Annotated in this window: 184 protein-coding genes, 2 tRNA genes and 11 pseudogenes (1 of these 197 cut by a window edge); 108 read left to right on the top strand and 89 right to left on the bottom strand. The window is 70.9% G+C overall.

Going from position 1 to position 230,686, the window contains the following annotated elements:
* Both ACIGEZ_RS24745 and ACIGEZ_RS24740 read left to right on the top strand, forming a co-directional pair.
* Nucleotides 1-1,124, top strand: partial view of a hypothetical protein gene (locus tag ACIGEZ_RS24745; protein WP_399834578.1) — the 3' portion only. The gene continues 904 nt to the left of window position 1, outside the view; the window shows 1,124 of its 2,028 coding nt (coding positions 905-2,028); its start codon lies beyond the left edge, outside the window; the stop codon is at nt 1,122-1,124.
* A gap of 454 nt (nt 1,125-1,578) precedes the next feature.
* Nucleotides 1,579-1,941, top strand: a pseudogene (locus ACIGEZ_RS24740) (MBL fold metallo-hydrolase); the annotation flags it as partial.
* A gap of 279 nt (nt 1,942-2,220) precedes the next feature.
* Here the strand turns inward: ACIGEZ_RS24740 and ACIGEZ_RS24735 are convergent.
* From ACIGEZ_RS24735 to ACIGEZ_RS24725, 3 genes are read right to left on the bottom strand one after another with little or no spacing between them, the layout of a single operon-like run.
* Nucleotides 2,221-3,048 carry a hypothetical protein gene (locus ACIGEZ_RS24735; protein ID WP_399834576.1) on the bottom strand — a complete coding sequence of 276 codons (828 nt, stop codon included), beginning with the start codon at nt 3,046-3,048 and terminating at the stop codon, nt 2,221-2,223.
* Nucleotides 3,048-5,492, bottom strand: coding sequence for a WD40 repeat domain-containing protein (locus tag ACIGEZ_RS24730; RefSeq protein WP_399834574.1), 2,445 nt, complete (start codon nt 5,490-5,492; stop codon nt 3,048-3,050). Before ACIGEZ_RS24730 ends, ACIGEZ_RS24735 begins: the two co-directional genes overlap by 1 nt.
* Nucleotides 5,489-7,600 carry an AAA family ATPase gene (locus ACIGEZ_RS24725; RefSeq protein WP_399834572.1) on the bottom strand — a complete coding sequence of 704 codons (2,112 nt, stop codon included), beginning with the start codon at nt 7,598-7,600 and terminating at the stop codon, nt 5,489-5,491. The genes ACIGEZ_RS24730 and ACIGEZ_RS24725 overlap by 4 nt, the downstream gene beginning before the upstream one ends.
* A gap of 190 nt (nt 7,601-7,790) precedes the next feature.
* Between ACIGEZ_RS24725 and ACIGEZ_RS24720 the strand changes: the two are divergent.
* Nucleotides 7,791-8,138 (top strand): annotated as a pseudogene (locus ACIGEZ_RS24720) (MBL fold metallo-hydrolase); the annotation flags it as partial.
* A 325-nt stretch (nt 8,139-8,463) separates the two neighbouring features.
* Complete coding sequence (locus ACIGEZ_RS24715) at nt 8,464-9,495, top strand: hypothetical protein (protein WP_399834570.1); 1,032 nt, start codon at nt 8,464-8,466, stop codon at nt 9,493-9,495.
* Between the two features lie 162 nt (nt 9,496-9,657).
* Here ACIGEZ_RS24715 and ACIGEZ_RS24710 read toward each other — a convergent pair whose 3' ends face one another.
* The 8 genes from ACIGEZ_RS24710 to ACIGEZ_RS24675 all read right to left on the bottom strand — a co-directional run bounded on the left by ACIGEZ_RS24710 (nt 9,658) and on the right by ACIGEZ_RS24675 (nt 20,519).
* Nucleotides 9,658-11,181, bottom strand: coding sequence for a hypothetical protein (locus ACIGEZ_RS24710; RefSeq protein WP_399834568.1), 1,524 nt, complete (start codon nt 11,179-11,181; stop codon nt 9,658-9,660).
* Nucleotides 11,182-11,555: 374 nt separating this feature from the next.
* The gene (locus tag ACIGEZ_RS24705; RefSeq protein ID WP_399834566.1) at nt 11,556-12,746 is read right to left on the bottom strand and encodes a hypothetical protein; all 1,191 of its coding nucleotides are present in this window, start codon (nt 12,744-12,746) and stop codon (nt 11,556-11,558) included.
* Nucleotides 12,736-13,974 (bottom strand): hypothetical protein, encoded by a 1,239-nt coding sequence (locus ACIGEZ_RS24700; RefSeq protein WP_399834564.1) that lies wholly within the window; start codon nt 13,972-13,974, stop codon nt 12,736-12,738. Before ACIGEZ_RS24700 ends, ACIGEZ_RS24705 begins: the two co-directional genes overlap by 11 nt.
* Before the next feature lie 1,147 nt (nt 13,975-15,121).
* A complete protein-coding gene (locus tag ACIGEZ_RS24695) occupies nt 15,122-16,141 on the bottom strand; it encodes a hemolysin family protein (RefSeq protein ID WP_399834562.1) in 1,020 nt (339 codons plus the stop codon).
* On the bottom strand, nt 16,138-17,454 hold the full coding sequence (locus ACIGEZ_RS24690) for a hemolysin family protein (protein WP_399834561.1): 1,317 nt from the start codon (nt 17,452-17,454) through the stop codon (nt 16,138-16,140). The genes ACIGEZ_RS24695 and ACIGEZ_RS24690 overlap by 4 nt, the downstream gene beginning before the upstream one ends.
* Nucleotides 17,455-17,584: 130 nt before the next feature.
* Nucleotides 17,585-18,601, bottom strand: coding sequence for a hemolysin family protein (locus ACIGEZ_RS24685; protein ID WP_399834559.1), 1,017 nt, complete (start codon nt 18,599-18,601; stop codon nt 17,585-17,587).
* A complete protein-coding gene (locus ACIGEZ_RS24680) occupies nt 18,598-19,941 on the bottom strand; it encodes a hemolysin family protein (RefSeq protein ID WP_399834557.1) in 1,344 nt (447 codons plus the stop codon). Before ACIGEZ_RS24680 ends, ACIGEZ_RS24685 begins: the two co-directional genes overlap by 4 nt.
* Nucleotides 19,942-20,150: 209 nt before the next feature.
* The gene (locus ACIGEZ_RS24675) at nt 20,151-20,519 is read right to left on the bottom strand and encodes an ArsR/SmtB family transcription factor (protein ID WP_399834555.1); all 369 of its coding nucleotides are present in this window, start codon (nt 20,517-20,519) and stop codon (nt 20,151-20,153) included.
* A 180-nt stretch (nt 20,520-20,699) separates the two neighbouring features.
* On the opposite strand from ACIGEZ_RS24675, the gene ACIGEZ_RS24670 reads away from it, so the two are divergent.
* The 4 genes from ACIGEZ_RS24670 (at nt 20,700) to ACIGEZ_RS24655 (ending at nt 24,157) form a co-directional block, all read left to right on the top strand.
* Entirely contained in the window at nt 20,700-21,701 is a 1,002-nt protein-coding gene (locus tag ACIGEZ_RS24670; protein ID WP_399834553.1) for a sporulation protein, read from the top strand.
* A 207-nt stretch (nt 21,702-21,908) separates the two neighbouring features.
* Nucleotides 21,909-22,433 (top strand): redoxin domain-containing protein, encoded by a 525-nt coding sequence (locus ACIGEZ_RS24665; protein WP_399834551.1) that lies wholly within the window; start codon nt 21,909-21,911, stop codon nt 22,431-22,433.
* A gap of 143 nt (nt 22,434-22,576) precedes the next feature.
* A complete protein-coding gene (locus ACIGEZ_RS24660; RefSeq protein ID WP_399834549.1) occupies nt 22,577-23,032 on the top strand; it encodes a tellurite resistance TerB family protein in 456 nt (151 codons plus the stop codon).
* A 129-nt stretch (nt 23,033-23,161) separates the two neighbouring features.
* Nucleotides 23,162-24,157: a hypothetical protein gene (locus ACIGEZ_RS24655; protein WP_399834547.1), complete on the top strand. Its 996-nt coding sequence runs from the start codon at nt 23,162-23,164 to the stop codon at nt 24,155-24,157.
* Between the two features lie 28 nt (nt 24,158-24,185).
* Here ACIGEZ_RS24655 and ACIGEZ_RS24650 read toward each other — a convergent pair whose 3' ends face one another.
* Nucleotides 24,186-25,115, bottom strand: coding sequence for a M56 family metallopeptidase (locus ACIGEZ_RS24650; RefSeq protein WP_399834545.1), 930 nt, complete (start codon nt 25,113-25,115; stop codon nt 24,186-24,188).
* 4 nt (nt 25,116-25,119) lie between these two features.
* Nucleotides 25,120-25,524 carry a BlaI/MecI/CopY family transcriptional regulator gene (locus tag ACIGEZ_RS24645; protein ID WP_399834543.1) on the bottom strand — a complete coding sequence of 135 codons (405 nt, stop codon included), beginning with the start codon at nt 25,522-25,524 and terminating at the stop codon, nt 25,120-25,122.
* A gap of 213 nt (nt 25,525-25,737) precedes the next feature.
* On the opposite strand from ACIGEZ_RS24645, the gene ACIGEZ_RS24640 reads away from it, so the two are divergent.
* A complete protein-coding gene (locus tag ACIGEZ_RS24640) occupies nt 25,738-26,004 on the top strand; it encodes a twin-arginine translocase TatA/TatE family subunit (protein WP_399834541.1) in 267 nt (88 codons plus the stop codon).
* 73 nt (nt 26,005-26,077) lie between these two features.
* On the opposite strand, the gene ACIGEZ_RS24635 is transcribed toward ACIGEZ_RS24640, so the two are convergent.
* Nucleotides 26,078-27,592, bottom strand: coding sequence for a serine hydrolase domain-containing protein (locus ACIGEZ_RS24635; protein ID WP_399834540.1), 1,515 nt, complete (start codon nt 27,590-27,592; stop codon nt 26,078-26,080).
* 80 nt (nt 27,593-27,672) lie between these two features.
* Here ACIGEZ_RS24635 and ACIGEZ_RS24630 point away from each other — a divergent pair, with 80 nt between their 5' ends.
* The 6 genes and pseudogenes from ACIGEZ_RS24630 to ACIGEZ_RS24605 all read left to right on the top strand — a co-directional run bounded on the left by ACIGEZ_RS24630 (nt 27,673) and on the right by ACIGEZ_RS24605 (nt 30,386).
* A complete protein-coding gene (locus ACIGEZ_RS24630) occupies nt 27,673-28,350 on the top strand; it encodes a TetR/AcrR family transcriptional regulator (protein WP_399834538.1) in 678 nt (225 codons plus the stop codon).
* 312 nt (nt 28,351-28,662) lie between these two features.
* Nucleotides 28,663-29,029 (top strand): annotated as a pseudogene (locus tag ACIGEZ_RS24625) (transporter); the annotation flags it as partial.
* 130 nt (nt 29,030-29,159) lie between these two features.
* Nucleotides 29,160-29,345: a hypothetical protein gene (locus ACIGEZ_RS24620; protein WP_399834536.1), complete on the top strand. Its 186-nt coding sequence runs from the start codon at nt 29,160-29,162 to the stop codon at nt 29,343-29,345.
* Between the two features lie 8 nt (nt 29,346-29,353).
* Complete coding sequence (locus tag ACIGEZ_RS24615; RefSeq protein ID WP_399834534.1) at nt 29,354-29,683, top strand: TfoX/Sxy family protein; 330 nt, start codon at nt 29,354-29,356, stop codon at nt 29,681-29,683.
* A 98-nt stretch (nt 29,684-29,781) separates the two neighbouring features.
* Entirely contained in the window at nt 29,782-30,174 is a 393-nt protein-coding gene (locus ACIGEZ_RS24610) for a carboxymuconolactone decarboxylase family protein (protein ID WP_392090145.1), read from the top strand.
* A 2-nt stretch (nt 30,175-30,176) separates the two neighbouring features.
* Nucleotides 30,177-30,386, top strand: a complete 210-nt coding sequence (locus tag ACIGEZ_RS24605; RefSeq protein ID WP_399834532.1) for a hypothetical protein — start codon at nt 30,177-30,179, stop codon at nt 30,384-30,386.
* Nucleotides 30,387-30,462: 76 nt separating this feature from the next.
* On the opposite strand, the gene ACIGEZ_RS24600 is transcribed toward ACIGEZ_RS24605, so the two are convergent.
* A complete protein-coding gene (locus ACIGEZ_RS24600) occupies nt 30,463-30,615 on the bottom strand; it encodes a hypothetical protein (protein ID WP_399834530.1) in 153 nt (50 codons plus the stop codon).
* A 77-nt stretch (nt 30,616-30,692) separates the two neighbouring features.
* A pseudogene (locus ACIGEZ_RS24595) lies at nt 30,693-31,170 on the bottom strand (GTP-binding protein); the annotation flags it as partial.
* A 278-nt stretch (nt 31,171-31,448) separates the two neighbouring features.
* Between ACIGEZ_RS24595 and ACIGEZ_RS24590 the strand changes: the two are divergent.
* Nucleotides 31,449-32,348, top strand: a complete 900-nt coding sequence (locus ACIGEZ_RS24590) for a DUF5655 domain-containing protein (RefSeq protein WP_399834691.1) — start codon at nt 31,449-31,451, stop codon at nt 32,346-32,348.
* 190 nt (nt 32,349-32,538) lie between these two features.
* Here ACIGEZ_RS24590 and ACIGEZ_RS24585 read toward each other — a convergent pair whose 3' ends face one another.
* From ACIGEZ_RS24585 to ACIGEZ_RS24560, 6 genes are all read right to left on the bottom strand, one after another.
* The gene (locus ACIGEZ_RS24585) at nt 32,539-32,949 is read right to left on the bottom strand and encodes a pyridoxamine 5'-phosphate oxidase family protein (RefSeq protein WP_399834528.1); all 411 of its coding nucleotides are present in this window, start codon (nt 32,947-32,949) and stop codon (nt 32,539-32,541) included.
* A gap of 1,017 nt (nt 32,950-33,966) precedes the next feature.
* Nucleotides 33,967-35,031, bottom strand: a complete 1,065-nt coding sequence (locus ACIGEZ_RS24580) for a cobalamin-independent methionine synthase II family protein (protein WP_399834526.1) — start codon at nt 35,029-35,031, stop codon at nt 33,967-33,969.
* A 247-nt stretch (nt 35,032-35,278) separates the two neighbouring features.
* On the bottom strand, nt 35,279-35,509 hold the full coding sequence (locus tag ACIGEZ_RS24575) for a hypothetical protein (protein ID WP_399834524.1): 231 nt from the start codon (nt 35,507-35,509) through the stop codon (nt 35,279-35,281).
* Nucleotides 35,506-36,432, bottom strand: a complete 927-nt coding sequence (locus tag ACIGEZ_RS24570) for a hypothetical protein (RefSeq protein ID WP_399834522.1) — start codon at nt 36,430-36,432, stop codon at nt 35,506-35,508. The genes ACIGEZ_RS24575 and ACIGEZ_RS24570 overlap by 4 nt, the downstream gene beginning before the upstream one ends.
* A gap of 41 nt (nt 36,433-36,473) precedes the next feature.
* Nucleotides 36,474-36,923, bottom strand: a complete 450-nt coding sequence (locus ACIGEZ_RS24565; RefSeq protein WP_399834520.1) for a CBS domain-containing protein — start codon at nt 36,921-36,923, stop codon at nt 36,474-36,476.
* Entirely contained in the window at nt 36,910-38,157 is a 1,248-nt protein-coding gene (locus tag ACIGEZ_RS24560; RefSeq protein ID WP_399834518.1) for a cation:proton antiporter, read from the bottom strand. The genes ACIGEZ_RS24565 and ACIGEZ_RS24560 overlap by 14 nt, the downstream gene beginning before the upstream one ends.
* A gap of 274 nt (nt 38,158-38,431) precedes the next feature.
* Here ACIGEZ_RS24560 and ACIGEZ_RS24555 point away from each other — a divergent pair, with 274 nt between their 5' ends.
* The gene (locus tag ACIGEZ_RS24555) at nt 38,432-38,794 is read left to right on the top strand and encodes an STAS domain-containing protein (RefSeq protein WP_399834516.1); all 363 of its coding nucleotides are present in this window, start codon (nt 38,432-38,434) and stop codon (nt 38,792-38,794) included.
* 49 nt (nt 38,795-38,843) lie between these two features.
* Here the strand turns inward: ACIGEZ_RS24555 and ACIGEZ_RS24550 are convergent, their stop codons facing one another.
* The 3 genes from ACIGEZ_RS24550 to ACIGEZ_RS24540 form a co-directional block, all read right to left on the bottom strand.
* Nucleotides 38,844-39,170, bottom strand: coding sequence for a hypothetical protein (locus tag ACIGEZ_RS24550; protein WP_399834514.1), 327 nt, complete (start codon nt 39,168-39,170; stop codon nt 38,844-38,846).
* 267 nt (nt 39,171-39,437) lie between these two features.
* The gene (nhaA, locus tag ACIGEZ_RS24545) at nt 39,438-40,736 is read right to left on the bottom strand and encodes a Na+/H+ antiporter NhaA (protein WP_399834512.1); all 1,299 of its coding nucleotides are present in this window, start codon (nt 40,734-40,736) and stop codon (nt 39,438-39,440) included.
* A 229-nt stretch (nt 40,737-40,965) separates the two neighbouring features.
* Nucleotides 40,966-42,501, bottom strand: a complete 1,536-nt coding sequence (locus ACIGEZ_RS24540; RefSeq protein WP_399834510.1) for an alanine/glycine:cation symporter family protein — start codon at nt 42,499-42,501, stop codon at nt 40,966-40,968.
* A gap of 436 nt (nt 42,502-42,937) precedes the next feature.
* Between ACIGEZ_RS24540 and htpX the strand changes: the two genes are divergently transcribed.
* Both htpX and ACIGEZ_RS24530 read left to right on the top strand, forming a co-directional pair.
* Nucleotides 42,938-43,852, top strand: a complete 915-nt coding sequence (gene htpX, locus ACIGEZ_RS24535) for a zinc metalloprotease HtpX (RefSeq protein ID WP_399834508.1) — start codon at nt 42,938-42,940, stop codon at nt 43,850-43,852.
* 19 nt (nt 43,853-43,871) lie between these two features.
* The gene (locus ACIGEZ_RS24530) at nt 43,872-44,471 is read left to right on the top strand and encodes a hypothetical protein (protein WP_399834506.1); all 600 of its coding nucleotides are present in this window, start codon (nt 43,872-43,874) and stop codon (nt 44,469-44,471) included.
* Between the two features lie 34 nt (nt 44,472-44,505).
* Here the strand turns inward: ACIGEZ_RS24530 and ACIGEZ_RS24525 are convergent, their stop codons facing one another.
* The 4 genes from ACIGEZ_RS24525 to ACIGEZ_RS24510 all read right to left on the bottom strand — a co-directional run bounded on the left by ACIGEZ_RS24525 (nt 44,506) and on the right by ACIGEZ_RS24510 (nt 52,283).
* Complete coding sequence (locus ACIGEZ_RS24525) at nt 44,506-44,730, bottom strand: hypothetical protein (protein ID WP_399834504.1); 225 nt, start codon at nt 44,728-44,730, stop codon at nt 44,506-44,508.
* Nucleotides 44,731-44,743: 13 nt separating this feature from the next.
* Nucleotides 44,744-49,582 (bottom strand): DNA repair ATPase, encoded by a 4,839-nt coding sequence (locus tag ACIGEZ_RS24520; RefSeq protein ID WP_399834502.1) that lies wholly within the window; start codon nt 49,580-49,582, stop codon nt 44,744-44,746.
* A 100-nt stretch (nt 49,583-49,682) separates the two neighbouring features.
* Nucleotides 49,683-51,710 (bottom strand): flotillin family protein, encoded by a 2,028-nt coding sequence (locus ACIGEZ_RS24515; protein WP_399834500.1) that lies wholly within the window; start codon nt 51,708-51,710, stop codon nt 49,683-49,685.
* Nucleotides 51,711-51,809: 99 nt separating this feature from the next.
* Nucleotides 51,810-52,283: a hypothetical protein gene (locus ACIGEZ_RS24510; protein WP_399834498.1), complete on the bottom strand. Its 474-nt coding sequence runs from the start codon at nt 52,281-52,283 to the stop codon at nt 51,810-51,812.
* Between the two features lie 228 nt (nt 52,284-52,511).
* Here ACIGEZ_RS24510 and ACIGEZ_RS24505 point away from each other — a divergent pair, with 228 nt between their 5' ends.
* Together ACIGEZ_RS24505 and ACIGEZ_RS24500 are read left to right on the top strand one after the other, a co-directional pair.
* Nucleotides 52,512-53,573 (top strand): PucR family transcriptional regulator, encoded by a 1,062-nt coding sequence (locus ACIGEZ_RS24505; protein ID WP_399834496.1) that lies wholly within the window; start codon nt 52,512-52,514, stop codon nt 53,571-53,573.
* An 89-nt stretch (nt 53,574-53,662) separates the two neighbouring features.
* Entirely contained in the window at nt 53,663-53,989 is a 327-nt protein-coding gene (locus tag ACIGEZ_RS24500) for a DUF3040 domain-containing protein (protein WP_399834494.1), read from the top strand.
* Between the two features lie 336 nt (nt 53,990-54,325).
* On the opposite strand, the gene ACIGEZ_RS24495 is transcribed toward ACIGEZ_RS24500, so the two are convergent.
* Together ACIGEZ_RS24495 and ACIGEZ_RS24490 are read right to left on the bottom strand one after the other, a co-directional pair.
* Nucleotides 54,326-54,637, bottom strand: a complete 312-nt coding sequence (locus tag ACIGEZ_RS24495; protein ID WP_399834492.1) for a hypothetical protein — start codon at nt 54,635-54,637, stop codon at nt 54,326-54,328.
* Complete coding sequence (locus tag ACIGEZ_RS24490) at nt 54,634-54,930, bottom strand: hypothetical protein (RefSeq protein ID WP_399834490.1); 297 nt, start codon at nt 54,928-54,930, stop codon at nt 54,634-54,636. The genes ACIGEZ_RS24495 and ACIGEZ_RS24490 overlap by 4 nt, the downstream gene beginning before the upstream one ends.
* A 331-nt stretch (nt 54,931-55,261) precedes the next feature.
* Here ACIGEZ_RS24490 and ACIGEZ_RS24485 point away from each other — a divergent pair, with 331 nt between their 5' ends.
* From ACIGEZ_RS24485 to ACIGEZ_RS24455, 7 genes are all read left to right on the top strand, one after another.
* Nucleotides 55,262-55,393 carry a hypothetical protein gene (locus ACIGEZ_RS24485; RefSeq protein ID WP_399834488.1) on the top strand — a complete coding sequence of 44 codons (132 nt, stop codon included), beginning with the start codon at nt 55,262-55,264 and terminating at the stop codon, nt 55,391-55,393.
* A gap of 201 nt (nt 55,394-55,594) precedes the next feature.
* Nucleotides 55,595-56,101, top strand: coding sequence for a hypothetical protein (locus tag ACIGEZ_RS24480; protein WP_399834486.1), 507 nt, complete (start codon nt 55,595-55,597; stop codon nt 56,099-56,101).
* 57 nt (nt 56,102-56,158) lie between these two features.
* Nucleotides 56,159-57,589, top strand: a complete 1,431-nt coding sequence (locus tag ACIGEZ_RS24475; RefSeq protein WP_399834484.1) for a flotillin family protein — start codon at nt 56,159-56,161, stop codon at nt 57,587-57,589.
* Nucleotides 57,590-57,612: 23 nt separating this feature from the next.
* Nucleotides 57,613-58,158, top strand: a complete 546-nt coding sequence (locus ACIGEZ_RS24470; RefSeq protein WP_399834482.1) for a hypothetical protein — start codon at nt 57,613-57,615, stop codon at nt 58,156-58,158.
* Entirely contained in the window at nt 58,155-58,886 is a 732-nt protein-coding gene (locus ACIGEZ_RS24465) for a hypothetical protein (RefSeq protein WP_399834479.1), read from the top strand. The genes ACIGEZ_RS24470 and ACIGEZ_RS24465 overlap by 4 nt, the downstream gene beginning before the upstream one ends.
* A gap of 326 nt (nt 58,887-59,212) precedes the next feature.
* Nucleotides 59,213-61,153 (top strand): NAD-binding protein, encoded by a 1,941-nt coding sequence (locus tag ACIGEZ_RS24460; protein ID WP_399834478.1) that lies wholly within the window; start codon nt 59,213-59,215, stop codon nt 61,151-61,153.
* 159 nt (nt 61,154-61,312) lie between these two features.
* Nucleotides 61,313-62,194: a GNAT family N-acetyltransferase gene (locus ACIGEZ_RS24455; RefSeq protein WP_399834476.1), complete on the top strand. Its 882-nt coding sequence runs from the start codon at nt 61,313-61,315 to the stop codon at nt 62,192-62,194.
* 385 nt (nt 62,195-62,579) lie between these two features.
* Here ACIGEZ_RS24455 and ACIGEZ_RS24450 read toward each other — a convergent pair whose 3' ends face one another.
* Nucleotides 62,580-63,227 carry a peroxiredoxin-like family protein gene (locus ACIGEZ_RS24450; protein WP_399834474.1) on the bottom strand — a complete coding sequence of 216 codons (648 nt, stop codon included), beginning with the start codon at nt 63,225-63,227 and terminating at the stop codon, nt 62,580-62,582.
* Nucleotides 63,228-63,378: 151 nt separating this feature from the next.
* Between ACIGEZ_RS24450 and ACIGEZ_RS24445 the strand changes: the two genes are divergently transcribed.
* The 4 genes from ACIGEZ_RS24445 (at nt 63,379) to ACIGEZ_RS24430 (ending at nt 67,361) form a co-directional block, all read left to right on the top strand.
* Nucleotides 63,379-63,975 (top strand): TetR/AcrR family transcriptional regulator, encoded by a 597-nt coding sequence (locus ACIGEZ_RS24445; protein ID WP_399834472.1) that lies wholly within the window; start codon nt 63,379-63,381, stop codon nt 63,973-63,975.
* Between the two features lie 122 nt (nt 63,976-64,097).
* Nucleotides 64,098-64,634 carry a DM13 domain-containing protein gene (locus ACIGEZ_RS24440; protein WP_399834689.1) on the top strand — a complete coding sequence of 179 codons (537 nt, stop codon included), beginning with the start codon at nt 64,098-64,100 and terminating at the stop codon, nt 64,632-64,634.
* Between the two features lie 641 nt (nt 64,635-65,275).
* Complete coding sequence (locus tag ACIGEZ_RS24435; RefSeq protein WP_399834470.1) at nt 65,276-66,649, top strand: TrkH family potassium uptake protein; 1,374 nt, start codon at nt 65,276-65,278, stop codon at nt 66,647-66,649.
* On the top strand, nt 66,642-67,361 hold the full coding sequence (locus ACIGEZ_RS24430) for a potassium channel family protein (RefSeq protein ID WP_399834468.1): 720 nt from the start codon (nt 66,642-66,644) through the stop codon (nt 67,359-67,361). The genes ACIGEZ_RS24435 and ACIGEZ_RS24430 overlap by 8 nt, the downstream gene beginning before the upstream one ends.
* Nucleotides 67,362-67,386: 25 nt before the next feature.
* Here the strand turns inward: ACIGEZ_RS24430 and ACIGEZ_RS24425 are convergent, their stop codons facing one another.
* The 6 genes from ACIGEZ_RS24425 to kdpF (ACIGEZ_RS24400) all read right to left on the bottom strand — a co-directional run bounded on the left by ACIGEZ_RS24425 (nt 67,387) and on the right by kdpF (ACIGEZ_RS24400) (nt 75,408).
* Nucleotides 67,387-69,933 carry an ATP-binding protein gene (locus ACIGEZ_RS24425; protein ID WP_399834466.1) on the bottom strand — a complete coding sequence of 849 codons (2,547 nt, stop codon included), beginning with the start codon at nt 69,931-69,933 and terminating at the stop codon, nt 67,387-67,389.
* 80 nt (nt 69,934-70,013) lie between these two features.
* Nucleotides 70,014-70,718, bottom strand: coding sequence for a response regulator (locus ACIGEZ_RS24420; protein WP_399834464.1), 705 nt, complete (start codon nt 70,716-70,718; stop codon nt 70,014-70,016).
* Nucleotides 70,719-70,865: 147 nt separating this feature from the next.
* Complete coding sequence (kdpC, locus tag ACIGEZ_RS24415) at nt 70,866-71,501, bottom strand: potassium-transporting ATPase subunit KdpC (protein ID WP_399834462.1); 636 nt, start codon at nt 71,499-71,501, stop codon at nt 70,866-70,868.
* 6 nt (nt 71,502-71,507) lie between these two features.
* Entirely contained in the window at nt 71,508-73,649 is a 2,142-nt protein-coding gene (gene kdpB / locus ACIGEZ_RS24410; RefSeq protein ID WP_399834460.1) for a potassium-transporting ATPase subunit KdpB, read from the bottom strand.
* Entirely contained in the window at nt 73,646-75,310 is a 1,665-nt protein-coding gene (gene kdpA, locus ACIGEZ_RS24405) for a potassium-transporting ATPase subunit KdpA (protein WP_399834458.1), read from the bottom strand. The genes kdpB (ACIGEZ_RS24410) and kdpA (ACIGEZ_RS24405) overlap by 4 nt, the downstream gene beginning before the upstream one ends.
* A gap of 8 nt (nt 75,311-75,318) precedes the next feature.
* Nucleotides 75,319-75,408: a K(+)-transporting ATPase subunit F gene (gene kdpF, locus ACIGEZ_RS24400; RefSeq protein WP_019888110.1), complete on the bottom strand. Its 90-nt coding sequence runs from the start codon at nt 75,406-75,408 to the stop codon at nt 75,319-75,321.
* A gap of 684 nt (nt 75,409-76,092) precedes the next feature.
* Here kdpF (ACIGEZ_RS24400) and ACIGEZ_RS24395 point away from each other — a divergent pair.
* Nucleotides 76,093-76,521: a hypothetical protein gene (locus ACIGEZ_RS24395; RefSeq protein WP_399834456.1), complete on the top strand. Its 429-nt coding sequence runs from the start codon at nt 76,093-76,095 to the stop codon at nt 76,519-76,521.
* 111 nt (nt 76,522-76,632) lie between these two features.
* Nucleotides 76,633-78,582, top strand: a complete 1,950-nt coding sequence (locus tag ACIGEZ_RS24390) for an APC family permease (protein ID WP_399834454.1) — start codon at nt 76,633-76,635, stop codon at nt 78,580-78,582.
* 85 nt (nt 78,583-78,667) lie between these two features.
* Here the strand turns inward: ACIGEZ_RS24390 and ACIGEZ_RS24385 are convergent, their stop codons facing one another.
* The 3 genes from ACIGEZ_RS24385 to ACIGEZ_RS24375 form a co-directional block, all read right to left on the bottom strand.
* The gene (locus ACIGEZ_RS24385) at nt 78,668-79,180 is read right to left on the bottom strand and encodes a nitroreductase family deazaflavin-dependent oxidoreductase (RefSeq protein WP_399834452.1); all 513 of its coding nucleotides are present in this window, start codon (nt 79,178-79,180) and stop codon (nt 78,668-78,670) included.
* A gap of 725 nt (nt 79,181-79,905) precedes the next feature.
* Nucleotides 79,906-80,433: a MarR family winged helix-turn-helix transcriptional regulator gene (locus ACIGEZ_RS24380; RefSeq protein ID WP_399834450.1), complete on the bottom strand. Its 528-nt coding sequence runs from the start codon at nt 80,431-80,433 to the stop codon at nt 79,906-79,908.
* A gap of 63 nt (nt 80,434-80,496) precedes the next feature.
* Entirely contained in the window at nt 80,497-81,495 is a 999-nt protein-coding gene (locus ACIGEZ_RS24375) for a PP2C family protein-serine/threonine phosphatase (protein ID WP_399834448.1), read from the bottom strand.
* Nucleotides 81,496-82,210: 715 nt separating this feature from the next.
* On the opposite strand from ACIGEZ_RS24375, the gene ACIGEZ_RS24370 reads away from it, so the two are divergent.
* Entirely contained in the window at nt 82,211-82,693 is a 483-nt protein-coding gene (locus tag ACIGEZ_RS24370; RefSeq protein ID WP_399834446.1) for a hypothetical protein, read from the top strand.
* A 55-nt stretch (nt 82,694-82,748) separates the two neighbouring features.
* Here ACIGEZ_RS24370 and ACIGEZ_RS24365 read toward each other — a convergent pair whose 3' ends face one another.
* The 3 genes from ACIGEZ_RS24365 to ACIGEZ_RS24355 all read right to left on the bottom strand — a co-directional run bounded on the left by ACIGEZ_RS24365 (nt 82,749) and on the right by ACIGEZ_RS24355 (nt 86,797).
* Nucleotides 82,749-83,903, bottom strand: a complete 1,155-nt coding sequence (locus tag ACIGEZ_RS24365) for a site-2 protease family protein (protein WP_399834444.1) — start codon at nt 83,901-83,903, stop codon at nt 82,749-82,751.
* A 591-nt stretch (nt 83,904-84,494) separates the two neighbouring features.
* Complete coding sequence (locus ACIGEZ_RS24360) at nt 84,495-85,634, bottom strand: hypothetical protein (RefSeq protein WP_399834442.1); 1,140 nt, start codon at nt 85,632-85,634, stop codon at nt 84,495-84,497.
* Nucleotides 85,631-86,797 carry a hypothetical protein gene (locus ACIGEZ_RS24355; RefSeq protein ID WP_399834440.1) on the bottom strand — a complete coding sequence of 389 codons (1,167 nt, stop codon included), beginning with the start codon at nt 86,795-86,797 and terminating at the stop codon, nt 85,631-85,633. The genes ACIGEZ_RS24360 and ACIGEZ_RS24355 overlap by 4 nt, the downstream gene beginning before the upstream one ends.
* 396 nt (nt 86,798-87,193) lie before the next feature.
* Between ACIGEZ_RS24355 and ACIGEZ_RS24350 the strand changes: the two genes are divergently transcribed.
* From ACIGEZ_RS24350 to ACIGEZ_RS24340, 3 genes are all read left to right on the top strand, one after another.
* On the top strand, nt 87,194-88,333 hold the full coding sequence (locus tag ACIGEZ_RS24350) for a hypothetical protein (RefSeq protein ID WP_399834438.1): 1,140 nt from the start codon (nt 87,194-87,196) through the stop codon (nt 88,331-88,333).
* Nucleotides 88,334-88,699: 366 nt separating this feature from the next.
* Entirely contained in the window at nt 88,700-89,137 is a 438-nt protein-coding gene (locus ACIGEZ_RS24345; RefSeq protein WP_399834436.1) for an NfeD family protein, read from the top strand.
* A 29-nt stretch (nt 89,138-89,166) separates the two neighbouring features.
* Nucleotides 89,167-90,279, top strand: coding sequence for an SPFH domain-containing protein (locus ACIGEZ_RS24340; protein ID WP_399834434.1), 1,113 nt, complete (start codon nt 89,167-89,169; stop codon nt 90,277-90,279).
* A 54-nt stretch (nt 90,280-90,333) separates the two neighbouring features.
* Here the strand turns inward: ACIGEZ_RS24340 and ACIGEZ_RS24335 are convergent, their stop codons facing one another.
* The 7 genes from ACIGEZ_RS24335 to ACIGEZ_RS24305 all read right to left on the bottom strand — a co-directional run bounded on the left by ACIGEZ_RS24335 (nt 90,334) and on the right by ACIGEZ_RS24305 (nt 98,361).
* A complete protein-coding gene (locus tag ACIGEZ_RS24335) occupies nt 90,334-91,626 on the bottom strand; it encodes a DUF317 domain-containing protein (RefSeq protein ID WP_399834432.1) in 1,293 nt (430 codons plus the stop codon).
* 13 nt (nt 91,627-91,639) lie between these two features.
* Nucleotides 91,640-92,785, bottom strand: coding sequence for a DnaB-like helicase N-terminal domain-containing protein (locus tag ACIGEZ_RS24330; RefSeq protein ID WP_399834430.1), 1,146 nt, complete (start codon nt 92,783-92,785; stop codon nt 91,640-91,642).
* Nucleotides 92,785-94,053: a DNA cytosine methyltransferase gene (locus ACIGEZ_RS24325; RefSeq protein ID WP_399834687.1), complete on the bottom strand. Its 1,269-nt coding sequence runs from the start codon at nt 94,051-94,053 to the stop codon at nt 92,785-92,787. The genes ACIGEZ_RS24330 and ACIGEZ_RS24325 overlap by 1 nt, the downstream gene beginning before the upstream one ends.
* Before the next feature lie 5 nt (nt 94,054-94,058).
* A complete protein-coding gene (locus ACIGEZ_RS24320; protein WP_399834685.1) occupies nt 94,059-94,919 on the bottom strand; it encodes a hypothetical protein in 861 nt (286 codons plus the stop codon).
* Nucleotides 94,920-95,004: 85 nt separating this feature from the next.
* Entirely contained in the window at nt 95,005-95,337 is a 333-nt protein-coding gene (locus ACIGEZ_RS24315) for a hypothetical protein (RefSeq protein ID WP_399834428.1), read from the bottom strand.
* A gap of 357 nt (nt 95,338-95,694) precedes the next feature.
* Nucleotides 95,695-96,494, bottom strand: a protein-coding gene (locus tag ACIGEZ_RS24310; RefSeq protein WP_399834683.1) for an IS5 family transposase whose coding sequence is annotated in 2 segments (ribosomal slippage) — nt 95,695-96,155 and nt 96,155-96,494 — 801 coding nt in all. Because the reading frame shifts where the segments join, the coding sequence is not laid out codon by codon here.
* A gap of 298 nt (nt 96,495-96,792) precedes the next feature.
* Nucleotides 96,793-98,361: a recombinase family protein gene (locus ACIGEZ_RS24305; protein WP_399834426.1), complete on the bottom strand. Its 1,569-nt coding sequence runs from the start codon at nt 98,359-98,361 to the stop codon at nt 96,793-96,795.
* A 207-nt stretch (nt 98,362-98,568) separates the two neighbouring features.
* Here ACIGEZ_RS24305 and ACIGEZ_RS24300 point away from each other — a divergent pair.
* From ACIGEZ_RS24300 to ACIGEZ_RS24275, 6 genes and pseudogenes are all read left to right on the top strand, one after another.
* Nucleotides 98,569-99,000 (top strand): annotated as a pseudogene (locus tag ACIGEZ_RS24300) (MBL fold metallo-hydrolase); the annotation flags it as partial.
* Between the two features lie 334 nt (nt 99,001-99,334).
* On the top strand, nt 99,335-101,239 hold the full coding sequence (locus ACIGEZ_RS24295; protein ID WP_399834424.1) for a sensor histidine kinase: 1,905 nt from the start codon (nt 99,335-99,337) through the stop codon (nt 101,237-101,239).
* 7 nt (nt 101,240-101,246) lie between these two features.
* On the top strand, nt 101,247-101,681 hold the full coding sequence (locus ACIGEZ_RS24290) for a roadblock/LC7 domain-containing protein (RefSeq protein WP_399834422.1): 435 nt from the start codon (nt 101,247-101,249) through the stop codon (nt 101,679-101,681).
* 2 nt (nt 101,682-101,683) lie between these two features.
* A complete protein-coding gene (locus tag ACIGEZ_RS24285) occupies nt 101,684-102,055 on the top strand; it encodes a DUF742 domain-containing protein (RefSeq protein WP_399834420.1) in 372 nt (123 codons plus the stop codon).
* On the top strand, nt 102,033-102,656 hold the full coding sequence (locus ACIGEZ_RS24280; protein WP_399834418.1) for a GTP-binding protein: 624 nt from the start codon (nt 102,033-102,035) through the stop codon (nt 102,654-102,656). Before ACIGEZ_RS24285 ends, ACIGEZ_RS24280 begins: the two co-directional genes overlap by 23 nt.
* On the top strand, nt 102,653-103,225 hold the full coding sequence (locus tag ACIGEZ_RS24275) for a GAF domain-containing protein (RefSeq protein ID WP_399834416.1): 573 nt from the start codon (nt 102,653-102,655) through the stop codon (nt 103,223-103,225). The genes ACIGEZ_RS24280 and ACIGEZ_RS24275 overlap by 4 nt, the downstream gene beginning before the upstream one ends.
* Nucleotides 103,226-103,389: 164 nt before the next feature.
* On the opposite strand, the gene ACIGEZ_RS24270 is transcribed toward ACIGEZ_RS24275, so the two are convergent.
* Nucleotides 103,390-104,589, bottom strand: a complete 1,200-nt coding sequence (locus tag ACIGEZ_RS24270; RefSeq protein ID WP_399834414.1) for an acyl-CoA dehydrogenase family protein — start codon at nt 104,587-104,589, stop codon at nt 103,390-103,392.
* A gap of 560 nt (nt 104,590-105,149) precedes the next feature.
* On the opposite strand from ACIGEZ_RS24270, the gene ACIGEZ_RS24265 reads away from it, so the two are divergent.
* On the top strand, nt 105,150-105,515 hold the full coding sequence (locus tag ACIGEZ_RS24265) for an MmcQ/YjbR family DNA-binding protein (RefSeq protein WP_399834412.1): 366 nt from the start codon (nt 105,150-105,152) through the stop codon (nt 105,513-105,515).
* Nucleotides 105,516-105,594: 79 nt separating this feature from the next.
* Here ACIGEZ_RS24265 and ACIGEZ_RS24260 read toward each other — a convergent pair whose 3' ends face one another.
* Together ACIGEZ_RS24260 and ACIGEZ_RS24255 are read right to left on the bottom strand one after the other, a co-directional pair.
* Complete coding sequence (locus tag ACIGEZ_RS24260; protein WP_399834410.1) at nt 105,595-106,488, bottom strand: transketolase family protein; 894 nt, start codon at nt 106,486-106,488, stop codon at nt 105,595-105,597.
* Between the two features lie 104 nt (nt 106,489-106,592).
* A complete protein-coding gene (locus ACIGEZ_RS24255; RefSeq protein ID WP_399834408.1) occupies nt 106,593-107,318 on the bottom strand; it encodes a transketolase in 726 nt (241 codons plus the stop codon).
* Between the two features lie 125 nt (nt 107,319-107,443).
* Here ACIGEZ_RS24255 and ACIGEZ_RS24250 point away from each other — a divergent pair.
* Together ACIGEZ_RS24250 and ACIGEZ_RS24245 are read left to right on the top strand one after the other, a co-directional pair.
* Nucleotides 107,444-107,517, top strand: a tRNA-Pro gene (locus ACIGEZ_RS24250).
* A 600-nt stretch (nt 107,518-108,117) separates the two neighbouring features.
* Entirely contained in the window at nt 108,118-109,956 is a 1,839-nt protein-coding gene (locus tag ACIGEZ_RS24245; RefSeq protein ID WP_399834406.1) for an APC family permease, read from the top strand.
* A 4-nt stretch (nt 109,957-109,960) separates the two neighbouring features.
* Here ACIGEZ_RS24245 and ACIGEZ_RS24240 read toward each other — a convergent pair whose 3' ends face one another.
* The 6 genes and pseudogenes from ACIGEZ_RS24240 to kdpB (ACIGEZ_RS24215) all read right to left on the bottom strand — a co-directional run bounded on the left by ACIGEZ_RS24240 (nt 109,961) and on the right by kdpB (ACIGEZ_RS24215) (nt 115,850).
* Complete coding sequence (locus tag ACIGEZ_RS24240; RefSeq protein ID WP_399834404.1) at nt 109,961-110,404, bottom strand: TetR/AcrR family transcriptional regulator C-terminal domain-containing protein; 444 nt, start codon at nt 110,402-110,404, stop codon at nt 109,961-109,963.
* A gap of 162 nt (nt 110,405-110,566) precedes the next feature.
* A pseudogene (locus ACIGEZ_RS24235) lies at nt 110,567-111,038 on the bottom strand (hypothetical protein); the annotation flags it as partial.
* Between the two features lie 52 nt (nt 111,039-111,090).
* Complete coding sequence (locus ACIGEZ_RS24230) at nt 111,091-111,639, bottom strand: hypothetical protein (RefSeq protein ID WP_399834402.1); 549 nt, start codon at nt 111,637-111,639, stop codon at nt 111,091-111,093.
* Nucleotides 111,640-111,693: 54 nt separating this feature from the next.
* Complete coding sequence (locus ACIGEZ_RS24225) at nt 111,694-112,479, bottom strand: GNAT family N-acetyltransferase (protein ID WP_399834400.1); 786 nt, start codon at nt 112,477-112,479, stop codon at nt 111,694-111,696.
* A gap of 153 nt (nt 112,480-112,632) precedes the next feature.
* Complete coding sequence (locus tag ACIGEZ_RS24220) at nt 112,633-113,442, bottom strand: SDR family NAD(P)-dependent oxidoreductase (RefSeq protein ID WP_399834398.1); 810 nt, start codon at nt 113,440-113,442, stop codon at nt 112,633-112,635.
* A 266-nt stretch (nt 113,443-113,708) separates the two neighbouring features.
* Entirely contained in the window at nt 113,709-115,850 is a 2,142-nt protein-coding gene (kdpB, locus tag ACIGEZ_RS24215; RefSeq protein ID WP_399834396.1) for a potassium-transporting ATPase subunit KdpB, read from the bottom strand.
* An 873-nt stretch (nt 115,851-116,723) separates the two neighbouring features.
* Between kdpB (ACIGEZ_RS24215) and kdpF (ACIGEZ_RS24210) the strand changes: the two genes are divergently transcribed.
* The 10 genes from kdpF (ACIGEZ_RS24210) to ACIGEZ_RS24165 all read left to right on the top strand — a co-directional run bounded on the left by kdpF (ACIGEZ_RS24210) (nt 116,724) and on the right by ACIGEZ_RS24165 (nt 128,823).
* Nucleotides 116,724-116,813, top strand: coding sequence for a K(+)-transporting ATPase subunit F (gene kdpF / locus ACIGEZ_RS24210; protein ID WP_399834394.1), 90 nt, complete (start codon nt 116,724-116,726; stop codon nt 116,811-116,813).
* Nucleotides 116,810-119,341 carry an ATP-binding protein gene (locus tag ACIGEZ_RS24205; RefSeq protein ID WP_399834392.1) on the top strand — a complete coding sequence of 844 codons (2,532 nt, stop codon included), beginning with the start codon at nt 116,810-116,812 and terminating at the stop codon, nt 119,339-119,341. Before kdpF (ACIGEZ_RS24210) ends, ACIGEZ_RS24205 begins: the two co-directional genes overlap by 4 nt.
* 15 nt (nt 119,342-119,356) lie before the next feature.
* A complete protein-coding gene (locus tag ACIGEZ_RS24200; RefSeq protein WP_399834390.1) occupies nt 119,357-119,533 on the top strand; it encodes a hypothetical protein in 177 nt (58 codons plus the stop codon).
* 230 nt (nt 119,534-119,763) lie between these two features.
* Nucleotides 119,764-119,853, top strand: a complete 90-nt coding sequence (kdpF, locus tag ACIGEZ_RS24195; protein ID WP_116162779.1) for a K(+)-transporting ATPase subunit F — start codon at nt 119,764-119,766, stop codon at nt 119,851-119,853.
* An 8-nt stretch (nt 119,854-119,861) separates the two neighbouring features.
* On the top strand, nt 119,862-121,526 hold the full coding sequence (kdpA, locus tag ACIGEZ_RS24190) for a potassium-transporting ATPase subunit KdpA (RefSeq protein WP_399834388.1): 1,665 nt from the start codon (nt 119,862-119,864) through the stop codon (nt 121,524-121,526).
* A complete protein-coding gene (gene kdpB / locus ACIGEZ_RS24185) occupies nt 121,523-123,628 on the top strand; it encodes a potassium-transporting ATPase subunit KdpB (protein WP_399834386.1) in 2,106 nt (701 codons plus the stop codon). Before kdpA (ACIGEZ_RS24190) ends, kdpB (ACIGEZ_RS24185) begins: the two co-directional genes overlap by 4 nt.
* A 2-nt stretch (nt 123,629-123,630) precedes the next feature.
* Complete coding sequence (locus ACIGEZ_RS24180; protein WP_399834384.1) at nt 123,631-124,308, top strand: potassium-transporting ATPase subunit C; 678 nt, start codon at nt 123,631-123,633, stop codon at nt 124,306-124,308.
* A 104-nt stretch (nt 124,309-124,412) separates the two neighbouring features.
* Nucleotides 124,413-125,114, top strand: a complete 702-nt coding sequence (locus ACIGEZ_RS24175; protein WP_399834382.1) for a response regulator — start codon at nt 124,413-124,415, stop codon at nt 125,112-125,114.
* Between the two features lie 53 nt (nt 125,115-125,167).
* A complete protein-coding gene (locus ACIGEZ_RS24170) occupies nt 125,168-127,711 on the top strand; it encodes an ATP-binding protein (protein ID WP_399834380.1) in 2,544 nt (847 codons plus the stop codon).
* A 125-nt stretch (nt 127,712-127,836) separates the two neighbouring features.
* Complete coding sequence (locus ACIGEZ_RS24165) at nt 127,837-128,823, top strand: hypothetical protein (protein WP_399834378.1); 987 nt, start codon at nt 127,837-127,839, stop codon at nt 128,821-128,823.
* 140 nt (nt 128,824-128,963) lie between these two features.
* On the opposite strand, the gene ACIGEZ_RS24160 is transcribed toward ACIGEZ_RS24165, so the two are convergent.
* Nucleotides 128,964-129,722, bottom strand: a complete 759-nt coding sequence (locus ACIGEZ_RS24160; protein ID WP_399834376.1) for a slipin family protein — start codon at nt 129,720-129,722, stop codon at nt 128,964-128,966.
* A 168-nt stretch (nt 129,723-129,890) separates the two neighbouring features.
* Here ACIGEZ_RS24160 and ACIGEZ_RS24155 point away from each other — a divergent pair, with 168 nt between their 5' ends.
* On the top strand, nt 129,891-132,425 hold the full coding sequence (locus ACIGEZ_RS24155; protein ID WP_399834374.1) for a DUF4118 domain-containing protein: 2,535 nt from the start codon (nt 129,891-129,893) through the stop codon (nt 132,423-132,425).
* A 45-nt stretch (nt 132,426-132,470) separates the two neighbouring features.
* Here the strand turns inward: ACIGEZ_RS24155 and ACIGEZ_RS24150 are convergent, their stop codons facing one another.
* The gene (locus ACIGEZ_RS24150) at nt 132,471-133,067 is read right to left on the bottom strand and encodes an alpha/beta fold hydrolase (protein ID WP_399834372.1); all 597 of its coding nucleotides are present in this window, start codon (nt 133,065-133,067) and stop codon (nt 132,471-132,473) included.
* Nucleotides 133,068-133,324: 257 nt separating this feature from the next.
* Between ACIGEZ_RS24150 and ACIGEZ_RS24145 the strand changes: the two genes are divergently transcribed.
* The 4 genes and pseudogenes from ACIGEZ_RS24145 to ACIGEZ_RS24130 form a co-directional block, all read left to right on the top strand.
* On the top strand, nt 133,325-133,714 hold the full coding sequence (locus tag ACIGEZ_RS24145) for a hypothetical protein (protein ID WP_399834370.1): 390 nt from the start codon (nt 133,325-133,327) through the stop codon (nt 133,712-133,714).
* Between the two features lie 545 nt (nt 133,715-134,259).
* On the top strand, nt 134,260-135,603 hold the full coding sequence (locus tag ACIGEZ_RS24140; RefSeq protein ID WP_399834368.1) for a hypothetical protein: 1,344 nt from the start codon (nt 134,260-134,262) through the stop codon (nt 135,601-135,603).
* A 142-nt stretch (nt 135,604-135,745) separates the two neighbouring features.
* On the top strand, nt 135,746-137,635 hold the full coding sequence (locus ACIGEZ_RS24135; RefSeq protein ID WP_399834366.1) for an NAD-binding protein: 1,890 nt from the start codon (nt 135,746-135,748) through the stop codon (nt 137,633-137,635).
* Between the two features lie 727 nt (nt 137,636-138,362).
* Nucleotides 138,363-139,469: pseudogene (locus ACIGEZ_RS24130) on the top strand (methyltransferase); the annotation flags it as partial.
* A 42-nt stretch (nt 139,470-139,511) separates the two neighbouring features.
* Here ACIGEZ_RS24130 and ACIGEZ_RS24125 read toward each other — a convergent pair.
* The 4 genes and pseudogenes from ACIGEZ_RS24125 to ACIGEZ_RS24110 all read right to left on the bottom strand — a co-directional run.
* Nucleotides 139,512-139,649 (bottom strand): annotated as a pseudogene (locus ACIGEZ_RS24125) (ABC transporter permease); the annotation flags it as partial.
* Nucleotides 139,650-139,705: 56 nt separating this feature from the next.
* Nucleotides 139,706-140,134, bottom strand: a pseudogene (locus ACIGEZ_RS24120) (ABC transporter); the annotation flags it as partial.
* A gap of 264 nt (nt 140,135-140,398) precedes the next feature.
* On the bottom strand, nt 140,399-140,725 hold the full coding sequence (locus ACIGEZ_RS24115; protein ID WP_399834364.1) for a DUF1048 domain-containing protein: 327 nt from the start codon (nt 140,723-140,725) through the stop codon (nt 140,399-140,401).
* 1 nt (nt 140,726) lies between these two features.
* Nucleotides 140,727-141,062: pseudogene (locus ACIGEZ_RS24110) on the bottom strand (DUF1048 domain-containing protein); the annotation flags it as partial.
* A gap of 271 nt (nt 141,063-141,333) precedes the next feature.
* Between ACIGEZ_RS24110 and ACIGEZ_RS24105 the strand changes: the two are divergent.
* The 4 genes from ACIGEZ_RS24105 to ACIGEZ_RS24090 all read left to right on the top strand — a co-directional run bounded on the left by ACIGEZ_RS24105 (nt 141,334) and on the right by ACIGEZ_RS24090 (nt 145,250).
* A complete protein-coding gene (locus ACIGEZ_RS24105) occupies nt 141,334-141,795 on the top strand; it encodes a hypothetical protein (protein ID WP_399834362.1) in 462 nt (153 codons plus the stop codon).
* Nucleotides 141,796-141,807: 12 nt separating this feature from the next.
* Complete coding sequence (locus ACIGEZ_RS24100) at nt 141,808-144,045, top strand: DUF6571 family protein (protein WP_399834360.1); 2,238 nt, start codon at nt 141,808-141,810, stop codon at nt 144,043-144,045.
* A 3-nt stretch (nt 144,046-144,048) separates the two neighbouring features.
* Nucleotides 144,049-144,618 (top strand): hypothetical protein, encoded by a 570-nt coding sequence (locus ACIGEZ_RS24095; protein WP_399834358.1) that lies wholly within the window; start codon nt 144,049-144,051, stop codon nt 144,616-144,618.
* Nucleotides 144,619-144,755: 137 nt separating this feature from the next.
* Nucleotides 144,756-145,250, top strand: coding sequence for a hypothetical protein (locus ACIGEZ_RS24090; RefSeq protein WP_399834356.1), 495 nt, complete (start codon nt 144,756-144,758; stop codon nt 145,248-145,250).
* Nucleotides 145,251-146,008: 758 nt separating this feature from the next.
* Here the strand turns inward: ACIGEZ_RS24090 and ACIGEZ_RS24085 are convergent.
* Entirely contained in the window at nt 146,009-146,929 is a 921-nt protein-coding gene (locus ACIGEZ_RS24085; protein WP_399834354.1) for a hypothetical protein, read from the bottom strand.
* 151 nt (nt 146,930-147,080) lie between these two features.
* On the opposite strand from ACIGEZ_RS24085, the gene ACIGEZ_RS24080 reads away from it, so the two are divergent.
* From ACIGEZ_RS24080 to ACIGEZ_RS24070, 3 genes are read left to right on the top strand one after another with little or no spacing between them, the layout of a single operon-like run.
* Entirely contained in the window at nt 147,081-147,410 is a 330-nt protein-coding gene (locus ACIGEZ_RS24080) for a hypothetical protein (RefSeq protein WP_399834352.1), read from the top strand.
* Nucleotides 147,411-147,442: 32 nt separating this feature from the next.
* Nucleotides 147,443-148,618, top strand: a complete 1,176-nt coding sequence (locus tag ACIGEZ_RS24075) for a hypothetical protein (protein ID WP_399834350.1) — start codon at nt 147,443-147,445, stop codon at nt 148,616-148,618.
* On the top strand, nt 148,615-150,990 hold the full coding sequence (locus ACIGEZ_RS24070) for a lanthionine synthetase LanC family protein (RefSeq protein ID WP_399834348.1): 2,376 nt from the start codon (nt 148,615-148,617) through the stop codon (nt 150,988-150,990). Before ACIGEZ_RS24075 ends, ACIGEZ_RS24070 begins: the two co-directional genes overlap by 4 nt.
* A gap of 26 nt (nt 150,991-151,016) precedes the next feature.
* Here the strand turns inward: ACIGEZ_RS24070 and ACIGEZ_RS24065 are convergent, their stop codons facing one another.
* The 4 genes from ACIGEZ_RS24065 to ACIGEZ_RS24050 form a co-directional block, all read right to left on the bottom strand.
* A complete protein-coding gene (locus ACIGEZ_RS24065) occupies nt 151,017-151,379 on the bottom strand; it encodes a hypothetical protein (RefSeq protein WP_399834346.1) in 363 nt (120 codons plus the stop codon).
* Complete coding sequence (locus tag ACIGEZ_RS24060) at nt 151,357-152,907, bottom strand: amidase (RefSeq protein WP_399834344.1); 1,551 nt, start codon at nt 152,905-152,907, stop codon at nt 151,357-151,359. The genes ACIGEZ_RS24065 and ACIGEZ_RS24060 overlap by 23 nt, the downstream gene beginning before the upstream one ends.
* On the bottom strand, nt 152,904-153,920 hold the full coding sequence (locus ACIGEZ_RS24055) for an NAD(P)H-dependent flavin oxidoreductase (RefSeq protein WP_399834342.1): 1,017 nt from the start codon (nt 153,918-153,920) through the stop codon (nt 152,904-152,906). Before ACIGEZ_RS24055 ends, ACIGEZ_RS24060 begins: the two co-directional genes overlap by 4 nt.
* A 161-nt stretch (nt 153,921-154,081) precedes the next feature.
* Nucleotides 154,082-155,356, bottom strand: a complete 1,275-nt coding sequence (locus ACIGEZ_RS24050; protein ID WP_399834341.1) for an NAD(P)/FAD-dependent oxidoreductase — start codon at nt 155,354-155,356, stop codon at nt 154,082-154,084.
* Nucleotides 155,357-155,478: 122 nt separating this feature from the next.
* Between ACIGEZ_RS24050 and ACIGEZ_RS24045 the strand changes: the two genes are divergently transcribed.
* From ACIGEZ_RS24045 to ACIGEZ_RS24025, 5 genes are all read left to right on the top strand, one after another.
* On the top strand, nt 155,479-158,121 hold the full coding sequence (locus tag ACIGEZ_RS24045) for an ATP-binding protein (RefSeq protein WP_399834339.1): 2,643 nt from the start codon (nt 155,479-155,481) through the stop codon (nt 158,119-158,121).
* 411 nt (nt 158,122-158,532) lie between these two features.
* The gene (locus tag ACIGEZ_RS24040; protein WP_399834337.1) at nt 158,533-161,085 is read left to right on the top strand and encodes a discoidin domain-containing protein; all 2,553 of its coding nucleotides are present in this window, start codon (nt 158,533-158,535) and stop codon (nt 161,083-161,085) included.
* 366 nt (nt 161,086-161,451) lie between these two features.
* Nucleotides 161,452-162,117, top strand: a complete 666-nt coding sequence (locus ACIGEZ_RS24035) for a VanZ family protein (protein WP_399834336.1) — start codon at nt 161,452-161,454, stop codon at nt 162,115-162,117.
* A gap of 68 nt (nt 162,118-162,185) precedes the next feature.
* Nucleotides 162,186-162,926 carry a response regulator transcription factor gene (locus ACIGEZ_RS24030; protein WP_399834334.1) on the top strand — a complete coding sequence of 247 codons (741 nt, stop codon included), beginning with the start codon at nt 162,186-162,188 and terminating at the stop codon, nt 162,924-162,926.
* On the top strand, nt 162,919-164,043 hold the full coding sequence (locus ACIGEZ_RS24025; protein ID WP_399834332.1) for a sensor histidine kinase: 1,125 nt from the start codon (nt 162,919-162,921) through the stop codon (nt 164,041-164,043). The genes ACIGEZ_RS24030 and ACIGEZ_RS24025 overlap by 8 nt, the downstream gene beginning before the upstream one ends.
* A 40-nt stretch (nt 164,044-164,083) precedes the next feature.
* Here the strand turns inward: ACIGEZ_RS24025 and ACIGEZ_RS24020 are convergent, their stop codons facing one another.
* Nucleotides 164,084-167,392 (bottom strand): S8 family peptidase, encoded by a 3,309-nt coding sequence (locus ACIGEZ_RS24020; RefSeq protein ID WP_399834681.1) that lies wholly within the window; start codon nt 167,390-167,392, stop codon nt 164,084-164,086.
* Nucleotides 167,393-167,943: 551 nt separating this feature from the next.
* Complete coding sequence (locus ACIGEZ_RS24015) at nt 167,944-168,585, bottom strand: class I SAM-dependent methyltransferase (protein WP_399834330.1); 642 nt, start codon at nt 168,583-168,585, stop codon at nt 167,944-167,946.
* An 80-nt stretch (nt 168,586-168,665) separates the two neighbouring features.
* Between ACIGEZ_RS24015 and ACIGEZ_RS24010 the strand changes: the two genes are divergently transcribed.
* The 5 genes from ACIGEZ_RS24010 (at nt 168,666) to ACIGEZ_RS23990 (ending at nt 173,058) form a co-directional block, all read left to right on the top strand.
* Entirely contained in the window at nt 168,666-169,502 is an 837-nt protein-coding gene (locus ACIGEZ_RS24010) for a carboxylesterase family protein (RefSeq protein ID WP_399834328.1), read from the top strand.
* 135 nt (nt 169,503-169,637) lie between these two features.
* Complete coding sequence (locus ACIGEZ_RS24005) at nt 169,638-170,135, top strand: SigE family RNA polymerase sigma factor (protein WP_399834679.1); 498 nt, start codon at nt 169,638-169,640, stop codon at nt 170,133-170,135.
* Nucleotides 170,128-170,535 (top strand): hypothetical protein, encoded by a 408-nt coding sequence (locus tag ACIGEZ_RS24000; RefSeq protein ID WP_399834327.1) that lies wholly within the window; start codon nt 170,128-170,130, stop codon nt 170,533-170,535. The genes ACIGEZ_RS24005 and ACIGEZ_RS24000 overlap by 8 nt, the downstream gene beginning before the upstream one ends.
* Before the next feature lie 215 nt (nt 170,536-170,750).
* Entirely contained in the window at nt 170,751-171,998 is a 1,248-nt protein-coding gene (locus tag ACIGEZ_RS23995; RefSeq protein WP_399834325.1) for a mannosyltransferase family protein, read from the top strand.
* 262 nt (nt 171,999-172,260) lie between these two features.
* On the top strand, nt 172,261-173,058 hold the full coding sequence (locus tag ACIGEZ_RS23990; RefSeq protein WP_399834323.1) for a polysaccharide deacetylase family protein: 798 nt from the start codon (nt 172,261-172,263) through the stop codon (nt 173,056-173,058).
* A gap of 28 nt (nt 173,059-173,086) precedes the next feature.
* Here the strand turns inward: ACIGEZ_RS23990 and ACIGEZ_RS23985 are convergent, their stop codons facing one another.
* Complete coding sequence (locus ACIGEZ_RS23985; protein ID WP_399834321.1) at nt 173,087-174,397, bottom strand: MFS transporter; 1,311 nt, start codon at nt 174,395-174,397, stop codon at nt 173,087-173,089.
* Nucleotides 174,398-174,553: 156 nt separating this feature from the next.
* Between ACIGEZ_RS23985 and ACIGEZ_RS23980 the strand changes: the two genes are divergently transcribed.
* The 19 genes from ACIGEZ_RS23980 (at nt 174,554) to ACIGEZ_RS23890 (ending at nt 201,541) form a co-directional block, all read left to right on the top strand.
* Nucleotides 174,554-175,579: an ABC transporter substrate-binding protein gene (locus ACIGEZ_RS23980; RefSeq protein WP_399834319.1), complete on the top strand. Its 1,026-nt coding sequence runs from the start codon at nt 174,554-174,556 to the stop codon at nt 175,577-175,579.
* Nucleotides 175,569-176,648: a FecCD family ABC transporter permease gene (locus ACIGEZ_RS23975; protein WP_399834318.1), complete on the top strand. Its 1,080-nt coding sequence runs from the start codon at nt 175,569-175,571 to the stop codon at nt 176,646-176,648. The genes ACIGEZ_RS23980 and ACIGEZ_RS23975 overlap by 11 nt, the downstream gene beginning before the upstream one ends.
* A complete protein-coding gene (locus ACIGEZ_RS23970; protein WP_399834316.1) occupies nt 176,645-177,442 on the top strand; it encodes an ABC transporter ATP-binding protein in 798 nt (265 codons plus the stop codon). Before ACIGEZ_RS23975 ends, ACIGEZ_RS23970 begins: the two co-directional genes overlap by 4 nt.
* 15 nt (nt 177,443-177,457) lie before the next feature.
* Nucleotides 177,458-178,342, top strand: a complete 885-nt coding sequence (locus ACIGEZ_RS23965; protein ID WP_399834314.1) for a Rossmann-like domain-containing protein — start codon at nt 177,458-177,460, stop codon at nt 178,340-178,342.
* Nucleotides 178,339-179,343: a GHMP kinase gene (locus ACIGEZ_RS23960; RefSeq protein ID WP_399834312.1), complete on the top strand. Its 1,005-nt coding sequence runs from the start codon at nt 178,339-178,341 to the stop codon at nt 179,341-179,343. The genes ACIGEZ_RS23965 and ACIGEZ_RS23960 overlap by 4 nt, the downstream gene beginning before the upstream one ends.
* Nucleotides 179,264-180,286: a pyridoxal-phosphate dependent enzyme gene (locus ACIGEZ_RS23955; protein ID WP_399834310.1), complete on the top strand. Its 1,023-nt coding sequence runs from the start codon at nt 179,264-179,266 to the stop codon at nt 180,284-180,286. The genes ACIGEZ_RS23960 and ACIGEZ_RS23955 overlap by 80 nt, the downstream gene beginning before the upstream one ends.
* A gap of 67 nt (nt 180,287-180,353) precedes the next feature.
* Nucleotides 180,354-182,171 carry an ABC transporter ATP-binding protein gene (locus ACIGEZ_RS23950; protein WP_399834308.1) on the top strand — a complete coding sequence of 606 codons (1,818 nt, stop codon included), beginning with the start codon at nt 180,354-180,356 and terminating at the stop codon, nt 182,169-182,171.
* A gap of 345 nt (nt 182,172-182,516) precedes the next feature.
* Entirely contained in the window at nt 182,517-183,929 is a 1,413-nt protein-coding gene (locus ACIGEZ_RS23945; protein ID WP_399834305.1) for a family 2B encapsulin nanocompartment shell protein, read from the top strand.
* A 155-nt stretch (nt 183,930-184,084) separates the two neighbouring features.
* Entirely contained in the window at nt 184,085-185,404 is a 1,320-nt protein-coding gene (locus tag ACIGEZ_RS23940) for a family 2 encapsulin nanocompartment cargo protein terpene cyclase (RefSeq protein WP_399834303.1), read from the top strand.
* A 15-nt stretch (nt 185,405-185,419) separates the two neighbouring features.
* Nucleotides 185,420-186,310 (top strand): geranyl diphosphate 2-C-methyltransferase, encoded by an 891-nt coding sequence (locus ACIGEZ_RS23935; RefSeq protein WP_399834301.1) that lies wholly within the window; start codon nt 185,420-185,422, stop codon nt 186,308-186,310.
* Between the two features lie 152 nt (nt 186,311-186,462).
* The gene (locus ACIGEZ_RS23930; RefSeq protein ID WP_399834299.1) at nt 186,463-187,356 is read left to right on the top strand and encodes a hypothetical protein; all 894 of its coding nucleotides are present in this window, start codon (nt 186,463-186,465) and stop codon (nt 187,354-187,356) included.
* 257 nt (nt 187,357-187,613) lie between these two features.
* On the top strand, nt 187,614-188,909 hold the full coding sequence (locus tag ACIGEZ_RS23925; protein ID WP_399834297.1) for a serine hydrolase domain-containing protein: 1,296 nt from the start codon (nt 187,614-187,616) through the stop codon (nt 188,907-188,909).
* 174 nt (nt 188,910-189,083) lie between these two features.
* Nucleotides 189,084-189,395, top strand: coding sequence for a CU044_2847 family protein (locus ACIGEZ_RS23920; protein WP_399834295.1), 312 nt, complete (start codon nt 189,084-189,086; stop codon nt 189,393-189,395).
* 30 nt (nt 189,396-189,425) lie between these two features.
* The gene (locus ACIGEZ_RS23915; protein WP_399834293.1) at nt 189,426-191,483 is read left to right on the top strand and encodes a trypsin-like peptidase domain-containing protein; all 2,058 of its coding nucleotides are present in this window, start codon (nt 189,426-189,428) and stop codon (nt 191,481-191,483) included.
* Entirely contained in the window at nt 191,483-192,499 is a 1,017-nt protein-coding gene (locus ACIGEZ_RS23910) for an AAA family ATPase (RefSeq protein ID WP_399834291.1), read from the top strand. Before ACIGEZ_RS23915 ends, ACIGEZ_RS23910 begins: the two co-directional genes overlap by 1 nt.
* Nucleotides 192,496-197,127, top strand: a complete 4,632-nt coding sequence (locus ACIGEZ_RS23905; RefSeq protein ID WP_399834289.1) for an SAV_2336 N-terminal domain-related protein — start codon at nt 192,496-192,498, stop codon at nt 197,125-197,127. The genes ACIGEZ_RS23910 and ACIGEZ_RS23905 overlap by 4 nt, the downstream gene beginning before the upstream one ends.
* Before the next feature lie 323 nt (nt 197,128-197,450).
* Complete coding sequence (locus ACIGEZ_RS23900) at nt 197,451-199,100, top strand: alpha/beta fold hydrolase (protein ID WP_399834287.1); 1,650 nt, start codon at nt 197,451-197,453, stop codon at nt 199,098-199,100.
* The gene (locus tag ACIGEZ_RS23895; RefSeq protein WP_399834285.1) at nt 199,097-200,689 is read left to right on the top strand and encodes an alpha/beta fold hydrolase; all 1,593 of its coding nucleotides are present in this window, start codon (nt 199,097-199,099) and stop codon (nt 200,687-200,689) included. The genes ACIGEZ_RS23900 and ACIGEZ_RS23895 overlap by 4 nt, the downstream gene beginning before the upstream one ends.
* Nucleotides 200,690-200,785: 96 nt before the next feature.
* Entirely contained in the window at nt 200,786-201,541 is a 756-nt protein-coding gene (locus ACIGEZ_RS23890) for an HAD family hydrolase (RefSeq protein ID WP_399834677.1), read from the top strand.
* Between the two features lie 15 nt (nt 201,542-201,556).
* Here ACIGEZ_RS23890 and ACIGEZ_RS23885 read toward each other — a convergent pair whose 3' ends face one another.
* The 3 genes from ACIGEZ_RS23885 to ACIGEZ_RS23875 all read right to left on the bottom strand — a co-directional run bounded on the left by ACIGEZ_RS23885 (nt 201,557) and on the right by ACIGEZ_RS23875 (nt 208,931).
* A complete protein-coding gene (locus ACIGEZ_RS23885) occupies nt 201,557-202,660 on the bottom strand; it encodes a trypsin-like serine peptidase (RefSeq protein ID WP_399834283.1) in 1,104 nt (367 codons plus the stop codon).
* A 19-nt stretch (nt 202,661-202,679) separates the two neighbouring features.
* Nucleotides 202,680-207,938, bottom strand: coding sequence for a trypsin-like peptidase domain-containing protein (locus ACIGEZ_RS23880; protein WP_399834281.1), 5,259 nt, complete (start codon nt 207,936-207,938; stop codon nt 202,680-202,682).
* A gap of 132 nt (nt 207,939-208,070) precedes the next feature.
* Complete coding sequence (locus tag ACIGEZ_RS23875) at nt 208,071-208,931, bottom strand: DNA/RNA non-specific endonuclease (protein ID WP_399834279.1); 861 nt, start codon at nt 208,929-208,931, stop codon at nt 208,071-208,073.
* Between the two features lie 107 nt (nt 208,932-209,038).
* Between ACIGEZ_RS23875 and ACIGEZ_RS23870 the strand changes: the two genes are divergently transcribed.
* Nucleotides 209,039-209,857: a caspase domain-containing protein gene (locus ACIGEZ_RS23870; protein WP_399834277.1), complete on the top strand. Its 819-nt coding sequence runs from the start codon at nt 209,039-209,041 to the stop codon at nt 209,855-209,857.
* A 47-nt stretch (nt 209,858-209,904) separates the two neighbouring features.
* Here the strand turns inward: ACIGEZ_RS23870 and ACIGEZ_RS23865 are convergent, their stop codons facing one another.
* The 6 genes from ACIGEZ_RS23865 to ACIGEZ_RS23840 form a co-directional block, all read right to left on the bottom strand.
* Nucleotides 209,905-212,940 (bottom strand): AAA family ATPase, encoded by a 3,036-nt coding sequence (locus ACIGEZ_RS23865; protein ID WP_399834276.1) that lies wholly within the window; start codon nt 212,938-212,940, stop codon nt 209,905-209,907.
* Between the two features lie 233 nt (nt 212,941-213,173).
* A complete protein-coding gene (locus tag ACIGEZ_RS23860) occupies nt 213,174-214,871 on the bottom strand; it encodes a S8 family peptidase (RefSeq protein ID WP_399834675.1) in 1,698 nt (565 codons plus the stop codon).
* A gap of 633 nt (nt 214,872-215,504) precedes the next feature.
* Nucleotides 215,505-216,353 carry a GNAT family N-acetyltransferase gene (locus ACIGEZ_RS23855; RefSeq protein ID WP_399834274.1) on the bottom strand — a complete coding sequence of 283 codons (849 nt, stop codon included), beginning with the start codon at nt 216,351-216,353 and terminating at the stop codon, nt 215,505-215,507.
* Between the two features lie 264 nt (nt 216,354-216,617).
* Nucleotides 216,618-217,511, bottom strand: coding sequence for a hypothetical protein (locus tag ACIGEZ_RS23850; protein ID WP_399834272.1), 894 nt, complete (start codon nt 217,509-217,511; stop codon nt 216,618-216,620).
* On the bottom strand, nt 217,508-218,512 hold the full coding sequence (locus ACIGEZ_RS23845) for an SPFH domain-containing protein (RefSeq protein WP_399834270.1): 1,005 nt from the start codon (nt 218,510-218,512) through the stop codon (nt 217,508-217,510). Before ACIGEZ_RS23845 ends, ACIGEZ_RS23850 begins: the two co-directional genes overlap by 4 nt.
* 50 nt (nt 218,513-218,562) lie before the next feature.
* The gene (locus ACIGEZ_RS23840; protein WP_399834268.1) at nt 218,563-219,357 is read right to left on the bottom strand and encodes a MerR family transcriptional regulator; all 795 of its coding nucleotides are present in this window, start codon (nt 219,355-219,357) and stop codon (nt 218,563-218,565) included.
* A gap of 115 nt (nt 219,358-219,472) precedes the next feature.
* Here ACIGEZ_RS23840 and ACIGEZ_RS23835 point away from each other — a divergent pair, with 115 nt between their 5' ends.
* Entirely contained in the window at nt 219,473-220,087 is a 615-nt protein-coding gene (locus ACIGEZ_RS23835; RefSeq protein WP_399834266.1) for a DUF4188 domain-containing protein, read from the top strand.
* 39 nt (nt 220,088-220,126) lie between these two features.
* Here the strand turns inward: ACIGEZ_RS23835 and ACIGEZ_RS23830 are convergent, their stop codons facing one another.
* Both ACIGEZ_RS23830 and ACIGEZ_RS23825 read right to left on the bottom strand, forming a co-directional pair.
* Nucleotides 220,127-221,287 (bottom strand): DMT family transporter, encoded by a 1,161-nt coding sequence (locus ACIGEZ_RS23830; RefSeq protein WP_399834264.1) that lies wholly within the window; start codon nt 221,285-221,287, stop codon nt 220,127-220,129.
* Nucleotides 221,284-222,246, bottom strand: a complete 963-nt coding sequence (locus tag ACIGEZ_RS23825) for a phosphatase PAP2 family protein (protein ID WP_399834262.1) — start codon at nt 222,244-222,246, stop codon at nt 221,284-221,286. Before ACIGEZ_RS23825 ends, ACIGEZ_RS23830 begins: the two co-directional genes overlap by 4 nt.
* A gap of 168 nt (nt 222,247-222,414) precedes the next feature.
* On the opposite strand from ACIGEZ_RS23825, the gene ACIGEZ_RS23820 reads away from it, so the two are divergent.
* The 3 genes from ACIGEZ_RS23820 to ACIGEZ_RS23810 all read left to right on the top strand — a co-directional run bounded on the left by ACIGEZ_RS23820 (nt 222,415) and on the right by ACIGEZ_RS23810 (nt 225,077).
* Entirely contained in the window at nt 222,415-223,035 is a 621-nt protein-coding gene (locus ACIGEZ_RS23820; protein WP_399834260.1) for a TetR/AcrR family transcriptional regulator C-terminal ligand-binding domain-containing protein, read from the top strand.
* A 29-nt stretch (nt 223,036-223,064) separates the two neighbouring features.
* Nucleotides 223,065-223,442 carry a DUF488 domain-containing protein gene (locus tag ACIGEZ_RS23815; RefSeq protein WP_399834259.1) on the top strand — a complete coding sequence of 126 codons (378 nt, stop codon included), beginning with the start codon at nt 223,065-223,067 and terminating at the stop codon, nt 223,440-223,442.
* Between the two features lie 354 nt (nt 223,443-223,796).
* Entirely contained in the window at nt 223,797-225,077 is a 1,281-nt protein-coding gene (locus ACIGEZ_RS23810) for a cytochrome P450 (protein WP_399834257.1), read from the top strand.
* On the opposite strand, the gene ACIGEZ_RS23805 is transcribed toward ACIGEZ_RS23810, so the two are convergent.
* Nucleotides 225,067-225,636 carry a DUF309 domain-containing protein gene (locus ACIGEZ_RS23805; protein ID WP_399834255.1) on the bottom strand — a complete coding sequence of 190 codons (570 nt, stop codon included), beginning with the start codon at nt 225,634-225,636 and terminating at the stop codon, nt 225,067-225,069. The two genes, ACIGEZ_RS23810 and ACIGEZ_RS23805, sit on opposite strands and share 11 nt — an antisense overlap.
* A gap of 116 nt (nt 225,637-225,752) precedes the next feature.
* Between ACIGEZ_RS23805 and ACIGEZ_RS23800 the strand changes: the two genes are divergently transcribed.
* Nucleotides 225,753-225,826, top strand: a tRNA-Pro gene (locus ACIGEZ_RS23800).
* A gap of 200 nt (nt 225,827-226,026) precedes the next feature.
* On the opposite strand, the gene ACIGEZ_RS23795 is transcribed toward ACIGEZ_RS23800, so the two are convergent.
* Entirely contained in the window at nt 226,027-226,371 is a 345-nt protein-coding gene (locus ACIGEZ_RS23795; RefSeq protein WP_399834253.1) for a winged helix-turn-helix transcriptional regulator, read from the bottom strand.
* A gap of 78 nt (nt 226,372-226,449) precedes the next feature.
* Between ACIGEZ_RS23795 and ACIGEZ_RS23790 the strand changes: the two genes are divergently transcribed.
* From ACIGEZ_RS23790 to ACIGEZ_RS23780, 3 genes are all read left to right on the top strand, one after another.
* The gene (locus tag ACIGEZ_RS23790; protein ID WP_399834673.1) at nt 226,450-227,115 is read left to right on the top strand and encodes an NADPH-dependent F420 reductase; all 666 of its coding nucleotides are present in this window, start codon (nt 226,450-226,452) and stop codon (nt 227,113-227,115) included.
* Nucleotides 227,116-227,260: 145 nt separating this feature from the next.
* Nucleotides 227,261-228,025: an SAM-dependent methyltransferase gene (locus tag ACIGEZ_RS23785; RefSeq protein ID WP_399834250.1), complete on the top strand. Its 765-nt coding sequence runs from the start codon at nt 227,261-227,263 to the stop codon at nt 228,023-228,025.
* A 226-nt stretch (nt 228,026-228,251) separates the two neighbouring features.
* Nucleotides 228,252-228,797, top strand: a complete 546-nt coding sequence (locus ACIGEZ_RS23780; protein WP_399834249.1) for a GNAT family N-acetyltransferase — start codon at nt 228,252-228,254, stop codon at nt 228,795-228,797.
* A gap of 141 nt (nt 228,798-228,938) precedes the next feature.
* On the opposite strand, the gene ACIGEZ_RS23775 is transcribed toward ACIGEZ_RS23780, so the two are convergent.
* Nucleotides 228,939-229,235, bottom strand: coding sequence for a hypothetical protein (locus tag ACIGEZ_RS23775; protein WP_399834247.1), 297 nt, complete (start codon nt 229,233-229,235; stop codon nt 228,939-228,941).
* A gap of 559 nt (nt 229,236-229,794) precedes the next feature.
* Here ACIGEZ_RS23775 and ACIGEZ_RS23770 point away from each other — a divergent pair.
* Complete coding sequence (locus ACIGEZ_RS23770) at nt 229,795-230,247, top strand: hypothetical protein (protein ID WP_399834245.1); 453 nt, start codon at nt 229,795-229,797, stop codon at nt 230,245-230,247.
* Nucleotides 230,248-230,289: 42 nt separating this feature from the next.
* Here ACIGEZ_RS23770 and ACIGEZ_RS23765 read toward each other — a convergent pair.
* Nucleotides 230,290-230,448: pseudogene (locus ACIGEZ_RS23765) on the bottom strand (DUF6193 family natural product biosynthesis protein); the annotation flags it as partial.
* Nucleotides 230,449-230,686: the final 238 nt, after the last annotated feature.

The raw sequence follows: 230,686 nt of genomic DNA, 5'->3' as shown, positions 1-230,686 counted from the left end.
ACGACATCACCGCCTGGTACGAGCTGACCGTCCTCCTGGACCACGCTGTCCAGCACATGGGCGATGACGACCCGTGGTACACCCACGGCCACGGCATCTTGACTGCTCTTCTACGCGCCTACACCGCCCACCACACTGTGAGAGTGCTGACTCATACTCCGACCGAGCGGGTGGTCGAAACCCTCGTGGCTCCGGTCATCGAGGACGCCTTTCTCAGGCACGAGAACCGGTTCCGCATCCTTGAGCATGCTCTGACGCACGATGAGGACTTGCGAGACAATGAGGATGCGCAGCGCCTCCATGCGGTGCTCGAGGCGCGCTTGCGCAGTCCCGCCTTACAGGAGCCCGGGACGGTGGGTGACCCGGGAAAAGTCCGCCGCTGGCCGCAGCTGGCGGGCCAGCTGTCCGGAGAGTTCGCCGACTTCGCTGAGCTGAACAGCGACGATGTGCTGGATCGACTGGAGCTCGCGTTGCGCGACAGTGAGCACTTTCTCTCGGCCATCACTGACGCCAAATACAGTCGCTTGATGGACACGCTGGTCGCGAGACTGGTGCAGTCGCGTGACTGGATCCCCAAGGTCGCGGAGCCCTTCCAGGTCCTCCTGGAGGCAACGGTCCGCTTCGCTTTCCGTTGCTACGACGTGGGCCGCCAGATGGGTGGAAGCTACACCGAATATCTCCGTGGTCGCGACAAGGATGGGAAGAAGCAGAAGGTCGATGAGGCCCTGTTCCATCAGCACTATCGCGAGTTCCTTGCAGTCACTGCCCTGTTCCGGTTGGCCCACTGCGAGGTGATCGACAAGGCAGGAGGCCGCGCCGACGTGGTGGTTACCTTCCCTTGGGCGTACTTCAATGTCGAATGCAAAATTGAGGAAAAGGACGCGAGCAGGGACGCCCTACGCACCTACGTTGCTCAGGCGACTGAGTACCAAAACGCCGGCCCTTCCTTCGCGATCCTCTTGGCCCTGGACAAAACTGTCGGCAAAGCCGGTGCGATCAACCTGTTTGACAGCATCTGGATCGAGGAAGTTCAGCGCCCCGGCGAGTTGGAGCCATGCCTCGTGGTCGTTGTGCGCATTCCTGGTGGACGCGAGAACCCGAACGATCTGAGACCCGCCCCGTGATAGAGCCCAGCGACGATCGCGGGGTGGTGATCACTTGACGCGGCACAAGGGGCAGTGCCGCCCCCGGCCCGTTGAGGCCGTTGGCGAGACGCGCAGCAGTGATCTCGACCTTGCGGGTAATTGGTGATGTTGATTGGGGCGGCCTTGCGGAGCTCGTGCGGATGCTGGAGAGTCACCAGCCTGGAGGATGTGCCAGTAGCGGCACCAGCGGCTTGGAGAGTGGGGCGGCAGCTGCCGCCGAGGCGGCTGAGCCAGCCAGGTTGGGCCGGGCGTGTGATGCCTCGCAGATTAGCTCGCATCACCGCAGCGTCCCAGTGCTTCGAATGACAGGTGCGGCAGAGGAAGGGCGGTGGGGTACCCGGCCCGCTCGAACGAGGGCAGCTCGTATGTGGAAGCTGCTGCTGCGACTGACCTGATAGAGCGTCATATTGCCCAAGAATCACACGGACTATACGCCGCTGCCGGGTGGTGGCCAGACATTCACATGACGCCCGCGCAGGGGGTCCAGGCCCATCTTGACCTGCGGGGAGGCGCTCCGTCCGGTGTGATGCTGCCGATCCACTGGGGCACGTTCATCCTGGCTCCGCATGCGTGGGCGGAGCCGGGGGAGTGGACGAAGGACGCGGCGGAGGAGGCGGGGTAGGCGGTGGCGTTCCCGCGTCCTGGTGAGCCGTTCAAGCCGGCGGGGAAGGTGCCCGCGGATGCTTGGTGGCGTGGGGTGTCTCAGCCCCTCGCTCATCCGTGGCGCCGTCCGAAGCCGCCGCAGGTTCCCGAAGGGGCGCCCAAGCATGATCTCGTCCTGGCGGGGGATCAGTGACGTCGGGTGAGGGCGAAGGGCAGGGTCGTGGCTCTGCTTGCTCGCTTTTCGGCTGAGGATCGTGATCGTGCGCTGCGTGCTCTGGACGGCCCGTCCCGGCGGGAGTCTTCGGTGAGTGCCCAACGGTTCGTGCCCTTGCCGACCAGAGCGGGATCGTCCGCGGTTGTCGTCCGAACACGCATCGTGGATTGCTGCGCTAGATAGACGAAGGCGATGGTGTCTGACCGGTGGCATCGACGGTGCCACCGGTCGACATGGTCGGTTCGCCTGTTGCTTCGATCAACCCAAGTAGCGGGTCACGGCCTCGGCCGTTTTGCGGTTCGCAAGGTAGCCGGCCGCCTTGTGGAAGGCGAAGGCGCCGATCCCCGATCGAACATCTGTGGTGACCCTTTCGAAGCGCTCGGTGAGGGGCTGGGGAATTGCGACGAGGTCGCCGGGATCCGCGATGTTGACCCAGGCGGCTGCCCCGTGCGGTCGGCTGCCCTTTCCGCCGGTGCACGGGTGCTGAAGGTACGGGAAGACGATGTCGGGCATGGCGAGTGGGGACCCGACGGTGATTAGGGCGTCGACCTTCACGTCGTGTTGCCACAAGGTGTCGTACGCCACGACGGAGCCCAGCGAGTGGGCGATCAGTACGGTGGGCGAGGTCCGCTCGATCGCCTCTACGAGCCGCGCCTGGACTGCCTTGCGGGTGGTGGGGGAGTGAAGATAGGCGACGAGGTCGGGGAAGAAGCGAGCGATCAGACGTTGGACGGTGTCGTTGCCGAGCCCCTTTCGGCGGGCCACCGCATCGGCGACCCAGCGCAGAGGAGTGGCGATGCGCCCCTGGGCCTCGTCGAGGTTCACGCCGTGCAGCTCGGCCCATCGGCGGGCGGCGTCGGCAGCCAGGGGCGGCAGATGGTCCAGGTCCTCACCCTGGGGGATCTCGCCGGTGGGCTGGAGGAGGTCCGCGTAGTACACCATGTGCACGTCCGCCGCCTCGACGGGTTTTTCCAGGCCGCGGTTGAGAGCCGCAGTCCAAACCGCGCCGAGGCGTGCGGCGGCAGCGGACGGTTCGCGGTCGGGGTCGAACTGGTTGACGCCGTGGATGGTCAGGATCTGGGGCATCAGTCACTTCCTCGCGGTGTGGGCGGTTGCTGCTGGGTGGTGGCGAAGACGGAGACTTCGCGGCCGTATCCAACGACGAGGGTCCCGTCCTCATACGCGACTGTCTGAACGAAGTCGGGGAGGTCAATGCGGTCGATCTGTTCTCCGCTCGCTGGATCCCAGATGCGCACTGTGCCATCCCTGCTGCCAGAGAACAGAACCGGATGGCCTGAGAGTTCGCCGAACACGAGCGACCGGACGGCGTCACTGTGTCCATGCAGGGTGCGGAGTACGACGCCGTCGGCGAGGCACCGCAGCTTGATGAGCCCGGTGTCGTCTCCGGTCACGGTACAGGGCGTCGAGTTGAGCTTGCCTGCGGCTACGGCCTTGATGGCTTCGCTTTGAGATTGCTGTTGCAGTGGGTGTCCGTCCTCCAGCGAGGTGACGCGGTAGCTGCCGTCGAAGTGGCCGGTGACCACCACGGGTCCGTGGGCGTCATCGGCGATGGCCAGACAGGCGACGCTCTCTTGCCGCGAGGAGGGGAAGAGTAGGGGGTCGGGCTGGCGGCCGGTGTACGGTTCCCATCGCGCGACGATGCCGTCGTTTGCTCCCACGATCACCCGAATCCGTCCGTCTGCGGCGGTGTGTACGGCCACTGTATTGATGGACGCGCTGCCCGTACGAAGGGTGATGTCCCGCCGTTGCGTGGCGTAGTCCCATACGGCGAGCACGCCGCCGGCTCCACCAGCGACGATTTTCGACCGGTGATTGTGAGTGAAGATCGCACACGCCTGCAGGAAGTCCCGTTCAGGCACCGCCATGCGGGCCAGGGGCCGCCCCGCATCTGTGTCGAAAATCCGGACGTACGGGTCACTGCAGGTGGTGACGGCTCGCAGTAGGCCGTCCTCCCGGTGCAGTGTGATGGCGCGGACCCAGTTCCCGTGCCCTCCGGGAGCCCCGGATGGCCGCTCGCGGCGTAGGTCCCAGGTCCGCACCGTACAGTCCTTTGAGCCGGTCACCGCGATGGAACGGCTTTCCATGTCAGCTGCGACCGCGGCGGTGACGTCACTTGTGTGTCCGGCGAGTACGTCGCGCGGGTCACCCGTGTCGGCGTCCCAGGTACGAACGGTGTCGTCCTCTGAGGCCGTGAGCAGAACGCGGCGGCGTCCCACGGTGTGAGTGGTGATGACGGCGATGGAAGCTGCATGGGCCTGAGTCGTCCGCAGTAGCTCGCCTGACCCGAGATTCCAGGTGCGCAGGGTTCCATCGCGGTGGCCGACAACGGCGCACCAATGGTCGCGGGAGGCATGGACGGTGAGGGTTGAGACAGCGTCCCGCAGTCGTGCGGTGTCGAGGGCGCGGAGGGTGTGGAGGACCGTTCCCGTGTGTGCGTGCACGACGGTGCAGGCTCCGCTGGCATGACCGAAGAGGGCGATGCTCTGGTCTCCGACGTCGCCGACGAATTGGGCGGTGATTCGGTCGGCCGTGCGCAGCACCCCACGGTGCAGTACAGCTCCGTCAGACAGCGTGAATGCACTGACGACATTGCCCGCGGTCACGCTGAGTCCGAACTGAGTGCCGCGTTCCCGGCATGCGGCGACATACCGTGCTTGCCTGCCGGCGGCCGTGACGGTGATCGCGTGGACATCTCGTGTCCCTCGGGGCAAGTCGACCACGACGGGCCCGCCGCCCGTCGCCAGGACAATGCGGCCGTCCGAGGCAGGGGCGAGCTGTTTCACCGCGTTGCCGGTGTTCAGGGAACCCAGCGGTTTGCCGGACAGCGGGTCCCACCACACGAGCCGGTCGCTCCCCGTGAGGACGATGCTTCGACCCTCCACGGATGCAACCGCGATAGCGTCGACGGGAGCGGTGTGCAGCAGCACATGTCGTGCCTGGCCGGTGTGGAGATCCCAGATACGTGCTGTACGGTCCGCGCTGGCTGTCACGGCGACGGTGGTGTCGGCGAGTCGTGCGACGAGGATGGCGTTGATGCCCCCACCATGCCCGGACATGGTGACGCCGGCCGACGAGGAGACGTTGTCGGCGGTCGACCAGACGCAGCGCCAGGTTGGTTGCCGTCCCGGCGGTGCGATCTCGATCCTCTCCGCTAGATCCCCATGTCCGAGCCGCCTCGCGTCCAGAGCGAGGATCTGGCGTCTGGCACCAGAGTCGACGTGCTGATGCCAACTCAGCGAAGCACAGTACACGTCGAGGAGCCGGCGTGCCGGTCCGGGAAGTTCGTCACGGAAAGGGGGCAGCGCGGCGAGTACCGATCGCGGTTCCGCGTTGATGAGGAACTCGCCGTCTGAGAAGAGACGCTGCAGAGCTGACCAGCCGACCCGTGCTGCATGCTCGACGGCATGACGACGCATGTACGGGTCGGCCAAGTCCCAGCGATCGGTCTCGCCAGACCGTGGAAGAGCCTTCAACAGCTCCCGGAAGACCACATCCTCCGGGCCGTTCATGAGGCGTCACCGTCGTCGCAGAGGGCATTCGGATCGGGGAGATCTCGGGCGGATGCAATCAGGTGGTCGACAAGTTCCTGGTGGAACAGGCGGTACAGGGTGGTGCCGTATGAGGGGTCGACGTCCTGCCGTAAGTGGAACGACATTCCGGTGAGCACCGCGTCGACGTCTTCGCGGCCGGGCGCACTGCAGGCAGGCGGAAGCCCGGCGGCCACCTGGGGAAGTAGACGGGCTGGCATACCGCTGCCCTTGCCGAAGGCGAGAGCCGTCATGACACGACGCGCCCAAGGGTGCGTGCGCTCGTCTGCTAACTGACCCTCCAGCAGTGCTGCGAAGGTCATCGGCATCGCGGCCAGGGCAGCATCGACTGCTTCCTCGGTGAGGGGGGCAGCTTGCGTGAGGGACCGCGCTGCCATCTGGGCCTTGAGGAATTCCCCACCATGCGATGCCCTCACCACGCGCTCCGCGATTGTCCGTGCGATCCGGCTGCGCAACTTTCGCTCGGACGCGTAGGTTTCGCTCTCATAGAGCAGTCGCTCCACGTACGTCTTCAGATCTTGCTGGAGCTGCCCACGGTCCGCGGCGTCGAGGTCCACCAGCAGCTGGTTTCCGCCGGATACAGTGGCCGCCAGCTGAGGCAGCTGGTCCCAGTACGGCCGTACGCCCACCAAGAGCTGGCACGCCCGTCGGCGTGGCCCGTCGGTAAAGACCTGTTCGGCCAGTGGTAGAAGTAGTTCCACGGTAATGGACACCCTGTCGGTGGCCTCGTCCAGCCCGTCGACCACGATGAGCGGTTCATGGGAGAGCGAGGCGATGGCACTGACCAGTTGCTGGGAGCTCCAGCCCTCCGTCGGCTGCTCCAGGTCCAGCTGGGCGCCGATACTGTCCATCGTGTCTGCCAGGGTCATGTGCCGCGTGTGTACCGCGGCGACCAGGGGGCGTTGTTCGGGGCGCGCGGATGGCGGAATGTGCTGTACGAGCGTGTTGTGTAGAACCTTGGCTAGTTGGGTCTGCGTGCAGCAAACAACGGCGCCGAGAAGAGCAGACTTTCCGACACCTGGGCTGCCGGTTACAACGCACAAGGTGCCGTGGTCCGCGCCGTCCGACAGCCAGTCAGCCACCTCCACCAGCTGGTCCTGCCTCCCGGAGAAGAGGCTGCCCTTGTCGGTCGGGTCGACGTCGTGTCGCCCAGATGCCCTGGAGAGGTAATGGCCAATGTCTAGAGCCGGATGGACGACGCCGTCCATGAAGTCCTGAAGCCGCCAATAGTCCCCCAGCTTGTACACTTCTGCGGGATCTTCGCGGAACCAGGGATTGAGAAGAAACTCCGGGCTAGGCCCCTCTAACTTGCTGTAAACGAGGTCCTGCTCGGGAACGTCTGCTTTGTTGCACAGGTCGATCAACGTGCGATGCAACTCATCCCTGAACCACGTGAGGCGTACGAAGCGTTCACTCGGATCGATGCCCTTGTGGCCGCGTACGACTCCGGAAAGCACCTCGCACACGGCTTGGGAGAACCGTCCGCTCCATGCTTGTTCATCTGGCGGGCATGCAGCGATCACAAAGGTCCGCCGCTTGGCGTACTTAATGCGCGTCGTCCAGTCGAGGGCACCGCCGCCGTGGCAAACATCTAGCAGGAGCAGCAGTTGACCCGCCTTACGATCCGCGTTAATGAGGAACTGGCGGACATCGAAGGCCGTATCCCGGACGGCGTCGTGCTTGGGGTGGAGTGTGTCAGTGGCGGCGATCAGTAGATCGGACTCGCTGTTGACGTCGAGGAATCCGTGGCTGAGAACGTGTACGACCATCCTGTCCCCACCCTTAATGGCGGCCAGGACATCGTCCATGCGTGCTTTCAGCGTCTCGCTGTTGAGGTCCGGCAGATGGGTGGTCCCGGGCGCGACTAGCGGGCCGAGTTCGGCGGCCACACGACGGCCGAGCGCCGGCGCGAAGCGGAGGTCTCTCCAACTGGATCGACCGGGTGGCTCCTCGTCCTCCAGGTCTCCGTCACCTAGGCTCTCGCCCTCGGACACCGGGAGGCGGAACTTCGACATCGACACGACGATGGCCTTGGCGGGTGAAGGCGTCTGCTTCCCGTCGTCCCCCATGCTTGACACCCTTGTCTGCTTCCAACTGCGGGCAATCCTGTGGCAGTACGGTATGCCATCGTGGTGGGCGTCTGTCCCAAGACCGCGTCGATTGCGAGAAGCCAACGCGGCACGCGACCGAAGCGCTGATGCCTGATAGAGCGTCATGTCGCCCAAGAACCCCACGGACTATACGCCCCTTCCCGGCGCGTGGCCGGACATTCACATGTCACCCGCGCAGGGGGTGCAGGCCCACCTTGACCTGCAGGGAGGTGGTCCGGGTGGGGTGCTTCTGCCGATCCACTGGGCCACCTTCAATCTGGCCCCGCATGCCTGGGCGGAGCCGGGGGAGTGGACGAAGTACGAGGCCGAGGAGGTCGGCCAGGCGGTGGCGTTCCCAAGGCCCGGTGAGCCGTTCGAGGCTGCAGGGAAGCTGCCTGTGGAGCCGTGGTGGCGGGCTGTGTCGCATTCGATCGCTCAGCCGTGGCGTCGCCCCCGGCCTGCTGAGGTCGTTGCCGAGCCGCGCAGCGCCGATCTCGATCTCGCGGGCGAGCGGTGACGTCGATCGGGGACGTCCTTGCCGAGGTCGTGCGGATGCTGGAGCGTCTCCCGTCCGAAGGGCGCGACCGTGTGCTGCGGGCATTGGAGGGGGAACCCCGCAGAGAGCAAGCGGCCGTCGTCCAGCGGTTCAGACCCTTGCCGACCGCGCAGGACCCGTCGCGAGTTGTGGTCCGAACGCGCATCGTCGATCGCTGAGCTGCAGTTTCGTGCGGATCTTCCGGATTCTTGGCGGTTCGTGGGTGTCGGGATGTGCTCCTTCTAGCAGTCGGCCGGCGGAGGCGGTCGGGCAAGGCATGATCGAGTTCTCTGGGGATTGGTGTGGTGTGAGGGATTGGCGGACCGATCCGACGTTCGCGATGTGCCGGGCGCTGGTGGACGGAGCGGATCTGGCCTCGTTCGCGGGAGGCGCGTTCGATGTGCGGGCGGTGGTGGCCGACATCCAATCCGGGGCCTACAGCAGGTTGCTCCTCGACGCCGTCCCCTGGGGGAACTTCCCTCACGGCGACGATGCCCGGGAGGCCGTTCACTTGCTGCACACCGGCGAGGACCTCGCTAGCCACGCGACGGGCGTGCTAGGGGGCCTGTGCGCCAACGACAGCCGGGCCGCAGCCGCCCTCGCCGTACCGTTCCTGATCTCCATCGCCACTGATGCCCACCACCCACACCGTGCCGCCGCCCTCGCCGTACTCTCCGGCCCGGCCCGCGCCCGGCACTTCGGCGTCGCCTCCCGCGATGAACTCCTGCTCCACCGCAACGATCCTCGGCGCCACGCCCCCGACGACTACGACGACTACAGCGTCGAGGTGACGGGTTACCCGGCAGGCTGGTCGGTGGCCGCCGCCCGAGCCGCGATCACCGCCGAAGCACCCGTACTCCTGCCGCTTCTCAACGACTCCGACCCCACCATCCGCATTGACGCCGCCTACGCCCTGGCCACCGCCGCCGACCCCGACCACGTGGTCCGAACCGCCCTTGCCGCCAGGTTCGCCACCGAGCATGACGCCATGGTCCGCGCCGCCCTGCTCCTCGCCGTCGCCGAGACCGCCCGAGCTCACGTACAGCCGCCGGCCGTCTCGTGGTTCCGCGAGCGGTGGCAAGACCGGACAGAGGCCCCCGAAGTCCGCCTGGCCGCGGCAATCGGCTGGCTCTGCCTCACGGACGAACCCGCCCCCGAGGACCTGCACCAGACCATCGACACCTTTGCCACAGAAGAACGCGCGCACGCCATGGACACTCTGCCGTGGATGTACGCCGCCGCCGGAACCGGTGAACCGGGACTCTCGCGCTGTATCCGCTGCATGCTCCACCCCGAAAAGCCCGAACCGTACGACGACCCCTGGGCCTTCTCGCTTTGAGCGACCGGCCTCGGCCCCGTTTGCGCATCGAAGTTGTCTACCGGGGCCAGGGAGGGTTCCCGTGTCCGGGCGAGCCGTTCGAGCCTGCGGGGAAGCTGCCAGAGAAGCCGTGGTGGCGGGCTGTATCCCATCCGATCGCTCACCCGTGGCGTAAGCCCCGCGTTACCACTCGTTGCTGTTGCCCTGGGCGATCCGCAGGATCTGGCTGGCGAGTCGCTGCACCACGTCGCTGTATCGCTCGCTGTCAAACTCGTCGGCCGCAGAGACCGCTGGGAACATCTGCTTGATGAGATCTGCGACCAACCCCGCAGGGAACCAATCCGGCAATTCCGAGATTCGCTGGAATATCCGAGTTGCATCGGTTCCGTCACGGCTGAAGGTCTCACCCCACTGCCCCATCGCTTCGATCATCGCCGGCAGCAGGTCTGGGTTTCCCTCGAGTGCTGTCTCCAGGGTCTCTCGAACTTCTCCGCCGTGGCTGGCACCCGCAGTCCATGCAAGCAGCCGGCGTGCGTAATTGCTGTTGTCCGCCCAGGCAGTGGGAGCCTTCCAGTCTTCAGCCAGCAGGAGCTTCGTGGCTTCGGCGGCTGCCGCATCCTGCAGTGCCTCGTGACCCTGCTGTTTCGCGATGGTGCCGAGATGCTGAAGCAGAACGACCGAGGCAGCCAGAGGCGTCTGCTCGCTGGCCTGACGAATGAGGGCACGGTAAGTGGTCTCGTCGGCGTTGCGGGCCACAGTCGCCGCACGCCGGGCCGTAACGTCTAGCCCCATCGCCGTCAGCGATGGCACGGGGGGAAGAGCGTTCGCCAACGGCAGCGCCTCGATCAGGCGTGCGTACAGTGCCGCGTCATAGTCACGGTGCTTCACCCGGCCCCAGGGGCCTGCCGATTCCAGTAGTTCCCAGTGCTCCCGCACCGCACGCTGCTGGTCTGTTTCGACCGGTCCAGAGACGGCGAGGGTCGGCTCGGGCGGAGAGACGGCCCGGTTCCCTCGCCAGGCGGCGCTCAGTGCCGCTGAGGCGCGCTGCAGCTCGGCGACCGCGTCCGGCCATGCCTGGTCGTCCTCGGTCGGCGGGCGTCCTGGCCATCGACCTGCTGCGGCAATCAGTTCTTCGACCCGTCGTTCTACCCAGTCGCACCACGGTCCGAGACTCTGGTCGGCGGCAGATACGGCGTGGAGCTCGGCAACGACCTCTACGGCCAGGGGTTCTAGTTCGGCCAGGCTCGCGGCGAGAGCTCCGTTCAGCGCATCCTCGTGAGGCTTGGTCTCTGCCCTGGACGGCTCGACGGTCAGGCGGTCCCCGTCCAGATCGAAGACGGGCATCGTCCTGTTCGTGTGGAGACGCAATGCCTGCCAATCCTGAGCCGCTTGATGCGCGAGGCGACGTCGCTGGCGACCGACGCTAACCATCTTCCCTACCGCCCGGGCCGCCGCCACGACCGTCGTCGCACTGGCCGTGGCGACGCTCAGCGGAAGCGGGTCGAAGGAGAGCACGGATGCTTCCGCGACTTCATCGTTGTTCAGGTGCCACGACCGCTGAATCTGGTCGTGCTCGGCCAGTTGCGCCGCCTTCCACTCCCGCAGCATCCCCGGAGGGAACCGGGCGGCGTTTTCATCGATCTCATACGAGTGCTCGATGCATAGCAGGAGCAAGTTCTCCCCGCTGCGGTTCGCCTCGTCCGACATGCCGGCGTTCCATCGGGGGCCACCCTCCCTGCGAGCGTGGATGTGCGCGACGCGGCTGTTGAGGGTCCGATCGCCCGTCTCGTTGTCCAACCGGAACAAGGGGCGCTGACAGTCCGGCTTGCCGCAGCGGAAAGCGGTTCCGTACAGCTGTTTCACTGTTGCGTCTGTCGGCGCGGGATGTTCTACCGGGCGACGATTCGGGTTCCCACCTGTCACCGAGGCATTGTGCCCCATGCGGCGACGGCCAGCGGCAACTTCCGCGCACCAGGGTCCTTAGCTCGGAATGCAGCCACGGCCAGCCTCTCACGTGCGGTTCATTGAGAGTGCGGCCTGGGTTGGGACAGGCGGGTGCCTGCCCCAACCCAGGTGCGTGATCACTGATGCTTAGCCTGGCTGAGCGAGGCTGTTGCGGCTCGGTCGAAGGGCAGGTCCTTCAAGGGGAGTAGGTGTTTCGTCAACTCTGGCACCGCCTTCGCCAGGCAGTCCATGGCAATTCCCAGGGCCTGTCGGTGCTCTCGCGCGAAGAGGTGATCGAACGCCGGCGCCTTCCAAGCGTCGCCGCCGAGTAGGGCGTCGAAGACCGCCAGGTCGATCGTCTGCGGCAGCTGGCGGGCAATTGGACTTCGGCGCCGAAGCCGTTCGGCGAGGTCCATGAAGTTGACCAGCCACACTGGTGTCTGCGACATCGCATCGCGGACGGAGGGGACAGGTCGCTCAATCGCGGGTGCACCTGCCGACCGGTACGCCTGATGGATGGTTACGAGCTCCTCACGGAGCAAGGCGTCAGCCATCTCCGCCACTCGCAGGATCTGGCGGTCGTGAGGGTCTCCGGTGTTCAGCCCCTGCTCGATCTCTCGTCGCGCCCCCTCGGAGCCCACGGTGTCGGTCCGGCCGCCGGCGCGTAGGGCTGCGGATACCAGCGCTTGGAGAACGTGACCGGCCAACAGCTTGGCCAAAGGGTTGGGAAGAACTGTCCCGGTGCGTGTCACCTCGTTCAGGGTCAGCAGCGCTCCTAGGACTCTGTGAGGATCAGCCAGGAGTGCGTCGTGCCTGAGGAAGGAGACGAGCCCTGATGGGAGATCTCCGATCTTCTTGAGTTGCTGGTCCGCGGCAGCGCTCTCCTCCTTGAAGGCGGTCTCCCCGATGGTGGCGAAGTGCTGCGGTACGTGTTCTAGGACTTGCTCACGACGCTCCAGCTCCGAGCTGGCAAACAGGTCAACCCCGATGTGGCGCGCTACCCCGCGGCCGGCCTCAGTGACGGTTTGGCGAACGAGCGCCGAGCGGTCCGCACCGACGAGGGCCTGCAGCCCCCGCAACCACAAGAGGCGGTCCTGCTCCCCGCTCTGTCCGCGGGTGGACTTGCACTCGCTGATGCCGATGTGGGGACGGAGTCTTGAGTCGAAGTCGATCGACAGCACGTCGACGTCCGTTACCGTACGCGGCCGCCCTCCGACGCTCTGCGTGACGGGGTGACGTACGCGGACGAGTGCGCCATCCGCGAACTCCGCTCGGGCGAACCGGCGTTCCAGTTCGTCACCCTTTTCCTTTCCAGCCCTACCGGTCATAGCGCCGCCGCCCCATTTCCTGTCGCAGTGCGGCGAGAATATCTTGCGAAGCGCTGGGGCTGGGGGCTGCTTCCTTAGGGGACTGGACCAGGCGTCGTGCACGTTCCGCTTCGGGGTGGCGGTAGCCGCGCTGTCCTTGTAGGGCACCCGACGTGGTGTTTCCGTCTGCGCTGTCCTCAAGGTAGGTGATGGCTTCCTCGGCGACGTCTGCCTGCAGGAGGACGAACTTCTTGAACCTGCATGCCGGCTCAACGCGGACGATTCCCGCAGTTTCGAGCATGGAGTAGTCGGTGCCGATGTTGGATGCGTCTCCTGCCTCGCCGTTTCGTACCAGCTTTCGAAGGAAGGCTGTTGGTGCGAAGAGCCGGTTACTGGCGAATCGTCGAGCGAACACCATGGAGCCGATGAGCTGACGCACGTGCCCGGACGGGTCGGCTCCCGTCGGGGCGTCGAACACGGATCGCCCCATGTGTGGAGAGAAGAGGAATGCTCGCTCCTGGCCTCCGAGCGTGGTGACGATAGATCGCAGCAGAAGTCCTTGGGAGACGGCATAGTCCACCCACTTGCGTTCTCCGGACTGGATCTCGTCCTCGGATATCCCAGCCGTCGCAGCCACCTCCTCCAGAACGGCGCTCAGTGCCGCTCGTATGGCCCCATCCTCGGCCTGCAAAGCGGCATGAGAATGATCTTTGTCAACTGCCCAGACATTGGGGTTGAAGAGCACCTCGTCCCCGTCGGCGCTCCGCTGACGAGTGCAGAGGTGCAGGGATTCAAGGTTTTCGATCGCCCGGGCCGCGAGTTCTTCGGGTCCGAGTGCCGCGCACTCCTCCTTTGCCGTCGAGATGGTGATCGGCATGATGGTGGTCATGCGGAGAATCGTGAGAGCCATCATTTCAAGCGGTTCAGGCATGACGTTACTGAGAACGCTGTCGGCACGTTGGTAGAGATCGTCGACAGGCGGGATTTTCTCGGACACCACCTTGATGGCGCCCTCATGGTCGCGCTCAAGGTCGACAAGGCCCAGCACCTCAAGCGTGGGAAGGAACTCCCTACGGATCTCTCGTTTGCTGATGCCGGCGCTGACGCCAAGGGCCTCGACACGCTCGGGTGAGCTGACACCGCTGCCCCGTAGCCGGAGAGCGAGCTCAAAGATTCGGCCTGCGAACTCAAGCTGGGCCAGATCAGCCTTGGGCTGGCTGGCCCCGTAGGTGCTCAGGTGTCGTGACATGCCGACAAGAAGTTCTGCAGTTGGTAGCAACGGAGTCTCCAGGAGGGCAGCGGCAAGTCGCCACAGCATCGTTGTGGTCCGGCGGCCGGGTGACCTCAGCCGCAGTCCATGGTGCGCCCCACCCTGCCCGGATAGTCATCCTTTCGGAAGATCCGGTCTCTGTCTGCGTGACGATCAGGACCGGCGTCGGTGGTGAAGGTCGGGGTCACGTGCCGCCAGATCGGTTGGGGTCTCCGGCGAAGCCAGAGCCCGTATGCCGAGGGGTGACTGCCCGCCGGGGCCGACGGTCGGGATCACCGTGTCAGTGCGGCCCTGTCGCCAGCTTGCCAACCGTGTCCAGAACGCTTTCACGGCCCTTGGAACTCCCCTGACGCAGGACCAGGAAGCCACGTTGTGGCCGCGACGACCGCATGTTTGAACATGGGCGAAGGGCGGACCCGGGGCCAGGCGGAGTGGATTCCGCCGCTGCGGGAGGTCCCCCGTGGTGCGTGAGGGGGTGGACCGCGACGAAGCTGCATTGGGGGCTTGCTATGGGCATCCGTGGCGGTCGCCGAGCGGTGATCAAGAGTGGCGCGGCGACTCGGCAGCGCGACCTGAAGGCCAACACAACACGATTTTCTGAGAAGTGATTGAGCGTCATATTGCCTCACCCGTGGCGTCGGCCCCAGCCGGTCGAGGTTCCTGCCGAGTCCCCCGCGCACGATCTCGACCTTGCGGGTGATCGGTGACGGCGAAGGAGGATGACTTCGGCGGGATCGTGCGCCTGCTGGCACGTCTTTCCAGCGAAGAGCGCGATCGTGTGGTGCGCGCGCTGGATGGCGCGCCCCGCCAGGAGCGTTCGAGGGGTGCCCAGCAGTTCAGGCCCTTGCCGACTCAAGAGGGACCGTTCCCGGTTGTCGTCCGAACACGCATCGTGGACTGTTGAGCCATACCAACGTGCTGGCCGTTCTGGTTGATCGGGGGCCATGGCCTGTGAGGCATAGCGCGTCTGCCCAATGCTTCCCCGGTGACTACGAGTGGCGACCTGGCCCATGGTCTGCCGGCGCACCCACCGGGTCGCCCATCACCACCTCCGATCCCTTACGTCCAGCCTCGCCCGGGCTGTCCGTCACCGCACGGGATGCGCGTCCGGCGCGGTTGCGATAGGTCACACGGTCTGCGGCCCCATGATCCGGACCAACAGGTCGTCGAGGCTGACCAGGCCGGTGAGCACACCCTGGGCGTCCCGTACGAGGGCGAGGGAGGCGCGGCGCTGGCGGAGCTGTTCGACGGCGTGGGAGATGGTGTCGGTCGCGGCCAGTTCCGGTACCGGTCGGGCCAGGTCGCCGGCGGTAACGGTCCGCCCGCGGGTGCGTGCGACCAGAACGTCGCGGGTGTGGACGGAACCGAGGATGCGGTCGCCGTCCCTGACGAGGAGGCGGGAGCGGTCGGCGTCGGCGGCGCGGGCGAGGACCGCGTCGAGGCCGGCTCCGGCCTGGACGGAGACGATGTCGTCCGCCGGGGTCTGGAGTTCGGCGACCGGGGTCTGCGGTTCGGTCAGGGAGCGGGTGATGAGCTGTGAGTCGGTCTTGTTGATGAGGCCGAGGCGCTCGGACTCCTCGACGAGGTGGGTGAGCTGTTCGCGGTTGTGGACGGCGGTCAGTTCGTAGCGGGGCTGGACGCGGCACATCCGTACGAGTGCGTTGCTGACCTTGTTCAGGACCCAGAGCAGCGGACGTACGGCCTTGACCACGGCACGGAACGGCGGGGTGAGCAGCATGGCGGAGCGCTCCGGGTGGGCGATGGCCCACGACTTGGGGGCCATCTCGCCGACGACCATGTGCAGGAACACCACGATGATCATGGCGACGGCGAACGCGATGCCGTAGCTGAGGGCCGTGGGCAGGCCGAGTTTGACCAGCAGGGGGTCGAGCTCGTGGGAGATCGCGGGCTTGGAGATGGAGCCGAGCCCCAGGGTGCAGATGGTGATGCCGAGCTGGGCGCCGGCGAGCATCAGCGACAGTTCGCGCATGCCGGCGAGCGCGGCCTTCGCGCCGCGCTGACGGTCCGCGACGGCCTTCTCGATGCGGTGCCGCTTGGCGGCGACGAGCGCGAACTCGGCCGCGACGAAGAAGCCGCTGCCGATCAACAGCAGGACGGTGACGAAGAGGGCCATGGGGAAGCTCATGCCTGGGCCTCCTCGGCGGCAGACTCGACGCGTTCGATGCGGACGCGTTCGGGGACGTGACGGTCGAGGCTCAGGACCTCGATCCGTACGTCGTCGACGGTGAGGCGGTCCCCGATCGTGGGGAAGCGGCCGAGGCGGTCGATGATCAGGCCGGCCACGGTGTCGTAGTCCTCCTCCTCGGGCAGGGCGATGCCGGTGGCGTCCTCGACCTCGTCCAGGCGGCGGCCCGCGTCCACGCGCCAGCCGTCGCCGTCGGGCACCGCCAGGGCGACGACGGTGTCGCTCTCGTCGGCGATGTCGCCGACCAGTTCCTCGGCGATGTCCTCGTAGGTGACGATGCCGGCGACGCCGCCGTGCTCGTCCAGGACGACGGCGAACTCGTCGTCGGACTCCCGCATCTGTGCCACCGCCTGCGGCAGCGGCAGCGTGTCGGGCAGCAGCAGGGGCGAGCGGCCGGCCTCCCCTGCGCTCATGCTCTCGAACCGGTCGGCGGGCAGGCGGACGAGTTCGCGTACGCCGAGGACGCCGGCGACGTCGTCGGGGTGGTCGCCGAGGACCGGGTAGTTGGAGTGGCCGTACTTCGCGATCAGTTCGACGGCTTCGGTGAGCGGGGCGTCCTTGCGTACGAACACGGCGTCCACGCGCGGCACCATGACCTCGTCCAGGGTCCGCTCGGAGAACTCCAGGGCGTGGTCGAGGAGCTCGGCGGTATCGGCCGGCAGCTGGCCCTGCTCGTGGGACTCCCCGATCAGGTGGCTGAGCTCTTCGAGCGTCGCGCCGTGGTGCAGCTCCTCGACCGGCTCGATACCGACCTTGCGCAGCAGCTTGTTGGCGGCGCCGTCGAAGACGTGGACGACCGGTCCGACGATCCTGAGGTAGACGAGGGTGGAGGAGGCCAAAGACTTGGCCAGCCGCTCGGGCACGGCCAGCGCCAGGTTCTTCGGGGCCAGTTCGCCGAGCACCATCTGCAGCACCGTCGCCACCACGAAGGCGAGGACGACGGAGATGACAGAGACGGCGCCCTCGGACAGCCCCGTCCCCTCCAGTGCGGGCTTGAGGAGCGCCGAGACCGACGGCTCGGCGAGGAAACCGACGACCAGACCGGTGACGGTGATGCCGAGCTGGGCGCCGGAGAGCATGAAGGAGAGCCGTTCGAGGACCTTCAGGGCGCGAGCAGCCCGCTTGTCGCCTGCCGCTGCCTCGCCGGCGAGCGCGATGCGGTCGGCGGCGACGTAGGCGAACTCCTGGGCGACGAAGTAGCCGGTGCCGGCGGTCAGCACGAGGACGGCCAGCAGGCCGAGAGCGGCGTTCATCGGCTACCGCACCCCTTCACGCAGGGCGTAGGGGCGCGTCGATCTGGCGGACAAGGAGGTGCTCCTTCGTGGGGCGGTGAGGGCGGTGATCAGGACTGAGTATCTGCGGGTACGCGACGGCCGCGCGGGATCACACGGAGGCGGGGCCGACCAGCTCCTCCAGGACGTCCTCCATCGTCACGTAGCCCAGGACAGTGCCGGCCTGGCCGGTGACGGCGGCGAGGTGGCTGCCGACGGCGCGCAGGGCGGTGAGGGTGTCGTCCAGCGGGGTGTCGATCCGTACGCGGGTCACGGCGTGGAACGCGGTGCGTGGGAACGGCTTGTCGCGGTCCGTGACGCCGAGGGTGTCCTTGATGTGCAGGTAGCCCAGGACGGCTCCGGCGGGGCCGGTGACCGGGAGGCGGGAGTAGCCCGCGCGTGCCGCCGTCCGCTCCAGCTCGGCAGGGGTGATCCGGTGGTCGACCGTGACCATCCGGGCGGCGGGGACGAGGATCTCGCCTACCGGCCGGGTTCCCAGCTCCAGTGCGTCGCGCAGTCGCTCGCCGTCGGCGGGTGACAGCAGTCCGGCCTCGCTGGTGTCCTGGACCATGCGGGCGAGTTCGTCGTCGGTGAAGACCGAGGAGACCTCGTCCTTCGGCTCGACCCGCAGGAGGCGCAGCAGCGAGTTGGCGAAGGCGTTGATGCCGAAGACGACGGGCTTCAGCGCGTGGGTGAGGGCGACCAGCGGCGGGCCGAGGAGCAGCGCGGTCTTCACCGGGGCGGCAAGCGCGATGTTCTTGGGGACCATCTCGCCGATGAGCATGTGCGCGTACGTCGCGAGGGTGAGCGCGATGACGAAGGCGATCGGGTGCACCAGGGCATCCGGTACATGGGTGGCCTCGAACGCCGGCTCCAGAAGGTGGGCGATGGCCGGTTCGGCGACCGCGCCGAGCACCAGCGAGGAGGCGGTGATGCCGAGCTGGGCGGTGGCCAGCAGGGCGGAGATGTGCTCCAGGCCCCACAGGGTCATGCGGGCGCGCCGGTCGCCATCGCGGGCAAGCGGCTCGATCTGGCTGCGGCGCACGGAGATCAGGGAGAACTCGCCGCCGACGAAGAACGCGTTCGTCAGGAGGGTGAGGAAGCCGATGGTGAGCTGGAGCGCGGTCATCGGGACACCCCGGCCTCGGCGTGCTTGTGCTCCGAAAGGCGAGCGGGCTCGGTGAGGTGGATCCGGTCCGCGCGGTGGTGCTCGATGTCGAGGACGTCGAGGCGCCAGCCGTCGAGCAGGATCGCGTCGCCCTGGGCGGGGATGCGGCCGAGGCGGGTGGCGATCAGGCCGGCCACCGTTTCGTACGGGCCGTGGGGCGCCCGTAGCCCTATGCGGGCCAGCTCGTCGATCCGTACGCCTCCGTCGGCCTCCCAGGTGGCACGGCCGTCCTCGGTGGGCGGCGCGGGCAGCAGGTCGGGAACCTCGACCGGGTCGTGCTCGTCACGGACCTCGCCGACGACCTCCTCGACGATGTCCTCCACCGTCGCCACGCCGGCCATGCCGCCGTACTCGTCGATGACGACCGCCATGGTCCGGTGCTCCCGCATCCGCTCCAGAAGTCGGTCGGCGGGCGGCGTCTCGGGCACGAGGAGCGGCTCGGTCACCAGGTCGGTGATCGGGGTGGCCGCGCGGGCGTCCGGTTCGAGGGCGAGGACGTCACGGATGTGGACGGTGCCGATCACGTCGTCCAGGGAGACCCGGTAGACCGGGAAGCGGGAGAGACCGGTGGCGTATGTGAGGTTGGCGGCGTCGGCGGCCGTTGCCTGCGCCTCCAGGGCGCGGACGTCGACGCGTGGCGTCATCACGTTCTCCGCTGTCAGCTCGCCCAGGTGGAGCGTACGGACGAACAACTCGACGGAGTCGGCCTCGATGGCCCCCTCAGCGGCCGAGTGCCGGGCGAGGGAGGCCAGCTCGGCGGGGGTGCGCACGGTGGCCAGTTCCTCGGCCGGCTCCAGGCCGAAGCGGCGTACGAACCTGTTCGCGGTGTTGTTGAGGTGCCGGATGAACGGCCCGAAGGCCGCGGTGAAGCCCCGCTGGGGTCCGGCCACGACCTTGGCAACAGCCAGCGGGCGGGAGATCGCCCAGTTCTTCGGGACCAGCTCGCCCACGACCATGAGGACGACGGTGGAGATAGCCACACCGAGAACAGTGGCGAGCGAGGACGCCGCACCGCCGAGCCCGATCGCTTCCAGCGGACCGCGCAGCAGCGCCGCCAACGACGGCTCGGCGAGCATGCCGATCACCAGCGAGGTGACGGTGATGCCCAGCTGGGCACCGGAGAGCTGAACGGTCAGCCGTCGGACGGCGCGCAGTGCGCCCTCGGCTCCGCGCTCCTTCGCCTCGACGGCCCGCTCCAGCTCACCGCGCTCCACGGTGGTCAGGGAGAACTCGGCCGCGACGAACACCGCACACGCCAGCGTGAGGGCCAGGGCCAGAAGCAGCAGAAGCACTTCGGTCACCGTGCCACCCCCGCTCCCTGGCTCGACGCGTCAGGGCAGGCGGTGGCACGGCTGGTACTGGGAGGCTCACCCATTGCGGGTCGCTCACTCCTTGTCGTACTCGGGCGGATCGGGTGGTCGGAGAAGCACGCAGGCTTCTACACCACTGTAAAGGAAAGGCAAACAGTCATCGAGAGCCGAGGGCACGGCATCGCGCGAGGACTCCGCGTTCAAGGGGCGCCCCGATGAGCTTCGCCGGCCGCCACGATCCCCGCGTCGGTGCGCCGCGAGACCCGCTCGACCACGATCCTCATCGCGGCGACGCCGGCGGGGTCGTCGATGAAGTACACCCGCCGCCGCCCGTCCCTGTGGGCGGCGACGAGGCCGGACCTCGTGAGGGCGGACAGGTGCTGGCTGATCGTGGACAGCGCTCCGCCGACCTGTTCCGCGAGGTGCGCGACGTCGCTCTCGCCCTGCGACAGCACTTGGAGGATGCGCAGGCGCACGGGAGAGGCCAGCACTCCGAAGACCGCGGCCGCGTGCTCCAGGGTCTCGCCGGACGCGCCCCCGAGAACGCCCGCGCACTGCTCCCCCGCCATCTTGCCCGCACCCCTTTCAGCCGAAGGCGATGTCGCTGTCCGAATGTGCTCGCCCCTCTCGGCTTCGTCTGCCCCGGGACGGACACTCCGGCCCTATGCTTCTACACGCATGTAGATGGTCGAGGTTATACGGCCTCGAACTGCTGAACCACACAGGCTATTTGAAGGAGTGAACGCCCCATGGTGTTCAAGCGTCTGCTCGGCTCGCTCGGCGTAGGGGGCCCCTCGGTGGACACCGTGCTCGATCCCGGCGCGGTCACACCCGGCGGCATCCTGAGCGGTCAGGTTCACCTGCAAGGCGGCAGCGCCGACTTCACCATCGAGCACATCACGCTGGAGCTCGTGGCCCGGGTCGAGGCGGAGCACGAGGACGGGGAGTCGCACGGCGCGGTCGTCTTCCACCAGCACGTCGTCGGCGGCAACTTCCGCCTCGCGGAGGGTGAGCAGCGCAGCGTGCCCTTCTCCTTCGCGCTGCCGTGGGAGACGCCGATCACCGAGCTGTACGGCCAGGGCCTGGGCATCACCCTCGGCGTACGCACCGAGCTGGGCGTCGCCGGCGCCAAGGACAAGGGCGACCTCGACCCGCTCGCCGTGCGCCCGCTGCCTGCCCAGGAGGCGATCCTCGAAGCCCTCGGACAGCTCGGCTTCGGCTTCAAGTCCGCCGACCTCGAACTCGGCCACATCCGGGGCACCGGCCAGCAGCTCCCCTTCTACCAGGAGATCGAGCTCGCACCGTCGCCGCAGTACGCCCACCAGGTCAACGAGATCGAGGTGACCTTCCTCGCCGGCCCGGCGGGAATGGAGGTCGTCCTGGAGGCCGACAAGCGCGGCGGCTTCTTCTCCGAGGGTCACGATGCGCTGACCCGCTTCACGGTCAGCCACCACGGCGTCGAGCAGATCAACTGGAACGCCGAGGTCGAGGGCTGGATCCGGCAGCTCGTCGAGCACCGCGCCTCGTACGGCTCCCATGCCTCCCAGGGGCACGGCCATTACGGCCACGACGACCACCACCACGGCGACCACGGTCACCGCTCCGGGTCGGGCATGGGCGCCGTGGTCGCGGCCGGCGCGGCCGGACTCGCCGTCGGCGTCGTCGGTGGCATGGTGGCCGCCGAAGTCGTCGACGAGGTCGGCGATTTCTTCGAAGGCGACGAGGAAGACGGCGGGGACGACGAGGCGTAGCCCGCCCGGTGCGCCGACCGGCTGAACAGTCCGACTGAGGCCGTGTCACAGGCGCGTACCCACCTCTACAGAGACGTAGATTCACGGTGCCGGAGTCCGGGGACCGGTCGTGCACAGCACCGGTCCCCGGCTTCCCGCCCCCTGGGCACCGCCATCGGGCCAAGGGTGACGCGGCGGCGCGTGAGCCGCCCCTACCGGGAGCCCGCCATGCGACGTCGCCTCACCGCAGCCGCTCTGCTCGCCGCCCTCAGCCTGGCCCTGACCGCGTGCGGCACGAACGCGCCGGCCGAGCGGATCGTGCTGCCGGACGCCCTCCGGACCTCGACCACGACCGTGGACGGCAAGCCCTTCGACGCGGCGACCCTCGCCGGCAAGCCGGCCCTGCTGTGGTTCTACGCACCCTCGTGCGAGACCTGCGCGACCCACGCACTCCGCATCTCCGCATGGGCGGATGTACGCATGGGGCAGCTCCACGTCGTGGGAGTGGCCGACCCCGGACCGGACGGCGAACTGAGCCGCTTCATCTCCTCGACCGGGGCGACGAACTTCCCGCACCTCGCGGACAAGGGGCACGTCCTGCGCGACCGGTTCAAGGTCGATCAGGCCGACACCTACGTCCTGATCGACAAGAACGACAGCGTGGCGTTCCGCGGAAACGGCACCGAACTCAGCGCCCTGGGCCGGGAAATCGCCAAGCTCGCCCCCGCGGCAGGACCTGCCGCAGACGAGTAAGGCGCATCGGCGTCGCGTGCCGGGCAGACCCGGCTGAATCAACGACCTCCACCTGATAGCTTCTACAGCAATGTAGAAGTGAGGCCGTCCGGACATCACACTCACCCGGCCTGGGCGACCTCCCACACGTAACGGAGTTCTCGATGGCCCTGTGGGACCGCATCAAGGAGTCCGCATCGACGATGCAGACGCAGCTCATGGCGAAGAAGAAGGACCTGCAGAGCGGCGCGTTCCGTGACGCCAGCATGGCGATGTGCGCGCTCGTCGCTGCCGCCGACGGCAGCATCGATCCATCCGAGCGCCAGAAGGTCGCCCAGCTCATCATGAGCAACGAGGTACTGCAGAACTTCCCGGCGGAGGACCTGCAGCGCCGCTTCGAGGCCAACTGCGACAAGCTCACCGCCGACTTCGACTTCGGCAAGGTCAGCGTCCTCCAGGAGGTCGCCAAGGCGAAGAAGAAGCCCGCCGAGGCCCGCGCCGTCGTCCAGATCGGCATCATCATCGGCGGCGCCGACGGCGACTTCGACAAGGACGAGCAGGCGGTCGTACGGGAGGCGTGCTACACCCTCGACCTCCCGCCGCACGAGTTCGACCTGTAGTCCCCGTCCGGGGTGGGGCCCGTCCCGTCGTCACGGGCCTCACCCCGCCAGCCCCCCCGATTGACAATGCCTCGTCAGAGAGCCGCCCGGCTGCGATACTCGGCCGTCGTCGATCACCGGGGGGAGAGCGTGCTGGTCTGGTCCGTGCGGATAACGGGCGTGCTCGCGTACGCGGCGGCAGCCGTCCTTGCCGTGTGGACGGCGGGGCTGCCGACTGGTGCTCTACTGCCCGTGCCCGGCCTTGTGACATTGTCCTGGACCGTGGTCGGCCTGGTCTGGCTGCGAGTCGTCGCGCTGTGGATCTGGTGGTCCGACGACAACTACTACTGGATGCCGCACCACTGGACCGACGCGAGGAAGACGAACGCGCCAACGGTCTCCTTGGAGAAGGGTGTGACCCCCAGTCGGCGGGAGCGGCCCGGGGTGTTCCGGCGGCTGGCGTCGTACGAGTACGAGAGCGTGCCCTGGGTGTTTCTCCGGCAGGCCCTCGTCTGGCTGCTGGTCGTGGTCTCCGTCGTAGCGCTGGCCGGGCTCGGCCGCTCGCACACGTCGCAGTACGTCCGCTCGCTGGTCCAGGCGGGAGCGGGGTACTCGGCGGCCACCGTGGCAGAGGTCGCCGATGTCCGGCAGATGCGCAACGACGAGGACGAGGTAACGGGTTATCACGCCACTCTGTTCCTGACCCTGCCGGACGGCAGCCAGGTCCGCTCGCAAGGCGCCTACACCAAGGACAAGCCGAAGCCGGGCAGCCGGGTCGAGGTCCTCTGGGCGCCCGCCGCACCCGAGTTGGGCGGCGTGGTGGAGGACGGCGCGCAGCTGGACCGCTATCTGAACCGTGACTGGGGGCTCACGCTGTCCGGGTCGGCCATCGCACTGTTCCCCCTGCTTCTGGTGCTGGCCTGCATGCTTCCCACATCGGTCGCGGCGGAGGCCGACAGCCTCCAGGAGCAGGCGTGGTCCCCGATCGCCCAGACCGTGCACGCCGCCGTCGTCACGGGCGTGGTGCTGGCCGCCCTGCCCTACCTGTCGGGCACGTTCTCCAGTGGCGGCGTGCCGCTCGGGGTGGCCGGCATCGGCCTGCTTGCCCTCTACATCGTCATGCCGATCCGGGCGCTCGTCGCCTGACAGGGCAGCCTGAACGGCGCACGTCCCTCTACAGAGGGGTCGCGGCCTTCAGGATCAGCAACAATGTGACCGCCGAGTTCGCCGAGCAGAGCGCGGAGACCGTGGTGCCGGCCGCGGCGCCCCACGCGGCCAGGCCCGCGCTGGTGAAGATCGACGGCCAGACACGTGCAACGGGAGCAGGCCCCAGGAGGGCCGCCACGCGGCGCGGTACCGGGCCGGCCGCAGCGAATCCCGCGAGGGTCGCCACGGGTGCGCCACGGGAGACCAGCGCGGCCTTGCCGACGGCCCGGGCCACGACACGGCGGCTGCCGACTCGGGTGGCGGCCTCCTCGTCCGCCCAGCGCTCGGTGGTGTAAGTGACCGCCGTACGCAGGGGCCGCAGGAACGGGTTGGCCCGCGCCGCGAGCTGCACGGTCAGCAGGAACCTGTGGTGGCGGGCGTCCAGGTGGGCGCGCTCGTGGGCGAACAGCGCGCGGCGCTCGGGCCCGGTCAGCGTGGCGAGCATCGACGTCGTGACCACGACGCGGTCCTTCCGGCCAGGAAGGGCGTACGCGTAGGGCGACTCGTCGGAGAGCACCACGACGGAGGTGCCCGGCAGCCCCGCCAGCGCCCGGCCGGCTCGGCGGCGTACCCGGTGGTGCCGCCACGCGGCCCTGGCACAGGAGACGAGTACGGCGATCAGAGCAGGGATGGCGGCCTTGCCCGCGACCTCGTCGTACGGGACGGCCTCACGCACCTCGGGGTCGGACCAGCCGTCCGGCAGCGGGTTGCCCGGCAACTGCGCGGTGCCGACCACCATCAGCAGGGCGAGGCACAGGGTGCTGCATACGGCGAGCACGCCGGAGAAACCGGTGAGCAGCCGCGTGGCCGTCCGGGGATGCAGATGGTGTGCGGCAAGTCGCGCGACCGGCCATGCCGTCAAGGGCAGGACCAGCGGCAGGAAGACGAAGACCCCCATGCCGTCAGTCTTCCCCCTCCTCGGAGTCCTGAGCCAGCAGATCACGCAGCAGGCGCTCGTCGTGGGGCGAGAGCCCCGTCACGAAGCTGGCCAGGACCGCCTCCCGGTTCGCCTCGCCGTCGAGGACCTTCCGCATCCGCAGCGCCGCGAGGCCGGCCTCGTCGGCCACGGCCGTCCACTCGAACGAACGGCCCGCCCTCTCCCTGCTCACCGCGCCCTTGGCGTGCAGGCGCGTCAGGATGGTGATGACGGTCGTATAGGCGAGATCGCCGCCGAGGCGCTCCTGCACCCACCCCGCGGTGTGGGCACCGTCGGCCTGACGCAGGGCGGCCAGCACCTGCGCTTCGAGCTCGCCCTGCCCCCGCCGCCGGGGAGACTCGTCCTGGCCCACTCGCTTGTCCTTCGTCATTCCGCCGCCCTCCCGCCGACTCGTCCCGCCCCCGTGGGGCGGTTCATCGTACTGAGACGACACGGCTCGGCCTGCTGCTGTTGGTGTGGTGTGGGTGGCGTTGTCCTACGAAAGGTGTCGCGGCGGGCGGCCAGAACCCGCCCTTCCCGCACCTTCTACATCACTGTAGATTTGCAGCTCCGAGAGGGCCACCTCCTGAGAGAGCGGAAGACAGTGTTCGGAATCAGCGAGATAGCGATCATCCTGATCGTCGTCATCCTCCTCGTCGGCGCCAAGAAGCTGCCCGAACTCGCCCGCAACGCGGGCAAGGCCGCCCGCATCCTCAAGAGCGAGGCCAAGGCCATGAAGGCCGACGGCACCCCGGAGCAGCAGGCCACCTACCAGGCCGCCGACAGCCGCCCCCTGCAGAACCCGGCCGCGCAGAGCGATGGACGCCCCGACGCCTCGCCGGGCCCGGGCTCGGGGAACGTACGCTCCTGAGCCGACGATCCGCGCATCCGTAACGCGCCTGCCCTGCTCCTCCGCCCCGCACGCCGAGCCCCCACACGAGGCTTCACGGCGCGCCGGCCGCCGTATGACGCCGCATGCTGCCTCTCCCGATGTACGCGGTCGCGAGCCGCAGGGTGATGACGGCGGTCCCGGCGGCGGATGCCGCGCACAGGGTGATGAACGCGTCGGGTGTCCAGGTCCACAGCGCCCTGGGGCCTATGAGGGCAAGGGCCGCCGCCATGACGATCCAGGGCAGGGCGCCGGCCAGACACCACAGGACGGTGGGGACGATGCGGCGGTGCGCCGGCCGACGGCGGAGCAGGCGGAGTGAGTGGAAGGTCTCCGCGAGGAGGACGAGGGCCAGGGCGGTGAAGCTCCAGACCGTGGCGTGGTAGGTCGCGGCGGAGGGAGCGTCGGCGGGAGCGGCGCCTCCGGCGAGGATGCGGGCCGCGCCGAAGCCGACCTGCATGACGCTGCCGTCATGGAGAAGGCCGTGAAGGTTCTGCTGGACGACGAGAGCGAGGTTCTGCTCCGGCAGGAGGAAGAGCATGGCCGAGTAGCCGGGAGTGGCGCCGGTGTGCCAGATCGCGGTGTCGAGCGGGGCCTCCAAGCCGCCGACGCGCCAGCCGAGCCCGTATCCGGTGTCTTCGCCGGACGGGTGGATTCGGCCGGATTGCCGCATGAGGCGGACGGACTCGGGAGTGAGGACCGTCGTGCCGTTGCCAGCCTTCCCCGACCGAAGTTTGAGGGAGGCGAAGGCGGCGAGGTCGTTCAGGTTGCCGCCGGTGTAGCCGTAGGCGGCTCCGTCGTCGTCCACGCCGTCGGCGATCGCTGACGGCACGCCCCACAGGAGCTGGTGTCCGGGCGGAAGGTTCCGCTCACGGGCGGCCGCCCGGTCGGCGATCGCCCCGTCCATGCCGGCCGGGCGCAGGACACTGTCCCGGAGGTGATCGGCGAAGGACCGGCCCGTCACGGACTCGACCACGGCCGCCAGGACGAGGTAGTTGGCGCTGCTATAGGCGTACGTGGTACCGGGCGGACCGAGCGGGCGTACGCCGTTCAGCGCGGCGACCCGCCCGGTCGCGTCCGGACAGTCAGCGTCGACGCAGTCCGCGACCTCGAAGGTCGCCGACTCCGGGACGCCCGCCGTCTGCTGGAGAAGATGGCGGACGGTGACGCGTGCGGCGTGGCCGGTGCCGCCGAAGCGGAAGGCCGGCAGGTGGTCGACGACCCGGTCGTCGAGGCGGAGTCGCCCGTCCTGCACGAGCGTCATTACGGCGCTCGCGGCGATCGGCTTGGCGACCGAGCCCCAGAGGAACGGCGTGTCGCCTGTGACCCGTTCGCCGTGTCCGTCCGTACCCCAGGCACGTGAGTGGGCCGGCCCGTCGGGGCCGACCACGGCGTAGGCGAGCCCGGGCGTGCGGGTGGCTTCCATGCGTTCGCGCACGTAGGCGTCGATCGCCGCGAAGCGGTCCGCCGGGACAGGTGGGTTGGCCGCTGCAGACGCCTCATCTAAGGGGAGCAGGCCGAGCAGGAGGGCGGTCGCCGCTGCGGCGGCGCGTCGGAGCAGGCTGGGCATGGGGGCCTTGTCCTTCCGTGGGCACGGACAGATAACCGTATGGGGATACGGTTATAGCCGTACGCTGGTACGGTTATCAAGTGCCGCGAACCGCCGACCACGAACAACGCCGCCGTCAGATCGCCGACGCCGTCAGCCGGTTGATCTCCGAGCACGGGCTCGACGCCGTCACCGTCGCGCGCACGGCCGCCACCGCGGGCATGTCCGTGGGCCTGGTGCAGCACTACTTCCGCACCAAGGACGAGATGCTGCTCCACGCCTTCCGTGAGATCTCCGCCCGGATCCGCGCACGCGTCGAGGAGCGCGTCAGGGACGGCGTCCAGCACAAGCGACCCATCGCACGGGTCATGGCGGAGGTGATGACCGAGTACATCCCTCTGGACGAGGCCCGCCGCGCCGAGTACCGCGTGGCCCGCGCGTTCGCCGGCCGTGCCCTCGACGCCCCCGCCCTCGCCGAGGTCGACACCGAGACCGCCCGGAAGCTGCGCGAGGACATCGCCCGGGCCGTCCACAACGGCAAGGAGTGCGGCGAGGTCGACGAGCACCTGGATCCGCTGCCCGCCGCCGTGCGCCTCGCCGCCGTGATGGAGGGGCTCGCGCTCCAGGTCTACCGCGAGCCGGAGGGGGGCGCGGGGGTGCCCGTGGCGCTGTTCGTGGGCCCCCTGCTCGACGCCGAACTCGCCACCGTCTTCACCGGCGAGTGCCGCCAGTACACGGGACAGGCGGCGCAGCGCGTCCACAGAGGGCGCCCCGCCTGACCACCCACCAGGTCGCCGCCAGGCGGCCTGCCCGGCACTCGACAGGCTCCTCCTCAGGGAATGCCTCCTACATGGACGGCGGTGCATCTGCAACTCCGAGAACCAACAGTCCATCGCATGTGGGTCCGGTGTCAGCAGCCGAACTGGCGCCAGCAGTCGTCGACCTGGGTGGCATCGGATCCAGAGGTGGCTGGAAGATATATGGAAATAGCCCTGCGTTCGAGAGGGTTACCGCTCGAAGATCCCGAGCGCGGAGGTTGCTGGACCTGAAACTGTTCGACACGACGAACGGCGCGACCGAGGTCACGCCGTGGCTGGCCGAGGAAGGGCTCGCCAGCCATCGTCGAGTACAAGCGGGCAACCGACCCGGCGTGATCTACCAGGGCCCGTTCCACCTGAGCTGGCCCATGGACCACCGGGCCGAGTTCGAGCATCTGGTCCGCGACCGGCTCGGGGCGAGGGCCGGGGCCCAGGTGCTCTGGAGCGGGCCCGGCTGATCTGCGTCGTCGGCGACTTCACCCGCTACGACCCGGCCGAGGTCGATCTCGTCCCTGACTTCACCAGGAACGTGAAGGGCCTCGGCCATCACGGAACGGGCGACTTGGAGGTACGGCTGCGCACCCAACGGGACCTGGGGCGCGCCCTGGACCTGTTCCGCGCCAGCCATACGGCAGCGTGAAACGCACGAGGCGGAGAGTGCGCACAGGGCATCCGCACGGCGCAGGTGACGCGTGAGGCCGGCGCGGGCGGCTTCGGCCCGCCTCGGCTGCTGGACATGGTGTCGGTCGCGGGCCCCGATGCCGATATGTGTGACGTACATGTTCGCCCCGACCCCGGATGAATGCGGCACGCTCGCCAATATCCGTGTACGGGGCGACACGTCCGGTCTCTACGGGCTCGCTGCTCTCGTCATCGGACGCAAGGTGCGCTCCTCGTTGGCCAAGGACCTGCGGGACCTGGTGCGGTGGCTGAGCCCGCCACAGAACGGAGCGTGAGGACGGCCATGGCGTTCGACGAGGGACTGGCGGAACGGATCCGGGCCCGGCTGGGTACGGGCCCGAGCGTCTCGGAGAAGCGGATGTCCGGCGGCCTGGCCTTCCTGTACGCCGGCAACATGGTCGTGGGCGTGATCGGCGACGAGCTAATGGTCCGGGTCGGCCCCGACGCCAACGGCGAGGCTCTCGCGCGGCCCGGCACGAGGCCCTTCGACTTCACAGGGCGCCCGATGCGCGGCTGGGCCGTCGTCGATGCCTCCGCCCTGACCGAGGACGACGCCCTGGCCGAATGGGTGGACCAAGGCCACGTGTTCGCTGCCGGCCTGCCGCCCAAGTGATGTGACGCGGCGGTGCCCGCTGGAGTCGCGGGGGCCGTCGGTGCGGCCTAGCGTGGAACGTGGGGGCCGGTTCCGCTCGGCTGAGAGGAGTGGTCGCCATGGCGGGACGTAGCCGGGGCGACGTGGAGGCGGAGATCAAGGAGACCCTGGGACTCGTTCCCCATTTCTTCTCCCGGATCCCCGATGATCTGCTGGACCACGAGTGGGAGATCTTCAAGAAGATCGAGCTCGGCGAGACGCTGATCCCGAACAAGTACAAGGAGCTGATCGGGATCGCGCTGCACTCGGAGACGAAGTGCCGCTACTGCACTCTGTTCCACACCGAGGCGGCGAAGCTGTTCGGGGCCACCGACGAGGAGATCCAGGAGGCCGTCCACTACGCGAAGAACAGCCTCGGCTGGAGCGCGTACCTCAACGGAATCCGTGAGGACTACGACGACTTCGAGCAGGAGCTCGGCCAGATCAAGGAATACCTGTCGTCGAAGGGCTGAACATGCACCTGGAGTGGACCCGGCCCGGCGTGCTGCAAGTGACCGCGCACGCCTTCGAGTTCGCGGCGCTGGTCGCCGCCGCCCGCTACGTGGCCGAGTCCGCTCCGCCAGACATCCCGGAAGAGTCGCTCGAGCAGCTCCGCCATGTACTGAGCGATTACGACACCCAGGCGCGCCATCTGCGCGACGCGCCTCCGGCGGGCACTTCCTGAACATTCGCGTGTATCTGTCAGCGGACGCAGGCGGGAGCGTGCTTCGATCATGCGTTGCCCGGCCCCGATTCCGCGATCAGCAGTGCGTATCCCAGGGTCTCGTCCGCCACCGCTGCCGGGCCGCTCCCAGAAGGGCTGGAGCGGCGTCGAGATCGACGCCGGCGGTGGTGAAGCGGGCACGGGCTGTGATCCGCAGCAGGTTCAGAAGTGCCTCGATCTGGTCGATCATCCGCAGCGTCGCGTCGTCGTGCCGGACGGTGCCGTGGCTGCGACCACCGTCCGGCCCGGAGTGCGTGGGCCTGGGTTTCAGGCCGCCTGCTCGTGTTCGCAGGCGTCCTCGATGCCGTACGTCTCCCAGGCGGGGAAGTCGTCGCCGGTGGGGACGGTCTCGCCCGGAGCCAACAGGCAGGCCGCCAGGGCCGCCTGGAGGGCGTCGGCGCGCAGGCCGGTGCCGATGAAGACCAGTTCTGGCCCTGCGCGGTCTCCGGGCCGCGGGCGCCGGACGGTTCGAACCGGGCGACGGCGCCGGCCTGGGACCACAGTCCCGTCACCCGGGGCCGGCTGGCGAGCCAGAAAAACCCCTTGGAACGCAGGACCCGGCCGAACGTACCGCTGTCCAGACCCTTGGTGACGAAGGTCCACAGCCGTTCGGGGTGGAAGGGCAGTTCGGAGTGGAACACCAGAGAGGAGATGCCGTACTCCTCGGTCTCCGGCACGTGGTCGCCGTTGAGCTCCTTCACCCAGCCCGGGCCTGCTGGGCCTTCTCGACGTCGAACAGGCCGGTGTCCACGCTTGGAGCGGGCCATTCGGTAGATGGGCATGCTGATCGGGGCGAATGAGCCGCACCGGTCGAAGGCGGGCCGGGGGGCGGACCACGTTCATCGGGAGGAGCCGCTCGACCTCCCTATGCCTCAGCTGGCGACCTGGGTGTACAACCCTGATCGAGGCGTGGCAGCCGATGGTCGAACAGGCGTGGCTTGTGTGTGTTGGCCCCGCGGCCGGCCAGACCTGCCCCCTGGAAATAAGTCCGATGCCTTCGTGGTTGACGTCCGCCCACGCTGGATGCGCGGAAGGGCGGTGCCGGAACTGAGGCTGTACAACACGAATGGCGGCGTGACCGAGGTCATGCCGCGGCTTGCCGGGGCAGAGGCTGACGTACAGCGCCTCGTCGAGGCGAACATGGAGGCGCTGCTCGGGGTCCGGTTCCTGGCGTCCGAGTACAGCACGGGGCCAATCCACGCGGGCCGGATCGACTCTCTGGGCATCGACGAGAACGGCGCACCCGTCGTCGTCGAGTACAAGCGCGGCACAGATCCCGGCGTGATCCACCAGGGCCTGTTCTACCTGAGCTGGCTCTTGGACCACCGGGCCGAGTTCGCGCACCTGGTCCGCGACCGGCTCGGGGCGACGGCCGCGGCCCAGGTGCTCTGGAACGGGCCCCGGCTGATCTGCGTCGCCGGCGACTTCACCCGCTACGACATTCACGCCATACGCGAGCACCGACGCAGCATCGACCTGGTCCGCTACCGCTTCTTCGGCAGGGACCTCATCGGCCTTGAGGCCGTGGCGACGGCCACAGGGCGGACGCCCAAGGGCGGGCGGGAGCAGCCCACCGGGCCGGCACAGCCGATGCGCGCAGGGCGCGAAGGGATCGCGGAGCTGGCGGCAGCGGCAGACGAGGTCCTGCTCGGCCTCGGCGACGGGATCACCCGGGTGCAGCGCAAGAAATACTGCGCCTACCAGCGGCTGCGGAACTTCGCGACAATCTGCCCGCCCCAGCGGACCAAGGTCCTGGTCTACCTCTCGCTCGACCCGGCCGAGGTCGACCTCGTCCCCGACTTCACCAGGAACGTGAAGGGCATCGGCCACCACGGAACGGGCGACCTAGAGGTACAACTGCGCACCGAGCGGGACCTGGAGCGCGCCCAGCGCCTGTTCCGCGCCAGCTACGCAGCAGCGTGAAACGCCAACGGACTTCGAATGCGCCAACGGCGTTGGAAGTCGCTCGCGCTTCACGGGATTCTCTGTCGTACGGGTGCCTTTCGACGGGCGGGCAGGAAGTGGCGGTGGAGAAGCCATCATCCAGAAAGTCCCCGGTTACGCTAACCGGGGACTTTCGGCTACCTTTCGCCGCGGAAGCGACCGGGAAAGGTCACCAACCGGAGGGCTTCGCGGTCCCCATCGCCCGAGTGACGGTGATCTCGATGACGACCCGGTTCGGGTTGACCCGCGGAGGCTTGTAGCGCTCGGTGTACCGACGTTCGGCCTCGGCGACGGATTCAGGGTCGTCCTTCACGACCGCCGTGCCCTCCAAGGTGCACCAGCGCCGCCCGTCGACTTGCCCCACCGCGGCCAGAGCCCCGGGGCCGGCCGCGCGGATGTTGCGCACCTTCATACTGCCGCCGTCGCTGATCACCCGGGCGATCCCGGTCTCCGGGTCATATGTGACGCCGACCGGCACAAGGTGAGGAGTGCCGTCTGGGCGCTGGGTGGTCAGCAAGCACACCCGGCGCTCCTGCCAGAAGGCGTCACCCTCGGCGAGCGGCAGGGGGTCGGTACTCAACGGTCGTCTCCTCGATCCAAAACGTACGATGCGGCATGTCCGGTGCGGCAGGACCTCCTGCGGTTCGACAGTACGTGACGAGCTGCCTGGCCCGGCGTCCAGGGACGCCCAGTGATCGGGCTCACGAACGCCGAGCGGCTTGATGCGGCGGATGCCGACTCGTGGATGTCTATTTCAGCTATCCACCTTGGAGGCCAGCGGTGCTCGACAGGATGGGGTGCCATGCCTGACAACCCAAGGGTGAAGCCCGATGACAAGAGCGCGCACGACCGTGACTTGGGATGAGCTGTGTCAGCCCCGCCAGCCTCCGCTGCTCCTTGGTCCGCGTATCGGTGTGGTCGTCGTCCCGCGTCGGCATACCGGTCTCCCGTCTCTGCCTCGTCACCCGGAACGCTCCGTGCTGCCCTGCGCCACGAGAGGCGGATTCGCACTGGATTTCGCCGAGTTGGCGGTGGCCCAGGTGTGATCGGATGCCCACCACCTGTACATGTTCGGCAGCGCGGCCACGCCCCCTTCTTCGGCGTCGCCCGCGTCATCGAGGAGGCGGAGGCCGACGGCTGGGACGTTGCCTCGGGCTCGCCCCGACGACGGCCCGCTGGCTCACCGAATCCCTCGACGGCCTCACCGGCCGCCCGGTCCGCTGGGACTACTGCCGCCCCGGTCAACCGGACACGTCTGGCCGAAGTCGGACGTCATCGTCGTCGCGCCGGCCACCTTCAACACAATCAACCAGAGGCCCTCGGGATCACGGACAAATGGCTCGTCAGCATGGTCGCCGAGGGCATCGGCAAGGGCATCCCCTTGGCGATTCTCCTGTGTCGCTGAAGTTTGATCGTGTGCTACCCAACTTTTGTCACGGCGCTGCGGGCACCGTGCCGAGGGCTCCTCTCGGGTGATGGCTGAGGCCGGGCACCGGGTGAGACCGAAGGCTCATGGCCGGTGTCCGGCTCACGTCATGCACCGTCGCTGGAACGGCATTCTCTCCCCACTGATGCTCGCGGGTGGTTCCGATCTTGATTACAGGCCGAGGGCCTGGGAGGCGAGTGCAGTGCCTCGCACGTGGGCTTCGATCTTGGCGAAGGCGAGGTCGCGTGAGGTGGAGGTGTCGTCGGCGTATGGGGAGAAGCCGGCGTCGTCGCAGGTGCCGAGCTGGTCGACGGGGATGTACCGGGAGGCGAGAAGGACACGGTCCCGTACCTCTTCGGGGGTCTCCACGGTCGTGCTGATGGGGTCGATCACCCCGATGAACACCCGGGCCCCTGGACGCAGCTGGTCGGAGATGATCTTCAGAACGCGCTCGGGGTCCGGCTCGCTGGCCAACTGGAGGTAGAAGTTTCCGACCTTGAGCTGGAACAGCCTGGGCAGCAGGCCCGCGTAGTCGATGTCCAGGCTGTGAGTGGAGTCGTGGTCGGCTCCGGGGCAGGTGTGCACCCCGAGACGGGCTTGCTCTGCCGCGGTGAAGCGGCTGAGGACCTTGTTGTTGAGGGCAATGAGGTCGTTGAGCACCCCACCGGACGGGTCCAGCTTGAGCGACAGCCGGGCCTCGGTGAAGTCGAGCTGCACGCAGTGCGCGCCGGCTTCCAGGCAGCCGCGGATCTCGGCCTCGGCCTCGTTGGCGAGGTCGTTCAGGAACGCCTCACGGGAGTAGCCGGCGATGGGGCGGTCGACCGGGTAGAGCAGGCTGAGGGCGGAGGGGGCCACGACAGCCTGCTTGACGGGGCGGTCGGTGAGCTTCTTGGCGGCGCGCAGGTAGGTATCGGCCCGCACCTGGTAGCGGAACGGTCCTGCTGTCAGCCGTGGCAGCTGCCGAGTGTGGCCGTCGGCGTAGGGGATGACCACGCCGTCCCGGGCGAGGCTCAACCCTGGGAGGGGGTAAGTGATGGAGGAGGGCTTGGCCTGGTCTCCGTCGACGACGACGTCACTGCCCAGCTCCTCCAGCCGGGCCAGGGTGTCGGTCGTGGCCTGCTGCTGTAGCTTCGCCAGTTCCGTGTCGCTCAGTCGGCCTTCGGCGTGCTCCGCCAGGGCCTCTTGCAGGGCTCGTGGCCGGGGGATGCTGCCGATGGGCTCAGTGGGGATGCTCATGATCCGCACCGTAGAGGCGGTAGAACGGAACCCGGCCAGGCACGGAACCGGCCGGGGAACCGACTCTCCCGACCTTGGCGTGCCGGACGGAGGGAATCACCGCAGGCAGACCGCTGGTGAGCCGAGGCGTAAGAGCTTCTCGCTGGCCCCGACCTGGTACATACGGCTCCGCGGAAGTTCACCGGATCGGGTAAGCGAGCTCGGGGTGCCGCCCCCTCGAGCGATCGCTCAAACATCGATGACACACCTACTGATCACGGCGTGCGAAGGGCCAAGGGGCCTGAGACGCGGGCGGGCTCCACGTGGGAGACGCGGGTGGTGCGAACGGGCCCGCCCGGTTCTCCATAAGGATGATCATGACGATGGCGAAGACGCTGCTTGCGACGATCAGGGCCAGGCCGATCGGGTTGTTCGGGTTGTAGACGTAGCGGCTGGTGCCCCACTTGCTCTTCTTGAAGACGGGTTCGTCGTCGTTCATCGCAACGGGCTCCTTGTTGTGAGGGGGAGTGCGTGGGCACCCCGGTGACGGCCGGACTTCCATTGCAGGTACCAGCGGACGAGCGGGACCATGGCGCACCAGGCCAACACCTCGGCGGCTGGCCCGAGGTCGAGCAGGTCGACGAGAAGGAGGGCCGGCAGTGCGCATAGCGCGGAACCGAAGGCCCATTTCGCCCTGACCACGAGAACGGCGGGCAGACCATCCCTGGCCCACGTGCCGGCGCGGGTGAGCGCGGTGCCTCCGGTGTGGAGGAGGAAGGCACCCGCGGAGATCAGGGCAAGGACGACGGTGGTGATGAACACCGCCCCGCCTTCGGGTGTGTCCGCTGTCCCCTGGACGGTTCCGTCGTGGGCCACAGCGACGGTGTAGTCGCGCCACAGGGTGACGTTGACCTCGTCACCTGGGTTGAGATGCTTCAGGAGCGGTCCTTCTCTGCCCATGTCGATCTCCTCGGGCAGCCCGGCGCCCTCCTGCAGGCGGAGGGTGAACTCCTCATACTTCGCCTCCTCCCTGATGACGACACCGGCGACGCGCGCGGAACGGCTGTGGATGCAGTTCTCCGTCGGCTTGGGGGCGGAATTCGGGCAGGTCGTCGCCTGGCGATACAGGTGCTCGTCCTCCAGCGTCTCCGATATGGCGGCCAGGCCGGACGCCACGACCAGGAGGACGGCGAGGCCCAGAAGGGCAGCGAGGGCTCCCCATGTCCTGTGCCAGAGTGCCCGGCGCCGCAGACTCACGACGTGGTCGCCCGGCGCTCGGCAAACCAGCCGAAGGCGCAGCTGAGGGTGGCGCTCCAGAACGGGGGGGGCTCCGAAGTCCTTGCTCTCGGTGACGGTGCCGACCGTGCCCTGGAGGAGCCCTGGAAGGACGAGGGTGGTGGCGGCGCGGCGCTTGGTGTTCATGGTCCCCCCGGGGCGGTCGTCTCGTACGGCTGTCGGGCTGGTCAGAGGTAGTGCTGGAGCAGGGTGGCCGCGTCGACGGTGCCGAACAGGTGTGGCTTGTCGTCGTCGTAGTCGACGACCAGGACGACGGTGCTTCCGGTCCGGGCCATGAGTGAGGCCATCTGGATCGGCGATGCGTCAGGGCTGACGACGGCGGGACTGGTCAGACGTGTGGGCAGCACGTCGCCGAGCCGGAGCGAGGCTGCCCTCGCCCGTACGTCGTCATCGAGCGAATCGCCCACGACGGCGGCGAGGAGGGGGTCCTTCCGTACGGCCTCGGGCAGGGCCGCGGCCAGTACCCGTGCCGCGGGCACCGCGGTGAGGGGGCGTCCGTCCTCGCTTACGACGACGAGTACCGGGGCGCGTTCGCGGACCAGGAGCTGGGCCGCTTCACGCAGTGTGACATCCAGGCGGACCGGGGTGCAGGGCCAGGTCAGATCACGTGCGCGCATGGGGAAGTGCCTTGGCCTTCGGGGTGTCGTCGGAGTGTGCCTGGGCCGCGGCCCCGGTGTCGACGAGGTCGTCGACGTGGAAGAGGCGGGCGATGGGGACGTCGGTGCTGCTGTGGGCGATGATCGAGAAGGCGATGCAGACGGCGATGAGGGTGTACGCCTCGTGGCCCTGGGGGATGCCGGCCTGGAGGACGAGGAGGCCGTAGACGACGGAGGCGAAGCCCTTCGGGCCGAACCAGGCGGCGACCAGCTTCTCGCGGCGGTCGATGCGGGTTCCCCACAGGGACAGCAGGAGCGATCCGGGCCGGATGAGCACGATGGCGAGGACCACGGCCACGTAGCCGCCGAGGGAGAGGTCGCCGAAGAGCTGCGGGGTGAGGAGCGCGCCGAACACGAGCAGGGCTGCGAACTTGGCGAGTTCGGCCAGCGACTCTCCCAGCGGCTCGAACGAGTGCTTCGACTCCGGGGAGTTCGCGGCGAGGACCGCGCCGGCGGAGAAGGCGGCGAGGTAGGGGTTGGCGTGGGTGAGGTGGCAGGCGGCGTAGAGGATGATCCCGGTGGCCAGTGGAAGGAGCGGCTGGAGCTTGGGCTCGGCGCCCATGAGTCGGAAGCGTACGAGGCCGTTGACGAGCAGGGGTAGCAGGACGCCGAGGGCGAGGCCGAGGCCCAGTTCCAGGGCGATCGTCGCGAAGGATGCCTCCGTGCCGGCCGCGGTGGGCCCGGCGGCGGCGATGAGGATGAGGACCACGGGCAGGGCGAGGCCGTCGTTGATGCCGCTCTCGACGTTGAGGAGTTCGCGCAGGCGGGCCGGGACTTCCTTGCGGCCCACGATGGCGGAGGCGAACACCGGGTCGGTCGGCGCGAGGACGGCGCCGACGAGGAACGAGGTCGTCCAGTCCAGGCCGACGAGGTAGTGCGTGATCAGCGCCATCCCGACGCACGCGAGCGGCATGCCCATGCCGAGGGCGCGGGCGGGGTTGCGCCAGTTGGCCCGCAGCTTGGCGAAGGACACGTGCATGCCGTCGGTGAACAGCACGGCGAACAGGGCGAGGTCGGCGGTGACCGCCACGATCTCGCTCTCGGGTGTGATGTGGATCAGTCCGAGGAAGCCGTCGCTGACCAGCGCACCGCCCACGAGGAAGAGCAGCGAGGTCGACAGAACGGTGCGGGCGGCGAGCCCGGACAGCAGGACCGCGACAAGCAGCGCGGCTCCGAAGACGGCGACGAGCACCATGGCGGATATCCCCCGATCGGCAGAAAAGACACGTGTCCCTTGTTCGCCGACCAGGCTTCCCGGCACTCCGCCACGGACCTTACACGTTCCATACGCGGCATTGACAGGTTCTTGACGCGCAACCAGACCCCGCGCATGTTGCCGGAACCCGGCAGCCCTGACGTGGCCGCTGGCCCGTGGTCGAGGGGCGGGTGCACGCTCCGGCGCGTATCGTCCGCAGCAGGTGCGCCGGGAAGGCTGGTCGGCAACTGCCGACGCCTGCCCTGGAGCGCTCATGCCACCGATGTCACCGGCCGAACGGCTCCGACGCGGCTCGCGCGCACTGCTGCGTCGGTTCCACCCTCGTCGAGCACTCCTCGTCATCCACCTCAAGGGCGACCTCGGTGCCGACACGGCCGAGGACACCAGTCGTGTCCTGCGCGCGGCTCTGCGTGAAGAGCCGAAGGTCCTTGAGGTGGACGTGTCCCGTGTTGCGCATCTCAGTGCGGACGGCGCACTGCCCTTGTTCCTCGCAGCCAGGGGAGCGCGTGGCCAGGGGACCCGGTTCAGGGTTACGCACGCCCAGGGGCAGGTGCGGGTGGTGATGCGCAGGCTGGGCCTGGAGCGCTGGCTGTCGGATGAGGACTCGGCCGGATAGCCGTGGGCGGGTGGGCATCGAGGCGCCGCGTCCGCGTCGGGGGCCTTCGCTACCCGGGCGGTCGACGCGTTGTCTCCTCGTGGCGCCGCGGGCCGGCCAGGGAGGTCCAGACCACGATTCCGACGGCGACGAGCAGGAGCAGTGGCCCGGCCGTGATCCGCAGCAGGAGCAGTTCGTCAGCCGGCACTCTGGCCAGGCCGAGGAGTGCGGGCGTAAGGCTCGCGCCGTAGATCATGGAGGCCGCCAAGCCCCGGGCCTTCGCGACGCGTGTGCTCATGGCGGGTGCCCAGCGCGGCGTCCATCCCCTCAGCGAGGCCACTGCCAGGGGGACGAACACGAGCGTCGACATCACGATCCACAGGACCTGAAACGTCATGTCACCTTCCGTTACCGACGATTCGAGCTGCCAGGAGACCGGCGAGGACGGCCCACGGGGCGGCTGGCGGTCCGGAATGCGCCCAGCCGACGGTGCCGAGGACCAGGGTCGTCGCCAGACCGGTGGCCAGGACCCGCCGTTGCCGGAGGACGGACCACTCGCGTCGAGCGCTCCCCGGTTCCCGCATCTCGCGTACGGCGGTGCGAATGACCAGGACGGCGACCACGACAGCTGTGCCGAGGAGCGCGTGTCCCGCGTCCCCCAGTGTCACCTGCCGCTGCCCGCTGACTCCGCCTGGTAGATGTCGGGGATGCCGTCTGCGTCCTCGTCGCGTTCCTCCTCTTCCCACAGGCGCCGGTAGATGCGGTTGCGGCGGCGCAGCAGTACGGCGGCGAGTACGGCTGCGGTGAAGGAGCCGGTCAGGACGGCGGCCTTGACGTGTTCGGCCTCGGCGCCGTTCGGGAAGGCGAGTTCGCCGATCAGGAGGGCGACGGTGAAGCCGATGCCGGCCAGGGTGGCGAGGCCGAGGACGTCGGCCCAGGCGAGGTCGGGATTGAGCTGGGCTCGGGTGAAGCGGGCGGCGAGGTAGGTGCCGAGGAAGATGCCGAGGATCTTGCCCACGACGAGGCCGAGGAAGACGCCGAGCGGTTCGGGGTCGGTGAAGACGTGACCGAGGGCGCTGCCGGAGATGCCGACGCCTGCGGCGAACAGCGCGAAGAGGGGGACCGCGACGCCGGCGGAGAAGGGGTGCACGAGGTGTGAGACGCGGGCTGCCGGGGACTGCTCCTCGCCCTTGTCGCGGGTCGTGCGGAGGATGAGGCCCATGGCGACGCCGGCGACGGTGGCGTGGACCCCGGAGTTGTACATCAGTGCCCAGATGGTGATGCCGAGCGGCACGTACCACCACCAGCCGCGCACCCGGAAGCGCTGGAGGGCGTAGAAGAGGACGAGTCCGGCGAACGCACCGGCCAGGGCCCAGAAGTTGAGGTCCGCGGTGAAGAAGATCGCGATGATCAGGATGGCGCCGAGGTCGTCGACGACGGCCAGGGTGAGCAGGAACGCCCGCAGGGCGGCGGGCAGATGGGTGCTGATCACCGCGAGGACGGCGAGGGCGAAGGCGATGTCGGTGGCCATCGGGACGGCCCAGCCGTCCAGGCTTCCGCCGCCGGCCGTGGCGGTGAGTGCGTAGAGGGCGGCGGGTACCGCCATGCCGCACAGGGCCGCGACCACCGGCAGGGCCGCTGTGGCGGGTGTGCGTAGTTCGCCCACGACGAGTTCGCGCTTCAGCTCGATGCCCGCGACGAGGAAGAAGACCGCGAGGAGACCGTCGGCGGTCCAGTGAGCGACCGACAGGTCCAACCCCAGGGCGGGGAAGCCGAAGTGGAAGTCGCGGACGTCCGCGTATGCCTCGCTCCACGGGCTGTTGGCCCAGACGAGCGCGACGACGCCCGCCGCGAGGAGGACCAGGCCGCCGACCGTCTCCGTGCGCAGGGCTTCGCCGACGGCTTGGCGCTCGGGCCAGGGCAGCAGGCCGAAGATCACTTTGCGGGGACGTGACTGCGTCATGGGGCGAGCCTCCGGGGCATGTCGACAAACGGGCACACAGGCCCTCGGACGCCGACCAGACTTCCCGGCACACCAGCGTCATCCCTTGACGCGTTGTTTACACCCTATCGGGCGCGCGGGAGCCTCACCAGGCGTCTCTCACCTGCTGGAACAGGGTGAAGGGCCCTGTCCCCACCAAGGCGCGAGGTGAGGACAGGGCCCTTCAGGAGCCGGGCCGCCGGGGGGACGGTCAGACGGTGGTCTTCACCAGCTCCTGGTCGGTGTCCTCATCCGTGTCGAGGCCGGCGTCGCGCCTCTTCACGAAGGCAAGGAAGGAGTTCAGCTCCCGCTTGACGACCGGGGCGAGGAGGTAGAGACCGATGATGTTGATGACGGCGAGCATGAAGAGCACCGCGTCCGCCATGTCGATCAGGGTCTGCAGGGTCAGCAGCGAGCCGGCCACCGCGAACAGGGTGTAGAAGACCTTGAAGGTCACCTCACTGGCCTTGCTGCGGCCGAACAGGTGCGTCCACGCCTTCATGCAGTAGTAGCCCCAGGTCAGCACCGTGGACACGGCGAACAGCATGACCGCGATGGTCAGGATGTAGGGGAACCAGGGAAGGACGGTGGCGAACGCGTCGGAGGTGATCGTGACGCCGCCGATGGACTCGCCCGCGCGGGCCTCGGCCCAGCTGGCGGGGTTGGCGATGACGATGGTGAGCGCGGTCATGGTGCAGATGACGACCGTGTCGATGAACGGCTCGAGCAGGGCGACCAGGCCCTCGCTCGCGGGGTGCTTGGTCTTCACGGCCGAATGCGCGATCGGGGCGGAGCCGAGGCCGGCCTCGTTGGAGAACGCGGCCCGTTTGAAGCCGATGATCAGCGCGCCGAGGACACCGCCGGCGATGCCCTGCGGGTTGAACGCGCCCTCGATGATCGTGGAGATCGCGGACGGGACGGCATCGACGTTGACGGCGATCACGACGAGGCAGGCGGCGATGTAGATGCCGGCCATCGCGGGCACGAGCTTGCTGGTGACGGAGGCGATGGAGCGGATGCCGCCGAGGAGCACGATGCCGACGAGGGCGGCGATCAGGATGCCGAAGAAGAGCGCACCGGCCGAGGAGCCCATGAGGCCGTTCTCGCCGCCGGTGACGGAGACGAGCTGGGCGTAGGACTGGTTGACCTGGAAGAGGTTGCCGCCGAAGAGGCCGAAGAACAGCAGGAAGAACGAGGCGAGGACCGCGAGGACCTTGCCGAGGGACTTGCCGTTCTTGCCGAACCGCTCGGCCAGACCCTTCGGCAGGTAGTGCATCGGGCCGCCGGAGACAGAGCCGTCGGCGTGCACCTCGCGGTACTTCACACCGAGGGTGACCTCGACGAACTTCGTCGCCATGCCGAGCAGACCGCACAGGATCATCCAGAACGTGGCACCAGGGCCACCGATGGAGACCGCAACGGCCACACCGGCCATGTTGCCGAGGCCCACGGTGCCGGAGACGGCGGCGGTCAGCGCCTGGAAGTGGTTGACCTCACCGGCCGACCCCTTCTCGTCGTACTTGCCCCGCACCACGTTCACGGCGAGCCGGAACTTGCGCAGCTGCACGAAGCCGAACCATCCGGTGAAGACCAGACCCGCGACGACGAGCCAGGCCACGATCAACGGCAGCTGCGTACCCCCGACGGGGACGGAGTAGAAGACGATCTCGCCCAGCCAGGTGGCTATGGGCTCGAAGAAGCCGCTGACGGCGTCGTCCACGGACTGGGTGAGGGAATCGAGCGACACGGTGGGAAACCTCGATGGCGCAGGACCGGCGCGCGGGAGGCTGCGCCAGTGGATGTGCGGGCTTTGAGCGAACGCCGTTGTCCGATCGGCGATCCGAGGGGTCGACGTCCACGGACTCGGAACGTGATCACCTTGGTCGTGCTGCCGGTGCGTGCCGGCGCTGCGCAGGAGTGGCGAGGGGTGGTGCCACCTGCGGAGTTGCGCATTCCGGCCACGACACCAGCCCTGCGGCACGTGACGCACGTCACGTTACATACGGTGATCTTCGAAAGTCCCTGCAAGCGTGATGCGACCGTTATCCGGACAGAGGTGTCCGTTCGCAGGGCACTTATCTCCGCTGGTCAGGAGTGTACGGAGCTATGCGCGTGTCCTCTCGCCGAGGAGCACACTGGCAGAAAGGCACCCACAGCGGATTTCTGCCAGGAGGGTGGTTGTGATGCCCGGCGCCCGGTCGTCTTCGCGCTACGTCCCGGATCGGGGACTGACCACCCGCATGGTGACGACGATGTTCCTGATCGGGCTGCTCTACGTCGTCTTCGTCGGCGTCCTGCTGGTGCTCCTCCAGGGCTCGTGGCCGATCATCCTGCTGATCGCGGGCGGGCTGTTCATCGCGCAGTTCTGGTTCAGCGACCGGATCGCGGCCTTCAGCATGGGGGCCCGCGAGGTCACCCCCGAGCAGGCGCCCGAGCTGCACGGCGCCGTTGACCGTATCTGCGCGCTCGCCGACATGCCCAAGCCGCGGGTGGCGATCGCCGACAGTGACGTGCCGAACGCCTTCGCCACCGGCCGTAACGAGAAGTCCGCCCTGGTCTGCGCCACCACTGGCCTGCTGCGACGCCTGGAACCGGAGGAGCTGGAGGGCGTTCTCGCCCACGAGCTGTCCCATGTCGCCCATCGTGATGTCGCGGTGATGAGCATCGCGTCGTTTCTCGGGGTCCTCGCGGGAGTGATGGCCCGCGTCGCGCTCTATAGCGGCCTCGGCCGCAACAGCAGGGACCCGGCCATGGCCGTCGCGGTGATCGTCGTTCCGTTGGTGAGCGCTGTCGTCTACGTGATCAGTTTTCTGCTCACCCGGCTACTCACCCGCTATCGCGAGCTGTCCGCCGACCGGGCCGCCGCGCTGCTGACCGGCCGCCCCTCCGCGCTCGCCGCCGCGCTCACCAAGGTGACCGGCGACATGGCGAAGATCCCGACCAGGGACCTGCGGAAGGCCGAGCCGTTCAACGCGTTCTGGTTTGCGCCCGCGTTCTCCTCCAAGGAGAGCCTGAGCCGGCTGCTCTCCTCGCACCCGACGCTCGAACAGCGCCTTGACCAGCTGGGCCGGATCTCGGCGCAGCTCGGCCGTCCGTGACCAGGAACAGAGGTTGACGGTGGGACTCCTCGATAGCATCCTCGGCCGCAGCAAGCCGATCCGCCCCGACCTCGACCAGCTCTTCGGCCTGCCCTCAGCCGCCATCACCCTCCAGGCCGGGGCCGGCTTCCTCCCGACCGGCAGCGGCTCGGTGTGCTTCGCCGGAGTCGAGGGCGGCACCTTCGCTGCGCTCCGGGAGGAGGTGCGGGATCTACTCGACGCGGACACCCAGCGGGGCGGCGTCCCGGTCGAGTTCAGGCGGGACGCGTACGGCTACACCTGGCTCCTGGCCCGGCACCCCGCCGACGACACCGCCTCCCTGGTCAACGACCTGCACGCCGTCAACACCCTCCTCCAGGACGCCGGCTTCGGTCCTCAGCTTCTCTGCTCTCTGATCGGCTTCCGCGAGGCGGCGGGAGAGCGGATCCTGGCTCTGGTCTACCTCTACAAACGCGGCACGTTCTACCCCTTCGCGCCGTTGCCCGACGGCACCGAGAAGCGAGACAACGCGCTCGAACTCCAGATCAGGGCCTTGCTCACCGACGACCTGCGGATCGAGCCCGACCTGGCCCGCTGGTTCCCGGTCTGGGGCGCACCGGGCCTCGGCGGCGCGCAGTGAGGCGTCGAACCCGAATCTCCCTCTGGCCGACGAATTATTTCCGGATCCGGTAGAGCTGGAGGTCGCGGTTCACGAACAGGTGGACGTGTCCGCACGACCAACAGATCAGGCCGGTCGCGGACTCGTTGGCCCATGCCAGGTTGAAGAGCTCCATCCCGGTGCTGTTGAGCTTCACCTCCCGCTCGCGGAAGCTGTCGTTGTCGCACATGAGGCAACGGATCTCGACGCCCCCGATCGCTGCGTGCACGGGTTTGGCCATGGCAGGTCCCCTCCTACTCGGATTCTTCGGTCGTCCGTGCCGCGTGCCGTGCCGACGGGCGGGCGAGCAGGTGCCATGGATCCGCGGCTCGCGTGATCGCCGTCTCGACGGCCGTGATGCGGTCGGCGAGCAGTCCGAGGGCGGCGACCGCCCGGGTTAGGGGGGCGTCCCCGGAGCCGCCGATGGCCTGGGTGCGCACGTACGCGGCGGTCACCTCGGCCCAGCGGGCGGCCTGCGCCGCCGTGAGGGTGCCGCGCAGCGCGGCGAGCTTGAGGAGGTTGGCCTCCGCTTCGGTGGTGAGGGTCTGGGCCTCGGCGGTGTAGTGGTCGTCGATGACGGTGGCGAGCTCGGCGTCGTTCATGGCGGGGGAGATGCGGGCGGCGATCTTGTTCATGTTGCGGTAGGAGCCCTGGAGCCGGAAGGGGGGTTCGGTTCGGGCGTCGTCGGACTGGGCGGCGGAGGCGATGTAGGCGGCGTTGACCGCGAGGACGGTGTCGCGGGCGGTCAGCAGGTGGCGCAGGACGGCGAGGATCCGGTCGAGTTCGGCGGGGGCGTATGGGTGGGCGAGCCGGTCGCGTCGTGCGGTCGGATCGTCCGTCGCCAGCCGGGTCAGCAGCTCCAGGTCCGTGCGGTTGCGGCCGGAGAGCGGGGCGAGGGCCGGGTGGGAGGTGAGGGCGTTCTCGACGAAGCTCAGCGCGAAGGCGTCCTCCTTGCCGGTCAGCACGTCGCCGAGGTTCCACACGTCGGCCCGGTTGGCGAGCATGTCCGGCACGCGGAAGCGCTGCCCCGACTCGGTGTACGGGTTGCCGGCCATGCAGACCGCGAATCGCTTCCCGCGCAGGTCGTGGCCGTTCAGGGTGCGGGTGGCGTCGCAGAGCGGGATGAACTTCTGCAGGAACTCCGGTGAGGTGTGCTGGATGTCGTCGACATACAGCAGGACGTTGTTGCCCGCGATCAGGGCGAAGGCGATCTTCTCCAGTTCCCGGCGGGCGGCGGCGTCGGGCGCTTCAGCGGGGTCGAGCGAGGTCGTGTCCTGGCCGAGGGCGGGACCGTCGACCTTGACCAGGAGCAGGCCGAGGCGGTCGGCGACGTACTCGATCAGCGTGGTCTTGCCATATCCGGGGGGCGAGAGAAGCAGCAGCAGGCCGTGGGAGTCGGTCCGCTTGGCGTCTCCTGCCGCGCCAAGTTGTTTTGCGAGGTTGTCGCCGATCAGGGGGAGGTAGACCTCGTCGACGAGGCGGTTGCGGACGAAGGACGACATGACCTGGGGCCGGTACTCGTCGATCCGCAGCCATGCGCGCTCGGCGGCGACGAGATCCGCCCGGTGCTGCTGGTAGGCGCGGAAGGCGGGCACGTCCAGGTCGGCGAACGTCCCGGTCCTCGCCAGGAACTCGTCCAGGCGCAGCTCCAGCGCGCGTCCCTCCACACGGGGATGGCTGCCGAGGAGTCCGGTGACCGTCGCCGTGGTCGGGGCGCTCACCTCGTAGCGGTCGAGACCGGGGCTGAGCTCGACGGCGACGGCCTCGGCCAGAACGCCTTCGTCGAGCTGCTCTCCGGAGGCCGAGGCGTACGAGGTGAGCCATGCCTCGACGAGTTGCCGGCGCGCGCCCGGCTCGGTGACGGCGGCGAGAGCGTCGTCGTACGCGGAAGTGCCGACGGTGCGGCGGAACTTGTCCAGCAGGGTGCGCGCCGCGTCCGAGACGGCGAAGCCCGGCGGACCGGACGCGAGCTCGTCGACGAGGTACGCGGCGGCCGTAGCGTCGCCGATCGCGTCCGCCAGCTCCCAGCGCAGTCCGTCGACGGCCGTTGCGGAGCCGAAGAGGTCACGGGCCTGGGCCAGTGCGACGGCGCGGTGGGTCCACTGGTCGCGGGCCTCGGCGGTGGTGGAATGGGCCCAGAAGGTCTGGGCGGCCGCGCGCGCCGCCCCTGGGTACCTCAGCAGTCCGGCATCTTCGCTCAGCGCCAGTACCGCTTCCAGGATCAGCGCCGCGTCATGGTCGTGGACCCCGCGCTCGTACCCCTCGTCGTAGGCGGCCTCGGCCGCGCGCCGTGCGAGTTCGGCGAGGTCCGCGCCCGTCAGGCCGTCCGCGCCGTGCTCGGCGAGGAGGCGTGCGGCCAGGTGCTCGGAGCGGTAGACCTCAGCCGATTCGGAGGGCAGCGTCCGGTCCCAGTACGGCCGGGTCGCGGCGAATTCGGGGTCGGTGACGGGGGAGCGGTAGTCGGTTCCGCTCAGCGCGAAGGCGAGGGTGTCCTCGTACGGGACGAGCGTGAGCTCGGGGGCCTGCTGGTTGACGGCGAAGTGGTGCCGGCCGAGGCGGATCGTGTCGCCGCCGTCGGAGAAGAGGTCGGTGCGGTCCCGCAGCGCGCGGCCGGCCTCCTGGCGGGCGGACGCGAGCCGGCCGTCGAGCTCCTCGGCCCGCACCTGGTCGCCGAGTACCCGCAGCTCCGCCACGGTGCGCCGGACCTTGGCGACCATGGGGTCGGAGGCGAAGTACGTGTGCACCTCGTCGAGGTCGCTGAGGGTCGCGGTGCGCCGGGCGATCGCCTCAAGCACCCGGCCCGCCGAGTCGGCGAGCCGATCCGCGCGGCGGGCGCGGGCGTCCTGGAGGGACTGTTTGCGGGCGGTGAAGGCGTCGTAGATCTCGGTGCGCTTCTCGCCGATGGCGGCCAGGAAGCTGTCGTGCTCGGCGAAGCGGGACTCCAGGTTCTCCAACTGGAGCAGCAGGCGGCCGAGCTGGTCGTCGCAGTGCTCAGGGGTGTCCGAAGCCGCCAGAGCGCCGGTGACGGCCTGGCCCAGCAGGGCGATCTCGGCGGCGAACTCGGCCCGGCCCTCCTGGTCGAGGAGTTCGGCACGGCGGGAGCTGAGGACGGCCCGGGCGCGGTTGAGCGAGCCGAGGACGTCGGCGATCCGCTCCAGGATAGAAGTGCGTACGGTCGCGTCGCCGATGTCGAGGCCGGCGATGATCTCGCTGAGGGTGCGCAGGCCGAGCGTGTGAGCGTCGATCGCCTCGCCGACCGAGGCTGCCTCCGCCACGGTGGTGAGCGCCCCGGCCTCGGCGGCGAGCCGCTCGGCCTCCGTGTGATGACCGGTGAAGGCGTCCTCGCGCTGGAGGAAGGCGACGGCCCGCTGCGCGGCCGAGGCGATGTCGGCCTCGACGTCCCCGGCGAGGGTGTCGATGCGGTCCGTGTCGGCGTAGCGCGTCTCCTTCAGGGTCACCAAGTGACCCTGGGCCTGGCGGAGTTCGGTGATCCGGGCGACCCACTCCTCCGCCGTGGCTGGAGCTTCGCCGCGGATGCGCCGGACCAGCCGGGTGATCTGCTGGGCGGACTCCGCCAGTGCCTCGGCGGCCTGCCGGGTGAGTGTCGTCACGGTCTCGAACTCGTCGAGCACCTGCGCGGCGGTGCCCCGCAGCTCGGCAAGCGGACCGTGCAGGTCTCCCGTCTCCGGGTCGCCCAGCCAGTGGTGGACGTCGGCCGCGCGGACGCAGGCGGCGACCAGCGCCTCGTACACCGCGCCCGCGGGCGTCAGCTCGGTGGCCCGGCGGGCGATCGACAGGCAGTCGGAGATGCCGCGGACGAGGTCCGCGTTGCCGATGCGAGCCAGCGGCCCCTCGCCCTGGGGAGCCGCGTGGGTGTCGGCGACGTACGCCGTCCGCCAGATCTGCACCGGGTGCACCCGACCGGGTTCCCCGTCGTCCGCACGCAGGACGACCATCGTGCCGTCGTCGAGGAGCGCGAATCCGCGGCAGGGGACGGGGGTGGCGATCTCCTTGCGGATGAGGTTGTACGGGAGGAGAAGGCTGCGGCGCGCCTCCTGGGCGTGGAAGACGAAGAGGATGTCCTCGCCGTTGGGCGACCGGACCGCCCGCTCGAACGCCATCTCGGCCGCATCCGTGTCGAAGGTCTTCACCGTGCCGGAGGCGAGGCAGTACCCGCCGGGAAACACGATGCCCTCATCGTCGGGCAGCCGCAGGCATGCCTGCCCGATGCCGTCGAGCCTGACCACGGTCCCCGTCAGGGTGTTGAACACGAGGTACCGCCGGCTCTCCTCCTTGTACGGGCGGACCCGCACGAGGAGCAGGGCGCCCACGCTCGCGTACGCGACCTCGGCGTCGGCCAGGGACTGCAGGGGCTCGTCGACCGGCTCGGCGTAGACGCCCTCCGCCTTCTCGGTGTCGTTCTCCGTCTTCACCGTCAACGCCCCGCCGACCGTGGAGACGAAGAGGCGGCCGTCGAGTGAGACGTGCGGGTGCCGGCCCAGCACGTGATCGTCGCGCGTCGTCTCCACCCAGGCGACGTCGTGCGAGGGAGGGAAGACGTGGTCGCGCTCGCCCTGGGCGTCGAGGAACGTCGTCTCGCCGGACGGTCCGACCGACCAGCGTAGGACGCGCAGGTCGTCGGCCTGCTCCCCGGTCCGGAAGACCGCGAGCAGTCGGCCCTCCACCCGGCGCAGCCGCAGCAGGCGGGTGCCCCGGAAGTAGCGGTGCAGGGCGGTGAACTCCCGTACGAAGTCCGGGTCGTTGAGGAGGCCGGGCACCGCGCCCTCGGGCACCGGGTTCAGGCCGCGGTCGTACAGCGTGAAGACGTCAGGGACCGAGGTCTCGGCCTGCCCCGCGGAGGTCGTGTGGCGGCCGAGGAGCAGGATGTCGTCACCGACGGCGACGATGTCCCGGGGCAGGCCGTTGCGCTCGGTGCGGATGCGGTCCGTGCCCGTGAGGGTCAGCTCGCCCGAACCGAACTCAGCGATCCGGGCCTTGTTGAGGGTCTCGGTGCGCCGGGCCAGCTCGCCGGCCTGCGCGGTGAGTCGGTCGCGCAGCACCGCGTAGGTGTCCTGGTCGATTCCGACGCTCATCCCGTTCCGCTCCTTGTACCGTATCGTTGTTTGGGTCCGGTGCCGGTAACTCCCCCGTTTGCCGGCACCGGACCCCTTTTGACCGCTCCCCCGTGGGCGGTCAGTCCTTGGCGACGCCGTTCAGCACGCCGGTCTCTCCCGGAGTCGGGGCCGCGTCCGTACCCTGTGTTCCCGCGTCGAGTACGCCGGACTTCATGACCTTCGCCAGCAGCGCGGACACGCTGAGGTTCTGAACGTCGGCGGTGGACAGGGAGCCGAGCACCTTGGTCAGGTCCTCGGTGAAGGAACCCGAGCCGTTCAGCCACGGGCCGGCCAGCGTCTGCGCGGTCTGCGAGTGCTCCATGAAGCCGTCGACGGACTTGCCGAGCGCGATCGACTGCACCAGACGGTCGAGGAAGACGGACTCGCCGCCGACGATGTTGATGTCGGCATGCTCCAGACCAGTCGCGAGGACCGTGGCCTGCGCCTCGGCCACCTGACGCTGCACTTCGAGCCCGGCGAGCCGGATGTCCTTCTCGGCCTCCAGACGCAGCCGGTACTCCTCGTGCGTACGGGACGCCTCGTCGAGGGCTGCCATGGCGGCCGCCTTCTCGGTCAGACCGGCCGCCTCCGCCTTCAGCTTCTCGCCGATCGCGGTCGCCTCGGCCAGTGCCTGCTCTCGGGTACCGAGGGCTTCGGCGCGCAGGCGGGCCTCGGTGGCCTCCGCCTCGGCGCGGCCGGTCTTCTCGATCGCGTCGGCCTCCTTCTCGCGCACCTGCACGGCCGCGAGTCCTTCGGCGGCGGCTTCGGCCTGGATGCCTTCGGCGAGGCGGATCTTGGCGCGGGCGTCCATGTCGGCGGCCTTGTTGCGGGCCTCTGCCAGGGTGAGTTCCTCGGCGGCGCGGTGTACGGCGGCCTGCTCGGCGGCCTCGGCGGCCTTGATGTCCTTGACCAGCCGCTCCTGGGCCTCGGCCTCGGCCGCGATGACGACGGCCTGGCGCGTGCGCTCGGCCTCCTCGACCGTACGCAGCCGCTTGATGGACTCCTCCTGCTCTGCGACCGTGCGATCCACCGCGATCCGCTCGCGGATCACCTCGGCGATGTCCCGGCGCTCGGCCTCGACCTCCTTCTCGGCTGAGATGCGGGTCAGTTGGGTCTCCCGGTCCCGGGCGATGACCTCCAGGAGGCGGTCCTTCTCGATCCGCTCGTTCTCGACGGCGATGACGCGCTCGCGGTTCTTCTGCGCGACCGCGACCTCGCGGGCCTGGTTCTCCCGCTGAATGCCGAGCTGCTCCTCCGTCTTGAGGAAGGCGCTCTGGGCGCGCAGCCGCTCCTCCTCCACCACCCGCGCCGTCTCGGCCTCTTCCCGGGCCCGTACGGTGTCGATCTCGCGCTTCTGCTTGATCTCGGCGTCCGCCTCGCGCCGTTCCAGCTCCAGGATGGCCTCGCGGGCGTCGACGTTCTGCCGGGTGATCTCCTTCTGCTCGTGCTGACGGAACTCGTTCGTGCGGACGTTCTCCACGGCGGTCAGCTCGGTGATCTTGCGGATGCCCTGGGCGTCGAGGATGTTGCCGGGGTCGAGCTGGGAGAGCGGGGTCTGCTCCAGGTAGTCGATGGCCGCGTCCTCCAGGCTGTAGCCGTTGAGGTCGATGCCGATGATCTCGATGATCCGGAACCGCAGCTCCTCACGCTTGGTGTACAGGTCGGTGAAGTCGAGCTGCTTGCCCACGGTCTTGAGTGCCTCGGAGAACTTGGCGTTGAACAGCTTCTGCAGCGTCTCCTTGTCGCTGGCCCGCTGGGTACCGATGGCCTGGGCGACCTTGATGACGTCCTCGACCGTCTTGTTCACCCGCACGAAGAACGAGATCCGGATGTCGGCGCGGATGTTGTCCCGGCAGATCAGCCCGTCCCGGCCGGTCCGGGAGATCTCGATCGTCTTCACCGAGATGTCCATGACCTCGGCCTTGTGCAGCACGGGCAGGACGACCTGCCCGGTGAAGGTGACGTCGACCTTCCGCATCTTGGAGACGATCAGCGCCTTGCCCTGCTCCACCTTGCGGAACAGCCGGCTGACCACGAACAGCAGCGTGACGGTGACGAGCAGGACAACGGCGACGAGCACGCCGATGCCCACGGTGATGGCATCCATGAGAAACCCCGTGTCGATGGAAGAAGAAGGGGGAGCCGCAGGCTCAGGCGGCGGTGTTACAAGGGTCGAGCGCCACACCGGTGGCGCGACCCGGACGCGCTACCGGCGTCGTCGTAGGCGCACGGTGGCGCGATGCTGCCCCAGGACGGCGGATCGGTGCCGTTCGAGAGGGCCCGGCAGGCCAGCGAAGTCCTGTCGGGACGGCCCGGGTTCGTCGGGGAAGAGCTTCGTCAGCGGCGGGACGAGGCGCCGGGTCACCGACCAGGAGGCGACGGCGGCGAGCGCCAGGACGCCGAGCGAGAGCAGGGAGGACAAGGGACGGGCCGGATCGGCATGGTCCACGAGTACGGATCCGGTGAGGCTCAGAAGCCAGCCGGCCACGGTGAACACGGTGGCTGCCACCGAGACGGGCACGGGGCCGAGGCGCAGCGCCTGGGTGTCCACGTCGGAGTCGAAACTGCGGGGGTCAGCGGTACCGCACAGCACGAGGAGCCAGAACACCGCTACGACGACCAGGGCCACGCTGAACAGCAGCGTGGGGAAGGTGCCGACGGTGTCCAGGAACTCCCGCATGGCTCTCCCCTCTGACCACTCGCAGTTTCCGTCTCCCGGCATCGGGTCCCGCCCACGCCCTGCCGCTGAACCATCCTGAAGCAGAAGTACACCCCTTGGCATTGCCGTAACCAGGCAGTCTTTGACGGCCTCTTGATGCCGGTCGCAAACGCCCGTGACCGGCGTGTCAGTCTTGGTCTCCACGTGTCAAGAACTCGTCAGAGACGTGTCAGGAATCCGGGAGGGGCAGTGACGGATAGGCAGCCGGCCGAGGAGTACCTGGAGGGGTACGCCGAGATCCTCGCGGGTGTGTGCGCGACCCGCCGCAAACTCACCCGCGAGGAACGTGAAGCCCTGCGCTCCCGAGGGGAGCGGGCCGCCGAGGCCGGCATCGGGCTGCGAGCCGCCGTCCGCGCCCACCTCGCCGCCGCACAGCGGGTCCGCCCCGACCTCCCGCAGGCCGCCGCCGACCACCTCCTCGCCGCCGTCGAACAGGCCGTCGACGCCTTCGCCGAAGGCCACGAAAGAGCCCAGCACGTGGCCATACGACAAGAAGAGGCCGCCCGGCGCGAGTTCATCGACGACCTGCTCTACGGCCGGAGCGATCTCGGACGCCTGGCGGAGCGAGCAGAACGCTTCGGACTGCTCCTGTCGCACGCCCACGCCGTGGCCGTCGCGCAGGGCCCGGAACCGTACAGCGATGGCTACGAGGTCACCCGTACCGTCGAGTCCTCGCTCGCCGCCCGCTTCGGTAACCGCCGCATCCTGCTCACCACCAAGGACGGCCGGCTGATCTGTGTCGCGCCGGCCGACGAGCCCGACGTGCTCGCCCACTTCGCCAAGCAGGCGTACGCGGCGACCGACGGCGGCCAGGTCGCCGTCGGCCGATCCCACCCGGGCGCGGGCGGCGTCGTCCACTCCTATGAGGAGGCCCTCAACGCCCTCGACCTCGCGGCCCGTATGAACCTGGACGCCCCCGTTCTGTATGCCGCAGATCTCCTGGTCTATCCCGTACTCACCCGCGACCGGCAGGCCATGGCGGACCTCGTCCGCACAGTCCTCGGCCCGCTCCAGCAGGCACGTGGCGGCGCGAAGCCACTCCTGGACACGCTCACGGCGTACTTCGACAGCGGCTGCGTCACCGCTCAGGCAGCCCGCCGCCTGGCCCTCAGTGTGCGCGCCATGACGTACCGCCTCGACCGCATACACCACCTGACCGGCGCCGACCCCGGCGATCCCGTCCAGCGCTACACCCTCCAGACCGCCGTCGTCGGCGCCCGACTCCTGGACTGGCCCGACCAGCCGCTGTGATCACGGGGCCGGGCGTGGAGACTGAGAGGAGAAGGGACGCGCCAGCTACGCGTCTGTCTGCCGTCTTCGTCGGCACCAGGGCGGTCACCATGAGTTATTCCAGCGATGACCAGCGGATTCTCGGCGAGATCGAGCGTGGTCTGACCCGCGACGACCCAGCCCTCGCCACCCTGATTGACACGCTCAACGAGCAGTTCCCCCACGCGGCAGATGTGCCTTCGGACGCCCGAGCCCCGCGCCGCAATCCCCGCGTCGTGACGGCGGTCGTCCTGGCCGTCATCGCCCTGCTTGCGCTGATCCTGACCGCCATGCTGGGCAGCCGGTCGGCCCCGCCGGCGGGAGTGGACGGGGGACCGGCCGCGCTCTCGTCCCTCTCGGCGGTCACAGGAGCACACGAAGGCCACACTCTCCCGTAGTCCGGCACGACGGCTCGCCGGATCGGGAGGCACCCGCGCCGGTCCCTGCGCGCACGAGGCCGCTCTTCTATGCTCGCTGTCGACCGAAGGAGGCCGCCGCGTGCCGTGGCCCGCAGGAAACGGACCGTACGCCGGACCGTCCGTCCCGCTCCTGATCAGCGGATCCGTGCTGACGACCGTCGGAACGCTCATGTACTTCACGCCGCGGCTCCAGTCGCCGCTGTTCGGCTTCGGGGCGCTGGTGCTCGCGTTCACCGCCGCTGCTTCCGTCTCGGCCCGAGGAGGGCGGTTAGATCACACGTCGGCGCGGGCCTCTCGGGGTGGCGGTGGGCAGGGTCATCGGCGTCGTGACCGGGACGGTCCCGCCAGGAAGTCGTAAACGATCACGAGGGTGAGGGAGCACCCGACGAGGCCGAGTGCGACGTAGGAGCATGCCTTCAGTACGCCGCTCGATGCCTCGGCAAGCCGTGCCACCTCGTTGGTCAGCGCGGCCCCGTACAGCGTGACACCCGCGGCACCGAGCAGGCGGACCGGGGCGTCGGCTCGGGCGAGGCGGGTCGGCCTCCAGCCCAGCAGTACCGCGATGCTCGGCGCCAGGAGCACTGCCGCGCCACCGACCAGCAGTGTCCAGCTTGCCCAGGTGCTCACGTGAGGGCCTCGGAACTGTCCAGGCCGGAGGTACGCGCCCGGTGGCGACGCAGCTCGAACAGGCTGATCCCCGCAGTGGCCAGGTAGAGGGGAAAGGCGAGTGTCTCGGCGATCACGGTGGTTCCCGTGGCCCGGCTGAGGCTGGCCACGAGCGCGATGCACAGCAGCAGCCCGGGCAGCGCCCGTCGCCAGCGCGGCAGGGTCTTGATCCGCCAGACGCGGACGCTGACCACGGTGTTGAAGGCGAGGAAGGTGAGTGCCCACACGGCGAGCACGACAAGAGTGAGGGGCATGGACGGGAGCTCCAGGGCAGGCGGAAGACTGTGCCGACCAGACTTCCCGGCTCACCCGTGCGCGATCCTATGCGTCAGGGAAGATCTGTGAAGCTCTCCACCGCCCCGGTCTTGCCGGCGACGACGGCTGTGTCGCCCTTCTCGACCACCGCGTCGGCGGTGGAATACGTGAAGTCCTCACCCGGGCGTTTGCCTGTCGGTCACGACCGTGGGCGGCGCGTTCACCCATTTCATGCTCGGGCAGGACGACATGGTGCGCGCCGAGGCGGTCGTCATCACCGGCCGGCGCCGCATGGACTGATGCGGGTGGCTCACCGGGACCCTGATGCACGTGACGTCCGAACCGGTCGTGGTCGTGGGCCATTCGCTCGGCGGCGCGTTCGCCCTCGCCTCCCGATCCGACCTGCTCGCCGGTCGCGTGCTCGAGTCCACCGCCGGGCTGGTGCGGCTCCTACCGCAGTAGCCTCACTTCCGCGCCGTTGCCGTCCGCCGTCCTGGCGCGCGCCCGGAGCTTGCCGTTCATGGTGGTGGCGGGATCGCGCGTGCGCGAGGGCGGCATTAAGAGCGCGTAAAGGCTGCCGGATTCCGGCAGTGAACATCTGTACTGGTCCGTGACACCATCCCCGGCAACGGGAGAAGCAAGGCACGGGGCGAGGTGGCGTACATGAGCTGGTTTCTAGGTCTCGGCATCGTGGGTCTCGTGCTGCTCGTCCTGTCCCTGGTCTTCGACGGGGTGTTGGAGGGGCTCCTCGACGGGTTCGGCGGGGGACTGGACGGGTTTCTGTCGTTGCCGGTGATCGCCGGGTTCGTGTCGGCCCTCGGTTTCACGGGGGCGATCGTGCTCGGCACCACCGGTACGGGGGCGGGGGTCGCCACCGGTGCGGGCGTGGCCGCGGGGGGCGTGGCGGGGTGGGTGACCTGGCGGTTCAGCCGGGCGCTGCTCCGGGACGGCGCCGCGCCCGCGCCGCAGGGCGAGGACCTTACCGGCACCTCGGGGACGGTGGTCACCCCGATCCCGGTGGCGGGCTATGGCGAGGTCCTGCTGTATCTGGCCGGGCAGCCGGTGAAGTACGCGGCGAAAGCCGAGGCTCCGGTCACCCGCGGCACGGAGGTCTGGGTCGAGGCGGTGCTCACGTCCACCTCGGTGGCCGTCCGGCCCGTCCAGCGCTGACCGGCCCGTGCGTTCTGCTCTTTCTTCTTTTCAGTTCCCATCGAAAGGGGGCGCTTCATGAGCCCTGTCCTGTTCGCCGTCGTGGGCATCGTCGTCCTCGTCGTGCTCCTCGGCCTCGTCGTCGTCACGCGCTACAAGGTGGCCGGGCCGAGCGAGGCGTTCATCATCACCGGCCGGCGTGGCAAGCAGGCGACGGATCCCGCGACCGGGCGGGTGTTCACCGACAACAGCGGCCAGAAGGTCGTGGTCGGCGGCGGTGTGTTCGTCGTGCCGTTCGTGCAGCAGAAGTTCAGCCTCGACCTGTCCAGCCGGCACATCCCGGTCGCGGTGCGCGGTGCCGTGACCCTGCGTGGCGTGAAGGCCAATCTGGAGGGCGTCGCGATCGTCAAGGTCGGGGGCACCGAGGACTCGATCCGGGCCGCCGCGCAGCGGTTCCTGATGCAGCAGGACGGCATCGTCGGCTTCACGCAGGAGGTGCTGTCCGGCGCGCTGCGCTCGATCGTGGGCCGGATGTCGGTGGAGGACATCATCCGCGACCGGGCGGCGTTCGCCGGGCAGGTCGCGGAGGAGGCCGAGGCGAGCCTGTCGGGGCAGGGCCTGGTCCTGGACGCGTTCCAGATCCAGGACATCACCACCGAGGGCTCGTACCTGGAGGACCTCGGCCGGCCCGAGGCCGCCCGGGCCAAGCAGGAGGCGGACATCGCCGAGGCCGTCGCCCGGCGTGCCGCCGAGCAGGCCCGGCTGAAGGCCGAGGAGGAGATCGCGATCGCGCAGCGGACGCTCTACCTGAAGCAGGCCGAGATCAAGGCGCAGACGGACGAGGCCGCCGCCCAGGCGAACGCCGCGGGCCCGCTGGCCGAGGCCGACCGCCAGCAGCAGATCCTCGCCGAGCAGGAGAAGGTCGCCGAGCGACAGGCCGCGCTGACCGACCGTCAGCTCGACACCCAGGTCCGCAAGCCCGCCGACGCCGCCCGCTACCAGGCGGAGCAGGAGGCTGAGGCCCGTCGTATCGCCCTGGTGAAGGAGGCCGAGGCCGATGCCCAGCGCTCGCGCCTGACCGGTGAGGGCGAGAAGGCCCACCGTGCCGCGCTCGCCGACGCCGTACGCATCGAGGGCGAGGCCGAGGCGGCCGCCATCGCGGCGCGGGGCTCCGCCGAGGCCGAGGCCATGCGGAAAAAGGCCGACGCCTTCGCCCAGTACGGGGACGCCGCCGTCCTGCAGATGCTCGTCGAGGTCCTGCCGCAGGTCGTCGCCAAGGCGTCCGAGCCGCTGTCGGCCGTCGACAAGATGACCGTCATCTCCACCGACGGGGCGAGCCAGTTGTCCCGTACGGTCGCCGACAACGTCGCCCAGGGCATGGAACTCCTCTCCTCCACCACCGGAGTCGACCTCGCCCAACTCCTCCAGGGCATCACCCAGAAGAAGACGACGGCTGAGCCCGTGCCCGCTCCGGCCGCCTTGGGCACGCCGGTCGAGATCACCGAGTAGAACGCGACGGGAGGGGGGACGCGGTGAGAACCAGCTTCAAGCTTCACGCGGGCATGCAACTGACCCTCTCCGGGGTGGGATTGCTCGCCGCAGTCCTGGCTGCCGTGCCGCTCCTGCCTCCCTTCGCCGACGAGTGGCTGCTGCTCGGCATCGGCATCGCCCTGCTGGTCCCCCTTCACCTGGCGACGATCTTCCGCAGCATCGCGGTCGAACTGCGCAACAGGGGCTTCGCCAGCAACAAGTCGAACCAGTGGCGGGCCGTGCGGGCCCTGCCCCACCGCGTCCACGCACTGCTCGTGGGCGCGGGCCTCGGCGGGGTGTTCCTCGTCACCGGAGTGTTGTGGGACGACTCGGGCCTCGAACGAGTCGAGTCCGTCCGCGGGCACTACTCCGCGATCGACACCGCCGACCCCGAACGCAGGCGGGTCCCGATCACCAGAAGTCAGTACGAGGCGTTGCGCAAGGACGATCAGCGGGTCGCGTTCGCGGCGTTCGGTCTCTTCGCGGCGGGTGGCGGCGGCCTGACACTCCTCTTCGGGAAGCTGGATTCCTGGGCCGGCAGGGCATGACCACAGGCCGCCGCCACGGCAAGCCCTACAGCACCCGCCGTCGCCGAGCGCGGGACGTACTCGTCGGCCTCGCCGGACTCATCGCCCTCCTCGCTGGTAGCGCCCTGCTGGTGGCCTGGCTCCCACACGCTGTTGCGGAGGAGCGCGCTTTCCGCTCGGCGTCCGTGTGCCGGGGGGCGCCGGCCGAGGACTGCCTGTACGCGGCGTGGTTCACCGTCGATTCCGTCGATGTGCGGCGTGGCAAGCAACCGGGCGGCTGGGTGCGGGTCTCCGGGCCCGAAGAGGGCGCCGGCCGGGTCGAGTTCAGCGGACTCGGAGACTTCCTGGAGAGTGTGCGTCCGGGCGATCGCGTCGCGGGCACGATCTGGAGTGGCGAGGTCGTCGTACTGTCGGACGGCGCGGCCGCACAGCGGACCCTTTCCCACCCGGTCGGAGACCCGCTGGTCGCAGCCGGATCCGGCATCCTGCTCATCTTGGGCGGGGGGACTGGCACCTACGTCTCGTGGGGACGGCTCCGCTCCGACGAGCGTTCCGCCCGCCCGTACCGGAGGGCCGCCCTCACCGCCGACGCCTGCACGCTGGCCGTTCTGGGCGCCTACACCTTCGTACTGATGGTGGTCCTGGACGGCAGGGACGAAGACCTCGGCACTTTCCTCGCGCTCTGGACTCCGGCGGCGGTGGGAGTCGGTGCTTTCGTGAGTCGCCGGCACCTGCGGCATCGCACCTGACGATGAGCCGCCACCCAGCACCGGGCCACGACGACCACGAGCGAGGGGCTGGCATGTCATCGCGAACGCCAGGCGCGACTTCCTGGAGAGCCCCGCCGGGATGGCTTTGTACCTCGTGTGGTTGGGCCGGACTGCCGCAAGCAGCGTCACCCCGACCTGGGTGCGCATCGGCGCCGGCGTCCTCGCCGCCGTATGCCTCGTCCTGCTGGTACGAACCCTGATCTCCCGTCATCGCACTCGGCACGCGAGGCACACCGGGGCAGGAACGACAGACACTTGATCCGCCCGCGTGATCAGGCGGGTCCATCTCGGCACTTGGGGGAATCATGATCGCGCTACCGCACCAGGACGCCGGAGTTCCACGGGACGGCGGCCACATGGTGGTCTGCGGCGACGACGGGCTCGCGCACCGGCTCGCCGACGAGTTGCGCGACGTCTACCGCCAGCGGGTCGTTCTCGTCGCTCCTGGCGACCAGGTCGAGGAGCGGGTGGGCGAGCAGCCCGCCGTGCTGTCCCGTGCGGCGCGGCTGCTGCGCCGGTCCGGCGGACCTGCCGTCGAGGACACGCTCGGTGGCCCTCCTCCGCCGCTGCGTGACGTCGTGTCATCCGCGCCGACCGAGGAGACGCTGCTGCGGGCCGGGGTGGACGGGGCCGCGGCGCTCGCCCTGCTCTACGAGGACGACGAGACCAACCTCCGCGCCGCCCTCGCCGCCCGCCGCCTCAGCCCCGGACTGCGGCTCGTGGTCCGCATGTACAACCGCAAGCTCGGACAGCACCTGGAGGAACTCCTCGACCAGGCCGCCCTCCTCGCCGCGCCGGGCATCGACCGCGCCGTGCTCGACGCCTCCACCACCGTCCTGTCGGACGCGGACACGGCGGCCCCCGCGCTCGCCGCCACCGCCGTCGCCGGCACGAGCAAGGTCGTCCAGGCCGACGGCGTACTCCTGCGCGCCGCCGAACGCACCCCGCCCGGACGCGGCGAGGTACCCGACCCCGGCCTGTGCACCCTGGCACTGCTGTCGTCCACCACCACCGACCCGGCGGGGTCGGAGGGCTCGGAGGGCAGCGGCCCGCAGGGCCCCCTCCTCCTGCCCGACGACCGGACGGTGGCGGGCGCGGCCGGTCGAGGGAGCGTGGTCCTGGAGACCGTCCGGTACGCCGGTCCCGCCCTGTCCGCGCGGCGCCTGGCCCGCCGCGGTGCGCCGCTGCGCGAGCTCTTCTCCAGCCGCCTGCGGTGGGCACTCGCCGGCATCGTCGCCTCCGTCCTCGCGCTGACGCTCACCACGATGCTGCTCACCGACGCCGACCCCGCGCACGCCGCCTACATCACGCTGCTGGACCTGTTCTCGATCAACGACCCCGCAATCGACGCGCCAGTCACCCACCAGATCCTCCAACTCCTGTCCGGCCTCGTCGGCCTCGCCCTGCTTCCCCTCCTCGTCGCCGGGGCACTGGAGGCACTCGGAACCTTCCGCGCGGCCGGAGCTCTGCGTCGGCCACCCCGCGGCCTGTCCGGCCACGTCGTCCTCCTCGGCCTCGGCAAGATCGGCACCCGAGTCCTCGCCCGACTGCGGGAACTCGACATCCCGGTCGTGTGCGTCGAGGAGGATCCCGATGCCCGCGGCATCCCGCTCGCTCGCAGCCTGGGCATCCCCGTCGTGCTCGGCGACGTCACCGAGGACGGCGTACTGGAGGCCGCCAAGATCCACCGGGCGCACGCCCTGCTCGCCCTCACTAGCTCCGACACCACCAACCTGGAGGCCGCGCTCTACGCCCGAACGGTCAAACCCGACCTGCGCGTTGCCTTGCGCCTGTACGACGACGACTTCGCCACTGCCGTCTACCGCACCCTGCGTACCGCCCACCCCGAGGCCCTCACCCGCAGCCGCAGCGTCACCCACCTCGCCGCCCCCGCCTTCGCCGGCGCGATGATGGGCCGCCAGATCCTCGGTGCCATTCCCGTCGAACGAAAGGTCCTGCTCTTCGCCGCACTTCTCGTCGCCGGACACCCGCAGTTCGAAGGCCGCACCGTCGCCGACGCCTTCCGCCCCGGCGCCTGGCGCGTCCTCGCCCTCGACACGGCCTCCCCGGCCGCGCGCCGGCCCGACCTCGCCTCCTCACACCAGGCGGGCGAGGAACCCCAGCTCCTGTGGGACCTGCACCCCGGCTACGTCTTGCGTCCCCAGGACCGCGTGGTCATCGCCGCGACCCGCCGCGGCCTCGCCGAACTCCTGGGCACCTCTCCCCAGCCTCGGCCACTCCGATAACCCCTTGCCGACAGTCCGATCGGGCAGTTACGTTCCCTCGGCCGTCCAGGCTTTCCCGGACCGGCTCCGTCGCCCAGGAGGTGTGCAGCACATGCGCAGCAGTGCCCAGCAGTCGATCTCGCGTACTGACCTTCACCACCTCCCAACGACGGAGAAGTCTTGTCGATTCGCATCACCCCTCTGACCGACCCCGACCACGGTCTGTCCAGTCGCCGCCTGGCCTGGCTGGCGACCGACTCCGACGCCATACCCGTCGGATCGGCGTTCCTGCGTCTGTTCACCAACTCGGGGCAGGAGCACCGGGCGGAACTGGACATCCGTGTCCATCCGTCCGAGCGGCGCAACCGCATCGGCTCGCGGCTGCTCGACGCGGCAGTCACCACTGCCCGAGAAGACGGCAGACGCTGTGTCGTCGCCCAGACCGAGGCCGGATCCGCCGGCGACCGGTTCCTGGCGGCCCAGGGCTTCCGCAAGGTCCTCGCCCTGACCTACGCACGACTGGCATTGGCCGAGGCGAACATCACGGCTCTCTCCGAGATCGTCGAACAGCCGCATCCCGGCTACCGGTTGGAATCCTGGGACGGAATGGTCCCCGACGGCCTCGCCCGAACGTTCGCCGCCTCCCGCCGCGCCATGGACGACATGCCCATGGACGAGGCCGACTTCGGCACCGTCGTGTGGGACGTGGAACGGGTCCGGGCGGCGGCCCAGGTCATCGAAGAGCGCGGCGACCTGCTGCACACCGTCGTCGCCATCGACACCTCGGACAACTCGATAGCCGCCTTCACCGAACTGGTCATCCCCGGCAAGGGCAAGGGCGAGGGCCTGCACTACGGTACCGGCGTACTGCCCGAGCATCGCGGTCACGGCCTCGGCCGGTGGATGAAGGCCGAGTCGATCCGACAGGCGCACCGGGCCCACCCGGACGTCGACGGCCTGATCACCGACACCGCCGACAGCAACACGTATATGAGACACATCAACGACAGTCTCGGCTACGTACCGACGAGGAAGGTGCTCGACTACCAGCTCGATCTGTAACGGCCACGGAACCGGCCGGATCGAGATGCCCTCGATCCGGCCGGTCTCACCATCGGTCCTGCCGAACCAAGCCCAAGATCTACTTCCACAACAAGCCCTGAGCGTGTTGCAGAGGGTGATGTCTGGGCAGGCCAGGGTTTGGGGCTGGTCTGGTCATGTAGCCAGTGCGAGGTTGTGCGTGTGGGCGACGGCCTGGACCGCGTGCGAGCACCGGCTCGAAGAGATAGGCGCCCGGCCTGGAACAGCTGCCCCCAGGCAGTCTGGAGGCCCGGGAGCGTCGGCGAACCCGGCCCGAGGGCGACACCTTGAGATCGCCGATGGAGAACAGGTAGGCGCGATCCGGCGGAGGACGGTTGTCCCTCATCGCGCGCATACCGTGGCGGTGTCAGCTGATCGCGTCTAGGGCCGCAAGGATGTCCGTGGGTTCGGCGCGCTGGGTGTAGTCGCTGGTGACGAAGGCCCAGCGGATCGTGGAGTCGCGGTCGATGACGTAGGTGGCGGGCAGCGGCAGGGTGCGGGGGTGGCCGCCGTTGGCGCGCTGGAGGTCGATGCCGAAGCTGTCGTAGACGGCGGCGAGGTCGTCGGGCAGGTCGAAGGCGAGGCCGTACTGCTTGGCGGTGTCGGAGCCGAGGTCACTGAGGACGTCGAAGGCGAGTTCGTGCTTCTCGGTGAGCGAGAGGGACTCGTCGGGGATCTGCGGTGAGACGGCCACGAGTCGCGCGCCGCGCGTGGCGATCTCGTCGTGGTGCTGCTGGAGCGAGCGCAGGGCGATATTGCAGTACGGGCACCAGGAGCCGCGGTAGAAGGTCAGCACCACGGGCCCGGTGGCGAGCAGTTCGTCGAGGGCGAGGGTCGTGCCGGTCGCGGTCGGCAGCCGGAATCCGGGGGCGGTGGCGCCCACGGACAGGGCGCGATCGGCCTGTCCGGAGTCGGCGAGTTCCCGGGCGGCGCGGTTCATGACGGCGCGGACGTCGGCCGGGATCTGCTCCTGGCGGCTGTCGTAGAAGGCGCGGAGTTCGGCGTCGAGGCTCATGGTGGGAGGTTTCTCCTCATATCGGTGTCAGGTTTGTCGGTGGCAGGTTCTTGGAACGACCGTTTCAAGATAGTGGTTCGTGTGCGCTCGAAGTCAACGCGTGGCGCGATATCTTGGAACTCTCGTTTCAAGATGACGGACAGGGACAGGCATGGCCGACGTCAAGCACTTCGATCAGGACGCCGCCCTGGAGACGGTGGTGCGCCTGTTCTGGCGGCAGGGCGTGGCCTCCACCGGCATCCAGGACATCGTGACCGCGACCGGGCTCAACCGCTCCAGCCTGTACGCCACCTTCGGCGGCAAGCAGCAGCTCTACATGGCCGCTCTGGAGCGCTACGTCACCGACCGCTCGCGCCCCGCCCTCGGCCGGCTCACGGAGGACGAGCGCGGCCTGCCCGCCGTCACTGACTTCTTCGCCGGACTGATCGAGACGCGCTGCACCGGGGAGTACGCCCGGTGGGGCTGCATGATCTCCAACGCGCACACGGGCGCCGAGAACACCGACCTGAAGGTGCGGGCCCTCCTCGACCGGCAGCACCAGCGGCTGCGCGACGCCTTCCACGCGGCACTGCGGACCGCCCAGGCGCGCGGCCAGCTGGCCCCCGGCACCGACCCGGCCGCCGGAGCCGAGGTCCTCGCGCTGGTCGCGTACGGGGTGAACCTGCGTTCCCGTGCCGGAGCGAGCGCGGACGATCTGGCCCGGACCGTGGGCGCCGCCCTCGACGCCGTCACCGGCCGGTCGTCGTAAGGGAATCGTCACCAGACATTCCGGGACAGGCGCGTGCCGAGGCGCGTTGAATGACCGACGTGCAACCATCGAATGGATCGGGGAGCGGGAACATGGTCGCGGTGTCGCGTCGCAAGATCACCATGGCAGTTGTGGCCGTGGTTCTGGTGGGGCTGGGCGTCGGCCTGGCCTGGTTCCAGCCCTGGAAACTGTTCGTGGACGAGACCGTCCGCGAAGCCTTGCCCGCGGCGCCGGCCCCCACGGCGAGCGCGGCCTCGACACAGTCTCCCGCCGCACCCGCCTCCGCTGCCCCTACCCCGGCCGCGCCGCGGACGGTGGCCTCGGGCGAGCTGATCAGCCACGAGCACGCCACCTCCGGCACGGTGAAGCTCGTCCGCCTCCCGGACGGCACGCACACGCTCCGCCTGGAGAATCTGGACACCAGCAACGGCCCGGACCTCCGGGTCTGGCTGACCGACGCCCCCGTGAAGCAGGGTGAGGCCGGCTGGCACGTCTTCGACGACGGCCGCTACCTGAGCCTCGGGAAGCTCAAGGGGAACAAGGGCGACCAGAACTACGCCCTGCCCGAGGGCACCGACCTCACGAAGTACACCAGCGTCAGCATCTGGTGCGACCGCTTCGACGTCTCCTTCGGCGCCGCCGAGCTGACCCGCATCTGATCTTTCTCTGGCTGCAGGAGACCGACGACCGGCACCGGGCACGAGCCGGAGGCCGACTGGCCGAGGCACCGTCCTGCTTCTCACTCAAGCCGGGAGAGGTGGCCGTGGCGCGAGGTCGCGGACGCCGGATGGGAGGACGTCCGCGACCTCGCGGCCCGGGGACGGTCAGGCCACTGACGTCCACGGCACTGAGCGGCCGAGAGGGAACCTACGGGCCTCCCGGTAGGTCGTCCGCCTTTCGCACGCGGCTTTGACGATGCTCTGACGGATCGTGCCGAAACACGTCAAAGCGGCGTCAGAATCGCTCACGGTGACGGAAGGAGGACGTCAACGCTCCCCCGTACGGGCTGCTCAGGCGGTTTCCTGAGCCGGTCGGATTCGGGCGGGGCAGCCCGCAGCGCAAGGGAGTTGATCGCTCGTGAGCGAGGAGAACTGGGTCGGGCTCATGGTGGCTCTGTCACTGGTCGGCTATCTGGCGGCGGTTGTGAGTCGCCCGGGGAAGTTCTGAGCGCCTGTCGGCGAGGTACCTCGTGCCGCGCGCCGCCCGCACTGGAGCGCCGGGATAGGGTGACCGCCGCCGGTTCGTTGACGGGTTCGATACGCCCCCGGCCATGAAGCAGTCAGGCGAGGGAGGCCGGCGGGTGGCAGGGCAGCTGACGAGAGTGCGGCGGTCGGTGTTCGCCGTACACCCGGCCCGGACCCTGGTCATGGCCTTCGGCGCGGTGATCCTGCTGGGGACGTTTCTGCTCATGCTGCCGGTGTCCTCGCAGGACGGCGGCGCGACGGGCTTCGTGACGGCGCTGTTCACGTCCACCTCCGCGGTGTGCGTGACGGGCCTGGTCGTGGTGGACACCGGCACGTACTGGAGCGGGTTCGGCGAGGGCGTGATCCTCGCGTTGATCCAGGTCGGCGGCTTCGGCATCATGACCATGGCCTCGCTGCTCGCGCTGCTCGTCTCGGGCAAGCTGCGGCTGCGCATGCAGCTGACCGCGGCGGCGGAGACGAAGAGCTTCGGCATCGGCGACGTACGCCGTGTCCTGCTCGGCGTCGCCGGGACCACACTCGCGGTGGAGCTCGCGGTGGGCGGCTGGCTCGCGCTGCGCTTCCGGTTCGGCTACGACCAGCCCATCGCCGAGTCGGCGTACTCCGGGCTCTTCCACGCGGTCTCCGCGTTCAACAACGCGGGCTTCGGCCTCCACGTCGACAGCCTCACCCCGTACGCCCAGGACCCTTGGGTGACCCTGCCCATCGCCCTGGCGGTCATCCTGGGCGGGCTCGGCTTCCCGGTCCTCCTCGAACTGCTGCGCCACCGGACGCGCAGAAGGCTCACCGGGCGCCGCACGTGGACACTGCACACCCGGATGACCCTGCTGACCACCCTCGTCCTGCTCCTGACCGGCACGGCCCTCACCTGCCTGCTGGAGTGGACCAACCCCGGCACGCTGGGCCGGTTCGACTGGGACGAGAAGCTCCTCAACGGGTTCTTCCACTCCGCGATGAGCCGCACGGCCGGCTTCAACGCCGTCGACATCGGCGCCCTGCACGCCTCCACTCTGCTGATGACCTGCACGCTGATGTTCATCGGCGGCGGCAGCGCGGGCACGGCCGGCGGCATCAAGGTCACCACCTTCGCCGTGCTCGCCGCGGCCATCGCCGCCGAGGTGCGCGGCGAGCCGAACTCCACCGTCATGGGCCGGCGCCTGGCCCCGCATGTCCTGCGGCAGGCCCTGACCGTCGCACTGCTGGCCGTGGGACTGGTGATCGGGGCCACGCTCGCCCTGCTGACCGTCTCCTCGGCCCCGATGGAGGCCGTCCTGTTCGAGGCGGTGTCCGCGTTCGGCACCGTCGGACTGTCCACCGGCATCACAGCCGACTTCCCGGACAGCGGACAGCTCGTGCTCATCCTGCTCATGTTCGTGGGCCGACTCGGCCCGGTCACCCTGGTCTCCGCGCTCGCCCTGCGCGAGCGGACCCGCCGCTACCAGCTACCCGAGGAGCGACCCGTCATTGGGTAACTACCTGCACAACCTGCGCCGCCGTCGCCGCAAGCAGCTCGCCGCCCAGTACCCCGAGATGAGCGACCAGCGGGTCGCCGTCATCGGCCTGGGCCGGTTCGGCAGCTCCCTGGCCCTGGAACTGACCCGGCGTGGCTGGGACGTCCTCGGGATCGACACCGACCCACAGCTCGTCCAGCGCCACAGCGACGCCCTCACACACTCCGCGGTCGCCGACTGCACGGACCCCGAGGTGCTGCGGCAGCTCGGCGTGCACGAGTTCACCAGCGCGGTCGTCGGCATCGGTACGGACATAGAGGCCAGCATCCTGATCGCCTCCAACCTCCTGGAGGAGAACGTCCCCAACATCTGGGCGAAGGCGATCAGCCGGCAGCACGGCCAGATCCTGGAGCGGCTCGGCGTCCACCACGTGGTCCTGCCGGAGCACGAGATGGGCGAGCGGGTGGCCCACCTCGTGACCGGGCGGATGCTCGACTTCATCGAGTTCGACGACGACTACGCCCTGGTGAAGACCGTCACGCCGGACAGCATCACGGGCGCTCCCCTGGGCGAGAGCGGCGTGCGGACGAAGCACGGGGTGACGGTCGTCGGGATCAAGCGCCCGGGCGAGGGCTTCACCCACGCCACTGCCGAGACCGTGGTCGCGAAGGGGGACATCATCATCGTCACCGGCAAGACGCAAGCGGTGGAGGCGTTCTCCGAACTCAGCTGACGTCAGGCCGGGTGGCCGGCATGGCTCAGGTGGTTGCCTCCACCGGCAGCTCCACACGGACCGGCTGGTGGGACGGCGTCTTGGGCAGCGCGATCACCATGGTCAGCCCGCCGCCGGGGGTGTCCTCGGCCGTGACGGTGCCACCCATGGCCTCGACGAAGCCGCGGGCGACCGCGAGGCCGAGGCCGACTCCGGCGCCGCGCGGGGCGTCGCCGTACCGCTGGAAGGGCTCGAAGACGCCGTCCTTGGCCTCGTCGGGGATACCGGGGCCGCGGTCGACGACGCGCAGTTCCACCCGGTCGCCGATCGCGCTGGCGGACACCAGGACCGGTGTGCCGGCGGGGGTGTACTTGACGGCGTTCTCGACGATGTTGGCGACGGCCCGCTCAAGCAGGCCCCGGTCCACCGTGACCATGGGCAGGGTCTCGGGGATGTCCAGGACGACGCTGTCCTCCGGTACGCCGCCCAGCGCCATCGGCACGACCTCGTCGACGTCGGTCTCGCGGAACACCGGCATGACGGTCCCGGTCTGCAGCCGGGACATGTCGAGCAGGTTCCCGACCAGGTGATCGAGGCGGTCGGTGCCCTCCTCGATGCCGGCGAGCAGCTCGGCCTGGTCCTCCTCCGACCATTCGACGTCGTCGGCGCGCAGGGAGGTGACGGCAGCCTTGATGGCGGCCAGCGGGGTGCGCAGGTCGTGGCTGACGGCGGCGAGGAGGGCGGTGCGGATCTTGTTGCCCTCGGCGAGCTTCCGGGCCTGGGCCGCCTCGCCGACGAGGCGCTGGCGGTCCAGGACGACGGCGGCCTGGGAGGCGAAGGCGCCCAGGATGCGGCGGTCCTCGGCGGGCAGGACCCGGCCGGTCAGGGCCAGGGCCAGGTGGTCACTGACGGGCATGTCGACGTCGGCGTCCTCGGGCCGGGCGACCGGCCGGGACGTACCGACGCTGCCCACGCAGGTCCACGGCTCGACGTCGCCGGCCCGTTCGAGCAGGGCGACGGCCTCCATGGCGAAGGTCTCCCGCACCCTCTCCAGCAGCGCTTCCAGGCTGGTGTCGCCGCGCAGCACGCTGCCCGCGAGCAGGGACAGGGTCTCGGACTCCGCCCGCAGCCGGGCGGCCTGCTGGGTGCGGCGGGCCGCGAGGCCGACGACCGACGCAACGGACGCCGCGACGGCGAAGAAGACGAAGAACGCGAAGATGTTCTCGGGGTCGGCGATGGTCCACGTGTGGACGGGGGGTGTGAAGTACCAGTTCAGGAGCAGTGAGCCGACGGTGGCCGAGGCGAGGGCCGGCCACATCCCGCCCAGCAGGGCCGCCGCGACGGTCACCGCCATGAAGAGCTGCATCTCGTTGGCCAGCCCCGTTCCGCCGCCGAACGACGTCAGCACGAGGGTGAGCAGGAGCGGCCCGACCACGCCGACGAGCCAGCCCGCCACGAGGCGTGGCCGCCCGAGGCGGCTGCGCTGCGGCTTGGGCAGCCCCCGGCCGCGTCCCACGGCGTCGTGGGTGACGATGTGGACGTCCAGGTCGGGGCCCGATTCGCGGGCGACGGTGGCGCTGACCCCGGGCCCGAACACGTACTGCCACGAGCGGCGGCGGCTCGCGCCCAGGACGATCTGGGTGGCGTTCACGCCACGGGAGAATTCGAGCAGCGCGGAGGGGATGTCCTCGCCTATGACGTGGTGGAACGTTCCGCCGAGGTCCTCGACCAACGTGCGCTGGACCGCCAGCTCCTTCGGGGACGCCGAGGTGAGGCCGTCGCTGCGGGCGATGTAGACGGCCAGGACCTCGCCGCCCGCGCCCTTCTCGGCGAGCCTGGCGGCCCGGCGTATCAGGGTCCGCCCCTCGGGGCCGCCGGTGAGGCCGACGACGATCCGCTCCCTGGAGCCCCAGATCGCGGAGACCTCGTGGTCCGAGCGGTACTGGTTGAGGTACTCGTCGACCCGGTCGGCCACCCACAGCAGGGCCAGCTCTCGCAGGGCGGTGAGGTTGCCGGGCCGGAAGTAGTTGGACAGGGCGGCGTCGATCTTGTCCGGCTTGTAGATGTTCCCGTGGGCCATCCGCCGGCGCAGCGCCTGGGGCGACATGTCGACCAGTTCTATCTGGTCGGCGTGGCGGACGACCTCGTCGGGGACGGTCTCCTTCTGCCGTACGCCGGTGATCGACTCGACGACGTCGCCGAGCGACTCCAGGTGCTGGATGTTGGCCGTCGATATGACGTCGATGCCCGCCGCGAGCAGTTCCTCGACGTCCTGCCAGCGCTTGCTGTTGCGCGAGCCGGGGATGTTCGTGTGCGGGAGCTCGTCGACCAGGGCGACGGCGGGCCGGCGGGCCAGGACGGCGTCGACGTCCATCTCGGTGAAGGTGCTGCCCCGGTACTCGATCTCGCGGCGCGGGATCTGCTCCAGGCCGTGCAGCATCACCTCGGTACGCGGGCGGTTGTGGTGCTCGACGAAGGCGACGACGCAGTCCGTGCCCCGTTCGACACGGCGGTGGGCCTCGGAGAGCATCGCGTACGTCTTGCCGACGCCCGGCGCCGCGCCGAGGTAGATCCGGAGTTTGCCGCGTCCCATGGGTGCGATCTTTCGTGTCGAAGCAGATGTTTCCGTGGCCGTCCCAGATGGCTCCGCGGCCTGCCGGAGGCTAGTGCCGCTCAGCCTTCGAAGCGGTAGCCCATTCCCGGTTCTGTGATCAGGTAGCGCGGGTGGGCGGGGTCCTTCTCCAGTTTGCGCCTGAGCTGCGCCATGTAGACGCGGAGGTAGTTCGTCCGGGCGGCGAACGTGGGTCCCCAGACTTCCTCCAGGAGCTGCCGCTGGCTGATCAGCCGCCCCGGGCTGCGGACGAGGATCTCCAGCAGATGCCATTCCGTCGGGGTTAGGCGGACCGGCTGGCCGTCACGCCGGACCTTCTTGGCCGCGAGGTCGACCGTGAAGTCCTCCGTGGCCACGGTGAGCGACCGAGGCTCGTCGGCCGGCAGCACGCCGCTCGCACCGTCCGGGGTGTTGCGCCGTACCGCGGCGCGCAGTCGGGCCAGGAGCTCGGCCATGTCGAACGGCTTGGTGATGTAGTCGTCCGCGCCCGCCTCGAACGCCTCGACCTTCTCGTGGGTGGTGCGCCGGGCCGACAGGACGACGAGAGGCACGCGGGTCCAGCCGCGCAGCGCCTTGATCACGTCGATGCCGTCCATGTCGGGCAGCCCGAGGTCGAGGACGACAACGTCCGGTCTGCGTTCGGCGGCCAGCCGCAGCGCGGTCGAGCCGTCGGGGGCCGCGTCCACCTCGTACGCACGCGCCCGGAGGTTGATCGTCAGGGCCCTCACGAGCGGCGGTTCGTCCTCGACCACCAGCACCCGGGTCATCGGGGGTGCCACCTTTCTTGTCGTCTCGTCGATGACGGAATCCGTCGGCAGGTACCGGATCCGTGGGTGGGGGATCCGCGTGTGCGGGAACCGCCGGGCGGGAGAAGTCCCGGCCCGGCGGTTCCCAGCAGCCTGTCGACGGGTCTGTCAGTGTGCGGCCAGGTCCATCAGCGCGAGATTGAGCTTGAGGACGTTGACGTGCGGTTCGCCGAGGAAGCCGGCCGTGCGGCCCTCGGTGTGGTCCTCGACCAGCTTGGCGACCTGCTGCTCGCTCAGACCGTTGGCCTTCGCGACCCGCTTGACCTGGATCTCCGCGTACTCCGGGGAGATGTGCGGGTCGATCGCGGACGCCGAGCCGGTGACCGCGTCCTTGGGGACCTCGGACTCCGGCACACCGTTGAAGGCGGCCACGGCCTTCTTGGTGTCGCCGACCATCGTGGTCAGCTTGGCGTCGGAGGCGCCGAGCTGGTTGGAGCCGGTCGCCAGCGGGTTGTACCCGCTGTTGGAGGGCCTCGGCTGGAACCACTTCGGGTCCGGCTGGGCAACCTCGTTCTCGTCGTCCGGGTTCTTCTTCGGCAGGTCCCAGCTCTGGCCGATCAGCTCGGAGCCGACCTCCTTGCCCTCGACCTTCACGATCGACCCGTTGGCCTTGTCGTTGAACAGGCCCTGCGCGATCCCCGTGACGACGAGCGGATAGATGATCCCGGTCACGACGGTGAGCACGAGCAGCATGCGCAGGCCCGCCCAGAGCAGCCGGGCCGCGTTTCCTACGGAATTGTTCATGATCGGTCAGCCGATTCCGGGGATGAGGGAGATGAGGAGGTCGATGATCTTGATGCCGATGAACGGGGCGATCAGGCCGCCGAGGCCGTAGAGGCCCAGGTTGCGGCGGAGCATCTTGTCGGCGCTGGTCGGCCGGTACTGCACGCCCTTCAGGGCGAGCGGCACGAGCGCGATGATGATCAGCGCGTTGAAGATGACGGCCGAGAGGATCGCGGACTCGGGCGAAGCCAGGCCCATGATGTTGAGCTTGTCCAGGCCCGGGTAGGCGACCGCGAACATGGCCGGGATGATCGCGAAGTACTTGGCCACGTCGTTGGCGATGGAGAACGTGGTCAGCGCGCCTCGGGTGATGAGGAGCTGCTTGCCGATCTCGACGATCTCGATGAGCTTGGTCGGGTTGGAGTCGAGGTCGACCATGTTGCCGGCCTCCTTCGCGGCCGACGTGCCCGTGTTCATCGCCACGCCGACATCGGCCTGCGCGAGCGCCGGGGCGTCGTTCGTGCCGTCGCCGGTCATGGCGACGAGCTTGCCGCCGGCCTGCTCGCGCTTGATCAGCGCCATCTTGTCCTCGGGCGTGGCCTCGGCGAGGAAGTCGTCGACACCCGCCTCATCGGCGATGGCCTTGGCGGTCAGCGGGTTGTCGCCCGTGATCATGATCGTCTTGATGCCCATGCGGCGCAGCTCGTCGAACCGCTCCCGCATGCCCTCCTTGACGACGTCCTTGAGGTGGATGACTCCGAGGACGCGCGCGCCCTTGTCGTCCTTGACCGCCACGAGCAGCGGCGTGCCACCGGCCTCGGAGATCTTGTTGGCCAGGGTGTCGGCGTCGTCGGCGACGGTGCCGCCCTGCTCGCGGACCCAGGCGATGACCGAACCGGCCGCGCCCTTACGGGTCTGCTTGCCGTCCACGTCCACGCCCGACATGCGGGTCTGGGCGGTGAACTCGATCCAGGTGGCGTGGGCGAGCTCGCCCTGGTGGCGCTCGCGCAGCCCGTACTTCTCCTTGGCGAGCACGACGATGGAGCGGCCCTCGGGCGTCTCGTCGGCGAGCGAGGAGAGCTGGGCGGCGTCGGCGACCTCGGCCTCGGTGGTGCCCTTGACCGGGACGAACTCGGAAGCCTGGCGGTTGCCGAGGGTGATGGTGCCGGTCTTGTCGAGCAGCAGCGTGGAGACGTCACCGGCGGCCTCGACCGCGCGGCCGGACATCGCCAGTACGTTGCGCTGGACCAGGCGGTCCATGCCGGCGATGCCGATGGCGGAGAGCAGCGCGCCGATCGTGGTCGGGATGAGGCAGACCAGGAGCGCCGTGAGGACGATCATCGAGGTCTGCTTGTCGGCCCCGGCGTAAACCGCGAAGGGCTTGAGGGTGACGACCGCGAGCAGGAAGACGATCGTCAACGAGGCAAGCAGGATGTTGAGGGCGATCTCGTTGGGGGTCTTCTGCCGGGCGGCGCCCTCGACCAGGTTGATCATGCGGTCGATGAAGGTCTCGCCGGGCTTCGTCGTGATCTTGATGACGATCCGGTCCGACAGCACCTTCGTGCCGCCGGTGACGGCCGAGCGGTCGCCGCCGGACTCGCGGATGACCGGGGCCGACTCGCCGGTGATGGCGGACTCGTCGACGCTCGCGACGCCCTCGACGACGTCACCGTCGCCGGGGATGATGTCGCCGGCCTCGCAGACCACCAGGTCACCGATGCGCAGCTCGGTGCCGGGGACCTGCTCCTCGCTCTTGCCGTCCTGAGTCAGGCGGCGGGCGATGGTGTCGGTCTTGGCCTTGCGCAGGGTGTCTGCCTGCGCCTTGCCGCGACCCTCGGCGACGGCCTCCGCCAGGTTGGCGAAGATCGTGGTCAGCCACAGCCAGGCGGCGATCGCCCAGCCGAACCAGTCGCCCGGGTTCTTGATCGCGAGCGCGGTGGTGACCACCGAGCCGACCAGGACCACGAACATGACCGGCGACTTGATCATCACGCGCGGGTCGAGCTTCCTGATCGCGTCGGGGAAGGACTTGACCAGCTGCTTCGGGTCGAAAAGGCCTCCGCCGACCCGTCCCGCCTCGGGCTTGTGCCCCGTGGGTACGTCACTGTGCGGGGCCGACGTCGTCGGGACGGACATGGGGTTCTCTTGCTTCTCTGTCTTGATGGTCATGACGCCAGCCCCTCGGCGAGCGGACCCAGCGCCAGGGCCGGGAAGAAGGTCAGACCGGTGATGATGAGGATGGCGCCGACGAGAAGGCCGGTGAACAGCGGCTTCTCCGTCCGCAGCGTGCCCGCGGTCTCGGGAATGGGCTTCTGCTCGGCCAGCGAACCCGCCAGGGCCAGGACGAACACCATCGGCAGGAACCGGCCGAGCAGCATGCACAGACCCAGCGCGGTGTTGTGGAACTCCGTGTTGGCGCCGAAGCCGGCGAACGCCGAGCCGTTGTTGTTCGAGGCCGAGGTGTAGGCGTACAGGACCTCGGAGAAGCCGTGCGCGCCCGTGTTGGTCATGGACGACTCGCCGTTGCCGGTGGCCATCGCGATCGCCGTGCCGATCAGCACGAGCGCCGGGGTGATGAGGATGTAGAGCGCGGCGAACTTGATCTCGCGGGTGCCGATCTTCTTGCCCAGGTACTCGGGCGTGCGGCCGACCATCAGACCGGCGATGAACACCGCGATGACCGCCATGATCAGCATGCCGTAGAGGCCGGAGCCGACACCGCCGGGCGCGATCTCGCCGAGCATCATGCCGAGCAGCAGGATGCCGCCGGACAGGCCGCTGTACGAGTCGTGGAAGGAGTTGACCGAACCGGTCGAGGTCATGGTGGTGGAGACGGCGAACAGTGACGAGGCGCCCTCGCCGAAGCGCTGCTCCTTGCCCTCCATCGCGCCGCCCGCGAGCTGCGAGGCGGTGCCCGGGTGGGCGTACTCCAGCCAGGTCACCAGGACCACGCCGACGAACCAGATGGTGCCCATGGCGGCGAGGATCGCGTAGCCCTGCTTGACGTTGCCCACCATCGTGCCGAAGGTGCGCGGCAGCGAGAACGGGATGACGAGCAGCAGGAAGATCGTCAGCAGGTTGGAGAAGCCGTTGGGGTTCTCGAAGGGGTGCGCCGAGTTGGCGTTGAAGTAGCCGCCGCCGTTGGTGCCCAGGTCCTTGATGGCCTCCTGGGACGCGACCGCGCCGGGGCTGATGGACTGCGTCTGCCCGGTGACGGTGGTCAGCTCGTGGATGCCGGCGAAGTTCTGGATCGCGCCCGCGGCCACCAGCAGGATTGCGGCGATCACCGAGATCGGGATGAGGATGCGGACGACGCCGCGGACCAGGTCGGCCCAGAAGTTGCCCAGCTCACCGGTACGGGAGCGGGCGAAGCCGCGGACCAGCGCGACCGCGACGGCGATGCCGACGGCAGCGGAGACGAAGTTCTGCACCGCCAGGCCGGCGGTCTGGGAGACGTGGCTCATCGCCGCCTCGCCCGAGTACGACTGCCAGTTCGTGTTGGACACGAACGAGGCGGCCGTGTTGAACGCCTGGTCCGGTGTGATCGCTGCGAAGCCGAGCGATCCGGGGAGGTCGCCCTGGATCCGAAGGATCAGGTAGAGGAACAGCACGCTCACCGCGGAGAAGGCCAGCACGCCGCGCAGATAGGCGGTCCAGCGCATCTCGGCGTCCGGGTTCGCGCCGACCGAACGGTAGATCCACTTCTCCACCCGGAGGTGCTTCTCGGCGGAGAAGACCCGGGCCATGTAGTCGCCCAGCGGGCGGTGGACCAGTGCCAGGGCACCAATCAGCGCCGTGACCTGGAGCACATCAGCAAGAACGGGGCTCATATCCGTACTCAGAACCTCTCCGGCTTGACGAGGGCGAGGACGAGGTAGCCCAGCAGGGCGACGGCCACGACGAGGCCGATGATGTTCTCGGCAGTCACAGCTTCGCCACCCCCTTGGCGATGAGGACCACCAGCGCGAACACCGCGATCGTGGTGACGACGAAGGCCACGTCGGCCATCGCATGCTCCTAGAAGAGGTTCGGATACGAACGGACTCCACGAGGAAACGGCATGCCTGGCGCGAAACCGATGGCCGTTGACGACGTCCTTACGCGGCGATCAGCACTCTTAACGACATCCATACGCCCGCTGCCCTGGGGCACGCGCCGAGCGAGCGACGTCAGCGCCGCAGCAAGAGGCGGACGAGAACGACCGCAGTGAGGACGAGTACGGGCAGCAGCGAGACGACCGCACCCAAAGCGTTCATGGTCACAGGCAACACCCCGAGATCGGTGGGCCGCCGCCTGGTCGGCCGAAAGCCGGGAGCGAACCCTTTCCTCCCCCCAGTGTGACCTCGCAAGGCCCCCACACAGGCCGATGACGACGGGGGTTGACACACCCCTGACGCCTGGGGCATCCGCCTTGATGCGCTTCTGACGGTCGCTGCATGGCGGACCAGGGCCCGCTACGGGGCCCGTATGGAGTGCGTCAAGAAACGGCGACGAGACGTACGAACGGCGTCAACGGAGCTTTCGTGGCCCTATATGTGTGGGTACGGTCGGCCTGCTTCTCCGTGACGAAGCGTCCGTCCGTAAAGACTCCGATGGCCCGACGGGAGAGCCCGTGACCGCTGTCCGGTGGCGCCCCTTCGCCGGCGCCGTGCGCCCCGTTCCCGAGCCGGTTCCCACGCCCTTCATCTGGGCGGGGGCGTACGGGGGAGCCCTTGTGCTCCTGGTGGCGCTCGGGGCTGCTGATGGCCTGCAACACCCGGGGTTGGCCCTGACCGCCTTCTGCTGCCTCGCCGCCGTCCTCGGTGTGATGGGGCGCGCCGCCGCGGCCCCGGGGGCGGCCCTCGTCTGCTGTCTGTTCTACAATGGCTTCGTCGTCCCCCCGAAGGGGGAGCTGCGCTGGGACGGCTACCCGGACGCGTACAGGCTGGGACTCCTCCTCATGGCTTTCGTGCTCGGCACCGGGGCGACGCGCCTCGTCAATGCCCGGGCGGCGTACCGCCGAGTGACGCCACACACCGAGCGACCCGACACCTTCGAGTGACCCGCACGGAGAACCCCGGCCCCGAGACATGGGCCGCTCGACGTGCGCCGGCCGGTCTGCGTCCGTTCGGCGTATCAGCCCTCCGGCCGTCCGTCCGTACGATGCCGGTGTGTGACGTGGCTCCCCAAGCAGATTGTCCTCGGCCGGCCTCTGCGGACCGAGCAGATGGGCGAGACGCTGCTGCCCAAGCGCCTGGCCCTGCCGGTCTTCTGCAGCGACCCGCTCTCCTCGGTCGCGTACGCCACCGAGGAGATCCTGCTGATCCTGGCGCTCGCCGGGACCGCATTTCTTGATCTGACCTGGTACATCGGCGCCGTCATCGTGGTGCTCCTGGTCGTCGTGATCGCCTCGTACCGGCAGACGTGCCACGCCTACCCGAACGGCGGCGGCGCGTACGCCGTCAGCTCGGACAACCTGGGCTCCACCGCCTCCCTCACCGCCGGCAGCGCACTCCTCGTGGACTACGTGCTGACCGTCTCCGTCTCCGTGGTGGCCGGCGTGGCGGCCATCACCTCGGCCTTCCCGGCGACCTCCGACCACGCGGTGGCGATGTCGGTCGGCTTCGTAGTACTGCTGGCCCTGATGAACCTGCGCGGGATCAGGGAGACCGGGCGGGCTTTCGCCATCCCCACCTACGGCTTTGTGCTCGGCATCTACACGATGTTCGCCTTCGCCGCTGTCCGGCTGGCGGGTGGCGCCGAGATCCGCGCCGAGTCCGCCGACCTGCCGATCCACGCGACCGGCAGCTTCGCCGGCATCGCTCTGGTCTTCCTGGCCATGCGGGCGTTCGCCTCTGGATGCACCGCGCTGACCGGCGTGGAGGCGATCAGCAACGGCGTTCCGTCCTTCACCAAACCCAAGGCCAAGAACGCCGCCACCACGCTGGCGATCATGGGCCTGTTCTCGGTGAGCATGTTCGTCGGCATCACGACTCTTGCGCTGGTCTACGAAGTGCATGTCGCCGACGACCCCACCGAACTGGGCCTGCCCGCAGGCGCCGTCGAGCCGACCGCGCTGTCCCAGATCGCCAAAGCCACCTTCGGGGATATGGAGTTCCTCTTCTACTACGTGCAGGCGGCAACCGCCGGAATCCTCATCCTGGCCGCCAACACCGCGTACAGCGGCTTCCCGATGCTCGCCTCGATCCTTGCCCAGGACCGCTATCTGCCCCGCCAGCTGCACAACCGCGGCGACCGCCTGGTCTTCTCCAACGGCATCATCCTGCTGTCGCTCGCCGCGATCGGCCTGATCGTCGCCTTCGACGCCGACGTGTCAGCGATTATCCAGCTCTACATCATCGGGGTCTTCATCTCCTTCACCCTGTCCCAGGCCGGCATGGTCAAGCACTGGAACAAGCTGCTGCCGCACACTTACGACGCCGGGGAGCGGCGCCGCATCCACCGGGCGCGGATCATCAACGCGATCGGCGCGACCTTCACCGGCATCGTCCTGGTGATCGTGCTGATCACCAAGTTCACGCACGGCGCGTACATCGTCACCATCGCCATGCCCCTGCTCTACCTCGCCATGAAGGGCATCCGACGGCACTACGACTCGGTCACCGCCCATCTGGCCGTCGCTGCCGACGCCCGCCCGGAACTCCCCTCGCGCAACCACGCCATCGTTCTCGTCTCCAGGATCCACGCCCCCACCCTGCGGGCGATCGGCTACGCACGCTCGATCCACCCCGACACGGTCAGCGCACTGACCGTCTCCGTCGACCCTGCAGAGAGCACCGCCCTGCGTGAAGAATGGGACGCTCACGACATGGGGGTTCCGCTCATCGTCCTTTCCTCTCCCTACCGCGAGATCAGTCGCCCGGCACTCGACTACATCCGCCACGTCCGCAAGGAGGGCCCGCGCGATGTGGTCACCGTCGTCGTCCCCGAGTACGTACTGGACCGCTGGTGGGGCCAACTCCTGCACAACCAGAGCGCGCTCAGGCTCAAAGCCCGCCTGCTGTTCACCCCTGGAGTCATGGTCACCAGCGTGCCGTACCTCGTGCGCTCGGAGCGCGGGCGGAATCGGGATGGCAGCCCCACAGAAGACACCTCAACGTAGGCGCATACCGATTGGCGTGCCTTCAATGCCCGGCGAAGGGATCTGGCTGCAACGGGAGTGCGAGTTTGGGCTGATGGTGCAACGTTCAGCCAGGTCTCCCCGCAGTTGACGGCGGGGACCAGGGCGTCCTCAGCCGCACGAAGGGGATCTGCTCGCCTGCCGCGCGGTAGGCCGCAGCGGTGCCGTCGACCGTGAAGCCCATGTAGTGACACAGCGCCCGGGCGGCCCGGGGATGCCGGCGGGCGTACTCGGTCATGATCCGGCCGCCTTCCTCGGGAGTGGGGAAGCCGGCCGTGACGACCTCGTAGCGGCGTCCGAACAGGATCGTCACCCGGGGGGTGTGGCGGAGATTGCGGTACCACTGGGCATTCGGGCCGAAGCCGGAGGCGACGGTCCACGTGCCTTGGTCGCGGTCGTGGGCGACCACTTCCAGCACCACTTCGTGTGAACGGCCGCTCTTCCGGCCTGTGTGGATGAGCAGCAGAAGTCGCCCGCCGAACAGCGGGCCGAGACCGGCGCGGAAGAGGTGGATCGGCACCCGGAAGAGGCGGCGTTTCCAGCCGGAGGGAGTGCGGGGGTACTGCGGTGCGCGATGCATGCGACGGCTCTCCTGGCACGGCTACGGGGCGGGTACCGGGCGGCTTCGGTTCGATAACAGCTGGTGGATGGGTGTTACTCGCTGAGGCTGAACCATTGCATAGTCTAAAGGTGAGGGCGTGGGCACGATTGAGCGACAGGCTCCCCGGCTCCGCCGGATACGCGGGCAGCCCTCCGCTGTGGCTGGTGACCGAGGGCCTTTTGGTTGCTGCCATCGGCAGCGTCCTGGTCGCCGGTGCCGGTGTCGTCGCCGTTCTCGCCGGCATGTCTCCCGCGCAGGCGGTAGCCGCGGTCGTGGTGGCCGTGACGGCCGTCGCGCTCTATCTTCTGATCATCAGGGCGGGGCACCTGCTTGTTGCGGGCATGGCGACGCTCGGCATCGTTCTTGCTCCAGGCGTCTCGGGGGCTGCCGCCGAGGTGGTACTGGTGGGAGCGGGGGCGAACTCAGGACGTGGTCGTGACCGCGGTCGCGTACGAGCCGGCGGGCACACCCTCGTACTACTGCTCCGTCCGGCACCAGGACGGTTCTCCCATGGAGGCGAGGCTCTGGAGAGGGTGCGGGCCCTCCATGGTTCCCGGGGACCTCATCGGCATGGTCTACGACCCTGCCGGGAGGGTGGCGCCGCGCGGTGTCCAAGGGCCGGGCGCGCTGCTGTGGGGACTCGGCCGGACGGTGATCCTGCTTCTTGTGTTCGCCGTGGTCTGTTTCGTCGCCGTCGTGCGGTCCTACCGAGTGCTGTCCGACGGGTCGGACCAGCCGAGGGGATACGACCCCATGTCTCCTTCACCGAAGGCCGGTTCCTGACCCGCGGCGTTGAAGGCGTCGAGGGCGTCAACGAGGGCTCTGCGCTGAGCGGGGTCGAGGCGACGCAGAATGGTCGTGATCTCCGTGCGCCGGCGGGCGGTCACGTCCTGGACGACACGGCCTCCCTCCTCGGTGAGGCGGAGGACGGTCTCGCGCCGGTTCACCGGGTTCGTGCTCCGGCTCATCAAGCCCGAGGCGATCAGCCGGTCGACCATCCGCATGGCAGTGGACGGCTGGACACCGAGGTGCTCGGCCAGGGCCACCAGTTTCGACGGGCCGTGGGTGGACAACACCACCAGCATGCGGAACTGAGGCAGGGTGATGTTCTCCTCGACGGTCGCGAGCGACCGGGCCGAGACCGCGACCAGCAGCCGGGACGCGGTCAGTACCGCGCGCGTGACAGCCTCGATGTCGTCGTGTGGCGGGTGAGTCTCGTCGTGCTCTCGCATACGAACCTTTGTACCGCGTGCCGGGATGTCGGTCGGTCCCGGTCGGGTCGGGCTGATGTCTCGTCAGGAGCGGTAGCGCAGCAGCAGCATGGCGGCGTCGTCCCCGAGAGGTCCCCCGGCGTGCGCGACGATGTCGCTGTGCAGGGCGTCGAGGGCGAGTTCGGGGCTGTCCGCCTCCAGCAGGTGGAGCCGGGAGGCGAGGGGATAGAACTCACCCCGGCCGTCGCGGGCTTCGGTGACTCCGTCCGTGTACAGCAGGAGCTGTTCGCCGGGGTGGAACGTCGTGCTCAGCGTTTCGGGTCCTTCTGCTCCGTGGATGCCCAGGCCGAGTGGCAGTGCTCGTCTATTCGGCGAGAGGAAGCGAGCGCTGCCGTCGGCGTGGACGAGCAGGGGAGAGGGGTGACCGTAGTTGAGCAGGGCCACGGTCCGGTCCTCCCGCACCTCGGCGATCACCGCGGTGACGAACCGCTCCCCGCACAAGGTGCGGTTCATGGCCCTCTCCAGCCGGGTGCTGACACCCGAAAGGTCGGGTTCGTCGTGGGCGGCTTCCCGGAAGGCCCCGAGCACGTCCGCGGCCGTCTCGACGGCATCCAGCCCTTTGCCCTGGACGTCGCCGACGATGACGCGTACGCCACCGGGCGAGGTGACCACCTCATACAGGTCCCCGCCGATCCGGGCCTCCGCGACCGCGGCCGTGTACGAGACGGCGGCGGTCAACTCACCGGCGGTACGAGGCACGGGGCGGAGCAGAACGCGCTGTGCCACCTCGGCGATCGAGCGGACACTGGCCAGTTCCGCCTCACGGCGACGCCGCATGACGGCGGCGACCAGGCCGGCGGCGGTGACCCCGGCCACCGAGACCAGCGCGGTCGTCCCGCGCCGCCCGGGGAACAGGCCGTCGTACCAGCCGAGCGCAAGGCAGAGGGACAGAGCCAGTCCGCCGATCAAAGCGGTGCGGCGTGGTCCCCCGGTGAGCCCGGCGAACGCGGGCCCCAGCGCCACGAGCGGCAGCAGCCCGACGGTCGGGCCGGCGGCGATGTCAGCGATCGCAGTGGCAGCCATGACGACGTACGGGAGTCGGGACATGGGGCGTGTTCCGGACGGCTGCTGGTTGGACAAATTACTCCCCTGGTGGATCCCGATCCCGTGTAGCGCCCGTTCTGCATGCCCGGCACATTCCTGCGGTATCCGGCGAAGGCTCCTGGTCACCTTTAGCCTATGCAATGATCTCGTGAGAGTCGGGGCGGCTTCGCGAAGGGGTTACCGAATCGATTCCGTGGGCGGCGTGTCGAGGCCGACTCTCCGGGCCGGCGATTCACGGAAGCACAGCGGAGTCTGACTGCGTGTCCCCCCGCCCGGCCATCGGCCCTGCCAAGGGGGAGGCGGGACTTGCCGACGCAGTGCTGCTTCGAGGCCGAAGCGTGACCTGGGGAGATGCTGGACCGCGACCCTCCCTGGCTACGTTGCCCGTACGGTCCTTGCCACCCCACACCCCAGGAGAAACGGAATGCGCCGTGCCCGCGGCATTGTCATCGGCTGCACGGCTGCGGTGCTGCTGACGTCGGCACTCACGGGCTGCGACGGCAAGGACGGAGCGGACAGCGTCCCGGCGCGCGCATCGGTGTCGCCCCGGCCGGCGCCACCGGAGCCGGCGTCGTCCGTATCGGCTGCCGTCTCCCCTTCTGTCCCACCGTCCCGTTCACCTTCGCCGAGCGCGGATCCGATCCCGACTGCCGCGACCCGGTCACCCGCCGGGACACCTGAGGTCACCCGGCCCGTGGCCCGGCCGACGTACCTGTCCATGGCGGTGACCACACCGGGCGGCCGCCTGGAACTCCTGCGCGGAGGACCCGCGCAGGAGTTCACGATCATCCTGCGGAACGGGAACACCAGGGTGTACGAGCACCTGCTGCCCGTCTTCCAGATGGAGATCCTCGTGGACGCCGTCCCGGCCGCCGAGCGCCCGGCGCAGGACGGGTTCGTCCTGGAACGGTGGGACCGCGCGACCGGGACGTGGCGCGCCGAACCGCTGCGCATCGCCAACGACGTACCGGACTACTCCGCGTACGGAGGGGGCCGCGCGCTGGCGCGTGACGCCGTGCGCGCGGAGCGGTACCGGTTGCGGGCTCTGGAGTCCGGACCGGTGGGGAGCACCCCGCTGATGGTGAGCGTCGTCGACACCGACGCGCCCGCGGGGGCTTCGCTCCAGCGCGTGCGTCCCGCGTACGCGAGCCTTCCGCACGCCACGCGACGGAGCTGACCGTCGCCGTGCGGTGTCCGTCACCGCTCAGCCGTCGCCACAGCCTGGAGTTTCATCAGCTGTCCGTACCGTCGTTCGGTCCGCCGTTCGTGCCGCGCAGTGAGCGCCGCTGGACGAGCCGGGTGATGTCACCTGTAGTGATGATGCCCACCAGAAGCCCGCCTTCGGTGACGAGGATCCGTATGCCGCTCCTGCTCGGGCGGGCCTTGTCGAGGACGCCTTCCAGAAGCTCGTCCGGCGTGCAGGTGGTGCACCGCGACAGCGGGGTCGCCACGTCACGTACACGCAGTTCCTCGCGCTGCGCAACGGGAATCCTCGCGAACTGCGAGAGGTCGACCAGGCCGCTGGGGCGGCCCCCGAAGTCGATCAGGGGCAGGGTGGAATGGCGGGCCCGCATCGCGACCTCGTCGATGCAGCGTTCCACGGTGAGCCAGTCGGGGCAGGTCTCCACCGGGCTCGACATGGCGTCGGCCGCTCGTACCCCGTGCAGGGCCACGGCCATTCCGGCCTGCCGTCGTTCCGCGTTGGCGACGATGAGGACGAAGAAGCCGATGATCATCAGCCAGAGGCCGCCCAGCGCGCCGCGCAGGACGGAGACCCAGCCGCCGGCGATCAGCAGGAAGCCGAGTACCTGGCCGCTGCGTGCTGCTGCTCGCTCGGCCCTCTCCCGGTCTCCGGTACGCCACCAGATCACCGACTGCACCACACGGCCTCCGTCGAGCGGTGCGGCGGGCAGCAGGTTGAACACTCCCAGCAAGAAGTTCACCCACGCCAGCCAGACCAGGACGGCCGCGGGCACCGCCCAGCCGAACAGCGCGTTCAGCCCGACGCCCGCGCCGAGCGCCGCTCCGCCGACGACAAGGCTGGTGAGCGGCCCGCCGACGGCCACCAGGAAGGCCGCGCCGGCCGTGCGCGGCTTGCCCATCTGGGTCACTCCGCCCAGCGCCCAGAGCGTGACGTCCTCGACGGGGATGTCCTTCCTCCGGGCGATGAAGGCGTGCGCTGCCTCATGAGCCAGCAGGCTCCCCATGAGCAGCAGGGCACCCACCAGCCCGGCGGCTGTGTACACGGCGTTCGACCGGTCCGGAAGCCAGGCGGGGAGCGTCTGCGCTCCCAGGCTGTATCCGAAGAACACCACGAGGAGGGGCACGGTCCAGTGGACGCGCAGCGGCACGCCGAGAACCCGCCCTATCCGTACCGAGCCGTTCATCGCCGTCTCCCGTGGCTGGAGCAGGCGGTCCTCCGCCCCGGCCGCAGCCCTCGGGGCGCTCCCGGTGACCGGATCGGTACGGTGTCCGTCTACTCAAAGTGTTGCTCGACGGGCGCGTGTCTGGCGCGCCCGTCGGCGGCAGCAGCGCCCGTCACGACGGCGTATCCCACTTCCAGCTGTGGCTCCCGCGCGAGCACGACTGCGACTGCCGTCCCTGCCGCCTTCCGGCTCCGTCCCGGCTTCATGTTCGTTGCCTTTCCTCACGGTCGTGGTCGTGCGGCTGATCAGAGGTAGTGCTGGAGCAGGATGGCCGCGCTGACTCACCCCGAAGACCACCATGAACCGGAGTCCTCCAGATCGGCCGCCCCCGCATACTGGCCAGGGCCGGGCGCTGATCTGCAACAGGTCCCCTGGCTTCTCCCCCTGGTAGCAGTCGACGCGTGCCCGCTGAGTGCGGGACGAGTCCCAGGGGGCCTGCGAAGTCACCCGGCACGATTCACTTGGGCGTCAGCGGCAGGGCCCCGCCTGGGCAGGCGCCAGGACGAGCGCTCTCCCTGCCGACTCGGTCCGTCGTCGCACGGTTCCCCTCTGTCACGGTGCGGTCGTTGCTGTGGGCGCGGTGCAGTGGTGGGCGGCGGCGGAGCGCTCGGCGAAGACCTCCAGTACGGAAAGCGCGTACGTCCGGTCCGCGTCCGACCTCTTGGCCTCGTCGCCGTTCGAGACGAGTGAGAAGAAGGCGGGTTCACTGCTGCCAGGGCAGGTGGCGGTGGTCCAGTAGCGGCCGTCCCGGAGAAGACCCGACCGCTGCCCGGATGCGATGGGATCGGGGTCCCCGGAGCGCTCGGCGTAGTCGTGGCGCGCACTCTCCGCGTACGGGCCGTAGTGCGCGGCGAGCCGGTAGGTGGTGTGGCCCTCGGTGTCGCCCAGTACGCATTCCTCGAGCGGCGCGGTGCCGCGTTCGCTCTCCCAGGTCCGTGCCACTGCCTTCCGCCGGGCGGTGATTCCGGAGCAGGTTCCCCTGGCGTCCGCCGGGGCCACGTACTCGTCCTTGTTCACCGGCAGGGGCGCGGTGGTCAGCGCCTTCCCGAGGTCGGCGTCGCAGTTCCATCGCTGGGAGGCGTTGGCGGCCGTGTCGGTGGCGATGCGCGCGAAGGCGGTGCGGCGCTCGGGGTTGTCGAGGGGGTTGTCGTCCAGGTATCCGTCCACAGCGACCGAGACGGTGACGAGCAGGTCGCCGCGGCCCGGTGCGCAGTCCAGCAGGACGGCGGTGGTGGCCTCGGCCTCGCCGTGGGAGTCGCCCGCGCTGAAAACGCCGTTCCATCCCTGCCCCAGAGGGGCGGGCGGCAGTTCGGATCGCACCGAGGGGTAGAGGCTCTCGTACCGCCGGTCCTCGCGGTCGAGGGTCGGTACGCCATTGATGGTGACCGTCACCGATCCGTCGTCGACGGGCTTGCCCGCGTTCTTCTCGGTGTCCCGACTGATGCCACACACCACCCGCAGCGAGGTCGCGGTGTCGTCGAGGCTTCCCTGGCTGTCTTCGTCGCCGGCCTTCAGGTGGCGTTCGCCGAGGATGGAACGCACCTGGTCGGCGGGAAGTACGCCGTCACACGCGCTCGTGAGCAGTCGTCCGCTCGACCAGCGGTCGTAGCCGCCGCCGAACCAGAAGAAGCCGCTCGCGAGCAGCACCAGCGCACCCAGCCCCGCTCCGGCCCTCGCCACGTGTCGCTTCATCGGAGCCACTGCTCCACCTCACCCAGGATCTTGGTGTCGCGGCAGCGCGAACGCTGCGGCCAGCCGTCCGCCGCCGCCAGATAGCGGTCGAGCGCGGCGCGCGCGTCCGTCGAGAACCTCTTGCGGACATGGGCTTCCACGACAACTTCCTTCTTGTCGCCGAAGGAGAGTGCCGGGGTGACGGTGATCCGGTGGTAGCTCGGGCTGCCGTCACACACCGACTCGGCCCACAGGGCCAACGCGGGAGGGATACCCGAGTCCTTGATCACCACGCTGCCGGCCGGGGTGGTGGGTGCCGGCGTGCGCCGTCCGGGGGCGGTTCCGGCGTAGGTATGCCGCTCGTACGCGCCACGGGCGAACTCACCCGACCAGCTCTCGGCCGTCACACCCACCACGGGCATGGCGGGAGGGGCTCCGTATCCGGCGATGTGGCCGGTGCAGGACCCGACTCGCTGGTCGTACGTGCCGTCCCCGGAGAACTCCCATTCCTCCTCGGCGAATTCCAGCTCGTCCGGGTCCATCCACGCACAGAGTTTCGTCGGCGTGGGACCTTCGACCGGGCGGGGCGTGGCGTTGGTACGGATCGGCTCGCGGCCGCAGTTCTGCTGCCCAATGACCCAGTTGGCGATGCCCACCGCAGTGCGGGCCGCGACGAGATGATCGGAGGCGGGGACGTCGTACTTGCTGTCCGCCTTCGACGGCAGCTCCACCGAGACCTGGAACCTCTCGGACGGCCGGCTCCGGCCGGGCAGCCCGCGAGGGCATGCCACCTGCAACGAGGCACTGACCTCACTGCCGTTGACCCGGTCGTCGGCCCCGGTACTGCCCCTCGCGCCGGGCGGAAGGGGCATCGGGAAGTCGCCGACGGACCTGTCACCCGCGTCGGCCACCGCGACCTGCGACGCGATCAGCGCTTCCACACGCACCTGAACCAGCGTCTCGGGCTCCCACCGCCCGGCACCCCAGGACAGCGTGCAGTTCAGCAGCGCCCGGCTCTCCTGGCCCGGGTCGATCATCGTGCCGTACTCCTCCAGCGCCCCGGCGCTGTTCCCCGGCACGAAGCCCCGCAACTGCTCACCAGGCAGCAACCCCGCGCAGGCACGCTCCAGTTGATCCAGATTGGCCGCGCGCTGCTGTGTCCGACCGGCCGTGAACCACACCACGATCCCGGCGACGACGGCCGCGAGCGTCCCTCCGACTATGACGTAGAAGAGCCATCTGCGCCCCCGTATGCCTGGCATTGCGTGCCCTTCCCTGCTGATCCGGCCGAGGACCTTATCAAAGGCGCTCGCGACGGGGTGTCACCCCTCCTTACGTCGGCAGGCAGTGGCCCCGCAGACTGCCGGATCCCGGCATGGTGACCGGTCACAGCTACTGAGAACATCTCGGCGAGACCACTGTGAAGGCGGCGGCCATGTCCACGTGATGCGGCGGGGGAGGGGGCAGGGCGGTGGGTAGCACCAAGCGGCGCCGGCTGACCCGTTGAGTTTCAGGCGCACAGTAGATGGGAGGCTGGTTGCTCTGTTGCGGAAGTGGTGTTCGGGATAGCGGGGGAACGCATGGGGGATTGGGCATTGCGGCACCGTAAGTGGCTGTGGAGTTTGGCCTGTACGGGGCTCGTATTGGTCATCGTCGGGTTCGCGGTCCGGGCGCCGGTGAAGGATTGGTGGCTGGCACGTGAGGCGTGCGGGGGCGCCTTGCCCAGTGGCGACCTGAAGACGGTACGGACGGACGCGCGGCTCGGCTCGGAACGGGAGTCCTTCGACGAGGACCTCGGCGAGTATCACTGCGTGCTGGCGAGCGACGGGGACAAGGTCGTGGTCGCGGTCGACGCCTATCCGCCCGGAGCGGCCCGTGACGAGGAGCTGCGGTTCGTCGCGGCGTACTATCCGCCGCACGCCGTGCTGCCGGGCGGTCTGCCCGGATTCGAGGACGAGAACAGCCGGGTCTTCTTGATGCCTGAGTGCCCGAATCGCGTCAAGGGCGCGCTCAGGAAAGACCATCGGGTGCTGGTGACCACGTGGACCTACTTCGCTGAGAGCCGTGAGGAGAAAGCGGCCATGCTGCGGCTCGCGGTACGGATGACGAACGAGGTGACCACGAAGCTCGGTTGTGGTGGAGAGCCGCTGACCGCACCGAAGGACGGTGCGGTCCCGGACACCGGCCGGTTCGTGCCTCGCGCGGACGCGAAAGGCACCGCCTGCAGCGCTCTTGCCACTACCCACGTCCCGGCGGAAGGCCGCGACGGGGAGGTGCGCATCGCCATCGCGGACGGCGGGATCGTCGGACGGTGCACCCTGCACGCGGCGAGGGGCGAAGATTCGTACCGTTTCGACGGGCGGGGCCGACCGCTCGTCGAACTCACCAGTTGGCGCGGGGACTGGGGCACGCGCGTCCGTGAGATGGGCTCCGGCCCCGACCCGCTGCCGATGGGCGACGGCGCTTGGAAGCCCGCGCTGACGGAGCACAGAGCGTGGGCCGTCGCCCGGTGCGGCGGAGACAATGTCGGTTTCGCCGCGCACTGGGGCTACGACGACCGCCCCCGCGAGAAGCGCGAAGCGGACAAGAGAGACCAGCCTCCGACCGAGGCATCGCAACGAGCGCAGCGCGTGCTGCTACGCGAGTACGTAGCCGCGTTCGCGAAGGACCAGGTCCGGCGCGGGCACTGCACCGGGTTGGAACTGCCTGAGAGTCCATGAGGCCCGGTCTTGTACTCCCTGGTATTGCGCGGCACCACGGTGGCCGGCCCTGAGCAGAGGAGCGGAGTGATCAGCATGTGCATCCGTACGGAGGGCGAGACTGCGGCCGGCGTACATGGCACCCCCTCGCGCCGGCGCTCCAGGATCGGGCCGGCCAATGGGCGACGCCGGATACCTCGCGGTGTGGTCCTCGTCAGTCTGCTTCCGGTATCAAGGTTCGCCGGGCTGCCGAACCGGCACCGAAAGCGGGTAGGACCTCCTGTCGCCGTCTGGGCGTCCTGATCGCGGGCCGGGCCGGACGAGTCCCTTTTGTCCGGGTTCCGGGGGATTGGTTCGTGGGTAGGTCTCCTGAAGGAGGCTGACTCGATGCCTTGGTTCGTATGGCTGCTCGCCGCCGGGGTGCTTGGTGTCGCGGAGTTTTTCACCCTGACGCTGGTCTTCGGGCTGCTGGCGGGCGCTGCCCTGATCGCCGCTGTAGTCGCTGGTGTGGGCATCGGCCTCCTTGGCCAGCTTGTGGCGTTCGGAGTGGCAGTGGCAGCGGGCCTCCTCCTCTTCCGCCCTGTCGCGATGCGGCAAATGGCGAGCGCACCCCTCACGCGTGAGGGCAGCGATGCGCTGATCGGCAAGCGGGCCGAGGTCATGCAGGAGGTCACCGCGACCCGCGGCCTGATCAAGATCTCCGGTGAGGAATGGTCCGCTCGCGCTCTCGACGAAAGCCTGGTGATCCCGGTGGGAGCGCTGGTGGATGTCATGGAGATCGAAGGCGCTACAGCTGTCGTCTACCCCCGCGAACTGCTTCCGTGAACGGCTGAGCACATCCCAGCGGAGGAATTGTGGATCCCGTTGTCATCCCGATTCTTGTGGCGGCGATCGTTGTCGTCTTCCTGGTGGCCGCCACGGTGCGGATCGTCCCGCAGGCGCGCCGCTACAACATCGAGCGGTTCGGCCGGTATCGGCGGACGCTGCAACCCGGCCTCAACTTCGTCGTGCCGGTGGCAGACCGTGTCAACACGAAACTCGACGTGCGCGAGCAGGTGTATTCGTCCGCCCCCAAGCCGGTGATCACCGAGGACAACCTCGTCGTGAACATCGACACCGTGCTCTACTACCAGATCACCGACCCGCGGGCGGCGGCCTACGAGGTCGCTGACTACCTGCAGGCGATAGATCAGCTCACCGTGACCACGCTGCGGAACGTTATCGGCTCCATGGACCTGGAGGAGACGCTCACCTCGCGCGAGGAGATCAATGCCCGGCTCCGCGCCGTCCTCGACGAGGCCACCGGCAAGTGGGGCATCCGGGTCAACCGCGTCGAGATCAAGGCCATCGATCCGCCGGCCACCATCAAGGAGGCGATGGAGAAGCAGATGCGGGCCGAGCGTGACAAGCGCGCGGCCATCCTGCACGCCGAAGGGGAACGGCAGGCCAAGATCCTTACCGCGGAGGGCACGAAGCAGAAGGACATCCTGGAAGCGCAGGGCACACAGCAGGCCATGATCTTGCGTGCGGACGGCGAGGCGAAGGCGGTGGAGCGTGTCTTCCAGGCCGTTCATCGCAACAATGCCGACCCGAAAGTCCTGGCCTACAAGTACCTCGAGACGCTCCCGCATCTGGCGAAGAGCGACAACAACACGTTCTGGGTGATCCCCGGGGAGCTGACCGAGGCAGTTCGCGCCGTCACCCACGCGTTCGGCGATCAGTCGTCGATGGGCCTTCCCGGATCCGCGCAACCGGAGGCGGCAACCACCACTACCGCTGCCGACGGCGCGGCGGACGACGGCGGGGCTCCGGAGCTCGAGGCAGGCTCGACATTCTCGCTCGACGCTGCCGCGGCTGCTGATGAGGTCGCGAAGCAGGCCGCCGCCGTAGTGAGCGACGCGAAGGCCGAGGCCGAGGCAGCGAGGGCGTCCCAGGTACTGGGCAGGGGGCACCCGTCCGGTGATTGAGCGCCGCGAGGGCGAGGGCCCCGGAAATGGGGGCCGCCCCATGCGTGGCCTTGTTCAGCGGACGCGTCTGCGCTGCTGAGGAACGGAGGTGGGGAGCCGGAAGGCGAGGGGCGGTCGATGTGTCGGGGTGGGCGGTGGTCCGGCGAGCGCGGCGGCGGTGCCGGCGAGTTGGGTGAGGATGTCGTGACCAATGCTGGCGGATAGGCGGACGGCCCATGTCGCCCGGTCGAGGTCCTCGCCCCCGTACAAGACCCACCGGTCATCCGTGGCGTGAGGGACGTGGTCCAGGGCGATGGTGCGGTTCGGCGCGCGCCAGGTCGTCCAGGCTGGGTGGCTCGATGGACGCCATCCGGCGGCCCGCAGTGGTTCGTGCGGCTCCTCGGCGCGCCCAGGGGATGGGGCGTCGAGGTGCTCAAGCAGTTCCCGGATGAGCGGGATGGGGGTGCCGACGGTGAGGGTGGCGTGCCAGAGGCGCTCGCCGACGGGCCCGTTGTACTCGGCGACCGTCCAGGCGGTGTCGGTGCGGTGGCGAGCCTCGTGGTCGAACTCGGCCCGGATGGTGAGGCTTTCGTGCGAGGCGATGGTCGTGTCGTCGTAGGGCCGGTACTTCTCCCACTGCGGGTTCCCCTCGAGGAAGGACGTGAGGAACTCCTCGTGTTCGCCGAGGGCGGCGGCAGGCGGCGCTGCCGCCGCCCCGGCGGTGCTCTTGGCGGAGCCACTCGCCGGCGTCTGCCGGCGGAGCACCTGCCGGACAGTCTTCTCCAGGTCGGTGAGAGGCGCGGGGCCGGGGCGGACGGCGGCGGAGTAGAGCCGCTGGAACTCGGCGATGGCTTCCGACTCGTTGTCGAAGCGGGCGCTGATCAGGCGGAGGTGGTTCTCGCCGTGGAGGTGGACATGGCGGCGCACGCCTGTGGTCCAGCTGCCGACGGCGACCGTGTTGTGCCCGTCGTCGGCGTGGAGATGGATGATCAGGCGACCGGCGGCGATGTCGTCGTGGATGCGCTGGGCTTCGGCGCTCAATTCGCGGACTTCCTCCCTGGAGCACCAGGGGAAGGGGTAGTTGCCCCATTCCCATTCGGTGTCGATCTCTTCCTGGAGGGCGGGGTCGATGTCGACGGTGAAGCCGTAGCGCTGGAGCTGTTCGGCCGCCGCGGCGGCGTAGGAGGGCTCTTCTCGGTCGATGCGCGCGAGGACCATGGTGGTCGGGCTGGTGCTGCGCCAGCCGAGGTCGTGGAGGTGGGAGCGGGCGGCGTCGGCTGTCGGGCCCGTTGTAGTGGCGATCACGCCGGGGTGGTGGTCGGCGTGGAGGGCGAAGTGGATGTGGGCGTCGGCGGGGGCGTACGGCATCGGGATCTTTCGGCTATGGGGCCCGTCCGGCGGTTGGCCGGGCGGGGACGACGCGGGCGGGGACGGGCGGCGTGGTGGAGAGACCGCGCGGGCCGGCACGTGAGGCGATCGTGGCCTCGGCCTTGGCGGTCGTGGCCGCGGGTCGGGTGGCTCGCTGCCAGCGGTTACGGACGGCGTGCAGGTCGGCGAGTGCCCGGCGGCTGCCGGTGAGCAGCTGGTGCACGCTGTTGGCCGGGTCGTCGGCGTAGGCGGTTACCCGGTCGGCTACCTGGCGGGCTCGGGCGAGCAGGGTCCGTTCGACGAGCCGCTCGCCCCAGTACTCCGGCGAGCCGACGGGCGCCGACAGCAGGTCGAGCACGTCGGCCGGGGTGACGCCGGCGGCGAGGACGCCGCGGTGCTGGGCCTCCCGCAGCACGGTGACCGGATCCACCGGATCCCCGCGGTGGGCCAGCGCGGTCACGCACTGCCACAGCCCGGCGTGGGCAGGGTGGAGGAAGTCGTAGGCAGTCAGCCAGCGCATCTCCTTCACGTACGTGGGCCAGGAGACGGCGCTCGCGAGCAGCCACCGCTCGCCCTCCAGGGCCTCCTGACTGTCTGTCGGCGGTGGGTCTGGTGGCAGGGGTGTGCGGGGCAGAGGTGCGGAGTGGGACGGGAAGCGGCCGGCGAGCTCGTCCAGGTGCCGGGCGAGTGCGTCGGCGGCGGCGAGGGCGTGTCCGGGGCGGTCGGGCACGGTGGTGTCGGCGGCGGCCTGGGCCAGGTGCTCGGCGTGGAAGCGGACGGTGCGCCGGGCGTGTTCGGACCGGATCATCGCCGCGTACGCGGCCGCGTGGCTTGGCCGGGGGCAGGCGGAGATCAGGGTGTGCATGAACGAGGCCGATAGTCCCGGTGTCTCCGACTGGGCCTTGGCCAGGACGGCGTTCAGCCAGTCCACGCCGGCCTCGGCCGTTTGGTCGTCCGGGGCGGGAACGGAGCGCATCGCGGCGAAGACGGCGGTGTGGAAGGGGCTGTTGAAGTCCGCCGGTTCGAGTCCCGTCAGGTCCGCGAGGAGGGTGGGGCTGAGCAGGCCGGCTCCGAGGAGAGCCTGCTCGGCGTAGTGCGCCGGCGGGCGCTCTGCCGGTTCGTACGGAGCCTCGTCGTCGTGGTCGGGGGTGCGGTGCATTAGGCGGCCAGGGTGAAGTCGTCGGGGTTGAAGGTGCGTTCGATGTGAGGGGCGAGGAGGTGGGCGGCGAGCCTCGGAGGGACGGCATTGCCGATCTGAGAGAACTGCTGGCCCTTGTTGCCCTGCCACGGGTAGCCAGCGGGGAAGCTCTGCAGGACGCCGGCCTCAGCGGCCGTGATCCGGATCGGCGCCGGCGGCGCGACCACCTCCCCGGGCGGGGCATCCAGCGACGACTCGGCCACCCAGGTGCACTCGTTCGCGCGGTGCCCGAAGAACAGCGTCCCGGCCGGCTCGTCGAGGCCACGGACCGTGGCGTTGGTCTGGTTGTTGCTGCGCAGCGACCACGACCAGCGGTGCGCCTCGGAGGTGAAGGTCGGTGCCGGCGCGTCGGCGGAGCGGTTGTCGCGTACGCCGTGCCTGGCGGCCCAGCCGGACCCTTCCCGGCGGGAGGCCAGGACGACTTCGCCCGCGAGGGGCGTCCAGGTGCCCCGGTCGCGGGCGTCGGAGAGCACCTTGCGGGCCCCGGAGGGGAACGGCTCGGGGCCGCCGCCTGGCCCGCCGCCGGCGCAGATGGTCGGGACGGGACGGTCGGTCGCACCCCAGCCGAGCGCCTCGGCCATGGACACCCATTGCGCACGGCCCGGGCCGAACAGCGACTCGGGCTCGGTGAGCCGGGCGTGCGTGGGCGGCGGTGGCTCTGCCGTACGGACGCGCGAAGCGAGCAGGATGGCCCGCTTTCGCGTCTGCGGGACGCCGTAGTCGGCCGCGTTCAGGATCCCGCACCACACGGAGAATCCCCAGCCGCGCAGGATCGCCGCGTACTGGCGCCACAGCGGCAGAACATCAGGAACCTCCTCCATCGCGACCCACTCCGGCTCGCCCACCTGGTGCAGGGCATGGAGGTAGCGCATGGGCTCAGCCGCCAGCAGGGAGCGCTCATCCCGGCAGGCGGCCAGCAGCTTCTCGCGGGTGTCGAGGCCGGCGGCGAGATCCGCAACCGCCTGGTGCACCAGCGGCTGGTCCACCAGACCGAGGCGCTTGCCCGCCATGGACCACGCCTGACACGGAGGCGACGCGATGAACCCGCGCGTACGGCCGGCGAAAACCCGGCACGGGTACATCGCGACGTCGGTACGGATCGTCAGAAGCCCTGCCGCCGCCCGAGTGCGGCACGCCCACTCGTCCCACTCCAGCCCGACGTCCCGTACGCCGAGTCGGTGCAGGGGGTGGCTCCAGCCGCCCGGGCCCGCGAACAGGTCCAGGACCAGGCCCTTCACGCGGTGAGTCCGAAGTCGTCCTGCACCGCCTCCACTTCGCCACGGCACGCCCAGGGGGAGCAGCCGTCCACGACGCCCTGCTCCAGCTCGTCCGTGTCGGCGAGGTTCTGCTGACGGGCGGCCCACTCGGCCGCGGTGACGTGGTCGATCGGGGCCTGATCGAGCGGGACCCGCGAGCGGTGCAGGAACGCCTCGCCCAGCAGCCTCCTCCCGCTGGCGTTGGCGCGGGCGTTCCCCTTCCGGATGGCCGCGTCGAAGGCGACGACGTCCGCCCACTCGCCGGGGGACGTGTCACGAATGTTTCTCCACTGGGCGTTGCCGTGAAATGGACACCCGAGGCAACTCGATTTCGGGGTGTCGGCCAAGTCGCGGGATGTCAGATAGCGGATGCAGTCGGAACGCGACCAGTTCATGTCGATCAACGGATGGGTGTTGCGCATGTACTGGACGTCTGCGTCCTTGGCGCGCTGGAATTCATCCGTGGAAATCCCTACCCACTGCTCAACGAATACACCCTTGGGGATGCGCTGCGGGTAGGGGTATCCGAGGATTTCCCGGACCTTCTTCTTGATTGGCTTTATCTTATATTCGCCTGTGCACTGGCGCCTGGTCATCCCAGGTCGACCGTCCTTGTTGAGGATGTAGAGGGGCATCGAAGCGAAGCGGTGATCCGGGTTCAAAGCGTCATTTCTGATGTTCCCGGAGGAGACCCGGAGGACGGGAATTCCGGCTGGCTCCGCTATTTCGCGTTCGAGGCGGTCGAGGTGATCATAAACGGCCTTTGGTTCCCATCCAGTGTCGGCGAAGATCGCGTAGTCAACCTTTGGGAGAACGCCCTCGGCGGACAGGGCGAGCAGTGTGCTGGACTGAACTCCCGCGCCGAGAGAAAGGGCGCGGAACTGTGGCGTGGGGGAAATGGGGATTCCTTGGAGCGGGATGAGATCAGCGGATGCGGGGCTGCTCGGGGCGATACGGCGGAAGCGGGGGCACGGGAGCGGTGCGGCGTCGTACGGCGAGGTTCTCGGCGGCCCGGCGGGCGTCGGTGACCGCGGCGGTGTAGTGGGGCAGGATGCAGTCGGCGATCCGCCAGGCGGCTCGCGCCGGGTCGCGGGGGCAGGCGACGGACGGCGGCGCGGGGAGGCGGTCGGTGACGTCCTCGTGCAGGCCGGCGGGGATGACGGGGCAGACCATGATCCGATCCCGGTGGTGTTCGGTGAGGTAGAGCCCCAGACCGTCGTCGCGCAACAGGGTGGCTGCGTGAACGCGGCCGGCCACGGGCGGCCGTGCTTCGAGGGGCGTCCAGATCAGGCAGAGGTCGACGGCCTGGTCACCGGGACGCGGGTACCAGTGGCGGATCGTCTTCCAGGTGCCGGGGAGGCGGAAGGCGATGTCGAAGGCGGAACGGTGGAGTGGATGCAGGAGACGCTCCTTTCGGATGGGGGCGCGGTATGGATCCGGAGCGGCAGGCGTTCCGGTGGTGCCGGCGAAGGACGGGGCAGGTCGCTCGGGCCCACTCGTGAGCTGGTGCTTGTTCTCGGCTGTCTGGAGCCCTGGCGGGATGGGGAGTCGCTTGTGGTCTGCGCGCGTTACCGCCGAGATGGCGCCGGCCGGGCCGCGCTCTTAGAGGCCATCTCATTTGGCGAGTCTGCGGTAGCAGATGAGGGTGCAGGCGATGCTGGTGAAGGCGAGGAAGTGTTCGGCCTTGCGTTCGTAGTGGCGGTGAAGTCGGCGGCAGCCGGCGAGCCAGGCCATGGTGCGTTCGATGGTCCAGCGGTGGCGTCCGAGCCGCTGCGAGGACTCGATACCTCTGCGGGCGATGCGGTGTGTGATGCCGCGCTGGCGTAACCATTTCCGCAGGTGGGTGTAGTCGTAGCCCTTGTCTGCATGGAGCTTGGCGGGCTTGCGCCGTCGGCGTCCGCGACGTGAACGGATGGGTGGGATGCCGCGGACGAGGGGTTCGAGGGCCTGACTGTCGTGGAGGTTCGCCCCTGAGATTCCGACGGGCAGGGGCAGACCGGTCCGTTCGGTGATCAAGTGGATCTTCGATCCGTACTTGCCCCTGTCGACAGGATTCGGACCCGTCAGGTCCCCCTTTTCAGGGCCCGCATGTTCACCGAGTCGATCGCACAGCGAGACCAGTCCAGCTCGCCGCGGGCACCAAGCTCGTCGAGGACCAGGCGGTGGAGCTTCGCCCACACCCGCGCCTTCGTCCACTCAGTGAACCGCCTGTGGGCTGTCGCCCCCGACGGCCCGAACGATGCCGCAGGTAGCTGCTGCCAGGTACAGCCCGAGGTGGCGACGAACACGATCGCGGCGAGCACCTCCCGGTCCCCATGCCGACGCCGGCCGCCACCCTGAGGCCGCGACGGCGCCTCCGGCACGACCCGCTGGAACAACACCCACAACTCATCCGGCACCAGCCGCTCAACAATCCCCACCACGGCCGACAGGCTACCCAATCCGCCAAATGAGACAACGTCTTAGCCAAACCGGCGATCGTGGTGAGCATTGATGGTCGTACCTGGCTGTGCTTGAAGGCGGAGCAAGCACAGCCAGGATTGGCCATGGCCGCCGCCTCAGAGTGGTGGCCGAACGAATTGCATGAACCTGGAGAACGACTTGAAGGTGTTCGTCTATGAGGTGAGCAAGACCGGCGAGCGAAAGCTCGTTGCAGTGACAGAACGCTGAAAAGAGCCCCGCCGCATCGTGAGTGCGGTGGGGCTCTTGGCGTTACAGCTTCTTCTTGAAGTAGTCGTCCTTCACGACCAGACGGCTTTTCACGTCGTCGGGTATGAGGAGGTCGCAGTACTCCCGGTGGACCACGAATGTGATGCCGGCCCGCAGAAGGTCCTTCTCCATCTGTTCCGTCCCCAGGGTGGCCCAGTGCTGGCGGTAGGTGACCCCCATGGACTTGTACGTCCAGCGGTCCCTTGTGCTCTCCGGATCGATCATCTTCAGTTCGGCGCCGAGCTTCTGGAGTGCTTCCTCCGACTGCTCCTGGATGAATCCCCCGACTGCGAACACGCCACCGGGGGCGAGGCCGTCCATATAGTGCTTGATCGATGCCTGGAGCTCCGTGACACGGGCCAGGTTCTCCGCCCCCCGGGCGTACTCGCGGTGGATGACCTCGAAGTCGCCGAGCTGGTCAAGGACCGTGTCAGCGAGGGCTCCGTACATCTCGTCGGGGTCGAAGACCGGGGCTCCGCACGGCTCCCTGGTGTAGGACGAGCACCGCAGCTTCGGATACAGCTTGACCGTGCCGTCCCTGCGCTTCTTCGTCGATATGTGCTTGTACATGTTGGCGTCGCACGTGCCGCACTTGATTACGCCGAGGAACAGCGACAGCTTCTTCCCCTTGGAGGACTTACGCCCGTGCTTGGCGTTCTGATTCAGCCTGTCCTGGATGGCGTCGAACTCTTCATCGGTGAAGATCGGAGGGGCGAGCCTGATCGGCTGACCGTCTGCTCCGTAAACGATGCGTGAGATGTCCTTGCTCTTCGCCTTGGGTGGCCGAATCACCCGCACGCCCTTGAGCGCGGGGTTCGTCAAGATCGCTGTCAGATTCCTCGCGTACCACTTCCCGCCGTTGGGTGCGGGAACGCCTGCTCGGTTCACGATCTGCGTGATCTTGTACATGGACCGGCCGCGCAGGAGCATGGCGTAGATCCACCGGAGCACCCGCTTGCGGAACGGGTGCACGACCAGCCTGCGCCCGTCGGGGCCGTCCTCTGTCGTGTAGCCGTAGGTCGGCTTGCCGATCACCCACCGGTCGGTGGTCCGCGCGTACTTCCACAGGGACTCCAAGCGCACGCCGGTATTCGCGGCCTCGATGCGTGCCATGCCGGCGATCATCGTGACCATCATTTCGCCGTACGCGCTGTCGAGGTCGATCGGATCCTTGTCGGCCGCGAGCACCTTGTCGTACTCCCTGCACCACTCGATCATGAGGTGCAGGTCGGAGATTCGGCGTACGAACCGGTCGAGCTTCCAGAAGAGAATCTGATCGAACTCAGGCGCTCGGTTGTTGATCCAGTCGCCGAGCTCGGGGCGCTTCCACGGCGGGACCTTCGTCGCTGAGACGTTGAGGTCCCGGGCCACCCCCACGACGCGACAACCTCGGTTCACGGCGAAACGGCGAAGATCCAATTCCTGTCGGACCGGGGAGGTCGTCTCCTCGGTCAAAGCGGACAGGCGAATCGAGAGCAGGGCCCTTGGGGCGTCTGGCGGGAGCAGGGATTCCCTCTGCTTCAGGTCCTCCAGTTCCCGCAGCTCAGCAGGGGACCACTCAACGTCATGCACTGGCCAATCCTAACCATCGGGGTTGCAATCGATGGTTCTGGGGCACTTCCTCCTTCATTTCCGTATTCCAGGCATCACGGCGCGTGCCTATTTGTCGAGATCCACATCGGTTGACGGCTGGGTACGCGCGTGCAAAGCATGTGGATCTAGACCCATAACCACACGGCTGGACGCCGAGCACGGCGTGTACAGAACGAGGGGTTGTTGCCCGACATCCACATGACCCCCGCCGAGGGCATGCGCGCCCATCTCGACCTCCAGGGCGGTGGCCCGCACGGCGTCATGCTCCCCATCCACTGGGGAACCTTCAACCTCGCCCCGCACCCCTGGGCCGAGCCCGGCGAGGGAACCGTCGCCGCCGCCGCGGACGCGGACCAGCGCGTCGCGCTGCCCCGCCCCGGCGAGCCCTTCGAGCCCGGTGCCGCACAGCTGCCCGACACCCCGTGGTGGCGCGCCGTCGCCCACGTACCCGCAGGTGGCTGGGACGCCCCGGGCGGTACGGACGGTACGGACGGCCAGGGCGGCCGCGGCCGCGAAACCGACGCGAACGCGAACGCGAACTCGGAGGTCGCGGACGTGTCCGACGAGCGGCGCACGGGCACCGGCAGGAGCGCGCCGGAGGCCGCGCACACCCCTTAGTCCGTACCCCGGCGTCGGATTCCGGACGGACACCGGCGGCGGACGAATCCCGTGGAGGGCGGAGGCGTACACACGCCTCCGCCCTCTTCCGTTCCCGCCGCCGAACCCGCTTCGGCGGGTTTCGGCCGACAGGTCTCGGCCTGTCGTGCGAAGGGCGATACCAGAGAGGGACGCCTTGCGGGTAAGTTTGCCAACTGCGCACCGCACATGAACGGTTGACGACTACAGTGGGTGCTTGGTGATCATCGGTAGGCTCCTCGCACTCACGCAGAACACCTCCCCCGTAGTGAACCCCCGTAGTACGCCGACTCCTGGGCACGTACCAAGGACACTCATGTCTCAACTTCGCGCACCCGCCGCGCGGTCAGAACGCCGCGAGGGCGGGCGGCACGGCCGGTCAGGCGCCCGTACCTCCGCCGGAACGGCCGGCGCCGGCTCCGCTCAGTCCCCCGCGCCGCTTCCGACCGAGGCGCGCATACGCCCCCAACTCCTGCGTACCTCCGTTCTTCCTGCCGTTGCCGTGGCACTCGGCGGCGCGGCCGCCGTGCTGTTCACGATCCGCTCCACCGGTGCCAGCCCCACCCCCGGCCTGTGGGCCGCGCTCACCGGCGCCGCCGCGCTCACGGTCGCCTCGGTGACCGCCGCCGCGCTCGGCGCCGACCGGGCCGCCAAGGCGGTCCTCGACCGTTGCACCACCCTGCGCCGCTCCAGCGCCCGGGCGCAGAGCGAACTGCGGGCGGTCGTCGAACAGTTGCGCCGTGGTGAGGCCCCCCCGACCCGCCCCGCAGCACCGTCCGGCAACGGCTCCGGCGACGAGTTCGACCTGCTGGCCCAGGAGCTGACCCGCTCTCACGAGGCCGCCGTGGCCGCCGTGGTGCAGGCCTCCCGGCTCTCCAGCAGCGTCGGAAACGAACAGAAGGTCGAGGTCTTCGTCAACCTCGCCCGCCGGCTCCAGTCCCTCGTCCACCGCGAGATCCAGCTCCTCGACGAGCTGGAGAACGAGGTCGAGGACCCCGAGCTGCTCAAGGGCTTGTTCCACGTCGACCACCTCGCCACCCGCATCCGCCGGCACGCGGAGAACCTCGCCGTCCTCGGCGGCGCCATCTCCCGCCGCCAGTGGTCGAATCCGGTCACCATGACCGAGGTGCTGCGCTCCTCCATCGCCGAGGTCGAGCAGTACCCGCGCGTGAAGCTGGTCCCCCCCATCGACGGTACGCTGCGGGGCCATGCCGTGGCGGACGTCATCCACCTGCTCGCCGAACTGGTCGAGAACGCGACGCTGTTCTCCGCCCCGCACACGACGGTGCTGCTGCGTGCCCAGTACGTCACGGCCGGCCTCGCCATCGAGGTCGAGGACCGCGGCCTCGGCATGCCCGTCACCGAGCAGAACAAGATGAACGCCCTGCTCGCCGATCCCGATCAGGTCAACGTCGCGCATCTGCTCCAGGACGGCCGCATCGGCCTCTTCGTGGTCTCGGCCCTGGCCCGGCGCCACGGCATCGCCGTACGGCTCCAGTCGAACATCTACGGCGGAGTCCAGGCCGTCCTCGTCCTGCCGCAGGGCCTCCTCGGCGCCGACCCCGAGGGGCTGGCCCGCAACGAGAGCCAGCCGGCCGCCCAGGCGGCAAAGGCGGCCCAGGCCGCCCCGCAGGTCCAGGCCGCCCCCCCGGGGCAGGCCGTCCCGGCAGGCGCGCAAGCGGCGCCCGCCGGGCCCGCGCCCGTGCCCGTACCCGCGCCGGCCCCCGTACCGATGCAGGCTCAGTCCCGGACACAGGCCCACGCCCAAACTCACACCCAGGCGCACGGCCAGACCCACGCACACACTCAGACCCACGCCCACGGTCAGGCCCCCGCCCCCGCCCCCGTACCACCGCCCGCTCCGACGACTCCGCTCTACGCCGCCGACTCGGCCCCCGCCGCACCCGGCGTGCCCGGCGGCGTCCCCCCGCAGCCCACCCACGCCGAGGCCCCCCGGCTCGGCAGCGCCTTCCCCGCCTCGGCGCCCGAGGCCCCCCCGGCCCCGCGCACCGGAGCACCGGGCAGGCCCGTCCTCCCCAAGCGCCGCGCCCAGGAACACCTCGTCCCGCAGCTGCGCGACGAGCCCACGGCCCGCAAGCCCGAGGAGCACGCCCTGCACGACCCGGGCCTGATGGCCGCCTTCCAGCGCGGCATCGGACTCGCAGAATCCCAACCCGCCCCCCGTGAACCGCTGCGTCCCGGCGACGCGCACAAGGAGTAGATGCACCATGGCGAGCAATGTGCCGACCGGCCATTCCTCGGATCTCGACTGGCTGCTGAGCGGTCTGGTCCAGCGGGTCCCCTACACCCGCAACGCCGTACTGCTCTCCTCCGACGGCCTCGTCAAGTCCGTGCACGGCCTCGATCCCGACGCCGCCGACCACATGGCCGCGCTGGCCTCCGGGCTCTACTCGCTCGGCCGCAGCGCCGGTGCGCGGTTCGGCGACGGCGGCGAGGTGCGCCAGGTGGTGGTCGAGCTGGACTCCACCCTGCTGTTCGTCTCGACGGCCGGATCCGGCACCTGTCTCGCGGTCCTGGCGGGCCGCGAGGCGGACGCCGCCGTCCTCGGCTACGAGATGGCCATGCTCGTCAAGAGCGTCCGGCCGTATCTGGTCACCCCGGCCAGACAGGGCGCCGGCGCGGCGGGCAGTGCGGGACAGTGAGTATGGGGTCCCACCAGGAAGGACCCTGGCTCGACGACGCGGCAGGCCGGCTGATCCGCCCGTACACCGTCAGCGGTGGCCGGACCAAGCCCACCGCGGCGCTCGACCTGCTCTCGATGGTGATGGCCACCGGCACCGCCCCGCAGCCGCACCTGGGTCCCGAGCACAGCCTGGCCCTCGGGCTGTGCGACGGACCCACCTCGGTGGCGGAGATCGCGGCGCACTTACGGCTCCCGGCCGTCGTCACCAAGGTCCTGCTGTCCGACCTCGTGGACTGCGGGGCGCTCACCGCCCGAGCGCCCCGCTTCCACGCCAACCCAACCGACCGTTCCTTGCTGGAGGCAGTGCTCGATGGCCTACGACAACGGCTCTGAGCGCCACGAAACCCTCGCCGCCGACCCGTTTCCCACCGCGCTGAAGATCCTGGTGGCGGGTGGCTTCGGGGTGGGCAAGACCACCTTCGTGGGCGCGGTCAGCGAGATCGAACCGCTGAGCACCGAAGAGCTGCTGACCTCGGTCAGCGCGGCCACCGACAGCCTGGAGGGCGTGGAGTCCAAGACCACGACCACCGTCGCCATGGACTTCGGCCGCATCACCCTCGACGACCGCAACGTGCTGTACCTGTTCGGCACCCCGGGCCAGGAGCGCTTCTGGTTCATGTGGGACGAGCTCTCCGAGGGCGCGCTCGGAGCGGTCGTCCTCGCCGACACCCGCCGCCTGCAGGAATGTTTCTCCGCCGTCGACTTCTTCGAGCGGCGGGGAATCCGGTTCGTGGTGGCGGTCAACGAGTTCGACGGCGCCTACCGCTACGAGCCCGACGAGGTACGGGCGGCCCTCGACCTCAAGCCGACGGTGCCGGTCATGCTGTGCGACGCCCGGATCTCCAGCTCCGGCATCCGCACCCTGCTGACCCTCGTCCAGCATCTGCTCACCAACATCCCGGCCGCCGTGCCGAGCTACGGAGCCACGCCATGACTTTCGACCCGACCGGTCACCTGCTGCTCACCCCCGTCGACCAGGAGGCGCCCGCCCGGGTCCGCCGTCTGCGCGAGCTGGGGCTCGGCGAGAAGCCCGACGCGGCCTTCGACGAGTTCGCCCGCCGGCTCGCGGACGTGACCGGCGCCCCCTTCTCGATGGTCAACTTCATCGACGAGAACCGCCAGTTCTTCGCGGGCCTGCACACTCCGGGCGGTACGCACTCGGGCAGCGACCTCGGTGCCGCGGCCGCCAGCACCGGGGGTGTGGGCCGCTACATGGACCGCGACCACGGCTACTGCCCGCACGTGGTGGTGCGCCGCAAGGCGCTGGTCCTGGAGGACGTCTGCGACTACCCGCGGTTCGCGGGCAACCCGGTGGTGGACGAGATCGGCATCCGCTCGTACATGGGCGCCCCGCTGATCGACCGTACGGGCATCGCGCTGGGCACGATCTGCGTGGTCGACACGGACGTACGGCCCTGGGGGCGGGCGGGCCTGGAGACGATCAAGGCCATGGCCGCCGAGCTGGTGGAGCAGATCCACCGGCGCGAGGACGGCATGTTCTGACGGAGGTGCGTGACGGCTCGCCCGGTGACGACTTGCCCACGTGACGGCTCGCCCACGTGTCGGCTCGTGCACGTGTCCGCTCGTGCGGGTGCCCCGGTGTTCGGCTCCTTTGCCGGACTCCGGGGCACGGTTCTTCGTACGACGTGGTGTCAGCCGCCGCGTCGTCAGCAGCCGGCCGGTTCGAGGCGTACGAGGTCCGACAGGCGTTCCGACCAACTGCCCTTGTCCTGCCCGAGGGCGACCTCGGCCAGGCGGAGGAGCTGGATGTCGGAGGTGCCGGCCGGGGCGAACATGTGGTGCGCGTCGCGGAGGTACCGCTCGATGGGGCGGTTGGTGAAGAGGCCCGCGGCGGCATGGATCTCCATGGCGTTGCGTCCGGAGTCGATGGCGGATTCGACGTTGACCAGCTTGGCGTTCATCAGCTCGGTGTCGCAGGACATGCCCTGGTCGAGCAGATGGACGGCGTGGTACGCGGCGAGCCGGGCCGTCATCAGCCGGGACTGCATCTGGCCCAACTTCAGCTTGACGGTGGGGAGGTCGGCGAGCGGCTTGCCGTAGCGGATGCGCTCGGCGGCGAACCGGGTGGTCTCCTCCAGGATGGCCTGGTGGATGCCGAGGGAGACGGCCGTGAGGTTGGCCCGGCCGTAGAGCACGCTGGAGGAGTACGCGACGGCGAGCCCGTCGCCCTCGTCGCCGAGCCGGTTCGCGGCCGGCACCCGGCAGTTCTCGAAGATGAGCTCGCCGAAGCTGAAGCCGTGCAGACCCATGGACGGCTGTTCCGGACCGATCCTGAACCCAGGGCGATCGGATTCGACCAGGAAGGCGGTCAGGCCCTTCGAGCCGGGACCGGTCCTGACCACGACGCCATGGAGGTCGCCTACATGGCTGTTGCCGACGTACACCTTGTTGCCGTTGAGGATGTAGTCGTCCCCGTCCCGTACCGCGCTGGCGGACATGCCGAGGACATGGCCGCCCGACTCGGGCTCGGTGACCGCGATGGTCGGCAGGCACTCGCCGGCGGCGATGGCCGGGAGCCAGGTCTTGCGCTGCTCGTCGCTGCCGAAGTGCACGATCTTGGCGGTGCCGAGCTGCGAGGCCTGGACCATGGCGCCCATCGCGCCGCTGACCCGCGACAGCTCCTCGATGATGATGGTCTTGGCCAGGTGTCCGGCGCCCATCCCGCCGTACTCGTGGCCGATAGTCGCTCCCAACCAGCCCTGTTCCGCGATCAGTCGGGACAGTTCATGGTGGACTGAGCGGGTCTCCTCCATCTCCGGTATCCGTGGCCGAACCTCACGCTCTGCGAAGTCGCGTACCGTCTCCCGGAGTTGATGATGCAGTCGGCTGCTGAAGTAGCCGTCCATTCGAGTCCTCCCCTGCGAAACGCCTGCTCGTCCGATGAGCCGAACAGGTGGTGCATCGGCAGTGGTCCCGTCCCGAACAGGCCGACCACTTCATGGTGTTGATCTTTCTGAGGCGGATCAATATCGCCACAAAGTTTGTCCGAAACCGGAACGGTTGACGTTTGTTTATGACTGTGTTTCACATGGTCTTGGCCTGCTCAGTCCGATCCGAAGGGCATTCCCCGGGGGCATCTTTCTGCCACATGCCAAAGGCAACGGATTCGCGGGCATATGGCGGTGTGGCGGGTCGGATCGCCTCATACGTCACTTCATCATCCGAGAGACGGCATTCCGGAACCATCCCCCGGGCCCGGGCGGACCGGCGGCACCGGCTGTCCGGGCGGTGGAACCCGCCTGGGAGGGCCTGTCGGGCACCGGTCCGGGGCCCGTAGGGAGCGCATGGAGGCGTCACGGGGCGCGGGGGCGTGTCACTGAGCGTGAGGGGTGTGCGGGGCGGAGCGTGCGCGGGCGCGCGTGCCGGCCGGTGCCCGCCGGCGGCCGGGAGGTCGTACGGTCGGTGCATGGCCACTTCCGACGACGTGCGCAGGATCGCCCTCTCGCTGCCCGGGGCGTTCGAGAAGCTCGCGTGGGGCATGCCCACCTTCCGCGCCGGACAGGGCGGCCGGGTGTTCGCCTCCCTGGACGACGACGATCAGGTGATGGGCGTCAAGTGTCCGAAAGAGGACCGGGACGGGCTGATCGCCGCCGAACCGGAGAAGTTCTTCCTGCGCGAGGGCCACGACGACGGCTACGCATGGATCCGCGTCCGGCTCGGCGCCCTGGACGACGAGGACGAGCTCCGGGCGATCCTGGCCGACTCCTGGCGCCAGGCGGCACCCCGCAAGCTCCTCGGGGAGCACCCGGAGCTGGGGCGGCCGGGGGAGTGACGCCTCGGGGCCGGACCGCCTGAGGAGCGGGCCGGCCCGCGTCATCCCGGGGGCAGGTGCCGAACGCCGGTGATCGGCATCACCCGAGGAAGGCGCCGATCCGCCCCCGCAGGGCTGCCGGGTCGAGCCCCTGACCGGCCAGGTGCTCGTCGATCGACCCGTAGCGGCGCAGCTCGCGCCGCCCGATCCCGAGCCCCAGGACCCGGTGCGGCACCTCGGCCAGGGCGTCGTTGGCCGCGCCCGTCGAGGTCCCGGCGAGATACGGCTCCACCAGGACGACCTCCGGCCGCGCGCCTGCCACCGCCCGGCGCAGGGCCTGACCGTCGAAGGGGCGGACGGTCGTCGCGTACAGGACCGTGACGTCCAGTCCCTCGGTCGCTGCCAGCACGTTGTCCAGCATGGGCCCGACCGCGACGACGACCCCGCGGGAGCCCTCGCGCAGCACGGTGAAGCCGCTCCGGGCGAGCGGGTGCGGCGCGGCGTTGGCATGCACCGACAGGCGCACGTACGCCGACTCGTCACTCGCGACCGCCTGCCGCAGCAGCGCCTCCGCCTCGTCCGGGTGCCCCGGCACGTGGACGGTCCAGCCGTCCAGGGTGTCGAGCAGTGCGACGTCGCCGGGCGACATGTGGGTGAACCCCCCGGCGGGCCAGTCGTACGAGCCTCCGGCGCTGACCAGGACGCCGCTCACGCCCTGGTGCCCGAAGTCCAGCTTCAGCTGCTCGAAGGGCCGCTCGACCAGGAAACTGGCGAAGGTGTGCATGACCGGCCGCATCCCGGTGAGAGCCAGCCCGCCGCCCGCCCCGATGAGCAGCTGCTCGCGGATGCCGACGTTGATCACCCGGTCGGGGTGGCGCCCGAGGGCCGGCTGGAAGCCGTCCTTGCTGATCTCGGCGAGCACGAGCGCGAGCCGGGGATCCTCGTCGAGCAGGCGGGTGGTGGTGGCGATGAAACGATCACGCATGGTGTCCACGGACAGACTCTCCTCAAGGGGAAGCAGGGGGATCGGAGATCAGGGGGCTCGGGGATCAGGGGGCCAGGGCTTCCGGACGCGGCGGGCTTCCGGAGGCGGGGGGCTCAGGAGTTCTTGGGCTCGACGCGGGCCACGACGGCGCGCGGCCGGCCGGGGTGCGGGGCGGTGTAGGCGGCGTACAGCGCCTCGTGATCACGCCCGTCTACGGTCTCGGCGGACCACCCGGCCGCCTCGAACCGGGAGGCGATCCCCCCGGGCCAGCCGTGGGTCGCGGAGCTGTTGTCGATCACCAGGGTGTACAGCCGGTCGAGCCCGGCGGGCCCGGCGTAGGCGATGGCCTCGTGGTTGCTGCCCTCGTCGAGCTCGGCGTCCCCGATGAGCACCCACACCCGCGGCTCGGTGAGTCCCTGCGCCCGCAGTCCCAGCGCGCTCCCGACCCCGAGCGGCAGCCCGTGCCCGAGCGACCCGCTCCCGATCTCGACCCCGGGCAAGAGCGTCCGGTCCGGGTGGTGCCCGAGCGGCGACTCGTACCCGCCGAACCCGCTCAGCAGCTCCTCGTCGATGAACCCCTTGGCGGCGAGCACGGCGTAGTACGCCATGGGTCCGTGCCCCTTCGACAGCAGAAACCGGTCCCGCTCCCGGTCCGCCACGGTCTCGGGCGAGACCCGCAGCACCCGGTCGTACAGCACCCAGAGGGCGTCGAGGGTGGAGGTGGCGGCGGGGGAGTGCTTCTCGTCCCCGGTCATCAGCGCCATGAGGCGGTGCAGCTCGGGGAGGGCGGCTGCCGACGGCGCCTGTGGGGCGTGCCGTGCGTACGTCGTGTTCTTCATGACACACACGGTGCTACCTCAAGCGCGCTTGAGGTCAAGCGGCAAAGTGGTTCGTGACCACCCAGGGAAGTGCGGTATTGTTCTCATGCGCGTTCGGCCGGGGAAACCCCAGGTCAGACGGGCATCGGGACGTGGCGCAGCTTGGTAGCGCACTTGACTGGGGGTCAAGGGGTCGCAGGTTCAAATCCTGTCGTCCCGACTTGCTTGTACGCAGGTCGGAGGTCGTATCGGAAACATTCGATACGGCCTCAAGATCGTTTTTGGGGACCAGTTGGGGACCAGGACGGTCGTCATGGGTCGTCAGAGAGCGGCAACTGCCGTCCCCAGCCGCCCCCGGGCAACTCATTCTCCCGGGATTCTTCCCAGCGGCGTCTGGTTCGTGGGGCGGATCGCTGCCGGCGAGGGGAGCGCTCCGGGTTCTTACTCGCATCGCGCGGCAGTAGCCGAGCCGCAGGTCTGCAGCAGGTGCCCTCGCTCGGTACGGCGTGACCATGCGCGGTCGCCGTGTGGTGTCTCCTCGAAGAGGTCGATCGAGGAGACGGGTGTGTCCGCCACCGCGAGTTCAAGTGAACCGGCGAGCACCGTGTCGTGGTTGCTGCAGGTGGCCGACCAGGGAGCCGTGATCGTGGATGGCGCGGGCGAGTTCTTCACGCGAACCTGACGCGCCGCGCCGTCGAGGCCGACGTCAAGGAGCTGTCAGGGGAAGGGCGGGCGGCGCCAAGAACGCGCCAGGAAGGGCAGACATGCCCACGGTGGGGGCGGACGCTGAGCGGAGCCCGATGTGAAGGAGCCCGTCCGCATGACCACCTTGACCACCGAGAAGGACGCCGTACCCGGTGCCGAGGAGCCCCCTGATACCGGTGCGCGGCACCAGCTGACCGCCGTCACCGGGTTGGCCGCGCTGTCGCTGGACGCGATGGCGTCGGTGGCGTACGGGCCCGAGGCCATCGTGCTGGTGCTGGCCGCGGCCGGCGGATACGGGCTGGGGTTCACGCTGCCGGTCACGCTCGCCATCGCGGGCCTGCTGGCCGTCCTGGTCGCCTCGTACCGGCAGGTCATCGCCGTGTTCCCGGACGGCGGCGGCTCCTACGCAGTGGCGAAGGCGCACCTGGGGCGGCGGACGAGCCTGGTCGCGGCGGGCTCGCTGGTCCTGGACTACGTCCTCAACGTGGCCGTGGCCGTGACAGCGGGCGTGGCCGCGCTGACGTCGGCCTTCCCGGGGCTCTACGGCGACCGGCTGGTGATCTGCCTGGGCGTCCTGGTGCTCATCACGGCCGTGAACCTGCGCGGGATCGTCGACTCGGCCCGCGCTTTCATCGTCCCGACCGCCGTCTTCGTCGGCGCGATCCTCGTCATGATCGCCGTAGGCCTGTTCCGCGACGCGCCCCTCTCCACCGCCGCCTCCGACGGACACGCCTCCGTTCTCGCCGACGACGCCACCACGGTCGGCGCCCTGCTCCTGCTGAAGGCGTTCGCCTCCGGCTGCTCGGCGTTGACCGGTGTCGAGGCGATAGCCAACGCCGTGCCCTCCTTCCGGGCGCCGGCCGCCCGCCGGGCGATGCGCGCCGAGGTCGCGCTGGGTGCACTGCTCGGCGTCATGCTGATCGGACTGTCGGTGCTGATCTCCCGCTTCGGGCTCCAGCCGGTGGAGGGCGTCACCGTCCTCGCCCAGCTCGCGGACGCCTCGCTGGGGCACAACTGGGCCTTCTACGTCATCCAGTTCGCGACCATGGTGCTGCTGGCGCTCTCCGCGAACACCTCCTTCGGCGGGCTGCCCGTCCTGCTGAAGCTGCTGGCGCGGGACAACTACGTGCCGCACGTCTTCGGGCTCAAGGCCGACCGTCAGGTGCACCGGCACGGCGTGGTGTGGCTGGCGGTGGTGTCGGCGGCGCTGCTCGTGTTCTCCGGCGGCGACACCAACACCCTCGTGCCGCTCTTCGCCATCGGCGTCTTCGTCGGCTTCACCATCGCCCAGACCGGCATGGTCCTGCACTGGCGGTCCACCCGGCAGTGGGGCAGAGCCCTTCTCAACGGTCTCGGTGCCGTTCTGACCGGCGTCTCCGCGGTCGTCGTCACCGCCGCGAAGTTCCATGACGGTGCCTGGCTGATCGTGATCGCCCTGCCCGTCCTCGTCCTCGCCTTCGAGACCGTCCACCGCGCGTACGGGCGGATCGGCGAGCGGCTGGGCGTCGGTTGCGTCCCCGAACCGCCGCACCGCGAGCGCTCCCTCGTCCTGGTGCCGGTCTCGTCGCTGACCCGGCTCACCAGCGAGGCCCTCACCGCCGCCGTCTCCCTGGGCGACGAGGTCCGGGCGGTGACCGTCTGCCACCCCGACCCGGAGGACCGGGCCCAGACCGAGGCGCTGGAGCGGGACTGGGCGCTGTGGAACCCGGGCGTTCCGCTGGTACGGCTCCCCTCCGAGCGGCGCTCGCTCGGCCGGCCCGTCAGCTCCTACGTACGCGAGCTGCGCGCGGCCGCGCCGGGCACCAGGGTCACCGTGCTGATCCCGGAGGCCGAGCCGGAGCACCTGTGGCAGCGGTTGCTGCAGAACCAGCGGGGCGCGGTCGTGGCCCACGCCGTGCGCAGGGACACGGATGCCGTGATCTGCCGACTGAGGTTCCGGCTCGGGGCTCGTTAGCCGGCTAGCTCGTCTCTGCCAGCTGCGCCTCGAAGCCGTCGAGGATCGCCGCGAGGCCGAATTCGAAGGTGCGGTCGGGGGCCGCGGTGTACTTGGCCGCGGCGCTGCCGTCGAGGCGTTCGCTCAGGCGGGGGAAGTACATGGCGACCTCGGTGGCCGCCGCCATCGTGTCGGCCAGTTCCTTCTCCGGGTCGCCGCTCTTGCCCGGCCGGCGGGTCAGCGAGACCTGCACGGCGGCGCCCAGCGCGCTGCCGAGGACGTAGACGAAGACGGTGGCCGCGGCCCGGTCGGTGTCGGCGGTACCGAGCCGCGCGCCCAGACTGCGCATGTTGAGGCCGCCGAGGCCCTCGTCGTCGAGCAGCTCGGTCGCCGCGCGGACGATCCCCTCGCCAACAGCGAGGAGGGCTACCTCTTCAACCAGGCCGTCGTCTGCGCTGCCTTCGAGCACTTCCTTGGCCTGAGCGAGAAGGACCCCGAGCCCATGCTGTACGACGACACCCGCCCCGCGAGGTAGCCGGGCGCTACGAGGTCGACGCCACGAATCTCGACATCGCCACCGACGGCGCGCGGCTCACCCTGGCCGTGGAGATCAAGCCGGAGCTCCGCCTGGCTAGCCGACGTGGACGCGGGGGCGCCGGTCCCGGTCGGACTCGGCCTCGCGCAGGATCTCGCGGGTCACGGGCGCGATCTCGCCTTGGCCGAAGAGGAAGAAGCGCAGGAAGTTGGCGAAGGGGTTGCCCTCGGTCCACTCGAAGTAGGGCGTCGACGTCGGCGTCGAGGATCCACGTCACCAGGAAGGCAACCAGGGTGAAGACGATCACCATGGGGCGCACCGCGCGGGCCCAGTGCGGGGCCATGCCGTACTTGGGCGGGTCGCGGGGCATCAGGTTGAGCAGACCGGCCATGGCCGAGGCGCCCGCGAACCACAGGATCGCGATGGTGGCGATGTCGTCGACGGTGCCGAAGGTGTTGCCCAGGTACTCGTGCGCGAGACAGGCGAGAGCGCGCCCGTTGGCGCTGCCGCCGGACTCGAACGCCTTCTCGGGGATCAGTACGGTGGTGATGAAGCTGGTCGTGATCAGGGCTGGATCTGGGACGTGGAACGACAGGGCTGGCCGGACGGGGAGACCGGGTCTAGCCCAGCCCTGAGACCTTGAGAACCGACCGTGTCGTCTCGTGGTCGAGGTAGAGGGAGAGCCGGGCCAGGTCGCTGGTGTCGGGGCTCGGCATGCCGCGCTGCAAGGAGGCGCGGGCCCCGGCCTCGAGGCGGAGCCAGAGCGCCGGATTGGCAGTGAGAACGCGCAGGTCGACCTCGGCTCGACCGCCTTCCGTATCCGTGAGGATCACCCGACGCGAGGTCCCTGTGGCCGGCCAGGAGATCGCCGCGAGCCGGTCCATGCGGACCGTCCGCGTCACCCACAGGCCCTGGACGATCAGCAGGTCCGGTGCGGCGCTGACCCGCGGGGGCAGCAGGACCACCAGCAAGAGCGACGCGAGAGCCATGGATCCCGCCGCGCGGAGCAGCGTCAGGCCGTGGGTGCCGGCATCGACGGTCAGCGACGCCGCCAGCAGGAGCACCGCGCATCCGACGGCGGCGCGAGCCTCTCCCGGCCATCCCGCGTCTGACAGGACGTCGCCGGGGACGTCGGTTACACGACTGGCGATGCGACGGAGCGGCTTCATGGCGCTCACGCTAGGACCGCGGCCCGGCCCCACCACCGGGCTCGTACGCCGTGTTTACGCCGCTGCCCGCAGTATTGACGGGTTGCTGACGGCCACGGGCCCGGTCGTGTGATGGACGTACTCGCGGACGAGGCGGAAGCCGGCCGTCCAGGCCAGAAGGCGGCTGGCGCGGTTGTCGTGGGAGCAGCTCCAGGTGGCGGTTCTGCCCCGGGCGGTGATGTCGTCGGTCAGTCCCTGGACGCAGGCGAGGGCGAGGTGCTGTCGTCGCTCGGAGGAGGCGGTGGCGCAGGCGACGTCCTCGTACCGGCTGCCGGTGAAGCGCGTGCAGGCCAGCGCAAGGACACGGCCCTTGCGGAAGGCGCCCCAGCCCTGCCCGGAGGCGGCGAGGCCCGAGGGCCCGCCCCAGGTGGCGTGGATCCAGTTCATGGCGGGGTCCATCGCGGCGAGCGCCGGGCCGTCCTCGGAGACGAGCCGCCGTACCGTCACCGCGCGCGGAACGCGCGGCGGAGTCCCGGCCGCCTGGTGCACGTAGAGCATGCGGTCCCAGGGGTGCAGGCGGTCGAACGCGGCGCCGAGGACCGGCAGGAAGCGGTCGGAGGCCTCGACACAGTGACCGGTCAGCGGGGCGAGGCCGGCCGGGGTGAGGGCGGTGGGGTCGCCGGCCAGGAGGGCGTGGTCGCCGCAGGTGACGGCGACGACGCGGGGGTGTTCGGCGCGGTCGGTCCACCAGGTGCCGTGGCCGGTCGTGAGGACGTGCTCGGCGAGGGCGGCGGTGCCGGGTCCGCCGGCGGGGAACACGCGGGCGCAGGCCGGTGGTTGGTGGGCGGGGTGTGGGATCACGGGAGAACCTCCGGTACGGACACGGGGCGGCCCGCCAGGAGACGGGCCGCCCCGGTCGGGGTCAGCTCTGGCCGGCCTTGCGGCCGTGGTTCGCGTTCTTCTTGCGGCGGGCCTTCTTCTTGCGGGCGCGCTTAGACATGGCGGGGCGCTCCTTCAGGCCGTGTGGCCGACGAGGACGTCGGCGAGCTTGGTGAGGCGCTTGACCGTGCGCTCCTCGGTGGCGGCGGGCGCCGGGGCGACGCGGTGTTCGCGGTCGTAGTAGGCGCCGTTGACGATCTCGACGGCCGGGTCGCAGAGCCTTACGACATGGGCGGCGCCTTCGGCCGGCGACACGCCCTCGTGGGCGTAGAGGGGGAGGAGGCTGGTGGTGCAGATGCCGGGGTGGACGGAGACGGCGGTGACCCGGGGGTCGGCGGCGAAGACCGTCAGGGCCAGCTGCGACTGGGCGTAGGCGGCGAGCCGGGAGTAGCGGCGGGCACGGTTGGGGTCGGCCCACTGGATGGAGCCGGTGCGGTGCAGTGAGGAGGAGACGTTGACGACGCGGCCGCCCGGCTCGGAGGTCAGGGCCGGCTCCAGGAGGTTGGTCAGGAGGTAGTGGGCGAGGAAGTTGACCTGGAAGGCGATCTCGTTGCCGTCGACGGTGACGGTGTGCCGCTCGGGAGCCGCCATGCCCGCGTTGTTGACCAGGACGTCCAGGTGCGGGTGCTCGGCGAGGACCCGGGCGGCAAGCTGCTCGACCTCCTCCAGACGGGAGAAGTCGGCGCCGAAGGCGCACAGCTGCCCGGCGGAGACGTCGGAGAGCGTGACGAGCCGGTCGACCGCGGCATGAGCCTCCTCGGTGGTCCGGCCGTGGAGGAGCACGGTGGCGCCGCGCTCGGCCAGCTGCCGCGCGGTCTGGTGGCCGATGCCGGAGGTGGCGCCGCTGACGAGCACGGTGCGTCCGGACAGGGAGGAAGAAGACATGGTTCGTCCAGGGATAGTCGATGAGGTACGAGAAGAGGGGCGCCGTGACCCGTTACGACGGTCACGGCGCCCTGTATGACGTGGCGCGGGCAGGCGTCAGCGCAGGGCGGACGCGCCCGGACGGCAGCGGGGCGTGCGACTCGGCGACGCCTGATGAGGCGGCCGGTCGAGCAGGAGCCACGCGCTGTTCACGCTTCTCATCCAATCCCGAGCGGGATCCCCGGGCAAGGACAAAGGCCTTTCTCTGACGCCGCCCTGACGGGAATTCACCCGAGTCCCGGAACCATCGACACGAGCAGGTCGATGGCCTTGATGCCGAGGAACGGCAGGACCAGGCCGCCGAGGCCGTACAGCAGGAGATTGCGGCGCAGCAGGTCGTGCGCGGAGGCCGGTGTGTAGCGGACGCCGCGCAGCGCGAGCGGGATGAGCGCCACGATGATCAGGGCGTTGAAGATGATGGCGGAGGTGATCGCCGAGGTGGGGCTGTGCAGGCCCATGATGTTCAGTGCTTCGAGGCCCGGGTAGGCGCCGGTGAACATCGCGGGGATGATCGCGAAGTACTTCGCCACGTCGTTCGTGATCGAGAAGGTCGTCAACGCGCCTCGGGTGATGAGGAGTTGCTTGCCGATCTGGACGATCTCGATGAGCTTGGTCGGGTTGGAGTCGAGGTCGACCATGTTGCCGGCCTCCTTCGCGGCCGACGTGCCGGTGTTCATGGCCACGCCGACGTCCGCCTGGGCGAGTGCCGGAGCGTCGTTCGTCCCGTCTCCCGTCATCGCGACCAGCTTGCCGCCCTCCTGCTCCTTCTTGATGAGGGCGAGCTTGTCCTCGGGGGTGGCTTCGGCGAGGAAGTCGTCGACGCCGGCTTCGTGGGCGATGGCGCGTGCGGTCAGCGGGTTGTCACCGGTGATCATCACCGTACGGATGCCCATGCGGCGCAGCTCCGCGAACCGTTCCTTGATGCCGTCCTTCACCACGTCCTTGAGATGGACGATGCCGAGGACGCGGGGACCGTCCCAGTCGTTGACGGCGACCAGGAGCGGGGTGCCGCCGGCCGCCGAGATCTGGTCGCTCCACGTCTGCGCCTCGCCCGGCACCCGGCCGCCGTACATCTCGACCCAGGCGATGACCTGCGCCGTCGCCCCCTTGCGGATGTGGCAGGCGGCGCCGTTGTCCCAGCGCAGGTCGATGCCGCTCATCCGGGTCTGCGCGCTGAACTCCACGAACCGGGCGTTCGCGAGCTCGCCGTCGGCCGGGGCCCGCAGCCCGTACCTCTCCTTGGCCAGGACCACCACCGAGCGGCCTTCGGGTGTCTCGTCGGCGAGCGAGGACAGTTGCGCGGCGTTCGCGAGCATGGCCTCCTCGATGCCGGGCAGCGGGACGAAGTCCGCGGCCTCCCGGTTTCCCAGGGTGATGGTCCCCGTCTTGTCGAGGAGGAGCGTGTTGATGTCGCCGGCGGCCTCGACGGCCCGTCCCGACATGGCGAGGACGTTGCGCTGGACGAGCCGGTCCATGCCGGCGATGCCGATGGCCGAGAGGAGCGCGCCGATCGTCGTCGGGATGAGCGTCACGAGCAGGGCGACGAGGACGGTGGTGGAGGGCGCGGCGCCCGCGTACGTGGCCATGGGCTGCACGGCGACCACCACCAGGACGAAGACGGTGGTGAGCGCGGCGAGAAGGATGTTCAGCGCGATCTCGTTCGGAGTCTTCTGCCGGGAGGCGCCCTCGACCAGGGCGATCATCCGATCCATGAAGGAATGGCCGGGGCGCGAGGTGACCCGTACGACGATCCGGTCCGACAGCACCGTCGTACCGCCTGTCACTCCCGTCCGGTCGCCGCCGGACTCGCGGATGACCGGGGCCGATTCGCCGGTGACGGCGGATTCGTCGACCGCCGCGACCCCGTCGACCACGTCGCCGTCGGCCGGGATCAGCTCGCCCGCTTCGACGAGCACGAAGTCGAACATCTTCAGATCCGTGGCGGCCACGGCCTCCGTCTCGGCCCGGTCGAGATCCGTCCCGTACCGCCAGTGCCGGAGACGCAGGGCCACCGTGTCCGTACGGGCCTTCCGCAGTGACTCGGCCTGTGCCCGGCCTCGTCCTTCGGCGACCGCCTCGGCCAGGTTGGCGAAGACGACCGTCAGCCACAGCCAGACGCTGATCACCCAGGTGAACACGGACGGGTTGACGACCGCGGACAGGGTGGTGAGGACCGATCCGACCCCGACGACGAACAACACCGGGTTACGGACCAGGTGCCGTGGATGAAGCTTCCGGAGAGCGTCGGGGAACGAGCTGATCATCTGGACGGGGTCGAGCAGCCCGCCCTCCACGCTGCGTCTGCGCCGATGTGGATGCGTGGTGGGCGGGAAGGAAGGCGCCTGCTGGACTGGAGCGGCGGGATTCATGGGGTCAGGACCTTCATGAAGGAGCCGCCGCCCGGGACGGCGGGCGACGGCTGGACCGGCAGGACGCACCGGGAGTTCCGGGTGCGCCGGACAGAGGAACGGGAGCGAGGCGCCCTGCCGATCCCGAAAAGGCACGGTGATCGGCAGGGCGCCGTCCCGGCTCGGCGCATGCGGATGGGAGGCATGGACCGAGCGCCTTCGTCGAGGATGGTCGAGCCACTGACGTCCTCGGCGGTGAGCGGCGGTTGCTGAATGTAGTCGCCGACTTCGTTCGAGCGGACTGACGTTGACGTCCCTCTGACGGTCTGAGGCGTGGCTCTGACGGTTTCCTTGCACCCTGCCGCGCCGTCTGTCAGGACGGTGTCAGGACTCGCGTGCGGGGCATCAAGGTCGCGTCAACGGCGATCGTTTTCAGTTCTCGCCCGGTCAAGACTGATCGGCACGGGGGGACGGACGACTGCCGGTTCGGCGGGCGCACGACCATCGGCGCCGGTACAGGGCACAGTCTGGGGGCGGGGGCCCCGACAGAAGCCCAACGCCATGCGACGGCCGTCCGGCCAGGGGCCCCGCCCGGCCCGTGACCCTGAGGGGGGTCGCGGGCCGGGCCGGCCGCGGGCCGGGGTGTCCCAGGAGTTCTGACACGCACTCCTGGAACGGCACCCCGGCCCGTTCTCGGTTTCTGCGCCTCGCTGTGCGAACCGGATGACGGCCGTACGGATCGCGTCAAGAGCCTGTCAGCATCACGGCTCTGGGCGCCAGAGAGCCGTCAAGGTGGCTGCGCAGGACATGACGAGGGGCGTCTTCTTCGGGAGTGCGTGCGACACGCGCGCAATTCCGAGGAAATGCCGCGCAGTCGAAGGGGCAGTCTGGAACATGAGCGTCGAGAACATCGTCGGTCTGATCGTCGCAGTCACAGTGGTCGGCTACCTGGTGGCCGCCTTCATCAAGCCCGAGAAGTTTTGAACGCCCGCAGCCCCGCCGAAGGGGCACCTGGTCGACACAGCCGGCTCAAGGTCTACCTCGGGGCCGCCCGGGGCGCCGGCAAGACCTGCCGGATGCTCGACGAGGGTCGCCGCAGGGCGGCGCGAGGCACGGACGTGGTCGCCGGGCTCGTGGAGTGCCACGGACGGCCTTACACCGAGATCCTGCTCGAAGGGCTCGAACGGATCGCGCCGCGAGGCCGAGAGCTCGACCTGGACGCGGTGCTGCGCCGCCGTCCGGAGGTCGTCCTCGTCGACGACCTCGCCCACGCCAACGCCCCCGGCTGCCGCAACGAGCGCCGCTGGCAGGACGTGGCCGAACTCCTCGCCGCCGGAATCGACGTCGTCACGACGCTCGACATCCAGCACCTGGAATCGCTCAGCGACGTCGTCGAGCGGATCACGGAACTGCCCGGCGGGGAGACCGTCCCCGACACGGTCGTACGAGGCGCCGACCAGATCGAGCTCGTCGACCTGGCGCCCGAGGCTCTGCGCCGCCGGATGGCCCACGGCGACATCCTCCCGCCCGGTGAGGTCGACGCCGCTCTCGCCCGCTACTACCGCATCGGCAACCTCACCGCTCTGCGCGAACTCGCCCTGCTGTGGCTGGCCGACCGCGTGGACGACGCCTTGCGCGCCTACCGGTCGGAACACCGGATCGGCGGAGTCTGGGAGACCCGCGAGCGGGTCGTCGTGGCGCTCACCGGTGGGCCCGAAGGGGAGACGCTGATCCGCAGAGCCGCTCGCATCTCCGCCCGCGTCGCTCACGGCGAACTCCTCGCCGTGTACGTGGCGCGCAGCGACGCACTGAGCGCGGGCGCCTCCGCCGCCGCTCTGGGTCGCCAGCGGCGGCTCGTCGAAGACCTGGGGGGCAGCTACCACACAGTCGTCGGCGAGGACGTGCCCACGGCCCTGATCGACTTCGCCCGTGCGGAGAACGCCACCCAGCTCGTCGTCGGCACCAGCCGCCGCCGGCGGCTGGAGCGATTCCTCACCGGACGGGGCATCGGCGAGACGACCGTCGCGCTCTCCGGTGACATCGACGTCCACATGGTCACCCACGAGCGCGCGGGACGGGGTCGCCTGCTGCCCTCCCGGCGCCGCACCCTGCCGACCTCACGGCTCGTCGCCGGACCCGTCGCCGGACTGGTCCTCCCCGTACTGCTGACCGTGCTGCTCGACCGAGCGCGCGGCTCGCTCAACCTCACCAGCGAGGCACTGCTCTTCCTCCTCACCGTGGTGGGCGTCGCGTGCATCGGCGGTGTCGCCTCCGCGCTCGTCGCCGCGGTCACCGCTTCCCTGCTGCTCAACTACTGGTTCATACCGCCCGTCGGGAAGTTCAGCTTCCAGGACCCCGACAACGTCCTCGCCCTTGTCGTTTTCGCTGCCGTCGCGGGTGTCGTCGCCGCGGCCGTCGACCGGTCCCTGCGGCTCTCCCGCAGAGCCGCCCGCGCCACCGCCGAGGCCGAGACCCTGTCCTCGCTCGCCGGCTCCATCGTCCGTGGCGAGGAGGCGGTCTCCGCCCTGCTCAGCCGGGCCAAGGAGGCCTTCGGAATGGCATCGGCAGAGCTCATGGACTCGGCCGAACTCGCCGCCGCCCGGGAGGCGGGACCTCACGACGCCCAGGACATCACCGGGGTGGCCGTCGACGACGGCCTGCACCTCGTCCTGCGCGGCCGGTCTCTGTCCTCCTCCGACCGCCGCGTCCTTGCCGCCTTCGCCGCCCACGTCTCCGCTGCCACCGAGCGCGACCGGCTCGCCGAGGCCGCCGCAGAGGTGGAACCCGTACGAGCCGCCGACCGCATGCGCACCGCGCTCCTCGCCGCCGTCAGCCACGACCTGCGTACCCCGCTCGCCAGCGGCTGGGCCGCCGTCGCCTCGCTGCGCAGCCCCGACGTCGAGTTCACCGAGGAGGAACGGCGGGAGCTCCTCGACACCGCCGACACCTCCATGGCCCGGCTCGGCCGGCTCATCGACAACCTCCTCGACATGAGCCGCCTCCAGGCGGGGGCCCTCTCCCTGTCCCTACGACCCACCGCGCTGGAGGAGGTCGTCCCCTCGGCTCTTGACACCCTGCCGCCCGGCTCCCGGCCGCCCGCAGTCGGCAGCCTGGAGGACACCCCCGCGGTGCTCGCCGACCCGCCCCTCCTGGAACGGGTGGTCGCCAACCTGGTCGCCAACGCCACCCGCTTCGCCCCGCCCGAGCACCCGGTTCTGATCACCGCCAGCACCCTGGCCGGCCGCGTGGAACTCAGGGTCGTCGATCGAGGGCCCGGCCTGCCCGCAGACGCCCACGAACAGGCCTTCGAGCCCTTCCAGCGCCTCGGCGACACCGACAACACCACAGGAATCGGCCTCGGCCTCGCGCTCTCCCGCGGCCTGACCGAGGCCATGGGCGGCACGCTCACCCCCGAGGACACCCCCGGCGGCGGCCTGACCATGGTCATCAGCCTCCCTTGCGCACCGCTGGAGGCGAGCGGCACCTGCGAAGCCACGAAGTCGGCCCGGTGAGCGAGCCGAACCGGGGTGTTTCCCGAGCTGCTGGACGAGGAGTCCACGCGCGCCGGGCTCCTGCTCACGCGACGTGCCGTCGCGGCCGGCGACCTGCGCGCGTTGCAGCGGATCTCGGACGCCGGATACGACGACGCCGGCAACGAGCTGGACCGACTGCTGAAGGCCCCGGTCGGCGAGGAAACGGACTGATACGGACTGCGGCGCGTACGGGATGTGTAAAGACGGCCGCAGTGCGCGTTAGGGGGACGTCAACGGCGACGGTGTCGTGGCTGAAATGCGCTTTGCTCTAACAGGTCCGACGGACCGCTCATCTCATCCACTCACATCCGGGAGCTCACGATGGCCGACCTGGCCTTCGTCGTCACCACGATCGCGATCTTCGCGCTGGTGGCTTTCGTCGCCAAGGGGGTGGCGAAGCTGTGACTGTCGAGAACATCGTCGGTCTGCTGGTCGCCGCCGGCCTGCTGGCCTATCTCGTCCTCGCCCTCGTCAAGCCGGAGAGGTTCTGAGTACGGATATGAGTCCCGTCCTGGCTGGAATCCTCCAGCTCCTCGCCCTCGTCGTCGCTCTCGGACTGTCCTACCGGCCGCTCGGCGACTACATGGCCAAGGTGTACTCCTCGGAGAAGCACTACAAGCCCGAGAAGTGGATCTACAAGGCGATCGGCGCCAACCCGAACGTGGAGATGCGCTGGCCCGCGTACCTGCGCGGCGTGCTCGCCTTCTCCGCGGTGAGTGTGCTCTTCCTGTACCTGCTGCAGCGGGTCCAGGGCTCGCTGCCCGGCTCGCTCGGCTTCGTGTCGATCGACCCGGACCAGGCGTTCAACACGGCCGCGTCCTTCGTGTCGAACACGAACTGGCAGTCGTACTACGGCGAGCAGGCCATGGGCCACGTCGTCCAGACCGGTGGCCTCGCGGTGCAGAACTTCGTCTCGGCCGCGGTGGGCATCGCGGTCGCGGTGGCCCTCGTCCGCGGCTTCGCCCGGTCCCGTACGGGTGAGCTGGGCAACTTCTGGGCCGACCTGGTCCGCGGCACCGTCCGCATCCTGCTGCCGATCGCGGTGATCGGGGCCCTGGTCCTGGTCGCGTGCGGCGCCATCCAGAACTTCTCCGGCATCCACGAGGTCGGCCAGTTCACGGGCGGCACCCAGCAGTGGAACGGCGGCGCGGTCGCCTCCCAGGAGGCCATCAAGGAGCTGGGCACCAACGGCGGCGGCTACTTCAACGCCAACTCGGCCCACCCCTTCGAGAACCCCAACGGTCTTTCGAACCTCTTCGAGATCTATCTGATCCTCGTCATCCCCTTCGCGCTCACCCGCACCTTCGGCCGCATGGTCGGCTCGATCAAGCAGGGCTACGCGATCCTGGCGACCATGGCCACCATCTGGCTGGCCTTCGTCGGTCTGATGATGTGGACCGAGTTCGCCCACCACGGCCCCGCCTTCGACCTCGCGGGCGGCGCCATGGAGGGCAAGGAGACCCGCTTCGGCATCGGTGCCTCGGCGATCTTCTCGGTCTCCACGACGCTGACGTCGACCGGCGCGGTGAACTCCTTCCACTCCTCGAACACCGGTTTCGGCGGTGGTATCAACCTGCTGGGCATGCAGCTCGGCGAGATCGCGCCCGGCGGTGTCGGCTCCGGCCTCTACGGCATGCTGATCATGGCGGTCATCGCGGTGTTCATCGCCGGTCTGATGGTCGGCCGCACCCCCGAGTACCTGGGCAAGAAGATCGGCACGCGGGAGATCAAGTTCGCCGCGCTCTACATCCTGATCACGCCCGCGCTGGTGCTGTGCTTCACGGCGGCCTCGTTCGTCCTGGACACCCCGGCGCACTCGATGACGAACTCCGGCGCGCACGGCTTCTCCGAGATCCTGTACGCCTACACCTCGGGTGCCAACAACAACGGCTCCGCCTTCGCCGGTCTGAACGCCGACACGCAGTGGTTCAACTCGACCATCGGTATCGCGATGCTGCTCGGTCGCTTCCTGCCCATGGTGTTCGTCCTCGCGCTGGCCGGCTCCCTTGCCGAGCAGAAGCCCGTCCCCGAAACCGCGGGCACCCTGCGCACCGAGAAGCCGCTGTTCACCGGCCTGCTCGTCGGCACCATCATGATCATCACCGGTCTCACCTACTTCCCGGCCCTCGCGCTGGGTCCGCTCGCCGAAGGGCTCGCAGCATGAGCACCATCACTCCTACCCGGGCACCGCACCCGGACGTACCCACGGGGCACAAGCCTGAGGGCGGACGTGTCGGCGGGGGCCTGTTCGACCCGAAGCAGTTGGTCAAGTCCTTCCCGGACGCGGTCAGGAAGCTCGACCCGCGCGTGATGGTCAAGTCGCCGGTCATGTTCGTGGTCCTGGTCGGCTCGGTGGTCACCACCGCGCTCGCGATCAAGAACCCCGGTGACTGGTTCGGCTGGGCGATCACCGCCTGGCTGTGGCTGACCACGATCTTCGCCAACCTGGCGGAGGCGGTCGCCGAGGGCCGCGGCAAGGCGCAGGCCGACACCCTGCGCAAGGCCAAGACCGACACCGTCGCCCGCCGCGTCACCAAGACCGGCGAGGAGCGGGTCCCCGGCACCGAGCTGAAGATCGGTGACCTGGTGGTCTGCGAGGCCGGCGACATCATCCCCGGCGACGGTGACGTCGTCGAGGGAGTGGCCTCGGTCGACGAGTCCGCCATCACCGGCGAGTCCGCGCCCGTCATCCGCGAGTCCGGCGGCGACCGGTGCGCGGTCACCGGCGGTACGAAGGTGCTGTCCGACCGGATCGTCATCAAGATCACGACGAAGCCCGGCGAGACCTTCATCGACCGGATGATCAACCTGGTCGAGGGCGCGTCCCGGCAGAAGACCCCCAACGAGATCGCCCTCAACATCCTCCTGGCGTCCCTCACCATCGTCTTCCTGCTCGCCGTGGTCACGCTCAAGCCGTTCGCGATCTACGCCGGGGCCGACAAGCAGACCTCGATGATCGTCCTCACCGCGCTCCTCGTCTGCCTGATCCCGACGACGATCGGCGCGCTGCTCTCCGCAATCGGCATCGCCGGTATGGACCGGCTGGTCCAGCGCAACGTCCTGGCGATGTCCGGCCGGGCCGTCGAGGCGGCCGGCGACGTGTCGACGCTGCTGCTCGACAAGACGGGCACCATCACGCTCGGCAACCGGCAGGCCTCGGAGTTCGTCCCGGTCAAGGGCGCCACGGACGCGGAGGTCGCCGACGCCGCCCAGCTCTCCTCGCTCGCCGACGAGACGCCCGAGGGCCGCTCGATCGTCGTCCTCGCCAAGGAGAAGTACGGGCTGCGCGAGCGCCACCAGGGCGAGCTGGCGCACGCCACGTGGATCGAGTTCACCGCCCAGACCCGGATGTCGGGCGTGGACGTGGACGGCAAGAGCATCCGCAAAGGTGCCGCGGGCTCCGTGGTCACCTGGGTGAAGGAGCAGGGCGGCCAGGTCTCCGACGACGCCGACACCCTCGCCAACGCCATCTCCGAGGCCGGCGGCACGCCCCTCCTCGTCGCGGTCAAGGACGACAAGGGTGCGCGCGTTCTCGGCGTCATCCACCTCAAGGACGTCGTCAAGGACGGCATGCGCGAGCGGTTCGACGAACTGCGCCGCATGGGCATCAAGACGATCATGATCACGGGTGACAACCCGCTGACCGCCAAGGCCATCGCCGAGGAGGCGGGAGTCGACGACTTCCTCGCAGAGGCGACGCCCGAGGACAAGATGGCGCTGATCAAGCGCGAGCAGGCCGGCGGCAAGCTCGTCGCGATGACCGGCGACGGCACCAACGACGCCCCCGCGCTCGCCCAGGCGGACGTCGGCGTGGCGATGAACACGGGCACGTCGGCCGCGAAGGAGGCCGGCAACATGGTCGACCTCGACTCGAACCCGACCAAGCTCATCGAGATCGTCGAGATCGGCAAGCAGCTCCTCATCACCCGGGGCGCGCTCACGACCTTCTCCATCGCCAACGACGTCGCGAAGTACTTCGCGATCATCCCGGCCATGTTCGCGGTCGCCTACCCGTCGCTGGACAAGCTCAACATCATGGGCCTGGCCTCGCCCGAGTCCGCGATCCTGTCCGCGGTCATCTTCAACGCGCTGATCATCATCGCGCTCGTGCCGCTCGCCCTGAAGGGTGTGCGTTACCGGCCGTCCAGCGCCGACTCGATGCTCCGCCGCAACCTCGGGCTCTACGGACTCGGCGGCCTCATCGCCCCGTTCATCGGCATCAAGATCATTGACCTCCTCATCTCCCTCATCCCCGGAATCGGCTGACCATGACGAACAACTCCGTAGGAAACGCGGGACGTCTGCTCTGGGCCGCTCTCCGTGCCCTGCTCGTCCTGACCGTGGTGACAGGCGTGCTCTACCCCCTCGCCGTCACCGGTGTCGCCCAACTGGCCTTCCCCGGCAAGGCGAACGGCTCCGAGATCGAGGACGCGAGCGGCAAGGTCGTCGGCTCCGAACTCATCGGCCAGACCTACAACCTGCCCTTGAAGGACGGCGAGGAGACCGCGAGCCCGGACCTGAAGTGGTTCCAGCCGCGACCCTCCAACGGCCTCGGCGCGAACTCCGTCAACACCCAGTACAAGATCATCCTCTCCGGCGCGACCAACCGCTCCGGCGACAACGCCGACCTGATCACGTGGGTGACGGAAGCCAAGGCCGCCGTCGTCAAGGCCAACTCCACCGCCGACTACAAGGTGAAGCCGTCCGACGTCCCCGCCGACGCCGTCACCTCCTCCGGCTCCGGTCTGGACCCGCACATCTCCCCTGAGTACGCGACGCTCCAGGTCCACCGGGTTGCGGAGAAGAACGGCCTCGACGTCAAGCAGGTCGAGAAGCTGGTCGCCGACCACACCGACGACCGCATCCTCGGTTTCATCGGCGAGCCCCGCGTCAACGTCCTCCAGCTCAACATCGCGCTGAAGAACCTCGTGGCGGCCAAGGGCTGATGGCCTTACGCACGACGCAAGGGAGCCGGCAGTCCGGGAACGCCCCGGCTGCCGGCTCCCGACGCGCATCCGACGCCATGCTCAAGACGAAAGGCAGTACGCGGATGACCCGGGTCCTGGTCGTCGAGGACGACGCGCAGCTCGCGCGTGCTCTGACGATCAACCTCAAAGCACGCAAGTACGACGTGGACGCGGCCGACGACGCCGCCGCCGCGCTCCGGCTCGCGGCCACCGAGCAACCCGACGTGATCCTCCTGGATCTCGGGCTGCCCGACATGGACGGCATCGATCTCATCCGGGCCCTGCGAGGCTGGAACCGGGCTCCGGTGCTCGTGCTCTCCGCCCGCAGCGGGTCCGAGGACAAGATCCGGGCCCTCGACGCGGGTGCGGACGACTACATGACCAAGCCCTTCAGCATGGACGAACTCCTCGCCCGGCTGAGGGCGGCCACCCGCCGGATCGAGGAGTCGCCCGTGCAGGCGCGGCCGAGTCCGGGAGCGGCGGCCGCCGTGGTCACGACCGACGAGTTCACGGTCGATCTCGTGGGGAAGAAGGTACGCCGCGGTGACCGCGACGTCCGGCTCACCCCGACCGAGTGGCACCTGTTGGAAATCCTCATCTGCAACCCCGGCGTCCTCGTCAGCCAGCAGCGTCTCCTCAAGGAGGTGTGGGGGCCGAGCTACAGCACCAAGACCAACTACCTGAGGGTCTACATGGCGCAGCTGCGCCGCAAGCTGGAGGCGGACCCGTCACATCCCCGCTATCTGATCACCGAGCCCGGCATGGGATACCGCTTCGAGGCGTGACGTCCCGCCCGCTCACCTACACGCTCTGTCCGACATCGACGAGAAACGAAACCATGGGACGCGGAAAGCTCCGTATCTACCTCGGCGCGGCACCGGGCGTCGGCAAGACGTACTCGATGCTCTCGGAGGCCCACCGGCGGGTGGAGCGCGGCACCGACTGCGTCGTCGCCTTCGTCGAGCACCACCACAGGCCGCGCACGGAGGTGATGCTGCACGGCCTGGAGACGATGCCGCGCAAGGAGATCGCGTACCGAGGCACGGTGTTCACCGAGATGGACGTCGACGCGGTACTGGCCCGGAAGCCCGCCGTAGCGCTCGTGGACGAGCTGGCCCACACCAACATCCCCGGCTCACGGAACGCCAAGCGCTGGCAGGACGTCGAGGAGCTGCTCGCGGCCGGCATCGACGTCATCTCCACGGTCAACATCCAGCACCTGGAGTCGCTCGGCGACGTCGTCGAGTCGATCACGGGGGTGCGGCAGCGGGAGACCGTCCCGGACGAGGTGGTACGCCGCGCCGACCAGATAGAACTGGTCGACATGTCGCCGCAGGCCCTGCGACGGCGGATGGCCCACGGCAACGTCTACAAGCCGGACAAGGTCGACGCTGCCCTCTCCAACTACTTCCGCCCCGGCAACCTCACCGCCCTGCGCGAACTGGCGCTGCTGTGGACGGCCGACCGGGTCGACGAGTACCTCCAGGAGTACCGCACCGAACACCGGGTCTCGAAGATCTGGGGCTCCCGCGAGCGGATCGTCGTGGGCCTCACCGGCGGCCCCGAAGGACGCACCTTGATACGCCGAGCGGCCCGCCTCGCCGAGAAGGGCGCCGGCGGCGAGGTCCTGGCCGTCTACATCGCGCGCAGCGACGGACTCACCTCCGCCTCGCCGAAGGAGCTGGCTGTCCAGCGCACCCTCGTCGAGGACCTCGGCGGCACCTTCCACCATGTCATCGGCGACGACGTCTCCACCGGACTCCTGGAGTTCGCGCGCGGGGTCAACGCCACCCAGATCGTCCTGGGGGTGAGCCGCCGACGCTCCTGGCAGTACGCGTTCAGCCCTGGCGTCAGCGCCACGGTCGCCCGTGAGTCCGGGCCGGACCTCGATGTCCACATCGTCACGCACGACGAGGCGGCGAAGGGCCGCGGTCTGCCCGTGGCGCGTCGCGCGAAACTGGGGCGGTCCCGCACGATCTGGGGCTGGGTCGTCGGCCTCGCCGGCCCTGTGCTGCTCACCCTGATGCTCAGCGGCGCCTTGCCCGAGGTGGGTCTGGCGAACGACGTCCTGCTCTTCCTCACCCTCACCGTGGCCGCGGCACTCCTGGGCGGCCTGCGGCCGGCACTGGCCTCGGCGGCCGTGGGATCGCTGCTGCTCAACTACTACTTCACCCCTCCGATCCACGAACTCACGATCGCCGACCCCAAGAACGTGGTCGCCTTGGTGATCTTCGTGGGGGTGGCGATCTCCGTTGCCTCCGTGGTCGACCTGGCCGCCCGCCGCACCCACCAGGCCGCCCGCCTGCGGGCGGAGGCGGAGACGCTCTCCTTCCTCGCGGGCAGCGTGCTGCGCGGTGAGACCAGCCTGGACGCCCTGCTCGAACGGCTCAGGGAGACCTTCGCGATGGAGTCCGTCGCGCTTCTGGAGCGCCACGGCGACACCGATCCGTGGAGGTGCGTCGCCGTCGTCGGTCCCGGCCGCCCGGTCGGTCGGCCCGAGGACGCGGACGTCGACATGCCGGTCGGCGACCACCTGGCGCTCGCCCTGACCGGCCGCGTCCTGCCGGGTGAGGACCGGCGCGTGCTCGGCGCCTTCGCCGCTCAGGCGGCGGTCGTGCTCGACCGGCAGCGTCTCGTCGACGAGGCGGAGGAGGCCCGCCGACTCGCCGAGGGCAACAAGATCCGCACCTCGCTCCTCGCCGCCGTCAGCCACGACCTGCGCACCCCGCTCGCCGGAATCAAGGCCTCTGTGTCCTCGCTGCGCTCCGACGACGTGGAGTGGTCGGATGAGGACCGTGCCGTACTCCTCGAAGGCATCGAGGAGGGCGCCGACCGGCTCGACCACCTCGTCGGCAACCTCCTGGACGTCTCGCGCCTGGAGACGGGGACCGTCACCGCCGTCCTGCGGCAGACCGACCTCGACGAGGTCGTCCCTATGGCGCTCGTGGGCGTGCCCGACGACAGCGTCGAGCTCGACATCCCCGAGACCCTGCCCATGGTCGTCGTCGACCGCGGCCTGCTGGAGCGGGCCGTCGCCAACATCGTCGAGAACGCGGTGAAGTACAGCCCCGACGGCGCACCGGTACTCGTCGCCGCCAGCGCGATCGCCGACCGCGTCGAACTCCGCGTCGTCGACCGCGGCCCGGGCGTCCCCGATGAGGCCAAGGACCGTATCTTCGGTGCCTTCCAGCGTTACGGCGACGCCCCGCGCGGCGCGGGCGTCGGCCTCGGCCTCGCGGTCGCCCGCGGCTTCGTCGAGGCCATGGGCGGCACGGTCACGGCGGAGGACACCCCAGGCGGCGGCCTGACCATGACCATCAGCCTCCGAATGGAGGAGGGCGCCCCGCCCTTCCAACCCGACGCGACGACCGAGGCGACGTGACCGCTCGGAACCGTACGGCCGGATGATCAGTCATCCACCAGGGTGCGGCAGGGCACCGAGGACGCGGACGAAAGGGGGGTGGAGTGCTGGTGAGCGAGACAGGGCACTCGCGAACGAAGGCGCGCATGACCGGGGTCAAGGCACTCGCCGCAGCCCTGGTGATGGCGGCGGCCGGTGGTGCGGTCTGGTTCGGATGCGCTGGAGGCAAGGCGTCCGGCGACGACCTGGGGGACAGCTGCCGGGGGTCGCTGGCGGTCGAGGAGGCCCGGACGTTCTTCGCCGGTGCCGATCTGGAAGCGCGCGGGCACACCGGTGAATGGGTCGGATACGACACGGAGTGGTGCTCGGTCACGGCGCGCGGACAGGACTCGGGGCCCACCCTGCGGCTGCAGATCCGCCCGGTCGCCGCACACCGGGCCAGCGGTGCGGCGGAGGAGGCCTCGGCGACGCCCCTCGGACACGGATGGGACGGCTCGTTCGTCGGCCGGAGCCGGCCCGAGGCGGCGGTCCTCGTCGACTGCGCCGCGCTGCCCGGTCAGGGCCTCCTCGTGCTGACCGAGGCCACGGCGAACACCGAGGACCTGACGAGTGATCAAGTCCGCCAAGTCGCCCGGCTCGCCACGGAGACGGCCCGGAAGGCGGCCGACCGCTTCCATTGCGAGGGAGCGCTCGGCACACGTCCGTCCGGCGTGGACCTGAGCGAATGGCGCGAGGTACCGCCCGCCCGCGCGACGGGGACCTGCCGCAACGTGATCCCCGCCGCGACGGCGGCCCGACTGGGTGTCACGGCGGTCTCCGAGAAGCCGGCCGGCCGCGCGCTGACCGAGGCCTGCGCCCTGAAGCGCGGAGAGAGGACGCTCGCCGGCCTGACCGCCTACTACGGAGCCTCCGCCCAGCAGGAGATGTATCTGGACGGCCGCTACCCCGGCAGCGTCAAGGGCGCCACCATGCGCGCCCTCACCTGCAAGGGCGCCCTCGGTACGGCGTACGTCAAGCTGGTCCGCCCGTCCGGCGGCCAGGACGGTCCGGGGGACCTCCGGCCCGCCGACGTCCAGGAGCTGCTGGACACCTTCGCGGCCGAGTCGACGGCCCGCCACGGCTGCCCCGTGTGAGCAGATACGAGGAACGGGCGTTCAGGTGTCCAGGCCCGGGCGTTTCCAGGCCGGGCGGCATCTGCCGCGCAGGGGCGGGTCCGGTTCCGTCGGAACCGGACACCGCCGGACCGTAGGTCGGTAGGTCCGTCGGCCGTCGATCAGGAGGCGTCCGCCGGGGCGGACCGATCGGTCGCGGTAGCTGTCTGAGCTTCCGGCGTCTCCGGTGTCGGTGTAGGTGTCGATGTCGGAGCGGCGTCGAGGTTGCGGGCCGCCCGGTCGAAGTAGCGGAGCAGTTCCACCGGGAAGGGCATCACGAGCGTGGAGTTCTTCTCCGCTGCCACCTCGACGACGGTCTGCAGCAGCCGCAGCTGCATCGCCTCCGGGGTGTCGGACATGATCCGCGAGGCGTTGGCGAGCTGCTGCGCCGCCTGGAACTCGCCGTCCGCGGTGATCACCCGGGCCCGCCGTTCGCGCTCCGCCTCGGCCTGCCGGGACATCGACCGCTTCAGCGACTCCGGCAGTTGCACGTCCTTGATCTCGACCCGGTCGATGTGGACGCCCCAGCCGGCCGCCGGGCTGTCGATCATCAACGCGAGCCCTTCGTGCAGCCGCTCCCGGTCGGACAGGAGATCGTCCAGGTCGCTCTTGCCGATGATGGAACGCAGCGACGACTGCGCGACCTGACCGACGGCGAAGGCGTAGTCCTGCACCTCGATCGTGGCACGGGCGGGGTCGGTGACCCGGTAGTAGACGACCGCGTCGACCTTGACCGACACGTTGTCCCGGGTGATGCCCTCCTGCGTCGGGATCGGCAGCGTCGCGACCTGGACGTTCACCTTCCGCATGCGGTCCGCGACCGGGATCAGGAAAGTGCCGGGCTGCCGATGGCCGGGCAGCGCCTTTCCGAAGCGGAACACGGTTCGGCACTGGTCAGGACGGCTGAGCAGGACCCGCGGATGCGCCTCCTTGCGTCAGGGACACGTCAAATTTGTGGTGCCGGCGCCGGTGCCGGAGTGTGACGGGGGCCGGGCGCGCATGATGGAGGGGGAGAGCGTGTGGGTGTGGCGTATCGGTAGGAGCCTCCGATGGCGCGAGGACGATTGCGGATCTACCTCGGGGCCGCCCCGGGGGTGGGGAAGACGTACGCCATGCTTGAGGAAGGGCAGCGGCTGCGTGCGAGCGGCGCGGATGTCGTCGCCGGTTTCGTCGAGCCGCACGGGCGACGGCCGACCGCCGCGATGGCCGAAGGGCTGGAGACGATCCCCCGACGCACCATGACCCACCGCGGGGCGGCCTTCACCGAGATGGATCTGGACGCGGTGCTCGCCCGGCACCCGCAGGTCGCCCTGGTCGACGAGCTGGCCCACACGAACGTACCCGGCTGCCGCCACGCCAAGCGCTGGCAGGACGTCGAGGAACTCCTCGACGCGGGGACGGACGTCGTCACCACCCTCAACGTCCAGCACCTGGAGTCACTGGGCGACGTGGTCCGGCAGATCACCGGCGTCCAGCAGCGCGAGGCCCTGCCCGACGAGGTCGCGCGCCGCGCTGACCAGATCGAGCTGGTCGACCTTCCACCGGAGCTCCTGCGCCGCCGCATGCTGCACGGGGAGATTTACCCCTCTGACCGCGTCGAGGCCGCCCTCACCCACTACTTCCGCGTCGGCAACCTCACCGCCCTGCGGGAACTCGCCCTGCTGTGGCTCGCCGACCGCGTGGAGGAAGGACTCCAGCGCTACCGTGCCGAGCACGGCATCACTGCCCCCTGGGAGACCCGCGAACGCATCATGGTCGCCCTGACAGGCGGCCCGGAGGGCGAGACCCTGATCCGCCGCGCGGCCCGGGTCACCGCCCGAACGCCCGGCAGCCAGCTTCTGGCGCTGCACGTCGTGCCGAGCGACGGACTCGTCCACGCCGATCCGGCCGCCCTCGCTGCCCAGCGTGCCCTGGTGGAGTCGCTGGGCGGCAGCTACCACCAGACGACCGGCGACGACCTTCCCGAGACCCTGCTGCAGTTCGCGGAGGCCGAGAACGTCACCCAGATCGTGCTGGGCGCCAGCCGGCGCGGACGGCTCTCCACCTTCCTGTACGGAAGCGTGGGGCGCCGGACGATCCAGCGCTCGGGCCCGATCGACGTGCTCGTCGTGACCCACGAGGAGGCCGCCGGCTCCTCCTCGCCCCTGCGGCTGCCGCACCCGACACGCGCCACCGGACCACGTCGGTTCTGGGGCGCGATGCTGCTGGCCGCGGTGGTGCTTCCGGCGCTGACCCTGCTCCTGGTCGCGCTGCGGGGGCACGTGGACCTGGCCCTCGTGCTCGTGCTCTACCTCCTGACCGTCGTCGTGATCGCCCTCGTCGGTGGTCTGCTGCCCGCCCTGTTCACGGCGTTGGCCGCGGGACTGCTCGCCGACTACTACTTCACCCTGCCCCTGCACTCGCTGGACGTGGAGCACACGTCCGACATCGCCGCTCTGCTCGTCTTCGTCGTCACGGCCGTCGTGGTCGGTTCGGCCTCGGGAACAGCCGCGCGCCGCACGTACGAGGCCGTCCGCGCGCGGTCCGAGGCGCGTGCCCTGAGCAGGCTCGCGACCTCCCTGATGCACGGCCAGGACCTGTCGGCGCTTCTCGAACAGGTTCGCGAGGACTTCGGCCTGGACGCGGTCAGCCTGCTCCAGGAGGACACGGACCACCCTGCCGATCCTCGCTGGTCGGTCGTCGCCGCCGCCGGAGAGAACCCGCCGGAACGTCCGTACGACGCGGATGTCGAAACGCCCGTCGACAGCCCCGCCGCCGGCGGACTGACACTGGCGGCCCGCGGTCGCACCCTCAGCGGTGACGACCAGCTCCTGCTGGGCGCGTGCGCCGCGCAGCTGGTCATGGCGTACGCGCACGGGCGGCTCGCCGCCGTGGCGGCCGAGACCGGCCTTCGCGCCGAGGCGGAACACACGCGGTCCTCGCTGCTTCTCGCCGCGAGCCGTGATCTGCGGGCCCCGTTGCACGCCGCCGAGGAGGCGTTGCGACGCCTCCCTTCCCCTCCCGCCGCAGCGGACGGACGGCCGTCCGTCCAGCGCGACGACGGCCGGCTCCTCGACACGGCCCGGGCATCGGTGCGCCGTGCCACCCAGCTCGTCACGGACCTCGACGACCTCAGCCGCCTGCGTGCCGAATCCCTCGACCTCTACCTACGCCCGGTCGACCTCGACGAGGTGCTGACCGCGGTCCTGGACACCCTCGGTCCCGGCAGCGACAGGATTCGCTGCACCCTGCCGGAGCACCTCCCCGACGCGATCGCCGACGCGGCGGTGCTCACCCGCGTACTGGCCGCGCTGACGGCGGAAGCCCTGCGCCACACCCCGCCCGAGGAGCCCGCACACCTGACCGCCGAGGTGCGGTCCGGTCGGCTGGTGATACGGGTGGGGGACGGGACCGGAGCCGGGTCGGGCAGCGCGGCGCCTATGGCGGATGCGAGCCCACCGACGGGCACCGTGATCCTGCGGCTGGCCCGCGATCTGGCCGAGGCCATGGGCGGCACCCTGGACTCCGTGGCGTCCGGGCCACGGTTCGCGATGGCGCTCACTCTTCCGGCAGCGGTTCCCCACACGGCGCGTCCTCCGTCGTAGCCGCTCGGCGGGCAGGGGCGCCCCGCTCCCGACGGAACCAAACGGTCACGAAGGCGCCCCACCCGCGTCCGACGGATCCGCCGTGCCTTCGGTACCGGGTTCCCGTCGGCGAGGCGGCCTCGCGGTGTCGTCCTGAAGGGCGAGCCACGCTCCGAGGCCCACCGAGCCGACCAGGACCGTCGCACCGACGGCCGTGGCCACGGCCGGGTACGCGTTGTCCCAGTCGTCGGCCTTCTCCTCGTAGGTGTAACGCACCATGTTGGAGCCCGAGCGCATCACGCACGTGTCACCGGGGCCCATCTTGGCGCTGGACAGAGCGATCGCCGCGCCGAAGGAGTGGCCCAGCACGACCACCGGACCCGATCCTGACACGCACGCCCCGACGACCTCAGAAAGCCAGGGTCCGTACCAGGCGAGTCGTCCCTGCGCCAGGCCGCGCTCGCCCGAGCTCAGTCCTGGCTGCCCCGGAACGTCGGCGAGCACGGTCCGGTGCCGACGGGCGAGTGCTGTCGCCAGCGGCAGGACGGTGGCCGCGTTGAAGTTCGTGCCAGGAACGACCACCACGGTCGTTTTCCCGCCGCCGGCGACGACCACATGGGTCTTGGCGCCGTTGGCCTCGAAGACCTCACACTCATGGGGCACCGGCCAGGCCGTCAGCCGTTCGCCGCACCAGCGCCGAACGGCGTCCCGGCCGGACGCACTTCGGTAGATCGACGTCACGCGACGCGTATCACCCGTGCCGACAACGTGGCGGGATGCCTGAGTTCGTGCCTGCGTCAGAGGGGCGTCAATTCCGGCGGAGTCAGCCGGATCGGCGCGTCCGAGCTCCTAGATTCCTCCCTGGCCACTGACGGCCCGGCGAGACGGCGGGCGGCACTCCCGGCGAGAGGATCTTCGAAATGAGCGGCGTGAGCAACAGGGGAGACGACGACGCCAGGGGACTTCCGAGGCTGTCGATCCTGGGCGGTCGCCATGAGTTGGCGGTGCGCGGGCTGGCTGTCCGACGGGACTCCTTCACCATCCGGTACACGATCACCCCGCCCCTGCCGTACGGGGGCGACGAGCCGTCGATCCTGCTGGTCTTCGAGGCGAAGGACGACCTCGGTCATGAATACGTCGACTGGGGCGGCGCCTACGGGCCCGGCGAGGACGGTACGTACACCGACGGGAGCGTCACAGGTCAGCCGGCCCTCGCCGCTGGGGTGCACGTCCTGCGTGCCCGGCTCACGTTCCTGCGTGACGGTGAGGAGTTCCCTTACGACCTGACCCTGCCCGTCCCAGGCCCCTGACGGGCGCCCGACGGGACGAGGCACCACCATGGCTCGTCCCGTCGGAAGACCGGCCGATGGGACGGCCGGACCGGGTGCCGCGGGCGTTCAGGTCGCCGTGTGACGGAAAGGGAATCCAGGGCATCGATGCTCCCCGAAGGGGTTCTCACGGAACGAACTTGCGCACTCTTGACGGGCAGACCGAACCGGCCGTCAAGAGCGCGTGAAAACGGACGTGCTGAGCGTCAGGGCCACGTCAACGAGCCCAGTCCGTGTCCGAAAACGATCGGACACTGATCGGCACGGGGGACGGACGACCGTCCGTGGCGTGGGTTGGAGGGTGCGTGACCATCACCACCGGACAGACGCGAAGTTCGGGCGTGGGGGCCCAGACGGGCGTGGAGCACGCGCCGCGGGCGGTCACTCCGCGAGGGGGACCGCCCGGGCCGGGCAAGGGGCACAGGCCGGGCGGTCTCCACCGTCTGCGGCGGCGTGCCGTCGGTGCGGCGGAAAGGCTGCGCCGCCGCTACTGGGACACTTTGCCCGCACGGTTACGTCTGTTGCGCATGACGGTGCTCCTGCTCATCGCCGCCTGCGTCGCCCTGCTCCTGATCGCCGGGCTGGCCGCGTCCCGCACGTGGGACAGTACGGCAGAGCGTCACGCCCCGCAGACGGTCAGCGCCGCCGGGCTCAACCTCGCCCTCAACGACATGGACGCGCAGGCCGCCAACATCCTGCTCTCCAGCGGGGACGCGGGCAGAGGACGGATGGACGTCCCGTACGCGAAGGCCACGGAGTTCTACGAGACGGCACGGCACACCATCAGTGAGGACCTGCGCATGCTCGCCGTCGCGGCGGAGGGAGACGCGGGCGACGGGCGGACCGTGGAGACGCTCACCGAGGATTTCGCCCGCTACCAGGAGCTGCTGGGGCGTGCGCTGGAGAACGACGGCCGCGCCGGCGGCAAGGCGGACGCGCTCGTCGACTACCGCGCCGCGACCGACCTCCTCGCCGAGCGCCTGCTGCCGGAGGCCCGCGGCCTGGTCGAGGCCAACGACCACGCCTTCGACGCCACGTACACCGCCGAACGCTCCGACCTCGCCACTCAGTCCACGGTCCTCGCGGTGATCGGTCTCGTGCTGTTCGCTGTGCTCGTCCTGCTGCAGCGGTACCTCGCCCGCCGCTTCCACCGCGTCCTCAACCCGGCCCTGCTCGCCGCGACGGCCTGCGGCCTCATCGCCCTCGTCCTCGGCCTGCACCTGCTCACCGCCTCGGCCGAACAGCTCAGGGTCGCCCGACGCGACGCCTTCGACTCGGTCGTCGCCCTCTCCCGCGCCCGCGCCCTCGCCTACGACGCGAACGCCGACGAGAGCCGCTACCTCCTCGACCCGTCGCGGCGCGCCGCTTACGAGCAGAGCTTCCTCGCCAAGTCGCAGCAGCTGTACGGCGTCGAGGACGCGACACTCTCCTCGTACGACGCGAAGCTCGCCGAGACCTGGGCGCGATACCAGGCCGACCACGAGGACCGGGTCTTCACAGGCGAGTTCCGTCGCGAGCTGGACAACATCACCTTCACGGGCGAGCGTGCCGCGGCCGAGCGGACGGTCGAGGCCTACGCCGTCTACCAGCGCGACGACCGCACGATCCGGTCCCTGCTGGCCCAGGGCGAGGACCGGGAGGCGATCGCCTTCTGCATCAGCTGGGAGCCTGGCAAGTCCAACGCCCACTTCGGCGCCTGGATGAAGTCGCTGGACGACGTGACCGGCATCAACCAGGCCGCGTTCGACGGTGCGGTACGGGACGGACGGGACACGGCCACCGGCCTGTTGCCCTGGGCGGTGGGAGCCCTGCTGGCCGCGGGCGTCCTCACCGTGCTCGGCCTGCGCCCCCGCCTCGCCGAGTTCCGTTGACCGGACGCCCGACCGGAACCCCGCACGAGGGATCGGACGCGTCATCCATACGAGACCCTGACGCCGAACTCACGTACGACACGTACCCGGCGCACCGCAATCGGCAATCTTGGTACACGTGACGTCAACCATCCATCTGCGCATGCCACTTGGGCAGCGTTCCCAGCACATGGTGATCTGCGGGGACGACGGCCTCGCCCACCGTCTCGCCGTCGAGCTCGACGCGGTCTGCGGCGAGACGGTGACCGTGGTCCTGCCCTCGCGGCGCGACGCGTACGGCCCGGAGATCGCCGACCTGCACCGCGACCCCCGGTCGCCGGTCGAGCTGTTGGTGTCGGCGAGGCCCGACGAGCAGACCCTGCGCGCGGCCGGAATCGAGCGCGCCGCCGCCCTCGCGCTGACGTACGGCGACGACCAGGTCAACATGACCGCCGCGCTCCTCGCGCGCAGCCTCAATCCCTCCATACGCCTGGTCATCCGCATGTACAACCGTGAGCGCGGGCGCCATCTGGAACGGCTCCTCGACCGAGCCGCCGAAGTCGTGGAGCGTGTGGACGACGCGTCCCTGGACACCTCCACCACCGTCCTTTCCGACACCGACACCGCCGTCCCCGAGCTCGTCTCGGCCGCGGCCGTCGGCCAGGGTCACACCCTTCAGGTCGAGGGAAAGGTCTTCCGGGGAGTCGTACGTCCGGCGGGCGCCCCCGGCCGGCCGACCGATCTGGCGACCCTGGCCGTCCTGTCCGGGGCACACCAGGACGACCCGGCGAGCGAGGACAGCGCGGAGACACCCGGTGAGGACGGCACCCAACTGCTGCCGGACACCCACACGGCCTACCACCGTCAGTTCACCCACGGCCGGCTCATGCTCGAAGAGGTCACCCACCACCACGCCACGGAAGCCCCGAAGGCCACCCGCGGCCACCGGGACCTGCTGCTCGGCCATCTGACCCACCTGCCGTGGAAGGTCTTCGTCTCCAAGGAGGTCACCGCCGTCTTCAAGGCACTGGCCGCGATCGTCCTCCTGCTCTCCGTCGCGACCGCCCTCGTCCTGGACGGCCCGCTGTGGAAGGCCGTGTACCTCCCGCTGCTCGACATCTTCACCATGGGCGACCCGGCGACCGACGAGGAGCCGGCCCGCCAGATCCTGCAGCTCGTCGCGGGCTTCGTCGGCCTCGCCATCCTCCCGCTGGTCGTGGCCGCCACCATGCACGCCACCGAGGCCTTCCGTACCGGCTCCGCGAACCACCCGCCGTCCGAGAACCTGAGCGACCACATCGTGCTGGTCGGACTCGGCAAGATCGGTACGCGGGTCCTGGCCCGGCTCGCCACCACCGACCACAAGATCGTCGCCGTCGAGCGGGACCCGCATGCCCGCGGGGTCGAGCTCGCCCGCGAGCTCGGGGTGCCGCTCCTCCTGGAGGACGCCACCGCGCCCGGCGTCCTGGACCGGGCCCGTATCGGGCAGAGCAAGTCCCTGCTCGTCCTGACCAGGGAGGACAGCGAGAACCTGGACATCGTCATGGCCGCGAGGGAGGCCAACCCGGCTGTCAGGGTGGTGATGCGGCTGTACGACGACGACTTCGCGGCCACCGTCTCGCGGACCATGCGGGCTTCGTACCCCGATGCCCTCACCCGCAGCCGCAGCGTCTCCGCGCTGGCCGCCGCGTCCTTCGCCGCCGCGATGATGGGGCGGCACGTGCTGGGGGTGATGCCGGTCGAACGGGGCTCGCTGCTGTTCACGGTGGTCGACGTGGCCGGCCACCCGGAGCTCGAGGGCCGCTCGGTCCATGCGGCGTTCCGCGAGAACGAGTGGCGCGTCCTGGCCGTCGGCGCCGCGGGCGCCCGGTTCTCCGCGTCCTCGATGGACACGCTGGCGGGGCTGCGGCTCGACCGGCAGGGCCTCGACTGGCGCCCGCCGCACGGGCGGGTCCTGCGCGCGGGGGACCGGGTGGTCCTCGCGACGACCCGGCGGGGGCTGGACTTCCTGATGACCGGGGTGCAGCCGCACCCTCCGGGGCGGAGGCCCTGAGCGCCGCGAGCCGGCGGCCGGGGAGTGGAAGCGCCACCGCGCGGACGGGGTACGGTCACCATCCGGTCGTCTGCAGCCGCCGACCGGGGACACCTCGGAGTCTACGGAAGCGACTGGGCGCCGCGGAGACTTCAGGCGTCCATCCCGGAGGCCCTGAAGACGGCTCTGGCCGTCTCTCCGTCGACCTTGCACCCGGGGCCGGCGGGGGCAGCAGGATGAGGAACAACGTCAGGGCCAGGGCCGCCCACAAGCCGGAGCGCAGGGCGCTGAGCGTCCCGTACGCCGCGTCGACGACGAGCAGCAGAGCCAGGAAGCCCGTCGCCCGGCAACCTGCGTACCGGAGTTCCCCGGCCCACTGGTGGTTGTGTGCCTCGGTGCCGGATCTCGCTGTGGAGCGCCATGAGTGGCGTGCCGTGAAACGCCGTCGCATGCGGCCAAGTTAGTCCCGGCGCCCGAAGAGGCCCGGCACCCTGACGCGCCGTTGGCGGTGAGTCTCCCGTTCCTGACGTCTTCCTGATGTCTTCCTGATCTCGCGACGACCCGGCCGACGAGCCTCGGCGCTCACCCTGGGGGGCGAATGCTCGCGCCGGGCGCCGTATACATCGTGTAAGGCAATGGCCGTCAGGCGTCAGGGGGACGCAAATGTCTCGTTCCGAAACACTCAAGGTGCTCAGAGGCGTCGAAGATCGTCCCTCATGAGAGTTGAGGTTCGGTGACGGCACAGGTCATGGCGTGGACGCTGGAAGGCCGCCTGGAGGGCACGGCCCACTGGTACTCGGCCAACGGCACTCCACACCCGCAGCACATCGTCAGCGTCGCTGACACCATCAGCGTCGCCGCGGCGCACCGACTGATGGCCGAGGGCACCGCCCTGCTCTGGACCGGCGACTACCCGTCCGCGCGCCGGCTCCTGGCCGCCGTCGGGCGCCGCGCCGAACGGGCGTCCCAGCCCCGGGCTCAGAGCCCGACCGAGGCGTTCCGCTTCCACCGCCGTGAACAGGCCCGCCGTGCGCGACTGCTGGGCATGCTCCTCGTCCCGTACGACCGCGACTGGACGATCCCCCTGCGCCGAGCGCCCCGGGTCCAGGAGGCGTGCCTCCACGCGCACGGACCGAGCGCGGGGGCAGGAGTGGGCTCGCTGCGGGAACTGCTCGGTGTGATCGGCGCACACGAGTGGCGTACGAAGGGAGTGGAGATCCCGGCGCTCGGGGGCGACCGCATCCACCCGCATTACGGCGTCTTCTCACCTGTGCGAGGCGAGTACGTCGACCTGGTGGCCGAGGCGGAACTTCCGTCGGGGGCCACGGCCTTCGACATCGGCACCGGCACCGGCGTGCTGTCCGTCGTCCTCGCCCGCCGTGGGCTGCGCCATATCGTCGCCACCGACCACGACGTACGCGCCGTGCACTGCGCCCGCGACAACGTCGCCCGTCTCGGACTTGCGACCAGGATCGCCGTACGGCACGCCGACCTCTTCCCGGCGGGCCGGGCCCACCTGATCGTCTGCAACCCGCCCTGGCTCCCGGGCCGTCCCCGCACCCCCCTCGACCAGGCGGTCTACGACCCCGACAGCCGGATGCTGCGCGGTTTCCTGACGGGTCTCCCGCACCATCTGGAGCCGGGCGGCGAGGGCTGGCTGATCCTTTCGGACCTGGCCGAACGGCTCGGACTGCGCGGCCGTACCGAACTCGAGGACGCGATCGCGGCCGCGGGCCTGCGTGTGCTGTCCCGCACGGTCACGAAGCCCCGCCACCCACGCGCGACGGACCCGTCGGACCCCTTGCACCGCGCCCGCTCGGCCGAGACCACGTCGCTGTGGCGCCTCGGGACGGCTGGGACGAGTTGGGGGGGAGGATGGCCGGCTTGGTCGTCGCGGCTACTTCGGGTCGCGGTTGAACCGAGCCGTCGACCAGCGGTAACCGGGCGCGACGAGGGCGACGCATCAGGCGATCGCGGTCCGGCCGTTGTTGCCGATCTCGGTGCCGAGGAGGAGGCCGCGGAGGGTTTCGATGGCGGATCCAGGGCGGTCGCGTCCGTGGACCGGAAGCCGATGGCCACGCCCACGGCGTCACCGTCGCTTGGGATGGACAGCGACAGTGCCATCGTCGATGGGGGTACCCCCTGCTCGAGCGGAGCCGAGAGCGTGGGGAGGGCGACCTCGCGCAGGGTGTCGGCGGCTGACCGGTACGCGCCAGGGTCGGTGAAGCGGAGCCGGATGTGCCCGCCCGGGATGAGCTGCTTGAGCTCCTCGGCGGTGCCTTCGGCGGCGGTCTTGCCGTGGTTGAGGACCGCGATGCGGTCGGCGAGCTCGTCGGCCTCCTCCAGGTACTGGGTGGTGAGGAATAGGGCCGCTCCGTCGGAGACGAGGCCGCGGATGATGCCCCACATGTTGTGGCGGGAACGCGGGTCGAGCCCGGTCGTCGGCTCGTCGAGGAAGATGATCCGGGGGCTGCCGACCAGCGTCATGGCGAGGTCGAGGCGGCGCTTCATGCCGCTGCTCGGCCCGAACGGTGCCGGCAAGATAGGCGGCGTGGTGGCTTCCTTCCCGGGGAACGGTGTCGAGCGGCCCGCCACCGGATCCTCGCGCGCCGGAGGCATTGGCAGGGCTGAGCGAGGTCAGCGGGCGGACTCGACCGCCTCGGCGGGCAGGATCTGCGGCGGCTTCCGGCGGCCTGTCGACTCCGGGCCCATTCGCGCTGCGACGCCGAAGCGAACGAACCGCGCGTGCGGGCCACTGCGCCCGCTGGATTGAGGCGAGGGGCGCTACTCGTCGGCCGTGCCGGCTTGCCCGCTGATGGACTCCTGGTAGACGTCCGCGTAGGTGCGTGAGTCCTTGACCAGGTCGTCGCAGAACGCGGCGACGTCGTCGCCGATGAGTTCCAAGACGCCCTTGCCCGAGGCAACGCCCTCCTCGAAGAAGTCGACGATCCCGGGGAGCAGGGGGCCGTCGGGCAGATCGACCGGTCCGACCTTGAAGAAGTACTTCTCCATCTCCTTGTAGACGATCCGGTAGTCCGGCGGGAGCGCCTTGACCCGAGCCTTGTGCGCCCGCCACTGCTTCTTGCCCTCGATGATGTCCTGGATGCCCATGTCAGCCTCCCAGCCGGCTCAGTTTCCTTGCGACGTTCCTGTTCAACTGCTGGCGCCAGCGGTCGCGATAGGTTCGGGCCCCTTCCCCGCCGGCCAGCGCCGCGCAGAAGCCCCCGATGTCGTCGCCGAGGGCCTCGTGGACGCTCTGCCGGTCCGCCGCCGTCTCTTCGAGCAGACCCAGGGCGGCGTCGAGGATCGGCATCAGGTTGCGGCCGGTGAGGTCCCCGTGGGGGAAGAGGTGGCCCTTGATCTGCTCCCACGCCGCGCGGTGGTCGTCGGGCAGGGCCTCGGCCCGGGCCTCGAACGCCTTCCACTCCCTGGTGAGATCGCTGCCTGAGGAACGTGAACATGGCGGCGACCACGAGCGGTACGACGACGAAGTTCGCCAGGGCGGCCGCCAGGAAGCGGCCGCCGCGGAGGGGCGGAGCGGCTCGGCGGCGGGCACCTGGAGCACCACGGTCAGGTCGGCCTCGGACGCCGCCACGGCGCTGGGCGCCGGGGCGTAAAGAACCCGTACGGATGATCGATCGAATATCGCCGGCCGTGGATCGCATGGGTAGCGTGGCGCGCCGGGCAGTCTTGCGATCAAGGACACGGGGGTGTCGACGATGTCGTTCGATGACGAGTGGGCCGCGGAGAAGGCGGCCGTCGCCATGAGACTGAACAAGGCGGACAGTGCCGGTGGTTCGACTCCAGCGAAGGGATCGGCCGACTATGTGGTCGAGGACGACGACCTCGGCGAGATCGGGCACGCCGCCTACGGGCTGTTCAACGGCTTAGAACCGGCGGGCAAGCACGCGAACACGGCGAGCGAGACTGCGGGAACCAGCCTGAAGGGCGACGGATTCGACTCCGGTGCGGCCCTCACGGAGGTGAACAGGACCTGGGGGACACAGGTCAAGACTCTCCTCCAGGCATGCGCGCACATCTCCAACCACCTTGACTACACCAAGAAGTCGACCAAGGCCGACGACGACTGGATCGCGGCGCAACTACGCATCGTCGGCCCCGTCGTGCCGGGCGGTGAAGGTGCCGTGTCCGCCTCCCAGATCGACAAGTACTTCCGGTAAGGAGCCGCAGCCGTGCCCACTTTCGAGCAGCTCCTCAACGCGAAGCTCGCCCCGATGGACACCGCGGCGACGCAGTGGACCGAGATGATCGCGAAGCTGACGCAACTCAAGACCGACGCGTCGGCCATGAAGACGAAGGCTGACAAGTCCACCTGGCGTGGTGAGAACGCCTCCGTCACCAAGGAGTTCGTCGCCAAGACGGCCAAGGAGTTCGGCGACGCCGTCACCGAGGCCGAGTCCGTACGCGACCTCCTCCAGGACGCCCACACTCTGCTCAAGTCCGCCCAGGACGACCTCAAGACCACGTACGAGAACCCTCCGCCGGGCATCACCATCTACCCGAACGGTGTGCTCAGCCACCGCGTCCACCCTGACCGTCGGTCGAAGGACAGCACCGAACCCGTCGCCACCGAGGCTCAGTTCGAGGCTCTGCGCGGCAAGATTGAAGGCATCCTGACACGCGCGGCCGAGGCCGACGAGCTGTGCGCCTGGGGGCTGCGCGCGCTGGTCAAGAACCACCCCAACGACTTCGGCAGCACCGACATCGGCGGTGTCGCCGAGGCCAAGAAGCTGCGCGAGGAGGAGAAGCAGCAGACCGAGAACGGCCGCGAGGCCGCCAAGCTGTACGCCCGCTGGGAGTACCTCGACGACAAGGAGCGCGAGCGGCTGCTCACGCTGGTCGAGGGCGGCAAGAACTCGCCCGCGTTCTCGGCCGAGCTGATGACGAAGCTCAGCTACAACGGCCGCGACGGCCAGGAAGCCGTCCTGCTGCTGGCCGGCAGCATGGAACACGGTGGCCGAGACGGCTCGCTCTCCGCCACCGACGCCCGCCTCTACAAGGCGTTCTCCGGCAGCCTCGCCACCGCCACCGGCCCCGACTCCCCGCTCGGCTCCCCGGGCGGGATGACCTCGGCCTGGACGGACCGCCTCATCGGTCTCGCCCGCAACGGCAACGACCTGCCGAACCGGCACCCCGGGCAGCTGAGCGGCGGGGCGACGGGACTGAGCACGCTGACGAAGCTGATGGCGGCGGACTCCGGCGACAGCCCGTACGACCCGAAGGACCCGAAGTCCTCCCCGTTCGACAAGGACAAGGACGACCCCGTCTACAGCGAGGCCTTCCTCACGGAGGTCGCCGACATCATCCGCGAATGGGAGACGAACACCGACGACCCGTACGACGGGTACATGAAGAACTGGCAGGGCACGCAGGAGGACCCGATGAAGGGCCTGCTGAACGCCATGAGCCGCAACCCCTCCGCGGCCACCTCGTACTTCGACCCGAACACCACCGACAACCTCAAGTACTTCCTGGACGACCGGAAGTGGCCCGGCGCAGACGTCGAGGGCAAGATGCCCGAGGAGCTGCAGCAGAGCTCGGCCCGCGCCGAGTTCGGTGCGGCGATCGAGGCCGCGGCCACCGGCCGTGCGCCGGGCAGCCCGCTGCACGCCATCCCGGCTCATCACGACGCCGCGGAGGCCGCGATCTTCGAGCGGATGGTCGGCGAGTACGCGAAGGACCTGGAGGGAAACCAGAGCGCCGTACCGGTCTCCCTGCGCCGGCCCATGGCCGACATCGTCGCCGACTACTCCTCGGACGTGCACCAGATCCTGGGCAAGACGCTGGATGGGCCGTCGGAGTTCAACAACCTCGACATCAAGGAGGGCGACCTCACCCGGCTCATCCGGTCCACCGCCGAGGATCCGAAGGCCTTCGCCGTCATCCATCAGTCGCAGAGCACAGTCATCGCCGACGGCCTCGCCCGGTTCCCGGAGGATTCCTTCCGCCAGGAGGACAAGGAGCTGCAGGCCTGGATCAAGCAGTCCTCGTCGGTCCTCGGCCACCTCGACGGCGTGCGCGGTGACGTCATCTACGACATGGGCCAGGCTCAGAAGGACACCAACGGCTGGAACAAGATGATCAACTACCACGCCATCGGCGCGCCCTTCACCATCATCCCCGGCGTCGGGGACGTCATTCAGCGCTCGATCGACGTCGGTACCGCCGCGTACATGAACGACCTGAACGCCCAGGTGGACGCCGATACCCGCAGGGACCTGGCCAAGCACTTCGAGAACGGCGAGAACCAGATGTACGCCATGATGCGAGACGTGGCGAAGCAGCGCGGCCTCACGGACGAGGAGCTGGACGCGACCCCCGGTTGGTACGAGGACGGCCTCCAGGCGACCGCCGAGCAGTGGTACCAGACCGGCATCGGCGACGCCACCAAGAAGATGGGACAGCCGTAGACCATGGACAAGAAGTGGCTGCCTCTGACCATCGTGCTGGGCGTCGCTGGGGCGGCCGTCGTCACGGCGTCGGTCTGGCCCGACGCGGAGAAGCCTCCACCGCCCAAGAGCCTGTGCCACGGGATGCTCGGCCGGGAGACGGCGGAGCTGATCGACGACGGCAAAGGCGGCGAGGTCAGCGCGGAGGAGTGGGAGCGGAAGGGCAAGGGCGACTACGCGGTGTTCAAGGAGTGCAGCGTGCTGCGCGCCAACCCGGACAGCGACCATCCCCGAGGGATCTTCAAACTGATCATCCAGGACACCCGGAGCGCCCCCGGCCGCAAGAAGGACTCCGCCTCCCTCGGCCCCGGCTACACCGGCTGGGCACTCCCCGACCGGGCCGAGGTCGCCCTCCCCGCCGGCTGCGCTGCCCGCATGGGCTCGACCGCCCCGTACATCACCGTCGAACTCCTCGCCCCCTCCCAGGCGGAGGAGAAGAAACTCATCGACCGGGACACCGCGATCCGCAACAGTGCGGCCGTGGTGCGGGAAGCCGCCGCCAACCTCGCCAAGCGGTCCGGCTGCGAAGCGTAGGGGCCGGCCTCAGCGGGCGCCGCCCGCTGGGTTCGGCTGGCTGTTTCGGAGCATGTCCTCGCAGACGTTGGAGGTTTTGAAGCACATGCGGAGCGCGGGAGCCTGGGTGGCGTTCATCGGCGTTGTGCAGGCAGCCGGTGAGTGAGGAGCCGGTCTTCGTCAGGAGCAAGTGGGGGACCAGCCGGTACGTCTACAACCACCGCAACCCGGTCGGACTCGCGCTCATCGTCCTCACGCCGCTCATCGCGCTCGGCGGGCTGTTCGGCATGCAGGCCGAGTCGACGTGGAGTGAGAGCGAACTCCGAGATGCCGTCCGCGAGGGTGTCGCGGACCTGGAAGGCAAGCAGCACTACACGAGTCTGGAGAGCGACCGTGGCTTCCTGATCGCGGACGCGATCCGGGAGAGCGGCATCGGGCCGGGCTACGGCGTCGACACGCACAAGGACGAGGGCGGCGGGTACACCGTCAGCACCGTGGACACGGAAACGGAGTACTGCGTCCGCATCACCCTGACCCTGGACAAACAGCCTCCCGTCGTCCTTCCGGGAGCCGAGGACCAACCGCCCCCCGACCCGGGCATGCTCGCCTTCTACCGCTCCGATGCGGAATCCAGTGAGGGCTCTTGCCGCTGACCTAGGGACCTTTCTTCCAGCCGCTCCCAACCGCTCTATCGACCCGAGGAGACTGCTCGAGTCGCGTACCCCGGGGGCCGTCACCGGTGCGGCGCCCGCCGCTGCGGTACGGCCGTCGGACGTTGAGGAACGGGGGCTGGCCGCGCTGCACGGGTGGGTGCGGGCTCGGCGACGAGGGTCGTGGCGGTGGAGGCGAGTTCGGCGAGCAGGCTTCCATCCACGCCGGCGGACAGGCGGATCGTCCAGGCTGCGTGGTCGAGGTCTTCTCCGCCGTGGGATCGCCCACGGAGGCACAGGACTGACGGCCGATGAGGCATGTCCGGATGTGAGAGAACCCCGTCATTGCAGGCATGCGCGGCGGGCGAAATGATCGAGCCCTTGCCCGCACCGCATCGCGTCGTCATCACAGCCTTCCCTGGAGTGGAACTCCTGGATGTCACCGGTCCGGCCGAGTTGTTCTCGGTGGCCGCACGCATCGGAGGTGCCTGCCGCCGGGGCTACCAGGTGGAGATCGCCACGGCCGACGGTGGTGCGTGCACCACCTCCGCGGGAGTCCGTCTGCTGGCCGATCTGCTGCTGGACGAGGTGGTGGGGCGCGTGGACACCCTGCTGGTGTCCGGTGCGGTCACCCTCACGGAGGGCGGCGGGGCCGAAGCGGTCGGGCCTTTCGTGCGTCCGGTCGTGGTGGGCGCAGGTCGAGTCCGTGGAGTGCCGACGCGGCCGGTGGGTGAGCCGGCAGCGTGCCGAGGGCCCAAGAGTCACCCGATCACCTTCAGTAGCCGCTTGGACAGGCTTCCGAAAGCCCGAGGGAGGCGCTGTGGTCCGGAGGGGAAGAACGCGGCGCAGCTCGTCAGGAAAGTCTCGGGGTCTCCTGACGCATCGGCATGCAGCGCTTCGGTGAAGCAGCGGGCGCGGGCGGCCCATGGGCTCGTCGCGTCTGCGTTCGGCCAAGGGAAAGCGGCAACCACCTGGTCGAGGGCCTCGAGGTCGAGCCTCGGCAGGACCGCGAGGGCCTGGTCCGTCAACTCCCAGCGTGCCTCGTCGTCCAGCAGGTCGGGCTCGCTGGCGTACTCGAGGTGCGGATGGGGCCAGAAACGGCGATCCGCCGTGTCGATCAGGTTCAGCAACTGGGCCAGTGCGACCGAACTCGCTTGCCCATGGCCTGCACCGACTCGTACGCGCTCGGTGTTGCAGGCGATGTGGATGCGGCGGCCCTCGACAGGATAGTTCCAGGAATCGCGCAGCTCCCGGCATCGATCGAGCGCGAGCAGCATCGAGGAGACCGCCGCGTCGGTCCGGCCGGAGGAGAAGTACACGAATCCCTCGGCCGCGCGGAGGAACGAGTCGGCCAGCACGAACGCCTCCCTGCTGGTCTTCCCCCGAGTCAGCATTTCTCTCGCGTGGGCCACCAAGGAGCCACCGTCGTGGATCCGGCCGGTCCGGCAGAGCGCGAGGCCCCTCTCGCGCGTGCCGGCGATCGACTCCAACAGGCGGCCCTCGCCTTCGGTCAGATCGCGCTTCATCCGTTCCGCGTAGTCGGCCGAGATGCCGGCGTCGGCATCCCGGCCGGGCAACGTGGGGCGCGCGATTCCGTGAGCCAGCGCCTCAACCGCTGCCCGCAGCAGATCAGGCGGCAGCGCGGCGTCGATACGAACAGCAGACGGATCCGGCTGTGTCATGGCGAGACAGGCTCCAGACAAGGGTCCGGTGCGACCGGGGTGCGCGCCCTGTGGTGCATTGAAGTGATTTGCTGGCAATCACCGGCAAACGCGTAAATCATGTGGTTCTGTATACCGTGTCCGATCTGATTTCACTTGAGGAGGATGGGTCGTGCGCTTTCTGTTCAAGGACCTGATGATCACCGTGGTGGACGTCGCCGGTCCGCACTGTGGGGGTTGCTCGGTCATCTCGTGCGACCTGCCCACCGTCGATTGCGGTGGCGTCACCTGTGGCATCACGTCGGTGATCCAGCGGGAAGAGTTCGACGCGATGAAGCTCGAGCTGGATCAAGCCCTTCAGATCGTCCGCGCCACAGCCGACGTGGAGTTGCAGACCCGCCTCGCGCCCGAGACGGTCGAAGAGGCCGATGAGCTCGAGCAGAAGCTCACCGCGGCCCTCGAAGCGGTGCGGAATGCGAAGGCGGAGCTCGAGAAGAGCTGAGAGTGCTGCCCAGCGGTCTGAGGACTCGGTGCGTGAACGGCAGAACCGGAGTCGATGTGGGCGAGCCGGCGAGCGAGCGGCGCCTCTACCGGTCGAATCCGCGATACGTCCTGCGGGGACTGGACGATCTCGATCCCTCCCAGCGTCAGGCGGTGGCCGGCTCTTCGTCCCGCCCGACCGTGGCCGGACTACTCCTTCCGGCCGGCGCCGAGCACGGCACGATCAAGGCCGTCAGTCAGTCGATGGCGAGACTGTTCGAGCAACTCGCTGCGCCGTGCTGGTTGCCCTCGCCCACGTGGCCCGCTCTCTCCGCCGAGGAGCTCGGCGACCTCGTCGGCGCCGAGGTGCTCGAAGTCCAGGTCGCAGACCGGTTCGTGACCGGTGTCGAAGCGCTCGCCGAACTGGCCCCCGGCCGGCCCGCCCCACCCGTCGGCCGCCTCGCAGCCCTGTCATCTGACGCGATCGCCTACGCGGAGTCGCTTCACCTCGACGCTCAGGCCGACATCGCCGCGAGGCTGTACGCGTTCCACCGGGTGGCCATCCGCCCCGCGTGGCGCACCACCGAGTACGGCGACGCCTTCCGCACGAGGATGAATCGTGCGATGCCACACGGCCTGGGGAGCGGTCCACGATGGGTCGAGGGCCCGCACCGCCCATGGCGCACCTGCCGGCGCCGTGACGTCCAGGCACGGGCCGGGCAGCCGACTCTCAAGCTCTACATCAGCCCCACCCCGGACCATTTGGCGGACACCGTGGCCGCCGCGGTCCCGCTGCTCGCGGAGGCTCCGGGCGTCATCGGCTGGAAGGTGGCCGACACCGTCGGCGTCATGGTTCGTCCCGACAAGTTCGTGGTCTATCTCGCATCCGAACGGGCACTGCGAGACCTGGCCGGTGAACTTTCGCCGGTCCTGGCCGGAACCGGCGTACACGGCGTTCCGTTCACCTGTGAGAGCGGCCTCGACGGTCTCCTCTCCTGGGGGCTCGACCCCGTGCCATCGCCGGACGGGCCCCATGTACTCGTGGACAGCTGGCGGACCTGGGTCACCGCGCGACTCGCCGGCGGGCTGGTGCAGGCACGGCGTGCCGGGCTGACCGGCCGGCAGGCGCACTCCGCCGCGCTGCAGCGTGCACGAGCCGCGGGGGTCGACCCCTCCACATGGCAACCGACTTCGGAACCCGTCCGCGCGTGTGAAGGGAGCGCCCTGTGAAGGTGACCACCGACAGGCTGGTTCTCCCGGCCGACGTCACATTGGCTCCCATCGAGGACTTCGACTCCGCCGGACTCGCCGGTCTGGATGTCGGCGAGGGAGACTGGCTCGTCACGCGGCTGGGTTCGCGCGCGCGATCCATGGTCGTGTCCCAGGATCTGGCAGAGCTATTCCTGGGCTTTCGCACTCCCCGCACGATCCCCGACGTCATCGGACGGTACGCCGGGGCGCACGCGCTCGACCCGCGTGACGTCCTCGACGCGTCCTGGCCGGTTCTCACGCGATTCCTCCATGCCAAGTGGCTGGTCCATGAGGACTCGTACCTGAGTCGTGAGCTGGCGCCCTGGTACGCACCGGCGACCTCACTCATGGGTCACACGGTCGAGTCCTGCGTGCACATCACCGACGACACGCAGGTCTACCGCGCGCGCACGGCCACAGGCGGGCTCTGCGCCATCAAGGTGGTCGACGCCACGAGCAGCCGCTGTGTCGCCGCGCTGGAGCGGGAAGGACGCATTCTCCAACGCCTGGAGGGCTCCCCGAGCCCCCGCTTTCTGGGGCTGGGCCATGAGGGGGGACGCCGTCTTCTGGCCATGGAATGGTGCGAGGGCGCGGACGTCACCAAAGCAGTCGCTCCCGTCGGCGGTGCCGGCGACTCACGCCAGGCGACGCGCGACGTCCTCGTCGCGGTTCTGTCCGCGTACGCGACCCTGCATGATCGGCAGGTGCTCCACGGCGACGTACACCCGGGAAACCTGCTGGTCGACGCCGAAGGAAGGGTCAGGATCCTCGACTTCGGGCTCGCTCGGCTGCTGGACGAGCCCGACACCCCAACCTGCCGTGGAGGTGCGCCTGAGTATTTCGACCCGGACTACGCCAGAGCCGCACGCGCGGGCGGGCCCCCGCCTTCCGTCACCGCCGAGTCCGAGCAGTACGCGCTGGGAGCCCTCTGCTACCGGGTGGCGGCCGGCCGGGACTACGTGCGCTTCGCCCCTGAGGCGGACCGGTTCCACGAGCAGATCGTGCTGACACCACCCCTGTCGTTTTCCGAGGCGGGTGTCGCCTCGTGGCCGGAGTTGGAGAGCGTGCTCCGCCGGTCGTTGTCCAAGTCCGCGAACGCGCGGTTCCCCTCGGTGACCGCGATGGCCACGGCGGTGTCGTGCGTGAGGATCGATGAGCGACCCGCCAGGCGGTCCGTGCTCCCGGCCATCACCCGCGCGGATCGCCTGATCCAGAGCGTCGGCGAGCTGGTCGACCCGAACCACGGTCTCTTCGCCGCCGGACCCGCGACCGGTCCGCGGGCGACGTTCACGAACGGCGCTGCGGGAATCGCCTACTACCTTCTGCGCCTGGCCCTGCTCGGAGGCGACCCCGCGCCGCTCGCCGCGGCCGACCAGTGGGCGGAGCGCGCCGCGACGTTGGCCCGCGAACCGCGCGGTCTGTACGACGAGAGCGCGGGCGTCGGACGGGACGTCGTCGGCTCCGTTTCTCCCTACCACACCCGTTCAGGTGTCGAATGGGTCCGAGGCATGGTCTCCCACGCCCGTGGCGACACACGGACCCTCGTCGTGGCCGCACGCGCCTACCTCGAGTTCATGGACCGGCCGGACCACGGAGTGGACCCCACCTTCGGAACCCCCAGCCTGCTCGCCGGCTGCTCGCACCTCGTCAGGAGCCTGCGAGAGGCCGATTTCCCGGATGACGCGACGGCGTCCGTGCTCGAGCAACTGACAAGCCGCGGCAACGCGTTCGCCGATCATGTGCATCGGCATGCCCTCCGGGGCGCAAGCGCCGCCCACCGCCCATCTCCCCCGTACACCGGTGCCGCGCACGGGTCGGCCGGGCTGCTGTACACGCTCATGACGTGGTGGCAGGTCGCGAACCGCGACGTGGACGACGATGCCGTGAGGCATCTCGCCGAGCTGGCGAACCTTGGGGTACGCCACGGGCGGGGACTGCGGTGGCCCATGCGAACCGACGAGGCGAAGCCGTCGTACATGAACAGCTGGTGCCACGGATCTCCCGGCCACGCGTACCTGTGGAACGCTGCGCACCGTCTCCTGGGCGACGTCGGCTACCGGGACATCGCCACCGCGGCGGCGTTCGCCACTGTCGACGACCGGGGACCGAACACCTCGCTGTGCTGCGGTCAGGCCGGACACGTCTTCGCCCTGCTGAACATGTACCGCTTCACCCAGGAGCGCGCATGGCTCACGCTCGCCTCCGAACGACTGCACAGCGCTCTCGTCGGCCGGGAGTCCATGCCGCCGGTCGGGTGGAGCCACAGCCTTTTCCGCGGCGATGTCGGGCTGGCCCTTGCGGCGGTCGAGCTCGAATGTCCCGAAGACGCGAGATTCCCGCTCTTCGAATGACGCCCGGTCGTCGCTGATCGTGCGGGTCAGCCCTGTGCCTTGATGTGGTCGAGGACGGCGGTGAAGGCTTCGGTGGGGGAGAAGTCCACGTATTCACAGTCCTCGAGTGCCACGGGGGCGTGCCCGGGCGGCCAGTAGAAGGCCTGGCCCGCTTCGTAGATCTCCTCACCGTCCTTCGTCACCATCTTCAGCCGCCCCTTGAGCATGTAGCCCCAGTGAGGGCAGGCGCAGAGGCCGTCGGGCAGGCCGGTCAGGGCAGGCCTCATATCGGTGCCCTGCGGAAACCGGACGAAGGCCACGGACAGGTCCTCCCCCATCGCTCGCGTACGGAGTTCGACACCTCCGCCTTCGATCACGACCGGTGTGTCATCCCGCGTCGTCGCCGTCATGGCCGTCTCCGTTCGCTGGGGCTACAGGGGGTCCTTCCTCCAGGCTGGCCCTCGCGGCCGGATCGTGCCACGTCGGCGTCGTGGGTCGGTCCGGGCGGCGGTCGGCCCAGGGGCGGGCGCGTTCGAGCTGGGCTGCGAGGCGCAGGAGGGTCGCCTCGTCGCCGACGCGGCCGAGGAAGTGGACGCCGATGGGCAGGCCGGCGCCGGACCAGTACAGGGGTACGGACATGGCGGGGGCGCCGGTGATGTTGGCGACGACGGCGGGGAAGGCGACGAAGGGGGCGCTCCGCTCGGCGGCGCGCAGTGGTTGGTCCTCGGTGGAGGTCATCTCGCCCAGGAGGAGCGGTGGTTGGGCGAGAGTCGGTGTGAGCCAGGTGTCGAAGCGGCCGAGGAACCGGGCGGTGGTGCGGGCGAAGCGCTGGAGTGTGGTGACGGCGAGGAGGTAGTCGCCGCCGGTGAGGCGCAGGCCGTGTTCCCAGTACGCCCGGGTGAGGGGTTCGAGCTCGTCGGGGCGGGGTTCGCGGCCGAGTTCGCGGATCCAGTAGGCGAGGATCCAGGACAAGGTGCCGCCGTATACGGTGCCGATGGCGTCGCCGACGTCCGGTGTGAGGCCGGGCAGTTCGGCTTCGACGAGTTCGTGGCCCAGCCCGGCCAGGAGCCCGAGGGCGTCGTCCAGGGCCGCGAGGCAGTCGGCGTGCACGGGGTGGCCCTCCGCCGGGCGCCTGCTGAACGCGATCCGCAGTCGCCCCGGTTCGCGGCGTACCTGGTCGGCGAACGGTCCCGGCGCGCTCGGGGCCGGGTAGGGGTCGCCCGGCTCGGGCCCGGCGACGGCGTCCAGCAGGGCGGCGCAGTCCCGTACCGAGCGGGTCAGGGCGTGTTCGCAGGCCCAGCCGCCGAAGGCGTCCCCGTAGGCGGCGCCGAGCGGTACCCGGGCGCGGTTGGGTTTGAGGCCGAACAGGCCGCAGCAGGAGGCAGGGAACCGGAGGGAGCCGCCGACGTCGTTGCCGTGTGCCGCGGGGACCATGCGGGCCGCGACGGCGGCCGCGGATCCGCCGCTGGAGCCGCCGGTGGTCCGGGTGGTGTCCCACGGATTGCGGGTCGGCCCGTACAGGACGGACTCGCAGGTCGGGCTCATGCCGAACTCCGATGTGGCGGTCTTGCCGAGGATGACGAGTCCGGCCGCGCGCAGCCTTCGTACGAGCTCCTGGTCGTGCCGTGAGACGTGGTCGCGCAGGAAGACCGATCCCTCGCGGAGGGGGACGCCCTCCTGCTCGGTGACGAGGTCCTTGAGCAGGTACGGGACTCCCGTGAACGGGCCGTCCGGGAGACCGGCCTTGACCTGGTCCAGGGCCCTCTCGAACGCCGGCGTGACGACCGCGTTCAGCTGCGGGTCGAGGGCTTCGACGCGGGTGACGGCCGCCGTGACGAGGTCCTCGGCGGTGGCTTCTCCGGTACGGACGAGCTGCGCCTGGGCGGTGGCGTCGAGGGCGGTCAGGGCTTCCACGTCTCCGGGGCCGAGGGCCGTCATGACCCCTGGCCGATGGCGCGGGAGGCTGCCGCAAGCGCCGCCTCGGCCTCCCTCACGGTCCGGCTGACGATCTCGCCGGCGGGCAGGATCTCGTGCACGAGGGCGGTCGACTGGCCGGTGAACGGAAGGTACTCCTCGCCGCCGCCGGCAAGGATCGCTGCCATCACGCGAGGCACGGTCTCCGCGGGGTCCACCTGTTCGGGGTGCTCGCGCAGGGCGTCCACCAGGGGGGTGCGAAGGCAGCGCGGCACCCCGGCACTGCCCGGGAGGTTGAACGGCGGCAGGATCCGCTCACTGCCCACGGCCTTCACCGTGTCCGAGGCGGCGGACTCGACGATCCGGCTCTTCCACGCCTGCGACACGCTCATCTCCTCCGACGCGAGGAAGCGTGTCCCCATCAGCACACCCTGTGCGCCCAGTGTCAGCGCCGCGGCCAGGCCACGGCCGTCGGCGATTCCGCCGGCCGCGAGGACGGGGACCTCGCCCGCCATGTCGACGACGTCGGGGACCGTCACCATCGTGCCGACGTCCCCGCCCTGCCCGCCGGCCTCGCCGCCCTGCGCGACGATCACATCCGCTCCGGCCCGGAGAGCCTCGTCGGCCTGCCGGCGGCTGGAGACCTGCTGGATCCAGAGGATGCCGGCGTCGTGCGCCCGGGTGATCAGCTCCGGCGGCACCGCCAGGTGGAAGGAGATCGCTTTCGGCCGCTCCTCGATCGTGGCCTGGAACGCCTCCTCGTCGAGAGGGCGGCTCGTGTGATTGATCGCGAACGGCCGGTCGGTCAGCTGCCGCAGCCGGGCCCACTGCTTCCGCAGTTCCGGAAGGGGGCGCACCGCCGTGCCGAGGCTGCCGAGCCCACCGGCCTGGCACACGGCGGCCGCGAGATCGACCTCGTCCCAGGGGCCGAAGGCCGCGCAGACGATGGGGGCGTCGATACCGAGAAGGCGGCATACGGGGGTGGTCAGCATCAGGACCTCCAGGGGGCTCGCGACAGTCCTGCGGCGAGCGGCCATGGCACGTGCTTCTCCGTCTCATCATCCCGCACGCCGCCGTTCCGGGCCTCGTGGAGGAGCCTGCTCATGATCGGCCGGACCCGCCCGCCGCGTGGACCGCACGCCCGCGCGCGCCGGGGAATGGCCGGAGGCCCGCCGGGAACGGCCGCACGCAGTCGCTGTCAGCGGGGTCCGGCCGGTTGCCGGGCGGGGGCGGCCGGGCCCCTTCCCCGCAGTCTGGGCGCCCGGGATCCGACCGCGGCCCGGATCACGACCTTGGGGTTCAGCAGTACCGATGGGGGCGCTGCCCGCATCGCGAAGAGCGCGAGCCGACGGGAGACGTCCGGGTCGGACACGGCTGCCGTGCGGATCGCCCGCTGGAGCGAGTTGGGCGGCCTGGCGAGTGCCTCCCGCCGGCCCACCGCGTCGTACGCGTCGATGAACCGGTGTGCCCGGCGGTAGCCGCGCAGCGCGCGGTGCAGGTCCCCGCCCTGGGCCAAGGGCTCGGCGGTCGCGTCGGCCAGCCAGGCGGCGCTGCGGAACGCCCAGCCGCAGCCCACGGCCGGAACCGGGTCCGATGAGGTGGCGGCATCGCCGATCAGGGCCAGCCCGGGCCGCGGTGTGGGATCTCGGCGTACGCACGGGTAGTCGGTGGTGCCGACGAGGTTCGACACCCGCCGGGCGCCGCCGAGGGAGGGCCCGTCCGGCAGGCCCCCGACGAACCGGTCGAACGCGGCCTGGCGTTCGGCGGTGAACTCGGGCAGCCGGTCCTTCGCCGGGAAGACACCCACCTGGGTGAGCCCGTCGTCGACACGGATGCAGACGGCGACGTCCCGCCCCACGGGCCAGACCTGGCCGTCGCCGGGGCCGTTCATCGTCGCGCCCTCGTAGTAGGTCCAGAACAGGAAGCGCTCGTTCGGGGCGTGGTCCTCGGGGACCTCGGCGAGCCGGGCGACGGTGGAGTGGTGGCCGTCCGCGCCGACGACCAGCCGGGCGCGGAGTTCGGTGCCCGCGGCCTCGCCGTTCGCGGTGACCACCCCCCGTACGCCGCCGGCGTGGTCCTGGAGGAGGTCGACGACGCGGTGTCCCGGCATGAGGTCCACGCCCGGGGTCGCAGCGGCGATCTCCCGCAGCAGTGGGTCCAGCTTGGCGCGGCGCAGGCTGATCGCCGGCGGAACCGCGCCGGCCGGCCGGGGGACGATCCAGCCGTGCTCCGTCCACACGCCGAGTCCGCTCGTCACGGCCGCACCGTGCGTGACCATGGGCTGCCAGAAATCCATGCGCTGCAGGACATCGTGCGCGCCGCCCAGCACGAAGTGGCCGCACAGTGTCTTGTGCGCCCGGGGGCTGCGATGCCGTTCGACGAGTGCCACCCGCAGCCCGGCCCGGCCGTACGCCGTGGCCGCCGTGCAGCCCGCGATGCTCGCGCCGACAATGATCACGTCGTAGTCGTCCATGACTGCCTCCGCCGCTGCGTTCCGTTCCTTCGGTCATGACGCAGCATGCGCGGCCGGGCCGGCCGCGGACATCGGTAGTGGATACCCAACCTTGTGGCGGCGGCCTGCCTACCATGGACAAGGTGACGGTCGACCCCTGCACGCTCGAGGAGCGGGACGGCGAGATCGTGTCGCTGACCCGCTGGTGGCGTGAGGCATGCGTCGGCACCGGACGGCTGGTTCTCGTCGGCGGTGACGCGGGGGCGGGCAAGACCCTCCTGGTCGAGGAGTTCGGCCGGAGGCTGGGTGACGTGCGCCTGCTCCGTGGCAGCTGCGAACCCCTCACCACGCCGCTCGCGCTCGGTCCGCTCCGCGACATGGCCCACCGCCTGTCGCCGCCGCTGCGCCGGGCACTCACCGGCCCGGCCGATCCGGTGGAGGCACGCCGCCTGATGCTCGACGAGCTGCGGGGCGGCGCCGACCCCACCCTCGTGGTGCTCGACGACGCGCACTGGGCCGACGAGGCCACGCTGGACCTGCTGCGATTCCTGGGCCGCCGCATCGAGTCCTGCCCGGCCATGCTCGTCGTGGTCTACCGGCAGGACGAAGTGGGAGCACGTCACCCCCTGCGCGTCCTGGCCGGGGACCTCGCGGCCCTTCCCGTCGTACGCCGACTGACCGTGCCGATGCTGTCCAAGGCGGCCGTGGCACGGCTCGCGGCGGGAACGGACATCGACCCGGCCGAGCTGTACCGCCGCACGGGCGGCAACGCGTTCTTCGTGACCCAGGTCCTGAGTGACGGCCGGGCCGCCGTTCCCCCCACGGTCCGCGACGCGGTGCTCGCCCGCGCAGCCCGCCTGGAGCCCGGTGCGCGAGAGGCGCTCGATGCCCTCGCCTGTCTCGGGACCCGGGCAGCCCCATGGCTGGTGGAGGCGGTTTCGGGCCGGGCGGCCGACGACCTCGACGCCTGCGTGGACCGCGGGCTGGTCGCCGCCGATGACGGTGCGGTCGCGTTCCGGCACGAGCTGGTCCGTGTCGCGGTCATGGAGGCGATCCCGCCGGGGCGCGCGGCGGCCCTGCACCGGCGCGCACTGGCCGTGCTCGGTGCGCGACCGCCCGGCGAAGTGGAACCGGCGCGGCTCGCCGATCACGCGGAGCGTGCCGGCGACCGGGCCGCCGTGCTCGCCTACGCGCCCCTCGCGGCGCAGCGGGCATCCACGCTGGGGGCCCACACGGAGGCCGCGGCACACCTTCGCCGCGCGCTCGACGCCTCGCCGGGCAGGACGGACGCGGACCGAGCCGGGCTTCTGGAGGAACTCGGCCGGCAGTGTCATCTCGCCGACGACCTCGACGGCGCCCTGCGCGCCCGGCAGGAGGCCGTCGAGGCGTGGCGGGAGGTCGGCGACGACCGTCGGCGGGGCGGGGCACTGGTCGGGCTGGCGATCACCGCGGCGCACCTGGCCAGGGAGATCCCGCTCGGCGAGAAGGCCTGCGACGAGGCACTCGCGCTGCTGGCGGGGCAGCCACCGGGGCCCGAGTACGCACTCGCCTGCGCCATCCGCGCGAAGCTCTCCGGAATGGCGTTCCGCAACACCGACGCGGTCGCCTGGGGCGAGCGGCTCCTCGCCACGGCCGGCGAGGGCACCGGACCGGAACGGGCCCTCGCGCTGCTGTCGATCGGCATCGGCCGCGCCCAGGACGGCGACGTGGCCGGCCTCGACCTGATCGGGGAGGGCGTCCGGCTGGCGCGCCAGGCATCCGCGCACGACCAGGCCGGACTCGGCTACTTCTGGCTTCAGCTGATCTGCGTGACCCGCCGCTGGTACCGCGAAGCCGGGCGATGGTACGGGGAGGCGCTCTCCTTCACCGAGGACCACGGGCAGGAGGTCTGGCGCCAGTGGCTGCGTGCCTTCCGGTCGCGGGCGCTGCTCGACCAGGGCCGGTGGGACGAGGCCGAGGCGCTCGCCTCGGAGGTGCTGCGCACGGCGGGCGTGGACGACGGGCGCAGGATGATCGCCATGGTGGTGCTGGGCCGGCTGCGCGCGCGCCGGGGTGACTCCGATCCCCGTCCCCTGCTGACCCGGGTGCGTTCGGTCATGGTCGCCGCCGAGCCGGTGGTCGGCTGGATCATCGGCTCCACTCCGGCGCTGGCGGAAGCCGCGGCCTACACCGGCGACCTCGATCAGGTACGCACGGTGGTCACGCCCGCCCTGGCCGATGCCGCGGCGCAGGGCGAGCCGTGGTTCCTGGGCGAACTGGCCTACTGGCTCTCGCGCGCCGACGGACCGGCCGCAGTCCCGGCGCGGGCCGCGGAACCGTACCGGCTCCAGCTGTCGGGCCGCCCCCGCGAGTCCGCAGAGCACTGGCAGGAGATCGGCTGCCCCTACGAGGCCGCGCTCGTGCTCGCCGACACCCCGGACGAGGGGATGCTGCGCGAGGCACTCGCGGCCTTCGACCGCCTGGGAGCACGGCCGATGCGCGACATCACAGCCCGCCGCCTGCGCCGGCTCGGGGTGCGCGACATCCCCAGACGCCCGTCCCGCGCTGCCGGCCCGGACGGACTGAGCACCCGCGAGCAGGAGGTGCTCGCCCTCCTGGCCGACGGACTCCGCAACGCCGAGATCGCCGACGGGCTGTTCCTGTCGCGACGCACCGTGGAGCACCACGTCGCCGCCGTGCTGCGCAAGCTCGGGATGGCGAACCGGTCGGAAGCCGCTCGCTACGCCCGGCGAAACGACGTGACCGCGCGGCGGCCTGCCGTGCCCCCGTCCTCCCGGACACCCTGACCGGGCGGCTGGCGTCATCCTTCACCCCGCGACGCCGGGCCGGGAACGCGGCGCCACGACGCTTGTGCCATTCAGCGAAGTCGCGCGCGGGTTGGGTGAAGCCGCTGGGTCGCGGCGTCAGAGTGCACCCTGAGCGGCGCGCGGAGCATGCCGCGCTGTGCCGGAAGCGCGGCCCCGACGGCGGTGATCCCGTGCACGTCGGGATGCGGCTCGCGCCGGGTGGTGGTCAGCCGCGTACGGGCGACACCACGCGAAGCCGGTGAGTCCCGCCGCCGGGGCCGGCGGAGGAGTCGGTTCCGCGTGGGGCTGGCGCGGGTGTGGGCCAACTCCGCTGTTCCGGGGCCGAGTTGATGCGTTTTGACCTATGTTCTAGGGGCCCGCAGCGGTTCACCGTTCGCCCAGGAGGTCCGATTGCAACCCAGACGCATCCGCGCCCTTGCCGGAGCATTCCGCCGCTCCCCTCTGCTCATCGCCTTCGCCCTCGGTTCGCTGCTCGTCGGGCTCACCCCCTGGCTGGGAGTGGCGAGCACGGGGCCGGGCGGCCACCGCCCGACCCCGCCACCGCCTTCCGCGCCCTTCGACCAGCAGACCGCGCAGCAGTCACCGCACCACGGCGTCGCCCCGGCGAACGCCATGGAGCCGACGGCCCCCGTGCTCGACCGGACCGGATGGACGGCCACGGCGAGCGACGAGGAGACCGTCAGGGAGAACGGCCGCGCGGCCAACGTCCTCGACGGCAACACGGCCACCCTCTGGCACAGCAGGTGGTCCGGGACCCCGGCCCCGCTGCCGCACAGCATCACCATCGACATGCACCGCACGACGGTGGTCTCGGCGCTCGTCTACCGGCCCCGCACCGACAAGGCCAACGGGCGCGTCGGCGAGTACGGCATCAGCGTGAGCGCCGACGGCCGGAACTGGGGCAGTCCGGTCGCCACCGGCACCCTCGCGGACGACGCCGGCGCCAAGACCCTCGGATTCGCCCCGCAGGGCGCGCGGTTCGTCCGGCTCACCGCCGTCACCGAGGCCGGCAACCGCGGCCCGTGGAGCTCTGCCGCGGAACTCGACCTGCTCGGCGATCCCGGAACCCCGGCGGCCACCGTCGACCTGCCCCGGACCGGATGGACGGCCACGGCGAGCGACGAGGAGACCGCCAGGGAGAACGGCCGCGCGGCCAACGTCCTCGACGGCGACGCCGCCACCCTCTGGCACAGCAGGTGGTCCGGAACCCCGGCCCCGCTGCCGCACAGCATCACCATCGACATGCACCGCACGACGGCCGTCTCCGCCCTGGTCTACCAGCCCCGCAAGGACAGCCCCAACGGGCGCGCAGGCACGTACACCATCACCACCAGCAGCAACGGCACGACCTTCGGCGCACCGGTCTCCTCGGGCACCTGGCGCGACGACGACACCGTCAAGACCGCCACGTTCACCCGCACCGACAACACCCGCTACATACGCCTGACCGTGACACGCGAGGCCGGCAACCGCGGGCCCTGGACCTCCGCCGCCGAGATACGCCTGAGCGGACCGGCCGGCCCCGCCGTCCACGGCTCCTGGAGCCGGATCACCGGCTTCCCCCTGGTGCCGGTGGCCACCGCCGTCCTGCCGGGCGACAAGCTCCTGGCCTGGTCGGCGTACGCGGTCGACCGCTTCGGCGGCAGCAACGGCTACACCCAGACCGCGATCCTGGACCTGAAGACGGGCAAGGTCACCCAGCGCCGCATCGACAACACCGGCCACGACATGTTCTGCCCGGGCATAGCGATGCTCGCCGACGGCCGGGTCCTGGTCACCGGCGGCAGCAACGCCGAGAAGGCGAGCGTCTACGACCCGGCCACCGATGCCTGGTCCGAGTCCACCAGCATGAACATCGCCCGGGGCTACCAGGCCATGACCCTGCTCTCCACCGGCGAGGCCTTCGTCCTCGGCGGATCCTGGAGCGGAGCCACGGGCGACAAGGCCGGCGAGGTCTGGTCCCCGGACACCCGCACCTGGCGCAAGCTCCCCGGCGTCCTCGCCGCCCCGGCACTGACGGCCGACCCCGCAGGCGCCTACCGCGCCGACAACCACATGTGGCTGTACGCCACCTCGGGCGGCAAGGTGCTCCAGCTGGGCCCGAGCAAGCAGATGAACTGGATCACGACCGGGGGGAACGGGAGCATCACTTCCGCCGGCACCCGGGCGGACAGCCCCGACGCCATGACCGGCAACGCCGTCGCGTACGACATCGGCAAGCTGCTCACCCTGGGCGGCTCGCCCGCGTACGAGAAGACGCCCGCCACCCGGCGCGCGTACACGGTGAGCATCGACGGCAACCGGGTGCAGGCCGCGCGTACGGGCGACATGGGCCACGCCCGCGCCTTCGGCAACAGCGTCGTCCTGCCCGACGGCAAGGTCGCCGTGTTCGGCGGGCAGGCCTACCCCGTGCCGTTCAGCGACGCCACGTCGGTGCTGACCCCCGAGCTGTGGGACCCGGCGACCGGACGCTTCACTCCGCTCGCCACCATGGCCATCCCGCGCAACTACCACAGCGTGGCCAACCTGCTGCCCGACGGACGGATCTTCTCCGGCGGCGGCGGCCTGTGCGGTGACTGCGCCACCAACCACGCCGACGGAGCCGTGTTCACACCGCCGTACCTGCTCAACGCCGACGGCTCGCCCAAGCCGCGTCCCGTCATCACCGGCGGCGTACCGCCGCAGGCCGCCGCCGGCACCTCGCTCACCGTCGGCACCGAGGGGCCGGTGGCCTCCTTCGTCCTGATGCGGGCCTCGGCCGCGACCCACTCCACGGACAACGACCAGCGGCGGGTCCCGCTGGTGTCAACGGCCGCGGGGACCGGCACGTACACGGTGTCCATCCCGGCCGACAAGGGCGTGGTCCTGCCGGGCACCTACATGCTCTTCGCACTGGACGCCCAAGGCGTGCCGAGCATCGCCCGGTTCCTCACCGTCTCCTGACGGCACGACGGCCCCTGGCCCTCCTGGGGGCCAGGGGGTCGCAGGTCCACCCGCACCAGCGGACGGGGACCGCGGGTGCGGTGTCAGTCCGCTGAGCTATCGTTCCCGCGACCGCACACCGACCGTAGGGATCACGAGAATTGACCGGCCTGTCTGCCTTCCCGCTGCCCTTCGGGGCTGTAGGGGCGTACGGACGTCGGACCGCGGACGCCCCGTGTATCGCGGGCGTATCGAAAAGCGCATACGCCGCTGCAACGGCTCCCCGTGTCCCATGGGGGCGTGAAACACCACGCATCCCTGTCAGAACCGTCAGCTCCGTCAGAATCGTCAGAACAGCCGGCGCCGCCCGGCCGCACGCGCAGGATCGTGCTTCTCGGCCTGGCGATCCCCGGCCTGGCGAGCGCCCTGTTCGTCGTGCGCGGGCCGCTCATGATGGCCGCTCCGAAGTGCAAGGCCGGGCGGTGGCACGGCTGCTTCGACACGTTCAACGGGGTCGTGCTCATGACGTTGGTCGCGCTGCCGTTGGCCGTTCTGGTCGTGTGGGCGCTGGCGCGCCGTCGGCGGGCAGCCGACCGGGCAGCGGCGTGGCGGATGTCGCTGGCCGAGGTGGGCATGGTCCATGGAACGGTGCCGTTCCTGTGGATGACCATGATGCCGGGCGCCGGAGCCGGCGTCGTCCCCGCCCGAGTGAGCCTGGTACCGCTGCGGGACCTGGTCACGATGGGGCCGCTCGGGATCGCCGGCAATCTGCTGGTCTTCGCGTCGCTGGGGTTCTTCGCCCCGATGCGGTTCGCCGCGCTGGCGTCCGCGCCGCGGATCCTGGCCCTCGGGGCGGGCTGCTCGGTCCTGGTCGAGACCGTGCAGTACGTGCTGCAGCTCGACCGGGTGTCCTCCGTGGACGACGTCCTGGTCAACGCCGCCGGCGCCGTGCTGGCCGGACTGGCGTCGCGCCGCTGGTGGCGCACCGCGGCGGAGACGCCGTCGGACCGGCCTCGCCCCACGCCGGCAGCGGCCGGTGCCGGCACCGGCTGAGCCGCGTGTCCGGTGTGCCCAGGTCGTCGCATACGTCGGCGATACGTTCTGCTGCTTAGGCTTCAGCCATGCGCGTACTGATCGTGGAGGACGAGCCCTACCTGGCCGAAGCCGTCCGTGACGGCCTGCGGCTCGAGGCGATCGCCGCCGACATCGCCGGCGACGGCGACTCCGCCCTGGAACTGCTCAGCGTCCACTCCTACGACCTCGCGGTCCTCGACCGAGACATCCCCGGCCCCTCCGGCGACGAGGTCGCCCGGCGCATCGTCGCCTCCGGCAGCGGCATCCCGATCCTCATGCTGACGGCTGCCGACCGGATCGACGACAAGGCCTCCGGGTTCGAGCTGGGCGCCGACGACTACCTCACGAAGCCGTTCGAGCTGCGGGAGCTCGTCCTGCGGCTGAGGGCGCTCGATCGCAGACGCGGGTACGCGCGGCCCCCGGTCCGCGAGATCGCGGGCCTGCGGCTCGACCCCTTCCGCCGGGAGGTCTTCCGCGACGGACGCTACGTCGCGCTCACCCGCAAACAGTTCGCCGTGCTGGAAGTCCTCGTCGCCGCCGATGGCGGGGTCGTCAGCTCCGAAGAGCTGCTCGAACGGGCCTGGGACGAGAACGCCGACCCCCTGACCAATGCCGTACGCATCACCGTCTCCGCACTGCGCAAACGGCTCGGCGAACCATGGGTCATCGCCACGGTGCCGGGCGTCGGCTACCGCATCGACACCGGCCCCGGCACCACCACCCCCGGCACCTCCGGTCCCGGCACCGCACCCACCGGCACCACGCCCCCCGGCAGTACGCGTGGATAGACGCCCAGGGCTCAGCGCCCGGCTGAAACTCACCCTCAGCTACGCCGGATTCCTCGCCGTCGCCGGCGCACTCCTGCTGGCCGTGGTGTGGGTGTTCCTGCTGCGCTACGTACCCGACAACCCCCAGGGTCTTCTCGGGATCTCGCCCAACCGCTATCTCCTCGTGCACACCTTCGCCCCCGCCGCGGCCGTGGCGATGGTCTTCCTGCTCGTGTTCGGCCTCGCCGGGGGATGGATCCTCGCCGGCCGCATGCTCGCCCCCCTCACACAGATCAGGGAGGCGGCACGGATGGCCGGGAACGGGGCGCTGTCCCACCGGATCCGCATGAAGGGCCGCCAGGACGAATTCCGTGAACTCTCCGACGCGTTCGACTCGATGCTCGAACAGCTCGAGTCCCACGTCGCCGAGCAGCAGAGGTTCGCCGCGAACGCGTCCCACGAACTGCGCACCCCGCTGGCGATCACCCGGACGCTCCTCGACGTCGCCCGCAAGGACCCCACGCGGGACCGGGGGGAACTCGTCGAGCGCCTGTACGAGGTCAACACGCGCGCGATCGACCTCACCGAGGCCCTCCTGCTGCTCGGCCGAGGCGACCGCGGACACTTCACGCGCGCGAGCGTCGACCTCTCCCTCGTCGCCGAAGAAGCCGCCGAAACGCTGCTTCCCCTCGCCGAACAGCGCCGGATCACACTCGACGTCACCGGCGGGGCGGCCCGGACGAGCGGCTCCGCGGAGCTCCTGCTGCGGATGGTGACCAACCTCGTGCAGAACGCCATCGTCCACAACCTCCCCACCGGCGGCACCGTGGCCGTCCACACCGAGGCGCACGGCGACACGAGCGTGCTGCGGGTCGAGAACACGGGCCGCCCGCTCCCACCGGAACTGGTGCCGACCCTCACGGAACCCTTCCAGCGCGGAACGGAACGCGTGCGCACCGACGAGCACGCCGGCGTCGGCCTCGGCCTGGCCATCGTGCACAGCGTCGTCCGCGCCCACGAGGGGACCCTCGACCTCGTCGCCCGCCCCGCCGGCGGTCTCCTCGTCACCGTCCGGCTACCCGGCACGCCTCAGGCCAGGCCGACGGGGCTCGAACCTCGCCTCGGCCCTGGAGGCTGAGGCGAGGTCGGGACCGCCGACAACGGTCAGCGCGGCAGCGTCACTTGCCGTACCACGCGTTGTGGACGGTCAGCGTCGACGTGTTGCCCTGCTTGTCCGTGACCACGGCGGAGAGCGAGATGCCGTCGTCCTTCGCGGGATTCTTCAGGGAGATCCTGCCGCTGTTGACCGGCACGAGCTGCCAGGTCTTCCCGTTGTCGTAACTCACCGACACCTTCAGCGACTTGAGGTTTCCCCCGGCCGCGGAGCCCTGCACGGTCACCGGGACGGTGACCGGCTGGTTCTCCGGGGCGCGTGAGGCGAGGTCGACGGGGGCCGCGAAGCGGACCGTCGAGACCGGCAGGGCCGTGGTGGCCGTGACCTGTCGCGAACGGAACGTGAAGCCGGCGTCGACGCGGGTGGAGGCCGCGGCGGTGTTCGCCGGGCGTTCCACGGAGGTGACCAGCCGGTATTCGGCGTCGCCTGCGTGGGCGGCACCGATCGTGAAGGGCTGCGAGCCGGTCAGCGGGTCGTCGTTCTGGCCGATCTTGACGCCGTCGCGGTACAGCGTCGACGTGGCCGAGGTGTACGGCGTGCGCCCGGGGTGGCCCTGGCCGTCGGCGAGCAGGGGCAGGGAGCCGATGAGCTGCTGCTCGCCCGTCGCCGGGTCGGGAGCGGTGCGGAAGACGCCCATCCGCTCGCCCAGGAGCGGGCCGAGGACGCCCGTGTTGAACGTCTCCCGGTACGTCCTGCCGGCCTCGTAGCGCTTCGGCCGGACCATCTCCCAGCTTCCCTCCCAGGCCGGGTAGCCCCACTCGTCGGGTTCGCCGGTCTGGTCGAGCCTGGTGAGCCACTCGACGCCGTCGGCGGTGGAGACGAGGAAGGTGCGCGTGCCCGGCGCCGCCTGCGGGGCGGAGAATCCGTTGCCCTCCGGCGCGCCCGGGAGATGGGCGAACGGGGAGGTGAGAACGGACTTGCCGGGCGCGGAGGCACCGAGACCGACCTTGAGGGTGGCCAGCTCGTTCGCCTTCACGTGCTTGGTGTAGCCGGTCGCGATCCTGCTCGCCTTGCCGCCGAAGGCCACCGAGTACTGGGTCGTGGCGTCCTTGAGGAAGTGTGCGTCCCAGGTCTGCAGGAGCGAGCCGTCGGTGACGGCCGGACCCATGTGGGCGGTGCGGAAGCCGGTGAAGCCCCTGAGGACCCAGCCGTTGCCGACGCGGCCGGTCTCGGTGGCGACCTCGTAGTACGTGCCCGCGTAGTCCGCCCGGTCGAGGCCGGGCACGGTGAGGTCCACCGGCTTGGTGGTACGGGCGTCGGCGGTGACCGTGGTGTCGCCGGAGACGTCCAGCTTCGGCTGGGCGATCCAGTCGGTGCCCTTGGCGTAGTCCGACGGGTCCTGGTAGACGGCCGTGTTGAGGGTGTACGAGCCCTTGGGCACCCGGATCGTGTGGCTGCCCGGCTCGTTGTCGATGCGGGTCGCGAAGCCGGCGGCCGGGCCGCCGACGCCCATCAGGGTGCTGGAGAAGTTCCGGGCGTCCGCGCCGTCGCGGTCGACGGTCCTCAGCGTGACGTCGTACGACTCCGCCTCACGGACGGCCACGGCGGCCGTGCGGACCGACTGGCCCGCGGCGGTGGCGGTGACGTAGCCCGAGTAGGTGCCGTCGGCGTCGCCGATCCTGGTGTCGGCCACGAGGTCGACCTCGGCCCTGCCGCCGGCGGGCACGGTCACCTTCGAGGCGCCGAGCGTGAAGAACCCGGCCGGGGCCGGCTCGCCCTTCGGGTCCAGGGTGGACACCGTCAGGTCGAGGGTGACGTCGGTGGTCCCGAGGTTGCGGTAGGCGACCTTCCGGGTGAGGGACTGGTCGTCGGCGTGCGGCCACCGGGCCGTACCGAAGTTCAGCGAGACCGGATCGGCGATCACGCTCTGGGCCAGTGCCTTGTCGATCTGGACGCGGCCCGAGCCCTGCTGGAAGGCGGTGTAGTCGCCGCCCTTGGTGGAGGCGGTCAGCGCGCCCTTGAGCTCGGCGGACTTCCACTCCGGATGCCGCTGCTTCAGGATCGCCGCCGCGCCCGCGACGTGCGGGGTGGCCATCGAGGTGCCGTCGATCTGCAGGTACCCCGGTGCGGGGTGCGGGGTGCCGGGGCGCGTGTCGAGGGCGCTGCCGGGGGCGGCGGCCGCCGCGATGGCGACGCCGGGCGCGGTCACGTCCGGCTTGACGGCGCCGTCGCCGACCCGCGGGCCGATGCTGGAGAAGGCCGCGAGCCGGTCCTCCTTGTCGACGGCGCCGACGGTCAGCGCGGCGTCCGCGGTGCCCGGCGAGCCCACCGTCGAGTCGCCGCCCTCGCCCTCGTTGCCCGCCGCGACGGCGAACAGGATCCCCTTCTCGGCGGACAGCCTGTCGACCGTGGCTTCCAGCGGGTCGACGCCGGGGCTGTCGGGGCCGCCGAGGCTGAGGTTGACCACGTCCGCGCCTTCGGCGGCGGCCCACTCCATGCCCGCGATGACGGCGGAGTCGTCACCGTAGCCCGCGTCGTCGAGGACCTTTCCGCTGATCACCTTGGCGCCCGGGGCGACGCCCTTGTACCGGCCACCGGACGCGGCGCCGGTTCCCGCGGCGATCGACGCGACGTGGGTGCCGTGTCCGACGCGGTCCACGGTGTCGGGGGAGGCGGAGAAGTTCTTCTCGGCAACGACCTGGGGCCCGAGGTCCTCGTGGGTCCTGTCGACGCCGGTGTCGAGGACGGCGATCTTGACGCCCGTGCCGTCGTACCCGGACTCCCACGCCTTGTCGGCGCCGATCTGCCGGACGCTGCGGTCCAGGCTCGCCGTGCGCACTCCGTCCAGCCAGACCTTGCCGATGCCGGAGGCGGTGGCGCGCAGTCCACTGCGCTGCCGGTCGGTCAGCGCCTCCCACACCCTGGCGACGTCGTCCTGGGACGTACGGATGGCGTCGGCGTCGAGGGTCGGGAACGTGCGCCGCAGCCGGGTGTCGCCGGCCGAACGCACCTCGGCCCGCGCGGCACCGGCACCCCCTTCGTACTGCACGATGAGATTGAGCCCGGCTCGATGGCTCCTGCGCAGGTGCGCGTCGGTGAGCACGCCGAGGTCGAACAGCCGCTGGTCGAGCCTGCCGTCGGCGACGAGGCGCTGCGCGTCGCCGGGCACCACCAGCGTGTGCTCCCCGACCCGCTGCACCTGTACGGGTATGTGTTCACGGCCCTCGGCGGACTCGAAGCCCACCATCCGGCCCTTGGCGTCCACCACCACGCGGTCGCCCGTGACGAGCGGGATCCGCTGGTTGCCGTCGACGTGTCTGATGTCCGGTGTGGCCGTCGCGTTCGCGGTGATCGCCGTCGCGGGGCCGGTCATGCCTGCCACCAGCGCGACCGATGTGGCCGCGGCGATGGTGAAGGCGTGTGCTCTGTGCACGTGTGCGCGCAAGTCTCCCCCAGGAGCTCGGGATGAGGTCGTGTGGTCGGTACCGGCCGGGGCGCAGCGTCGCCCGATTCCGGTCAGCGCAGTATGTGAGGTGATCAACGGCGGGGCGGGCGTGGGGGATTGAGCTGCGTGGTTTCCAGCCATCCGGACGGCCGCGAGTGGGATGGGGCCACGACGGCTCCGTGACGGCTCTGTGACACCCGGGCGATCCTTGTGCGACACCGGCGCCCACCGCCCCTCCGGATCGCAGGCCCCGCACGGATTCCGGGGACGGCGCCCCCGCGGTCGGAGCGTGTCCTTCCCATTGGCCGTATCCGCATCCGTACGGAAGCCGCCCGCGGGGCTCGGAGAAACGGGGAAGACCCCGACCGCATCAGTGGTCGGGGCCTGCCCCACGAGGGGCTCATGTCGCACGGACGTCTGCGGCTCCGCGGCCGGTGCGAGGTCGCCCGGGGCCCCGGGGCTCCCGCGCGATGCCTACCTCAGGGCCGACGCACCGCGATGCCGAGGGAGAGCGCACCCAGGGACTTCGGGGCGCCCTCCTCGTAGAAGACGTCCAGCTCGGTGATGGTGAAGCCGGCGGTGGTGAGCAGGCCGACGATGGGACGGGTGAGGTGACAGCCGTCGAGGAGGCGCTGCTGCAGCGGGTCGAGGCGGCGTTGCCAGCGGCGTACCCGTTCGTCCGGGGCCAGTCCGTGCTCGACGAAGTGCAGGGCTCCGCCGGGCCTGAGGACGCGTCGTACCTCGCGGAGCGCGGCGTCGGCGTCCGGGATGGTGCAGAGGGTCCAGGTGGACAGCGCGGTGTCGAAGCTCTCGTCGGGGAAGGGGAGCGACTGGCCGTCGAGGCCGGAGCGCTCGACCGGGGTGGTGGTCGCGGCGATGCGCTTCGCGGCCAGTCGCCAGCCCACGTCCGAGGGTTCGACGGCGGCGACCCGCCTGACGGCCGGTGGGTAGAAGGGGACGTTGTGCCCGGAGCCGAACCCGATCTCCAGCACCTCGCCTTCCAGGCCCGCGCAGACGCGCCGCCGCAGATCCCTGGCCTGGTCCGCGCCGCAGGCGACGTCGACGATCCGCGGGACGATCTGCTTGGCGTAGAAACCCATGGCGGCCTTCCGCGAGCTCATGACCGGGTCGTCGGTTGCTGCCCAGTCCACCACACGAGATCGGCCCGTGACGGAGACTGCTCCGTGTGACGAGGGAAAACGTGAGTGGACGTACGACAGTGGTCGCGATCCGGCAGGGGAGGCTGCGGGGTGTGGCGGACGGCCCGGTGTCCGCCTTCCGCGGGATCCCGTACGCGGCCTCGCCCGTGGGACGGCTGCGGTTCCGGCCGCCGGTGGCGCATCCCGGGTGGGGAGGGGTGCGGGACGCGGCGGAGGCGGGGCCGGCCGTGCCTCAGGCGGCCTCGCGGCTCGCGGCGGTCATGGGGGAGCGGGAGGCGGACTGGGACGAGGACGGCTGTCTCCGGCTGAACGTCTGGACGCCGGGTGACGCCATAGGCGGGCGCCGGCCCCGGGCGGTTCTGGTCTGGTATCACGGCGGCGGCTTCACCAGTGGCTCCGGCGGGTGGGACTGGTACGACGGTGCTCGCCTGGCCGCCGCCGGGGACATCGTGGTGCTGACCGCCAACTACCGTGTAGGCGCGCTGGGTTACCTGCGGCTGCCGGAGGTGGGGGCGGACACCCAGGCGGCGTTCGGCGCGGGCGTCGAGACCCTCGCGGACGCCTGCGCCGCCCTCGGGACGCCGGCCCACGTCTACCGCTTCACCCGTATCTCGACCGCGGTTCCGGGACTCGGCGCACCGCACTGCTCCGACCTCCCGTTCGCGTTCGACAACCTCGACGCCTACGCCTCGGCGCCGATGCTCGGCCCGGTCGGCACCGGCGACCGGGCCCTCGCCCGCTCGTTCAGCGGAGCGCTGGCGGCCTTCACCGCCACGGGGGACCCGGGCTGGCCCGCGTACCGGCCCGACCCGGACCCGTACGTCCACCGGTTCGGTACGGCCCCGGACGCCGAGCGGGGGGTTGGGCCGACGGGCTGAGGCGCGGGCGCGGGACGCGTGTCCCCGGGCCGCGGTTCCGTGACGACGATCACCCTTGTTTTCGGGGTTCGGTGTCAACCGGAGGCCCCGCGGCGGGCGTATGCGGGGTGAAGCCAGGAGATCCGGGAGTTGCTGTTGACCGTCGAGGAGTTCGAAGAGTTCTACGCCCAAGCGGTGACCCGGCTCACGGGCCAGCTGTACGTGATGCTCGGCGACCTGCACGAGGCGCAGGACGTCGTACAGGAGGCCTTCGTCAAGGGCTGGAGCCGCAGACGGCAGCTGGACCGTGACGGGCAGCCGGAGGCGTGGATCCGTACGGTCGCCTGGCGGCTCGCGGTGAGCCGCTGGCGGTTCCGGCGGCGGACGTCCGAGGCGTGGCGGCGCGGGGGAGCCCCGCCCGCGGTCGAGGGCCCCGAGCCGGACCACCTGGTGCTCGTCGACGCCCTACGCGAACTGCCGCCCCAGCAGCGCCGGACCCTCGCCCTCTACTACCTGTGCGACCTCAGCGTGGAACAGGTCGCCGGCGAGACCGGTCTGTCGAGCGGCACCGTCAAGACCCATCTGTCCCGCGGCCGCGCGGCGCTCGCCGACCGGATCCAGGACCCGCGTATCGAGGAGGCACCCGGTGACTGAGCCCCACGACCCGCTCCGGTCGCTGTTCCAGGAAGCGGCCGCCGCCGGTCGGTCGCGCGCCACCCATCCGCCCGTCGCCGACATCAGCGAGCGGGGCCGGCGAGCGCAGCGCCGGCGCCTCGCCGTGTTCGCCGCGGGTGCCTGTCTCGTCCTCGGCGGCGGGAGCACGGCCCTCGCGACCCTCCTGCCGGGAGGCTCGCAACCCGTCCTGCCGGCCACGAGCCCCTCGGTCGGCGGGCCGTCGCCCATGAACACGACCCGGCCGCCGAAGACGGACGTGCCCTTCCCCGGCGTGCGGACGAGCCCGCCGATCGGCGCGACGACCAGCCCACCGACCGGTGAGCACGGCTCGGCTCCGCCGCAGGGTACGCCGACGTCGACCCGGTCGACCGACCGCTAGGACCTGGAGGACCTGTCCGGCGGCCGATCGCCAGGAGCCGACCCCGAGGGGTGTCTCGCCGATCAGGCCAGGCTCGCGGCGTGATCGACGAGACACGCCCTAACCCCCTCACCACCCCTAACGCCCCCCTAGGCCCGCCTCCAGGCCGCTTCGCAGCGTCACCGCGCGCCCCCGATGTGATCCCGCACGCCCTCGCTACGCCCGGAAAGTCTCAGATGCCCTTCATATCCCACGACACGCGTGACGCCGTGTCATCCGAGTCCCGCGCCCCCGGCCCCATCGCCGCACCCTCCGCCACCCCCTCCGCCGCACCCGCCACCCCGCTCCGTCGCCTCCGCCTGAACGGCGCCGACCGCGACGTCCTGTGGCTGTACCTCTGCACCCGGCTCGCGGTTCTCCTCGCGGCCTACTGCACCCGCTGGCTCTTCCCCGCCGACCCCCGGACCCACGACGCCGGGCCCGTCCTCGCCGTCTTCGAGCGGTGGGACTGGAACCACTACCTGCACATAGCCCGCGACGGCTACTTCCCCGCCGATTCCGGCGCGTGGCCGCAGCCGTGGGACAACAGGGAGGCCTTCTTCCCCGGCTTCCCCCTCGTGCTGCGCGCCGTCCACACCGTGATGCCGGACTGGACCGCCGCGGGCCTGCTCATCTCGCTCGTCGCCGGTGCCGTCGCCGTCGTGGCCCTGGCCCGTATCGCCCGGCTCCGCCTGGGGCACGCGGAGGGCGGCCGACGGACCGTGCTGCTCATGCTGCTCTCGCCGTGCGCGGTCTTCCTGGCCGTCGGCTACACCGAGGCGCTCTTCCTCGCCTTCGCCCTTCCCGCCTGGCTGGCCGCGATGCGCCGCGACTGGCCGGTCGCCGCGCTCCTGACCGCCTGCGCCACCACCGTACGCGTCAGCGGTCTCTTCCTCGCCGCCGCCCTCGCCGTCCACTTCGTCCTGACCGCCCGCGAGCGCGGGGACCGGCGCCGGCTGCCCTGGCTCGCCCTGCCCGCGCTGCCGCCGCTGGTCTACAGCTGGTACCTGCGCGCTCGGACCGGCGACTGGATGGCGTGGAAACACGCCCAGGAGCGGGGCTGGTACCGCGACTTCCACGCCCCCTGGGAGGCCTGGAACACGACCTGGGAGGCCGCCTTCGGCCACACCCAGACCACGCCGTACGCCGTCATGTGGCAGGCCGAGCTGGCGGGCATGGTCGTGGGCCTCGCCCTGGTCGTGCTGCTCGTACGCACGCGGCGCTGGCCCGAGGCCTGCTACATCGCGCTCACGCTGTGGGCCCTCGGGACGTCCTACTGGTACATGTCCATCCCCCGCGCCACCCTCCTGTGGTGGCCGTTGTGGACCGCACTCGCGCTGTGGACCCTGCGCCGTCCGCGCCTCATGACGCTCTACCTGTGCGTGTCCGTGCCGCTGTCCGTCGTCGTGGCGGTGACCTTCTTCTCCGGGCGCTGGGCGGGCTGACGACCCGGTCATGGTTCGACACCGCCGGCGGGACCCAAGTCCTCGCCGGGCAAGGGAGTTCCGGGATCTCCTCGACATTTCGCCGGGCTCCGGCACGAGTCGTACGAGCTGCCCGGCGGCCGCTTCAACCGACACGACATGATGCGGCTCTTCCCAGGTGAGAGGACCCGTGATGGGCGCCGAATTGGGTGGAACCTTCCCGCCGCGTTAACCGTCCTCTCATCTGGGAGACGGTCAAGAACTTATGGGGAGTGGGCATTCCATGCGGCTGAAGGGCAAGTACACCGCGCACATAGCCGTCGTGGCTTCGGCGGTCGGACTCAGTCTGGCGGCGTGGGGGGCCTCGGCGCTGACGGACGGCGAGGCCGCCGCCAAGGCGGGCGTCGAGCAGCAGAAGCGCACTCCGGCGCAGCAGGCCGAGGAGCCGGCCAAGGTGCCGCCGGTGAAGGTGCCCGAGAGCATCGCGCATGCCGCCGAGGCGGGCGGGTCGGCCGTGAACATCACGATCGACGACGGGCCCGACCCGCGGTGGACGCCCAAGATGCTGGAGATCCTCAAAGAGAACGACGTCAAGGCCGTGTTCTGCATGGTCGGGCCGCGGGCGAAGGAGTACCCGGACCTGGTCAAGCGGGTCGTCGCGGAGGGGCACCGGCTCTGCGACCACACCACCTCCCATGACACCACGATGGACAAGAAGCCCGTCGCCTACCAGAAGCAGCAGATCCTCGACGGCAAGAAGATGATCGAGGACGCGGCCGGGGGCGCGAAGGTCGAGTACTACCGCGCGCCGGGCGGAGCGTTCACCCCGGACAGCCGGCGGATCGCCGCGGCGGCGGGGATGCGGCCGCTGGGCTGGAACGTCGACACGAAGGACTTCGAGCAGCCGGGTACGGCCGCGATCGTCCACACGGTCAAGAGCGAGCTGTCCAACGGGCCGACGATCCTCTTCCACGACGGCGGCGGTGACCGCAGCCAGTCGGTCGCGGCCCTGGAGCAGGTGCTGCCGTGGCTCAAGGAGAAGGGCCGCACCTTCAGCTTCCCGGTGCGGACCACTCCCTAACGGGTGACCGGCCCTGGTCTGGCCGGCGTCAGTCCGTCGCCGGTGGTGCCGTACGGCCGAAGTGACGGGCCGTGGGCACCAGCGCCGCTGCCGCCGGTACGAGGAAGCAGGCGGCGGCGCACGCGCCGAGGACGGCCGTGACGCCGAAGGCGTCGATCGCGGGCGCGATCAGGGCCAGGCCGACGGGTGCCAGGCCGTACGAGACGAGGAAGTCGAGCGACGAGACGCGGGCCAGCCTGTCCGGCGCGACCTCGCGCTGGGTGGCCGTGAACCAGGGCACGTTGAAGAGTTCGATGCCGATCCCCGCGACGGCGTACGCGGCGACGACCACCACCGGCGGCACCGGCAGCATCAGGCTCAGCGGCGCGACACCGTACGCGGCGAGCCCCGCGAAGGCGGCCCAGCCCTGGGAGCGGGGCCGCCATCGGGCGATCACCAGCGCCCCGCCGAGCGCGCCCACGGTGTACGCGGTCATCGCCGCGGCCAGCACCCACTCCGTCCCGTAGCGGTCCCGGCTGATCAGGGGAAGGGCGACGCTCGTCGCGGAGTAGCCGAGCGCGATGACGGCGACGAGGGCGGCGAGTCCGGCCAGGAACCAGGGATGGCGGCGGGCTTCGCGTATGCCGTCCAGGAACTCGGCGCGGAAGCCGGCGCGCGGGGCGGGCCCGGTCGATGAGGAGTCCGCGGTCGATGCGGAGTCCGTTGCCGCCGCCGTTGCCGTCGTGCGTGCGGCGGCGCCGCCCTTGCCGGGGACGAGTGCGGCGACCAGCCAGAGCAGGGCGATGCCGAGCAGCAGCGTCGCAGTGTCCAGGAACGCGGCCAGGAGCGCCGTCAGGGCCGGGCCGGCCAGTGTGGAGCTTCGTACCGCCATGGTCACGGCCGCGTTGGCCTGCTGACGCTGCTCGGGGGCGACCGTCTCGGCCGTGAGCGCCTGGAACGCCGGGCGGCAGGCACCCTGTCCGGCGCCGGCGAGCGCGGCGGCCGCCGTCATCAGCACGAGCGAGCGGCCGAGGCCGGCGGCCAGGAGCGGCGCCGCGACCGCTGCCGCGAGGGCGGACCACAGGACGACCGCGCGCCGGGAGTGCCGGTCGGCCAGCACGCCGCCGACGGCGACCGCGGCGAGGAATCCGGCGGTACGGGCCGCGAGGACCAGACCGAGCCCGGCGGGGCCGAGGTCGCGGTGGAGTACGGCGAGGCCGAGGACGAAGGGCAGGGCCCAGGTCGCGAGCCCGGAGGCGGTGGTGCCCGCCCACAGGCGGAGGAACGCGGCGTCACGGAGGACCCAACGCGGGGGCGGGGCGGCGGACTTGTGCGCCGTCGGCGCGGGAGTGGTGGTCACGGTGTGGCTGCTCCTTGGGGACGGGATGCGGTTCGGCGAAGCGCACCCCGGAGTCGTTAATGAAAATGATTGTCATTACAGTACCCTTCGAACGCGGCCGCCCTGCCCCGTGCACGACAAGGCCCACCCCTGCCTCCCTCCCGGACCGGAGCTCCCATGCGCCACCCCGCCCGCCTCGGCATCGCCCTGACCCTCGCCCTCGCCACCGCCGGCTGTTCCGCAGCGGCGGACCCGGCACCGACCGCGACCGCACCGACCGCCACCGCACCGGCGGCCTCCGTCACCAGCTGCGGCCGCCAGGTGACCTTCGCCACGCCGCCGACCAGGGCCGTAGCCCTGGACCAGACCTCGACCGAGACCCTCCTCGAACTCGGACTCGAGGACCGGTTGGCCGGAACGGCCAACCTCAAGACGAAGATCCCCGCCGCCTACCAGGCCGCGTACGCCACCGTCCCGGTGATCGCCCCGAAGATCGCCACCGGCGAGCAACTGCGCGCCGCCGCCCCCGACTTCGTCGTGGCGGGATCCACGGACCTCTTCACCAAGGACCGGGCCGGCACCCGCGAGGAACTGGACGCCCTCAAGGTCCCCACCTTCGTCAGCGCCGTGGACTGCCCGCGGCGGAACCCGCCCGGCAGGACCCCCTTCGAGCTGCTCTTCTCCGACTACGAGAACCTCGGAAGAGTCTTCGGTGCCGAGGAGCGGGCCGGCAGGCTGGCCGCCGACCAGCGCGCCGCGGTCGCCAAGGCGGGGGAGACCGCCTCCAGGGTCCCCCGGGGCGCCGACCGGCCGACCGTCGTCTACCTCTACTCCGTCTTCAACGGCATGCCGTACGTGGCGGGGAAGGCCGGCCTGCCCAGCGAGATGAGCCGGATCGTCGGCGCGAAGAACGCCTTCGACGACGTCGACGAGGACTGGCCGGAGGTCACCTGGGAGGAAGTCGCCGAGCGCGACCCGGACTTCATCGTCATCGGCGACCTGTCCGAGCGCGGCCGGCCGGGCGACAGCGCCGCCGAGAAGCGCGCCGAGCTCGGCCGGCACCCGGTGATCTCCCAGCTGGCCGCGGTCCGGAACCACAGGATCCTCGAAGTGCCGGGCATCGAACTGGACCCCTCCGTGCGCTCCGTACACGCCCTCGGGCTGCTGGCCCAGGGGATGAAGGACCTCGGCTATGCCCGCTGAAGCGGACACCCGGGGGGCGACCGCTCCCCCCGCGGGATACGGCCGGACCGGCGGCCTCCCGGTGATCGCCCAGGGCGCCCGGGCGCTCCTCGCCGTCTGCGCCCTGGCGGGCTCCGTGGCCGCCGCCGTGCGCATCGGCGCAGCCGACGTGGGCTGGCCGGACCTGGCCCGCGTCCTCGGCGCCCATCTCGGCCTGGACGTCGAGCCCTTGCCCCCGCTGCTGGACTCCCTCGTCTGGGACCTGCGCCTGCCGCGCGCCCTGATGGCCGCGCTCGTGGGCGCCTCGCTCGCCGTGTGCGGCGCGGTGCTCCAGGCGGTCACCCGCAACGCGCTCGCCGACCCGTACCTGCTCGGCGTCTCCTCGGGCGCGTCGACCGGAGCCGTGACCGTCGTCGTCCTCGGCGTCGGCGCCGGCGCGCTCGGGGTCACCGGCGGCGCCCTCGCGGGCGCGCTGCTCTCCTTCGGGCTCCTGCTGCTCCTGCTGCGGCGCAGCGGGCTCGACTCGGTCCGTATCGTCCTCACCGGCGTGGTCGTCGGCCAGCTCTTCACCGCGCTGACCTCGCTCGTCCTGATGGCCTCGGCGGACGCGGACACCACCCGGGCCGTCACCCACTGGCTGCTCGGCTCGATGGCGCCGGCCCGCTGGAACACCGTCGTGGTCTGCGCGATCGTCACCCCGCTGGGGCTGGCCGCCGCGTGGCTGTGCTCCAACGCCCTCGACGGGCTCGCGTTCGGCACGGACACCGCCGCCTCCCTCGGGATCGGCGTACGACACACGCGGCTGCTGCTGCTCGTGGTCACCGCCGTGCTGACGGCCGTGGCGGTGGCGACGGTCGGGGCCATCGGTTTCGTCGGGCTGATCGTCCCCCACGGGGTGCGGTTCCTCGTCGGGCCGCTGCACCGGGTGCTGTTGCCCTACGCGGCACTCGTGGGCGCGGTGTTCCTGGTGTGGACGGACGCGCTGGCGCGGATCGCCTTCGCACCACGCGAGGTTCCGGTGGGCGTGATCACCGCGCTGCTCGGTGTGCCGCTCTTCCTCCTCGTGCTGCGCAAGCGGGGTGAGCTGTGAGGATCACCGTCGAGGACCTGAGCTGGTCGGTGGCGGGCACTCCGGTCGTACGCGGGGTCGGCGTGGACATCGCACCCGGCGAGACGGTCGGCCTGCTCGGACCCAACGGCTCGGGCAAGTCCTCGCTGCTGCGTTGCCTGGCCGGGCTGCGGGCCCCCGACTCGGGCACGGTCCGGTACGACGGCGCGTCCGTACGGGACTGGAGCGAGCGCCGGATCGCCCGCCACGTCGCCTTCGTCGCACAGGATTCGGGAGCGGACAGCGATCTGCGGGTCGTCGACGTCGTCGGACTGGGGCGGACCCCGTTCCGGGACCGCTGGCGCGGACCGGACGCCACCGACCGGGCGGTGGTCGCCGCCGCGCTGGAACGGGTCGGGCTCACGGCGCTGGCCGGCCGGCCCTGGAAGGCGCTGTCGGGCGGCGAGCGGCAGCGCGCCCACATCGCCCGCGCGCTGGCGCAGCAGCCGCACGCGCTGCTGCTCGACGAGCCCACCAACCACCTCGACGTCAGACACCAGCTGGAACTGATGGAGCTGCTGACCGGCACCGACCGGACGGTCCTGGTCGCGCTGCACGACCTGTCGCTCGCCGCCCGGTACTGCGACCGGCTGCTGCTCCTCCACCACGGCCGCCTGATCGCCTCCGGCACCCCGGCCGCCGTCCTGACGGCGGAACGTCTCGCCGCGGTCTTCGGGGTGGACGCCGAACTCACCACCGACGCGCTGGGACACCCGGCCGTCGCCTATCGGGGGCCGCTCACCGCCGTGGCACCGATCTCCGAACCCGCTCTGTGAAGAGGAACGAACCCCATGAACCTGACCACCCCCACCCCCACCCCCACCCCCACCTCGACCCTCACCCCCGCCCCCGGCCTCGCACCGACCGTCGACGCGCTCGTCGCGTCCGTCCTCGCGGGTGATCACGGCCCGCTGCCCTCCGAACTCGTCGCGACCAGCGTGTTCTGGATCCACCACGGCACCCGCCTGGCCGGCGGCGACACCACCTACCTCAACCAGTACGTCCTGGTCCGCCTGGGCGGTTCCTTCGGCGGCTGCGCCTTCGAGGCCGGCGAGATCGACCCCTCGATCTGCCGCGACTCCTCCGGCACGCCGCTCGACGTCCTGCTGCGCGAGGCCCCGCGCCCGCTGCGGATCGCCGCCCTCGACGCGTACCTCTCCGAGACGCGCCCCCACCGCGTGGCCGCAGGTGCCGGCGAAGCCGAGCCGGTCACCCTTCCCGCCGGCACCCCGGAGGTCCGGGCGAAGGCCCGCGACGCGGCCATCGCCGGTCTGCTCGACATCACCGAAGGCGCCGAGGTCGGCCTGATCGGCGTCGTCAACCCGCTGGTCGCCGCGATCCGAGAGCGCGGCGGCGAACCGCTGCCCTGCGACCTCAACCTCACGGCCACCCAGTGGGGCGACCCGGTCACCGCCGACATGCACGAGGTGCTCGACCGCGCCGAAGCCGTCGTCGCCACCGGAATGACCCTGAGCAACGGCTCCTTCGACACGATCCTGGAGCGCTGCCGGTCCCGGGGCGTCCCGCTGATCGTCTACGCGCAGACCGGCAGCGCCGTGGCCCGCGCCTTCCTCGGGGCGGGCGTGACGGCGCTGTCGGCGGAGCCGTTCCCCTTCTCCCAGTTCAGCGCCGAGGAGACGACGCTGTACCGCTACCGGACGGCGAGCCGCGCGTGATCCCCACCGGCACCGGCCACGCCCCCTGCCACCACGGCGAGATCCTCCAGGGCGTCTTCCTCGACCCCGGCGGACGCCGGTGCGCCGCTCTGGTCACCCTCCCGATGGCCGGGCCCGGCAGCCAGGCCCGGTTCGTCCGCCGTCCCGGCACGGCCCCCGATGCGCTCACGGTCGCCCCCGCCGACCGCACGAAGGCCGCGCACGCCGCACTCCTCGCGGTCGAGGAGTGCGCGCGGCGGACCGGACTGCCGCCCTGCGGTGGGCAGTTGCGGCTCGCCGGGGACATCCCGGTGGGCCTGGGCATGGGCAGCTCCACGAGCGACGTGATCGCCACCGTGCGCGCGGTCGCCGCCTCGTACGGGCTGAGCCTCGCCCCCGAGACGGTCGCCCGGCTCGCCGTCCGGGCGGAACTGGCCTGCGATCCGCTGATGCTGGACGGCCGCCCGGTGCTGTTCGCCCAGCGGGAGGGCCGGGTCCTGGAGGTCCTCGGCCCGGCCCTGCCGCCCCTGGTCGTGGTGGGCTGCGCGCTCGGCGGCGGCGCGCCCGTGGACACCCTCGGCCTGCCCGTACCGGAGCCGTCCGACGCCGACATCAGAGACTTCGAGCGGCTGCGTGCGCTGCTGCGCCGGGCGGTGGCCACCGGCGACGCCCGGCTCCTCGGCGAGGTCGCCACCGCCAGCGCACGGCACGGACAACAGGCCCTGCTGCACCCGGAGTTCGACGCACTGACCGCCGTCGCCCGGCGGGTCGGGGCGGCCGGTGTGCAGATCGCGCACAGCGGCGCGGTCGCGGGGGTGCTGTTCGACCCCGCCGCACCGGGCCTGCGGCACCGCCTGCGCAGCTGCCTGCGCGCCCTGGACGCCCACGGAATCCCCGCCACCCGGACCTTCACGACCTTCACCACCAGCAAGGAGCTCCTGAATGGACCAGCACATCGCGGAGGCGATCGGCCGGCCGGACCTGATACGCCTCGACGACCGGCTCGTCTGCCTGCGCTTTGAGACGATGAAGGCGGTCTCCGCCCTCGCGGCGGTACGCCACCTGCTCGACACCGGGGCCGTACGGCGCGGGGACACGCTGCTCGACAGCTCCAGCGGCATCTACGCGTACGCCCTCGCCCTGGCCTGTCACCGGCACGGCATGCGGTGCCACATCGTCGGATCGACGACGGTCGACCACACACTCCGCACCCAACTGGCCGTGCTCGGGGCGACGTTGGAGCAGATGGAACCGTGCAGCGATCTCAAGCTGGACCAGAAGCGGCGGGTGGAGCGGATCCACGAGATCCTGGCAGAGCACCCCGAGTACCACTGGATGCGGCAGTACCACGACGACATCCACTACCTCGGCTACCGCGCGATCGCCACCCGGATCCGCGACGCGACGGACGGCCCGACCGGCCTCACCGTCGTCGGCGGCGTCGGATCGGGCGCATCGACCGGCGCCCTGGCCCGCTACCTGCGCGCGTCGGGCGACGGCCGGGCCGACGTCGAACTCGTCGGCGTCCAGCCGTACGGCAGCGTCACCTTCGGCGCGGAGCACGTCTTCGATCCCGAGATCATCATCGCCGGGATCGGCAGCTCCATCCCCTTCGGGAACGTCTCCCACGAGCTGTACGACACCCTGCACTGGATCTCCTTCGAAGCGGCGCTGGCCGGCAGCGTCGACCTGCTCCGCCGGCACGCGGTCTTCGCGGGCCTGTCGACCGGGGCCGGCTACCTCGCCGCCCGTCACGAGCAGCGGCGCGCCCCCGGGCGGACGGTCCTCTTCATCGCCGCCGACACCGGCCACCGTTACGTCGACACCGTCTTCGCCCGGCACCGGGAGGCCGCCCCCCTCGCGGAGCTCGCCCCTCGTGACGTGGCCGACCAGAGCGAGTTGGCCCTCCCGTGGTCCCGGATGCGCTGGAACAGGGCGGAGGGCCACGGAAAACACGTGGACTGAGCGGTCGCCCCTGCGGGACACTCCGATTTCTCACCTACTGGTGCGACAACACAGGGTTGGGATGGGAATGTCTGAATCAGGTGACGGAGTGCCGAGCAGGGGCTCCGTACTCCTCGCACTCCGCTGTTACGGAGGGGAGCTGGCCCGGCTGCGGTGGCTCGCCGTGCCGGCCATGCTGCTGCCCGCGCTGGGCAACATCGGAATCAACTACATCGCGCCGCTGATCGTGGCCAAGCTCGTCGGCCGGATCTCCGGTGGCGACGGCGCGGCGGCGGCCATCGGGCCGATACTCCCCTACGTCCTCGGCTTCGCCGGTGTCCTGCTGCTCGCGGAGACGCTGTGGCGCGTCGGACTGCACTGCCTGAACCGCCTCGACGCCCGCGGCATCGAGCACCTGTACGTGGTCGGCATGGACGAGCTGTTCGCCAAGGACGCCGCGTTCTTCCACGACAACTTCGCCGGATCCCTCACCAAGCGGGTGCTGAGCTTCGCGTCCCGCTTCGAGGAGTTCGTCGACACCCTGACCTTCTCGGTCATGGGCAGCTTCGTACCGCTGCTGTTCGCGTCGGTCGTGCTGTGGCAGTACGACCCGCTCCTCGTGGCCGGGCTCCTCCTGCTCATCGCGCTCACGGCGCTGTGCGTGATCCCCCTGATCCGGCGCCGGCAGGTGCTCGTCGCCCAGCGCGAGCAGGCGATCGCCCGGGTGTCGGGGCATGTCGCCGACACCCTGATGAACATGGACACGGTCCGCTCCTTCGCCGCCGAGAAGCGGGAGGCCGCCGAGCACCGCTCACGCGTCGCGGAGTCGCGCCGGCTGACCCTGCGTTCGTGGGACTACGGGAACCTGCGCATCGACACGCTGGTCGCGCCCATGTCCGTACTGACCAACGTCCTCGGCCTGGTGCTCGCGCTGTCGCTCGGCGCGGGCGAGCACGGCGTGGAGGCGGTCATCGTCGCCTTCACGTACTACGCCAGTGCGACACGGATCATGTTCGAGTTCAACCAGATCTACCGCCGCCTGGAAAGCTCGATGACCGAGGCGGCCCAGTTCACCGAACTGCTCCTCGACCCGCCGACCGTGCTCGACCCGCCGTCTCCGGAACCGCTGAGACCCGGGTCGGCCGACGTGCGCTTCGAGAAGGTGACCTTCGCCCACGCGGGCGCCAAGCCGCTCTTCGAGGGCCTCGACCTGGCCGTACCCAGCGGGGCGAAGATCGGTTTCGTCGGCCGGTCCGGCGGCGGCAAGACCACGCTCACCCGCCTGCTGCTGCGCATGACCGACATCGACGACGGCCGGATCCTGATCGGAGGGCAGGACATCAGCAGGCTGCGGCAGGCCGAACTGCGCAGCCTGATCGCTTACGTGCCGCAGGACCCGGCGATGTTCCACCGCACGCTGCGGGACAACATCGCCTTCGCCCGGCCGGACGCCGCAGACGCCGACATCCGCCGCGCGGCGGAGGCGGCGCACGTGACCGAGTTCGCCGACGCGCTCCCCGACGGCTTCGACACGATGGTGGGCGAGCGCGGTGTGAAGCTGTCCGGCGGACAGCGCCAGCGGGTCGCGCTCGCCCGGGCGATCCTCCGCGACGCACCGATCCTCCTGCTCGACGAGGCGACCAGCGCCCTGGACTCCGAGAGCGAGGTCCTCGTCCAGGACGCCCTCTGGCGCCTCATGGCGGGCCGGACCGCGCTCGTGGTGGCCCACCGCCTGAGCACGGTCGCCACCATGGACCGGCTCGTCGTCCTCGACCGGGGGCGCATCGTCGAACAGGGCACGCACCGACAACTGCTGGCCGCGGAGGGCGCCTACGCGAAGCTGTGGCAGCACCAGTCGGGCGGCTTCCTCGACGACTCGCCCGCCCGGGCCGCCGAGCTGAACTGACGCGGCACCGGTGCCTGGCCGGATCGCGCCACCGTGGCCCTGGGCGGGGCCCCGGTGGCGCGGTGCCCGTTCCCTGGGCATGTGCCTGATGGGCAGTCATATCGTGGTGTGAGTCGCCAAGACGAGGATGGCTCGAATGTGGTCGGCCATCGGGTAAACCCCCTCAGGGCAAGATCACCGCTTCGAGGTAATGCCCTCCGACTCGCCGGGCGAGCCGAGCTTACCGGGCGTTACTGTTCCTCGGGATCTGGACGGATTCCCAGATATTGGCCCGCTTTTTCCTCTTTCACCGGTTGGTGCGCAGATGTGTGCCAATGACCGCCCCTGCGAAGGAGAGCTCGCCCCATGACCGTCGACACCAGCCCGGACGCCCAGCTGGAACCGACCCAACAGTCCAGTCTGAGCACCGCGGCTGCCCGTAACCTCGCCACCACGACCAAGTCCGCACCGCAGATGCAGGAGATCACCTCCCGGTGGCTGCTGCGGATGCTCCCCTGGGTGGAGACCAAGGGTGGCGCCTATCGGGTGAACCGCCGGCTGAGCTACACCGTCGGCGACGGACGCATCGAGTTCGTGCAGGACGGTGCAAACGTCCGGGTGATTCCCCGCGAGCTCGGCGAACTCGCCCTGCTGCGGGGCTTCGAGGACGAGGAGGTGCTCACCGCGATCGCCGGCCGGTGCGTCCAGCGCGACTTCAGCGCCGGCGAGGTGCTCGTCCAGCGTGACACGCCCTCCGACCACATCCACCTGATCGCCCACGGCCGGATCAACCAGACCTCCCTGGGCAAGTACGGGGACGCCGTCGCGGTCGCCGTGCTCGCCGACGGCGACCACTTCGGCGAGAACGCCCTCCTGGACGCCGATGCCAGGTGGGACTACACCGCCACCGCCGAGACCGCAGGCACCCTGCTCACCCTCTCCCGCGCCGACTTCGCCTCCGTGCTGTCCGCGGCGCCGAGCCTCCAGACCCACATCGAGCAGTTCAGCTCGCTGCCCCAGCAGCGGCAGAACCGTCACGGCGAAGCCGAGATCGCGATGTCGGCCGGCCACGTCGGCGAGTACGAACTGCCGGGCGCCTTCGTGGACTACGAGCTCAAACCGCGCGAGTACGAGCTCTCCGTGGCCCAGACGGTCCTGCGCGTCCACACCAGGGTCGCCGACCTCTACAACGGGCCGATGAACCAGACCGAGGAGCAGCTCAGGCTCACCATCGAGGCGCTGCGCGAGCGCCAGGAGCACGAGCTGATCAACAACCGGGAGTTCGGTCTGCTCCACAACGCCGCCTTCAAGCAGCGGATCCAGACCCACTCCGGCCCGCCCACCCCGGACGACATGGACGAGCTGCTCTGCCGCCGGCGCGGCACCAAACTCTTCCTCGCCCACCCGAAGACCATCGCGGCGATCGGGCGCGAGTTCAACGCCCGCGGGCTCTACCCGGACCACGTCGACCTCGGCGGACAGTCGGTCCCGGCCTGGCGCGGCGTTCCGATCCTGCCCTGCAACAAGATCCCCATCAGCAAGGAACAGACCAGCTCGATCATCGCCATGCGCACGGGCGAGGACAACCAGGGCGTCATCGGTCTGCGCCAGACCGGCCTGCCCGAGGAGTACGAGCCGGGGCTGTCGGTGCGCTTCATGGGCATCAACGAGCAGGCGATCATGTCCTACCTGGTCACCACCTACTACTCCGCCGCCATTCTCGTGCCCGACGCGCTCGGCGTGATGGAGAACGTGCAGATCGCCCGCCGGCGCGACTGAGGCGTGTCCGGCGGACCACGTGTCCGGCGGACCAGGGCCGGACGCGCCCCAGGGGGCGACGACCCCGACGGTCACCGCAGCCCGGACCCCCTCCCGGGCCGGGCGAGCGTGCCCGGAATCCGGCACGAACCACCCACCCCAGCAAGGAGCTTCGGATGCCCGATCCCGGGCCTTCCCCTCTGCAGTCGAGCCTGCCCGGCGCCGCGGCCCACTTCGGGGCCGGAGTCCCGGCCCGGGCGGCGGACGCCCCGTCAGCCGCGTCGGTTCTGCCCGGGCCGCCGTCCCCTCCCACCCCGCCGTCCCTGCCCGGCCCGCCCTCCGCCCCACTCCTGTCGCCAGGGGCCGCGCCCACCTCCGTACCCGTGGAGCAGCCCGTACGGGCGAACCCCGGCGTGGAACGGATCCTGCTCGGGCCCACCGGGCTCGGCACGGCAGGGCTGTCCCTGGCCCGGCGCGAGCACGTGCCCGTCCCCGAGGGGACGGCGGCGGCCGCCGAGGGGAAGCCGATCCCCGGTCTCTACCACCACCCGATTCCGGAGCCCGACCCGGGCCGGGTGGACGAGGTCAGCCGCAGGATCAAGGCGTGGGCGCTCGACGAGGTCGAGCTGTATCCCGAGGAGTGGGAGGGGGAGTTCGACGGCTTCTCCGTCGGGCGCTACATGGTCGCCTGCCACCCGGACGCCCCGTCCGTCGACCACCTGATGATCGCCACGCGCCTGATGGTGGCCGAGAACGCGGTGGACGACTGCTACTGCGAGGACCACGGTGGCTCGCCCATCGGTCTCGGCGGACGGCTGCTGCTCGCGCACACCGCGCTCGACCCGCTCCACGCGCCGAAGGAGTACGCGCCGCAGTGGGCCGAGTCGCTCCACGCGGACGCCCCGCGCCGCTCCTACCGCTCCGCCATGGAGTACTTCCTCCAACTGTCCACGCCCTCCCAGGCCGACAGGTTCCGGCACGACATGGCCCGGCTGCACATGGGGTACCTCGCCGAGGCCGCCTGGGCCGAGACCGACTACGTACCCGAGGTGTGGGAGTACCTGGCGATGCGCCAGTTCAACAACTTCCGCCCCTGCCCCACCATCACCGACACCGTCGGCGGCTACGAGCTCCCGGTCGACCTGCACGCCCAGCCCGCGATGCAGCGGGTCATCGCGCTGGCGAGCAACGCGACGACGATCGTCAACGACCTGTACTCGTACACCAAGGAACTCGCCCTCCCCGGGAAGCACTTGAACCTGCCCGTGGTGCTCGCCGAACGCGAGGGCCTCTCCGAGCGGGACGCCTACCTGAAGGCCGTCGAGGTCCACAACGACCTGATGCACACCTTCGAGGCCGAGGCCGCCGAGCTGGCCGCCGCCTGCCCCGCCCCCAACGTGCTGCGCTTCCTGCGGGGCGTGGCCGTGTGGGTCGACGGCAACCACTACTGGCACCAGACCAATACCTATCGCTACAGCCTGCCCGATTTCTGGTAAGAAATGGATTTTTCGATGACGAGCACCGATTACACCACCGTCGACACCGCCGCCTCCTCCGCCTTCGTTCCCGCCCCGGCGACCCCGTACCAGGGTGACATCGCCCGCTACTGGAACGCCGAGGCCAGGCCCGTGAACCTGCGCCTCGGCGACGTCGACGGCCTGTACCACCACCACTACGGCATCGGCGACGTCGACCACGCGGCCCTCGGGGACGAGAGCGACAGCGAGTACGAGAAGAAGCTGATCGCCGAGCTGCACCGCCTGGAGTCGGCGCAGACCGAGATCCTCCTGGAGAACCTCGGCTCCGTCGGGCGCGACGACACGCTCGTGGACGCCGGCTGCGGCCGCGGCGGTTCGATGGTCATGGCCCACCAGCGGTTCGGCTGCAAGGTCGAGGGCGTGACGCTCTCGGCCAAGCAGGCCGACTTCGCCAACCGCAGGGCCCAGGAACTGGGCATCGACGACCACGTCCACGCCCGGGTCTGCAACATGCTCGACATGCCGTTCGAGACCGGGCAGGCCGCGGCCTCCTGGAACAACGAGTCGAGCATGTACGTCGACCTGCACGACCTGTTCGCCGAGCACTCCCGGGTGCTCTCGGTCGGCGGCCGCTACGTGACCATCACCGGCTGCTGGAACCCGCGTTACGGCCAGCCCTCGAAGTGGGTCTCCCAGATCAACGCGCACTTCGAGTGCAACATCCACTCCCGCCGGGAGTACCTGCGCGCGATGGCCGACAACCGCCTCGTACCCCAGGCGGTCATCGACCTGACCCCGGCGACCCTGCCGTACTGGGAGCTGCGTGCCACGTCGTCGCTGGTCACCGGGATCGAGGAGGCGTTCATCAACTCGTACAAGGACGGCTCCTTCCAGTACGTGCTGATCGCGGCCGACCGCGTCTGACGGGCGGCCGACCGACGGAGCGACCGGAGGCCGGGCCCCCGCGGTGCCGAGGGTCCGGCCTTGGGGCTGCCGCGGCGTCGCCCTGCTCCTCCTGGGCGTGGCGGTGGCGGCGGGTACCAGATTCCGGCGGTGCGGTGGGCCACAGTGGACGGGTGGACACCGAGAAGATCGCGCACGAGCTGTACGGGCTGCGGCCGGGCGATTTCGTGGCGGCCAGGGACGCGTACGTGGCCGAGGCGCGCCAGGCGAAGGACCCCGCCGCCGCGAGGGCGATCGCCGCGCTGCGCCGGCCGACCGTCGCCGCCTGGACGGCGAACCTCCTGGCCCGCGAACGACCGGAGGAGGCGGAACGTCTCCTCGCCCTCGGCGAGACCCTCCGCGAGGCGCACCGCACCCTCGCCGCGGACCGGCTCCGCGAGGCGAGCCACCGCCAGAACCAGCTGATCGCCGCCCTCGCCCGGGACGCGGCCGGACTCGCCCGGCGCGCCTGGCAGCCCGTCAGCGACGGCGTGGTGCACGAGGTCGAGCAGATCCTGCGCGCGGCGATCGCCGATCGCGAGGTCGGCGCCCAGTGGTCGGCCGGCCGGCTAGTGAAGACCCCCGACGCGACGGTCGGCTTCGAGGCGGTGGCCCCGGACACGCTGCCCGAGCGGCCGGCGGCGAGGGCGGTGCCTGCGGGGGACGACGAGAAGTCGGGGAAGGCGAGCAGGGCGGGGGAGGCGAGCAAGGCGAGCAAGGCGGGGGAGGCCGAGCGGGCCGCTGAGGCCGAACGGGCCGCTGCGAAGGCCGAGGCCGAAGCCCGTAGTCGCGAGGCCGAGCTCGCCGCGGCGGAGGAGGCGCACGAGGACGCCCAGGCGCGCGTACGGCTCGCGGCCGGGCACGTGACCGAGGTGGAGCGGCAGCTGCACGAGGCCCGCGCGGAACAGCGGCGGGCGCGGGCGGCCGAGAGCGAGGCGCGCGCCGAACTGAAGCGCGCCCGTGGCGCGGCGACGGCAGCACGCCGTGCGGCGGTTCGGGCGAGGCCGGGGGACGGCGCCCGGGCGTAGAGCGGCCGAGCTGCGGGCGCAGGGCCCGGCCGGCCACCGGTCGGCGCCGCGCTGCCAGGCCGCCTTGCGCAACGAAGCGCTCCCTGCCCCCCCGCGCCGCCTCCCACCGGCCCGCCAGACCGGAGCCAGATCGTCCGGAACCTCTGCCGCGTGTCAGGAACCGTTCCCGGAGCTCTGCACTCATGATCCATGGAGCCCCGCGGCCGACCACCGCGGTGCGCCGTGCCGATCGAGTCGAGCAAGAAACCGAGGACAACGTGCCCTTGTCGCAGCACCGTCGCCTGGCCCTGACCGCCACCCTGATCGCCGCGCTGGCCGGGGGCCTCGCGCCGCTCGGCAGCGCGTCCGCCGCCCCCGCCGCCCCCGCCGTCCCCGCCGGCCACACCGCCCCCACCAAGCCCACCACCCCCGCGCCCGACATGGCCGGTGTGGTCGCCGCGCTCGACGCCGCGATGGCCAACGGGGCGCCCGGGGCGATGGCGCGGTACTCGGGACCCGACGGGGTGAAGAGCCGGACCGTCGGGGTCCGCGACCGCGTGTCGGGTGCGCCCATGGACACGCAGGCGCGGTTCCGGATCGGCAGCGTCAGCAAGAGCTTCTCCGCCGTCGTGCTGCTCCAGCTGGTGGAGGAGGGCAAGCTGGAGCTCGACCAGCCCGTCAACCGCTACCTGCCCGGCCTGCTGCCCGACGACCGGATCACGGTCCGCCATCTGCTCACCCACCGCAGCGGGTTGGCCGACTACACGGACGCGATGTTCAACCAGACCGTCCCGGGCTTCGAAGCCGTACGGAACCGGGTGTTCAGCTACCAGGAGCTCGTCGACCTCTCCCTCGCCGAGCCCCGGACCACCGAGCCCGGCGTGTCGTACAAGTACTCGAACGCCAACTTCGTGGTCGTCGGCATGCTCATCGAGAAGCTCACCGGCCGACCGGTGAGCGACGCCTACGAGCGCCGCATCATCAAGCCGCTCGGGCTGCGCAAGACCTCGTACGTCCACCCCGACACGCGCATCAAGGGGCTGCACGTACGCGGCTATCTGCACCCGGACGAGGAAGGCGCGCCGCTCGTGGACTCCACCGAGCAGACCGTGTCCTGGGCGCAGTCCGCGGGGGCCTTCATCTCCAGCCCCGCCGACCTGAACACCTTCACCAGCGCGCTCATGCGCGGCCGGCTGCTGTCCCCGGCGATGCTGGACGCCATGACCACGGTGACGCCGACGGACACCACCAACACCCGCTTCTACGGGCTCGGTCTGCGCCGCTACGACCTGTCCTGCGGGACCCAGGTGTACGGCCACACCGGCACGGTGCAGGGCTTCTACACGTACGCCTTCTCGACCCGCGACGGCCGGCGCAGCCTGTCCGCCGTGGCGAACACCTCCAACCACGGCGCCGCCAACACCGCACTGGGCGGCACCCTCGAGGCCGCCTTCTGCGGCAAGAAGCCGGCCCCGGCCAGGTCCGCCGCACCGTCCTCGCGCGCCGCGGAAGCCCCCACGGCCCGTGACCTCACCTCCCTGCCCGCCGAGCGCGACCTGCCCGAGCGCCACTGACCCCGTCACGCTCCCCACGGGGAGGCCGGGGCCGGGCTCTCAGCCCGGCCCCGTGCGGGGGAGACCGCACCGACGGCCGCCCTCGCACGCGGGTTGTCGAGATCAGCACCCTCGGCCGGACCCTGACGCCTACGATGGGAAAGGTCGTACCGGGGAGTCGAGGGGGGAACCTCCATGTCGTCGCAGCTCGTTCAGCTGGAGATGCCGGACGGTCAGGTCCTGTGGGCCACCGTCGCCGAAGAGGACGGGCCGAGCGACTCGGGCCTCGGGGAACGGCTGACCGAGAAGCTGCACGGCTTCCAGGAGTCGCTCCAGGTGGTGGCGACGAACGTGCGCGACGCCGTCGCGTCGGCGCGGCCGGACGAGGTGAGCGTCGAGTTCGGCCTGGAGCTCGCGGTCGGCTCGGAGGGGGTCATGGCGGCCGTCGTCGGCGGCAGCGGGAAGGCGGCCTTCACGGTCACGCTGACCTGGAACGGCGCGGCGTGAGCCGCACGCGAGAGTGAGCCCCACGACGCAGTGAAGAAGTCGACCGCGCTGTCGCATCTCCAGGCGCACCTGGAGCGCTGCCGCGTCCACGTCACCGGAGCGACCAGGGGCACCGGGTTCTTCGTCGCGCCCGGACTCGTCGTCACCTGCGCCCATGTCGCCGGAGCCGAGCGGGGAGCCGTCGTGGAGGTGGTGTGCGACGGCGGCACGTACGAAGGAGTGATCCGGGCCGCCTCACCGGCCCCCAGGGGCAACCGGTCGCGGGGCGAGCTGTGGCCGTACCCGGATCTCGCGGTGGTGGAGCTGCGCGACCCGCCCGCGGGTCATCCGTGCGTCTGGCTCGACGCGATGCCCTTGCCGTCGGGGACGGAGCTCACCGCGGCGGGGTACTCGGACGTGTACGAGACCGGCGTGGCGGCCGAACGCTCGACGCCGCTGCGCGCCGGCGGCTGTCAGGTGTTCCAGGGCGGGCCGATGGTGGAGCTCAGGGACGGCGAGGTGAACCACGGACTCTCCGGCGGACCCGTGCTCAGCCACCGCTCCGGGGGCGTCTGCGCAGTGGTCAAGGCGACCCGTCGCAAGGACTCCGACCTCGGTGGCCTCGGCACCCCGGTGGCCGCGCTGCGTCTTCTCGACGCGGACGTGTACCGGGAGTTGATACGGGCGCACGACGTCTTCCACGCCGCCGACGACCGCTGGGCGCGACGGTCCGACCTGGTCACAGGCGGCGGTACCGTTCGCGGGGGCGAGGACGAGGACGAGGGGGCGACGGCGGTACTCGGTCCCGGTGAGGTGCGGCGGCTGCTGGGAGCGCTGGCCGCTCTGCCTCCGCGGGACCGGCCGGGCGCGCACACGGCCGCGTTCACCGCCGCGGCGCCCGAGGGCTGCCGGCCACGTCCGGTGCCCCCGATCGTCGACCACCGCGATGTGTTCACCGACCTGGCGGCACTGATGGAGCCGGACCCGGGAGTCCTTCCCTACGAACTCGCCTTCGTCGCCGACCGGGTGAAGGAAGCGACGCAGGGCGGCGAGCGCTGGCGGGATTGCGGCGACACGGCCCGGTGGCTGCGCTACCAGGTCCTGATCATCGCGGGCCGGCTGCTGCTCGGGGACGAGGCCGTGCAGCGGCTGGAGAGCGGCGGGCAGGGGATGGACGGCGTCGCTGCCGGGCAGGCCGGTGCCGGCGCGGGGGCGGGGGCCGAAGCCGCCGGCGGTGCGGGGGCCGGGGGAGACCGGCCCTCGGTCATCGGACGGATCCGGCACTCGATGCGGGACCGGAGGCTGTACCACGTCATGGTGTGGCGCTTCCGCTCGGCGCGTGACATCACGCCGGCCGGGCCCGAGTCCGACGCCATGCCGTTACGGCAGGCGATCGAGCACCTGGCGGGGCTGTTGCCCGAGCAGGTCGAGGCCATGGGCGGGGTGGCGGTACCCGGTCTGATCGAACTGATCCTGCCGAAGGAGGCCCTCGACGAGGGCTTTCCGCAGCTGCCGCTGCCGCCCCCGTTCGACTGGGCCTGCCTCGGCCACAAGCAGAGCGTGGTGGTACGCCCGCTGGAGCGGCACGAGCTCCCCTCCCTGCAGGCCGCGGTGGAGAGGCGCTGGGAGCAGCTCGACGGCCGGACGGTCGGCGAGGCGCTCGTCTGCGTCTGCGGCCGCGACGACCAGCACCGGGCGGCCCTGGGCGCCTCCTTCGAACTCGACCCGACGCTGGCGGCGCTGGCCCTCGCGGGGTCGCCGCGGAACGGGCCGGTCTCCGACGCGTACCGGGTGGCGGTGGCCTCCGGCGTACCCATGATGATGTGGCACCGCGACAGCGTCGCCTGCGAACGCGCCGGTGGCCCCTCCTGCCAGGTGCCCGGCCGGCGGTCCTGCCCGGGCGGGGCGTTCCTCGCCGCCGCCCGCACCCACCTGGACACCACCGCCCGTGACGAACTGCCCGAACGGGTACGCCAGTTGCGCCTGGAGGCGCAGCTGCCGCAGCACGAGGGCGGCCACATCGGAGACGACATCGTGCTGCTGTGGGACGATCCCCGGCGGCGGATCCCCCGTGTGCCACTGGCGCCGGCCGAGGAAGGAAGTCCCTGATGAGCGCGTGGCGCATCTACCGCGGTGCGAGCGAACCGCACGACGGAGTCGACCACCTCCCCCCACCGCCTCCCTGGCGGGACTTCACCCGCGCCGACGTGCGGCTCACCCCGTTCGACCGCGACCTCGGCGACGACGGCGGACGCCGCCTGCCCGCCGACGACTCCTACCGGGCCGACGAGCGCACGGTGGAGGCCGTCAACACCGCCTTGTACCTGCGCAGGCCGCTCCTCGTGACCGGTGACCCCGGGGTCGGCAAATCCACCCTCGCCTACGCCGTGGCCCGGGAGTTGAGGCTGGGCCGGGTGCTGCGCTGGCCCGTGAACAGCAAGACCGGGCTACGCGACGGGCTCTACCGGTACGACTCGCTCGGCCGGCTCGAAGAGGCGGGCGTCGCCCGGGAGCGGGGCGACACGCAGAAGGCCGTCGACCTCGGCCGCTACGTACGCCTCGGCCCGCTGGGCACCGCGCTCGCACCGTACGCGCTGCCCCGCGTCCTGCTGGTAGACGAGATCGACAAGAGCGACATCGACCTGCCCAACGACCTTCTCGACGTGTTCGAGGAAGGCGCGTTCGAGATCCCCGAACTGTCCCGCTCCGCCGACCTCCAGCCGGAGGTGCGCGTCCGGCCCGCCGACGACGGTGCCCCCGTCACCGTCGTACGGGGCACGGTCCACTGCCACACGTTCCCGTTCACCGTCCTCACCAGCAACGGCGAGCGCGAATTCCCGCCCGCCTTCCTGCGGCGCTGCGTCCGCCTGCACCTGCCGGCGGTCGACGACGACGAGCGGCTGCGCGCCATCGTCCGCGCCCACCTGCCCACCGCGGCCGAGGACGCCGACGAGGTCATCGAACGGTTCCTGCGCCACGCGGCCTCGGGCGAGCTCGCCACGGACCAACTCCTCAACGCCGTCTACCTGATGAGCCGCACTGCCCGCGACGGCGCACCCGACCTCGACCGCCTCACCGAGCTGGTCTTCCAGCACCTCAACGTGACGGTCCCGGCGGAGTCGTGATCGAGCGGCTGGCCTCGCTGCTGGGCGCCCTCGACGAGGGGGGCGGCTCATCGCCGACGGCGCGCGAGGTCGCGGAACTCCTCTGGCTCGCCCGGGCGTTGCCGCAGGCGGAGGAGCCGGTCTCGTCACCTCAGCCGGGTGCGGCCGGCCGGGCCCGGCCGGAGGGGGACCGGCCGCGCGAGGACCCTGCCGCCGAGCCGCCCGTCGAAGCGGAGGCGGCTCGCGCGCCCACCAGGCTCTACCTGCCCGGCGCCCAGGAGCCGACGGCGGACGGCGGGGCGGGCGACGGTGACGGGGGCGGGGACGGGGACGGGAGGAGCGAATCCGCAGCGACCGGGCAAGCCGCCCCCGTCCGGGTCTCCGGTCCCGCGACCTTGCCGCAGCTGCGCGAACTCGCCCGTGCCCTACGGCCGTTGAGACGCCCCATTCCCTCCACGGTGCGCACGGTGCTCGACGAGGATGCCACCGCCGGCCGGATCGCCGACCACCGCCACTGGCTGCCGGTGCTCGTTCCCACCGCCGCCCGCTGGCTGGACGTGTCCCTGGTCATCGACGCCTATGAAACGGGCGCCGTGTTCTGGGAACACGTGGGGCACGACCTGCGCGCCCTCCTGTTCCGGCTCGGAGCCTTCCGCGACGTGCGCCTGCACCACCTCCTGGCCCGCGGCGACGGCACGGCCGGCCTCGGCACCGGCCCCACGACGCCCGTACGCCTGCTGCGCTCGCCGGCCTCCGCCACGGACCCCAACGGGCGCACCCTGACCCTGGTCCTCACCGACGGTGTCGCCCCCGCCTGGCGCACGAGCGCCCTGCTGGACCCCCTGCGCACCTGGGCCAGGTGCGGCCCCACAGCGATCCTCCAGACCCTCCCCGAGCGCGTCTGGGACCAGACCGCCCTCGCCCCCGAACCCGGCCGCTTCCGCACCACCGAGTCCGGCAGCCCCAACGCCCGTCTGGTGTACGACGGTTACCGGCTGACTGCCACGCCACCACCGCCACCCGACGGATACCACCCGGCGAGGGGACCGCAGCCGCCGGGCCGTCCCGAGCCGCCGCCGGTTCCCGTGCCCGTCCTCGGCCTCACCCCCGAATGGCTCGCGCCCTGGGCGCGGGCGATCGCGGCACCGGGCTGCTTCGACAGCGCGGCGGTCCTGGTGCCGGGGGGAGGGCATCGGGCCGTGCGAGCACCCGAGACACCCGAACCCCGGGCCGGATTCGAAGAGTTCAGGGCCCGCGCGCACCCGGACGTCTTCCGTCTCGCCGCCTGTCTGGCCGCCGCGCCGCTCAACCTCGCCGTGATGCGCACCGTCCAGTCGGCCCTGCTGCCCGCGAGCCCGCCCTCGGACCTCGCCGAGATCGTCTACAGCGGCCTGCTGCACCGGGTGGGGCGGGGCGCACGCACGGACGGCCCGCTGGACCGCGCGTACGACTTCGCCCCCGGGGTCCGCGAACGACTCCTGGCCACGCTGCGCCGCGACGAGGCCGACGAGGTGCTGTCCGCGGTCTCCGCGTACGTCGACCGCCATGCCCCCGGCTTCGGCGCACGCTTCACCGCGGCCGTCGCGGCACCCGACGGCCCCCTGACGCTCCCGGTCGGCGCCCGGCACTGGGCGGAGGTGTACCGCCTGGTCAGCCGCAGGCAGGGGCGCGGGCGCGCGCCACGCCGGGAGGCGGCGCGGCCGCTGCCGAGCGGGGTGGGACCGCGGGCGGAGCCGGCGACGGAGCCTACGCCGGTACGGGACGGGCGCAGGTTCCTGATCACGATCGGGGTGTCGCGCTACGGGAGCGGCGGTGACCTGCCCGGGGTGCCGCATGACGTCCGGCTGATCAGAGACGTGTTCGAGGCCATCGGATACGAACACGTGCTGGAGGAGCTTGGCGACAGCCCGACCGCCTCGGCTATCAGAGCGGGGATCGGCACGTGGGCGGCACAGGCCGGACTCGGCTCCGACGATGCGGTCGTCGTCTACTACGCGGGGCACGGCGATCCGCGGGACGGCCGTATGAGCATGCTGGCGGCGGACTTCGACCGGCAGGACCCGGCGACCGCACTGCCGGTCGACGTGGCGTGCGCGGGGCTGCTGAGGGGAGGCCCGGGGAACCTGCTGTTCCTGATGGACGCCGTCTCCCACCGAGAGGGGCTCGACGCCCCCTTGCAGGGGGTCTTCGACGCCGTGGACGCCTCGTCGACCGCAGTCTGGGCGGTGACGATGCCGATCAGTGACGAAACCCCGGAGGGGGGCGGTTTCGCGCGGGCGTTCGGCGAGGTCCTGGACAGGCTCGAAGCCGGGCCGGGCACGCGCTTCATCGGCGTGAAGGACGTGGTCGAGAACGTGCGGAAGCGGCTTGCCGCGGGCGGGACCCATCGGGAGCTCACCCTCGCCGCCAACCGGCCCTTCGGCACCCCGGCGCCCTTCTTCCCCAACCCGTTCTACGCGCCGAGCCTCTCGCCCGGCTCGACCGCGATCACCAACAGGGCGGCCCTCGCGGCCCTCTCCGGACGGCTGCGCGCGGACGACGGGAGGATGATCCTGGTCGTCGGCTCCCGCGGTTCCGGCAAGAGCACGCTCCTGAACACCTTGTCCCTGCTGGCCCGTCCGGACTGCCCCGATCGCGACCTCCTGCCCGAGCACATACTGCCGCCGACCGATCTGCGCTATGTCGGCCTTGAGGACGTGACCGGGCTGGCCGAGGGCGCGCTGGATCCCATGGTGCTCCTGGTGGACCAGCCGGAGGACGGCGACCGGCGTCGGGCGGCCGCCGCCGCGATCAACGCATTGGCTCGACTGCCCCACGTCCGCGTCGTGGCCACGGCCGACGAGCCGCAGGGCGACCTGCCCGAGGACGTCGAGATCATCGACCTCGACAGCCCCGAATACCGTCTGCCGATGGACGCCTACGCGCGCTGCCTGGCAGCCGGCATCCACGACGAGGCCGACCGGATCGACGAGGTCGCCGCCGCGATCGAGGCGCACTCCGGGCAGTCGCACGTCATGGCCCGGCTCCTGGCCCAGCGCGTCCGGTCCGGACGGGCGTCCGGGACAGGCCCGTTCCGCGGTTTCAGCGAGGCGGAGATCGGTTCCGCGGTCAACGCCTTCGTCCGGCGTTTCGGCCCCGACGACGTGCCCACGGCGCTGCACCTGCTCCAGGGCCTTGCGTACGCGGAAGGGGATGGCGTGCCCGCTCCGGTCTGGCTCGCGATGACCGCGGCGCTGACGGGCGGGCAGTACGCCACGGAGGACATCGCGCGGCTTCGCGGACTGGCGGACGGGCTGTTGACGGAGGCCGCCGGCTATGACGCTTCGGGCGGCGGTACGACCGTGTTCCGGCTCCCGCACCCCTCCCTCGCCGCCGCGCTGCTCGACAGCGGCTCCCGTACCGAGGACCAGGCCGTGATCACCAGGGCCCTGCGCGCCCTGGTGCCGCTGCAAGGCGCGGGCCCCGGCCGTGAATGGCGCTCGGCCGCCCCGTACCTTCGCAGGCATCTCGCGGCACACGCGGCTGCGGGCGGGGTGCTGGAGGAGCTGCTCGACGACATCGACTACGTCGTGGCGGCGGTGCCCTCGGTCCTCGCTCGGGCGCTCGCCGAATCCGGGACCGAGACCGAGATCGCCCAGGTCTACCTGAGCACCCTGAGCCGGCTCGCGGGCGAGTCGATCCTCGTCCGACGGGACCTGCTCGCCTTCGCGGCGCTGCGGCAAGGCGACCGGGAACTCGCCCGTGCGCTGGCGGCGGACCGCGGGTGGCGCCCGGTGTGGGCGGCGGTCGGTGGGTCGGTGACGGCCGCCGACTCGGCCGTCTCGTACTCCCGACCGGTCCTCGTCACCGGAGACCGCGACGGGAACACCGACATCAGGATCCTGTCCGACGGGGAGAGGCTGGTACGTGCCCACGGCGACTCGCCCGTGGCCTCCGTTACCTGCGTGGTCCTCGACACGCTCCCGCACGCCGTCGTCGGCAGGGAGAACGGGCGGATCGACGTGCTGCACCTGCGCGGCGGAGCGACTCGGAGCACGTCCGTCGCCAGCCGTCCGTGGGAACTCGCCGCCGGTGTCCCCGTTGCGGGGCAGCGGCCCCATGTCGTCGTGGCGCTGGGTGGCGGGGAGTTCGTCCGCTGGCCTGTCACCTCGCACGACGCGGCGACTTCCGGGCAACACGGGTGGGACGAACCCGTGGACGTGGCATGCGCCGTGGTGGACGGCCGTGCCCTCGCCGTCGTCGCCGCGGGGCGGACACTGTTCGTGCAGGACGTGACGGACGATCAGCTCCTCCGGGAGCAGAGGCATGCGTCCCGGGTTCTCGCCGTCTCCTGCACCGCGACGGGCCTCGTGGTCGCCGGCACCGAGGACGGCAGAATCCACCTCTGGGACCTCGCCTCCGGAACGCTCCAGCGGACGCTCCGTCAGTCGTCACCCGTGACCGACATCGTCACCGGCACGCTGGGCGGCCGGCCGCACGCCGTCGCCACGCGGGCCGACGGCCTCGCCCGGGTCTGGGACCTGACCCGTCCCGACGACCCGGTGCTGTCCTTCCGGCTGCCCGAGCCCGCCGACTTCCTGTCGCTGGCCGACCGCTTCCTCACCGTCGTGATCCACGGCGACGTCCACGTGGTGGAACTGCTGCTCTAGGGGCCCCTCTCGCCGATCAGGCCGGGTTCGTGGCGCCCGTGATCCCGGTACCGACGACGGTGACCGCCAGGGGAATGCGGGGCGCGGCGGTTCCGTCCGCGCTCGACACCGTCGCCGGCCCGGGGAAGCACGGGCGCGCCCTGCCGGCGCGCAACCGGTCGCCGCCCGGCGCCTGCTCCGAGTGGAGCTCACGAGTGGTGGACGTCCTGCCACGGGCTCAGGCTGGCGTACGCGGCGCCCGCCCGGGCCGTGCGACGGCGGGCGGAGCCACCTGGAGTCGCGCCGGCCGGTGCGGCGCGGGCACGTCAGAAGGACGGAATCACATGGCGGAACAGGGCATCGGAACGGGCCGGCTGTCGGCCGTTCGTGGGAGCGGCGGGTCCGTACGGAAGCGGGCGCGACGCCGGTACACACGGCTGAGGGCGCGGGACGCGCGTACCGGTGTGGCGCTCGCCGCCGCGGGTCTGGCCTTCCTGGGCGCGGTCGCCCCGGCCGCGAGCGGTGCCGAACCACCACCCGTCGGGAAGCCCCGGCCGGATGCGCCGGCGCGGTTCGTGCCCGGTCCCTGCCCGCAGACGCCCGATCCGATCCCCGGACGGTGCGGGGTCCTGGAGGTGCCCGAGAACCGTGCCCACCGGGGAGGGCGGACCATCCGGCTGACGGTCGCGGTGATCCCGGCCGCGTCGTCGAAACCGGCCGGGGATCCGGTGGTGTTCATGGAAGGGGGCCCCGGGGGCGACCCGATCGGGGCCATCCCGTTCCTGGTCGCCTCCGGCGTGAACCGCGATCGCGACCTGATCGTCATGACCCAGCGCGGCGGGCCGTACTCGCAGCCCAGCCTCGTCTGCCCGGAGGTCGACCGGTTCCACGCGGACGCCGTGGGTCTGCGCTACGACGCGCCCTCGACCGGGCGGCTCCTGGTGCGTGCCACGAAGCAGTGCAAGGACCGTCTGACCGCCGACGGCATCGACCTGAGGGCCTACAACACCACCGAGAACGCAGCGGACTTCGCCGCCCTGCGCAAGGCGCTGGGCATCCACCGGTGGAACGTCTACGGCTACTCCTACGGCACCGACCTGGGGCTCACCTACCTGCGCCGGCACCCCCAGGGGATTCGCTCGCTGACGATCGACTCGGTCGTGCCTCCGCAGATCGTCAGCCTGCCGTGGACCTGGGACAGCGCCCGGGAGGGGATCGGCGCGATCTTCGACGCGTGCGCGGCCCAGCCGAGCTGCAAGAGCCGCTACCCGGACCTCCCGCGCACCCTGACCGAACAGGTCCGGCGGCTGGAGGCGAACCCCCTGACGGTGACGGTGGAGCCTTCCGGGGGAGGGAACCCGGTGAAGGTCGTCCTTGACGGGGGCGCGCTGGTGAACCTGCTGGTCACCGACGGCGGTGCCCTGCCGGCCGTCGACGTCCCGGCGGCGCTCGACGAACTCGCCCACGGCAATCCGGAGCGCTTCGCGCGGGCCCGCGCCGCCGGCGCGACGCCCGTCATCGGCGAGTTCGCCCAGGGGCTCACGAACTCGGTGGCCTGCGCCGAGTGGGTGCCGGGCTTCTCCCGGTCCGACCTGCTGCAGGCGGGACGCCGGGCCTTCCCCGGTTGGCCGGACACGGTGCTGGCCCATGCGCCGCAGCTTCCCTTCGAGCACGACGTGTGCCGCGTCTGGAACGTCCCGGACCGCACCCCGATCCAGCGCGTGGCCACCTACAGCACGGTGCCGACGCTGATCATCTCCGGAACCTTCGACGCCAAGACCGGGGCGAGCTGGGGGGCGTACGCGGGCCGCACGCTGCCCCGCTCGACCGCCGTGCGGATTCCCGGGATCGGCCACTTCGTGGTCCCCCAGTCGCCCTGCGCGGCAAGCGTCCTGGCTTCGTTCCTCGCGCGTCCGACCGCCCCCGACACCGGTTGCGTGGCGGGACTCGCGCCCAAACCGTTCACGATCATCCCTGACCTGGAGACCCGATGATGTCCCTCAGCCCACCCCGACACCGGCGCGCGTCGCGCCGGCTCCCGGCCACGCTGGCCGGTGCCACGGCCGGTGCCCTGGTCGTCGGCCTGGCCGCCATGCCCGCCGTGGCGGAGTCCGGCGCCGGAGCGCGGCTCGGCACGGTCGCGCGGACGGCGGGCGACGCCCGCTTCGAGCCCGGCCCCTGCCCGAGGACGGCGGACCCGATCCCCGACCTGGCGCGCGCCCGCTGCGGGACGCTCACCGTGCCCGAGAAGCGCTCCCACCGCAAGGGGCGGAAGATCACCCTGGCGGTCGCGATCATCCCCGCGGTCACCAGCAGGCCGGCACCGGACCCGGTCGTGTGGCTCGCCGGCGGACCCGGCGACGACGCGGTGTCCGAGATCCCGATGGCGGTCGCCGGCGGGCTGAACCGCGACCGCGACGTGATCTTCATGTCCCAGCGGGGGACCTACTCGGCCGATCCGGAGCTCACCTGCCGGAACGTCGACGAGTTCGTCGCGAACTCCCTCGATCTCGTCTTCGGCGCGCGGTCCACCGGTCGCCTGCACGTCGAGGAGACGCGGAAGTGCCGCGACAAGCTGGTGAGCCGCGGGGTCGACCTCAGCGCCTACAACGGCACCGAGAGTTCCGCCGACTACGACGGTCTGCGCAGGGCGCTGGGCATCAGGCAGTGGAACGTGTTCGGCATCTCCTACGGCACCGACCTGGCGCTCCAGTACATGCGCCTGCACCCGAAGGGCATCCGGTCGGTCGGCATCGACGGCGTCCTGCCGCCGTCCCTGGCCGGCGGGGCGGTGACCTGGAAGGCCGCGCGTGAAGGCTTCGACAGCATCTTCGAGACCTGCGCGCGGCAGCCCGCCTGCAACACCCGCTATCCGAACCTGAAGGCCACCTTCGAGCGCCTCGTGGTCGAGCTCGAAGCCCGACCGGTCACCACCACCGTCACGGTTCCGGGCCACCCGGAGCCGGTGAAGGTCACGCTGGACGGCGGGCTCCTGGTGAACTGGCTGACCTTCGCCAGCCATCTCGCGGCCGGAGTGCCCCGCTCCATCGACGAACTGGCCCACGGCAACCCGCAGCGGATCGCCGAGCAGTACGCGGGCGGAAAGCTCAGCCCGCAGGCCATCGGGAGGGTCTCTCACGGGCTCGTCTTCGGCGTGTTCTGCAGCGAGTGGACACCCTTCGAGAGCGAGGCCGACGTGATCCGGGCCGGACGGCGCGCGTTCCCGTCGTTCCCCCGCTCGGTGCTGGCCAACGCTCCGCTGCTCAGCTGGATGCACGCGGACTGCCGCGCCTGGGACATCCCCGCCGCACCCCGTTCCATCCGCCAGGTGACGCGCAGCGACATCCCGACGCTCGTCCTGTCCGGCGGGTTCGACTCCCAGACCGCGCCGAGCAGCGGGCCGTACGCCGCCCGTACGCTGAGCCGGTCCACGGTCGTCACGGTCCCCTACGTCGCGCATGTCGTCTTCGCCGACTCGACGTGCGCGCAGACGATCACGCGCTCGTTCTTCGACACTCCGACCGCGCCGAACACGGGTTGCCTCGCGGGTCTCCGACCGCCCACGTTCGAGATCGGACCCTAGGGCGATTCACCGCGTACCCCCGGAAGGTATGCCCCGGATGAGGTTCCGGGAGTTCCCCCTCGGGCGCTCTACGATCGAGGGGTGATCAAAGGCGTCATGTTCGACTTCTCCGGCACGCTGCTGCGTGTCGAGTCCACCGCCCACTGGCTGGACGCCGTCCTCACCGAGAACGACGTCCCGCTCTCCGGCGACGAGTTCGCCCACACCGTGGAGCGGCTGACCGCCCACGGTGCCCTTCCCGGCGGCCCGGCCCCGCAGCGGCTGCCCCGGCGGCTGCGCCGGCTGTGGGCCGAGCGCGACCTCGATGCCGAGCGGCACCGGGCGGCGTACTCCGGGCTGATCAAGGAGGCCGGGGTCACCGAGCCGGAGCTGGTACGCGCCCTCTACGACCGCCACATGGCCCCCGAGGCCTGGCATCCGTACCCCGACACCGCGCGCACCCTGAGCGAGCTGAGCCGCGGCGGCGTCTCCGTCGCCGTGGTCAGCAACATCGGCTGGGACCTCCGGCCGGTGTTCCGCGCCCACGGCCTCGACGAGTGGGTCGACGTCTACGCCCTGTCGTACGAGGTCGGCGTCCAGAAGCCGGACCCCGCCATCTTCCGCTTCGCCTGCGAAGGGCTCGGCCTCGCGCCCGCCGAGACGCTGATGGTGGGCGACGACCGCACCGCCGACGGCGGCGCCGAGGCCCTCGGCGCGCGCGTGCACTTCGTCGACCACCTGCCCGTCGACCGCCGCCCGGACGGGCTGCGCCCGGTCTTCGGCCTCCTCGGTGACGCCGCCGCCCGGCGCGTCGACCCGCTCCGACGCCCTGTCGAACCGGCCTCGGACGACGACGCGCGGAAGGCGCCCTGAGTCAAGGCCGGTCCGTCACACCCAGTTGACCTTGGCCTGGGCCAGCAGCGGGTCGTCCACCAGCTCGAACAGCGGCACGGCCACGTTGCCGATCCGGTAGCGGCCGCCGAAGTGGAGGCCGAGGACGCGGTGGTCGGTGAGGTCGAAGACCGGGGAGCCGCTGTTGCCGCCGAGGGTGGAGCAGTCGTGCCGCATGACCAGGTCACCGGGCGTGAACTCGGTGGCCATGCCCGGCTGGAGGCGCTTCACGTTGTAGATGTCCATGAAGATCCGCCGCATGGACTCGGGCTCGTTGCGGCGCCCGTCCCACGCCGGATAGCCGATGACGTACACCGGCCGCCCGGGCACGCTCGCCGGGGCGTCGGCGGCGACCGCGAGCGGGGTCGGCAGCGGTTCGCCGTCGGGAGGGGCGATCCGCAGCAGCGCCATGTCCACGTCCGGGTGGATGCCGATCACTTCGGTGACCTCGTACGGCAGCGGGCCGGCGGCCGGCACCGGACCGGGGGCCTGGTGGACCGGCAGCTCCTCGCCGGGGTCCACCCGGGCGGTCATGCCCTCCTGGAAGGTCCAGCCGGCCCCCTCCGAGCGGCTGAACTCGGCGGCCACGTGCCGGTTGGTCATCACCGCCTCGGGACCCACCTGGAAGGCCGTGCCGATCCAGTCCAGGCTCGGATGGCCCGTGACCTCGACCCTGCCCACCCGGGCGATCGACTCGTGGATCGCGGCCCGGCTCGCGTCGAGCACCGCCCAGTCGCCCGGCTGCGCCGCGAAGTCCTGCCCCTGCACGAGGATCGCGGGCCGGCCCTCCAGGAGGACGATCGCCTCCACCCCGAAGTACTCGTCCTCGTCGATCTCGTCGGCCCGGTCGTCAGCCAGTTTCTCCAGGCCGGTGACGCCCGCCTCCAGGACCCGGGCCCGCTCCGCCTGGGCGAACCGGGAGATCTCGGTCGCGGGAGCCGCGCCGGGCGGCAGCTCCACCGCCGACTCCTCGATCTCGATCTCCGCCTCCAGGTCCGACCGCACCCGGGCGGCCACCTCGCGCAGATCGCCGAAGACCTGCTCGGGTCCGGTCGCGACCGGTGAACCGCTGTGCGAGCCGCTGCGTGATCCGTACCGCATCTCCCGACACCTCCGACTGTCACGGCTCTTCGAAGAGGGCCGACTGGGCCGCCATGATCTCGTCGTACAACTCCGGCCGGTTCTCCCGCAGATGGGTGAGGATCCGGCTCATCTGGGTGCCGACGTTCACGAACGCCGTCGCCCTTCCCTGGAAGTCGACCTCCTCGATCCGGCGGGTGCCTCGGTGCAGGGCGACCACCTGCCACTCGTCCGTGAAGACGGGGGAGCCCGACGACCCGCCGCGGGTGTCGGTGAAGTAGACGACGTCCCGCTCGTCCGCCTGGTAGACCAGGTTGTTGCGCAGCGCCACCCGCTTCGGCCGGCCGCCCGGGTGCTGGATGATGTTGACCGCGACCGGCTCGCCCGCGCCGGACGCCAGCGGGACCGTCGCCACCCGCAGCACCGGCCGCTCCCGTTGCACCGCCGCGAGCCGCATGACCGCGTAGTCGAGCGTCTCGTCCCAGGCCACGAGCGCGCCCGCGGTGGCCTCCTCGGTCTCCGTCTCGTCCGCCCCGTAGTCGAACCGCGAGCGGGAGTTGCGCACCTGGAGCTGGAGGTCCTCGTCCGCGACGACGGTGCGCGGGGTGCCGGGCGTGCGGGTGCGGGCGCTGACCACGTGGTGGTTGGTGACGAGCAGGCCCGGTGCGATGAGCCAGCCGGTGCCCGCGTGCGGGTAGGCGGGCTGGAGCGGCGCCCCCGACTCGTACGGCGGGACGCTGATGCGGGCGACGGCCGCACCGGCCCGGAAGCCGCCCTGCAGGAACTCGAAGGGGACCGTGTCGTCCCGGAAGACGACCTCCTCCTTGATCTCACCGGGCAGGAAGTCCATCCGGAGCTCGGGCTCGCCCGACGCGTCGCGCGACACGTGGTCGAGGGCGCGCTGGAAGACGGCGACCGGACCGGGCTCGGCCGTGAGGGTGAGGGCGTTGCGCAGCCAGACCTCCAGCGGGACCGTGCCGTCGATCAGCCGCTCCACCCGGTTCATCGTCAACAGGTCGGAGCGGACCTGCTCGAACGGGGTCTCGCGGGGCGGCAGTCCGGACCGGAACTGCGGTGTGGTGCCAGCGAAGAGCCGCGACCGCAGCGCGGTCTCGGCGAGCCCGGCCTCCACCGCCGCGCCCTGCACGCCGAGGAGGGCCTCCTCGGACAGGAACGGCACCGTCCGCCAGGCCGCCTGCGCGGAGTCGGGCGGCGGGGTGGCGCCGACCAGGCCCGCGCGCCCGGGCAGCGGGCAGTAGCCGTGCGCCTGTCCTGGTGCGGGCGCGGGCGAGCCCGCGTCCATCGCGGCGGCCACGCCGAGCAGCAGGTCGCCGCTGCCGTCGCGGAGCATCAGGGCCCGCCAGGCCAGGCTGTCCAGGGTGCCGTGGCGGCGTGCCGCCTGCAGCGCCTCCTCGACCTGCGCGTGGGGCAGCGCGTGGACGTGCGTGGCCGTGGTGGACACCGGGGGCGGCGGCCCGGCCGGGCCCTCCGCACCGGTGGCCGCCGACTCCAGGATGCGGGTCAGCGGCTCGCGCAGCTGCGGCTCGTCGGCCATGGCCGTCTCGATCCAGCGGGCGAGCGCCGCCACCACCGCTTCGTCGTCGCCGGGCAGTCCCACGAGCCGCAGGGTGTGCTCGAGGACCTCCGGGTCGACCCGCCCGGCGGAGGCGGCGGCGGCCCGGGCCAGGGCGGGCTGCTCGGCCAGCGCCTCGTCGGGCATGCCGCGCAGCGTACGGGCGAGTCGTCGGTCGGTCTCCTCGGACTCCCCGTCCGCCGCGGCCGCGAGCCGGGAGCGGGCCACGAGGACGCCCATCGACTCGTACGGCAGGCCGAGACCGGTCGCGACGGACTCGGCCTCCTGCAGGCTGCGGTCGGCGTCCGCGAAGTCGCCGGCGTCCTGTGCGAGCCGCGCGGACAGCTGCAGCAGCTCCAGGCGGGTCTCCGCACAGCCGGCCTCCTCGGCGCCGTCGACCGCCCGCTCGGCGGTGGCCCGGGCGTCCGCGGTCCGCCCGGAGCGGGCCAGGGACTCCACGAGCAGGGCGTGCAGCCTGCTGCACGGCGTCCACGGCTGCCGCTCGGCCAGCCGTTCGGCGGCTGCCTCCACATAGCCCTGGGTGAGCAGGTCCTCGACCTCGCGGGCGGCGATCCGCTCCCAGTCCTCCTGGTCGGCCTCGGCCATGATCTGGTCCGGTACGTGCCCGCCGATCCGGCCGAGCAGGAAGGCGGCCGAGCGGGGAGGCATGTCGCGGTCCGCGCCCGCCAGGTAGTTCTCCACCCCGGCCTGCCAACGCCGTTCCACCGTGCGGGGGTTCTCGCCGAGCCGCAGCCGGTGGTAGATCTCCTCGGCGCGGTCCCGGATGCCCTCGCGCGCCGCGTAGAAGGCGATCGCCCGGGTGTCCACGGCCCGCATCAGGTCGGTGCGGGCGCTGTCGGACAGCCGCAGCATGATCGAGCGCAGGTCGGAACGGTGCCGGATGGCCTGCGGCCCGGCCGACTCCATCAGGTCGAGCCGGGAGGTCAGCAGACCGAAGAAGCGGCCCGCCTCGGCGGTGGAGGCGGGGGCGAGCCCCGCCGGTGCGGCGAGGACGTCGCGGAGGAGCTCGGGGGTGATGACCCGCAGCGCGAGCCCCGCCTGGACCAGGGCGCGGACGTCCGGGTCGGCGACGTGCTTGAGGATCCGGTCGTACAGGGTGCCCTGGATGAGCATCTGGTCGACCCTGTGGTGGAAGTAGCGGCGTCGCGAGGGCAGGGTGCGCAGCAACTCGCCGAGCGAGGCGGACTCCTCGCCGAGGACCGAGACCGTCTGGGCCGCGAGCTTCAGGCTGAGCGGATTGCCGCCGACCCGGTCGTACAGGCTCCTGGCCACGGACTCGTCGTCGACACCGCTGGACATCAGCAGGTCCACGGAGGGCTGTTCCTCGAGCTCTCCCAGCTCCATGGTGCGCGGGGCGATGACCCGCGCGGGGTGGTCGATGGGTGCCCGGCCCGCGACGACCCACCGCAGCCGCGGGTAGGCGGCGCGCAGCGCGGTCCACACCGCCCACATGCGGGAGATGGCGGGCGAGCCGCGGTACTGCGCCTCCTCGAAGGAGTCGAGCGCGATGACCAGGGGCGGGTCCATCTGCCCGGCCGGGGTGGCGGCGGCCGCCGCCACCAGGGTGGCGAGCTCGCGGGCGAGATCCTGCTCGTGGGCGCTGGCCCGGGCGTGGAAGCCGGCCGAGTAGTCGCGGCCGATGGTGACCCGGGTCGCGGACAGCCGGTTCAGCTCGTCGAGCTGGTTGCGTTCGCCGCGCTGTTCCGCGGCGGTCTCGCCGCAGCGGTCGGCGAGTGTGTCGAACGCGGCCCGGTGGCCGGGGTACTGGATGCCGAGCTGGCGGGCGGCCTCGGCGATGACCGTCGCGGGTTCGTGGATGGAGAGCGTCGGGCGTTCGAAGTCGATGTAGGCGAACGGGAATCCGTCGGGTGCGGCCTCGCGCAGGCTGTCGAGGAGGAAGCGGGCGAGCAGGGTGCTCTTGCCGATGCCGCCGATGCCGTACATGAGGACCGGTGGCTCGGCGGGCTCGGTGGGCAGGGCGATGTAGGAGCGCAGCGCGTCGAGTTCGCGTAGCCGGCCGTGGAAGGTGCCGTGTGCCAGGAGCCGCATGGGCTGGAGCAGCCGGGCCCGCTCCAGGTGGTGCTGGACGTCCTCGGCGGTCGGCAGCAGTCCCTCCGTGCCGGGCACGTGGCCGAGCCACAGGACGGCCTGCAGGGTGTCGGAGAGGTCCTCGACGCTCAGCTCGGCGAGGGCGGGCGGGGCGCCCGACAGCAGGGCGAGCGCCGCGCGTTCGACGCACGGACCCTCGGGGAGGGCGTCGGTGTTCGCCTCCAGGGCGGCGCGGGCGGCCGCGGGACCCGCGATCCCCCGCAGGGCCGCCTCCCGCACCTGTGGGCTGAGGACCCAGCGCAGGGAGCGCTGCGGGGCGGCGAGGGCGGTGCAGTCGTCGACGAGTTCGAGGGCCGCCTGGCCGGTGGCCCGCGCCTCGCCGGGGAGCCTCAGCTGTACGGGGTCGAACGCGTCGAGCAGACAGGCCGCCTCGCGGTAGGCGCGGCGCAGCTCGGAGAGGGCGGGGGCGGGCGGTGCGGTGGGCAGGCGCATTCCCCAGCGCGGCGCTTCGGCGGCGTCGCCGCCGGGCGTCAGGCCGAGGCGGGCGCGTACGACCTCCTCGACCGCGGTGCACACCCGGCGCATGTAGCTGTCGGCGTGGTCCGCCGCCTCGGCCACCCGCAGCACCTCGGCGACCGTGCTGTCCACCAGACCGGGCAGCAGCTCCACGGGCGGGGCGTCGGGCGCCTCGGCGAGGAACCGCCCGAAGAACTCGCGCAGTTCGTCCGCCCCGACCGCCCGCGCGGTGTCTCGCACCTCGTTCTTGCGGATGTCGTACGGGAGTTGGCGCATCGCGGTGGAGTAGCCGAGCAGCACGAGCCGGGGCACGGCGTCCCTCCGTACCGCCGTGTGTTCGTAGATCGCGAGGGCGAGCTTGCCGATGCAGTCCCAGACGTCGGCGTTCGGGTCGAGCTGGTCGCACTCGTCGAGGACCAGCCAGAAGCGGTCCTCGGCGGCGGTGGCGCGGCTGACGATCCGGTGCACGGCGTCGTCGAGCGAGGGCAGTGGATCGTTCAACTGTGTGGGGTTCAACGGAAGTCCGTCGACGCTCGGACCCGACACGAACTCGGCGAGCCGCCCCACGAGCCGCGCCGCCGTCGAGGTCCGCGACAGCGTCACACGCACCGGCCGGAACCCGCAGTGCTGGCCCAGATGGCGGATCAGGTGATACGTGTACGAGCGCCCGCTGTCCGGCTCGCCGTCCACCACCAGCACCGTCTGCTCCGGGTCGGCCACGAAACGGCGCAGCTTCTCGCGCAGCTCGGACCGGTCGATGAACACCTCGGTGCCGCCCCGCAGCACCAGCGTCTCGAACGGGTCCTGTGCGGAGTGCCGCACCTCCTCGTCCTCGCGCAGCCGGCCGAGCAGCGAGCGCACCTCCGTGCCCCGGCCGACCGCGTCCGCCGCGTCGAGCCGGTCGAGCGCGTCGAGCCTGGCCAGCGCGTCGAGCAGCCGCCGCTGGTGCGCGACGTCCCGGCGGGCCGCGCCCACGATCCGGCGCGCGTTCTCGTCCCGGTCGGGGGTCAGCGGGAGATCCGCCACGAAGTCCGTGGTCAGGGCGGTGCCAAGCAGCCGTGTCCGAGGATCGGGGTTGTCCAGAAGATGGTCCCGCACCCAGCTGGTGACGAGGCCCCACTCCGTCTCGGTGAGAGGCATGACGCACCTGCCCGGCCGCCCTAGCGCCGTAGTAGAGGACGGACTGACTGATACCTGCCATCGTCCTCCCCGGCCGGGCGGGCCGCAATCGCTGCCCGCCCGGCCGGCCGGCGTCCACCGGGCGCGGCGGGCTCAGGTCTGCATCGCGATGTCCTCGTACGATTCCAGGCGCCGCCAGCGCTCCTCAGGCGAGCGCATCGGCGGCATCAGATCCACGTCCGGCAGCGGCCCGAACTCCAGCTCGGTGATCTCCGCGACGTCCGAGACCGGCACCTGATACGTACGGAACGGCCCCAGCGGCGGCGGTGCGCCCGCCTTCGCCCCGGCCAGCGCCCGCTCCGCGTCCCGGCTCAGGTCCGGGCTCTGGTCGAGCACGTACGCGGTCGAGGCCAGCGCCCCGTCCTGCATGAACGCGGCCACCTTCCAGAAGCGCAATGGCACCTGGATGCCCCGGTAGGGCGGGTCGGAGTCCTGCAGGACCGGACCGGTGAGCACCACCAGCTTCCGGTCGAACTCCGCCGCGTGGTCGAGCAGGTAGTTCTCCAGGCCCTGCCACAGCTGCTTGCCCTGGTTGAACACGTCCGCCTGCGGGGCCGCGTTGGTGAAGTGGAAGGTGTCGACGTTCGCCTTGTTCCCGACCGCCGCCGCACCCCACACCGGGTCGAGCCGGCGCACCAGATGCCCGCGGTCCAGGCTGTTGTTCCGGTAGACGTCGTCCCCCGCCTGGTGTTCCCGCGGCAGCCGCGGATCGAACTCCCAGACGTCGTCGCGGGGCACGTCCTCGAGGAGCTCACGCCCCTCGATGGCGACGGCGGTCGACGCGGCGAGCCGGCGGTCGGGCCGGAACACCACGGTGAAGTGGGTGTACGGGAGGATCACCGTCTCGACCGACGCGCGCGCCGGCAGCGCGAGCGGCACCGCGGGGCCGAGGAAGTTCTCGTCGTAGCCGGTGCGGTCGGCGAGCAGATCGTGCCGTGTGTCGCTTGGGTTCATACGATGTAAGTACCGCGAAGGGGAGGGCTGCCCACGGCACCGGACCCCCAGGCCACTCGATCAGACGCCCCCCGGTGCCCCCTCCACTCCGGTCAAGGAGGCATCTCATGCCCACTGGACTGTCACTGCACGTCGGACTGAACAGCGTCGATCCCGACCGTTACGACGGCTGGGACGGTGCCCTTGTGGCCTGCGAGAACGACGCCCGGGACATGGCGCGGCTCGCCCGCGCCGCCGGCTTCTCCGACACCGTGCTGCTCACCCGCGAGGGCACCGTCGACCGGATCACCGCCGCACTGCGCGACGCGGCGCAGCGGCTCGCCTCCGGCGACACCCTGCTCTTCACCTACTCGGGTCACGGCGGCCAGGTCCGCGACGTCGCCACGGGACCCGACACCGAGACCGACCGGCTCGACGAGACCCTGGTCTTCTTCGACCGGCAGTTCCTCGACGACGAGCTCCACCAGGAGTTCCTGCGCTTCGACGACGGGGTGCGGATCGTCACCTACCTCGACTGCTGCCACAGCGGCAGCAGCATCGAGATCCCCGGAGCCCCCGGCGCGGACGCCGCGGGCCGCTACATGCCCGAACCCAAACAGGCCGAGCTCTACGAGCGTGACCGGGACTTCTACGACGACCTCCAGCGCTCGCTCGCCAAGGCCGCCGCCGCCAGGAACGACGGCCAGGGGCCGCCGGTGCTGCTGATCTCCGGCTGCCAGGACAACCAGACCGCCGCCGACGGAGCGGTCAACGGCGCCTTCACGGAGGCGCTCCTGGAGGTCTGGGGCGACGGCGCCTTCCGCGGCGACTACCGCGACTTCCACCGGGCGATCCAGGGCAAGCTGCCGCCCACTCAGAGCCCGAACCTCTACACGACGGGAGCGCCTTCGAACGCCTTCCTGGAACAGCGGCCGTTCACGGTCTGACCCACCGCCACCGGCACGGCCCGCACGCCGTCACGGCCTGGGCGTCGTCACGGCCTGAGGGCCGTCGCGAGCTGGGCGCGCGAGCGCACGTCCAGCTTCTGGTAGATCCGGGTCAGCCGCGCCTCGACCGTCTTCACGCTCAGATACAGCTTCGCCGCCGCCTCCTGGTTGCTGGCCCCCTGGCCCACCAGGCGGGCCAGGCGCAGCTCCGCCTCGGTCAGCGAGGACAGCGCGGGAAGCGCCTCCTCGCCCGCCGTGCCCTCGCCCGCCGGGCCGGCCGGCGTCTCGCTCGCCAGCGCGAGCCACGGCGTCGCCCCGGCCCGTTCGAACACCGCCGCCGCCGACTGCAGCGCGGCATGCGCGGCCGACCTGCGCCGGCGCCTGCGCTCCACGCGGGCGAGGGCCATCAGCGCCCGGCCCCGCTCCAGCGGCAGGCCCGCCTCCGTGAACCGCTCCGCCGTCCGGGTGAGCAGCTCCACGGCCTCGTCCGTCCGGCCCTCCGCCGCAAGGCAGAGCCCGAACGCGCGGTCGCAGCCGAGCAGCACCGCCGTACGCCCGAGCCGCTCCGCCACCGGGCGCACCTCCGCCAGGAGCGCCACGGCCTCGTCGGCGGCGTCGTGCGCGAGCAGCGCCTCCGCCAGCTCCTCGTGCCAGCGCAGCATCGAGGGGTCGACGGTGAACTGCGCCCGCTCGTTCGCCTCGACCCGGCGCAGGGTCTCCAGGGCGGCGGCGACATCGCCGTTGACCAGCTGGACCCGGCCGAGCGCGTACAGGCTGCGCGAGAGGAAGACCCGGTCGCCCTCCTCCTCGGAGGCCTGGACGCTGCGCCGGGCGTAGCCGGCCGCCCGGCCGAAGCTGCCGCCGGCCGTCTCCGCGAGCGCGAGGGCGTACCAGGCGGGCCCGGGGGAGAGCCCCGCCTCCAGGGTGAGCGCGAGCGACTGGCCCGCGTGCGCGAGGGCCGCCGAGCAGGGCCCGAGTCTGGACTCGATCTCGGCGAGCGTGCTGAGCAGTTCGATGGCGTCCTCGACCGAACCGCGCCGCTGCACCAGCGGAAGCAGCGCGTTCAGGTGGTCCCTGGCGTCCACGAGCCTTCCGTCGAACAGAGCGTGACGGATCGTCAGGATCTGTGCCGCGTTGCGGATCCCGGCCGGACGCTCGGCCGTCTCCAGGGCGCGGGCCTGTGCGAGCACCGCCTCCGCGTCCGGGGAGCCGAGCGCCCGCTCCATCCGCGCCTGTACGGTCAGCGCCTGCGCCGCCGTCCGCGGATCGCCCATCGAGGCGGCGAGCGCGGCCGACTCCACCGCGGCGGCCCGCGAGCGCAGCGGATCCCCGTCCGCGAGCACGTACTTGACGGCCAGCCGGAGCTGCACCGCGGCACGCAGCGCCGTGTCGCCCTCGGAGTCCTCCATGGCGTGGACGTACATCTCGTCGAGGCCGGTAAGCCCCTGCCCCGCCGTGTCGAGTACGGCGAGCCGGGCCCGCACCCGGTCGGCGGGCACCGCGTCCCGGGCCAGCAGGTCCGTCGCCGCCCGCATCGCGAGGTCGGCCCGTGCGGCGCGGGCGGCCTCCTCGGCGGCGTCGACCAGCCGGGCGATCCGCCGCGGACCGTACTGTCCGGGCGTCGACTCGGCCGCGAGCAGCGCGAGTTCGGCGGCCAGCGCGCGGTTGCCGCGGCCCCGGGCGAGGTCGGCCGCCGCGGCGACCTCCGCGGCCAGCTCCTCGTCCGGCGCGTCGGTGGCCAGCGCCCGGTGCCGTACGGCCTCCACGGCATCGTCCACGACGTTCGCCAACGCCGCGTGTCCCGCGCTGCGTTCGGCCCAGCAGGCGTCGTGCACCAGGGTCGAGGGCAGCAGCCCGGCCGTGAAGGTGACCGAGCCGTCCTCGGCGAGCGACACCAGACCGGCCCGCTCGGCCGCCGCGAGGTCCGCCTCCGCGTTCGGGCGCCCGGCCCGGCGGACCAGCGCCGCCGAGGGCCGCAGCGCGAGCGCCGCGAGGAGCAGGGTCTCGCGTACGGACTGCGGCGCCGTGCCGAGCAGCTGCCGGGCCAGGTCACGAGCCCGGCCGGACAGCGTCAGCGCCTCCGCGTGGTGCACCGGGGTACGGGCGTCGGCGAGCGAACGGCCCACGGCGAGCGCCAGGCGCGGATTGCCGCCGCTCGCCTTGTGGATCCGCCCGGCCATCCGGGAGGGCAGCCGGTGGTGGATGAGGAGCGCGGCGATCTCGTCGGCGTGCAGCGGCGGCACGAGCAGCACGTCCGCCTCCGACGGCACCCACAGGTGGGTGTCGTGCGTGTCCTGGGAGCCGTACGCCTCGTACGCCTCCGGGGTCTCGACGGCCACCACCCGCAGCGCGGGCGGGGCCAGGTGCAGGGCGAAGCGGAGCAGGTCGGCGCTGTCGGGATCGATGTGCTGCACGCCGTCGACGACGAGCAGCGCCGGGCCGCGGGCGGTGAGCGCCCGCAGGATCCGGGCGATGCCGAGGCGCAGCGCGATCGGGTCCCAGCCGCCGTCGTGCAGCGGCGCCTCGCGGCACAGCATGGCGACGGCGGTGCGCTGCGGCCCTGGCAGCCCTTCGAAGACCCCGGAGGCGGAGACCCCGAGGGATCCCGGGGCGCCGACGAGGGCGACCTCGGGCCCGGAGCCGTACGAGGGCGGGTGCGGGGCGGAGGAGGCGGCGTCCGGCCCCGTCCCGCCCGGCGGTGCGGTGTCCCCGGGCGCGCCGTCCGCCCCCGGGGGCTCGTCCCCCGCGGCCGCGGGCCAGCCGGCCGCGCCCGGGGCGGCCACGCCGGGCCAGGTGACCGTGGCCGCGACGGTGGCGACGAGGGCGGCGGCGGCGGCCCCGGGTATGTCCCGGTCGGCCGGCAGTGTGGCCAGCCACAGCACCGTCTCGCCGCGCGCCTCAGCGCGGGCGGCCTCCGCCAGGGCCACCTCGGTCTTGCCGACCCCGGCGGGACCGGTGAGCAGGGCCCGGCCCCGCGCGTGCAGCACCCGTTCCAGACGGGCGAGGAGTTCCTCCCGGCCGACGGGCGCCGGCGGTCCCGCCACGCCCGCAGGACGCGCGGGGAGCTGCGGTGCTGTCGTCATCTGTCCACCCCCCTCACCCTCCGGTGCTCGGGCCCCGGCCCATGAGCCCCGATGGGCAGAGAATACGGAGCTCAGCGCCCCAGTCCAGGCCCCTTGTCCGGCATACGGACAGCGGACGCCGGTCAACCGCGCGTGACCGGTACACGGAAGCGCCCGTGGTGTAGACCACGGGCGCTTCGCTGACCAGCAGTGATGCTGGTGTGGGGGGTGGGTCGGAAGGTATTCCGGGTGGATCAGAAGGTCAGGCTCCAGCTGTCGATGTAGCCGGTGTCACCCGAGGCCACATCGCGCACCTGGAGCTTCCAGGTGCCGTTCGCGACCTCGCTCGACGCGTCGACCGTGTAGGTCGCGAGCACGTTGTCGGCGCTGTCGGAGCCGGAGGAGGCCTTCAGGTTGCGCACGGTGCCGTCGGGGGCGATCAGGTCGATGACCAGGTCCCCGCGCCAGGTGTGCTTGATGTCCACGTCGACCTTGAGGGCGGCGGGCGCGTTGCCGGTGCGGCCGGTGACGGCGATCGAGGAGGACACGGTGGTGTTGTCCGCGATCGCGACGTCGGTCGCGTTGGTGAAGACGTTGCCGGCCGGCGGGGTCGTGGTGGTGACCGCGTCCACCGCCTTGGCGGAGTCGGCGATGCCGGTGCCGCAGCCGCCGGTGCAGGTGCCGGGCAGCGGGCGGGCGGTGGTCTTGATCGCCGACTCGATCTCGGCCGGGGTCAGGGCCGACTTGGCCGACTTCAGGAGCGCGGCGAGACCGGCGATGTGCGGGGCCGCCATCGAGGTGCCCTGGTAGGGCTTGTAGGTCTCGGTCGACTGGACGGTCGCGCCGGAGTTCAGCGTGGAGTAGATGCCGTTCTCGGGCGTGGTCACGGTGCCGGGCGTGTCGGTGGCGCGACGGGTCTCGCCGCCCGGGGCCGCCACGTCCACGATGGAACCGTAGTTGGAGTAGTACGACCGGTTGCCCTCGCGGCTGGTCGACGCCACCGTGATGACGTTCGAGCAGTTCGCGGGAGTGAAGCCGGACGCGTTGGCGTTGCTGTTGCCCGCGGCGACGACGACGGTGGTACCGCGCGAGACGGCGCCGTTGATCGCGTTCTGGTAGACGCTCGGGCAGGTGGCGCTGGCGCCGCCCAGGCTCATGTTGATGACCTTGGCCGGGGTCGGGTTGGCCGGGACGCCGGGCACGGTGCCGCCGGACGCCCAGGTGATCGCGTCGGCGATGTCGGCGGACGAGCCGCCGCACTTGCCGAGCACGCGCACGGGCTGGATCTTCGCGTTGTACGCGATGCCCGCGATGCCCTTGGTGTTGCCCGTGACCGCGGCGATGGTGCCGGCCACGTGGGTGCCGTGCCAGGAGGAGTTGGAGGCGGTGGAGCCGGTGCCGCACTCGCCGGCGGTGGCGTTCCAGTCGCCCTCGTCCTTGGCGTCCGCGTCACGGCCGTTGCCGTCGCGGGCGTCGGCGGAGGTGGAGATGAAGTCGTAACCGGAGACGACGTTGGTCGCCAGGTCCGAGTGGGCGGCGTAACCGGTGTCGATGACGGCCACGGTGACACCGGAGCCGGTGGTCTTGTCCCAGGCGGTGGGGACGTTCATGCCGCCGGTGGGCTCGAAGAGGTCCCACTGCTTGGCGTAGTCCGTGTCGTTCGGGGTGACCGCCATCGGGTACGCCCGGATGTCGGGGTCCACGGAGGCGACCTGCGGGTCGGCGCGGAAGGCCGCCATGACCTCGGCGACGTCCTGCTTGCCGGCGGAGTCGCCCAGGTCGACCAGCGCGGCACCGCCGGCCAGGCGGCGCTCGAAGGAGAGCTTCTCGCCGGTCTTGGCGGCCTTGTCGGCCGCGTCGGACTTGGCGGCCGCGTTCGAGCCGGCCTCGGCGGACGAGGGCTTGTAGGTGACGATGACCTTTTCGACCGGGGCGCTGGGCAGCGCGGTCATCGCCTGCGAAGCCGGGACCGGCTTCGGGGTGGCAGCGGCCGGGACGGCGGCGAACGCCCCGGAGGTGGTGGCAGCGGCACCGAGGATCGCGGCGCTCGCGACCACCACGGATATGACTCTCCGCCTGGAACCGTTCAAGGTGTGGCCCTTTCGAGTACGACGTGAGTGGAGCAGTGGCGGCGGCGCGGGTACCTCGGGGCGATGTGGGGTCACGGTCCGCGGTTCCCTGGGCGTGGGGGCCCGTGCGCCGCCACCGGCGCGACGGCCCGGGTCAAGGCCGCCCCCGGCGGACACCACCATCCGTTCTCATGCACCTGACAGGTGTGAGGCGGGCGATGGGATCTGCCGGTGCGGCAGACAGTAGGGAACGCCGAGGTGAACTCGATACGGGGAAAACCCTTGTCACCCCTCGGGGGTGGGAGGGGGAGGGGCGGGGGGTGCCGGGGTGGGCGTCCGCGGGGGCACGGGACGGGCGGTGCGGAGGCGCGCGGCGCCGTGCGACGGGTGGCCCGAGCGGGCGCCCGGGCGCGGCGGGACGCGGCCCGGTAGTGGCCCGATGGCGACGCGAGGGGTGTACGAGGGTGGGGGCGAGGGTCGGGGCAGGGCGCCCGGGGGTTTGCGAGCCCTGCCGGGTCAGCCGAGTTCGAGGGTGGTGACGCCGAAGACGCGGTCCTGGGCGATCGGGCGGATCGGGCCCGTGTACATGCGCGCCGTCTCGAACGTGGGCTCCAGACCCCGCTCCTCGGCCAGGCGGGCCGCCGCCGGGTTCGCCTCCGGCATGTCGATCGCGACCCGTGCCGAGCCGAACGCCCGGGCCTGCGCGGCGAGTGCGTCCAGGAGCGCGGCCGCGTCGGCGGCGGTGTCCGCGAACAGGGGCCCGATACGGGCCTCGTCCTCGGCGGGACGGACCACCCCGTACCCCGTCGGCCGGCCGTCGGTCAGCCGGGCCAGGGCCCGGTGCCCGGGAGTGGTGAGCCAGGCCGTCAGGAACCGCGGCCGGTCGGCGGGATGGCAGGTGTTGTCGTACGCCGCCAGGGCGGCCGGATCCACCCGGTCCGCCGCCACCACCCCCGCCACCGGCCCGTCGGCAACCGGTACTTCGCCGACATACCGGGCGGTGCGGTAGGCGGGGGCGAAACCGGAGCGACGGTAGTTGTCCTGCTGGTCCGGCACCCCGTCGAGCCCGACCGTCCGGCCGCCCGCGTGCGTGAGCGCGGCCCGCCAGGTCGCGAGGCCATGGCCGAGGCCGCGCAGGTCGGGGCGGACCAGGTAGAACCCCAGGAAGGAGTAGTCGTCGCTGTAGTTCACGACCGAGATGGCGGAGACGGGCTCCCCGTCGATCCGGCCCAGGAAGAAACCCTCCGGATCCTGCGCGAAGAACGCCCGCGCGTCCGCCGCGCCCGGGTTCCACCCCTCGTCGGCTGCCCAGCTCCGTACGAGCGCCCAGTCCTGGAGGGAGGCCGGGGCGATGTGGAGGGTCATGGGGGTCCCTTCGGCGATAGGGGCGGGGGAGGAGGAGGGGGCGGGGGAGGAGCAGGGGTCGGGGGAAGGACGGCCGAGCATAGTGGTGCGGACCCGCCCGCCTTCTCCCGATCGTCACTTTCAGGCCGTCTGGCGAGGCCGTCCCCGCCCGTCGTCGGGCCGCGCTCCACCTCCCCGTGCCGCCCTCGCACCCTGGCGCCCCGCCCCGTCGTAGGACCGCACTCCGCCTCCCCGCGCCGCCCCGGCCCCCGGCGCCCCGCCTCCTCACCCCACCAGCCGCAGCCCCGTCTCCGCGACCCCCACCCGGACCGACTGACCCCACGTCAACTCCAGCGCGTCCGACTCCATCCCGTCCCCGAACGCCACCAGCCGGTCCGACTCGACCACCACGCGCAGCGCGTCCCCGGCGTCGAGCAGGCCCTCCACGTGCGCGGTGCCGGAGCTCGGCGACGGCCAGGCCTCCCGTACGGTCCAGGCGAGTTGCGGCGCGGCCGGAGCGGGCAGCGGCAGCGGGCTTGAGCGCTGGTGCCAGAGCGAGCGGAGCCAGCCCGTCGCGCCCGTGCCCGTTCCGACCAGCACCCCGGAGGACGCCTGCCGCTCGGGCGGTCCGTGCGGGTCCTGGAGGGTGTAGCGGGCGGTCTGGTGGCCGGGCGGACCCACGTAGATCTCGTTGAGCGCGAGCAGCCGCTGCGCGTCGTCCGTGACCGCCTCGACCATCGTCAGCAGGTCCACCGCCGTCCGCACCCCCGTGACGGACGGCAGCAGCCTGCGGGCGTCCGCCGGGCGGTGGCGGACCAGAACACCGGGATTGCGCCCGGGATCGCCGTCGATCCCGACCACCGGCTGCCCCGTAAGGTACTTGGCCACGTTGGCCACGAGCCCGTCCTGCCCGACGACCACGACCACGTCCTCGGGCCCGAAGAGGAACCGGTCGAGGTCGGCCCGTTCGACTCTGGCCTGCCGCCATTGCAGCGGCACCGCGGCCGCCACCTCGGCCAGGGCCCGCCGGGTCCGCTCGTGCCGCTCGCGGACCTCGTCCACCGAGCGGCCCCGCGCCGCCAGGAAGAACGCGGCCTGCCCGTGCGTCCCGTGCCGGGCGAGCAGCTCCTCGTACTCCGTGGTCCGGTGCACGAGCACCGCCCGCGGGGCCAGGCTCACGCGCCGGTCCCCCCGCCCAGCCTGGCGAGCAGTCCGGTCAGCACGTCCGGCGACAGGGTGAGGTGCTCGATCCTCGGCAGCTGCTCGGCCGCCTTCGTCGCGGCCAGCGCGTGCAGCGTGGCGGGGGCGACCTCCGCGTGCGCCCGGAGCCACGCGGTCTGCGCCTCGGCGCGCGCCGCGCCGACCTCGCGCGCCGCCTCCGCCTCGGCGCGGGCGAGCCGGACCTTGCGGGTGGCCTCGGCCTCGGCCCGTACGGCGTCCGCGGCGGCACTCTCCTCGGCCTCGCGTCGCGCGTTGGTGCCGCGCTGGTCGACGAGCCGCTCCTCCTGGCGGGCCAGTTCGATCTTGCTGGCCAGCTCGTTCTCGGCGATGGCGCGTTCCCGTTCCACGGCGACGGCCCGCCGCTCGTAGGTGGCCCGGTCGGCCTCCTGCTGGATCTGTTCGCGGGCCGGGGTGCGCAGGGCGCGTTCGACGTCGGGCTCCGGGCGCAGGGCGACGACGCGTACGGCCACCACCTCGATTCCGGTGTCCGGGAGCCGGGGCTCGGCGGCGAGTCCGGCCGCGATCCGGTCCCGTACCGCCGCGACCCCGTCGACGAGGGCCTCGGCGAGCGGGATGCGGGCGAGCACGTCGAGGGCGTGCTGCTGGGCGCTCTCGGTCAGCAGGGTGGCGATCTGCTCCAGTGGGGTGCCGCGCCACACGCCCGTGTCCGGGTCGATGGAGAAGTCGAGCCGGGTGGCCGCCGCGCCGGGGTCGCCGATCCGGTACGTGACGGTCGACTGGACGCTGATGTCCTGGAAGTCGGCGGTACGGGCGTGGAAGGCCATCGCCAGCTCGCGGTCGTCGACCGGCACCTCGGAGACGGCGGCGGACAGGGCGCGGAACCAGAAGCTCAGCCCCGCACCGTCGTGGACGAGCGCTCCGCGCCGCTGGTGGCGGATGTGCGCGGTGGGCGCGGAGCGCAGATGGCGCCAGCCGGCCCGCCGGGTGATGTCGGCCATGGGACCTCCCTTGTCGTCACTGTGACGATATGGGCCCCCGGGGGTTGTCGTCAAGATGACGAAATTGAGCGACCGGTGGTGTCCTGGACCGCCTCTGCCGGGCTCGGCTCACCCTGGTCCGTCTCTCCCCGGCCTGCCTCTTCCCGGCCCACCCCTCCCCGGCCCACCCCTCCCCGGCTCGGCTCCTCCCCGGGGTCGCCCGGGCCTGCCATGCGCAGCCGGACCGTGGCGTCCTCGTGGGCGAGGCGGCGGAGGGCGAGGATGACGGGTTCGTAGAGGGTGGTGTAGGCGACGGCCGCCTCGATCGCCTCCTCCAGGGTCCGGTACTCGTCGACCACCGAGGTCTCCTCCTCGGCGATCGGCCGCATCGCGAGGGCGTATCGGCGAATGAGGTCCATCCCGCCGCGGTAGCCCAGCGAGCGAATGCTCACGACGGCGCGGGTGAGGGCCGCGATCGCCGGGGCCTCGTCGTACACCCGCCAGTCCAGCTCGGCGAGCAGTGCGCGTACCTCGCCGTGGACCTCGTCCCACAACTCCCGTGCGGGGTCGGTGTCCTCGGGCGGCTCGATGCGCGGGCCGAGCATGTACATGGCGATGCCGAGCTGCTGGTGCCGGCCGAAGGCCGGGTCCTCTGCCACCGCGAGCACGTCCCTGGCCTGCTGGACGGTCATGCCGCCCACCGTGAGCAGCGCCCTGACCAGGCGCAGCCGGCGCAGATGCTCTTCGCCGTAGTCGGACTGCCGGGCCGTGACCGGGGTGCCGGGCGCGAGCAGCCCCTCGCGCAGGTAGTACTTCACCGTCGCGACCGACACGCCGCTACGGGCGCTCAGCTCGGAGAGGCGCACGAGGGATCCACCGTTCCTGTTCCGTTCCCGCCGTCTCGACACGGCTCCACGGGAGTTCTACTCTGCGACCCAAGGATAGTCGGCCTATCCAATCAATCGTTGGGGGACGGAACGCATGGGACGACTCGGCTTCACCGACGGACTCCGGTTCTTCACCGTGCCCGAGTGGCACCGCGGCGCACCCGACACCCGGGCGGAACGCCGCCGGCCGCGCAGGGGCCGCTTCATGGCCGTCAACACCGAACCCGTCGCCGTCTTTCTCATCGGCACCCGGATCAACCGCTGGCGGTCGGTGCGCGGCTGGCTGCCCGTCGTCATGGCGATGCCCGGCATGATCAAGGAGCTCGCCGACGACCCGCAGAGCGGCTTCCTCGGCTACCGGATGCTCCTCGGGCCCCGGTTCGGCGAGGTGATGATCGTGCAGTACTGGCGCCGTGCCGGCGACATCCGCGCGTACGCCGGTGACGCCGGCCGCCGCCACCACCCGGCCCAGAGTGCCTTCTGGCGCCGCTACTTCTCCAGCAACGGCGCGGTCGGCATCTGGCACGAGATCTACTCGGTGCGCCCGGGCGCCTACCAGACGCTCTACGGCGACATGCCCCCGACCGGCATCGGCGCGACGGCGGGCCTGGAGCCGGCCGTCCCCCGCGAGAAGGGCGGTTACGAGACCTCCGCCGAGCCGGTCTACGCGGCGCAGATCAAGGACGACGGGCCGCGGGCCGCGGGCTGAGCCCCGGTCCGGCCGAGTCCCGGGTGGGCGGCCGGCGCCTCAGCGCGCCGGTTCCGGCTCCGGCGAGGGTGCGGGCAGGGTGTCGCGTACGAGCGGGGTGTCCGGTACGGCCACGGCGGCCGTGACGACGCGGGGCTCGGGCTTCCCGACGACGGCTTCAGGCCTGGGCCGGGGGCGAGGCGAGGGCACCGCTCCGACCAGGCCGGTGGTGGCGTCGGCAGGCCCCGCAGGCGCTTCCACACCCGCATCCGCTGCCGCGTCCGGCTCCGCCACCGCTTCTGCCACCGCTTTCGCCACCGCACCCGCCGTCGCGTCCGGCTCAGCCGTCGGGGTCTCCGTGCCGAAGCCCGTCGTGAGCAGCACCACCCCGCGCGCCGCCACCAGCGAGGCCACGGCCGCGACCAGCCAGCCCCAGGCGCCCGCCCGGAAGGTCTCGCCGAGCAGGGCGACGCCGATGACGGCCGCGGCGGCCGGGTTGGAGAGGTTGACCACGGCGAGGGGCGCCGCGAGCCCGCCGCGGTAGGCGGCCTGCGAGAGCAGTAGCCCGCCCACCGCGAACGCGGCGATCATGACCGCCAGCAACGCCGTCTGCCACCAGCCCGTCGGCCCGCCGGGCAACTCGCGGGCGAGCGCGGCGGTCAGCGTCTGTGTCAGCGCCGAGGCGACACCGGAGGCCACGCCCGACGCGGTCGCGTGGCCGAGCCCACGGCCCCGCGCCGCCGTGCCCATCCGGGCATTCGAACGGGAGGCGAGCAGCCCGATCAGGAACAGGGTCGCTGCCGTGACGACGAGGGCCTCGCGCAGGTTCAGCGCCTCGCCGGGAGCGGCGGGACCGGTCACCGCGACGAGCCCGACCAGGCCGGCCAACGTCCACAGTGCCCCCCGCCACTCGGCCCGGGTGACCCGCCGGTGCGCCCCGTACGCGCCGATGGGCAGCGCCGCGACGAGCGTCAGCGCGCCGAGCGGCTGGACGAGGGTGAGCGGCCCGTAGTGCAGCGCGGCCACGTGGGCGAGCGCCCCGGCGGCGTTGAGGCCGACCGCCCACCACCACTGAGGGCGGGCGAGGAGTCGCCGGAGCGCGCCGGGTCCGCCCGCGGACGCGGAGGCGAGGCGGGACTGGGCGACGGCGGCCATGGCGTAGCCGGCGGCGGAGACGAGCGAGAGGAGGACCGCGAGGACGGTCCCGGCGGCCGGGCTCATCGGAGGGCTCCCACGGTGGCGGGGGTGCCGGCGACGGCGGTCGCGGCGGCGGGAATCCCGGGGTGTGTGGGCGGCGCGACGGCCGTGGCCAGGGAGGCGGTCGCGGGCGCCGTCACGACGGAGGCGGTCGCGGGCGTCGCCACGGTTGCGCCCACGGCCGTGGTGGCCGGCGTCCCGCCCGTACGCGGCGCGAGCGGTCGCGCGTCCGGCTTGCGGTCCGGGTCCGGCGTCGGCACGACCAGCAGTGCGAGGGCGAGGAGCACGGCGGCGGCGATCGCGTCGAACCAGTAGTGGTTCGCGGTGCCGACGATCACGAGCAGGGTGAGCAGCGGGTGCAGCAGCCACAGCACGCGCCAGCGCGACCGGGTCGCGGCGATCAGGCCGATCGCGACCATCACCGCCCAGCCGAAGTGCAGCGACGGCATCGCGGCGAACTGGTTGGCCATCGAGTCCGCCTCCGGCGTCGCGCCGTACACGGAAGGCCCGTACACCTGGGCGGTGTCGATCAGGCCGCTCGTGGCGAGCATCCGGGGCGGCGCGAGCGGCATCAGCAGGTGCAGCGCGAGCGCGGCCGCGGTCACCAGAGCGAGGACCCGGCGGGACCAGACGTAGTGCGTGGGGCGGCGCCAGTAGAGCCAGACGAGGAAGGCGAGGGTGGCCGGGAAGTGCACGGCCGCGTAGTACGTGTTGGCGGCGCGGACCAGGTCGTCGCCGTGCAGCAGTAGTTGCTGGATCGTTCCCTCGCCGGGCAGGTGCACCGCGCGCTCGGCGTCCCACACGCGGTCGGCGTTGTGGAAGGCGCGGGTCTCGTGGCCGTTCGCGAAGAGCCGGCCGAACTTGTAGACGAGGAAGAGCGCGGTGACGAGCAGCAGCTCGCGTACGAGAGGCGGTCTGGGGGTAGCACTCGCCCCCGGTCCTGCAGGACGTGATCTCCGTATCCCGCGTATCCCGGCAGCCATGGCTCGGCCCCTTTTTCCGTCAAATCGGACAGCAAACGGAGGAACTCTAGATCCGAATTCATCGAGACGCAAGCGTCTCGATACGTTTGCGTCTCGATTGTGCACCCCCTACTCTCGGATGTGCAGAGACAGGTCCGCTTGGCGTACGGGATGTCCGGGAGGAAATCGATGTCCACACAGGCCGCGACCGCCGCCGCCCGCCGCAGCAAACTCACTCCCGAACGCGAGGAGGAGCTGTACGAGGCGGTCCTCTGCCTGCTGCGCGAGGGCGGCTACGACTCCGTCACCATGGAGGGCGTCGCGGCCCGCACGAAGTGCGGCAAGGCCACGCTCTACCGTCAGTGGGGCACCAAGCCCCGGCTCGTCACCGCCGCCCTCGACAAGCGCCGCTGCGCCGTCTTCACCGGCATCGACACCGGCACCCTCGTCGGCGACCTGCGCGAGGCCGCCCGCCTCGCCGCCTCCCACCGCGACCGCGACGCCGAACTGATGGAGGCCGTCAGCCAGGCGTACATCCAGCACCCCGACCTCCGGGCCGCGCTGCGCGAGACCGTCATCGAGCCGGAGGTCGCCGCCATCGACGCGATGCTGCGGCGCGCGGTCGAACGCGGCGAGATCGCGGCCGGCAACCCGGCCATCGGCTTCGTCGCCCCGTCCTTCCTGGGCATGCTGCGCATCGAGCGCCTCTTCGAGGACCGCTTCACCGATCCGGCGACCATGCGGACGTTCGTGGACGCGGTCCTGCTGCCGGCCCTCGGCGCGGGCGTGCGGGACGACTCCGAGGTGTGAAGCCCCCGGCCGTCCGGCACCCTGAAGCCATGGCCCACACGTCACCGCCCCGGATCCGCGTGCGCCGGATCTACGAGCCGCCCGAGCCCGACGACGGACTGCGGGTCCTGGTCGACCGGCTCTGGCCGCGCGGGATCTCCAAGGCCGACGCGCACATCGACGAATGGCCCAAGGCCCTGACCCCGTCGACCGAGCTGCGCCGCTGGTACCACGGGCAGGACGGACAGTACGAGGAGTTCCGCCGCCGTTACGAGCGCGAACTCGCCGAACCCGCCGCCGCCGAGGCCCTGTCCGACCTGCGCACCCGCGTCACGCAGGGCCCGGTCACCCTCCTCACCGCGGCCAAGGACCCTTCGGTGAGCCACACCGTGGTGCTCGTCGAGGTCCTGGAGTCGCCCCCGGCCTAGGGTCCGTCCGGGGCGCGCCTTTCGGCGCCGCTTTCGGGCCACCTCCCGGCAGGGCTCTGTTCACGGGCGCGCGCCCGGGCCACGATGGCGGCAGCACGGCCGGCACTCCCCACCCCCGCCGCACCACGAGGCAGCCACCCGCGACGCACGCACCTGCAACGCTCGCACCTGCAACGCACGCACCTGCAACGCACGCACCTGCAACGCACGCACCCGCGACGCACGCACCCGCCACGGACCCACCTGCAACGCACGCACCCGCGACGCATGACCCGCCACGGACCCACCTGCAACGCATCCAACCGCAACGCCCATCCCCTTCCGCCCCGCACCCCCGCCGTCAGGAGGCGCCGCGTGGACCCGGCCCAGCAGAAGCGTCACGACCTGCGGAAACGTCACGACCTGCTCGACGAGCTCCAACGCGACCCGTATCCCCTCTACGCCCACGCCCGCCGCACCGAAGGGCTGACCTTCGTCCCGACCCTCGACGCCTGGCTGGTATCGCGTGACGCCGACATCCGCGAGGTGCTGCTCCGCCCCCAGGACTTCTCCTCCGCGCAGGCGCTGCGCCCCGACGTGGTCCCGTCGCCGGCCGCGCTCGCCGTGCTCGGCAGCGGCTTCGCCCCCCGGCCCACCGTCGTCTCCACCGACGGTCCCGCCCACCGCCGCCACCGCGCGCCGCTCAACAGCGGTCTGTCGGCGGCCAGGACCGCCGCCCTCACCCCGTACATCGCGCAACAGGCCGACACCCTCGCCGAAGCCTTCGCCGACGCGGTCGCCGAGCACGGCCACGCCGACCTCATGGCCCACTACGCCCGCCGCCTGCCCGGCGCCGTCATCGGCCGGCTCCTCGGCCTCGACCCGGCCGACGTGCCCGCCGCCGTCCACGGCTCGTACAGCGCGGAACGGCTCCTCTTCCGGCCGCTGCCCGAGGACGAACAGACCGCCGCGGCCGAAGACGTCCTCGCCCTGCAGCACCTCCTCGACCGCTACGCCCGCGACCGGCGCACCAGGCCGCGCGAGGACCTGACCAGCGCCATGGTCGCCGCCCTGGCCCCCGACGCCGGACTGGGCCCGGGCCCGCGCGAACTCACCGCGGACCAGCGCTGCGAGCTGGTCTCCAACCTGCAGAACCTGCTCATCGCCGGCCACCTCACCACCACCGCCCTCATCGGCACGACGGTCCTCCACCTGCTCCGCCACCGCGACCAGTGGGAACTCCTGTGCACCCGGCCGGAGCTGATACCCGCCGCCGTCGAGGAGGCCGCCCGCTACGACACGGCCGTCCAGGGCTTCCGCCGCACCACCACCCGCCCCGTCACCCTCGCGGGCACCGAACTGCCCGCCGGCGCCACCGTCTTCGTCGCGTACGGCTCCGCCAACCGCGACCCGGCCCGCCACCCGGACCCCGACACCTTCGACATCACCCGCCACCGGCTGGAGCTACGGCACCTGTCCTTCGGCCACGGCCCGCACGGCTGCCCCGGCTCCCAGCTGGCCCGCACCCAGATCCGCGCCACCTTGGAGGCCCTCACCCGCCGCCTCCCCGGCCTGCGGCTCGCCGACGACCACCCGGTCGTCATGCGGCCGACCCTCATCCACCGCTCGCCCGAGGAGCTCCGCCTCACCTGCTGAGCAGCAGCCGCGGCGCCTCCGCCGCGGCATCCGGCACCCCCGCCCCGCCCGCCTCCACACGGGCGGCCAGCTCCCGCGCCCACGCCACGACCCCGGCGACGTCGATCCCGTAGGTCTCCGCCCCGGCGCCATCACCCCCGTACATCCCAGCCCCGGCGCCATCACCCCCGTACCCCTCCGCCCCCACTGCCGCGTACCGCTCGACCCGGCCGGCCCCGCGCCGCAGCAGCCGCGCCCCACCGGTCGCGTTCCCCCGCGCCGCATGCGTCAGCCCCACGGCCAGCTGCGCGAGCCCCTGCCACAGGTCCCGCTCCCGCTCGGGCCCCGACTTCCAGGCGTCCTCGAACACCTCGTGCGCATGGAACGGCATCCCGGCATCCAGCAACCGCTGCGCCTCCCGCACCGTCTCCCCAGGCGTCCGCACCACCCCCTCGGGCTGCCGTGGCACCCCCTCGACCCCATAGGGCAATGGCCGCCCCAGCCCGTCCCGCGGCCGCGCACTGCGCGCCCGCCCGTCGAGATCCCTGTCCCTGCCGTCCCCGCCGCGCTCGCCGTCCACCCGCCCATTGTCCGCCGCGGACCACGGTGACGCCCCGTGTGCTGATCCACCCGATGAAGTGAGGTAATGTTCTCTTGCACGCCGCCACCGGGGACTCACCCGGGGGAGCCGGGCACCGGGACGTGGCGCAGCTTGGTAGCGCACTTGACTGGGGGTCAAGGGGTCGCAGGTTCAAATCCTGTCGTCCCGACTGTGCGGAAACGCAGGTCGGAGGCCGTTCTCTCATCCATGGGAGGGCGGCCTTTCGTGTGTCCGGGGCCATGGTGGGCACAGTCGCCCGGGACCGGAGGTGGCGGTGGTGCGAACGGTCACGGCCGGCCGGCAGCCAGGTGGTGGTCGGCAGCGGGAAGGCGTATGGGCCGGGGAGCAGGGTTGGTCCGGGCAGGCTCCTCACCCGCCATGGCGCTCCTGGGCGGCCATGATTTCGTCGCCGTGCTCGAAGGCCCACGCGCCCAACGCGTCGATCGGCCCGAGCAACGTCTGCCCCAGGGGTGTGAGGGCGTAGGTGACGCGGGGATTCCGGTCGGTCCGGCGTTCGACGAGCCCGTTGAATTCCAGGCGCCGCAGGGTCTCGGTGAGGACCTTGGAGCTGATTCCGCCGATCCGCTCGCGGAGTTCGCCGTGGCGGCTCGGTCCGTCCCGGAGGGACCAGAGGACCACGGAGTTCCAGGTGTTGGCGAGCAGGTCGAAGGCGAGTCGGGCGCGGCAGTCGGCCAGGTACGCGTCGGAGTTCACTTACCAGATGGTGCCCGACCGCCTTCCTAGTGTCGTCGACGAGGGCGCCGGAAACGGGCGCGGAGAGGGGAGATGACGATGAGGATCGGCGTGTTGGGGACGGGGAACATGGCTCGGGCTCTCGCCGGGCACTGGGTGCGAGCGGGACACGAGGTGCTCGTGGGAGGCCGCGACGAGCGGAAGGCGCATGGCCTCGCGACCCGGCTGGGCGGCGACACGCGGTACGGGAAGCTGAGCGAGGCGGCCGGTTTCGGCGAGGTCGTACTCGCCGCGCTCCCCTTCGGCGTCGGGGCCGAAGTCGTCGCCGGTGTACGGGAGCAGTTGGACGGGCGGGTTCTGATCGACTGCTCCAACCCGGTCGGCCCCGGGTTCCGGCTGCTGACGGACGGTGACTCCTCTGCGGCGTCGCGGCTGGCCGGGGCGGCACCGGGCGCGCGGGTCGTGAAGGCCTTCAACCTCTGCCACGAGGGTGTGTGGGGGATGACCCCGCCGGTCTTCGACGGGCGCCCCCTGGCCGTCCCGCTCTGCGGTGACGAAGCGTCGGCGCTCGCCCTCGTGGAGCTGCTGGTCCGGGACGCGGGCTGCGTGCCCGTGGCCGGTGGCGGCCTCGACCGGGCGGCTCTCCTCGAGGCGACGGCCGCGCTCTTCATCGGACTGTGGGTCGGGGAGGGCGCGGACGCCCAGGCGATCGCACCGCCGCTCGCGTTCGCGACGGGTCCCGGAGGGGAGGGGGCGGACGCCTAGCAGGTACGGCCCCCTTCGTCGGCCGGGCAACTGCGGCCTCCTGGCCGCCGCCGCGGGCGGGCGCGGGCCCTCCCCGGCGGCTGTCGCGTCCCGCGCGTCACAAAGGGCTTGTGTCCGCGCTTGCGGTGGGCTTGAGTGCGTCACCGTGACCGCATTGAACGATCTTGTGCGCCCGGACCGCTACCCGCGCTCGTCCCGCTACGACCCGGCCTGGCTCGTCGGCCTCGACATGGGCCCCAACCCGCTGTGGCTCCTGGAGGACCTGGTCCGGAACCTCGAACTGCGCCCCGGCATGCGGGTCCTCGACCTGGGCTCGGGGAAGGGCGCCACGTCGGTGTTCCTCGCCCGCGAGTACGGCGTCGACGTCGTCGCCGCGGACTGGTGGATCCCGGCCGAGGACGCGGCCGCCGTCTTCACCGAGGCCGGGGTCGCCGACCGGGTGGAGGCGATACGGACCGAGGCGCACGTCCTGCCGTTCGAACCGGAGAGCTTCGACGCGATCGTCAGCATCGACGCGTTCGAGTACTTCGGCACGGCGGACAACTACCTGCCCTATCTGACCGGCTTCCTGCGTCCCGGCGGCCAACTGGGCATCGCCACGCCCGCCATGACCCGGGAGGTCCGCGAACTCGGCGCGATCCCAGCCCACGTCAAGCGTGTGGTCGGCTGGGAGGCCATGGCCTGGCACACCGCCGAATGGTGGCGCTTCCTGTGGGAGATCACCGGGCTCGTGGACGTCACCTCGGCCCGGCTCCAGGAGGACGCCTGGCGGGACTGGCTGCTGTGGACACGGGTCTGCGCCGCGCAGCACCCCGACGGCCTGGCGGTCCACCAGCCGGTGATCGACATGCTCACCGAGGATGCCGGTGAATACCTCTCCTTCGCCCTGGTGACCGCCCGCAAGAAGTGACCCGGACTTCACGCGAGACCGCCGCCGTGCGTGCAGCCCGCCTCGGGAGGTGTACGGCCGGCGTCGTCTGTTACGGTCGCACCGGCGCGCGGGATGCCCGCGAACACGGCTCCGGATCAGGGAGGTTGATGAATATGGCCGTCACCGGCCCTCTTCAGCATGCCCATTTCCGGTCCGCGCGCTGACGCGACGCGGTCCGGTCGTTCCGAACGACCTGGAGACAACCGTGCGTTTAGCACTCTCGAAGGACCTCACCGAGCTCACCACCGAGCGGCTGGTGCTCCGCACCTGGACGGCCGAGGCCGTCGCCGCCGTCCTCGGCGGCACCGACCCCGACCGTCGGCCTGCCGACTGGGCCGCCGACTTCCCCGCCGACGGCGACCGCGTCATCGCGGGACTCCTCAACGGCAATCCCGACTGGCTCGGCGCGTACGGCCACCGGCTGATCGCCGAACGGGGCAGCGGCATCGTGGTGGGCTCCATCGGCCTCTTCTGGCCTCCCGCCGGAGGAGTCCTCGAGCTGGGGTACGGCGTCGTCGCCTCCCGCCAGGGCCGCGGCTACGCCACCGAGGCCGCGAGGGCGCTCGCCCGGTTCGCCCTGGCCGCGCCAGGGGTCGACACCGTGGTCGCCGGCGTCGAACTGTCGAACCCGGCCTCCGCCCGCGTCCTGGAAAAGGCCGGCTTCGAAAGGTTCGAGACCACGGGCGCCGAGGACGGCGGTGAGCTGGCTCGCTACCGGATGACCGCGACGCCGGAGCTCCGGCAGCCATAGGCCGTGCGGGCCGGCGGAGGGGCACCGCCGGCCTGACGCGCGGCCTGGCCACCCGCTCATGTGAGGAGGTTCTGTGGCATGCCCGGTAGTCCAGAACGGCCTGGACAGGCAAGGTTGTGCGACAGCCTCCTCGATCGAGAGTCAGGTACCGGAGTTGTCGACGAACCCCACGATATCGAGAAATTCGATGGTGGGCGGGGCGCCATAAACCCCCGTCACCTTGTCGACGAGCTCCTCCGTGAAGAAGGCGCGGCCTTTCGCCTCGTCATCCCACACGTAGAAGTTCCTTGCCCGAGTGCCGTCTTCGTCGAGCATGAAACTCTTGAGGCGAAGTCCGGCCATGCCTTCGAAAGGTCCTCGGAGTTCACTGGCAATCTTTGCGATAGTTGAACGATCGAACTTTTCGGTCTGCGTGAAAGTCACGAGCACACCGATCATCGGGCCTCCTATCGATCGAGTGATGCTAGAGGCGGAGCCTATTACATGCGGCCGTAATTTCTGGTCATGAGGACGCGAGTCGGAGGTGCGGCTCACGTTCGGCGATGCGGGCCAGGAGTGCGCCCCGACGACCGGGAAATAGCCCCCTGCCTCCCCGAGGGCTTGGCGGCAGCGACGCGCGGATGTCCTCCACGAATTCCGAAGCCGATTCCGCGTACGGATCGTCGGTTTCCCCGCCCTTCTCCGCCGCCGGCGCGTCCAGCTCCTCCTGCGGGCTCGCCGGTGCGGCCGAGGTCTCCGTGGTCGGCTCGACCGGCACCTCCGTCGGCGGAACCCCGGCCACGGCCGTCGTCGGACCCGGCCGGCGGACCCCGACGGGGCCGGCGTCCGCCCGCTGCCGGCCGAGTAGGTCTTCGGAGGCCCGTCCTCAACCCCGTCACCGGACGGCTCGGAGGCTGGAAGGCAGCGGGTGCACGACGGCGGCTGATAGATGATGCTTGATGGTGAGGGGGTCGTGCGAGGGGGCGTGGCACGACCAGGCCCCTGAAGGAGGCCTCCTATGCCTCTGGCCGTTCAGATCATCCTGTGCCTTGCCGCCCTGGTGCTGGTGGCAGGAGTGGTCGGTGCGCTGCTGGTGTTTCCCCAGCACGCGTCCCAGGCGCCGTTCGCCTCTCGGGAGCGGGTCCGGTCGCTGGCCGGCCTGCTGGCCGTCCTCGTCAGCGATACGGCGATCGTCATGGTCACGATCTGGGGCGTGGACAAGCTCGGCGGGCTCAAGGCGCCCGAGGCCATCGCGCTCGTGACGGGAGCCTTCACGGCCGTGAGCACCATGACCACCGCCTACCTTGGGATCAAGGCGGTGTCCAACACCGCCCAGGTGCTCACGCAGAGCCAGCGGAGAGAAGACGGGGGCGGTGGACGTGGCGGCGATCCCGGTCCCGATGGCCCCACCGCCGACCCTCCCCGCCAAGAGCGGGGAAGGGCACGTCGATGGGGGTCTCGTCGAGGCTGAGACGGCCTTGCCTCCGTCGTAGGCGGCGCCCCGCGCACGCGGTCAGACGCGGCCGGCGCTGCCGAGTACGGCCGGCCCGCACTCCTCCGGGAGGTTGGCGACGACCAGGGCGAACGCCTCCTCCAGGGTCTCCGCCCGGCCGATCGTGCCCACGCCCTTGGGGCCGCGTACCCAGAACCGGCCGTCCGCCCCTCGCGGGTGGACCTGGCCCCCCCTTTCCCCGTACGCAAGGCTGTTCGCGGAATGCGACGGCGAACACCTTGTCGCGGAGGCCGTAGTTGATCAACGTGAGCAGCCGCTGGGGAATCGCGACGCGTGCGGACGAGGAGGGGCCGACCCGAGTGGGCGGTTTCTAGCGGTCGTTGCAACACACGGTTGTGTTGATCAAGCCGTGAGCAGTTTATGCAGGCGCTCGGCTGGGGTTTCCCAGCCGAGCGTT

Origin of the sequence: Streptomyces sp. NPDC085481 (assembly GCF_044541845.1) — a bacterium.
Lineage (GTDB): Bacteria > Actinomycetota > Actinomycetes > Streptomycetales > Streptomycetaceae > Streptomyces.
This window is presented reverse-complemented; position numbering and strand designations above follow the sequence as displayed.

What these genes read in the sequence shown, in the direction of transcription:
- ACIGEZ_RS24145 (WP_399834370.1), top strand. Translation starts at nt 133,325, where the DNA reads ATGAGCGGCGTGAGCAACAGGGGAGACGACGACGCCAGGGGACTTCCG.
- ACIGEZ_RS24265 (WP_399834412.1), top strand. Translation starts at nt 105,150, where the DNA reads ATGGCCACTTCCGACGACGTGCGCAGGATCGCCCTCTCGCTGCCCGGG.
- ACIGEZ_RS24735 (WP_399834576.1), bottom strand. Translation starts at nt 3,048, where the DNA reads ATGCCCCAGATCCTGACCATCCACGGCGTCAACCAGTTCGACCCCGAC.
- ACIGEZ_RS24180 (WP_399834384.1), top strand. Translation starts at nt 123,631, where the DNA reads ATGACGAACAACTCCGTAGGAAACGCGGGACGTCTGCTCTGGGCCGCT.
- ACIGEZ_RS24230 (WP_399834402.1), bottom strand. Translation starts at nt 111,639, where the DNA reads ATGAAGCCGCTCCGTCGCATCGCCAGTCGTGTAACCGACGTCCCCGGC.
- ACIGEZ_RS24665 (WP_399834551.1), top strand. Translation starts at nt 21,909, where the DNA reads ATGCGACGTCGCCTCACCGCAGCCGCTCTGCTCGCCGCCCTCAGCCTG.
- ACIGEZ_RS23940 (WP_399834303.1), top strand. Translation starts at nt 184,085, where the DNA reads ATGCCCGATCCCGGGCCTTCCCCTCTGCAGTCGAGCCTGCCCGGCGCC.
- ACIGEZ_RS24610 (WP_392090145.1), top strand. Translation starts at nt 29,782, where the DNA reads ATGGCGGGACGTAGCCGGGGCGACGTGGAGGCGGAGATCAAGGAGACC.
- nhaA (WP_399834512.1), bottom strand. Translation starts at nt 40,736, where the DNA reads ATGACGCAGTCACGTCCCCGCAAAGTGATCTTCGGCCTGCTGCCCTGG.
- ACIGEZ_RS24420 (WP_399834464.1), bottom strand. Translation starts at nt 70,718, where the DNA reads ATGACCCGGGTGCTGGTGGTCGAGGACGAACCGCCGCTCGTGAGGGCC.
- ACIGEZ_RS24500 (WP_399834494.1), top strand. Translation starts at nt 53,663, where the DNA reads ATGAGTTATTCCAGCGATGACCAGCGGATTCTCGGCGAGATCGAGCGT.
- ACIGEZ_RS23935 (WP_399834301.1), top strand. Translation starts at nt 185,420, where the DNA reads ATGACGAGCACCGATTACACCACCGTCGACACCGCCGCCTCCTCCGCC.
- ACIGEZ_RS24330 (WP_399834430.1), bottom strand. Translation starts at nt 92,785, where the DNA reads ATGCACCGCACCCCCGACCACGACGACGAGGCTCCGTACGAACCGGCA.
- ACIGEZ_RS24050 (WP_399834341.1), bottom strand. Translation starts at nt 155,356, where the DNA reads ATGGACGACTACGACGTGATCATTGTCGGCGCGAGCATCGCGGGCTGC.
- ACIGEZ_RS24165 (WP_399834378.1), top strand. Translation starts at nt 127,837, where the DNA reads ATGACCGGGGTCAAGGCACTCGCCGCAGCCCTGGTGATGGCGGCGGCC.
- ACIGEZ_RS24255 (WP_399834408.1), bottom strand. Translation starts at nt 107,318, where the DNA reads ATGAAGAACACGACGTACGCACGGCACGCCCCACAGGCGCCGTCGGCA.
- ACIGEZ_RS24575 (WP_399834524.1), bottom strand. Translation starts at nt 35,509, where the DNA reads ATGAACGACGACGAACCCGTCTTCAAGAAGAGCAAGTGGGGCACCAGC.
- ACIGEZ_RS24385 (WP_399834452.1), bottom strand. Translation starts at nt 79,180, where the DNA reads ATGCATCGCGCACCGCAGTACCCCCGCACTCCCTCCGGCTGGAAACGC.
- ACIGEZ_RS23975 (WP_399834318.1), top strand. Translation starts at nt 175,569, where the DNA reads ATGCCCGCTGAAGCGGACACCCGGGGGGCGACCGCTCCCCCCGCGGGA.
- ACIGEZ_RS24605 (WP_399834532.1), top strand. Translation starts at nt 30,177, where the DNA reads ATGCACCTGGAGTGGACCCGGCCCGGCGTGCTGCAAGTGACCGCGCAC.
- kdpA (WP_399834458.1), bottom strand. Translation starts at nt 75,310, where the DNA reads ATGAGCCCCGTTCTTGCTGATGTGCTCCAGGTCACGGCGCTGATTGGT.
- ACIGEZ_RS24490 (WP_399834490.1), bottom strand. Translation starts at nt 54,930, where the DNA reads ATGCCCCTCACTCTTGTCGTGCTCGCCGTGTGGGCACTCACCTTCCTC.
- ACIGEZ_RS24515 (WP_399834500.1), bottom strand. Translation starts at nt 51,710, where the DNA reads ATGGATGCCATCACCGTGGGCATCGGCGTGCTCGTCGCCGTTGTCCTG.
- ACIGEZ_RS23865 (WP_399834276.1), bottom strand. Translation starts at nt 212,940, where the DNA reads ATGACGACAGCACCGCAGCTCCCCGCGCGTCCTGCGGGCGTGGCGGGA.
- ACIGEZ_RS24360 (WP_399834442.1), bottom strand. Translation starts at nt 85,634, where the DNA reads ATGAAGCGACACGTGGCGAGGGCCGGAGCGGGGCTGGGTGCGCTGGTG.
- ACIGEZ_RS24085 (WP_399834354.1), bottom strand. Translation starts at nt 146,929, where the DNA reads ATGACACAGCCGGATCCGTCTGCTGTTCGTATCGACGCCGCGCTGCCG.
- ACIGEZ_RS24030 (WP_399834334.1), top strand. Translation starts at nt 162,186, where the DNA reads ATGCGCGTACTGATCGTGGAGGACGAGCCCTACCTGGCCGAAGCCGTC.
- ACIGEZ_RS24600 (WP_399834530.1), bottom strand. Translation starts at nt 30,615, where the DNA reads ATGATCGACCAGATCGAGGCACTTCTGAACCTGCTGCGGATCACAGCC.
- ACIGEZ_RS23790 (WP_399834673.1), top strand. Translation starts at nt 226,450, where the DNA reads ATGAGGATCGGCGTGTTGGGGACGGGGAACATGGCTCGGGCTCTCGCC.
- ACIGEZ_RS24690 (WP_399834561.1), bottom strand. Translation starts at nt 17,454, where the DNA reads ATGAACGCCGCTCTCGGCCTGCTGGCCGTCCTCGTGCTGACCGCCGGC.
- ACIGEZ_RS24450 (WP_399834474.1), bottom strand. Translation starts at nt 63,227, where the DNA reads ATGAGCCTCGACGCCGAACTCCGCGCCTTCTACGACAGCCGCCAGGAG.
- ACIGEZ_RS23875 (WP_399834279.1), bottom strand. Translation starts at nt 208,931, where the DNA reads ATGAACCCAAGCGACACACGGCACGATCTGCTCGCCGACCGCACCGGC.
- ACIGEZ_RS24710 (WP_399834568.1), bottom strand. Translation starts at nt 11,181, where the DNA reads ATGTCGGACGAGGCGAACCGCAGCGGGGAGAACTTGCTCCTGCTATGC.
- ACIGEZ_RS24475 (WP_399834484.1), top strand. Translation starts at nt 56,159, where the DNA reads ATGAGCCCTGTCCTGTTCGCCGTCGTGGGCATCGTCGTCCTCGTCGTG.
- ACIGEZ_RS24055 (WP_399834342.1), bottom strand. Translation starts at nt 153,920, where the DNA reads ATGGCCGCTCGCCGCAGGACTGTCGCGAGCCCCCTGGAGGTCCTGATG.
- ACIGEZ_RS24590 (WP_399834691.1), top strand. Translation starts at nt 31,449, where the DNA reads ATGCGCGGAAGGGCGGTGCCGGAACTGAGGCTGTACAACACGAATGGC.
- ACIGEZ_RS23820 (WP_399834260.1), top strand. Translation starts at nt 222,415, where the DNA reads ATGTCCACACAGGCCGCGACCGCCGCCGCCCGCCGCAGCAAACTCACT.
- ACIGEZ_RS23910 (WP_399834291.1), top strand. Translation starts at nt 191,483, where the DNA reads ATGAGCGCGTGGCGCATCTACCGCGGTGCGAGCGAACCGCACGACGGA.
- ACIGEZ_RS24615 (WP_399834534.1), top strand. Translation starts at nt 29,354, where the DNA reads ATGGCGTTCGACGAGGGACTGGCGGAACGGATCCGGGCCCGGCTGGGT.
- ACIGEZ_RS24440 (WP_399834689.1), top strand. Translation starts at nt 64,098, where the DNA reads ATGGCAGTTGTGGCCGTGGTTCTGGTGGGGCTGGGCGTCGGCCTGGCC.
- ACIGEZ_RS24705 (WP_399834566.1), bottom strand. Translation starts at nt 12,746, where the DNA reads ATGACCGGTAGGGCTGGAAAGGAAAAGGGTGACGAACTGGAACGCCGG.
- ACIGEZ_RS24065 (WP_399834346.1), bottom strand. Translation starts at nt 151,379, where the DNA reads ATGACGGCGACGACGCGGGATGACACACCGGTCGTGATCGAAGGCGGA.
- kdpB (WP_399834386.1), top strand. Translation starts at nt 121,523, where the DNA reads ATGAGCACCATCACTCCTACCCGGGCACCGCACCCGGACGTACCCACG.
- ACIGEZ_RS23890 (WP_399834677.1), top strand. Translation starts at nt 200,786, where the DNA reads ATGTTCGACTTCTCCGGCACGCTGCTGCGTGTCGAGTCCACCGCCCAC.
- ACIGEZ_RS24245 (WP_399834406.1), top strand. Translation starts at nt 108,118, where the DNA reads ATGACCACCTTGACCACCGAGAAGGACGCCGTACCCGGTGCCGAGGAG.
- ACIGEZ_RS24465 (WP_399834479.1), top strand. Translation starts at nt 58,155, where the DNA reads ATGACCACAGGCCGCCGCCACGGCAAGCCCTACAGCACCCGCCGTCGC.
- ACIGEZ_RS24445 (WP_399834472.1), top strand. Translation starts at nt 63,379, where the DNA reads ATGGCCGACGTCAAGCACTTCGATCAGGACGCCGCCCTGGAGACGGTG.
- ACIGEZ_RS24555 (WP_399834516.1), top strand. Translation starts at nt 38,432, where the DNA reads ATGCCACCGATGTCACCGGCCGAACGGCTCCGACGCGGCTCGCGCGCA.
- ACIGEZ_RS24280 (WP_399834418.1), top strand. Translation starts at nt 102,033, where the DNA reads ATGGCCTACGACAACGGCTCTGAGCGCCACGAAACCCTCGCCGCCGAC.
- ACIGEZ_RS24380 (WP_399834450.1), bottom strand. Translation starts at nt 80,433, where the DNA reads ATGCGAGAGCACGACGAGACTCACCCGCCACACGACGACATCGAGGCT.
- ACIGEZ_RS24670 (WP_399834553.1), top strand. Translation starts at nt 20,700, where the DNA reads ATGGTGTTCAAGCGTCTGCTCGGCTCGCTCGGCGTAGGGGGCCCCTCG.
- ACIGEZ_RS24115 (WP_399834364.1), bottom strand. Translation starts at nt 140,725, where the DNA reads ATGGGCATCCAGGACATCATCGAGGGCAAGAAGCAGTGGCGGGCGCAC.
- ACIGEZ_RS23855 (WP_399834274.1), bottom strand. Translation starts at nt 216,353, where the DNA reads ATGACCCTCCACATCGCCCCGGCCTCCCTCCAGGACTGGGCGCTCGTA.
- ACIGEZ_RS23955 (WP_399834310.1), top strand. Translation starts at nt 179,264, where the DNA reads ATGGACCAGCACATCGCGGAGGCGATCGGCCGGCCGGACCTGATACGC.
- ACIGEZ_RS23945 (WP_399834305.1), top strand. Translation starts at nt 182,517, where the DNA reads ATGACCGTCGACACCAGCCCGGACGCCCAGCTGGAACCGACCCAACAG.
- ACIGEZ_RS24695 (WP_399834562.1), bottom strand. Translation starts at nt 16,141, where the DNA reads ATGAGCTTCCCCATGGCCCTCTTCGTCACCGTCCTGCTGTTGATCGGC.
- ACIGEZ_RS24140 (WP_399834368.1), top strand. Translation starts at nt 134,260, where the DNA reads ATGACGGTGCTCCTGCTCATCGCCGCCTGCGTCGCCCTGCTCCTGATC.
- ACIGEZ_RS24635 (WP_399834540.1), bottom strand. Translation starts at nt 27,592, where the DNA reads ATGCCCAGCCTGCTCCGACGCGCCGCCGCAGCGGCGACCGCCCTCCTG.
- ACIGEZ_RS24570 (WP_399834522.1), bottom strand. Translation starts at nt 36,432, where the DNA reads ATGAACACCAAGCGCCGCGCCGCCACCACCCTCGTCCTTCCAGGGCTC.
- ACIGEZ_RS23770 (WP_399834245.1), top strand. Translation starts at nt 229,795, where the DNA reads ATGCCTCTGGCCGTTCAGATCATCCTGTGCCTTGCCGCCCTGGTGCTG.
- ACIGEZ_RS24175 (WP_399834382.1), top strand. Translation starts at nt 124,413, where the DNA reads ATGACCCGGGTCCTGGTCGTCGAGGACGACGCGCAGCTCGCGCGTGCT.
- ACIGEZ_RS24565 (WP_399834520.1), bottom strand. Translation starts at nt 36,923, where the DNA reads ATGCGCGCACGTGATCTGACCTGGCCCTGCACCCCGGTCCGCCTGGAT.
- ACIGEZ_RS23845 (WP_399834270.1), bottom strand. Translation starts at nt 218,512, where the DNA reads ATGGCCGACATCACCCGGCGGGCCGGCTGGCGCCATCTGCGCTCCGCG.
- ACIGEZ_RS24275 (WP_399834416.1), top strand. Translation starts at nt 102,653, where the DNA reads ATGACTTTCGACCCGACCGGTCACCTGCTGCTCACCCCCGTCGACCAG.
- ACIGEZ_RS24725 (WP_399834572.1), bottom strand. Translation starts at nt 7,600, where the DNA reads ATGGGGGACGACGGGAAGCAGACGCCTTCACCCGCCAAGGCCATCGTC.
- ACIGEZ_RS24365 (WP_399834444.1), bottom strand. Translation starts at nt 83,903, where the DNA reads ATGAACGGCTCGGTACGGATAGGGCGGGTTCTCGGCGTGCCGCTGCGC.
- ACIGEZ_RS24525 (WP_399834504.1), bottom strand. Translation starts at nt 44,730, where the DNA reads ATGGCCAAACCCGTGCACGCAGCGATCGGGGGCGTCGAGATCCGTTGC.
- kdpB (WP_399834396.1), bottom strand. Translation starts at nt 115,850, where the DNA reads ATGAATCCCGCCGCTCCAGTCCAGCAGGCGCCTTCCTTCCCGCCCACC.
- ACIGEZ_RS24135 (WP_399834366.1), top strand. Translation starts at nt 135,746, where the DNA reads ATGCCACTTGGGCAGCGTTCCCAGCACATGGTGATCTGCGGGGACGAC.
- ACIGEZ_RS24015 (WP_399834330.1), bottom strand. Translation starts at nt 168,585, where the DNA reads ATGAGCTCGCGGAAGGCCGCCATGGGTTTCTACGCCAAGCAGATCGTC.
- ACIGEZ_RS24645 (WP_399834543.1), bottom strand. Translation starts at nt 25,524, where the DNA reads ATGACGAAGGACAAGCGAGTGGGCCAGGACGAGTCTCCCCGGCGGCGG.
- kdpF (WP_399834394.1), top strand. Translation starts at nt 116,724, where the DNA reads ATGAGCGTCGAGAACATCGTCGGTCTGATCGTCGCAGTCACAGTGGTC.
- ACIGEZ_RS24550 (WP_399834514.1), bottom strand. Translation starts at nt 39,170, where the DNA reads ATGACGTTTCAGGTCCTGTGGATCGTGATGTCGACGCTCGTGTTCGTC.
- ACIGEZ_RS24650 (WP_399834545.1), bottom strand. Translation starts at nt 25,115, where the DNA reads ATGGGGGTCTTCGTCTTCCTGCCGCTGGTCCTGCCCTTGACGGCATGG.
- ACIGEZ_RS24105 (WP_399834362.1), top strand. Translation starts at nt 141,334, where the DNA reads ATGTCGTTCGATGACGAGTGGGCCGCGGAGAAGGCGGCCGTCGCCATG.
- ACIGEZ_RS24095 (WP_399834358.1), top strand. Translation starts at nt 144,049, where the DNA reads ATGGACAAGAAGTGGCTGCCTCTGACCATCGTGCTGGGCGTCGCTGGG.
- ACIGEZ_RS23950 (WP_399834308.1), top strand. Translation starts at nt 180,354, where the DNA reads ATGTCTGAATCAGGTGACGGAGTGCCGAGCAGGGGCTCCGTACTCCTC.
- ACIGEZ_RS23980 (WP_399834319.1), top strand. Translation starts at nt 174,554, where the DNA reads ATGCGCCACCCCGCCCGCCTCGGCATCGCCCTGACCCTCGCCCTCGCC.
- ACIGEZ_RS23775 (WP_399834247.1), bottom strand. Translation starts at nt 229,235, where the DNA reads ATGATCGGTGTGCTCGTGACTTTCACGCAGACCGAAAAGTTCGATCGT.
- ACIGEZ_RS24020 (WP_399834681.1), bottom strand. Translation starts at nt 167,392, where the DNA reads ATGACCGGCCCCGCGACGGCGATCACCGCGAACGCGACGGCCACACCG.
- ACIGEZ_RS24730 (WP_399834574.1), bottom strand. Translation starts at nt 5,492, where the DNA reads ATGAACGGCCCGGAGGATGTGGTCTTCCGGGAGCTGTTGAAGGCTCTT.
- ACIGEZ_RS23990 (WP_399834323.1), top strand. Translation starts at nt 172,261, where the DNA reads ATGCGGCTGAAGGGCAAGTACACCGCGCACATAGCCGTCGTGGCTTCG.
- ACIGEZ_RS24580 (WP_399834526.1), bottom strand. Translation starts at nt 35,031, where the DNA reads ATGAGCATCCCCACTGAGCCCATCGGCAGCATCCCCCGGCCACGAGCC.
- ACIGEZ_RS24345 (WP_399834436.1), top strand. Translation starts at nt 88,700, where the DNA reads ATGCCTTGGTTCGTATGGCTGCTCGCCGCCGGGGTGCTTGGTGTCGCG.
- ACIGEZ_RS24350 (WP_399834438.1), top strand. Translation starts at nt 87,194, where the DNA reads ATGGGGGATTGGGCATTGCGGCACCGTAAGTGGCTGTGGAGTTTGGCC.
- ACIGEZ_RS24060 (WP_399834344.1), bottom strand. Translation starts at nt 152,907, where the DNA reads ATGACGGCCCTCGGCCCCGGAGACGTGGAAGCCCTGACCGCCCTCGAC.
- ACIGEZ_RS23860 (WP_399834675.1), bottom strand. Translation starts at nt 214,871, where the DNA reads ATGACCGCGCTGCCCAGCGCCCCGGTCGAAAAGGTCATCGTCACCTAC.
- ACIGEZ_RS24685 (WP_399834559.1), bottom strand. Translation starts at nt 18,601, where the DNA reads ATGACCGCGCTCCAGCTCACCATCGGCTTCCTCACCCTCCTGACGAAC.
- ACIGEZ_RS24295 (WP_399834424.1), top strand. Translation starts at nt 99,335, where the DNA reads ATGTCTCAACTTCGCGCACCCGCCGCGCGGTCAGAACGCCGCGAGGGC.
- ACIGEZ_RS24155 (WP_399834374.1), top strand. Translation starts at nt 129,891, where the DNA reads ATGGCGCGAGGACGATTGCGGATCTACCTCGGGGCCGCCCCGGGGGTG.
- ACIGEZ_RS23870 (WP_399834277.1), top strand. Translation starts at nt 209,039, where the DNA reads ATGCCCACTGGACTGTCACTGCACGTCGGACTGAACAGCGTCGATCCC.
- kdpB (WP_399834460.1), bottom strand. Translation starts at nt 73,649, where the DNA reads ATGACCATCAAGACAGAGAAGCAAGAGAACCCCATGTCCGTCCCGACG.
- ACIGEZ_RS23885 (WP_399834283.1), bottom strand. Translation starts at nt 202,660, where the DNA reads ATGCGGTACGGATCACGCAGCGGCTCGCACAGCGGTTCACCGGTCGCG.
- ACIGEZ_RS24170 (WP_399834380.1), top strand. Translation starts at nt 125,168, where the DNA reads ATGGGACGCGGAAAGCTCCGTATCTACCTCGGCGCGGCACCGGGCGTC.
- ACIGEZ_RS23830 (WP_399834264.1), bottom strand. Translation starts at nt 221,287, where the DNA reads ATGAGCCCGGCCGCCGGGACCGTCCTCGCGGTCCTCCTCTCGCTCGTC.
- ACIGEZ_RS23880 (WP_399834281.1), bottom strand. Translation starts at nt 207,938, where the DNA reads ATGCCTCTCACCGAGACGGAGTGGGGCCTCGTCACCAGCTGGGTGCGG.
- ACIGEZ_RS23965 (WP_399834314.1), top strand. Translation starts at nt 177,458, where the DNA reads ATGAACCTGACCACCCCCACCCCCACCCCCACCCCCACCTCGACCCTC.
- ACIGEZ_RS24220 (WP_399834398.1), bottom strand. Translation starts at nt 113,442, where the DNA reads ATGTCTTCTTCCTCCCTGTCCGGACGCACCGTGCTCGTCAGCGGCGCC.
- ACIGEZ_RS23835 (WP_399834266.1), top strand. Translation starts at nt 219,473, where the DNA reads ATGGGACGACTCGGCTTCACCGACGGACTCCGGTTCTTCACCGTGCCC.
- ACIGEZ_RS24285 (WP_399834420.1), top strand. Translation starts at nt 101,684, where the DNA reads ATGGGGTCCCACCAGGAAGGACCCTGGCTCGACGACGCGGCAGGCCGG.
- ACIGEZ_RS23900 (WP_399834287.1), top strand. Translation starts at nt 197,451, where the DNA reads ATGGCGGAACAGGGCATCGGAACGGGCCGGCTGTCGGCCGTTCGTGGG.
- ACIGEZ_RS23995 (WP_399834325.1), top strand. Translation starts at nt 170,751, where the DNA reads ATGCCCTTCATATCCCACGACACGCGTGACGCCGTGTCATCCGAGTCC.
- ACIGEZ_RS24660 (WP_399834549.1), top strand. Translation starts at nt 22,577, where the DNA reads ATGGCCCTGTGGGACCGCATCAAGGAGTCCGCATCGACGATGCAGACG.
- ACIGEZ_RS24510 (WP_399834498.1), bottom strand. Translation starts at nt 52,283, where the DNA reads ATGCGGGAGTTCCTGGACACCGTCGGCACCTTCCCCACGCTGCTGTTC.
- ACIGEZ_RS23825 (WP_399834262.1), bottom strand. Translation starts at nt 222,246, where the DNA reads ATGGCTGCCGGGATACGCGGGATACGGAGATCACGTCCTGCAGGACCG.
- ACIGEZ_RS23920 (WP_399834295.1), top strand. Translation starts at nt 189,084, where the DNA reads ATGTCGTCGCAGCTCGTTCAGCTGGAGATGCCGGACGGTCAGGTCCTG.
- ACIGEZ_RS24460 (WP_399834478.1), top strand. Translation starts at nt 59,213, where the DNA reads ATGATCGCGCTACCGCACCAGGACGCCGGAGTTCCACGGGACGGCGGC.
- kdpC (WP_399834462.1), bottom strand. Translation starts at nt 71,501, where the DNA reads ATGAACAATTCCGTAGGAAACGCGGCCCGGCTGCTCTGGGCGGGCCTG.
- ACIGEZ_RS24270 (WP_399834414.1), bottom strand. Translation starts at nt 104,589, where the DNA reads ATGGACGGCTACTTCAGCAGCCGACTGCATCATCAACTCCGGGAGACG.
- htpX (WP_399834508.1), top strand. Translation starts at nt 42,938, where the DNA reads ATGCCCGGCGCCCGGTCGTCTTCGCGCTACGTCCCGGATCGGGGACTG.
- ACIGEZ_RS23815 (WP_399834259.1), top strand. Translation starts at nt 223,065, where the DNA reads ATGGCCCACACGTCACCGCCCCGGATCCGCGTGCGCCGGATCTACGAG.
- ACIGEZ_RS23895 (WP_399834285.1), top strand. Translation starts at nt 199,097, where the DNA reads ATGATGTCCCTCAGCCCACCCCGACACCGGCGCGCGTCGCGCCGGCTC.
- ACIGEZ_RS24375 (WP_399834448.1), bottom strand. Translation starts at nt 81,495, where the DNA reads ATGGCTGCCACTGCGATCGCTGACATCGCCGCCGGCCCGACCGTCGGG.
- kdpA (WP_399834388.1), top strand. Translation starts at nt 119,862, where the DNA reads ATGAGTCCCGTCCTGGCTGGAATCCTCCAGCTCCTCGCCCTCGTCGTC.
- ACIGEZ_RS24700 (WP_399834564.1), bottom strand. Translation starts at nt 13,974, where the DNA reads ATGTCACGACACCTGAGCACCTACGGGGCCAGCCAGCCCAAGGCTGAT.
- ACIGEZ_RS24560 (WP_399834518.1), bottom strand. Translation starts at nt 38,157, where the DNA reads ATGGTGCTCGTCGCCGTCTTCGGAGCCGCGCTGCTTGTCGCGGTCCTG.
- ACIGEZ_RS24480 (WP_399834486.1), top strand. Translation starts at nt 55,595, where the DNA reads ATGAGCTGGTTTCTAGGTCTCGGCATCGTGGGTCTCGTGCTGCTCGTC.
- ACIGEZ_RS24335 (WP_399834432.1), bottom strand. Translation starts at nt 91,626, where the DNA reads ATGCCGTACGCCCCCGCCGACGCCCACATCCACTTCGCCCTCCACGCC.
- ACIGEZ_RS24290 (WP_399834422.1), top strand. Translation starts at nt 101,247, where the DNA reads ATGGCGAGCAATGTGCCGACCGGCCATTCCTCGGATCTCGACTGGCTG.
- ACIGEZ_RS24520 (WP_399834502.1), bottom strand. Translation starts at nt 49,582, where the DNA reads ATGAGCGTCGGAATCGACCAGGACACCTACGCGGTGCTGCGCGACCGA.
- ACIGEZ_RS24425 (WP_399834466.1), bottom strand. Translation starts at nt 69,933, where the DNA reads ATGGGACGCGGCAAACTCCGGATCTACCTCGGCGCGGCGCCGGGCGTC.
- ACIGEZ_RS24675 (WP_399834555.1), bottom strand. Translation starts at nt 20,519, where the DNA reads ATGGCGGGGGAGCAGTGCGCGGGCGTTCTCGGGGGCGCGTCCGGCGAG.